The 163,890-nt window shown below is 38.9% G+C and carries 146 protein-coding genes, 2 tRNA genes, 1 rRNA gene and 1 pseudogene (1 of these 150 cut by a window edge); 84 read left to right on the top strand and 66 right to left on the bottom strand.

The features are described from left to right. Positions 1 to 12: 12 nt before the first annotated feature. A 5S ribosomal RNA gene (rrf, locus tag H7U19_RS13935) occupies positions 13 to 121 on the top strand. A 155-nt stretch (positions 122 to 276) separates the two neighbouring features. Here the strand turns inward: rrf and H7U19_RS13930 are convergent. From H7U19_RS13930 to H7U19_RS13915, 4 genes are all read right to left on the bottom strand, one after another. Continuing rightward, the gene (locus H7U19_RS13930) at positions 277 to 1,125 is read right to left on the bottom strand and encodes a T9SS type A sorting domain-containing protein (RefSeq protein WP_186563385.1); all 849 of its coding nucleotides are present in this window, start codon (positions 1,123 to 1,125) and stop codon (positions 277 to 279) included. 11 nt (positions 1,126 to 1,136) lie between these two features. After that, a complete protein-coding gene (locus H7U19_RS13925; RefSeq protein WP_246454810.1) occupies positions 1,137 to 2,624 on the bottom strand; it encodes an SUMF1/EgtB/PvdO family nonheme iron enzyme in 1,488 nt (495 codons plus the stop codon). Between the two features lie 442 nt (positions 2,625 to 3,066). Beyond that, positions 3,067 to 7,017 carry a two-component regulator propeller domain-containing protein gene (locus H7U19_RS13920; protein ID WP_425489558.1) on the bottom strand — a complete coding sequence of 1,317 codons (3,951 nt, stop codon included), beginning with the start codon at positions 7,015 to 7,017 and terminating at the stop codon, positions 3,067 to 3,069. A gap of 160 nt (positions 7,018 to 7,177) precedes the next feature. Next, positions 7,178 to 8,320, bottom strand: coding sequence for an acyl-CoA dehydrogenase (locus H7U19_RS13915; protein WP_186563381.1), 1,143 nt, complete (start codon positions 8,318 to 8,320; stop codon positions 7,178 to 7,180). Positions 8,321 to 8,414: 94 nt separating this feature from the next. On the opposite strand from H7U19_RS13915, the gene H7U19_RS13910 reads away from it, so the two are divergent. From H7U19_RS13910 to H7U19_RS13865, 10 genes are all read left to right on the top strand, one after another. Further along, on the top strand, positions 8,415 to 9,479 hold the full coding sequence (locus H7U19_RS13910) for an anhydro-N-acetylmuramic acid kinase (RefSeq protein ID WP_186563380.1): 1,065 nt from the start codon (positions 8,415 to 8,417) through the stop codon (positions 9,477 to 9,479). A 148-nt stretch (positions 9,480 to 9,627) separates the two neighbouring features. Next, positions 9,628 to 10,854 carry a Glu/Leu/Phe/Val dehydrogenase dimerization domain-containing protein gene (locus tag H7U19_RS13905; protein WP_186563378.1) on the top strand — a complete coding sequence of 409 codons (1,227 nt, stop codon included), beginning with the start codon at positions 9,628 to 9,630 and terminating at the stop codon, positions 10,852 to 10,854. Positions 10,855 to 10,864: 10 nt separating this feature from the next. Continuing rightward, positions 10,865 to 12,256: a sodium:proton antiporter NhaD gene (nhaD, locus tag H7U19_RS13900; RefSeq protein WP_186563376.1), complete on the top strand. Its 1,392-nt coding sequence runs from the start codon at positions 10,865 to 10,867 to the stop codon at positions 12,254 to 12,256. Positions 12,257 to 12,387: 131 nt separating this feature from the next. Beyond that, complete coding sequence (locus H7U19_RS13895) at positions 12,388 to 13,086, top strand: MotA/TolQ/ExbB proton channel family protein (protein WP_186563374.1); 699 nt, start codon at positions 12,388 to 12,390, stop codon at positions 13,084 to 13,086. 1 nt (position 13,087) lies between these two features. Continuing rightward, on the top strand, positions 13,088 to 13,483 hold the full coding sequence (locus tag H7U19_RS13890) for an ExbD/TolR family protein (RefSeq protein ID WP_186563372.1): 396 nt from the start codon (positions 13,088 to 13,090) through the stop codon (positions 13,481 to 13,483). A gap of 58 nt (positions 13,484 to 13,541) precedes the next feature. Beyond that, the gene (locus tag H7U19_RS13885; RefSeq protein ID WP_186563370.1) at positions 13,542 to 14,390 is read left to right on the top strand and encodes an energy transducer TonB; all 849 of its coding nucleotides are present in this window, start codon (positions 13,542 to 13,544) and stop codon (positions 14,388 to 14,390) included. A 3-nt stretch (positions 14,391 to 14,393) separates the two neighbouring features. Next, positions 14,394 to 15,611: a bifunctional folylpolyglutamate synthase/dihydrofolate synthase gene (locus tag H7U19_RS13880; protein WP_186563368.1), complete on the top strand. Its 1,218-nt coding sequence runs from the start codon at positions 14,394 to 14,396 to the stop codon at positions 15,609 to 15,611. A 63-nt stretch (positions 15,612 to 15,674) separates the two neighbouring features. Continuing rightward, positions 15,675 to 15,749: transfer RNA gene (locus H7U19_RS13875), tRNA-Val, on the top strand. Between the two features lie 130 nt (positions 15,750 to 15,879). Further along, positions 15,880 to 16,128 carry a GIY-YIG nuclease family protein gene (locus H7U19_RS13870; protein WP_186563366.1) on the top strand — a complete coding sequence of 83 codons (249 nt, stop codon included), beginning with the start codon at positions 15,880 to 15,882 and terminating at the stop codon, positions 16,126 to 16,128. 71 nt (positions 16,129 to 16,199) lie between these two features. Continuing rightward, a tRNA-Val gene (locus tag H7U19_RS13865) sits at positions 16,200 to 16,274 on the top strand. Positions 16,275 to 16,377: 103 nt separating this feature from the next. On the opposite strand, the gene H7U19_RS13860 is transcribed toward H7U19_RS13865, so the two are convergent. After that, positions 16,378 to 17,658 carry a UDP-N-acetylmuramoyl-tripeptide--D-alanyl-D-alanine ligase gene (locus H7U19_RS13860; RefSeq protein ID WP_186563364.1) on the bottom strand — a complete coding sequence of 427 codons (1,281 nt, stop codon included), beginning with the start codon at positions 17,656 to 17,658 and terminating at the stop codon, positions 16,378 to 16,380. A 65-nt stretch (positions 17,659 to 17,723) separates the two neighbouring features. Continuing rightward, positions 17,724 to 19,424: a gliding motility lipoprotein GldJ gene (gene gldJ, locus H7U19_RS13855; RefSeq protein ID WP_186563362.1), complete on the bottom strand. Its 1,701-nt coding sequence runs from the start codon at positions 19,422 to 19,424 to the stop codon at positions 17,724 to 17,726. Between the two features lie 266 nt (positions 19,425 to 19,690). On the opposite strand from gldJ, the gene porU reads away from it, so the two are divergent. The 9 genes from porU to H7U19_RS13810 all read left to right on the top strand — a co-directional run bounded on the left by porU (position 19,691) and on the right by H7U19_RS13810 (position 33,303). Further along, entirely contained in the window at positions 19,691 to 23,575 is a 3,885-nt protein-coding gene (gene porU, locus H7U19_RS13850; protein ID WP_186563360.1) for a type IX secretion system sortase PorU, read from the top strand. Between the two features lie 33 nt (positions 23,576 to 23,608). Next, a complete protein-coding gene (porV, locus tag H7U19_RS13845) occupies positions 23,609 to 24,877 on the top strand; it encodes a type IX secretion system outer membrane channel protein PorV (protein ID WP_186563358.1) in 1,269 nt (422 codons plus the stop codon). A gap of 84 nt (positions 24,878 to 24,961) precedes the next feature. Further along, complete coding sequence (gene cdd, locus H7U19_RS13840) at positions 24,962 to 25,444, top strand: cytidine deaminase (RefSeq protein ID WP_186563357.1); 483 nt, start codon at positions 24,962 to 24,964, stop codon at positions 25,442 to 25,444. A gap of 177 nt (positions 25,445 to 25,621) precedes the next feature. Continuing rightward, positions 25,622 to 26,620, top strand: coding sequence for a pyruvate dehydrogenase (acetyl-transferring) E1 component subunit alpha (gene pdhA, locus H7U19_RS13835; RefSeq protein WP_186563355.1), 999 nt, complete (start codon positions 25,622 to 25,624; stop codon positions 26,618 to 26,620). Positions 26,621 to 26,623: 3 nt separating this feature from the next. After that, entirely contained in the window at positions 26,624 to 28,255 is a 1,632-nt protein-coding gene (locus tag H7U19_RS13830; protein WP_186563353.1) for a pyruvate dehydrogenase complex dihydrolipoamide acetyltransferase, read from the top strand. Positions 28,256 to 28,444: 189 nt separating this feature from the next. Then, on the top strand, positions 28,445 to 30,439 hold the full coding sequence (locus H7U19_RS13825) for a tetratricopeptide repeat-containing sensor histidine kinase (RefSeq protein ID WP_186563351.1): 1,995 nt from the start codon (positions 28,445 to 28,447) through the stop codon (positions 30,437 to 30,439). Further along, positions 30,440 to 31,063 (top strand): response regulator, encoded by a 624-nt coding sequence (locus H7U19_RS13820; RefSeq protein ID WP_186563349.1) that lies wholly within the window; start codon positions 30,440 to 30,442, stop codon positions 31,061 to 31,063. A 96-nt stretch (positions 31,064 to 31,159) separates the two neighbouring features. After that, complete coding sequence (locus tag H7U19_RS13815; protein ID WP_186563347.1) at positions 31,160 to 32,794, top strand: ELWxxDGT repeat protein; 1,635 nt, start codon at positions 31,160 to 31,162, stop codon at positions 32,792 to 32,794. Positions 32,795 to 32,919: 125 nt separating this feature from the next. Continuing rightward, on the top strand, positions 32,920 to 33,303 hold the full coding sequence (locus H7U19_RS13810) for a cadherin repeat domain-containing protein (protein WP_186563345.1): 384 nt from the start codon (positions 32,920 to 32,922) through the stop codon (positions 33,301 to 33,303). 159 nt (positions 33,304 to 33,462) lie between these two features. On the opposite strand, the gene H7U19_RS13805 is transcribed toward H7U19_RS13810, so the two are convergent. Further along, positions 33,463 to 33,849, bottom strand: a complete 387-nt coding sequence (locus H7U19_RS13805) for a DUF4242 domain-containing protein (protein WP_186563343.1) — start codon at positions 33,847 to 33,849, stop codon at positions 33,463 to 33,465. 109 nt (positions 33,850 to 33,958) lie between these two features. Further along, entirely contained in the window at positions 33,959 to 35,047 is a 1,089-nt protein-coding gene (locus H7U19_RS13800) for a nickel-binding protein (RefSeq protein WP_186563341.1), read from the bottom strand. A 127-nt stretch (positions 35,048 to 35,174) separates the two neighbouring features. Between H7U19_RS13800 and H7U19_RS13795 the strand changes: the two genes are divergently transcribed. Genes H7U19_RS13795 through H7U19_RS13785 form a run of 3 tightly spaced genes read left to right on the top strand, consistent with a single transcriptional unit; the run spans position 35,175 to position 37,434 of the window. Then, a complete protein-coding gene (locus H7U19_RS13795) occupies positions 35,175 to 36,119 on the top strand; it encodes a M28 family metallopeptidase (protein WP_186563339.1) in 945 nt (314 codons plus the stop codon). Further along, on the top strand, positions 36,112 to 36,795 hold the full coding sequence (locus H7U19_RS13790; RefSeq protein ID WP_186563337.1) for an SDR family NAD(P)-dependent oxidoreductase: 684 nt from the start codon (positions 36,112 to 36,114) through the stop codon (positions 36,793 to 36,795). The genes H7U19_RS13795 and H7U19_RS13790 overlap by 8 nt, the downstream gene beginning before the upstream one ends. Positions 36,796 to 36,798: 3 nt before the next feature. Beyond that, positions 36,799 to 37,434, top strand: a complete 636-nt coding sequence (locus H7U19_RS13785) for an HAD family hydrolase (protein WP_186563335.1) — start codon at positions 36,799 to 36,801, stop codon at positions 37,432 to 37,434. A gap of 17 nt (positions 37,435 to 37,451) precedes the next feature. Here the strand turns inward: H7U19_RS13785 and H7U19_RS13780 are convergent, their stop codons facing one another. Then, positions 37,452 to 38,024, bottom strand: a complete 573-nt coding sequence (locus H7U19_RS13780) for a hypothetical protein (RefSeq protein WP_222597439.1) — start codon at positions 38,022 to 38,024, stop codon at positions 37,452 to 37,454. Positions 38,025 to 38,132: 108 nt separating this feature from the next. On the opposite strand from H7U19_RS13780, the gene H7U19_RS13775 reads away from it, so the two are divergent. The 9 genes and pseudogenes from H7U19_RS13775 to H7U19_RS13740 all read left to right on the top strand — a co-directional run bounded on the left by H7U19_RS13775 (position 38,133) and on the right by H7U19_RS13740 (position 45,599). Next, the gene (locus H7U19_RS13775; RefSeq protein WP_186563433.1) at positions 38,133 to 38,729 is read left to right on the top strand and encodes a SprT-like domain-containing protein; all 597 of its coding nucleotides are present in this window, start codon (positions 38,133 to 38,135) and stop codon (positions 38,727 to 38,729) included. A gap of 4 nt (positions 38,730 to 38,733) precedes the next feature. Beyond that, positions 38,734 to 39,813, top strand: coding sequence for a mannose-1-phosphate guanylyltransferase (locus H7U19_RS13770; RefSeq protein ID WP_186563333.1), 1,080 nt, complete (start codon positions 38,734 to 38,736; stop codon positions 39,811 to 39,813). Between the two features lie 74 nt (positions 39,814 to 39,887). Continuing rightward, the gene (locus H7U19_RS13765) at positions 39,888 to 41,360 is read left to right on the top strand and encodes a DUF389 domain-containing protein (protein ID WP_186563331.1); all 1,473 of its coding nucleotides are present in this window, start codon (positions 39,888 to 39,890) and stop codon (positions 41,358 to 41,360) included. A 115-nt stretch (positions 41,361 to 41,475) separates the two neighbouring features. Continuing rightward, a pseudogene (locus H7U19_RS17075) lies at positions 41,476 to 41,670 on the top strand (thioredoxin family protein); the annotation flags it as partial. 9 nt (positions 41,671 to 41,679) lie between these two features. Next, positions 41,680 to 41,853, top strand: coding sequence for a hypothetical protein (locus tag H7U19_RS16930; RefSeq protein ID WP_246454809.1), 174 nt, complete (start codon positions 41,680 to 41,682; stop codon positions 41,851 to 41,853). Continuing rightward, on the top strand, positions 41,850 to 42,782 hold the full coding sequence (locus H7U19_RS13755; protein ID WP_186563327.1) for an FAD:protein FMN transferase: 933 nt from the start codon (positions 41,850 to 41,852) through the stop codon (positions 42,780 to 42,782). Before H7U19_RS16930 ends, H7U19_RS13755 begins: the two co-directional genes overlap by 4 nt. Further along, entirely contained in the window at positions 42,763 to 42,972 is a 210-nt protein-coding gene (locus H7U19_RS13750) for a DUF4266 domain-containing protein (protein ID WP_186563325.1), read from the top strand. Before H7U19_RS13755 ends, H7U19_RS13750 begins: the two co-directional genes overlap by 20 nt. Positions 42,973 to 42,981: 9 nt before the next feature. Continuing rightward, positions 42,982 to 44,196 carry a DUF3570 domain-containing protein gene (locus tag H7U19_RS13745; RefSeq protein ID WP_186563323.1) on the top strand — a complete coding sequence of 405 codons (1,215 nt, stop codon included), beginning with the start codon at positions 42,982 to 42,984 and terminating at the stop codon, positions 44,194 to 44,196. Between the two features lie 134 nt (positions 44,197 to 44,330). Then, positions 44,331 to 45,599 carry an NTP/NDP exchange transporter gene (locus H7U19_RS13740; protein WP_186563321.1) on the top strand — a complete coding sequence of 423 codons (1,269 nt, stop codon included), beginning with the start codon at positions 44,331 to 44,333 and terminating at the stop codon, positions 45,597 to 45,599. Between the two features lie 112 nt (positions 45,600 to 45,711). Here H7U19_RS13740 and H7U19_RS13735 read toward each other — a convergent pair whose 3' ends face one another. Then, positions 45,712 to 46,479: an ABC transporter ATP-binding protein gene (locus H7U19_RS13735; protein WP_186563319.1), complete on the bottom strand. Its 768-nt coding sequence runs from the start codon at positions 46,477 to 46,479 to the stop codon at positions 45,712 to 45,714. Then, entirely contained in the window at positions 46,479 to 47,216 is a 738-nt protein-coding gene (locus H7U19_RS13730; protein WP_186563317.1) for an MlaE family ABC transporter permease, read from the bottom strand. The genes H7U19_RS13735 and H7U19_RS13730 overlap by 1 nt, the downstream gene beginning before the upstream one ends. A gap of 101 nt (positions 47,217 to 47,317) precedes the next feature. On the opposite strand from H7U19_RS13730, the gene pafA reads away from it, so the two are divergent. Both pafA and H7U19_RS13720 read left to right on the top strand, forming a co-directional pair. Then, entirely contained in the window at positions 47,318 to 48,946 is a 1,629-nt protein-coding gene (gene pafA, locus H7U19_RS13725; RefSeq protein WP_186563315.1) for an alkaline phosphatase PafA, read from the top strand. After that, the gene (locus H7U19_RS13720; protein ID WP_186563313.1) at positions 48,946 to 49,752 is read left to right on the top strand and encodes a DNA/RNA non-specific endonuclease; all 807 of its coding nucleotides are present in this window, start codon (positions 48,946 to 48,948) and stop codon (positions 49,750 to 49,752) included. Before pafA ends, H7U19_RS13720 begins: the two co-directional genes overlap by 1 nt. A gap of 15 nt (positions 49,753 to 49,767) precedes the next feature. Here H7U19_RS13720 and H7U19_RS13715 read toward each other — a convergent pair whose 3' ends face one another. After that, a complete protein-coding gene (locus H7U19_RS13715) occupies positions 49,768 to 50,616 on the bottom strand; it encodes a glycosyltransferase family 2 protein (protein WP_186563311.1) in 849 nt (282 codons plus the stop codon). A gap of 3 nt (positions 50,617 to 50,619) precedes the next feature. After that, a complete protein-coding gene (locus H7U19_RS13710) occupies positions 50,620 to 51,336 on the bottom strand; it encodes an FkbM family methyltransferase (RefSeq protein ID WP_222597438.1) in 717 nt (238 codons plus the stop codon). Positions 51,337 to 51,642: 306 nt separating this feature from the next. Here H7U19_RS13710 and H7U19_RS13705 point away from each other — a divergent pair, with 306 nt between their 5' ends. Further along, the gene (locus H7U19_RS13705) at positions 51,643 to 52,608 is read left to right on the top strand and encodes a LamG-like jellyroll fold domain-containing protein (RefSeq protein WP_186563307.1); all 966 of its coding nucleotides are present in this window, start codon (positions 51,643 to 51,645) and stop codon (positions 52,606 to 52,608) included. Between the two features lie 3 nt (positions 52,609 to 52,611). Here the strand turns inward: H7U19_RS13705 and H7U19_RS13700 are convergent, their stop codons facing one another. Together H7U19_RS13700 and gcvP are read right to left on the bottom strand one after the other, a co-directional pair. Further along, entirely contained in the window at positions 52,612 to 53,670 is a 1,059-nt protein-coding gene (locus H7U19_RS13700; protein WP_186563305.1) for a 3-oxoacyl-ACP synthase III family protein, read from the bottom strand. Positions 53,671 to 53,773: 103 nt separating this feature from the next. Continuing rightward, positions 53,774 to 56,623: an aminomethyl-transferring glycine dehydrogenase gene (gene gcvP, locus H7U19_RS13695; protein WP_186563303.1), complete on the bottom strand. Its 2,850-nt coding sequence runs from the start codon at positions 56,621 to 56,623 to the stop codon at positions 53,774 to 53,776. 213 nt (positions 56,624 to 56,836) lie between these two features. Between gcvP and H7U19_RS13690 the strand changes: the two genes are divergently transcribed. Next, a complete protein-coding gene (locus tag H7U19_RS13690; protein ID WP_186563301.1) occupies positions 56,837 to 57,655 on the top strand; it encodes a UbiA prenyltransferase family protein in 819 nt (272 codons plus the stop codon). Here H7U19_RS13690 and H7U19_RS13685 read toward each other — a convergent pair. The 5 genes from H7U19_RS13685 to H7U19_RS13665 all read right to left on the bottom strand — a co-directional run bounded on the left by H7U19_RS13685 (position 57,641) and on the right by H7U19_RS13665 (position 61,273). After that, positions 57,641 to 57,895, bottom strand: coding sequence for a hypothetical protein (locus H7U19_RS13685; RefSeq protein ID WP_186563299.1), 255 nt, complete (start codon positions 57,893 to 57,895; stop codon positions 57,641 to 57,643). The genes H7U19_RS13690 and H7U19_RS13685 overlap by 15 nt on opposite strands. 2 nt (positions 57,896 to 57,897) lie before the next feature. Beyond that, positions 57,898 to 58,449: a sigma-70 family RNA polymerase sigma factor gene (locus H7U19_RS13680; protein ID WP_186563297.1), complete on the bottom strand. Its 552-nt coding sequence runs from the start codon at positions 58,447 to 58,449 to the stop codon at positions 57,898 to 57,900. Positions 58,450 to 58,861: 412 nt separating this feature from the next. Continuing rightward, positions 58,862 to 59,251, bottom strand: a complete 390-nt coding sequence (locus H7U19_RS13675) for a hypothetical protein (protein ID WP_186563295.1) — start codon at positions 59,249 to 59,251, stop codon at positions 58,862 to 58,864. A gap of 410 nt (positions 59,252 to 59,661) precedes the next feature. Then, on the bottom strand, positions 59,662 to 60,165 hold the full coding sequence (locus tag H7U19_RS13670) for a GbsR/MarR family transcriptional regulator (protein WP_186563293.1): 504 nt from the start codon (positions 60,163 to 60,165) through the stop codon (positions 59,662 to 59,664). 109 nt (positions 60,166 to 60,274) lie between these two features. Further along, a complete protein-coding gene (locus tag H7U19_RS13665; RefSeq protein ID WP_186563292.1) occupies positions 60,275 to 61,273 on the bottom strand; it encodes a GlxA family transcriptional regulator in 999 nt (332 codons plus the stop codon). A 163-nt stretch (positions 61,274 to 61,436) separates the two neighbouring features. Between H7U19_RS13665 and H7U19_RS13660 the strand changes: the two genes are divergently transcribed. Continuing rightward, on the top strand, positions 61,437 to 61,808 hold the full coding sequence (locus H7U19_RS13660; RefSeq protein ID WP_186563290.1) for a nuclear transport factor 2 family protein: 372 nt from the start codon (positions 61,437 to 61,439) through the stop codon (positions 61,806 to 61,808). 70 nt (positions 61,809 to 61,878) lie between these two features. Here the strand turns inward: H7U19_RS13660 and H7U19_RS13655 are convergent, their stop codons facing one another. Further along, positions 61,879 to 62,556 (bottom strand): hypothetical protein, encoded by a 678-nt coding sequence (locus H7U19_RS13655; protein ID WP_246454808.1) that lies wholly within the window; start codon positions 62,554 to 62,556, stop codon positions 61,879 to 61,881. 282 nt (positions 62,557 to 62,838) lie between these two features. Between H7U19_RS13655 and H7U19_RS13650 the strand changes: the two genes are divergently transcribed. After that, the gene (locus H7U19_RS13650) at positions 62,839 to 63,771 is read left to right on the top strand and encodes an aldo/keto reductase (RefSeq protein WP_222597437.1); all 933 of its coding nucleotides are present in this window, start codon (positions 62,839 to 62,841) and stop codon (positions 63,769 to 63,771) included. Position 63,772: 1 nt separating this feature from the next. On the opposite strand, the gene H7U19_RS13645 is transcribed toward H7U19_RS13650, so the two are convergent. The 3 genes from H7U19_RS13645 to H7U19_RS13635 form a co-directional block, all read right to left on the bottom strand. Further along, entirely contained in the window at positions 63,773 to 65,818 is a 2,046-nt protein-coding gene (locus tag H7U19_RS13645; protein ID WP_186563288.1) for a M3 family metallopeptidase, read from the bottom strand. A 145-nt stretch (positions 65,819 to 65,963) separates the two neighbouring features. Further along, positions 65,964 to 66,446 carry a 5-(carboxyamino)imidazole ribonucleotide mutase gene (purE, locus tag H7U19_RS13640; protein WP_186563286.1) on the bottom strand — a complete coding sequence of 161 codons (483 nt, stop codon included), beginning with the start codon at positions 66,444 to 66,446 and terminating at the stop codon, positions 65,964 to 65,966. Positions 66,447 to 66,525: 79 nt separating this feature from the next. After that, on the bottom strand, positions 66,526 to 67,680 hold the full coding sequence (locus tag H7U19_RS13635; RefSeq protein ID WP_186563284.1) for a 5-(carboxyamino)imidazole ribonucleotide synthase: 1,155 nt from the start codon (positions 67,678 to 67,680) through the stop codon (positions 66,526 to 66,528). Positions 67,681 to 67,941: 261 nt separating this feature from the next. On the opposite strand from H7U19_RS13635, the gene H7U19_RS13630 reads away from it, so the two are divergent. From H7U19_RS13630 to H7U19_RS13605, 6 genes are all read left to right on the top strand, one after another. Further along, positions 67,942 to 68,862, top strand: coding sequence for a T9SS type A sorting domain-containing protein (locus H7U19_RS13630; RefSeq protein ID WP_186563282.1), 921 nt, complete (start codon positions 67,942 to 67,944; stop codon positions 68,860 to 68,862). 161 nt (positions 68,863 to 69,023) lie between these two features. Beyond that, positions 69,024 to 70,133 carry an adenylate kinase gene (locus tag H7U19_RS13625; RefSeq protein WP_186563280.1) on the top strand — a complete coding sequence of 370 codons (1,110 nt, stop codon included), beginning with the start codon at positions 69,024 to 69,026 and terminating at the stop codon, positions 70,131 to 70,133. A gap of 56 nt (positions 70,134 to 70,189) precedes the next feature. Then, positions 70,190 to 71,188 (top strand): GTPase ObgE, encoded by a 999-nt coding sequence (obgE, locus tag H7U19_RS13620; RefSeq protein ID WP_186563278.1) that lies wholly within the window; start codon positions 70,190 to 70,192, stop codon positions 71,186 to 71,188. A 56-nt stretch (positions 71,189 to 71,244) separates the two neighbouring features. Then, complete coding sequence (locus H7U19_RS13615; RefSeq protein ID WP_186563276.1) at positions 71,245 to 71,967, top strand: ion transporter; 723 nt, start codon at positions 71,245 to 71,247, stop codon at positions 71,965 to 71,967. A 51-nt stretch (positions 71,968 to 72,018) separates the two neighbouring features. Next, entirely contained in the window at positions 72,019 to 72,540 is a 522-nt protein-coding gene (locus tag H7U19_RS13610; RefSeq protein ID WP_186563274.1) for a DUF4136 domain-containing protein, read from the top strand. Positions 72,541 to 72,625: 85 nt separating this feature from the next. Continuing rightward, positions 72,626 to 73,351, top strand: a complete 726-nt coding sequence (locus H7U19_RS13605; protein ID WP_186563272.1) for an SDR family oxidoreductase — start codon at positions 72,626 to 72,628, stop codon at positions 73,349 to 73,351. A gap of 1 nt (position 73,352) precedes the next feature. Here H7U19_RS13605 and H7U19_RS13600 read toward each other — a convergent pair whose 3' ends face one another. The 3 genes from H7U19_RS13600 to H7U19_RS13590 form a co-directional block, all read right to left on the bottom strand. Beyond that, the gene (locus tag H7U19_RS13600; protein ID WP_186563270.1) at positions 73,353 to 74,789 is read right to left on the bottom strand and encodes a M64 family metallopeptidase; all 1,437 of its coding nucleotides are present in this window, start codon (positions 74,787 to 74,789) and stop codon (positions 73,353 to 73,355) included. Continuing rightward, on the bottom strand, positions 74,786 to 75,292 hold the full coding sequence (locus H7U19_RS13595; protein WP_186563268.1) for a hypothetical protein: 507 nt from the start codon (positions 75,290 to 75,292) through the stop codon (positions 74,786 to 74,788). The genes H7U19_RS13600 and H7U19_RS13595 overlap by 4 nt, the downstream gene beginning before the upstream one ends. Positions 75,293 to 75,396: 104 nt before the next feature. Beyond that, on the bottom strand, positions 75,397 to 81,510 hold the full coding sequence (locus H7U19_RS13590; protein ID WP_186563266.1) for an alpha-2-macroglobulin family protein: 6,114 nt from the start codon (positions 81,508 to 81,510) through the stop codon (positions 75,397 to 75,399). Between the two features lie 208 nt (positions 81,511 to 81,718). Here H7U19_RS13590 and H7U19_RS13585 point away from each other — a divergent pair, with 208 nt between their 5' ends. Further along, positions 81,719 to 82,669, top strand: a complete 951-nt coding sequence (locus H7U19_RS13585) for a tetratricopeptide repeat protein (RefSeq protein ID WP_186563264.1) — start codon at positions 81,719 to 81,721, stop codon at positions 82,667 to 82,669. Positions 82,670 to 82,908: 239 nt separating this feature from the next. Next, the gene (locus H7U19_RS13580) at positions 82,909 to 84,264 is read left to right on the top strand and encodes a UDP-N-acetylmuramate--L-alanine ligase (protein WP_186563262.1); all 1,356 of its coding nucleotides are present in this window, start codon (positions 82,909 to 82,911) and stop codon (positions 84,262 to 84,264) included. A gap of 246 nt (positions 84,265 to 84,510) precedes the next feature. Here the strand turns inward: H7U19_RS13580 and H7U19_RS13575 are convergent, their stop codons facing one another. Continuing rightward, entirely contained in the window at positions 84,511 to 86,328 is a 1,818-nt protein-coding gene (locus H7U19_RS13575; RefSeq protein WP_186563261.1) for a long-chain-acyl-CoA synthetase, read from the bottom strand. 221 nt (positions 86,329 to 86,549) lie between these two features. Here H7U19_RS13575 and pyrG point away from each other — a divergent pair, with 221 nt between their 5' ends. From pyrG to H7U19_RS13560, 3 genes are all read left to right on the top strand, one after another. Then, positions 86,550 to 88,166 (top strand): CTP synthase, encoded by a 1,617-nt coding sequence (gene pyrG, locus H7U19_RS13570; protein WP_186563259.1) that lies wholly within the window; start codon positions 86,550 to 86,552, stop codon positions 88,164 to 88,166. A gap of 86 nt (positions 88,167 to 88,252) precedes the next feature. Next, the gene (yidC, locus tag H7U19_RS13565) at positions 88,253 to 90,145 is read left to right on the top strand and encodes a membrane protein insertase YidC (RefSeq protein ID WP_186563257.1); all 1,893 of its coding nucleotides are present in this window, start codon (positions 88,253 to 88,255) and stop codon (positions 90,143 to 90,145) included. A 182-nt stretch (positions 90,146 to 90,327) separates the two neighbouring features. After that, positions 90,328 to 91,023: a toxin-antitoxin system YwqK family antitoxin gene (locus H7U19_RS13560; protein WP_186563255.1), complete on the top strand. Its 696-nt coding sequence runs from the start codon at positions 90,328 to 90,330 to the stop codon at positions 91,021 to 91,023. 93 nt (positions 91,024 to 91,116) lie between these two features. Here H7U19_RS13560 and H7U19_RS13555 read toward each other — a convergent pair whose 3' ends face one another. Continuing rightward, positions 91,117 to 92,508: a fasciclin domain-containing protein gene (locus H7U19_RS13555; RefSeq protein ID WP_186563253.1), complete on the bottom strand. Its 1,392-nt coding sequence runs from the start codon at positions 92,506 to 92,508 to the stop codon at positions 91,117 to 91,119. 187 nt (positions 92,509 to 92,695) lie between these two features. Between H7U19_RS13555 and mnmA the strand changes: the two genes are divergently transcribed. The 7 genes from mnmA (at position 92,696) to H7U19_RS13520 (ending at position 99,390) form a co-directional block, all read left to right on the top strand. Further along, positions 92,696 to 93,883: a tRNA 2-thiouridine(34) synthase MnmA gene (gene mnmA, locus H7U19_RS13550; RefSeq protein WP_186563251.1), complete on the top strand. Its 1,188-nt coding sequence runs from the start codon at positions 92,696 to 92,698 to the stop codon at positions 93,881 to 93,883. A gap of 24 nt (positions 93,884 to 93,907) precedes the next feature. After that, positions 93,908 to 95,509, top strand: coding sequence for a S8 family serine peptidase (locus tag H7U19_RS13545; RefSeq protein ID WP_186563249.1), 1,602 nt, complete (start codon positions 93,908 to 93,910; stop codon positions 95,507 to 95,509). Then, complete coding sequence (locus H7U19_RS13540; RefSeq protein WP_186563247.1) at positions 95,509 to 96,456, top strand: NAD(P)H-dependent flavin oxidoreductase; 948 nt, start codon at positions 95,509 to 95,511, stop codon at positions 96,454 to 96,456. The genes H7U19_RS13545 and H7U19_RS13540 overlap by 1 nt, the downstream gene beginning before the upstream one ends. Before the next feature lie 266 nt (positions 96,457 to 96,722). Next, a complete protein-coding gene (locus H7U19_RS13535) occupies positions 96,723 to 98,108 on the top strand; it encodes an MATE family efflux transporter (RefSeq protein ID WP_186563245.1) in 1,386 nt (461 codons plus the stop codon). 29 nt (positions 98,109 to 98,137) lie between these two features. Beyond that, positions 98,138 to 98,488 carry a four helix bundle protein gene (locus H7U19_RS13530; RefSeq protein WP_186563243.1) on the top strand — a complete coding sequence of 117 codons (351 nt, stop codon included), beginning with the start codon at positions 98,138 to 98,140 and terminating at the stop codon, positions 98,486 to 98,488. Positions 98,489 to 98,586: 98 nt separating this feature from the next. Further along, positions 98,587 to 98,814 carry a hypothetical protein gene (locus H7U19_RS13525; protein ID WP_186563241.1) on the top strand — a complete coding sequence of 76 codons (228 nt, stop codon included), beginning with the start codon at positions 98,587 to 98,589 and terminating at the stop codon, positions 98,812 to 98,814. A gap of 6 nt (positions 98,815 to 98,820) precedes the next feature. Beyond that, positions 98,821 to 99,390, top strand: coding sequence for a phosphatase PAP2 family protein (locus H7U19_RS13520; protein ID WP_186563239.1), 570 nt, complete (start codon positions 98,821 to 98,823; stop codon positions 99,388 to 99,390). Positions 99,391 to 99,602: 212 nt separating this feature from the next. Here the strand turns inward: H7U19_RS13520 and meaB are convergent, their stop codons facing one another. Together meaB and H7U19_RS13510 are read right to left on the bottom strand one after the other, a co-directional pair. Beyond that, positions 99,603 to 100,688 carry a methylmalonyl Co-A mutase-associated GTPase MeaB gene (meaB, locus tag H7U19_RS13515; protein WP_186563237.1) on the bottom strand — a complete coding sequence of 362 codons (1,086 nt, stop codon included), beginning with the start codon at positions 100,686 to 100,688 and terminating at the stop codon, positions 99,603 to 99,605. A gap of 46 nt (positions 100,689 to 100,734) precedes the next feature. Then, entirely contained in the window at positions 100,735 to 101,289 is a 555-nt protein-coding gene (locus H7U19_RS13510; RefSeq protein ID WP_186563235.1) for a DUF2911 domain-containing protein, read from the bottom strand. Positions 101,290 to 101,342: 53 nt separating this feature from the next. Between H7U19_RS13510 and H7U19_RS13505 the strand changes: the two genes are divergently transcribed. The 5 genes from H7U19_RS13505 to H7U19_RS13485 all read left to right on the top strand — a co-directional run bounded on the left by H7U19_RS13505 (position 101,343) and on the right by H7U19_RS13485 (position 105,050). Then, positions 101,343 to 101,582: a hypothetical protein gene (locus H7U19_RS13505; protein ID WP_186563233.1), complete on the top strand. Its 240-nt coding sequence runs from the start codon at positions 101,343 to 101,345 to the stop codon at positions 101,580 to 101,582. Positions 101,583 to 101,675: 93 nt separating this feature from the next. After that, positions 101,676 to 102,221: an RNA polymerase sigma factor gene (locus H7U19_RS13500; RefSeq protein ID WP_186563231.1), complete on the top strand. Its 546-nt coding sequence runs from the start codon at positions 101,676 to 101,678 to the stop codon at positions 102,219 to 102,221. Then, positions 102,205 to 102,789 (top strand): hypothetical protein, encoded by a 585-nt coding sequence (locus tag H7U19_RS13495; protein ID WP_186563229.1) that lies wholly within the window; start codon positions 102,205 to 102,207, stop codon positions 102,787 to 102,789. The genes H7U19_RS13500 and H7U19_RS13495 overlap by 17 nt, the downstream gene beginning before the upstream one ends. 11 nt (positions 102,790 to 102,800) lie before the next feature. Then, the gene (locus tag H7U19_RS13490; RefSeq protein WP_186563227.1) at positions 102,801 to 104,333 is read left to right on the top strand and encodes a hypothetical protein; all 1,533 of its coding nucleotides are present in this window, start codon (positions 102,801 to 102,803) and stop codon (positions 104,331 to 104,333) included. Positions 104,334 to 104,363: 30 nt separating this feature from the next. After that, complete coding sequence (locus H7U19_RS13485) at positions 104,364 to 105,050, top strand: peptidoglycan DD-metalloendopeptidase family protein (RefSeq protein ID WP_186563225.1); 687 nt, start codon at positions 104,364 to 104,366, stop codon at positions 105,048 to 105,050. Between the two features lie 42 nt (positions 105,051 to 105,092). On the opposite strand, the gene H7U19_RS13480 is transcribed toward H7U19_RS13485, so the two are convergent. From H7U19_RS13480 to H7U19_RS13470, 3 genes are all read right to left on the bottom strand, one after another. Then, complete coding sequence (locus tag H7U19_RS13480; protein ID WP_186563223.1) at positions 105,093 to 106,046, bottom strand: Fic family protein; 954 nt, start codon at positions 106,044 to 106,046, stop codon at positions 105,093 to 105,095. 170 nt (positions 106,047 to 106,216) lie between these two features. Then, positions 106,217 to 106,897, bottom strand: a complete 681-nt coding sequence (locus H7U19_RS13475; RefSeq protein ID WP_186563221.1) for a hypothetical protein — start codon at positions 106,895 to 106,897, stop codon at positions 106,217 to 106,219. A 92-nt stretch (positions 106,898 to 106,989) separates the two neighbouring features. Next, on the bottom strand, positions 106,990 to 107,760 hold the full coding sequence (locus H7U19_RS13470; RefSeq protein ID WP_186563219.1) for an NYN domain-containing protein: 771 nt from the start codon (positions 107,758 to 107,760) through the stop codon (positions 106,990 to 106,992). A gap of 277 nt (positions 107,761 to 108,037) precedes the next feature. Here H7U19_RS13470 and H7U19_RS13465 point away from each other — a divergent pair, with 277 nt between their 5' ends. From H7U19_RS13465 to H7U19_RS13425, 9 genes are all read left to right on the top strand, one after another. Beyond that, a complete protein-coding gene (locus H7U19_RS13465) occupies positions 108,038 to 108,766 on the top strand; it encodes an energy transducer TonB (protein ID WP_186563217.1) in 729 nt (242 codons plus the stop codon). A gap of 218 nt (positions 108,767 to 108,984) precedes the next feature. Next, positions 108,985 to 109,398, top strand: a complete 414-nt coding sequence (locus tag H7U19_RS13460; RefSeq protein ID WP_186563216.1) for a DUF2141 domain-containing protein — start codon at positions 108,985 to 108,987, stop codon at positions 109,396 to 109,398. A gap of 11 nt (positions 109,399 to 109,409) precedes the next feature. After that, on the top strand, positions 109,410 to 110,033 hold the full coding sequence (locus tag H7U19_RS13455; RefSeq protein WP_186563214.1) for a 2-hydroxyacyl-CoA dehydratase family protein: 624 nt from the start codon (positions 109,410 to 109,412) through the stop codon (positions 110,031 to 110,033). 21 nt (positions 110,034 to 110,054) lie between these two features. After that, the gene (locus H7U19_RS13450) at positions 110,055 to 111,401 is read left to right on the top strand and encodes a histidine kinase (protein WP_186563212.1); all 1,347 of its coding nucleotides are present in this window, start codon (positions 110,055 to 110,057) and stop codon (positions 111,399 to 111,401) included. Between the two features lie 10 nt (positions 111,402 to 111,411). After that, positions 111,412 to 111,717: a 2TM domain-containing protein gene (locus tag H7U19_RS13445; protein WP_186563210.1), complete on the top strand. Its 306-nt coding sequence runs from the start codon at positions 111,412 to 111,414 to the stop codon at positions 111,715 to 111,717. Between the two features lie 11 nt (positions 111,718 to 111,728). Next, entirely contained in the window at positions 111,729 to 112,067 is a 339-nt protein-coding gene (locus tag H7U19_RS13440) for a 2TM domain-containing protein (protein WP_186563209.1), read from the top strand. A gap of 3 nt (positions 112,068 to 112,070) precedes the next feature. Continuing rightward, positions 112,071 to 112,391: a 2TM domain-containing protein gene (locus tag H7U19_RS13435; RefSeq protein WP_186563207.1), complete on the top strand. Its 321-nt coding sequence runs from the start codon at positions 112,071 to 112,073 to the stop codon at positions 112,389 to 112,391. A gap of 176 nt (positions 112,392 to 112,567) precedes the next feature. Next, positions 112,568 to 113,323, top strand: coding sequence for a LytR/AlgR family response regulator transcription factor (locus H7U19_RS13430; RefSeq protein WP_186563205.1), 756 nt, complete (start codon positions 112,568 to 112,570; stop codon positions 113,321 to 113,323). 61 nt (positions 113,324 to 113,384) lie between these two features. Beyond that, positions 113,385 to 114,338 (top strand): Fic family protein, encoded by a 954-nt coding sequence (locus H7U19_RS13425; RefSeq protein ID WP_186563203.1) that lies wholly within the window; start codon positions 113,385 to 113,387, stop codon positions 114,336 to 114,338. Between the two features lie 14 nt (positions 114,339 to 114,352). Here H7U19_RS13425 and H7U19_RS13420 read toward each other — a convergent pair whose 3' ends face one another. From H7U19_RS13420 to H7U19_RS13410, 3 genes are all read right to left on the bottom strand, one after another. Further along, positions 114,353 to 114,736 (bottom strand): SRPBCC domain-containing protein, encoded by a 384-nt coding sequence (locus H7U19_RS13420; protein WP_186563201.1) that lies wholly within the window; start codon positions 114,734 to 114,736, stop codon positions 114,353 to 114,355. A gap of 40 nt (positions 114,737 to 114,776) precedes the next feature. Next, positions 114,777 to 115,112: an antibiotic biosynthesis monooxygenase gene (locus tag H7U19_RS13415; protein WP_186563199.1), complete on the bottom strand. Its 336-nt coding sequence runs from the start codon at positions 115,110 to 115,112 to the stop codon at positions 114,777 to 114,779. A 119-nt stretch (positions 115,113 to 115,231) separates the two neighbouring features. After that, a complete protein-coding gene (locus H7U19_RS13410) occupies positions 115,232 to 116,404 on the bottom strand; it encodes an LETM1-related biofilm-associated protein (RefSeq protein ID WP_186563198.1) in 1,173 nt (390 codons plus the stop codon). Positions 116,405 to 116,552: 148 nt separating this feature from the next. On the opposite strand from H7U19_RS13410, the gene H7U19_RS17005 reads away from it, so the two are divergent. The 3 genes from H7U19_RS17005 to H7U19_RS13395 all read left to right on the top strand — a co-directional run bounded on the left by H7U19_RS17005 (position 116,553) and on the right by H7U19_RS13395 (position 119,153). Further along, on the top strand, positions 116,553 to 117,203 hold the full coding sequence (locus tag H7U19_RS17005; protein ID WP_186563196.1) for a DUF4331 family protein: 651 nt from the start codon (positions 116,553 to 116,555) through the stop codon (positions 117,201 to 117,203). A gap of 31 nt (positions 117,204 to 117,234) precedes the next feature. Further along, positions 117,235 to 117,789 (top strand): DUF4331 family protein, encoded by a 555-nt coding sequence (locus H7U19_RS17000; RefSeq protein ID WP_186563194.1) that lies wholly within the window; start codon positions 117,235 to 117,237, stop codon positions 117,787 to 117,789. Positions 117,790 to 117,854: 65 nt separating this feature from the next. Then, a complete protein-coding gene (locus H7U19_RS13395; protein WP_186563191.1) occupies positions 117,855 to 119,153 on the top strand; it encodes a tetratricopeptide repeat protein in 1,299 nt (432 codons plus the stop codon). A gap of 126 nt (positions 119,154 to 119,279) precedes the next feature. Here H7U19_RS13395 and H7U19_RS13390 read toward each other — a convergent pair whose 3' ends face one another. The 4 genes from H7U19_RS13390 to H7U19_RS13375 all read right to left on the bottom strand — a co-directional run bounded on the left by H7U19_RS13390 (position 119,280) and on the right by H7U19_RS13375 (position 121,993). Continuing rightward, on the bottom strand, positions 119,280 to 119,957 hold the full coding sequence (locus H7U19_RS13390) for an SDR family NAD(P)-dependent oxidoreductase (protein WP_186563189.1): 678 nt from the start codon (positions 119,955 to 119,957) through the stop codon (positions 119,280 to 119,282). Positions 119,958 to 120,002: 45 nt separating this feature from the next. Continuing rightward, a complete protein-coding gene (locus H7U19_RS13385; protein WP_186563187.1) occupies positions 120,003 to 120,800 on the bottom strand; it encodes an anti-sigma factor in 798 nt (265 codons plus the stop codon). 1 nt (position 120,801) lies between these two features. Next, on the bottom strand, positions 120,802 to 121,332 hold the full coding sequence (locus H7U19_RS13380) for an RNA polymerase sigma factor (protein ID WP_186563185.1): 531 nt from the start codon (positions 121,330 to 121,332) through the stop codon (positions 120,802 to 120,804). A gap of 91 nt (positions 121,333 to 121,423) precedes the next feature. Then, positions 121,424 to 121,993, bottom strand: a complete 570-nt coding sequence (locus tag H7U19_RS13375; RefSeq protein WP_186563183.1) for a superoxide dismutase family protein — start codon at positions 121,991 to 121,993, stop codon at positions 121,424 to 121,426. Positions 121,994 to 122,119: 126 nt separating this feature from the next. Between H7U19_RS13375 and hemN the strand changes: the two genes are divergently transcribed. Next, entirely contained in the window at positions 122,120 to 123,484 is a 1,365-nt protein-coding gene (hemN, locus tag H7U19_RS13370; RefSeq protein ID WP_186563182.1) for an oxygen-independent coproporphyrinogen III oxidase, read from the top strand. Positions 123,485 to 123,502: 18 nt separating this feature from the next. Further along, positions 123,503 to 124,336 carry a universal stress protein gene (locus H7U19_RS13365; RefSeq protein ID WP_186563180.1) on the top strand — a complete coding sequence of 278 codons (834 nt, stop codon included), beginning with the start codon at positions 123,503 to 123,505 and terminating at the stop codon, positions 124,334 to 124,336. Between the two features lie 244 nt (positions 124,337 to 124,580). On the opposite strand, the gene H7U19_RS13360 is transcribed toward H7U19_RS13365, so the two are convergent. The 3 genes from H7U19_RS13360 to H7U19_RS13350 all read right to left on the bottom strand — a co-directional run bounded on the left by H7U19_RS13360 (position 124,581) and on the right by H7U19_RS13350 (position 126,996). Then, the gene (locus H7U19_RS13360) at positions 124,581 to 125,120 is read right to left on the bottom strand and encodes a hypothetical protein (RefSeq protein ID WP_186563177.1); all 540 of its coding nucleotides are present in this window, start codon (positions 125,118 to 125,120) and stop codon (positions 124,581 to 124,583) included. A gap of 301 nt (positions 125,121 to 125,421) precedes the next feature. Further along, a complete protein-coding gene (locus H7U19_RS13355; protein WP_343069108.1) occupies positions 125,422 to 126,063 on the bottom strand; it encodes an NADPH-dependent F420 reductase in 642 nt (213 codons plus the stop codon). 162 nt (positions 126,064 to 126,225) lie between these two features. Next, on the bottom strand, positions 126,226 to 126,996 hold the full coding sequence (locus tag H7U19_RS13350) for a type 1 glutamine amidotransferase domain-containing protein (protein ID WP_186563173.1): 771 nt from the start codon (positions 126,994 to 126,996) through the stop codon (positions 126,226 to 126,228). 100 nt (positions 126,997 to 127,096) lie between these two features. Here H7U19_RS13350 and H7U19_RS13345 point away from each other — a divergent pair, with 100 nt between their 5' ends. Further along, on the top strand, positions 127,097 to 127,444 hold the full coding sequence (locus H7U19_RS13345) for a winged helix-turn-helix transcriptional regulator (protein WP_186563171.1): 348 nt from the start codon (positions 127,097 to 127,099) through the stop codon (positions 127,442 to 127,444). 4 nt (positions 127,445 to 127,448) lie between these two features. On the opposite strand, the gene H7U19_RS13340 is transcribed toward H7U19_RS13345, so the two are convergent. From H7U19_RS13340 to H7U19_RS13285, 12 genes are all read right to left on the bottom strand, one after another. Then, positions 127,449 to 128,849: a TolC family protein gene (locus tag H7U19_RS13340; protein ID WP_186563169.1), complete on the bottom strand. Its 1,401-nt coding sequence runs from the start codon at positions 128,847 to 128,849 to the stop codon at positions 127,449 to 127,451. After that, the gene (locus H7U19_RS13335; protein WP_186563167.1) at positions 128,846 to 130,204 is read right to left on the bottom strand and encodes an HlyD family secretion protein; all 1,359 of its coding nucleotides are present in this window, start codon (positions 130,202 to 130,204) and stop codon (positions 128,846 to 128,848) included. Before H7U19_RS13335 ends, H7U19_RS13340 begins: the two co-directional genes overlap by 4 nt. Before the next feature lie 12 nt (positions 130,205 to 130,216). Beyond that, a complete protein-coding gene (locus H7U19_RS13330) occupies positions 130,217 to 131,875 on the bottom strand; it encodes a peptidase domain-containing ABC transporter (protein WP_186563165.1) in 1,659 nt (552 codons plus the stop codon). A 2-nt stretch (positions 131,876 to 131,877) separates the two neighbouring features. Further along, the gene (locus H7U19_RS13325; protein WP_186563164.1) at positions 131,878 to 132,549 is read right to left on the bottom strand and encodes a TetR/AcrR family transcriptional regulator; all 672 of its coding nucleotides are present in this window, start codon (positions 132,547 to 132,549) and stop codon (positions 131,878 to 131,880) included. Between the two features lie 190 nt (positions 132,550 to 132,739). Further along, complete coding sequence (locus tag H7U19_RS13320) at positions 132,740 to 133,441, bottom strand: sulfite exporter TauE/SafE family protein (protein ID WP_186563161.1); 702 nt, start codon at positions 133,439 to 133,441, stop codon at positions 132,740 to 132,742. 1 nt (position 133,442) lies between these two features. Next, positions 133,443 to 133,889 carry a FixH family protein gene (locus H7U19_RS13315; RefSeq protein WP_186563159.1) on the bottom strand — a complete coding sequence of 149 codons (447 nt, stop codon included), beginning with the start codon at positions 133,887 to 133,889 and terminating at the stop codon, positions 133,443 to 133,445. A 227-nt stretch (positions 133,890 to 134,116) separates the two neighbouring features. Further along, on the bottom strand, positions 134,117 to 135,541 hold the full coding sequence (gene ccoG, locus H7U19_RS13310) for a cytochrome c oxidase accessory protein CcoG (RefSeq protein ID WP_186563157.1): 1,425 nt from the start codon (positions 135,539 to 135,541) through the stop codon (positions 134,117 to 134,119). Positions 135,542 to 135,705: 164 nt separating this feature from the next. Beyond that, on the bottom strand, positions 135,706 to 136,626 hold the full coding sequence (locus tag H7U19_RS13305) for a cbb3-type cytochrome c oxidase N-terminal domain-containing protein (protein ID WP_186563155.1): 921 nt from the start codon (positions 136,624 to 136,626) through the stop codon (positions 135,706 to 135,708). Further along, positions 136,623 to 136,808 (bottom strand): CcoQ/FixQ family Cbb3-type cytochrome c oxidase assembly chaperone, encoded by a 186-nt coding sequence (locus H7U19_RS13300; protein WP_186563153.1) that lies wholly within the window; start codon positions 136,806 to 136,808, stop codon positions 136,623 to 136,625. Before H7U19_RS13300 ends, H7U19_RS13305 begins: the two co-directional genes overlap by 4 nt. An 18-nt stretch (positions 136,809 to 136,826) precedes the next feature. Then, positions 136,827 to 139,010, bottom strand: coding sequence for a cytochrome-c oxidase, cbb3-type subunit I (gene ccoN / locus H7U19_RS13295; RefSeq protein WP_186563151.1), 2,184 nt, complete (start codon positions 139,008 to 139,010; stop codon positions 136,827 to 136,829). Between the two features lie 10 nt (positions 139,011 to 139,020). Then, positions 139,021 to 139,206 (bottom strand): cbb3-type cytochrome oxidase assembly protein CcoS, encoded by a 186-nt coding sequence (gene ccoS, locus H7U19_RS13290; protein WP_186563149.1) that lies wholly within the window; start codon positions 139,204 to 139,206, stop codon positions 139,021 to 139,023. Positions 139,207 to 139,607: 401 nt separating this feature from the next. After that, complete coding sequence (locus H7U19_RS13285; protein ID WP_186563147.1) at positions 139,608 to 141,983, bottom strand: heavy metal translocating P-type ATPase; 2,376 nt, start codon at positions 141,981 to 141,983, stop codon at positions 139,608 to 139,610. A 107-nt stretch (positions 141,984 to 142,090) separates the two neighbouring features. Here H7U19_RS13285 and H7U19_RS13280 point away from each other — a divergent pair, with 107 nt between their 5' ends. The 7 genes from H7U19_RS13280 (at position 142,091) to H7U19_RS13250 (ending at position 150,650) form a co-directional block, all read left to right on the top strand. Then, positions 142,091 to 142,768 (top strand): Crp/Fnr family transcriptional regulator, encoded by a 678-nt coding sequence (locus tag H7U19_RS13280; protein WP_186563145.1) that lies wholly within the window; start codon positions 142,091 to 142,093, stop codon positions 142,766 to 142,768. Between the two features lie 88 nt (positions 142,769 to 142,856). Beyond that, on the top strand, positions 142,857 to 143,987 hold the full coding sequence (locus H7U19_RS13275) for a vWA domain-containing protein (protein ID WP_186563143.1): 1,131 nt from the start codon (positions 142,857 to 142,859) through the stop codon (positions 143,985 to 143,987). A gap of 98 nt (positions 143,988 to 144,085) precedes the next feature. Beyond that, positions 144,086 to 144,445, top strand: coding sequence for an endonuclease domain-containing protein (locus tag H7U19_RS13270; RefSeq protein WP_186563141.1), 360 nt, complete (start codon positions 144,086 to 144,088; stop codon positions 144,443 to 144,445). A 233-nt stretch (positions 144,446 to 144,678) separates the two neighbouring features. Further along, positions 144,679 to 146,139: a MoxR family ATPase gene (locus H7U19_RS13265; RefSeq protein WP_186563139.1), complete on the top strand. Its 1,461-nt coding sequence runs from the start codon at positions 144,679 to 144,681 to the stop codon at positions 146,137 to 146,139. A 238-nt stretch (positions 146,140 to 146,377) separates the two neighbouring features. Then, a complete protein-coding gene (locus tag H7U19_RS13260; RefSeq protein WP_186563137.1) occupies positions 146,378 to 148,459 on the top strand; it encodes an HAD-IIB family hydrolase in 2,082 nt (693 codons plus the stop codon). Between the two features lie 21 nt (positions 148,460 to 148,480). After that, on the top strand, positions 148,481 to 149,755 hold the full coding sequence (locus H7U19_RS13255; RefSeq protein WP_186563135.1) for a glycosyltransferase: 1,275 nt from the start codon (positions 148,481 to 148,483) through the stop codon (positions 149,753 to 149,755). A 10-nt stretch (positions 149,756 to 149,765) separates the two neighbouring features. Beyond that, complete coding sequence (locus H7U19_RS13250; RefSeq protein WP_186563133.1) at positions 149,766 to 150,650, top strand: carbohydrate kinase family protein; 885 nt, start codon at positions 149,766 to 149,768, stop codon at positions 150,648 to 150,650. Positions 150,651 to 150,655: 5 nt separating this feature from the next. On the opposite strand, the gene H7U19_RS13245 is transcribed toward H7U19_RS13250, so the two are convergent. From H7U19_RS13245 to H7U19_RS13200, 10 genes are all read right to left on the bottom strand, one after another. Next, positions 150,656 to 151,231, bottom strand: a complete 576-nt coding sequence (locus H7U19_RS13245; protein ID WP_186563131.1) for a YdeI/OmpD-associated family protein — start codon at positions 151,229 to 151,231, stop codon at positions 150,656 to 150,658. Positions 151,232 to 151,234: 3 nt separating this feature from the next. Further along, positions 151,235 to 152,881, bottom strand: a complete 1,647-nt coding sequence (locus H7U19_RS13240; RefSeq protein ID WP_186563129.1) for a M1 family metallopeptidase — start codon at positions 152,879 to 152,881, stop codon at positions 151,235 to 151,237. An 11-nt stretch (positions 152,882 to 152,892) separates the two neighbouring features. Beyond that, positions 152,893 to 153,072 carry a hypothetical protein gene (locus tag H7U19_RS13235; protein ID WP_186563128.1) on the bottom strand — a complete coding sequence of 60 codons (180 nt, stop codon included), beginning with the start codon at positions 153,070 to 153,072 and terminating at the stop codon, positions 152,893 to 152,895. 106 nt (positions 153,073 to 153,178) lie between these two features. After that, the gene (locus H7U19_RS13230; protein WP_186563125.1) at positions 153,179 to 154,990 is read right to left on the bottom strand and encodes an acyl-CoA dehydrogenase family protein; all 1,812 of its coding nucleotides are present in this window, start codon (positions 154,988 to 154,990) and stop codon (positions 153,179 to 153,181) included. Positions 154,991 to 154,999: 9 nt separating this feature from the next. Continuing rightward, positions 155,000 to 156,193 (bottom strand): acetyl-CoA C-acyltransferase, encoded by a 1,194-nt coding sequence (locus H7U19_RS13225; protein WP_186563123.1) that lies wholly within the window; start codon positions 156,191 to 156,193, stop codon positions 155,000 to 155,002. A 128-nt stretch (positions 156,194 to 156,321) separates the two neighbouring features. Beyond that, entirely contained in the window at positions 156,322 to 158,727 is a 2,406-nt protein-coding gene (locus H7U19_RS13220) for a 3-hydroxyacyl-CoA dehydrogenase/enoyl-CoA hydratase family protein (protein ID WP_186563121.1), read from the bottom strand. 14 nt (positions 158,728 to 158,741) lie between these two features. Next, positions 158,742 to 159,182, bottom strand: a complete 441-nt coding sequence (locus H7U19_RS13215) for a MarR family winged helix-turn-helix transcriptional regulator (protein WP_186563119.1) — start codon at positions 159,180 to 159,182, stop codon at positions 158,742 to 158,744. A 139-nt stretch (positions 159,183 to 159,321) separates the two neighbouring features. Continuing rightward, entirely contained in the window at positions 159,322 to 159,714 is a 393-nt protein-coding gene (locus H7U19_RS13210) for a DUF1761 family protein (protein WP_186563117.1), read from the bottom strand. 111 nt (positions 159,715 to 159,825) lie between these two features. Further along, complete coding sequence (locus H7U19_RS13205) at positions 159,826 to 160,647, bottom strand: CBM20 domain-containing protein (protein WP_186563115.1); 822 nt, start codon at positions 160,645 to 160,647, stop codon at positions 159,826 to 159,828. Positions 160,648 to 160,687: 40 nt separating this feature from the next. Beyond that, positions 160,688 to 162,457: an AMP-dependent synthetase/ligase gene (locus H7U19_RS13200; RefSeq protein ID WP_186563112.1), complete on the bottom strand. Its 1,770-nt coding sequence runs from the start codon at positions 162,455 to 162,457 to the stop codon at positions 160,688 to 160,690. Positions 162,458 to 162,840: 383 nt separating this feature from the next. Between H7U19_RS13200 and pflB the strand changes: the two genes are divergently transcribed. Further along, a protein-coding gene (gene pflB / locus H7U19_RS13195) for a formate C-acetyltransferase (RefSeq protein ID WP_186563109.1) crosses the window boundary here: on the top strand, positions 162,841 to 163,890 show its 5' end (the start). The gene runs 1,176 nt beyond the window's last position; 1,050 of the gene's 2,226 nt are visible here — the first part of the coding sequence; its start codon is at positions 162,841 to 162,843; its stop codon lies beyond the right edge, outside the window.

Here is a 163,890-nt window from a genome sequence, read left to right as displayed (position 1 = left end):
TAACTTAAATTTTAAGGTGGTTACAGCGACGGGGCTCACCTCTTACCATTCCGAACAGAGAAGTTAAGCCCGCCAGCGCCGATGGTACTGCAATCCGTGGGAGAGTAGGTCGCCGCCTTTTTTCAAGGGCCCTTCACAAATAGTGAAGGGCCCTTTTTTTGGTTTGGACCCGGTTGGATGGAATGCGAAATACTTAGTCCTTAGCTAAACGAAACTTCACTCGTGGTTCACAATATGGAGTTTTTGATGATATTGGACAAAAAAAGTACTGTACCTCTATTTTTTAACAATCAACTTTTTACTAATATTCCCATTTGTTGCGTAAATATTTAGCAAATAAATGCCATCTGGTAAGGCGTTGACGTTAATGGTATTGTTTTTAGATAGGTTTACTTTTAATTCCTTACCCGCTACATCAAACAACTGAATTTTGGTTATTTCTAAGTTATTGTCTGATTTCAGTGTAACAACATGGCTTGCGGGATTTGGATATAATAATAGCTCCATTTCTATTAGCTTTTCAACTAAATCCAATGTAAGGGCAGATGTAAAATTATTAATGGCAAACCCATCCCCGATACCACCATTAAAAAGCGTCAACATAATTCCTGTGAGATAATTATCAGGTTTGAAGGCATAAGCAAACCCGTCTCCGTCTCCTCCTTTAAAGAGCATGGTCATAAACCCTTCAAGCAATAATCCGAGACTTAATTCGTTATCAGCACCATCACCAATACTTCCACCGAAAACAACCGACGTATCTTCACCACTGAGGATACTTTGGAGGGCCTTACTATAAAATCCATCTCCAATGTTTCCAGCGTATAGGCTATTTATATTATCGCCTGAAATGGTCACTACAGCGGTTTTTTGGGAAAATCCATCACCTAAACTGCCAGCATAGATATTAACATTAGAGTTTGACAGCACAAGTTGGGCTTTGCGCGTGTCAAAACCATCGCCAGCGTTGCCCTGATAGAGAACAGAGAAGGATGCGATTTCTCCACTTAACCGGCTTCCATGAAGGATTGACCGGTTTGTCCCATCGTCCGATCCTCCCATAAACTGGGCGTGAGAAAAATGCGCGAAGAGCAATATGCCTATGATATAAATTCGCTTTATCATAATAATGTATATTATTCAGCGGTGCGGACACCTCTAAACCCAATTCTCCCATTGGTTCCTGAAAAGCTATTGGCAGCGTCATTTCGGTCAGAGACCCTAATAAAAGTAGTTGCATTTGGATATGAACCTCCCCGGTATCCCCAACCTTCGTTGCCAACTGGCCAGTTGCTCGCATTGGCAAGTCCTGAGGTAGCCAGTACACCATCGCCGTGCACACCGGTAAAACTCCTGCCTTCTGGATTTCCAACAGATATACAACGTTCGTAGACGTTGCCACTAAGTTCCATAATGCCATAATAGCTACCGCCGGTTTCCTCTCTAGTTTTGTTTATTGCGCTTGCCGCGAAAATACCACACCTTTTAGGCCCAGAAGTGGTTCCGTCGGTTGTTTGATAATTCGAGTTTCCAGTGCCGGTGTCAGGATTGGACACCAGTTCGTTGGGCTGTGACTCATTGATAACCGTGTAAGGTGTTACAGCTATATTGGCACTTCCCCATGCAAATTCACCAGCTTTCGGAGCTATGGGACCCCTGCATGCTTTTTCGAATTCAAGTTCGGTCATGGGTCTGAGCCCAGCCCAATCCAAATATGCGCTAACCATTGTATTTCTAACATAATTCATTGGTACATCAGGATTTGTTGTGGTAGCGTTGGCGGCTCCGTCCGGCCATGAAATAGCGTTTCTTATAAATTCATCATCCGAGTTCTTTCCGGTTGGCCCTGTGATATCGTTCTCGGTTTTTTGTGTGTCGGTTAGTGTATTGAAAAAGCTTACCCATTGACTCTGACTGGTTTCATATTTCATACAATAAAAATCATTAAAACCTTTTGGGAATGTTGCCGGTATGGGACCTGCCTGATCACCGGGCTCTCCTTGGGCCACACTGTAATATAGGTTGCCAATACCAGGAGCAACGTTAATCGCATTCTCCGAATTAATATTATATGACAAGGTGGGAATCCATCTGTAAAATTTTCCTATCTCATCACCAGACGTACCTCCAACACCGAATGATCCCTCCGGTACATAAACCATTTCGATAGCAAATACTTGGATGTCTAAAATATCATTCAAGTCAATGGCACCGTAATCCCACCTGAGGCGTAAATCTTGAAGGTTTATGGTGCCACTACCATCACTGTCGCGGTACACAAAAGCTCCTAAACCGTCTGAAGTAATGTCAACAACACTGCCGTTTGGTGCCACAAAATCGGTTTGGCTCAGCTGGGCATGTTGCCAATCCCCGCTGTTTACGCGAAATTTAATAAATACCCAAGCGGCATCATAGTTTGAAGGGCCTGCACTGATACGCCAGGAATTCTCCCAACTGAGGTCAAATTCTACTTGTACCCAGCTTGAGGGTTCATTTAAGTTTTCCAGTGAAATATTGCTGACCGTAATATTGTTTGCAAAAACACTGGTCGCAAAACACAACGTTGTTAAAACAGCCATTTTCAGTTTTGTAAGAATTGAAGTTGATGTTATTCCTCTTCTCATGATTTTTGTTTTTCAGGGTTAATAATATATGTATATCTTAATATCGCTACTAATACAATTCTAGGGAGAGCTTTGCCCTGACGGGCGTGTTCAAAAGGGAGAGAAATAAAAAAAAAGAGAGCCACTTTAGTTACCTTCGGTTAACTCTCCTTTTCCATCACTGATTAATAGCATTTTTAATATTTTCAGTTCATTCTCTATTAAAGAAGATCGACTTAACTACTTTTTCTTTTAGGGTAATTCTTAAATTATAGGTTCCCTTTTTTAAATGATCTATACTCAGATAAACTATATTTTTGTGGCCTCTTTCCTTTTCATGAACTTCATCTTTCGCCACAGGACTTTTGTTTAAAAGTTATTATACTGTAAAAGTAAAATGAGGTTTTAAAATGAGATAAAAGATATGTAACAAATGATGCCACATACGTAACAACCCTGGGTTTTACCTTTGGTTATAGGCGTTTGGTGTGGTGTTATACGCTTCCTTAAAACATTTTATAAAATAAGAAACGGAGTTAAAACCGACTTGGTAGGCCACCTCAGAAACTGTTAAATCGGATTCGTTTAAAAGGGCAACAGCGGATTTTAGACGTTGTGATCTTAAAAATTGTGAAGTTGATAACCCAGTAAGTGCTACAATTTTTCTGTGCAGTTGCATTCGGCTCATGGCCATCTGTTTACTTAAACTCTGAGCATTAAATTCTGGATTATCTAAATGCGCTTTCAAAACTTCCTCTAATTGTTTGATGAATATTTCATCCAGATTTGTAATAGCAATGTCTTTAGGTTTTAAAACTGAATGTTGCGTATATCTTTTTTGAAGCGATTTACTAAGTGTGATAAGATTTTCAATCCGTTTTAGTAAGATTTTTGAATTAAAAGGTTTGGTGATAAAATCATCCGCTCCCACCTCTAGGCCTTCCAATTCATTGGATTCGCCCGTTTTTGCGGTAAGCAGAATAAACGGTATATGACTTGTTAGTGTGTTTGTTTTTAGGGCGTTACAAAGTTCGATTCCATTCATTTCTGGCATCATTATATCGCTTATAATTAGGTCAGGAACGTTTTCGATGGCTTTTTCCAAACCTTTTTTTCCATTAGGAGCTTTTAGAATTTTATATTTTGGTTTTAGTATGGATTGTATATAAGACCTGAGTTGAGAATTATCTTCAACCACCAAAACAATTGGTTTGTGATTTAAAGTAAGTTCTCCTTGTGCATTAGTTTCATCTGAATCATCAATTGATAAGGCTTCATCTTTTATATTTGTAACCTCGCTAATGTCATGTTCTTCAAAAGCGGATTTTTCTATTGGAAGGGTTACGGTAAACTGAATATCATCTTTATTAATACTATTGGCTAAAATGCTTCCTTTTGCCAGGGACACCAGCTCTTTGACCAACGCCAAGCCAATCCCAACGCCATCCGCATTGGGGTTGATTTGATAAAACCTATTGAACAATTGATTGATGTCCTTGGGGTCAATTTTGCTTCCGTTGTTTAAAATAGTAATTACTAAATGACCATCCTGTCGCACTACTTTTAAAACGATATACCCTTTTTTTGGCGTGTACTTTATGGCGTTAGCCAAAAGGTTCACCATGATTTTTTCAATAACATCCTTATCATACCAAGCATTCTCTATTTCGTCGATATTAGATTTAAATTTTATTCTCTTTTGCTCAATTTGATATTTGAAACTACTAGTTAATTGGTTGATTAAAATGGCAAGGTTTCCTCTTTCCACTTTTAGTTTCGAGTAGCCCGTTTCCAATTTAGCCAAGTCAATCAGCTGATCTACTAAATTGAGCAGGCGTTCGGCATTATGTTTTATTAATGAAAGTTCCTCTTTGTTTTCTTTAGAGACCTCGGACCGCGCCAGCTGATTTTTGGCTGGACCTAGAATTAAAGTGAGCGGTGTTCTAAATTCATGCGAAATATTGGTGAACAGCCTGGTTTTAAATTCATCCAAGTTTTTTAGGCGTTGCGTTTCGGCATGCTCCAATTGCAATTGGGTTTTGATATGCCATCGCCATTTAATATATCTATAAATAACAATACCTAAAAGTAAGGCAAGGCAAGCATATATGATTCGTGCTGTTAGCGTATTGTACCAAGCGCGCTGGATAGTAAAGGAGTAGGTGGCCGGTGTTTCGTTCCAGATGCCATCATAATTACTAGAAATGACTTTAAACGTGTATGCCTCTGGTGAAAGATTCCCATAGTAAGCCGTATTGTTATTGCCAGCCTCAATCCAATCTTTGTCATGACCCACCAACATATATTTAAAGGTGTTCAGTTCAGGTTGGGAGAAATGCAAACTAGCAAAAGAAAAGGTCAACGAATTTTCCTTGTGGCTGAACCGTTGGTTTTCTTCCATCGCAATGGCCTCGTTATACAGAGACAGCCCTGAAATAATCGTTTTTGGCTTTACCTGATTCAATGTTAATTGTTCAGGCTTAAACCAGTTGATGCCGTCCAATCCCCCAAAATATAGCATCCCATAATCATCTTTAGTATAGGCCCCAGTATTAAATTCAAAGGCTTGCAAGCCGTCGTATTGGTCGTAATTTGAAACCGACACTTCCGAATCCGTTTCAGAAAACATAGTGATGCCCCGATTTGAACTCAGCCAAAGATTATTGTTTTTATCAGGAAGAATTCCGTAAATCACATTATTGGGCAAACCGTCAACGGTGGTATAATGGGTAACGGTTTCGCTTGCTGGGTTGTATTTTATTAAACCGCCACCGTTGGTGCCCACCCACAATACCATTTTGTGGTTATTCCATAACAGCGATTTTATTTTATCGGGAATCCCGTTAATGCGTTTAATTTTTTTCGTTTTTGTGTTAAGTTGGCAAAGTCCATTGTCCTCGGTACCAATCCAAAGTTCATCGCTTTTTCCTTTTGTGATGACTCTTATATTATCGCTGGAGATTGAATTGTTGTCCGTCGGGTCATATAGGTAATTTTCCTTGATACCTTCTTTTTTGTTAAACAGAATAAGTCCCTGGCCTCCAGTTGCCAACCACATATTACTTTCGTCTTCCTTTAGTATGCACCAAACGGCATTTGTACTAAGACCAGGGGTAGTGTTTTCATTAAAATGATCGATAGAACCATTACCGTTAATAATATCCAGTCCACTGTCCTGAAAACCGACCCATAATTCATCGCTTACGAAGTTCAGGCACATCACTCTATTTGAATTTAAGTTGGAGTTAGTCGTGGTTATCGTTTTGTAGGTGTTCGTTTTCAAATCAATACTGGTGAGGCCCTTCCCGGAAGTCCCCACCCAAATCACGCTATTTTTAGGGTTCACACAAATGGCACGGGCCACGTCCACGCTAATGTCCTGTGGTAACTGATTGTTGGTCAATACATTAAATTTCAATAGATGTTCATCATAATAACTTAGGCCTCCGCCATCAGTGCCGACCCAAATATTTCCCGTATTATCTTCAAAAAGACTAAGTGCATCATTATAATGCAGGGCATAAGGATTGTTTTGCTGAACGGTATAATTATCAATTTTATGTCTTTTGAAATCGATGATGTAAACGCCTCGCCCATAAGTGGCCAACCATAGGCGTTGGTGTTTATCGGCCAATATGGCTTCAATATTCAAATTGGTGGGCAAGGGCTGATTTTTAAAGCCCTTAAAACGATGCAACTTGGTATGATTTTCATCTAAATAAAAAAGCCCATAACTGTAGCTTCCAATCCAAATACGTCCGTCCGAAAGCTGTTCAGTACAACTGTAATTTACAGGATCATCAATGTTCGAAGCAATCTTCCTATAACCAAGGTCGTACTTCGAGATTTTTAAAACGCTGTTTGAAGTGGTGGCAAAAATGGTGTCTTTGTCCTCTAAAAAGGCATACGTCGTTTTTGACCTATCTTCCGAAGCAATAATTTGGGTGGTGTCTTTTGACTTTTCATTGATATGGTACAGGCCATTGCCAAAAGTACCGATGAAGTAATTATGGCTGTTATCTTGAAAAATAGTACTTACGTTTTTTATATTGGAAATACCTCGGAAACTGTCGGTCTCTACATTAAATTTTTCAAGATTCCCAGAGTTCGAAATAATCCATAGCTGATTGGTTTTATCGGAATACACCTTTCCCAATTTGCTATGCGTAATTTTCGTAACATCCTCAAATTGCTTGTTGTAAATCTTGAATCGTTTACCGTCATATTTATTGAGGCCATCTTGAGTGGCAAACCACATGTAGCCAATACTGTCTTGGGCGATGCTCACGATGCTATTCTGTGACAAACCTTGATCAACGGTTAAGTTATGAAAGGCAATAGGATCCAAAACGAGATTTGTTCCCGTTGCGTCTAACTCAGTATTTTGGCCCGTTAGTATTATCGGCAAAAGCACTAAAATGAATAGTATGTAATTGTAAACTCTAATAAAACATGTGTTTACATAAATATATGAAAGAAATATTAAGAGGTATTGAAAATGGGGAAATAGCTTAAAAAAACAATTTACCGGAATGAAGCAAACTGCATATTTTTTTTAATAGTTGATATTAAAATTAATCCCTCAAAATACTCCTAGAAATCACAATCTTTTGAATCTCGGACGTCCCCTCATAAATCTGGGTGATTTTGGCATCACGCATTAGTCGTTCCACATGGTATTCCTTTACAAAACCGTTGCCACCGTGAATTTGGACGGCTTCAACGGTATGTTCCATCGCTACTTTTGAGGCGTAAAGTTTTGCCATGGCACTGGATTTATCGTAATTATTACCTGCATCCTTGTCCGCCGCGGCTTTCATAACCAACAACCTAGCCGCTTCAATATCGGTGTACATATCAGCCAGTTTAAAGGCAATGGCCTGATGGTTACAAATCTCGGTGCCAAATGCTTTTCTTTCCTTTGAATATTTAAGCGCCAATTCATAAGCCCCTTGTGCTATGCCCAAGGCCTGTGAAGCGATACCGATACGACCACCGGATAAGGTTTTCATAGCAAATCGGAATCCAGAACCATTAACACCGATACGGTTTTCCTTGGGTACTTTTACATCATTAAATTGCAAAGTATGCGTGTCGCTACCGCGAATGCCTAGTTTATCCTCTTTGGGGCCAACATGAAACCCTTCTGTGCCTTTCTCAACTATAAAAGCGTTAATGCCGTGTGAACCTTTATCCCGATCTGTTTGAGCAATCACGAGGTAAACGTCCGCACGACCACCGCTGGTGATCCAGTTTTTGGTGCCGTTCATTAAATAGTAATCCCCCTTATCAATAGCCGTCGTTCTTTGTGAAGTAGCATCGCTGCCGGCTTCGGGTTCGCTGAGGCAAAAGGCACCGACGAATTCCCCAGTAGCCAGTTTGGTCAAATATTTTTGTTTTTGGGCCTCAGTACCGTAGGCTTCCAAACCATAGCACACCAAAGAATTGTTAACAGAAACAATCACCGAGGCCGAAGCATCAATCTTGGATAATTCTTCCATAATCAACACATAGGAAATGGTATCCATACCGCTTCCGCCATACTTGGGATCTACCATAACACCCATAAAACCCAATTCTCCCATTTTCTTCACTAAGTCTTTTGGAAAATGCTGTTTTTCATCACGTTCAATAACGCCTGGGAGTAATTCGGTTTGGGCAAAATCCCGTGCCGCGTCTCGAATCATTTTATGCTCTTCAGAAAGGTTAAAATCCATAATTCGTAATTAATAAGTGTTTTTGGTAAAAAAAGTTCACAAATATAGCTTTTTAATGGGAATTTTTCAATACAGATTACTAAATTTACCGCCAATGATAAAAGATAGTTATAATGTTATCGGGGTGATGTCAGGCACTTCTCTGGATGGCATCGATTTGGTTTATGCAATATTCAAATACCAGGATAACTGGAGTTTTGAAATCATCCATTCCGAAACAGTTTCTTATGGAGCTACTTGGACTGAAAAATTGCGAAGTTTGGTTCATTTAGATCCAGATGCACTCGAGACATTGGATGAGGCGTATACAAGATATCTGGCAAAGATTATTGATGTTTTCATATTAAAAAACAATATTCTGGCAATTGATGCAGTCTGCTCTCACGGTCATACGGCTTTGCATAAACCCGAGGAAGGTTTAACATGTCAAATTGGAAACAAACCTATCATTTCAAAACTGCTCAAGCAAACTGTAGTTTGTGATTTTAGGGTTCAGGATGTCAAACTCGGCGGACAAGGTGCGCCATTGGTGCCTATTGGTGATAAACTGTTGTTTTCAGAATATGAATTTTGTTTGAATTTGGGCGGTTTTGCCAATGTTTCTATGGATGTAGATTCCGAAAGGATAGCCTATGACGTGTGCCCCGTCAATATCGTTTTAAATCATTATGTAAAACAATTAGGACTGGATTATGATGATAAAGGTGCCATTGCTTCTTCAGGAAAAATTCACTTTGAATTATTGGACAAACTGAATCAGTTGGGCTTTTACCATCAGCGACACCCAAAATCACTTGGGCTGGAATGGGTACAATCCCATATTTTTCCTTTAATCGATGGGTGCCAACTTGAGATTAATGATGTTTTGAATACCTTTTGTGAGCATATTGCCATTCAAATTTCAAAAGAAATCTACAGAAAAAAGGGAGCCTTCGTTTTGGTAACAGGTGGTGGAGCATATCATTCATTCCTCGTAAATCGCATCAAATTCCATTCGGAAAACAAATTAGTAATTCCCGATGCTCGTCTAGTCGAATTTAAGGAAGCCCTAATTTTTGCGCTCATAGGTGTGCGGAGACTTCGAAATGAAATCAATTGTTTAAAAAGTGTTACCGGTGCTTCAAAAAATCATTCATCGGGTATGATTTATCAACCTTAAATTAATACCGATTTAATCTACAATGGGTATTTAGTTTTTTATATTTGTGTCTACAACATTTAAAAATTCTTTCTTATGACTCAGCTTTAGCTTCACATAGATAATTACTGCGAATAAAGTTATGTGTTAGTTTAAAATGAATTTTAAGATGAAAGAATTATTAAAAAAGTTTGAAGATAAAGCCCCCGAAATTGTTTTTAACTGGAAAGATGCCGAAACCGATGCCGAAGGTTGGGTGGTCATCAACTCGCTTAGAGGAGGTGCGGCCGGCGGAGGTACTAGAATGCGCAAAGGTTTGGATATGAACGAAGTACTGTCGCTTGCCAAAACCATGGAAATAAAGTTTACCGTCTCCGGTCCTCCCATAGGTGGGGCAAAATCAGGCATCAACTTTGACCCAAAAGACCCTAGGAAAAAAGGAGTGCTAGAACGTTGGTATCGGGCTGTTTCCCCATTGTTGAAAAGCTATTACGGTACTGGAGGGGATATGAATGTTGACGAAACCCATGAAGTCATTCCCATAACTGAGGAAAGTGGCGTTTGGCACCCGCAGGAAGGTGTGTTTAATGGCCATTTTAAACCTACGGATGCCGATAAGATTAATAGGATTGGGCAGTTACGCCAAGGTGTTATTAAGGTGATTGAAAATCCATACTACTCACCTGATGTTACCAGAAAATATACCGTTGCCGATATGATTACTGGCTTTGGTGTGGCTGAGGCAGTCAAACATTACTATGATATTTATGGCGGTTCTATAAAAGGTAAACGTGCTGTAGTTCAGGGTTTTGGAACCGTCGGTGCGGCTTCAGCGTTTTATCTGTCTCAAATGGGAGCAAAGGTAGTGGGTATTATTGACATAGTTGGAGGGTTAATAAATGAAGATGGTTTTAGTTTTCATGACATTAGTCATATGTTTCTTGCCAAGAAAGGTAATACTTTAGTGGCCGATAATTTGATTCCTTTTGAGGAGATAAATCAACGCATTTGGGGATTGCAGACGGAAATATTTGCGCCTTGTGCGGCATCGCGGCTGATTACTATACATCAAATCGATGAAATGATCGATAGCGGGTTGCAGGTGATATCCTGTGGTGCCAATGTGCCCTTTGCCGATAGGGAGATATTTTTTGGTCCTATCATGGAGCATACGGACTATAGGGTGAGTTTAATTCCCGATTTTATATCAAATTGTGGGATGGCACGGGTTTTTTCGTATTTTATGGAGCGAAAAGTACAGATGACGGATGAAGCAATTTTTAATGATACATCGAATAGAATTCGAGAAGCAATAAAGAAAGTTCACAATAAAAATAATTCAAAAACCGAGATAAGTGCAACCGCATTTGAGATTGCGCTGAACCAACTTGTTTAAACACTAATTTATGGAAGCAGTAATTATCCTAGTATTCGCCTTGGGCTATTTGGCCATTACCTTGGAACACAGTATAAAAATTGATAAATTAATTCCGGCACTGGTCATGATGGCCATTTGTTGGGCCTTAATTGCGTTGGGACTAGAAACTTTCCCTCAGTGGTTTGACTCCGGTAAACATGCCCTTTTAGAAGATTTCGGTGGCTTTGGGCATGAAGAAAAGATGCATCTAATGGAAGAAACCTTGTTGCATCATTTGGGTAAAACTGCTGAAATTTTGGTGTTCCTTTTGGGAGCGATGACCATTGTTGAAATCATCGATTACTTTGATGGTTTTGCAACGATTAAAGGGTTTATTAAGACGAAGAAGAAAACTAAAATCCTATGGATATTTTCTGTTTTGGCGTTTATACTGTCCGCAATCATTGATAATTTAACTGCCACTATCGTATTGATATCTATTCTTCAAAAAATTGTAAAAGACAGGGATATCCGAATTTGGTATGCCGGTTTAATAATCATTGCCGCTAATGCTGGAGGGGCCTGGTCACCTATTGGAGATGTTACTACAACGATGCTTTGGATTGGGAATAAAGTATCCACAGGGCATTTAATAGGGTATTTATTCTTGCCTTCATTATTATGCATGGTGGTTCCTTCGCTAATAGCCTCGTTCCTGCCCGTATTTAAAGGCAATCTGGATATTGTCGAAGAATCGGAAAAGACAAAGTCAAGATTTAGTGGTACCATGCTTTATTTAGGCTTGGGAGCCATTATTTTTGTGCCAATCTTTAAAGTAATTACCCATTTACCGCCTTATGTTGGTATGATGCTATCTTTGGGCGTCGTAGCTACTTTTGCGGAAATCTACAGTAGTTCAAAATTTGCGCTTTCTAGTCCTGACCGCGAGGAGAGTGATGCTCATGCTCACCATAGCCCTGTGCATACAGCATTGTCTAAAATAGAAACTCCAAGTATCCTGTTTTTCCTTGGAATTTTGATGGCAGTGGCGGCATTGGAGTCTTTGGGAATTCTGTTTGGTTTTGCTGATTCTTTAAGAGAAACCATGCCTCAGCTGGGTACGGAATTACATGAAGGTGGCGTTTCAGATTTAGTGGTATTGTTGCTAGGAGTTGGTTCTGCGGTGATTGACAATGTACCATTGGTTGCTGCCAGTTTGGGAATGTTTTCTGAGCCCATGGATCATGAATTGTGGCATTTTATTGCCTATTCCGCAGGAACGGGAGGAAGTATGTTGATTATCGGTTCGGCTGCAGGAGTGGTAGCTATGGGAATGGAAAAAATTGATTTCTTTTGGTATTTAAGAAAGATTTCGTGGCTAGCTCTTGCTGGATTTTTGGTCGGTGCCGTTGCGTTTATGTTCACCCGAACTTTATTTTAAAAGATAAACTATAGAATGGTATAAAATTTGAAAGATTAGCAAAAACGCTAATCTTTCTGTTTTTTAAAACCGTAAATATTATACTTTAGCAGCAAAACGCACGTTATACAGTTGCATTTAACCTAAATTTTATGTTGAACCTATTATTACTATTTACCCAAGAAGGGACTGAAGTAACAGAAGGGGAATCCGTTGAGAAAACCCTATCTATAATTGAATTGATAAGTAGCGGTGGTGTAGCAGGGCAGGTGATTATTGCTGTTTTGTTCTTATTGCTTATGGTGGCTACTTACATTTATTTTGAAAGACTTTTTGCCATTAAGGCAGCCTCTAAGGTTGATTCGAATTTTATGAACCAAATCAAGGACCATGTCAGCAATGGGAAAGTGGATTCTGCCCAAGTGCTATGTGCTCAGGCCAATTCACCTGTGTCGCGATTGATCGGAAAGGGTATCACTAGAATTGGTAAACCTTTAGCTGATATCAATACGGCAATTGAAAATGCCGGAAGATTGGAAATTTATAAATTGGAAAAGAACGTGAGCGTATTAGCTACCATCTCAGGTGCCGCTCCAATGATTGGATTCCTCGGTACCGTAATCGGTATGATTTTAGCCATTTTTGAACTGGCAAACGCCGGAGGTAGTATTCAAATTGACGTATTGGCCAGTGGGCTTTATACAGCGATGACCACCACTGTTGCCGGTTTGATTGTTGGTATTGTGGCTTATATGGCCTATAACCATTTGGTGGTACGAACCGATAAAGTGGTGTATCAAATGGAGGCGAATTCCTTAGAATTCTTGGATCATTTAAACGAGCCTACTTAATATGAATTTTAGAGGAAGAAATAAGGTAACGCCGGAATTCAATATGTCGTCCATGACGGATATTGTATTCCTTTTGCTCATCTTTTTTATGATAGCTTCCACTTTGGTGACCACTAATGCGATAGACATTTTATTGCCCAAAGCCAGTGGAAAGACCGAAAATAAAAAATCTGTGGCCGTTAGCATCAAAAAGGATTTGACCTATTATATCGACCAAAAGCGCGTGGGAGTTAGCGTTTTGGAAAACGAATTGATGGCAGCCCTTTCCAATCAGGACAAGCCAACCATAGTATTACGAGCCGAAAAGTCCGTACCTGTGGAAAATGTAGTAAAGGTGATGGATATAGCCAATAGAAATAAATTTAAGGTAATCTTGGCGGTAAAACCGAATAATTAAATCATGTCACTTCGAGTGATTCCGCCATAGGTGGAATTGTATCGAGAAGTTATGTCAAATGAAATATTTCGAAACCAAACATGAACGTAATTCAGCAAAAATAACGGCTTTGATCGCTGTTATTTTGTTGCTCCTGTTGTTTGTGGTTGGCCCGCCTTACATGGATCCTCCGATAGAATATGGCGTAGCGGTGAATTTTGGAAATTCTGATTTTGGAAAAGGAAATGTACAGCCGAAGAAACCTGTGAAATCTGAACCAAGAGTAATTGAAGAACCACCTCAACCAGAATCTTCAAAAGCGGAGCCTACTAAATCCGCAGAAGCGAAAGAAGAAGTGTTGACTCAGGATAATGCAGAAGACATAGCCATCAAAAAACAGAAAGAGGCAGAGGCCAAAGCAAAGGCTGTTGCGGAAGCAAAGGCTAAAGCAGAGGCTGAACGTATTGCCAAAGAAAAGCGGGAACAAGAGAAAAAACGAAAAAAATTGGATGCTTTAATAGGTGGAGTAAGCAAATCGGAAGGCACCGAAACTGGCAGTGAAGGCAACGATAACAAATCCGGGGATAAAGGCCAACTGGATGGAGATCCTTATGCGCCAAGCTATTTTGGAGGCAAAGGTGCGGGAAGCGGAGGAGTAGGTTACGGTTTAAATGGCCGTGGTAGGGCCACATTTCAAAGACTAAAACAGGATTGTAACGAATCTGGACTCGTTATTGTAAAAATAGTAGTAAACCGAAGTGGCAATGTGGTAGAAGCGACTCCTGGTGTACGAGGTACCACGAACAACGCTCAGTGTTTGCTTGAGCCAGCCAAAAAGATAGCACTTTCGCATAAATGGCCTGCCGATTCCAATGCGCCTTCCCGTCAAATAGGGTTTGTAAGCGTTAACTTCAAATTGACCCAATAGTTCATGACCTATCCCGATACGCTTGATTGGATGTTTGCGCAACTACCAATGTATCAACGTCAAGGTAAAACCGCCTTTAAAAAGGATTTAACCAACACCTTAAATTTCACGACTCACCTAAATCATCCTGAAAAGGATTTTAAGTCCGTGCACGTGGCTGGTACAAATGGGAAAGGCTCAACAAGCCATATGATAGCCTCAATACTTCAAGAGGCAGGATACAAAGTTGGATTGTATACCTCACCGCATTTAAAAGATTTTAGGGAACGTATTCGAATTAATGGCGAAACTGTAAGCAAGCAGTTCGTGATTGGATTTATCAAGCGCAATAGGGCTTTTTTGCAGGAGAACAAACTCTCATTCTTTGAAATGACGGTAGGCATGGCCTTCGATTATTTTTCAAAGCAAAAGGTAGATATTGCTGTGGTTGAGGTTGGAATGGGTGGCCGGTTGGATTCCACAAATATTTTAACGCCTGAGGTTTCGGTCATTACTAATATTGGCATGGATCACACTCAATTTTTAGGTGATACTTTGGAATTGATAGCAGGTGAAAAAGCCGGCATTATAAAAAATAATGTCCCCGTTGTAATTGGCGAAACTCAAATAGAAACAAAACCGGTTTTTGACCAAAAGGCCGAGGAACATTCATCCAAAATAGTATATGCCGATCAGCTAGTTCATAAAACGTATCCGTCAGATTTAGTGGGTACTTATCAATCCAAAAACATAAAAACAGCTCATCAGACCATTTTAGAACTGCGTTCAAAAGGATTCGTGATTTCAGAGGAGCATATTAAAAAGGGATTATTAAACGTAGTAAAAAACACAGGTTTACTAGGACGCTGGCAGGTGATTAGTGAAGCCCCAAAAGTGGTTTGCGATACGGGACACAATCGGGAAGGGTTGGGCTATGTGATGCATCAAGTTTTAAATCAAATCTTTGATCAATTGCACATCGTTTTTGGCGTGGTGAACGATAAGGATTTAGCGTCAATTGTCGATTTGTTGCCCCAGGAGGCAATCTATTATTTTTGTAAACCTGATATGCCGAGAGGAAAGGATGCCGAGGAATTAAGGAATGAGTTGAGCAAATATGGCATAAATGGAACCTCCTATAAATCTGTAAATGAGGCCTATCAATCAGCCTTAAAGGACGCTTCCAGAAAGGACTTTATATTTGTCGGGGGCAGTACATTTGTGGTGGCTGAAATTATTTGATTTTTTCCCAAAAAAGTTTTTGCAGAATTAAAAACTAGGTTATATTTGCACACCTAATTAATAGGGCGCGTAGCTCAGTTGGTTCAGAGCACTTGGTTTACACCCAAGGGGTCAGGGGTTCGAATCCCTTCGCGCCCACCTTCGCTCGCCGAAGTTTTCTTTTTTGAAAACGTAGGCGAGTTTTTTGTTTTAAAGCGTTCCATATTTTAATTTTGGTAGCGAGCTTCGGCGGGCAACGCCCACTATCTCCTAATTTTTAAAAGCTCTTATGGAAGATGAAATTTGGACGGTTTACATTTTACTATGTTCGGATGGGACAAATTATGTTGGATGCACAAGTAATTTAGCTTCAAGATTGAAGCGGCATTCAAAAGGACAGGTGATTTCAACTAAAAATAGACTGCCTGTAGACATTGTAACTTATATTGTTTTTAATGATAAGTATAAGGCTTACAATTTTGAAAAATATTTAAAGTCGGGTTCGGGAAGAGCGTTTATGAAAAAGAGGCTTATTTAATATTTTAATCTTATTTTTGAAAAACTAAAAGGGTCATTAACTCAGTTGCCTGCCCGTCATAAAATTTTAATGGAGTGTTAGCTCAGTTGGTTCAGAGCACCACCTTGACAGGGTGGGGGTCACTGGTTCGAATCCAGTACACTTCACTATGGCAGGCGGGTTTCAGAGTGTTACCTTGACAGGGTAGAAGTCACTGGTTCGAATCCAGTATGACCCACGATATTAACAACCTTTGGGATATTGCTTTGATTAAAGCAACTCTAAAACCCGTTCCAAAGCCATGCCTCTTGAACCCTTGATTAAAATTAGGGAATCCCCGAAAATGCTATCATTGAAAGCTTCTTTGAAATCCTCAAAAGATTTGAATTGGCTTGTCTTTTCAGAATTGATTTCAGATTGACTGAAGTTTTCGCCAACAAGAAAAATGTTGTCAATAGCCATCGAATTGGCTAATTCCGCAATGGTTTGGTGCTCATATTCAGCATCCTCGCCCAACTCAAACATATCCCCAAGGATTGCCATCTTGCGACCTTCTTGTTTTTCAAAATTCAAAAGGGCCGCCCGCATACTTGTAGGATTGGCGTTGTAGGCGTCCAATATGATTTTGTTCGTGCCTTTTTCAATGATCTGGGAACGGTTATTTGAGGGGATATAACACTCAATGGCCGATTTTATTTTGGCAGAATCAACTTTGAAGAAATCTCCGATGGCAATAGCAATGGCAATGTTCGTAAAGTTATAATCTCCAATCAGTTGACTGTTAATATTAGTGTCTTTGTATTTTGAAACCACAAAAGGTTGCGCTCCCAAAAAGTCGATGACGATTTCTGATTGGCTTTCGGAATTTCCAAAGGTGACGGTTTTCCCTCCTTTAGATTTTTCTATCTGAATGGGGTCGTTACTATTAAGGAAAATGGTTTTATCGTGTTCCACCAAATGCGAAAACATTTCACTTTTGCCTTTGATGACCCCTTCAATACCCCCAAAACCCTCTAAATGCGCTTTTCCGTAATTGGTAATTAATCCATAATCGGGGTAGGCAATATTGCACAAAAACTCAATTTCCTTTTGATGGTTTGCACCCATTTCTACAATGCCTATTTCGGTTTCCGATGTCATAGAAAGCAAAGTCAAGGGCACTCCTATGTGGTTATTAAGATTACCTAAAGTAGCAGTCGTTTTATAGTTTTGCGATAATACAGCATTAATGAGTTCTTTGGTGGTGGTTTTGCCATTGCTTCCTGTGAGGGCGATAATTGGTACTTTCAAATAATTTCTATGGTAAGTTGCAAGCTTTTGAAGTGTTTTAAGAACATCATCTACCAAAATGGTTTTATCAGAGGTTTCATAAGCTTTTTCATCTACTACTGCATATTTCGCACCTTTTTCTAGGGCTTGTTCTGCATAAGTATTCCCATTAAAATTTTCGCCTTTAAGGGCGAAAAACATATTTCCATTTTCCAATTTTCGCGTATCCGTGCATACTGAATTGCAATCTAGATACAATCGGTGAAGTTCTGCTATCTCCATAAAAATTAAATAAAAAAAAGTCCTGATCGGAATCAGGACTTAAATATAATCTTTAGAGTTGAGATTTAACTCTTCTTTTTGTTTTTCATTTTTGATTTTGAACCAACACGGGACATCGCACATCTGAAGCCGATGTAGTCCGTGGCCATATCCTGCGGGAAGTAGCGCCTTTGGGCTGGATCCAACCAGTACTCTCTATCTTTCCAAGAACCGCCTTTATAAACTCTTACCTCGTCATTAATCATGGAGGTTCTGTTATTGGCCTTATCATATTCTCTAACAATATTTCCTAGAGAATCTCTAGTAATTGTGTGTTTAGGCGAATTATACATTTTTCTGGTTTCAGTTTCTTGAACGCTACCTTCTTCATCCGATTCAATATCGTTAAAACTTTCATAGTAGCGAGAAGAACGTCTGTCACCATCCCTAAAGTTGATGTGGTTACTTCTATCGAAATTGGTTCTCAAATACGTTTCATTCTCATCAACAGGTACCTGAACAATTTCACCCGGTAGGTCTCTTGCAATTACTTTTCCGTTAGAAAGCGTATCGTAAACAATATCATCTACTGTAACTACTTTTACTGTACCATCTTCAGTAATGGCGTTTTTTGTATACACGTTACCACGATAATAGTTAAAGTCGTTAAACTCATCATCCACAATCGGTCTGTAAACATCTGCTACCCACTCGGCCACGTTTCCGGCCATATCATATAAACCGTAATCATTTGGAGGGTATGATTTTACTTGATTTGTAATATCAGCACCATCATCACTCCATCCAGCAATGCCACCATAGTCACCTTTACCTTGCTTAAAGTTCGCCAATTGGTCACCACGATATTTACGCTTTCCAGAACGGGTGTATTGTCCATCCCATGGATATTTTTTTCTACCTCTATATAGGTTGTAGCTTCTTAATTCGCTTAAACCAAGAGCGGCATATTCCCATTCCGTTTCAGTTGGGAGTCTGTATTTCGGAGAAATCAAACCAGATTCTCTAGTGGCAAAAAGTCCAGTTTCATTGCCATCGGCATCCACACGAACATTTCTTCTGCCTCGTCCATCTCCGCTTGTGATTTCTTCATTGCCCCCATACGTTAATGTAGGAGCGTTGATATAAGTATCAGTATTAAAAGTAGCGTCTGCCATAACTTCAGTAGTCTTAGCATCACGCTTGATGTAGCCCGCTCTTTCTAAGTTGTATTCGTTAACACGATCTGAGCGCCAGTTGGCGAACTCTACTGCCTGAATCCAGCTAACCCCAACCACGGGATATTCTGCATAACCCGGGTGACGTAAATAGTTCTCAGTCATAATTTCATTAAAACCTAAACGATTTCTCCATACCAAGGTATCTGGTAAAGCCCCGTTGTAGATGGCTCTAAAGTTTTCGTCAGATGGCGGATAAACGCGCTTAATCCAATCCAAATATTCGAGGTACATCATATTGGTCACCTCAGTTTCGTCCATGTAAAAGGATTGAACGTGTTGCTGCGTAGGGGTATTGTTCCAATCGTGCATGACATCATCTTGCACACGACCTTTGGTAAACGTACCGCCTTCTATGAAAACCAAGCCAGGAGAAGTTTCCTGCTCTTTAAAGTTGGTATTGTATTGAAAACCTCCTTCGCGACTGTTGATCTGCCATCCTGTTGCTCTGGAGCTATTTTTGGAGCTGGATGATTTTTTACAACTAAAGGTTGTAACAGATAGTGTTGTTAGCAACAGTACCTTGAATATCACTACGTTTCTCATATCCATACGTTTAAGTAAGCTAAATTTCTTTTTGGTGCTGCAATATAAGAATTAAACCTTACAGAACAAGCAATTTTTTGCATTTTGGCGAAAAAATTATGTATTTCATCCTAAATACCGTGCGTTTCATCGATGATTTTGACGCTTTTCCGACATTTCTTGCTTTGAATAAACGCTCAATTTCAGAAATTATTATTGTATTTTTGAACGCTTTAGAAAAAATGTTGTTTTTATTAAATACTAACGTCAAATTAAAGACGTTATTTTAGTGCATGAAAGGAAAAATTTTACTTTTATTTTTATTGACTATATCGGCTGTTTTTGGTCAAAAGAAAAACTTCTCGATAAACTGGAATGGCAAAAAAGTGTTGGATTTTGGCCAATATAAGCATGTATTACCGTCATTCGATGATAAGCACTACAATTTTGATTTTGCGCAAGGGCTGACCTTTGTCGATCAGTGGGAAGCTACAAATACCGTTGATGAATCCTCTGTTTCGGTATCCAACATTGCCTATCGCCCGATATCCCAGCAGGATTTATTCGAGTTGGATATCAAAACCATTCCCAGTCGGATAAAATTCAGTTTAAAAAATTCGAAAGCAAGGAACAAAAGCTACGTGTTTTTTGAAATAACACCTATTGTAAAAGATGCAAATGGTACCTTCAAAAAGGTTGTATCTTTTCAAATCAACTATAAAAATTCAAACCGTCAAAATAAGAGAGCGAATTTTAAGCGATTTACTAGTTCAAAAGTTGTTTCAAATTCCGTGTTGCGCACCGGGGAGTGGTATAAGTTTTATGTTGACACTACTGGGGTTGTTCAATTAAGCAAAGGGTTTTTACAGGCGCTTGGGGTAAACGTAAATAATGTGGATCCCAGAACTATTAAGATCTTTGGAAATGGAGGAGCGATGATCCCTTATTCCAATAGTGTGCCCTATCCGTTTGATGTCATGGAGAATGCCGTTAAGTTTGTTGGTGAAGCAGATGGTGTTTTTAACAATGAAGATTACATTTTGTTCTATGCCCAAGGCCCAAAAGGCTATAACGAGGAAAGCAACACCAATATCAATGCCTACATGGACAAAACCTATTATTATGTAAATGTAAGCTCGGGGCAAGGGAAGCGTATCCAATCTGGTGTGCAGCCTACAGGTGCTGTAGACCTTACCATTGATACCTTCCAGGATTACAAGTTTCACGAAAAGGATATACATAACTTAGGGACTGTTGGACGGAGATGGTTTGGCGAACGGTTTAATATTGATAGCGAGCAAACCTTTAGGTTTAATTTTCCCGATTTAGTCGTATCCGAGCCTATTGCACTAAAGGTGTATGCAGCAGCGGTTTCGACATCCAATACATCCATGACTATTGATTTGAATGACAATGAGTTAAGTACGATTCCATTTGGTTCTACTAGCAAAACTGTTGTGGGGTCCGGGTCGTTTTTATCCACGGAAAGAGATGTTTCCGATGGCCGCATTGATGTTACCCTTACCTATAATAACCAGGGAAATCCAAGCGCTGTAGGCTATTTGGACTATATTTCCATAGAAGCGACAAGGGAGTTGAGGTTTAATAATAAACAGTTTCAATTTAGAAATAAAGATGTTGCCGGGAGTTCGGGTGTAGGAGAATATGTTATCTCAGGTGCTGGAAGCCTAGAGGAGGTTTGGGATATTACGGATATTTATAATGTTTCAAGTTATGAAAATACCGAAGCTTCTTCTGATTTTAGTTTCAGGGTGGCTATGGGTGAAGAACGGCTATATGTTGCAGTTTCAGCATCGGACTATTTTCCACCGAAGGCAGATGGTAACAGAAGTGTAGCCAACCAGGACATTAAAGGCACAATTTTGCAAAATGCGCAAGGTCAGTTTCAGGATTTGGATTATCTCATTGTGGCACCAAATAATATGTTGCAGCAGGCCGAACGCCTTGCCCAAATCAATAGGAATCAATACGGATTGACTGCGAAAGCCGTCGGCCTAAATGAAATTTATGCGGAATTTAGTACTGGAAATCAAGATATCGGTGCCATCCGTAATCTGGTGAAATATATTTATGACAATGCAAGTACACCTGAAAAGCGGATAAAGTATTTATGCCTTTTTGGGGATGCCTCTTACGATTACAAGGATAGGATTCCCAACAACACCAATATAGTACCTTCTTGGCACTCGTATAATAGTTTCAGTTTGACGAGTGCGTTTGTTTCGGATGATTTTTACGGTTCGATGGATGATAACGAAGGCACCATGAGCATTAGCGATAAATTGGATGTTGCTGTGGGTCGCATTCTGGCAGATACTCCACAAAGGGCGCGTGAATTGGTGGACAAAATAGAGTCCTACTACATCAAGGAAGCTTTTGGAAGTTGGCGGAACAGTTATTTGGTGGTGTCAGACGATGTAGACCACGATTGGGAAGGTATTTTACAGGAAACAACCGATGATGTTGGAGAAAGGGTAACGCAGAACAAGCCTTTTATTAATGTAGTAAAAATCCATATGGACGCATTTCAGCAGGAGTCTTCTGCCGGGGGGAATAGTTATCCTGAAGTTACGGAGGAGTTTGCGAATGCAATCGATAATGGAGCTTTAGTTGTTAATTATTTTGGGCATGGAGGTGAAGAAGGCCTTGCCAATGAACGTGTGCTTCAAAAAACTAATATCCAGGAGCTTAGGAATTTCTGTAAACTGAATTGTTTTGTTACCGTAACTTGTGAATTTACCAAGTTTGACAATCCTTTTCGGGAAACGGCAGGGGAGTTTACCTATTGGAACAAGCAGGCCGGCGCCATTAGTTTGATTACTACTACGCGTCAGGTATTTGTGAATTTTGGCGTACAGTTCAATGAAGCTCTGGACCAATATTTATTTTCCTTTAGTGATAACGATGACATCCCAGACAATGAGTACCCCACTATGGCCGAAGCATTGAGGTTGACCAAAATAGATCCAGGAATTACATTTTCCAGCCAGAGAAGGTTGGTTTTCTTTATAGGAGACCCCGCCATGAAATTGGCATTTCCAAAGCCCAATGTTAGATTGACGGAAATTAACGATGTGCCCTTGGCGCAAGCTACAGATACCTTAAAGGCATTGAGCCGAGTTAAACTGGCCGGTGAGGTTACCGATGTAAATGGAAATTTATTAAGCGGTTATAACGGCACGGTTTCTACCACCATTTATGATAAGTTTGTGCAGCGGCAAACCTTGGCTAATGATAATACCCGACTTAATGGCCAGTTGGTGAGAATGGATTTTAGGACACTTGGAGAAATTATTTTCAAGGGGCAGGCTACTGTGAGTAATGGTCAATTTGAGCTTGATTTTGTGGTGCCAAAGGATATTAGTATTCCCGTTGGCTTAGGAAAAGTGAGCTTTTACGCAAAAAACGGACAAATATTGGAGGATCATGCAGGGGCTAACCTTTCGGATGTCAGAATTGGTGGTATTAACGAAAATGCTGAGGTTGACAATACCGGTCCCGTCATTAATATTTTTATGAATGATGAAAATTTTGTTTCCGGGGGCATTACCAATGAATCTCCAACTCTATTGGCAAAACTGGAAGATGCCAACGGGATCAATACAGCAAGTGGTGTTGGGCACGATATTGTTGCCATAATTGATGGCGATGAAACCAATCCTGTTATATTAAATGATTATTACGAAACCGAATTGGACAGCTATCAAAAAGGAACCGTAAGCTTTCCATTCAGGGATTTAGAGCCAGGATTGCATACGTTGACCCTTAAGGCATGGGATGTTTACAATAATTCCTCCACGGCCGAAATCCAGTTTGTGGTGTTTGACAAAGATCAGGACTTGGTGATTAACAATGTGTTGAACTACCCAAATCCCTTTGTGAATTATACTGAATTTTGGTTCAACCACAATAGTTCGGAGCCTTTGGACGTTTCTATACAAATATTTACAGTATCCGGTAAATTGGTAAGAACCTTAAACGGACAGACTTCCGGGGGCATTAAAGCGACTAGTTCCCTTTCAAAAGATATAGTTTGGGACGGTCGGGACGATTTTGGTGATAAAATAGGAAAAGGGGTTTACGTATATAAGCTCACAGTAAAATCAAACCTTTTGAATAAAAAAGTAGAGAAAATCGAGAAACTTGTGATACTCTAATAAAAATTTATATTTGCAAAATAAATCTGATATATGAAGAATCCAATTATAGTGCTGATCCTTTCGTTTTTAGCACTGAACTTAACCGCCCAGAATACTACCGTAATTGTTCCCAATGAGAATGATTCCCGAGTGATTACAACCGGTATGCCCTTTACATTAATTGCGCCCGATGCGCGGTCTGCAGGAATGGGGGATATGGGTGTGGCCACTAGCGTTGATGCCTATTCCCAGCAATGGAATTCCGCTAAATATGCATTTTCAGAAAATGACCAAGGGTTTTCTATAAGTTATACGCCATACCTAAGTAAATTAGTAAATGATATAGGTTTGGCCTACATTACCTATTACAACCGTTTGGATGAGCGTAGCGCTATTGGTGCGAGTTTCAAATACTTTGGTTTGGGGGAAATAGAATTTCGAAATAGCGAATTTGAAGAACCTAACATACAAAAGCCCAATGAACTGCAGGCTGACATCTCTTACGCCTTGAAGCTAAGCGATCAATTTGCGATGTCTGTAGCCATGCGTTATTTAAGATCGGATTTAAGGCTTAATGTACAAAACGTCGATGCAAGTGCGGCAAATACCTTTGGGGTAGATATTTCTGGATTTTATCAAACCGAGGAGCAGGCCTATAATGACTTCAATGGTCGTTGGCGTTTAGGTTTTGCAATTCAAAATCTTGGTCCCAAGTTTAAATATGATGATGGAGGAGCTGATAATTTCCAGCCTACTAATTTACGCTTAGGTGGTGGATTCGATTTTATTTTTGATGATTATAATAAGTTATCGATTACTGCTGAAGTTGCGAAACTTTTGGTGCCTACGCCACCAATTCTTGGAACAGAACTCGTGTTTACCGATAATAATAATAATGGAATGTACGATGAGCCGGCCGATCCAGGAGACCCACAACCCGGGGAGGACGTTTTGGTTTCGGAAACTGAAAATGTAATTTATGAAGGAAAATCTCAAGATGTAAATTTCCTATCAGGAATTTTTCAATCTTTTGGGGATGCCCCAGGTGGATTTAGTGAGGAATTACAGGAATTTACATGGGCGTTAGGTGCGGAGTATCTTTATCAGGATTCATTCGCTTTTAGAGCTGGATACTTCAATGAGGCCGAAGAAAAAGGAGCAAGACAATTTATGGCAGTGGGAGCAGGGTTTAAGCTGAATATTCTTAATATTGACTTTTCCTATCTGTTCTCGACGTCAAAGGTTCAAAGCCCTTTGGAGGGAACATTGCGTTTTTCCCTAACGTTTAATTTTGGGGACGGCACGTATTACGAATATTAGGCAAAATGAAATATAATTTAGAAAAGCTATTGTTCCGTTTACGATAGCTTTTTTTATTTTCCAGAGATTCTTAATTTTACTTTTATGAAGGTAGAAAAAATTGAAAGCCTCTTTTATATTTTTGAGAATACCGAAGCACTACCAAAGGATGTCGGCGGTCTTATGAATAAAGCCTTAGAGGCAAGACAAAATGCCTATGCCCCTTATTCAAACTTCAAAGTAGGGGCAGCCTTGCTTTTGGATAGTGGCGAAGTGATTACGGGAAGCAACCAAGAAAACGCTTCCTATCCATCGGGATTATGTGCCGAACGCACTGCCATCTATTATGCTGGTGCTAAATATCCTGGCTCTAAAATCCTGAAAATAGCGATTACCGCAGGGGCTTCCAATGGAAATACTTCAAAACCAATACCGCCTTGCGGAGCATGTAGGCAGGCTATTGCGGAATATGAAATCAAACAGAAAACCCCAATTGAAATTTACTTTATGGGCACCTCTGGAGAAGTAATAAAATCCGATTCCCTTAAAAACTTGCTACCTCTGCTTTTTGATAATTCGCTGTTGTGAAACTGAAGTCATTTTTTAAAATTTATAATAATCGAACCCAAACCAAAAGATTTCCAAAAAATGGGTGTCAAGGCTTGATATTTAACAATTTTTAGACATTACATACCCAACCGTTTTTCCAATAGGAATCAAAGTATTACTTTTGTATTTCGCTTAAATATAATATTAAACTAGCCAATGCAAAAAATCACGAAACAGGTGTACCTAAAATGGTACGAGGATATGTTGTTCTGGAGAAAGTTTGAGGACAAACTTGCTGCAGTCTACATTCAACAAAAAGTAAGAGGATTTCTTCACTTATATAATGGCCAAGAAGCGGTATTGGCAGGAGCCTTGCACGCCATGGATCTGACCAAGGATAAAATGATTACGGCATACCGAAACCACGTACAGCCAATCGGCATGGGCGTTGACCCAAAGCGGGTGATGGCAGAACTTTACGGAAAGGGAACCGGAACATCGCAAGGTTTAGGTGGGTCAATGCATATTTTTTCAAAAGAGTTCCGTTTTTATGGAGGGCACGGTATTGTTGGGGGACAAATTCCTTTAGGGGCTGGTATTGCTTTTGGAGATAAGTACCATGGCAGTGACGCTGTTACTCTTTGTTGCTTTGGAGATGGGGCTGCCAGACAAGGTTCGTTGCACGAAACTTTTAACTTGGCTATGTTGTGGAATCTGCCTGTAGTGTTTGTTTGTGAAAACAATGGTTACGCCATGGGGACTTCGGTTGAGCGAACTGCAAATCACGATGAGATTTGGAAGCTAGGTAGGGGCTACGAAATGCCTTCTGCACCGGTAGATGGTATGAATCCGGTAAAAGTGGCGGAAGCTTTTGATGAAGCCATACAACGTGCCAGAAAAGGTGGAGGGCCAACATTTTTGGAATTAAAGACGTATCGCTACAGAGGGCACTCCATGTCTGATGCGCAGCATTACAGAACGAAAGAGGAGGTTGAGGAATACAAGAAGATTGACCCAATCACACAAGTAAAGAACGTAATTCTCAAAAATAAATATGCCACGGAAGAGGATATCAAAGAAATTGACAAGCGCGTAAAGGCAAGAGTTTCTGAATGTGAAAAATTTGCAGAAGAATCGCCATGGCCAGAAAAGAGCGTGATGTACGATGTGGTTTATGAGCAAGAAGATTATCCATTTATTCAACACAAATTATAAGATATGGCAACAGTAGTAAATATGCCGAGATTGAGTGATACCATGGAGGAGGGAACTGTGGCATCATGGTTAAAGAAAGTAGGGGACAAGATTGAGGAAGGTGATATTTTGGCGGAAATTGAAACCGACAAAGCTACCATGGAATTTGAATCATTCCATGAAGGTACGTTGCTTCATATTGGGGTTCAAGAAGGCGAAACTACAAAGGTGGACGAGCTTTTGGCTATTATTGGTGAAGAAGGTGAGGATATATCAGGATTGTTGAATGGTGGTGGCGGAGATGCACCTGCTCCTGAAGCTAAAGAAGAAGTAAGCGAAACGCCAAGTGCTTCTGAAGATGCTACAGAAAGTGAAGCCCCAGCCTCGCAAGAATTACCGGAAGGGGTAATCATTGTTACCATGCCGCGTTTAAGTGATACCATGGAAGAGGGTACAGTGGCTACTTGGTTAAAAAAAGTGGGTGATACCGTTGAGGAGGGCGATATTCTGGCAGAAATCGAAACCGATAAAGCAACGATGGAGTTCGAATCCTTCCAATCGGGTACACTTTTGGAAATAGGCTTACAGGAAGGTGAGTCTGCAAAAGTAGATTCTTTATTAGCTATTATTGGTCCTGCCGGAACGGATGTTTCGGGAGTTGCCGTCGGTTTTGCAACCTCGTCAGCGCCAGCGAAAAAGGAAGATGCGCCGAAAGCTGAGGCTAAAGCAGAGTCTCCAAAGGCGGCGCCAACAAAAACAGAAACAAAAACTAAAGCACCTGCTCCCACACCAGTAACCGAAAACGGAAGAGTATATGTTTCTCCTTTGGCTAAAAAACTGGCAGAGGAAAAAGGTATCAATCTAACCAAAGTCCAAGGTTCTGGTGAAAATGGACGTATCATAAAAAGAGATATCGAAAATTATGAGCCAACAGCAGGAGCAGCCGCAGTTGGTAAATTTGTACCGTCAGGAACAGAAGATTTTGATGAGGTACCAAATTCTCAAATGCGTAAAGCTATTGCTAAGTCATTGACTAAATCTAAATTCTCTGCACCACATTATTATTTGGCGGTTGAGTTCGATATGGATAATGCCATTGCGTTTAGGACACAGTTCAACTCTATTCCAGATACTAAAATATCATTTAATGATATCGTGGTAAAGGCATGTGCCTTGGCATTAAAACAGCACCCACAGGTAAATTCGCAATGGTTTGATGATAAAATGAGATTGAACAACCATGTTCATATCGGTGTGGCAGTTGCAGTTACAGATGGACTGGTAGTACCCGTAGTACGTTTTGCAAACGAGCAAAGTTTACCGCAAATTGGTGCGGAGGTTAAAGAACTTGCAGGTAAAGCAAAAAATAAAAAATTGACCCCGGACGAAATGTCGGGAAGTACTTTTACGGTATCCAACTTGGGGATGTTCGGTATCGATTATTTTACATCGATTATCAATCAGCCTAACTCGGCAATTTTATCAGTTGGAGCGATTGTTCAAAAGCCAGTCGTTAAAAATGGAGAAATCGTTGTAGGAAATACAATGAAGTTAACTCTCGCCTGCGACCACAGAACGGTTGATGGCGCTACAGGAGCACAATTCTTGCAAACTTTAAAAGGGTATATTGAAAATCCTGTGACGATGTTGGTGTAAAACTATAATTTGTCATTCTGAACTGTTACACTGAGCGCAGTCGAAGTGTTGTTTCAGAATCTATAATATTAAAAACCTGTTTCATTAGATTGAAACAGGTTTTTTTTGTATTCTTTTTTTGGACTACCCAATCGGGTAGGTAATTGCTCTATTAGGTTTTTGTACTTTTAAGTTTTATTTCTTCTGAACATGTATTTGCCTAAATTTTACAAATATTGCTTGCTTGTTTTGCTTTTCACTGTGAAATTTACTTTCTCCCAAAACGTTGAAATTGAATTAAGAAATAGCATTGAAACAACAAAAGATTCGGCTTTAGTAAAAGCCTATTTAGATTTAGCAAAGTACTATTATCAGACAACTGGAAAGGGAGATTCTCTTGTTTTTTATGCGGAAAAAGCACTCGAGTTATCTAAGGTGTTGAAGGATACCCTTTTAGAAATAGAAGCTTTGAAGTACAAAGGTGTAGGTAATTTGGTGAACCAAGATTTTAATAGAGCTGAGGCCTATTTTAAGAAAGGCCTTGAAAAGGTATCTTATATAAATGATATTCCCAAAAAAGCTGATTTTCATAATAAAATTGGCACTTTGCATCAAAATCAAAACAATTTTTTTATAGCAATACAGCATTTCCTTGAAGCGGCAAAGTTTTCTAATCAAATAAAAGATTATAGAGCGGAAGCAAATGCTTATTACGGTATTTCTTTGGTTTATACCGCTCAACGTGAATACGAGAAACAATTGGATTATATTTCAAAAGCCGTCGATGTTCTTGAAAATAATGATATTAACGATAGTTTATTAGAAACTCTTATTTACAATTACGCTGCAGAGCAGTATATGGAAGCGTCAAAGAATAACAAATATCCCGCTCAAGCAAATTTGGCAAAAAAATATGCCGAAAAAGCATTTCTTATAGCTGATCAAAATGATTTTGATTACACAAAACCAGTTAGTCTTGGTGTTTTAAGTGAGTTTAATTTTCTAAATAAAAATTATAGTAAAGCTGCATACTATTCTAATAAGGTGTTAAAAAAAAGGGATTTGATAACCGAACCTTTAATCTTGAATAGTTATTGTGTTTTGGGAAGGGTGAATAAGGTGCGAAATAATAAAAAAAAAGCATTAGCTTACATTGACTCATTAAATCATTTAAAGATTAAATCAGATGCGTATTATGCAGTAGAAATTTCAAATTTGAAACATGAGATTTATAAGTATTTTAATAACCCAAATTTAGCGTTAAGCGCATTAGAAGAAAAAGAGCAATTTGTTAAGGAGTTAAATGACAAAGAACGCATAAAATCAATCAATGAATTAGAAACTAGGTATGAAACAGAGTTAAAAGACGCAGAGATAAAAAGTTTAAGTCAACAAAAAAGAATAGATGCTTTAGAAATTCAAAACAAACAAGCCCAAATAAAAAAACTTACTGTTTTACTTGTGATTGCATCCTTAGTTATAGTTTCCATTCTTTTAATCGGAAGTATGGTTCGGCTAAAAAGGACACAACGGAAAAATCAAGAGTTGAAACTGGCTATTGAAAAACAGCTTCAATTAGAGAAAGAACTATCAGAAGTAAGGGATGAAATTGCCCAGGATTTTCATGACGACCTTGGAAATAAACTAGCAAGAATTTCATTGTTGTCTAATTTAATAAGTGGTGAAGCTTCCATAAAAAACCCAAAGGTGAAATCTAAAATAAAGCAAATCAATGAAGACGCCAATGGATTATATAGAGGTACGCGCGACTTTATTTTTTCCTTAAAGTCCAATAGTGATTATTTAGAAGAGGTTATAACTTATTTATCCGATTTTGGTAGTGATATTTTTAAAAAGTCCGAAGTGAAGTTTATTGTAGAAAAGCATATTTCTGATAATGTGAAATTACCTCATTATTGGAATAAACAATTAATTTTTATTTTTAAAGAGGCACTCACCAATGCTTTAAAACATTCAAAAAGTAAGACAGTAAAGCTTTCTTTTGATTATAATAATAATGAACTGTCCATAAAATGTGAAGATGAAGGTGTGGGTGTTTTGGAAAGTGATTTTGAATCGTTAAACGGGCTTTCTCACATGAAAACAAGGGCCCAAAAAATTGGTTGCGAACTTTTTATTGATTCCAATATAGGTAAAGGTACTACGGTTAGGTTTATAGGTAATCTTGAGAAAAGTTCTATTTAGATGAAGCATAAAGTTGTAATAATTGAAGATAATATACCTTTAAGCGAAGGGTTTGCAGAGGTGATAAAGGCTACAGATAATTTTGAGATTACAAATTGTTACAGCAACTGTGAAGAAGCCATCGAGCGATTACAATTCGATAACGCTGATATCTTCTTGATGGATATTGAATTGCCTGGAATAAATGGGGTAGAGGGGACAAAGCTCATTAAAAAGAAATTGCCGAAAGCTAATATTATCATGGTTACCGTTTTTGAAAATTCAGATATGGTTTTTGAAGCCTTATGTGCTGGAGCATCGGGGTATTTAACAAAAAGCATAACTCCAGAGGAACTTAAAGACGCCCTTAACGAATGTGTTGCCGGTGGCGCTCCAATGAGTATTAAAATTGCTAAAATGGTGGTAAGTTCTTTTCAGGTAAAACCTAGTAAAATAGAATTATCTCCTAGAGAAAAGGAAGTGCTATCTCTGCTATCTCAAGGAAACACTTACGATAGTATTGCAGAACAGCTATTTATTAGCCGAAATACCATCAAATTTCACCTAAAGAATATCTATATTAAACTTCAGGTAAACTCTAATATTGAAGCGGTTCAAAAAGCAAATAGGGAAAACTTACTATAGTACCTTGAAATACCTCTTTTTTACTTCTACCCCATTGGGTAGTACAGCCCTTTAATCTCCAATTTACTTTTACATCATAAACTTTTAAACCTATTTATGATGAAAAGAACACTACTTTTTATGTCATTATTGGCATATACATTTATTCAAGCGCAAAGTTTAGTTAAGGATATAAACTTAGGTTTTCCGAGTAGCATGCCTTCGTATGCCAAAAATAGAATTGCTTTTGGTGGTAAGCTCATATTTGCAGCCGATAACGGTGCGGACGGAATGGAACTTTGGGAATCTGATGGCACGAGTGCAGGAACTACTCTTTTAAGCGATATAAGAACAGGGGCTTTAGATGGTAGTCCAAATGGATTTCATGAATTTAACTCTCAACTTTATTTTTCAGCTGCTGGTGTACAAAATAAGTTCAATATTTTTTCTACAAATGGTACAACCATTTCCTCTTATCCAGCAATAAGAAGTGGCACGGGTTCAGCATCACCAAGATTATTTACCACTTTCGGGAACCTGTTGGTTTTTAGCGCAAGACCTTCGGCATTTAATCAATCTACACCATTTTATGGTGAGGAAATTCTCGGATTTAATGGGAACGCTTGGACAGGAGGAGGAGATCAAATAATGATAAAGGACATAAACCCTTCAGGAAACAGTTCGTCACCAGATTCATACACGGTTTTTAATAACCTGCTATATTTCGCTGCAACAGATGACGGAACAAATGGAAGGGAATTGTGGGTTACCAATGGAACAAATGCGGGAACAAATATGTTGATTAACATTAATGCCGGTGGTGCTAGTTCTAATCCAACGGACTTAATTGTTCTTAACAGCAATTTATATTTTACTGCAGATGATGGTGTGAACGGTAGGGAACTTTGGGTTTCTGATGGAACATTGGCTGGAACGCAGCGTATGGCAAATGTAAATGCAGTGGCAGCAGATTTGGACAACCCAGAAAACTTAACTGTTTTTAATAATGCCCTTTATTTCACGGCAACCCATCCATCTTTGGGAACAGAAATCTTTAAATTGGGAGGGACAACGTTTACTAACATGAAAAATATAGCTTCAGGAAGTGGTAGCAGTAACCCTTCAAACCTTTATGCCGCTTCAGGGAGATTGTATTTTTCTGCTGATGATAATATAAATGGTATTGAGTTGTGGTCGACCACCGGATTTCCAGCCACCACAAATTTGGTGAAGAACATTAATACATCTCCCTCTTCACCAGACAGTAATCCGTCAGGTTTTGCCGAGTACAATGGAAAAGTATATTTTTCGGCAACCGACGGAACAAACGGTACAGAACTTTGGGTTACCGATGGAACAAATGCTGGAACTACAATGGTAAGCAATATAAACCCTTCAGGAAATAGCAACCCCACAGATTTGATAGTATCTAATAATATACTTTTCTTTTCTGCAGATAATGGTTCGGCTGGTGTTGAATTGTGGAAGTATCAAGATCCGACATTATCGGTAAATGATTTTGAGTTGGAACAACAGATTTCACTTTACCCAAACCCAACTTCTGATAGTTTTTCAATTCAATCAAATTCCAATATTAATACTGTCGAAATCCTAGATATCACAGGAAAGCAAATCAAAACATTTAAAAACAGTTCAAATAGGTTTAGTATTGAAGATTTAGTTTCAGGAGTTTATTTCGCAAGAATTCAAACCGAAAAAGGAAGTATAACAAAAAAACTCATTAAAGAATAAAAAACTACCCGTTATGGGTGGTCTAACATGGTGCCTTTACAATTAACTTTACTCAGTATTGAGATTATGATTGATAAACACATATCAAATAATATTTAATAAAATAACCCCCAAATCTTAAAATTATGAACACAATTAAATTTTTAGCATTAGCATGTGCCATTGTGTTTTTCTTCTCATGTGAAGAAGACGATGGCCCAACCAACAGGGCCCCAGTTGTGGAGGACAGAACAATGAATATGGATGAAAATCCTACCTCCGATTTACTAACTACAATTACTGCAACCGATGCTGATGACGATACCTTAACCTACTCAATAGTATCACAAACCCCTGCAAATAGTGTACTTATTAATTCAACAAACGGAGAAGTTTACATCGCAAATGCAAGTGCTTTTGATTACGAGCAAAACACCTCGATTGTAGTAAATATTGAAGTAACAGATGGTGTTAACATTACACAATCAACACTTACAATTAACATTTTGGATGTTAACGAAAACGGTTAATATGATTTCAAAGCTGAAAAAATACAGAATGGAACTATTTTTCGCTTGCTTTTATGGCGTATTGATAACCTTGATTTTTTTAGCACTAAGTTAGGTTAATAGTTAAGTCCCCAAAAGTTAAACCCTGTTTCAATTTGTGAAACAGGGTTTTTTCTGGGTCTATTTATTCGCGGTCTCAGGGTCGATTATTGAACTTACTGCTACAATATTATCAGCAGGAAATCCGCCTTTTTTTGCATGTGCTTTGATAAGACTTTCATTGCTGGCTTTGTAAACACAAAATACTTTGTCGTTAGTGACATAACTGTGCAACCATTTTATATCATTGCCAAGTTCGTCTAAAACATCACATGAGGTTTGAGAGATGCTTTGTAATTGCTCTGCGGTAAGTTGTCCGGCATCAGGAATATTTCTTTCAATAACAAAAAGTTGACCGTCATTTTTATTTAATTCTGCCTTTAATTGATTGGGAACAGAATTGGTCTTGTTGGAGCAATTGAAAAGCAGGAGGGAGCCAAATAGTGTAAATAACGTTAGAGTTTTCATAATAAAGAGTTTTAAATTAATAACTCAAAATTAGAATAGATGCTTAAATGGAAATTCTACTATTGGTTCAAAAAGCAGCAAATTTGACGCGCTTTTTTTGTGGTAACCATCAATTGCTGTATTGCTTTAAGAAAGTGGATGGTAAGAGCCCAAAATAATTTAAAAAGCATTTTGAAAAATAGGACGGCGTATTAAAACCTGTTTCAAAAGCTATTTGCGAAATGTTCCCTTTTCCATTATATAAAAGCTTCATGGCACGTTGAAGGCGTAATTGTTTAATGAAATTATTTGGGGAGTGCCCTGTAAGTTTTTTAATGTTCCTGTTAAGCTGTGACTTGCTGTACCCCATTTTGGTACTGAAATCACTTACGTTGAATGCCGAATTATTCCAGTGCTTTTCAACGAAATCCATAAGTTTAACTAAAAAAACTTCTTCCGTGTATTTTAAGGAACGTATAAGCGACTCGTCTATTTTGGCATGTTTGTGCTCCTTTTGATATTGTGTTTTTGCTTCAGCAGATATTGCTATATGACCTTGTACAACTTCACATAAATATGTAGAAAGTGCAATAGCATCTTCAAATAACTCTTTTTTCTCAATAACTGGTTCTCCGGTGCTTATACCGATATTTAGTTCTTTGTAGGAGCTATCAAAGTTTGGAGTGATGTATTTAATATTGTGTGTTATTTGTAGAGCACACATTACGGCGTCATCCACAGTTTTAAACGAAACGAGGTAACTATTGCTCTTGAGAAGCACTACTTTTCCATTGTATTTGCTGATGCATTTGCCAACACTGTTATGATAACGTTGATAAAAAAGGTCAAACTGATTATTGTCTAATCGATGAATAAAATTGCTGGATTCAATAACCATGATGGCCCTAAAGGCCGAATCTACAATTTCAGTGTTTGACTCTGGGTCATGAATCCGCCCCAAAAATGATTTAACCAATTTACTATCAACCTCAATAATTTCGTGGGGAATTAAACCGTGGGCATTATAATGTAACTCTGTTACAGCATCTTTGTTGGGGGCTTCAATCAAACAAAAAGCATTTTCACGATCTTCGTCCACCCAATATGTTAACGCTTTGCAACTATATTTATCTTGATGGATTAAATCTTGCGAATGCGCTTCAGCGGCGTCTTTTAAGGTAACTCCTGGTAGATCGTGCCTATCCATGTATATGGGCATAACATTTTGTATTTGTGGAACTTACTAAAATTAGGAAATATTTTTTAATAATTCGATAATACTGTTTAAAAGAGTTTATGGGCGTTTCATGTTCGAATTATGTATCTTTAAATTTTAAAATTGAAAGATGAAAAAGTTACTCATATTAATGCTGCCTTTGTTGTTTTGCTGTTGCAAAAGCGAGGTAAAAGCAAAGCCTATTACCATTACTTCTGAAGATGTGCAGAACATAGTCAGTTATTTGGCTTCCGATAGCTTAAAAGGAAGGGATACCGGTACAGAAGGTATAGATAAATCCGCAAGCTATATTGAAAATCAATTTAATCATTTGGGTGTTAAACCATATTTTGAAACCTATCGGGATAATTTTATGGTAGATAGTTTGGATGCTTTTAATGTGGTGGGGTATTTGGAAGGAACAGATGAAAAACTAAAAGATAAATTCATCATTCTTGGTGCTCATTACGACCATATTGGTTATAGCAAAAAGGTTGAGGGCGATTCCATAGCCAACGGCGCCAACGATAATGCAGCGGGAACAAGTGCCGTGATGGTGATGGCAAAATATTTTGCCAATAAAAAGAACAACAAACGGAGTATTATTTTCGCTTTATTTTCAGCAGAAGAAAAAGGACTATTGGGTTCAAAACATTTGGCAAAACGATTAAAAGAAGAAAACCTAAATCTTTATACCATGGTGAATTTTGAAATGGTAGGCGTGCCTTTTAAAGATAGGGATTATAAAGCTTTTTTGACCGGTTACGACATGTCGAATATGGCAAAACAAATTAATGATTACGCTGGATCAAATTTAATTGGGAAATCAGACGTGGCTGTTAAATATCAATTGTTCAAACGGTCTGATAATTATCCTTTTTATTTGGAGTTTAATGTGCCGTGTCAAACTATTTCTTCATGTGATATGTCTAATTTTGATTATTACCATCACGTGGATGATGAAGTCGATAAATTAGATTTCAATTTTATGGCAAACCTTATCAATAGAACGATTCCAGCCATTGAAAAAATGAGCAATACCCCAACACAGGAAATTAAACTTATCAATGAGTAAAAACATTATAATTACAGGAACAAGCAGGGGTATTGGCTTTGAGCTGGTACAATTGTTTGCCAAAGCAGGTCATGAGGTTTTGGCGCTTTCAAGGAATGAAAAGGCTGTTCAAAACTTAAATCTTGAAAATGTATCTTGTTTTTCTTTTGACTTGAATGATTCCGAAGCCTATCAGAATGTAAAAGACCTTATTAAAAAGAAATGGGATCAAGTGGATATCCTAATCAATAATGCTGGTGCGCTTCTGAATAAACCGTTTTCAGAAACAACAATTTCAGATTTTGAAAGGGTATATAGAACCAATGTTTACGGCGTTTCCGAACTGACGAGGACCGTTTTACCATTTATGAAAGATGGAAGTCATGTAGTAACTATAAGTTCTATGGGCGGGGTTCAAGGCAGTATGAAATTCCCCGGTTTGGCGGCTTACAGTTCCAGCAAAGCGGCTGTTATCACTTTAACAGAATTATTGGCCGAGGAATATAAAGATTTCGGTATTTCATTCAACGTTTTGGCTTTGGGTGCAGTGCAAACCGAAATGCTGGAGGAGGCTTTTCCTGGTTATCAAGCCCCAATCACAGCCCCAGAAATGGCGCAGTACATCTTCGATTTTTCGTTAAACGGAAATAAATACTACAACGGAAAACTGTTACAAGTTTCCAATTCTACACCTTAATTTATGGGCAAATACAAATGCATCATTTTTGATTGCGACGGGGTTTTAATCGATAGCGAATCCATCGCCATAGGTATTTTAGTGGATATGGCCAATGATTTGGGTGCCAATATGGAATTTGAAACTTCTTTGATTGATTTAAAGGGGAAATCGCTAAACTCCTGTATGGCGTTGATTTCTGAGCGTATTGAAAAACCGCTCCCCGTTAATTTTGAACCCGATTATCGTATCAATACCTTTGAAGCATTCCGGAAGGATATTAAACCCATTGAAGGGATTAAGGAAGTGGTTGAAAACCTAGAAATACCATTTTGTACCGCATCCAGCGGCCCCGCCAACAAAATACGCTTAAATCTGGAAATCACAGGTCTGTTGCCTTATTTCGATGGCAAGATATTTAGTTGCTACGACATCCAAAAATGGAAGCCAGAGCCCGATATTTTTTTATGGGCGGCAGAAACTATGGGTTTTCAGCCTGAGGAGTGCTTAGTGGTTGAGGACAGCGTTTCAGGGATAAAGGCAGCAAAAGCTGGAGGATTTGATGTGTTTGGCTATACCGAACATGACTATAAAAATGAACTTAAAGCCTTGGCTACACAAACTTTTGATAGTATGGATAGGTTTTTGGGGATGATTTAATTTATCAATCCATTCTTTTAATTTCTTAGAGGAAAGGATAGCGTTATGCCAACACCTCCATTGACCTGTTCTAAGGAAGGGTGTTCATAATAGGTTACAGCGAGTTCAACATTATGTTTGGGGCCTAAAGCTAACCCAAGCGAATAGGGGATATGAATGAAAACCCCGCTTTCGTCAATATTGGTTAAAGGTGTAAAGGTTTCAAAAGTTCCAATAGATGCACCAACCCCAATTTCAATAAAAGGAGCTACCCAAGGAATAGGTGCCACAACTCTTACTTTGCCACCAAACATGAAGGCTTTTGAAGATACTTTAAAATCGGCTAAATTGGGATTGTCCGAATCCGCAGGAGATGTAAATATAAACCCTGCATACGGGCGAACGCCAAACCATGTTTTTATGCCCATTACGTATTCAGCCTGGGCATAAAACCCTGATCCCGAAATATCAAAATCATCATAAGGAAAAGTGATACCTATCCCAATGGAGGCATTTATAAACCTGCCTTTTTGCGGTTGTGCATACGCAGAGGTTGCAACTATTAGACTAAGTGCGGATATGAAAAATATGGAGTAAAACTTGCGGTGCATAATTAAGAGTTTATAGGGTGCAATTTCTGTATTTTTTATGAATTATCCTGCTAAAAGAAAGCGTAATTCAGCTATTAAAAATGGCTAAAATTGGTTATTTTTGTACTAATGCAAACCGCTCTGGAAAGCAATATCCCCAATAAGGCCTTACCCGAAGTTGAAAAGCTTTTGGAACATGACAATCTTCTGGTCAAAATTAAGAATGAACGCAAAACTAAACACGGCGATTACAGGCCGTTACCAAATGGACAACACCAAATCACCATCAACTCAAACTTAAATCCGTACCGGTTTTTAATCACTTTAATCCATGAGATTGCCCATTTTGAGGCTTATCAAAAACATGGCAGATTTATTAAACCCCACGGTATGGAATGGAAACGTACCTTTCAGCGTTTAATGCTACCATTTTTGAATCCAGAAGTATTTCCAATGGAAGTATTGCCTCTTTTGGCTAAGCATTTTAAAAATCCAAGAGCCAGTAGCGATACCGATGTTAAGTTATCATTAGCATTGAAACAATTTGATGCGCCTAATGATAAAACCTATATTTTTGAAGTGCCTGAGGGTAGCACATTCAAATTATACAACGGCAAAGTATTTCAAATGGGCAAAAAACGCACAAAACGTTTTGAGTGCGTTGAGGTGAGAACGGGAAAAATATATTTATTTAACTCAAACGCAGAAGTAGAACTGATAAATTAGAATCATGAATAAAAATTATTACGCGATATTAATGGCCGGAGGTGTAGGGTCACGTTTTTGGCCTGTAAGCACCCGGGATTTCCCAAAACAATTTCACGATATGTTGGGGACTGGAGATACCTTGCTCCAAAAAACATTTTACAGGTTGGCAAGTTTTATCCCAAAGGAAAATATTCTGATATTGACCAATGAACGTTACAACGATCTGGTTTTGGAACAGCTACCCATATTAAACCCGGACCAAGTAGTGTTGGAACCAGCGATGCGCAATACGGCACCATGTATACTGTATGCTTCATTGAAAATCCAAAAGGAAAATCCGGATGCGGTAATGATAGTGGCACCGAGCGACCATTGGATTGAGGATGAGAAAGCCTTTGCCAAAAATGTAACACAGGCTTTTGAGTTCTGCTCGGAAAACGATGCGTTGATGACTTTAGGGATTCAACCAACTTTTCCAAACACAGGATATGGCTATATCGAATATGATAAATCGTCTTCAACAGAGATAAAACCTGTAAATCAATTTAGGGAAAAACCAGATTACAACACCGCCAAGGAATTTATTGCACAAGGTAATTTTCTCTGGAATGCTGGTATCTTCATGTGGAGCGTGAAGAGTGTGGTGAATGCATTTAAAAATAATCAGCCTAACTTATTTGAACTTTTTGAGGGTGGCATGGCCTCATATAATACCGATGCCGAAAAGAGCTTTATTTCTGAAAATTATCCAAAAGCGGAAAACGTTTCTGTGGATTATGCCATCATGGAAAAGTCCAAAAATGTATTTGTGATTGCCGCTGAATTTGATTGGAACGATCTCGGTACTTGGGGAAGCCTTTACGATAAATTGGATAAAAGTGAATCGGATAATGCATTAGTAAATGCCATGGTTTTGGCCGAAGAGGCCTCCGGAAATATGATTCGCACGGAAAAGAAAAAAATAGTGGTTGTAGACGGCATCAGCGACTACATTATTGTAGATAAGGAAGATGTGTTGCTTATTTATCCTAAAGCCAAGGAGCAGGATATTAAAAAAACACTGCAAAAAGTTAAGGACAAGTTTGGTGAGAAATATGGGTAATTCCTAACATTTTTTTAAGTCCGTTGTATTTTAAATTGTCTTATATTCGTGAGGTATGAGCCAATTTAAATACAATGGAAGAAAGTAAATTCAATTTTTCTGAGGAGCCAGAAGAAAAAAACAGCGAGCAAAAAGTAGAGGAATCCAAAGAGGAAGTTAGAAAAGGTGCCCAGGGATTATATGCCAGCACCAAAAAATTTCTGAATGAACTTTTAGATTTCAGGGAGGATACCGACAGGGATGCCACCATTCAGGCCATAAAAGGCGATATTTCCTTTAAAGGCGCCACGGCTTGGATTTTAATATGTTCAATTTTTGTGGCTTCCGTGGGACTCAACGCCAATTCTACTGCCGTTGTTATCGGTGCCATGTTAATTTCTCCTTTAATGGGACCTATTTTGGGAGTAGGGCTTTCAATTGCCATAAATGATATTGATACCTTACGCCGGTCGTTAACCAACTTGGCCATTATGATTGTGTTGAGTTTATTGACCGCATTTCTGTTCTTCAGATTTTTTCCGCTTAGCGAAGATACATCAGAACTTTTAGGCCGGGTAAAACCTGATATTCGGGATGTTTTAATTGCCTTTTTTGGAGGTTTGGCCCTTATTATTGCCCGAACTAAAAAGGGTACGATTGCCTCTGTGATTTTTGGTGTTGCCATTGCTACAGCCTTGATGCCTCCTTTGTGTACGGCGGGTTACGGACTTGCCAAGGCTAACTTTGCCTTTTTTTGGCAGGCCATGTATTTGTTCACTATAAATACCATTTTTATTGCCTTGGCCACCTTTTTGGTATTGAAGTTATTACGATTTCCCATGTTGCGATATGCCAATTCTAAAAAGCGGCGGATGATTTCTAGGGTGGCTACTATTTTGGCTATTGTGGTTATGATTCCGGCAGGTTTCACATTTATCGATGTGTATAAAGAAAGTAATTTTAAACGCGATGCGGCTAATTTTATTGATAAAGAATTGGATGCCCTACCACATGCTGAGTACATCAAAAATAATTCATCTTATAAATATGAAGCGGATGAGGACAGTAAGATTTTGTTGAATTCTTTCGGGTTGGATGAAATCCCTGAAACAACAATTGAGGTATTGCGCACCCGTTTGGCCAGTTACCCATCATTAGCGAGCAACACTCAGCTCATCGTTAACCAAAGTAAAAGTACTGGCCTAGACAATTTTAAATACATGAAGGAACTCCGGGCAAGGGATTCTTTGGATATTCTATCGCAAAGCGAGAAAATTGCCTTTTTGGAAAGCAAGGTGAAACAATTGGCCGTTTTAGAAAAAAACTATTTTGCATTTGATGAATTGACCAAGGAAATGAAGATAAATTATGATGCTATTGAAAGCATATCATATTCAAATGTTATCAGTTCCAATTTTTCAAAGATGGATACATTGTCGGTGTTTGAGGTAAAATGGGTAGACTCCTTGTCCAACAATGAATCGCGGGCAAAAGATAAATCAAAACTAGAAAATTGGCTGAAATTCAAATTAGATTTGGATACCCTTGTCGTTAAGCGGCTAAACTAGGATAAAATAGCCATTCCATATTTCATTTTGAGAAAAAGGTTTAATTTTAAGGCAACCAAAAACCCTATACCTTATTAAAAATCTAGTTTTAATTGTAGTTGTCATTTTAGTTTGGTTGACTACCAGTAGTTATTCAAACCCATCGCTTTCATCAAGAACATTCAATCTTTTTGTTTTTGAGGGCTCTGATTGGTGCGTTAATTGCCGAAGACTTGAAAAAAATATCCTGTCAGATACAACTTTTGTTTCATTTTTAGATGAAAAACAAATCACACTAACCAGAGTAGACTTTCCTCAAAGAACAAAACAGAATAGTCAAGTGAAAAAGAACAACGAACTATTGGCGGAACGCTATAATTTTGATGGTGTTTTCCCCACTTTGATTCTTTCGAGAAGCGATACCTTGTACTATCGAAAACTTTACTACAACAAAAAACAGGATAGTAAGGGGATGCAAGACCTTATTCTAACTCAACTTAAAGTCTTGAAATGAAAACTTTTGTCCACAAGGAAAAATTGATGGGTACGGCATTCAGTTTGGGCGTTGTGGCAGAAGATGAGCAAGAGGCAAAACATTGGCTCAAAAAGGGGGTTGATGAAATTAAGAGAATTGAGAATTTACTTTCTGAATACAAAACCACTTCGGTCACTTCAAATATTAATGCTTTTGCAGAAGAACGTAAGGTAGCCATTGATGAAGAAACCTTTTCACTTTTGGAGCGGAGCATAGCGATTTCAAAATTAACCAAGGGTGATTTTGATATTACTGTTGGTCCCTTAAAAAGACTGTTCAATTTTAAGAACACGGATTTTGAAATGCCATCTAAAAGTTTGATAAAAAAGACTTTGGATTCGATTGGATTTCAAAATATCATTTTGAATAAAGAAAAGCAAGAGGTAGCTTTTAAAGCAAAAGACATGAAAATCAGCTTTAATGCTATTGGAAAAGGTTATGCATCTGATAGGGTAAAAAAGCTATGGAAAGGGTACGGCGTTATCTCCGGATTTATAAATGCTAGCGGGGATTTAACTGCTTTTGGGCAAAAGCCTTATGGTTCCCATTGGAACATCGGTATTGCCAATCCAGATATGAAGAAAGAAGCTCTTTTGAATATTCCACTGGTCAATGCCTCGGTAGCAACATCAGGGGATTACGAACAGTATTTTTTATGGAGAGGGAAACGCTATTCTCATAATATCAACCCGCACACTGGGATGCCCTTGTCTGGCATTAAAAGTGTAACAGTCGTATCCCCAAGCGCTGAACTTTCGGATGCCTTGGCCACGGCGGTTTATGTTAAAGGGGTTGCCAAAGGATTAGAATTTATCAATCAATTACCTCAAACCTATTGTATCATAATAAATGACGACAACCAATTGTTTTTCTCTAAAAAAATGGCCTATGAAAATCCTGTGGCTTAGTCTTTTGTCAGCAATATTGCTGTCGTCCTGCAAAACGGTAAAACCTTATGAACGGCAATATGTAAGTGACCCCGAGATGCAAATGCAAAATGATGCGGGGAGAAATTTTAACCTTTATGTGCAATCGATTCGGGAGGGTGCGACTCCGGTCGGAAGTGCCAAAGGTAGCGGGGGCTGTGGCTGTAATTAAATCTGGGGGATGAACAAAAAACTTTTGATGGTCGGGAGTTTTGCTTTCATGCAATTGATGGCAAGGGCGCAGGCAAAAGAGAATGCACAGCAGGAGCGTTTGAACAAATCCGAGGTAGAGTTGGTATACAACCATTATCTTCAGGATGGGGATAATTCGGCAGTTACGGGTGGGGTTGGTACTGAGCGCTTAATTGTGTATGGTCCTTCATTCAGCATGAAAAAATCTTGGAAAACCAATGCCATTTCTTTTAATCTTGGGACGGACGTGATTTCCTCCGCTTCCACCGATAATATTGATATGATTATGTCTTCCGCATCGCGATTGGATGCTAGGACTTATGCCTTTACTTCTTTTGAAAAGAATCTGCCAGTTCACAACATGCTACTGTACGGCGGTATCGGTTTTTCTATAGAGAGCGATTATTTTTCCGTTGGAACCAAGATTGGATTGGTAAAAGAAGATAAAAAAACCTTGACTACTTATTCCGCCCAATTTCAAATGTTCAATGACGACTTGCGCTGGGGTAGATTGAATTCTAAAACGAATAATGGTCCCTCAAATTTGATATATCCCGAAGAATTGAGATTTCAAGAATGGTACGATGAAGTAAAAAGGAATTCTTTCAATTTAAGATTGGGGGTTTCAAGGCCAATTGATAAAAAGAATATTTTAGGGTTCTATCCTGAAATCACGTATCAGGAAGGCCTATTGGCAACGCCGTTTCATCGTATTTATTTTTCGGATGGCACTTTGGGGGTTGAGCAGTTGCCAGATGAGCGATGGAAAGGAGCCTTGGCAGTAAAATGGAACAGATTTCTTTTGGGGAATATCATTTTAAAAAATGTACTCAACGGGTATGCAGATAATTTTGGGATAGTTGCCGTATCATTTGAAAATGAAACTGTCATTAAACTAAAACCGGAATTTCAATTATTGCCCAACATTCGATTTTATACACAAAAGGGTTCTAAATATTTTGATGAGTTCATGCAACATGATGTCAATTCGGAATTCTATACCTCTGACTTTGACCTTTCAGAATTCCAAACCTACAACGCAGGACTAGGCATAAAATTGAACCCTCACAATAGTTTAAAGCGAAAGAGACTATTAAATGCTATGGTAATTCGGTACAACTTTATGTATCGTTCCAATGGATTAAAAGCACATATTTTTTCGTTTAGCTTGCAAACGGAGTCTTATCGAAATCCAAAAAAGTGAACGAGGAATTGAAGGTGTGATACCGATCGATTGGAATTAGTGATCAATACGAAAGCGCCATAAGTTTTTTGAATGAAAATTTACAAGGATTTTGACAATTTAATAAGCTTATTTTTAAAGTAAAATGGATTAAAATGCTAAAAAACATTCTTAATAAGACCTCTGAAATAAAAGCACACGAAATAAAAGCAACAGTATTATCTTTTCTGTTTGTTTTTCTTCTAATGTTGGCTTATTATATTTTGAGGCCCATTAGGGACGCCATGGCTAGCGACTGGTCTGATTCGGAGGTGAGTCAATTGTGGACACTAAATTTCTTTCTTAGCACGGGAGTTGTAGCACTATACGGAATTGCAGTTTCTAAAATAAACTTTAAGTTTTTGGTGCCAAGTGTTTATGTATTTTTTGCCATCACTTTTATTCTTTTTTATTCCTCGATGTCGGCTATAGACGATAGTAAATTCGTAGACAAGTGCTTTTATGTTTGGTTAAGTGTATTTGCCATGTTCCACCTTTCGGTATTCTGGAGCTTTATGTCTGATATTTTCAATAAGGATCAGGCAAGAAGGCTTTTTGCAACGATTGCGGCAGGTGCCAGTGCCGGAGCTTTGATTGGGCCTATGATTCCAACCTTGTTCGCTGGAATAGGAACGGACAATCTCATTTTGGTGGCCACATTGTTGCTTTTAATTCCGATCCCAATTATACTAACTTTAACCAGGCTGAAAGCTAGTGAATTAATGAATGAAGATGAAGCAACAGATAAAAGTAAGTACAAAATTGGCGGAAACCCGTTTGCTGGGTTTAAATATTTTGTAACTAATCCTTATCTCTTAGCCATTGGAATATTTATTTTGCTTTACACTATGATAAGTACGTTTGTGTACTTTGAGCAGAAAAATTTATTGGCCGAATATGATAGGTCTGCCAGAACCCAGATTTTGGGCAGTATAGATTGGATTGTTAATGTTTTGACCTTTGGGGTCGCATTCTTTGCAACGTCCAGAATTGTCAAAAAAATAGGAATGGGTTTTACGCTTGCACTTATGCCGATAATAGTATGTGCCGGAGTTTTGGTTTTGGCATTTGCCCCAATTATAGTGGTGCTTTTGGCGCTTCAAGTAGCACGTAGGGCAGGAAACTATGCAGTAACCAAACCAGCGCGTGAAATGCTATTTACCGAAGTGGACAAGGAAACGAGATTTAAGGCAAAACCAGTGATCGATGTTGTGGTCTATCGAGGTGGAGATATGGCAACGGCATGGATTTTTACAGGGTTAACTGAAGGATTGGGGCTTGGATTTACCGCAGTAGGTTTAATTGGAGCTGGTATTGCGGCATTATGGGCTGGAGTTGGCCTTTGGATGGGTAAATTATATAACCGACAAAAGAACTTGGATTAATCTTTGATTGATAATAATCACAAATATTTCTTTTTGAAAATTTGAATAATAAAGACAATAGAAGATTGTATTGTCACGAGTTGCGAAAATCTTTAGTGAGGGGTATTAAATGCTAAAGATTTTCATCTATATACATTTTGCGTACTTTTTTAAATAAGTTTGAGGAGTATACAAAATCCGTAACCGCTTGGTTGTCTGTTTTGAAAATAGTGTCTTTAGAGCCCTCCCACTCTTTAATGCCATGTTTCAGGAATACAATTTTTTCGCCAATTTCCATAACGGAGTTCATATCATGAGAATTGATTACCGTAATTATCTGATATTCATCCGTAATTTCTTGAATTAAATTATCGATCACAATAGCCGTCTTTGGGTCAAGGCCCGAGTTGGGTTCATCACAGAATAAATACTTCGGATTGTTAACTATTGCGCGTGCAATTGCAACACGTTTTTGCATGCCTCCAGAGGCTTCGCTGGGCATCTTTTGGTGGGCATCAGGAAGGTTGACCCGTTTCAGGACAACATCAGCCCGATCTTCCATTTCGCTTTTGTTCATTTTTGTAAACATCCGTAAAGGAAACATCACATTTTCAGCAATGGTCATTGAATCGAATAGGGCGCTACCCTGGAATACCATGCCAATGTCGGCCCGCAAATCCCGCTTTTCGCCTTCGGATAAGTTAGAAAAAACTTTCCCGTCATATGAAATTGAGCCAGATTCATAAGTGAAAAGCCCCAAAAGGCATTTTAAAAACACCGTTTTGCCAGAACCACTTTGTCCAATAATCAAATTGGTTTTGCCTTTTTCAAAAGTAGTACTGATGCCCTTTAAAATATGGGCATCGCCAAATGACTTATGTAAATCTGTAACCTCAATCATTAGCCTAATAGCATTCCGGTAATAATATAATTTATCAAAATAATAACCACACTGGTCCATACAAAGGACGTGGTGCTTGCTTTCCCGACTTCCAAAGCTCCACCTTTCATATAATAGCCATAAAATGAAGGGATTGTGGCCAATACAAAAGCAAAAATAAAGGTTTTTATAAATGCATAAGTTACATGAAAAGTATCAAAATCGGTTTGAATCCCAGTGATATAGTCGGTAAGTGTAGAGTAGCCCCCAAAAACGCAGGCGGCCATCCCGCCCAAAATGCCCAAAAACATACCTACAGCAATTGCAAATGGATAAAGCATCAGCGCAACAGTTTTAGGAAATACCAAATAATTTAATGAGTTGATTCCCATCACTTCTAGGGCGTCTATTTGTTCGGTAACTCGCATAGTGCCAATACTCGAGGTTATAAAGGAGCCTACTTTACCGGCCATAATAATGGAGGTGAAAGTAGGGGCAAATTCCAAAATCACCGATTGTCTAGTAGCAAAACCTACCAAATATTTAGGGATTAAGGGGTTGTCAATATTTAACGCCGTTTGAATAGTAATTACACCACCCACAAAAAAGGAAATAAATGCGATAATCCCCAGCGAACCAATGATAAGGTCTTCAATATCCTTCAAGATCAATTGTCGCATTACCGACCATTTTGTCGGTTTGCGGAACATCTCAGCAATCATCAAAAAATATGCGCCTATATTGTGCAGGTAAGTCATTCGTCCGATTATTGGTGCTAAAGTATAAAAAACTTAGAGACTGTTTAAAACAATGATGCCCTAAATATGTTATTTTTGAATTCAAAATATCTACTTAAAAAATGAAACGTTTATTTTCAGTTTTAGTACTTTTTTTATGGGGATTTCTCGTTGTGGCACAAGAAGAAAGGCCTAAGTTGGTGGTTGGAATTGTGGTTGACCAAATGCGCTATGATTACCTCACTCGGTTTTATGATAGATATGGAGAAGGTGGTTTTAAGCGGTTGATGAGAGAAGGGTATAATTGCAAGAACAATCATTTTAATTATATACCGACTTATACAGGGCCGGGACATGCTTCCGTATTCACAGGGACTACGCCTAAAAATCATGGTATTATTGCCAATGATTTTTATGATAAGGAACTAAAAAAAATGGTGTACTGCGCAAAAGATGATTCTGTTTTGGCGGTTGGTAGTACTTCGGAAAAAGAGCGCATGTCTCCCCACAGAATGAAAACGACGACTTTTACGGATGAAAACCGATTATTCACTCAAATGCGTGGTAAAACCATAGGCATTTCTATAAAAGACCGAGGGGCTGTATTTCCAGCGGGTCATACTGCGACTGCTGCGTATTGGTTCAGAGGAAAAAATGAAGGTAAGTTCATTTCGAGTACTTATTACATGAAAGAACTGCCAAAATGGGTGAAAAAATTTAATAGTTCTGAAGCGGTTGAATCTTATCTTAAGGAGTGGAATACTTTATATGACATTACGACTTACACCGAAAGTGGAGCTGATTCTAATGCGTTTGAAGGTGGATTTAGTGGAAAGGATGAACCAACATTCCCATATGATTTAAAAGCGTTAATGGATAAAAATATGGGATATGATATTTTAAAGGAGACCGCCTTTGGAAATAGCATACTTGCCGATTTTGCCATCGAAGCCCTAAAGGCAGAAAATTTAGGAAAAGATAACGATACAGATGTTTTAACGGTAAGCTTTTCGAGTACGGATTATGTGGGGCATCGATTTGGAGTGAATTCAAAAGAAATTCAAGATACTTATTTGAGATTGGATAAGGATTTGGAGCGTTTTCTGAAAGCCCTTGATGAGGAGGTTGGTATTGGGAATTATACCTTGTTTTTGACATCCGATCACGGTGCCGTTCATGTGCCAAATTATTTGAAATCCGAAAAAATACCGGCGGGATATGTGAGATATGCAGATTTAAGAAAGCAGTTGAAGACTTTTCTTCAAGGTAAGTTTCAAGCTGATGATTTAATTGAAAATATGAGCAACAATCAGATATTCCTAAATAGGAGTAAAATAAAAACTTTAGGCTTGGATTTAGTAGATATCCAGGAGGCCATAGTAAATGAAATTATTGGCTACGATGAAGTGTATAAAGTGTATTCTGCGACCACAATGAGCACTACATCTTTTTCCGATGGGGTAGAGGTAGAAGCATCTTTACAAAATGGATACAATCAAAAGCGCTCTGGCGATGTTTTGATTGTTCCGAACCCTAGTCATATTTATTTTAGAAAAACAGGGACTTCGCACGGTTCAGGATTTAATTATGACACCCATGTACCCCTCTTGTTTTTTGGAAAAGGTATAAAGCATGGAGAGACCCTTCAAAAAACCGTAATACCGGATATAGCACCAACAATATCAGCACTCTTGGGCATCGCATTTCCAAATGGAGCTACAGGTCAACCATTGGAATTTGTTTTTGAATAATGAAAAAGAGAACACTTTTCACTTTAGTAGCTTTGCTGATAATTCTGGGTATTTACGCTTTCGAATATGTTCTGGCTGAAGAAGAGAAAAAAGAAATTGTCAGCCAGGGTGAAAAAACTAAAACTGATACGAATACATTCTTCTTGCCCTCAAGTACTACCGGGCAAATTGTGCATCATGAAACCTATTCATTGTCTTATAGCGAAGCCCATGAACAGGCGGAATGGGTGGCTTATGAATTGAAGAAATCTCATCTTTCAAATACAAATCATAAACGTCCGTATTTCGAAATTGATAAGGCAGTAAAAACAGGAGCGGCCAGTTGGAGAAACTATAAAAATTCTGGATTTGATAAGGGGCATTTGTGTCCGGCAGGAGATAGGAGATTTAGCAAATCAGCCCATGATGAAACATTTTTAACCAGTAATATTAGTCCGCAGGAACATCAATTTAATTCTGGTGTTTGGAACAGGTTGGAACAAAAAGTACGCTATTGGTCCTCAAAATATGACGGCGTCTTTGTGGTAACGGGAGGCGTTTTGAATGGGGATTTAAAAACTATTGGGAACGAAGATGTTTCTGTTCCCGACTATTTTTATAAAGTGCTTTTGGATTTTAATAGCGGCAAACCAAAAATGATTGGCTTTTTAATCCCCCACAAGGATTCTAATATGCCATTGTATGAATTTGTAGAGTCCGTAGATAATATTGAAACACTCACTGGAATAGACTTTTTCCCGGAACTAGGAGATGAAATTGAGACTAAACTTGAGGCTTCTAGTAGTTATAAAGGGTGGGGATTTTAGTCGGAGAGGAAGGAGCTATTTTAATTTTCCGATCATGCCTTTCCAACGCAAATTTCTAATGAATTTGCCTTCGTCCTCAGACACCAAAAAACCCATATTTTCTTTTTTCGCCTTAAAATAGCCGGCCATGTAATCTTTGAATAACGACAATTTTCCTTTTTTATAAGCCAATTTTAAAGCTGAAATTAAGGTAATAATTAGGCCATAGCGCATTTTGTACATCGCTTCACCCTGCAAGTGCTTTGAAGCTTTATTGTAGTTGATTCCTGTCGGTTTCAGGTGTTTCACTTGCAAGGATGGGTCGGTTAAAATGGTCCAGCCATAGTATTTTGCCAATAATTCATCAACTGTATCCCAACCCATTGAGGGTTTTAATTTGCCAATTTGATGAAAGCAATCTTTTCTATAGGCCTTTAAAGCGCCACGAATATGGTCTTTTCTTGTTAGATTTTCCAATAACCATTCACCCTCCCTTTCAATATAGCAAAAACCCGAAGCCATTCCTAGTTGGGGGCTTGTGTTAAAATGCTCGGCCAATTTCTGGAGGTAGTTTTCAGGAAACACCAAATCAGCATCAAACTTGCAGATAATATCGTATTCAATATTCAGGTTTTCGTAACCCTTGTAAAAAGCATTAATAATTTTTGAGCCTGGCAAGTGTTCGTCTGAAGATTTGATGTTTACTAATGAAATGAACCTGTGTTTTTCGGCATAACCGTCAACTACCGATTGCGTCTCGTCAGTTGAATTGTCGTTTACTACAATAATCTCTTTGGGTTGTAACGTCTGATTAACCAATGAATAAAGTGTGAGACCAATAGAATCAGCTTCGTTGTGGGCAGGTATGACGATAGAGAAGTTCATGAATTAGTCGGTTATAAATTCAGATATTATATGCAATTTGGATTCTGGAACAAAAAAACAATTCCTTATTCCGTCATCCTCCGACCTTTGTATTGATGATACCCTTTTTAAGCCTTTTTCGGTATGGTTGAAAAATGAGTACTTAAGATCCTTAAAAAAGGAGTCTAATTCATTCTCTATGGTGTTAAACAATGTTTCGCAAATGACGATTGGCTCAAATTCTAATAGAGCCTCTTTTCCGGATTGCAAAATATCAATCTCCGTGCCTTCAGTGTCAATTTTTATAAGGTCTATTTTTTTTATTCCTTCTTTTGCGACAAATTTTTCCAGAGTTATGGCGTTTACGGTGTTTTTTACGAAGTTCCTAGAAGTAGTTTTTGTACCGGCATTCCCTTCTCCAGCCAGATTATGTTTTAGGTACTTGTATTTTACGTTTTCCACCTCGTAAAAATCAATTTTTCCTGATGTGTTACTTAGTGCGACATCAAGGGCCTTAATATTTTGTTCAAAATTATTTAATGCTATATTTTTTCTGAGGTAAAATTTTGGTCCAAGAGCTGGCTCGAAAGCATAGGCTTTAATATTAGGGTTTGCTTTTGCGGCAATCAATGAGTAGTATCCAATGTTTGCGCCTATGTCCAAAAATGTGTTTATTTTCTTGGATAGTTTTTCAAATATTTCAGAGTATTCAAAACTTTTATATCCTTCCCAAAAAAGCAATTGTGTAAGATAGCTTGTTTGGTTAGTAGCCAACTTTACTTTCCCAGAGTCTAAATTTACCTGAAGATTTCCTGTAGGCGGGAGGCGAAAATGTTTTGGCAGAATGAGCCTTAATACAAGAAGTAAGTTTCTTACGACATAGTTTATTTGCCTTTGGTAGATTATTTTATAAACGATTTGTTTGAGTTCCATATTTTAGATAAGAAATTTGATTCCCCAAATTGAAAAAAGAAATCTGAGCTAAGATTTTGATTTGAGCATATATCTGACAATATTAAAGTATTAAAACCTCATAGAAAAAAGAAGATGAATAAAATTATTTTGTTATTAATTTTTTTAGGTACGGGTGCACTAGCACAAAATATAAATAATGGGTTATTGCTTGAATATGAGTTTGATGGAAATGCGGATGATAGTAGTGGAAATGAATATCACGGAACGAATTATAGAACAAGTTTTGTAAATGATAGATTTGGGAATCCCTTTTCGGCCGCTTTTTTCAACGGAATAGACAGCTATATTGATTTGCCCAATCTATTGGAGCTAAAACCTGCTTTGCCAGTATCTTTCTCATTTTGGATAAGATATGACAGTAATGATTACAAGGATAGAGACGTATTTAACACCTCTTTCAAAGAAGACGAAAGCTCAGGCGTAGTCTTTAATTCTCAGGCTTCAACTGGTAAGTATGCTGTAAATTATGGGGATGGTTCAAGTATCTACACTTCGGCGACCCGGAAAACTTATGTTTCCAATTCTGTTATTGAAGTAGGTGAATGGCATCATGTTATTGGTATCGTAAGTTCGGGATTAAATATGAAGATATATGTAGATTGTGCTGAAATTAGTGGTACATATTCTGGTTCTGGAGGGGAGTTGAAATATTCTGATACTCCTGGAAGTATTGGAAGGCATGACAGAGATATAGGTATTCCAGCAAATTATTTTAAGGGAGCCTTGGATGATTTTAGATACTGGAATAGAGAGTTAACGCAGAAAGAAGTTGAAAGCCTTTGCACTTATTTAAGTGCTTCCAATTTTTCGCAAGTAGCACAAGACGTAAAAGTTTATTCAATTCCTGGTACGGGAGTCATAAAAATTAAGTCTAGTATTGATTTTGATAAAGTAGCAATATTTAATACTTTAGGAGAGCGTGTTTATTACGGTGCTCATGCTTCAGATATACATTTAAAAAGACAAGCAAAAGGGATATATTTCGTAAAGCTTTCTTTCAATGGACAAATAATTTCAAAGAAATTCGCTTTGCTTTAGTTGTTAAACTTGATATACAATAGCATTAATATGCATGCCTGCACCTACGCTGGCAAAAATAACGATATCACCTTTTTCGACCTTATGATTTTTCATCTTATTATTTTTTACCAAGTCATACAGGGTGGGAACAGTAGCTACTGAACTGTTGCCTAGTTTTTGGATGCTCATCGGCATTACGTTTTCAGGAATTTCGGTTCTGTAGAGTCGATAAAAACGATTTAGTATAGCTTCATCCATTTTTTCATTAGCTTGATGAATGAAAATCTTTTTTACATCTTTAATGTGCGCACCACTTTTGCCCAAACAGGTTTTCATTGCTTTTGGAACATTTGTCAATGCAAATTCATAGATTTTTCTGCCGTCCATTTTTATGTAGCGGGTATCCTTGTCTAGCCCTGGATTATTGGAATGTCCAAAGAAGAGGTAATAGGCTTCGTCATATGTGTAGCTAGCCGATTCATGGGCTAAAATACCACCATCCTCGTCGGTTTCTTCGATTATTGTAGCGCCCGCTCCATCCGAATAAATCATACTATCCCTATCGTGTTTGTCCACCACTCTAGATAAAGTTTCGGTACCAATGACCAAACAGCGTTTCGCCATTCCGGACTGGATGAACGCCTTGGCTTGAATTAAGCCCTCAACCCAACCTGGGCAACCAAAAAGAATATCGTAAGCCACACATTTTGGGTTTTTAATTCTTAAATTGTGCTTTACACGAGATGCCAAAGACGGGAGCATATCGCTCTGGATGGTATTGTGTTTTACATCTCCAAAGTTATGAGCCACAATGATATAGTCAATGGTTTCAGGGTCGATATCGGCATCGGTAATTGCTTTTTCGGCCGCAATGGAGCCTATGTCGGAGGAATTTAAATCGTTGTCGGCGTATCGACGTTCAGAAATACCTGTTATAGATTTAAACCTTTCAACAATCACCTCATTTGGTGAATTGATGGAGGAACCGTCCGCATTTAAAAATGTATGGTTGTGAAAGTTTTTATTTTTTTCAATATTGGACGGAATATAGCTGCCCGTCCCGGTAATCTTGATAGACATAAGTGTGAAAATTGCTATTAATTAGTCGATTTATAGCAATATACTTTCTTTTGATGTAAGCTCCATCAATTAGAATAATTATTTACGATGCCCAAAGCGCTTTTTATGTCTCTACGTAATCGGCAATCGGGGTACATGTACAAATAAGATTTCTGTCGCCATAGGCATCATCTACACGCCTTACACTTGGCCAAAATTTGTTTTCACGTATGTATGCCAATGGAAATGCTGCTTCCTCCCTAGAGTATGGAAAATACCACTCATCAGCAGTAATCATTTCTAAGGTGTGAGGTGCATTTTTCAAAACATTATTGTCATCATCTTTTGAGACACTATCAATTTCATTTTTAATGGAAATCATAGCATCACAAAAACGATCCAATTCGTTTTTGCCTTCACTTTCCGTAGGCTCAATCATTAATGTTCCTGCCACTGGAAAGGATACCGTAGGTGCGTGAAATCCATAGTCCATCAATCGTTTGGCGATATCTGTTACTTCTATGCCGTTTACTTTAAAAGGTCTGCAATCCACAATCATTTCATGGGCCGCTCTCCCTTTTTCACCTGAATACAGCGTGTTATAGTAGCCATCCAACCTATGTTTTATGTAGTTGGCGTTCAAAATCGCAACTTTTGTAGCTTCCGTTAATCCCTCTGCACCAAGCATTTTGATGTATCCGTATGAAATCAAACAGGCTAGGGCAGAGCCAAAAGGTGCGGCCGAAATGGCTGTAATTGCTTTTTCGCCACCAGTTTTAAGTACTGGATTACCTGGTAAAAATGGGACGAGTTGTTCAGCAACACAAATTGGCCCAACACCTGGGCCACCTCCACCATGAGGAATGGCAAAAGTTTTGTGCAAGTTGAGGTGACACACGTCAGCACCAATGTTTCCAGGATTTGTCAATCCTACTTGAGCATTCATGTTGGCACCATCCATGTACACTTGCCCGCCATAGTCGTGTACAATTTTTGTGATTTCCTTGATAGCGGATTCATATACGCCATGGGTTGACGGATAGGTAACCATTAAGGCTGCAAGATTGTCCTTATGCAGCTCGGCCTTTTGTCTTAAATCGACAACATCGATATTGCCTTCCACTGTGGATTTTGTAACAACAACTTTCATACCTGCCATTACCGCGCTTGCAGGATTAGTACCATGTGCTGAGGATGGAATCAAACAAATATTTCTATGATGGTCACCACGAGATTCATGATAGGCTTTGATGACCATTAGGCCCGCAAATTCACCTTGGGCGCCTGAATTGGGTTGCAAGGAAGTGGCGGCAAAACCTGTGATTTCTGTCAGTTGGTCTTCCAATTCTTTTAAAACGATTTGATAACCTTTGGCCTGTTTCAGTGGTGCAAAAGGATGGATGTTCCCCCATTTGAACCAACTTAAAGGTAACATTTCGGAAGCCGCATTCAATTTCATCGTACAAGAGCCCAAAGAAATCATGGAATGGTTTAATGCCAAATCTTTTCGTTCCAAAAATTTAATATATCGCATCAATTCGGTTTCCGAATGATAGCTGTTAAAGATAGGTTCGGTTAAAAACTCCGATGTTCTTTGTAGTCCTTTTGAAATGTGATTTTCCTCTTCGATAGAAGAAATCACAATCGTTTCGGTTTTGGCAACAGTTGCAAACACAGAAATCAAATAATTGATATCCCTTACAGAAGTAGCTTCATTGATGGAAATAGTAACGGTTTCCTTATCGGGATAGCATAAATTGACCTTTTTCTCAGTAGCTACTTTTTTAATGGCTTTCGCTTTTGTTTTTATTTGAAGCGTGTCAAAATAAGAGGTATTCACCTGGGAATAACCTAATTTTTCTAACGCCTTGGCCACAACAACAGCTTTATAATGAACTTGATCCGCAATAAATTGCAAGCCATTCGGTCCATGGTAAACCGCATACATTCCAGCCATTACGGCCAAAAGTACTTGGGCAGTGCAAATATTGGACGTGGCTCTATCCCGTTTAATATGTTGCTCCCTAGTTTGAAGCGCCATTCTAAGCGCTCTATTGCCGTTGGTGTCTTTGGTTACCCCTATAATACGGCCAGGGATTTCTCGCTTGTAAGCTTCCTTGGTGGCAAAATAAGCGGCATGTGGGCCACCGTAACCCATGGGGATCCCAAAACGTTGGGTGGTGCCAACCACTACATCTGCCCCAAATTTACCGGGCGCTTCCAATTTCACCAAACTTAAAATATCGGCAGCAACAGCTACTTTAATTCTAGAGTTATTGGCATTTTCGATGAAAGATTTGATATCCGAAACTTGACCATTTTTACCGGGATATTGTAAGATGGCTCCGAAGAATTCTGTTGAAAAATCAAATTCATTTTCATCCCCTACCACTAACTCAATACCTATAGGTGTTGCCCGTGTCTTCAGTAAAGAAAGGGTTTGAGGCAAAATATTATCCGAAACAAAGAATTTGTTAATTCCGGCTTTTTTCTGGTCGCGTTCCCTAACAGCAAATAGCAAACCCATGGCTTCGGCGGCTGCGGTACTTTCATCCAGGAGAGAAGCATTGGCTAACTCCATTCCCGTTAGGTTGGTTACCATAGTTTGGAAATTCAAAAGTGCTTCCAATCTTCCTTGTGCAATTTCGGCCTGATACGGGGTATAAGCCGTGTACCAGCCTGGATTTTCCAAAATATTGCGTTGGATTACTGCCGGCATAATGGTTGGGTGGTAGCCCAAACCGATGTAAGTTTTGTACGCTTTATTCTTTTTTGAAAGCTCATGGATATGCAGCAAATATTCATGCTCGGTCATGGGTTCTTCCAAATTCAAACCGTTTTTTAAACGTATTTCCTTGGGGATGGTTTCGTTAATCAATTCATCCAAAGTATCCAAACCAATGGCCTCGAGCATCAATTTTTGATCCTCTTCCCTTGGCCCAACATGACGCAGTGCAAAAGCGTTTGTATTCATAGCAAAATTTAATAAAAGTGTTATTCACTTCATTATGTAATTCGCAAAATTAAGTAATAAAGGCGGTGTTTTATTGCATAAAAACGAAAGTTTTTAACTTTTTGAAAGCTTTATTAACATCATTAAGCAATAATCTTAAATTTATCATAAAATGAAAGACGATCTTTCCCGGTTGCCTATTCGCTAACGGTAAAGTATAAGTATTTTTGCATCATGTCTTTCCTGAAACAACTTTTTAATTTCTATATCAATAGTAGTATTCATGTGGCTTTGGCCGTGTATGCATTGGCATGGATAACACTTCTGGAGTTGGAGCTGGATTATGATGAAAACCTACTGTATTTTATTTTTTATGCCTCTATCACAGGGTATAACTTTGTGAAGTATTTTGGGATAGCGAGGTTTCATCATAGGCAGTTGGCAGATTATTTGAAGTGGATTCAAGTGTTCTCATTCTTCTGCTTTGCGCTGATGTGTTATTATGGATTTTATCTTGAATTGAAAACACTTGCAGTTAGCCTTGTATTAAGTGTTTTGACATTTCTGTATGCCATTCCATTGTCTTCCAACAGAAAATTTGCTTTACGAAATATTAGCGGCTTAAAAGTTTATGTGATTGCTTTCACATGGGCAGGCGTAACGGTAATGTTGCCTTTGGTAGAATTGAATTTGGAAATGAATGCAGATATTGTTTTGATGATGCTAAAGCGTTTCCTTTTTATAGTTGTGCTGATGTTGCCTTTTGAAATTCGGGATTTAAAATATGATACTGCAACATTGGGAACATTACCTCAAAAACTAGGCCTAAAAGGAGCAAAGCGATTAGGTATTTTTCTTTTGATACTATTTTTTGTAATGGAGTTTTTTAAGGATGAAACACGTGTGTCCTACATTTTTGTGTTGCTCGTGATTGCTGTTATTACGGGAATCTTTGTAGCGTTTTCAAAGGTAAGCCAGGGGAAATATTACAGTGCGTTTTGGGTGGAAGGGATTCCAATGCTTTGGCTTATCCTGCTTTTAATGTTTGGCTAATTCCTCATTAAATTTGGCCTCCATGGCTTGCTTCGCTTTAGGATCCAAACAATCAGGTTTAGCAGACTTTACAGCCTCGGTAAGTTTAGTGTTGCGCTTGTAATAGGCGCGGGTTATCCTGCACCACGACAGGCGAATATTCAGTTTGATTTTTTCCCATCCGCTAGCCTCATCATATTGCGCTTTATCGCATATATGTTGTGCCTCTTCACAGCTTATAAATAAAAACCTTTTCTTCATTGTTAAAACCAATTTTTATCGAGACAATCCGCCAATGCAGTTCTCGCTCTATGGATGATTACCCACAGGTTAGACGCTGTAATATTTAGTTCATTACAAATTACTTCAGTTTCGTAATTTAAAATGGTTTTCATTTTAAAAACATCCGCTTGTTTTTTAGGCAATTTGCCCAAACAGTTATGAATTGCGTCTCCAAGTTCATTGTTCTGCAACGTGTCTTCGGCAGTTTTATCAAAGGGATCCGCCACACGCTCTTCTAGCCAGTCGCCCTCGCTCTCGGCATCCTTGTAATTAATCCGCACTTCGGCTTTGCCCTTGTTAGAATTAATTTTCCGGTAATAATCTATAATTTTTCTTTTTAGGATCGAAATGAGCCATGTGCGCTCGCTGGCCTCTCCCTTAAAGTTTTTCATGGATTTCAGCCCCGCCAAAAAAGTTTCCTGCACCAAATCTTGTGCCATTTCCCTATCGCTAACACGCGTAATAGTATAGTTAAAAAGGTAGTCGGAATATAGGTCAATCCACTTATTAGGATCTATTTTATGTTCGGGCATTCAGATAGCGCTTTTTTTTGAAAATCAAAAATACGCTAAATAATTGAATTTTTTCTTTGTTTATTGATTAGGTATGTTATGAATACAAAGTACGAAGCAATTAGCATTGGAAATACAAATGCGATTGTGATTTGAATAACATTATTTTCAAATAACCCAATGTAAAAAAGAGTTGCTATTAAAGAAATGTTGATAAAAGCCAAAAGCCAGTATTTTTTCAAATGAACCTTTACGATATCCGTGAATTTATTTCTTAAGAAAACTAAAATAATGGCCAATATTAATTGTGTTATACCCAGAAAAAATTGGGCGTACATGCCTATCAGGATGTAAATAACGCTGGCATAAAGGACCAGAGTAACCAAATATGCAAAACAGTTTATGTAATGTAGTATTTTCATATGACGAAATATTAGTGTTGAGCTTTTTGAATCCGTTTAGACTGTCTAGAAATCCGCCTTCCTCTGAAAAAGAAAAACAAATTGATGAACAACATTATTCCCAAGTAAATTGAAAAACCTCCTATTTTTTTACTTAATATCTCGATGAGGTATTGGTAACTCATTTCATTATTGCCGTAATACGTGATTTTTAGAATGAGCATTGCCCAGCCAATATTAATTAGATAGAAGCCTATTTCGAATAACTTATTTGTGGCCATTGCTATGTCTTCCTTTCCCTTAAAGATGTCAATCATAAATAGTTTGCCATTCTTAAAAAGCATTTTGGACACATAAATTGTTAATGCGATGACGATTGGTAGATAGATTAAATAACCGATAATGATTTTTGAATTTTCCATAATTTATAGATTTAAAACTTTTGATTTTATTAGATAATTAAGACAGAGCACATTGTTGTAGTGTAATACCGCAAGCCCCATAATTACTATTCCTAGATGATAACTTAGACTATTGAGCAGTTGTGATATTGAACCAATATTTTCCCAAAAGGCTATAGTCACTATCGCATATCCTAAATTCACCAAATAGTACCCCACTAATAGGATGTTGTTAATACTTTTGGCAAGTGAGATGTTGTTACTTAAGAGATGAATGAGAAATACTTCGCCATTTTTATAGAATAGCCATCCAACATAAATCGTTATGTAGCATATCATGGGAATGTAACATGTGTATGTAAGGATATTATAATTCATTCTTAACTATTTTTAAACTTTCAGAAAATATTGAAAGTAAAATTTAAAATTTTTTATTTTATTAATTTCATTAAAGATTTAGTAATCCAGGTTTGTTCTTGGTTTGCTATTTTGTTCAGTAAGGCATCTGCCGTATCCGCTAAATCGTGTAATGCTTTGGTTTGTTTAATCAATTCTTTGGTTTTTGTTGTGCCATCGTCTTTTATTGAACTTACTTCTTTTAATACTTTTATAACTGGCTTTATTTCCCTGCGGCTACGTTCTTTGGCGATGTGTCTTGCCAGTTCCTGTACATCTTTTTCAGTGGTAAAAAATTCTTTGCGCTCACCTGGAACCAACTCTTTGGTAACAATGCCCCAGTCCATTAACTGACGTAAATTCATGCTGGTATTGCCGCGGGAAATCTTGAGCTCCTGCATAATCTCTTCCATGGACAGTGGTTTGGTTGATATAAAAAGCAGGGATTGAATCTGAGCCATAGCCTTGTTGATGCCCCATAGTGTGCCCAAACTGCCCCATGTACTAATAAATTTTTCTTTCGCTTCTTGATATTCCAAAATCCTTAATTCTAGGTTTCTGATACAAAGATAGAAATAATTTCTAAACTTTCAATAATTATTGAAAGTTTATTTTGGGTGCTTTTGAATATTTACAATATTTAAAGAGTTAATAACTCACCAACTCCCTATTATACTTCTGTTTGTAGGCTACAGGTGTTAACCCTGTATGTCGTTTGAATAAATTACGAAATGCTTTGGTGTCGGAATATCCAATTGAAAACATTACCTCATTGATGGTTTTAGGGGAGGATTCCAATGCATTTTTAGCTACTTCAATTTTTACACGTTGTATGTATTCCAAAGGGGTATTGCCTGTAGCCTTTTTAAATCGGCGAATAAAATTCCTTCGGCTCACGGCCAATTGTTCGGACAGGGCATCCACCGAAATTTTCTTGTCAATATGTTCCTCAATGTAGGTCTGCGCTTCTTTTATTGTAGTGTCGGAATGTTCCTTTTGTCCCATAAAAATAGCAAACTGATTTTGGTTGTCCCTATCGATATCTATTTCAAATAGTTTCGAGATATAAATGGCCACTTCTTTTCCACAGTATTTTTGAACCAAATGCACAATGAGGTTCAAAAAAGAATAGGCACCCCCACTGGAGTAGATGCCTTCTTGGTCGGTTACAATCTTTTCGGGTTTTACGTCAATATGGGGGTAACGTTGTTTAAACAGTTCGATGCCCGCCCAATGCGTAGCGCATTGCTTACCATCGACTAAACCGGTTTCCGCCAAGAAAAAAGCACCCATACACAAACTGGCAATTTCTGCATTGTGCACCAACCGCTGCTGTTGGATCCATGGAATAAAATCATAGTTGGCTTCTACATCTTGAATTACACTCTGGGGCAACACGGCGGGAATGATGATGAGGTCTGTTTTCTCGATGTCCTCAGGCGTGGCAGTACTATGAATGGAAAATGCCCCATCATACAATATGGACTCTTTGTGTATCCCTACCAAATCGATTTTAAACATTGGCGATGTGCTCCGTCCCGATTGGGTATAAAAATCATTGACGGCACTAAAAATTTTATAAGGCCCAACCACACTGCTTAGAATTGCATTTGCCCTAGGAACCAAAATTGTTACATGTTTTGTCATTATAAATGATTGTAAAAGTGGCTTTTAAAAGTAGCACATTTATCTGTCGTAATCAACACCCTAAAGTGTCAAATTTGCCCACTGTAACCGATTTGATGATTTTATATTTTTGAAAGGAAGTCAAAGCAAAGAAAATAAATATTCATCAATACATTTGAACATTATGACAACAAAAGAAGTTGCTGAAAAGCTAGTAAATTATTGCAGGCAAGGGCAGTACGCCGAGGCTGTACAAGAGTTGTACTCACCAAATATCGTAAGTATTGAGCCCGATGGGGCGCCCGTAAAAGTATGTGAAGGCATAGAGGCTGTGATTGCAAAAGGACAACAATTTCAAGAAATGACAGAGGAAGTCCATGGCAATGAAGTATCAGATCCAGTAGTGGCGGACAAGTTTTTTTCTTGCAGTATGAAAATGGATGTTACCTTTAAGGGTGCCCCAAGAATGACCATGGAAGAAATTTGTTTGTATCAAGTTGAGGGTGGCAAAATTGTGCACGAGGAATTCTTTTTTACGCCGATGCAACAGGGGTAATAGTTCTTTTGCAACACTTAAATTTTTAGCTGACCTGCAAGGTTTCAAAAACCTTGTAGGTCTTGTAGCATTATTTAATTTGCAAATGAATATGGTCATCATGACGCACAGCTTGACAGCCATGAAATCTAATTCGAGCCTCATTTGACAATCCTAGCGACTGCTTCAAATGGGGCTCTATAAATATTTTTTGAGTTGACGAATTGGAAAGTAACTGTTGTAAAAGGTGTTTGGTTCCTTCTTGATAGAAATCCAATTCATGGATAGTTCCAAAAGAAAGGTATTTGGTAAAGTCGTACTGCCGATATCCATTGTTTCGACATCTTTTTACAGTATAATTATCTTCAGAATTTGCATAAACCCCATAACCTGAAACCGATGGCTTTTTGTCCGTAGACTCTTTCTTTTCATCTAAATACATCAAGGAAAGGTCTACTTTCTTACCATCGTTATGACTTAAATGCGGAAACAAAGGGAAGCCGTCAATAAATGGGAAGTTGGCATCCAGATAGGTGATGGGCATGCTAGTAGATTTATAAAAAACCGATGCGTCATTTTGCAATTGTTTCTTTAGGTTGGGTGCGACATAATTTCTGAACAATAAGGGGTAGCACCAGTTTCTAGGTTTTATTTCTTTACTGAAGGTTGGTAATTTTTCCCTGCCAAAGGATTTAGCGATAGGGGGTATAATAGCAATATTGAAAAGTAAATAAAGTATTGGAAACACAAATCGTTTTCGAATGCTCATGTGTTTTGAAACCCCAATACTAAGCAACCAAATCAACCCACCAATCTGAGTGAGGCAAGTAAGGAAAGTAAAAATAAAAAGGTGTTTTATTAACTTAAGAAGATTCACAATGGCTTAAACGTTTTGACTTTTAAACGTATAACACTTCCAATTAATATGTTCATATTCATATTTTTTGATTGCCTATCCAACCCTTAAAATTTTCATAAAGGTTGCAGGTATATTAATTTGTCCTGTCTTAATTTATTAAATTGAAGAAGTTTCGACCAAATATAATTTGCAATGAATTCAAAAATATACACCCGGAGGGAAATGGCTAAATTGACAGGCTTATCTGCATTAGGTCTTTTAATGTCGCAAAATGCCATGTCATTTAATTTATCCAATACAATGTTAAAGCGCTCGATTTTTTCATCCAATGAAAAACTGCCGGTAATCGGACTGGGTACCTGGCAAACCTTTGATGTTAAAAGCTCACCTACAGTTGATACCACACTGGTAAAGGTCCTAGAAATCTTAAGGGAACAAGGAGGTAGCGTCATTGATACGTCGCCGATGTATGGAAGATCAGAAGAGGTAGTTGGTGATTTGACGAAAAAAATGGGTATTGCCGATGATTACTTTTATGCTACAAAAGTCTGGACTTCTGGAAAGGAAAAAGGTATACAGCAAATGGAAAAGTCCTTTCAATTGATGAGACGAAAACAAATGGATTTGATGCAAATTCACAATTTGGTGGATTGGGAAACCCATGTAAAAACTTTAAGGGATTGGAAAGAAAAAGGGAAAATCCGGTATTGGGGCATCACGCATTATTTGGATTCGGCCCATGAGGCATTGGAAAAAGTGATTCAAGCTGAAAAGCCTGATTTCGTGCAGTTCAATTATTCGATTAGGAATAGACATGCTGAAAAATCACTTTTTCATACGATAGAAAAAAATGGCACGGCCGTATTAATCAACCGTCCTTTTGAAAGTGGTTCGCTTTTCGGAAAAACTAAAGGCAAGCCAATGCCCTTATGGTGCCTGGATTATGATATCAAAAGCTGGGGACAATTCTTTCTGAAGTTTATTTTATCGAATGAATTGGTGACCTGCGTGATTCCCGGAACCTCGAAACCGAAACATGCTTTGGATAATATGATGGCAGGTTTCGGTAGAATGCCAGATACAAAAACTCGAGAGAATATGTATAGTCTTATTAAAAATTTGTGATTTAGGACACTTCTTCCAATAGGCCGGCACGTCTCAATAGAGCCTCAGGTCTGGGTTCTTGCCCCCTAAAACGTTTATAAAGGGTCATTGGGTTTTCAGTACCCCCTTTGCTTAATACATGCTCCTTAAATTTGTCAGCGATGGATTTGTTAAAAACCCCATTTTCCTTGAAATACTCGAACGCATCGGCATCCAAAACTTCAGCCCATTTGTAGCTATAATATCCAGAGGAATACCCGCCTTGAAAAATGTGCGAGAACGCTGTACTCATGCAGGTTTCTTTAGTTTTGGGGTATAAAGTAGTGTTTTCAAAAACTTTGGATTCATGTGCTTTAACATCGGCAATACCGCCTGGATCTTGCCCATGCCAACTCATGTCTAACAAGCCAAAACTCAATTGGCGCAACGTCTGCATGCCTTCCAAAAACGTGGATGATTTTTTAATTTTTTCAATCAAATCCATGGGGATGGTTTCCCCGGTTTCGTAGTGTTTGGCAAAGAGTTCCAAAGCCTCTTTTTCATAACACCAGTTTTCCATTACCTGACTGGGCAGTTCCACAAAATCCCAAAACACGCTAGTTCCCGACAAACTTGGATAAGTAGTGTTGGCCAACATCCCGTGAAGGGCATGTCCAAACTCATGGAACAATGTGGTAACTTCATTAAAAGTTAGAAGCGATGGTTTGGTTTTTGTCGGCTTGGTAAAATTGCAAACTATGGAAATATGTGGTCTGCTGTTTTCACCATTCTTAATGTACTGAGGTTTGTAAACCGTCATCCACGCCCCGTTGCGTTTTCCGGGTCTTGGGAAAAAGTCCGCATAAAAAATGGCTACAAAATTGCCTTTGGTATCGGTCACTTTATAGGTCAATACATCTTCGTGATACTTATCAATGGAGTCAATTTCCTCAAACTTCAAATCGAAAAGTCTATTAGCAATCGTAAAAGCACCATCAATAACATTTTCTAATTTAAAATAGGGCTTCAATAGCTCATCGTCCAAACTGAACAGTTTTTGTTTCAGTTTTTCAGAATAATATGAGCCATCCCACTTTTGAAGTTGTTCAATCCCATCTAATTCTTTTGCAAACTCCTGGAGCTTTTTAAATTCCCTTTCTGCCGCAGGCTTTGCTTTTTCCAAGAGTTCATTGAGGAACTTTTGTACATTTTTCGGAGTCTCTGCCATGCGCTCTTCCAGCACAAAATGTGCATGGGTTTTATAACCCAAAAGCTTAGCGCGTTCGTGACGTAACTTTGCAATTTCAAGAACATTCTTTTGGTTGTCCAACTCATCATTTTTGAAAGATTTGCTCCCTGCCGCAAGCGTTATTTTTTTGCGTAGTTCCCTATTGTCGGCGTAAGTTACAAAAGGGATATAACTTGGGTAGTCCAAGGTGAATAACCAGCCCTCTTTGTCTTTTGATTCGGCCAATTGTTTAGCGGCTTCTTTAGCGCCATCGGGCAGTCCTGATAAATCTACCTCATTTGTAATCAACATTTCAAACTTGTTGGTTTCCGCCAGAACGTTTTCGCCAAATTTCAATTTTAACTGACTCAGTTTTTTGTCGATTTCGCGCAGTTGCTCTTTTTTCTCTTTTGGAAGGTTAGCTCCATTTCTGGAGAAACTTTTATACTTTTTGTCCAAAAGGGTTTCTTGTTCGATGGTCAGATTGAGACTAGATTTTAAATCGTAAACTGCCTTTACACGTTTGAACAAATCTTCATTTAAGGTAATGTCATTGCTGAATTCAGAAAGAAGAGGAGAGACTTCTTGCGCTGTTTTTTGAATGTTTTCATTTGTTTCGGCCGCGTTCAAATTGAAAAAGACGCTCGAAATACGTTCCAATTGCTTCCCTGAAAAATCCAAGGCTTCAATGGTATTCTCAAAAGAAGGCACCGTGTTATTTTGTGCTATTTGAGCAATTTCAATTTTAGCATCGGCGATAGCCTGTTTGAAGGCGGGCAAAAAATCTTCGTCCTTTACTTTTGAAAAGGGAGCAGTTTCGTAAGGTGTATTGAAGGGTTGGAGCAGAGCGTTTGAATTCATTGATAATAAAAAAATGTTAAAGTTTCAATTTGTTATGCTAGCATTGTACATTTTGTATATTTTTGCACAGATTTTTCAGAGGAGTTGAAAGACTCGTAAGAATTATTGTTAATAGCTAATGAAGCCCCGATTTGTCGGGGTTTCTTTATTTTAGGCCTTTGGCAGATTCGTTTACCTTTACCTTCAGCCCTTCCTTGTAAGCTATAATTTTGTCCAAAACACAGGGGTCGCTGGAACCTATGATTTGTGCTGCTAAAATCCCTGCATTTTTTGCACCATTAAGGGCTACTGTGGCTACGGGAACACCCCCGGGCATTTGTAAAATGGACAACACGGAATCCCATCCATCAATAGAATTACTACTTTTCACGGGCACTCCGATAACCGGCAGAGGCGACAAGGATGCAATCATTCCTGGCAAGTGTGCCGCACCCCCAGCACCAGCAATAATTACCGCAAAACCTCGGGTGTGAGCATTTTTGCCATAGTCAAAAAGCTTTTCTGGAGTGCGATGGGCGGACACGATGTCTACCTCAACTTCAATATCAAAACCTTTTAAGATGTCAATCGCATCTTGCATTACGGGAAGGTCACTTTTACTTCCCATGATTACGCCTACTTTATTCATAAATTCCAAATTTTGAAATTCCAAATCCCAAAAATTATTTAATTGAACCTATTGGAATTTGGTTTTTAGTTGTCGTGATTTATCCACTTATGACTTTAATCGATTTTTTAACTTCCTCAGCAACTCTTCGGGCCTCATTTAAATCTTCATTTACGATGGTTACATGACCCATTTTTCTAAACGGGCGGGTTTGTTTTTTGCCATAAATATGTGGCGTAACACCCTCCATGGTCATAATATTTTCAATATTTTCATAAACTACATTTCCGGTGAAGCCTTCGGCACCCACCAAATTTACCATCACACCTCCCACTTTGCTATCTGTTCTTCCTAAAGGTAAATCCAAAATGGCTCGTAAATGTTGTTCAAACTGGGAGGTGTAGCTAGCCTCAATAGTTTGATGACCAGAGTTATGGGGTCTTGGAGCTACTTCATTAACAAGAATTTCGTCCTCTTGGGTTTGAAACATTTCTACCGCCAACAAACCAACATGACTAAAAGCTTGGGAAACCTTTAAAGCGACTTCACGCGCTTTTGTGGCCACATTATCCGCAATTCTAGCTGGGCAAATTACGTATTCCACCTGATTAGCTTCGGGGTGAAATTCCATTTCAACAACAGGGAAGGTTTTTGTGACGCCAGAGGCATTTCTTGCAACAATCACGGCGAGTTCGTTTTTAAAAGGAATCAATTCTTCAGCAATACATTCTCCTTTTGGCAAGCCGTCCAAATCTTCTAAAGTCCTTACAATTTTTACCCCATTGCCGTCATATCCAAATTGAGCCGCCTTCCAAACAAAAGGCAATTCCAATCCACCATTTTGTAAGGCATCCTCAATTTCCGAAAGATATGCAAATCGCGTAAAATCAGAAGTAGGGATATCATTGTCCCTGTAAAACAACTTCTGTTTGGCTTTGTTTTGGATGGTGCGCAAAGTTTTCGATGCAGGATAAACCTTTACGCCTTCTTTTTCGAGAGCTTCCAGCGCATCTACGTTTACGTTTTCAATTTCTATAGTCAAAACATCCACGTTTTTGCCAAAGTTGAAAACAGCATCGTAATCCATTAAACTTCCCAAATGAAATTCATCACATGCTATTTTGCACGGGGCGTCTTCACTGGCTTCTAAAACACAGGAATAAATATCAAATTTCCGGGTATTATATAGCAACATTTTGCCTAATTGACCGCCTCCTAAAATACCCAGTTTGAAATTTGAAGAAAAATAATTCATCGTAAAATTTTAGTTGAAATCTGAATTTTAAACTACTGCAAAAATACATTTAAAAATGGAACGTACAGCACCAAAAATGTGAAGTTCCAGAAGATGAAGAGAATTCTTGAATCCATTGTGAACACTGGGTTTATCGATAATGTGACCAAAAACTTAGGTGTAATATTCGATAAGTGGAATAAAAACTCGGATATAATTTTCCGATTTAATGCTAGGTTTGTAATATACTATTAATTAAGCCATTAAATTAAAGATTACCCCATGAAGAAAACTACTTTTTTAAAATATTTCGGTGCATTTTGTTTGGTGCTATTGTTTACTGGAATTAGCTTTGGGAAGGAAGATATTGCTGATTACGGAAAGAACACGGTATTTGCTGATGAAAACAACTTGCCCTATAATTTGCCATTGACTCCGGATTTTACGGTAATGGCAAAAATAAAGATCAATATTGCCGGGTCTAACTTGTTTACCTGGTCCAATGAAGAAGGACAGGTCTTTTCGTCTATTACCATTACCGATGATTTCAGGTTGCATTTTAGTATCCCTGCCATAAATTACCAGATTACCTCTCACACATCATTGGAATCCGGGTGTCACCATCTTGCAGTGGTATGTGATGCTGGTCTGATCACCTTGTATGTAAACGGGGTAGCGGAAATTTCTACTCAGATCAACCTGGTAGAATTGGCTGGCCTGATGGGTACTGTCAACCCTGCAACCATTAAAGGAAATTTGAAGGATTTGGGTGGATTTGTCATCAGTGAATTTGCATTGTTTGAAGACCCGCTAGCACAGGTTTTAATCCACCAATTTATTTCATCCCCTCCAGTAATTACCTCGGATGCGGAAATTGGATTGTTGTTAGCCGTAAACTTTAATTTACCGGGGATGCCATTTGAAGGATTAAGTGGGACTTGGTTAGCAGAGATTTGTACAACCCTCACTTCTGATGACTTGGATCAAAATAAATTGAGCGTACACCCAAACCCAACATCAGACTATATTAAGTTATCAAAAACCTTTGCAAATAGAACTTTTAGTGTACATGATATTCTGGGCAAACAATTAATGAGAAGTGCAGTTGGTACAAATGGAGAAATCGATGTCCGCTCATTAAAAAGTGGAATGTATTTTCTCAGACTAGATAGTGAACGTTCCGTAAAATTCTTCAAAAGATAAATTCGAAATAAATAATTTTTAAAAGGCCATAACTTGGATGTTGTGGCCTTTTTTGTTTCATAGCAATTCATACGAATACTGTTGAGTAGAAATCGTAAATCGAAAATATCGCAAATCGCAAATCATTTAATTATCTTTGCATCTTTCAAACTAACCAAAAGGTGATTCAACTTCACGATAAATTTTTTAAACCATTTATTTCTGCCGAAGAAATTGAAACCGCGGTGGACAGATTGGTGGCTGAAATTGCAAACGATTTTGCAGACGAAGTTCCTGTTTTTGTGGGGGTTTTGAACGGTTCGTTCATGTTTACCAGTGATTTTGTGAAGAAATATCCCCATCCTTGCGAAGTCACTTTTATAAAATTGGCCTCTTACGAAGGTTTGAAATCCTCCGAAGACATTCAGCGCTTAATTGGATTAACACAGGATTTGACTGGAAGGACGGTAATAATCCTTGAAGATATAATTGATTCGGGGAAAACACTTGCAGAAGTGTATCGTATTTTTAAAAATGAAAAGGTGAAAACCTTGAAAATTGCTACACTTTTTTTCAAGCCCGAGGCATACAAAAAAGACTTTAAATTACATTATGTAGGCATAAAAATTCCTGATAAATTCATAGTTGGTTATGGCTTGGATTATGACCATTTGGGTAGGGATTTACCAGAAATATATCAAATAAAAGAAACGCAACACATGACTAATCTAGTATTATTTGGCCCTCCGGGAGCAGGTAAAGGCACGCAAGCCGATTTTTTAAAGGAAAAGTATAACCTCGTTCATATTTCTACGGGTGACGTTTTTCGATATAATATTAAAAATGAAACCGCTCTTGGCATGTTGGCCAAATCATATATTGATAAAGGTGCTTTGGTGCCGGATCAGGTTACTATCGATATGCTAAATGCCGAAGTTGAAAAAAATACGGATGCCAATGGGTTTATTTTTGACGGATTTCCAAGAACCAATGCGCAGGCTGATGCTCTAGATGAGTTGATGGATAGTAAGGACTCTCAAATCAATGCGATGATTGCTTTAGAGGTTGATGACGAAATTTTGGTTGAACGTCTTTTAAAACGAGGTGAAACCAGTGGCAGGGCTGATGATGCGGACGAATCTGTTATCCGAAATAGAATAAAGGTGTACTACGCCGAAACTGCAATTTTGAAGGATTACTATACTGCACAGGATAAATATTACGGCGTTAATGGCGTAGGTAGTATTGAAGAAATAACCAAAAGGTTAAGTAGCGTAATAGACGCATTATAGTGCTTTTTACGAGAGTTTAAACTTGAAACTTTGAACTTGAAACTTTAAACTCGAATATGACCGAAGGAAATTTTGTCGATTACGTAAGAATGTATGTGGCTTCCGGAAAGGGAGGGCAGGGTTCTGCACATTTACATCGAGAAAAATATATTGCTAAAGGAGGCCCCGACGGAGGAGATGGTGGTCGCGGAGGTCATGTTATTATTCGAGGGAATTCAAACCTTTGGACACTTCATCATTTAAAGTTCAAAAAGCATATACGCGCTGGTCATGGCGAGCATGGGAGTAGTAGCCGGAGCACTGGAGCCGATGGCGAAGATGCGTATATTGATGTCCCCTTGGGCACAGTGGTTCGGGATACTGAAACCAATAATGTTATCTTTGAAATTACCGAACACGGTGAGGAAAAAATTATTGTAGAGGGTGGTAAAGGCGGCCTAGGCAATTGGCATTTTAAATCCTCGACTAACCAAACGCCGCGCTATGCGCAACCCGGTCTGCCCATGGAAGAAAAATACATCACCATGGAGCTTAAAGTACTGGCTGATGTTGGATTAGTGGGGTTCCCTAACGCAGGAAAATCAACACTGCTTTCTGTTATTACTTCTGCTAAACCAAAAATTGCAGATTACGAGTTTACCACTCTAAAGCCTAATTTGGGAATAGTAGAGTATCGTGATTTTCAAACGTTTGTTATGGCCGATATTCCCGGTATTATTGAAGGTGCGGCCGAGGGCAAAGGTTTGGGACATTATTTTTTGCGCCATATCGAACGTAATTCGGTATTATTGTTTTTAATTCCTGCAGATGCCGATGATATCAAAAAACAATACGATATCCTTTTGGATGAATTGAGACGTTATAATCCTGAAATGTTGGACAAAGATCGATTGATAGCCGTTTCAAAAAGCGATATGCTGGATGCTGAATTAAAGCAAGAGCTTAAGGCTGAACTAGATAATGAAATTCCTATTCCTTATCTATTTATTTCATCAGTTGCCCAAAAAGGCATTACCGAACTGAAAGATAAGTTATGGAAAATGTTGAACGATTAATTGCCCTGAATTTTATTTCAAGCATTTTTTTCGTTTTTTTACAATAAAGTTTTCGGATGAAACAGTACCTGAAAAACATTGTAGAAATTAACGACAATAAAAAGAGCAGATATTTTGCTTTCTTTATTCAGGGGCTTATTTTAATATCCGTTATCACATTTTCTGTTGAAACCATTCCCAATTTAAAACCGCAAACAAAAACCATACTTCAAATTATTGAATGGTTTAGTGTTATTGTATTTTCTATTGAATATGTTCTGAGAATTTATGTGGCAGACAGTAAGCCAAAGTTCATTTTTAGCTTTTTTGGGATTATAGATTTTCTAGCCATATTGCCTTTTTATTTATCATTTGGTGTAGATCTACGTTCGTTACGAGCTTTGCGTTTTCTTAGGCTTTTTAGAATATTTAAACTGGTACGCTACAATCGGGCGATGAATCATTTTACTACAGCAATAAAATCTGCCAAGGAAGAGATTTTCCTCTTTTTGTTTATCACATTAATACTAATTTATTTTTCGGCTGTGGGTATTTATTATTTTGAAAATAAAGCGCAGCCCGAGCATTTTTCCTCAATTTTTGATAGTTTGTGGTGGGCGATAATTACATTAACTACGGTAGGTTATGGTGATGTCTATCCGATTACCGTTGGAGGCAAAGTATTTACTTTTATTATTTTGATGATTGGTTTGGGCATTGTGGCCATTCCAACTGGAATTATTTCTTCGGCTTTGACCAAATCGGTGGATAAAAATCAACATACTTCAGAAGAGAATTGAAAGCCCTTGGAATAATTTTTGATTACATTTATCTGAAAAAAATCAAAAGTTATGAAATACGTTCTATCCATCCTCATCACACTTTTCTTAATGTCATGTGCGCCAATTTATGTGAATTATGATTACGAAAAGACAGCTGATTTTTCAAAGTATAAAACCTACCAATACTTCGGAGATATGGATACGGGCTTAAGTGAATTGGACACCAAACGCTTGCTGGACGTTCTGGATGAAAAGTTGAAAGCCAATGGTTTCGGTATTTCTGAGAATCCAGATTTTCTAATTGACATCAAAAGTGTAGATTATCAAAATCCACAGCGGGAAACTGTTGGCGTTGGTGTCGGCGGTGGAGGCGGTAATGTTGGTGGTGGTATTTCTATTGGCATCCCTGTTGGACAGGGCAGTATGACCCGGGAAATTGTGTTTGATTTTGTGGACAGCTCAAACAAACAATTGTTTTGGCAAGCCAAAAGCGAATCCAATTTTAATTTTAAGGCAACCCCGGAAAAACGAGAGGAACGTTTTAGGGCGATTGTTGAAAAGGTATTTAAAAAGTATCCGCCTAAATCCTAATAACTCAAATTCAACAATACTCATTGTCTTTTAATTAGATTTATTTTCAATTTGTTTCGTAGCTTTACTTCTAAAGCAATAAACTATGAATTCCATTCAAAATAAGGTTGCATTGATCACCGGAGGTTCAAAAGGAATAGGTCACGGTATAGCCGAGGCACTTATGAAAAAAGGGGTAAATGTAGCGATAACCAGTCGTACTGAGGCATCTGCCAACGAAGCTTCAAACCAATTAAATAAAGATAGTGCTTCAGGCGCAAAGGCTATCGGAATTAAAGCCGATGTTCGGGATTTTGAAAGTCAGCAGGAGGCCGTTTCCAGCGTTTTGGAGCATTTCGGTAAACTGGATGTTTTGATTGCTAATGCCGGTTTGGGGCGTTTTGGAAGTATCGAGGATTTGTCTGTTCAGGACTGGAACGAAGTGATTGATACCAACCTAACGGGAGTTTTTTATTCTATTAAAGCAGGGGTGGAGGCCTTAAAACAATCCCAAGGTTATTTTATTACGATTTCAAGTTTGGCGGGTACCAACTTTTTTGCTGGGGGTTCAGCCTACAACGCCAGCAAATTTGGGGTTACCGGGTTTACGCAAGCTGTCATGCTGGATTTGCGACAAAAGGGTGTGAAAGTGAGCACAATAATGCCCGGATCAGTATCTACTTATTTCAATGGAAACGAACCTGCCGAAAAGGATGCCTGGAAAATTCAAATTGAGGACATCGGGAAATTGGTAGTGGATTTATTGGAGATGCATCCCCGAACATTACCAAGTAAAATTGAGGTGAGGCCAACTTCGCCACCTTCAAAATAGATTATTGTTTTACAAATTTTTTGCTGTCGATTAATGCGTTGTTCGCATAAAAATTAATCAGGTAAATCCCTTGGCTCAATTGATCGATATTTATCCTTTGATGGACGCCACTTGATAGCCTAAATTCCTTAATATTTTTACCATCGAAACTTAGAATATTAACTTTTAAGTCTGCAGGTGTATTGCTTTCTATCTTTACATTCAAAATGTCGGCAACCGGATTGGGGTAAAGCAAGATGCTATAATTATTCGTTTTGCTTTGAATGTCTTCTAGGCTCAAAGAAGAATAATTGATAGCCCAGGTTACCGTATAAACATGTGAGGAGGTAGAGTGGTTGTCCACTTTTAGTAAAGGCGAATCGTCATGGACAACAGCTGTTAATGTATTATTGCCTTCCACTAAATCTGATGAAGTCAAGGAAATATCATCAACATCATTCGCGAAGTTTGATCCGTTTAAAGTCCATTCGCTTTTTAAGGTATTAGGAATTGGTTTTATTAAATTAAGCTGAATGTCCAAAGGCAACGATGGATTGTTCACTGTAGTGTTGTTTGGAGTAAAAGATTCAATTGGCGAGACCAAATCATGAATTTTTTCAATCATTCCTTCTTTACAGACTGCACAAAAATCCCAATCTACCCTTCTCATTTTACAACTTTGGTGTGGCCTGTACCAGGGCTTGGGGTTGCCATCATCGTCCTCGTGTTGATATATCCCAACACCGTCTATGCCTATCCAATTTTTCCATTTAACCAAGTTCGGGTCAGTTTCTTGTGTCATGTTGATACCTTCAACCGCTAAGGTTTCATCTATAGGAAAATATTCGTCTATTAATGAGAACAGAGAATGCGCCATTTCGTGCATGGCTACATCGGGCGCATAAAATCCCGAGTAACTCATAGCAAAATTTCCCCCGCTACCGCCATACTCATCAGAATTCACAAGAAGTACAACGGCATCGTATTCCGGTAGGTTGTCAGCCAAAACCATCATTATTTTGGCCTCCGTATTGTTCGCATTGGCGTCATCAATTTCGTAATATAATAATCTATGGAACCCAAAGGAATCATAGGTGGCATTAAAATAGGTATCCACGGTTTGTATGGGAACTATTGGCGAAATGGTAGATTCCAAAGGCTCTGTGCTGGTGCCTGGGTGGTCTGCCCCACTTTCGGTGGAGGGCACTTTTATGGCAAAAACGTTAAAGTAATCCGCATATTCTGAAAAGGGAGATTCCATAAACATGTCGTTGCTGACTCTTGCGGCATCTGTTATGAACTGGTTGAGTTCACTAGTTTGGTAACCTTCACTTAAAATAACTAAATTAATGCGCTTATCTTTTGGTCCCGAAAATTTTAAGGTTTCCACATCAAAAACCTGTGCCGAAATCAAATTCAAACTGAACAGGAAAACTAAAAAAAGTAGATACCGCTTCATAGGGGCTTCACTTTAGAAAGTAAAAAATAGTTTTCGGAAGTATTATCTCCTATGGCAATATACCTTGTCTCAGGGTTTAATTGCAACCTTATGGAAAAGTACGCGCTATCCGACTCAATTTGGGCAACTTTAAAACTTCGAGATTCGTCAAGGTATTCCACACGTTTATGCAGTGGATCTTCAATAACAATTTTGGATATCACGGAGGATTTATTCTTAAGTTGATAACAAATTAAATCGTTTTGGGTTATATTGTTTTTAAACTTCCCGCCTTTAATTTTGCCTTCTACTTTTTTAGAACTAAGGAGTTTGACAGTTTTTATCCCGTTTGAATTTTGGGCAATACTATAATTCAAAAAAATGAGTTGAGGAGGTTGTTCTTTTGTGGTATTTGCATTTGCTGAAGATTTGATTTTGGGGCTACAGGACGACAATAAGAATGCAACCCAAAGCATTATCAATGGCTTGGCCGTATTAATGGTTTTGGGGCGTCCGTAATACATGTCTCTTTAAATAAGCAACTTAAAAATGAAACACAAAGTTAATAAAATAAAAAAAGAGCTGTTGGAGTAGATTTAGTTTCGGTTCCTCAAAGGACAAAAAGCCATTACTCCACTTCAATTCTAACCCCCTCACTATGGCTACTGAATTCTGGGGCATACATACTTTGAATGGTTGTAATGCCGTTGCTCATGTTGCCTGAATTGTTCACCCGTAAATCATATTCAAACACATAAACGCCTTTGGGCAAATAGTCAAAAAAGAAATTAGTGGAAGCGTCCTTTGTGCTTTCGTAGTAACCCAAACCATCTTGCCATTTGTATTGGGAAAGTACATTGATAGGTTCTAAACCAGTGGCACGCATGTCTTTCATATGAAGAAATTCCATAGCTCTGTCACTTTTTAGTACAATACGAACACGTATCAAATCCCCAACTTTCAATGTTGTGTTTTCTGTTATTTCTGAAATTTCCTCACCAGTATCGGTATTCGTTTTTAGGAATAATTTTTTCTTCAAACTTAAAGGTGTTTCAGCAGAAGAAATCTTGTCTAAATCTTCAAAATACTGCCAATACAAACCGCCCCAGGCTATACCATTTCCTTTTTTGGAGATTTTGACTTCGCCCATCTCTGGAGTGATTTCTGAGGCTTCCCAAGATGTTTTATAATACCCCGTACCAGCTTCAACTTTTACATTTTCTAATTTTGAAGGTGAAACTTGCTGACCGCCTAAAACTACATCCACCATATCTGTAACACTTAGCCAATCACTGCCTTGAAGTAATAAGGCATAGACAGCTTCTGTGGTCGCCTTTGTGGTTTTCCATCGATTGGTTTGTTTGTTTTTGAGTAACCAGATTTTTAGGTTATCGATGATTTCGATGTCATTTTCAATTTCCGAAAAGGCTTCAATCATCAAGGCTTGGGTTTCAATTGGGGCTTGGTACCAGTGCCAGGAGTTGGTGTTGTTTTTCCAATACATCCCCAATTCCTCAGAGGTGATACTAGTTTCCTTTAATGATTTTAAAATTTTGGAAGCCGTTTTTGTGTCCTCATTTCGATTTGATACTAGCGCCATCATCCCCTTGGAGTATAATGGTCGTTTAAGCCAATACTTTTGTATTTGCTTTTGGTAATAGGCCATGGTATCTTCAACGTCTTTGGATATTTTAATATCAGTGAAAAAGCTTCGCATATAGAGGTAATGCAATTGCGTATGGCTCAAGTGGTCTATGTTTAAATCGATTTTTGCATTGTATTTTCGGATGTCTTTGTATTCTTGGATGAATTCTTGGTCTAAGTATTTTAAAGCGTTTTTTATCATCTTTTGATGAGATTTCTCGTCGCTTGTACCTCGCTCTGTCGAAATGACATTGAGTTTTTCTAGGTGTCCAAATCCCGCAATAATATGTTGCGTGATGTAGCGGTTCTCACGTCCACCTTTAAACCAAGCCCAAGCTCCTGAAGGCATTTGATTGGCTTTCAATTTGTTCAAAGCCGATTGCAGTTCATTATTCATTTTATTCAAATCGAATAAAAGGGCGATACGTTTTTTCTGCTCCGTTTCACTTTGTGCATCCCGAAGCCAAGGAGTTTCTTGGATCAAAATGGATTTCAATTCCTGATTTTTTTCCAAATTTGAAATGAGAGCATCCGAGTTTCTCCATTGGTCAAAAACCTCCTGAATCCTTGGATTGGAATTCGCTATATGGCTCGCCAAGGCATTGGCATAATATCTAGAAAAAGTTTGCTCGTTACAGTCGTGTGGATATTCCATTAAATAGGGCAGGGCCTGTACGGCATACCATGCTGGGTTGGAAGTCATTTCCAAAGTCAGCTTATGGTGCTTTAAGGAGGAGGAAGTATTGGTTTTCAATTTATCCAAAGTGAAGGTTCGCGTTTCATTGCTTTTTACCCACATTGGTAAAGTTTCAGTAACCAACATCCTATTGGAGAGCACGGGCAACGCATTTTGTTCGCCATCACTAAAGTCGTCTGCTTTGGCTAGGATTTTATATTGGACTGCCTGTACATTATCGGGAATACTGAGTTTCCAAGAAACCTGAGTATTCCCAGATGCTTCAACTGAAAAGGAAGCCCCCTCTAACTCCCCCGAAGGGGGAGGACTGAGCAACTGGTGTGTTATATTCTCACCTGAAATAGCGTCAATCAAAATCAGTTTTGCTTGCCCTGACAATTGTTTATCCGAAAGGTTTGCAATTTTTGTGCTAATCGTAATTTGATCGCCTTCACGCAAAAACCGTGGGGCGTTGGGCATAACCATCAACTCCTTTTGGGTGACTGCGGTTAAGCTTTTTGTAGCACTTTCCAAGGTTTTGGTGTGTGCCAATAGTTGTAATTTCCATTGGGTCAAAGCTTCAGGAGTGGTGAAGCTGAAACTCACGTTGCCCTCTTTATCGGTTTGCAGTTGCGGAAAGAAAAAGGCTGTTTCCTGAAGGTTTTTACGGATTTTGATGTTGTCGAAGTTTGGTGTTTCTGTTTTGATTGTGGCTCCAGTATTGACGGCCTCTTTTTGTTTAACGCCATAACCAACAACCACACTTTCCTCTAAATCGGTTTCATCGGCTACCGTCATAGGTGTAATCACTTCTTCTTCAACTATATTTGATTCAACTTGAACTCCTGGAACACTTGCGACTCTGGCATATTGTCTCGATGCCTTAAATCGAGCTATACCACCATTCCCAAAATAAAACCCAAACCAATTCCATTGATCATAGCCTTGATGCTTATAATTCAGGCGAAACCTATCTTGGTACACCCTAAAATTCCCTGTGCCAAAACTACGGTTCGCATTGTTACTACTAAAGGCATAATAGTTAGGTTGATCAATAGGCCTAAACTGCCATTGATGTGGTTTAAATTGATCCAATGACGCGTCATACATACTGGCCAACAACTCTGCACTTACCTTATCGCCTTGTGGTCCCTTAATTTTAAATGACCAAGTTTCATCGGTGCCCGGTTGTAATTTATTACGAAACGTCAGTGTTTCAATTTCTAAATCCGTTTTTGGATAGGGCACATTTATAGTTTGTGTACCCGATTGGTAACTATTAAAAACAGCAAAACTGTAATGTACCACAAAGCCCCCCAAATCATTTTCCGTTACTGGAATCGTAATTATTTTTTTATTGTTGTTGAGTTGGATCACCTCAGTGCGGATAATGTTTTTATCCTTTTCCACGGATAGAGTAACATTCAAATTTTGGGCAGAGGACCCAATGGTTATTTGAGCCGTTTCACCAATGGCATAGGAAGCTTTGTCCGTAGTAATGGTAAACAATTCGTTATCGGCAGGGGCTTTATCGTCGTTGCTAAATACTATGGTTCGTGTTTCATCTTTTAACAATTGCCCAAACTTGTCCTTGCTTTCTAAAGTGATGAGGTATTTGCCCGATTGCCACTTTTTAATCTTGCCTAATTTCAATGTTTTGGAATCCCCGGTGTCAAAGGATTTTTCCCAAACCAAATCGCCTTTTTCCCAATTATTGGAGTTGTGCTCATCGGTATAAGCATCGTGCGGAAATAAGGTCTTAAATTCTTCTTTTGAAAAGGTCTGGTAATCAGGAGCAGGCCAAGGACGTTTTCTCAAAACGTTTTCAGGGGCTTTCAGTTTGTAGATTTTCACCACACCTTTTGCTGGCACAAATTCCCCGTTGAGGTTTTTGGTATCAATGCTCAGTTCGTGGTCTTTTTTGGTTTTGTCTAAACGTTCGGCCAAACTCAAATTGGCGGTCATCGCATGATAGCCTACATTTACTATGATAGTTGCGCTTCGGGTTTCACCATTCAAATCGGTAACATCGGCCGTGATTTCATAATTAAAAATGGGCAAACTGCTTCTGTCCGCACTTTGGTCTGGGATAGCCTTAAATATGATTTCAAATTCTCCTTTGTCATCTGTAATGGTTTCGCCATGGGTAATTTCTTGTGGCTCGGTTTGAAACCAAGGGCGGTACCAAAAATACCAGCGCGGATATTGCACTTTTCTATGCACGCGATATACCACTTTGGCATCGGTAATATTGCTACCGGCATAGGCTAATGCATTGCCTTTTATCGTTATGGAATCATTTACTTTAAAGGTGTCTGTAATAGGATTAAATTTAGTTTCAAACTTTGGGCGTTTGTATTCTTCAACAGAGAAATAATAGTTGTTTTTTAAACGCAGTCCTGGAGAATGGATTTGAATGTTATATTGTCCATTAAGGCCATTGTTGGGTAAGATAAACTCGCCTGAAACAGAGCCAAAATCATTAGTAGTCAATTCTTGCTGACTAACAATTTCTCTATTTACATTAAAAAGGGTAACTAGTAGATTTTCTTTTTCAAGTACTTCTGATTTCCCATGTTCAGTTTTTATCGCAATACCTTTAAAATAAGTAGTTTGCCCAGGCCTGTATATACTTCTATCCGTAAACAAAAAGGATTCGTAAGACACGGTTTCCTTTTTGTCCTCATAATAACGGTTTAAATAATAATCACCAAAATAGGCAACCTCATTGGCAAAGGTCACTTTCAGTTTCACATTTCTATACCAATCGTTGTGCTTTCCAATTTTGATTTGACCCAATTCATTTGTGCTGTAATTATTGGAATGTTCCGTTCTCGAGCCACTTTTATAATAGGTCATTTTTATATCTGCGTTCGCGATTGGCGCACCAGTATTCCTGTCAATAATTTGAAAAACTTGATGCGTGCGGGTATCATGTTCTGCCAAGGCCATATTGGTAACTTGCACATGGGCAAAGGCGAAGTTGTTGGGGCCATCTTTATCGGTTGTCGCTACCAAAAGATATCTGCCATTGTCCAGTTTTGGTAGTAGCACCTCAGTAGTATGCTGTTGATAATCGCCCTCATTTTTCAGTTGGCTTTCCCACGATGTTGTGGCCTCCAACTTTTGAATAAAATCCCATTGCTCCTCTTGGCGATAGGTATTGTTAAATTTTTTAAATGCTCTTTCCGATAATTTGTAGGCTTTAAATTGAAGGGTGTTTAAGTTTTTATAGCGTACCAAAACCCGAGCGTCTTTTTGGATGGGTAAAGCCAATTCCGAAGTGACCTGGATGGTATGTTGTTCGATTTGGGACTTTAAAATTTTGCATTTGTCGGCACCCTTGCTTTTAGGGAATTTGGCCATAACGCTATTGCAAATCTCGATGGCATTTTTGGCTTTCTCCCGATAACTGTCGGGACGATATTCTTCCTTCTTTTGAGGTATGTAATTTTTGCTTTGCTCGTAGTAAACAGAGGCAATTTCAAAATTATAAAGTGCCGAAACTTCATGGCTTTGCAAGCGAATACTTTCAGATTTTAAGGTTTCTAATAAGAGCGCTTCTGTATCATTAAAAATGGCATGTTGACTTACAAATTTTATACGTTCAATATTGACAGTCGCTAAAGCTTCTGGTGATTCATCATTCAAATGAAACCCAATTAAATTTTGATAAATCTTAAGGGCATTCAGTTGTAATGAAGAGGTGTCTTTTGAACTGATTTCCAAAGTAGAAAATGTTTTAGCCTCCTCTAAAAACTTGGGGTCATCAATTTCAAATTTATATGCGGGTTTCGTAATATGGGTTTCATCCGTTTTATAAAATTGAAGGGCACTATGTGATAAGAAATCAAATAATGTGGGGCGATAAATTTTTGAATCCTTTTGCTCGTGCAACAATGAGTTGTATGTCTTCAAATCTTCCTGCTGGAGCATCAAACCATTATCCAAAGACTTTTGAAAATGCAGATGAATTTCTTCAAAAAGTGTTTGCAGGTCCCATGTCCTGAAATCTTCAATATCTACTTTTTCAGAAGTTTTGGTGCGGTTATAAAATTTCCATCGGTTTTGCTGGAAATATTGCCAGTACAGATTAGCCAAAATGCTTTCCAGAATATTTTTAACAGGGAATGAACTGGATTCAATTTCACTTTTAAAATCATGGATAATGTTTAATTGGGCATTTTCCTCTAAAACCAAAGCGTATTTACTTTTGAAGAGCATGGTTTTGATCACCTGAGGATGGTTCTCATTTATTTTGGCAAGTTGGGCAATATCCTCAACAACGTTCAAGGCTGACTTGGGAAGGCCATCGGTTTCAAATTTTTCGACCTGAGTCCATAAATCCTTATAGTTGGGGCTTTGGGCTTGCGAAACGATAGAAAACAATAGCATCATAAGTAAAAAAAGGGGATGTTTCATCTCTGTAAATTTGTATCAAACTACGTTCAAAAGCCGTTCCAAAAAACAATAATTGGGTGAAAGCTTCCGTTGGATGAGTGAAGTTAATCATTTTGGCTTTAAAGTGGTTCATCTCAAGATGACTTAAATGCTAAATCTTAAGATTATCCTAATCGATTAAAAATCTAGCTTCAAAGCCTTATTTTTGCAGTAGCTATCCCCTAAATGTATGATGCGATTTGTTCTGTTTTTATTATTTCCGCTGTTGTGTGTATCACAACAAAGTTTGGATGAGGTGGAATCGCTTTTCGAAAAAAAACAGTTCAAAACCGCAGAAACCCTTATCAAAAATAAATTGGACAAACACCCCGAAAATTTAAGAGCTATTGAGCTTTTGGGTGACCTTTACGGCCATCAAGAACAATGGGAAAATGCTGCGGACGAGTTTGAAAAACTGGTGGAGGCCAAACCCAATGTGGCCAATTACCACTATAAGTACGGCGGAGCCTTGGGTATGAAGGCCTTGGAAAACAAGTTGATGGCTATTGGTTTTATTGGGGATATCAAATCGTCTTTTGCAAAGGCAGCCGAATTAGATAAAACCCACATCAATGCGCGTTGGGCACTTGTGGAACTTTACATGCAATTGCCTGCGATTTTTGGAGGTAGTAAGAGTATGTCTTTGAAATATGCCGAGGAGTTGGGAAACCTGTCGAAGGTAGATGGCTATCTCGCCAAAGGTTATGTTTACGAGTATGATGACGAACCTGAACTTGCCGAAAAGTATTATAAAATGGCTATTGGTGAGGGCGGATCGTTAACTTGTTTTGATAAACTGACGCGGTTTTACGAAAACAAAAACCAACCCGAAAACGCCATTAAAACCATACAGGAAGCTCATAAAAAACATCAGCGGAATGCTTTGCATTATCAAATCGGAAAAGTGGCCGCCGAGTACAATGTGGAATTGGAAAAAGGGGAGCATTGCCTAAAAGTATATCTGAAAAATTATTCAGCTGAGGACGGTGTGCCAAAGGCTTGGGCGCATTATCGATTGGCTCAGATACATACCTACAAAAACAATAAAACTAAAGCCTTGGAGCACATAGATTTGGCTTTAGCCGAATTGCCTAAAATAAAGCCGTTCAAAGTGCAGCGCGAAAAGATTTTGATGTTGTAGCAATCTCGCGCAAAGGCGCAAAGTCGCCAAGAGTTTGGTAGCGTATATTTTTATCTCCATGAAATGTGTCTAACTAAATTTGCAGAGTTTGTATTTCAATTTTAGTCCCTGATTACTTTGCGTCTTAGCGCCTTTGCGCGAAAATTTTAAGACAGTGATTTTGGTCTTCCGTCATCGGTCTTCCGTCATTTTTGAACCTTAAACTTTGAACTTTAAACTTAGAGTTTGATATTTGCTACATGAACGTACATTTTATAGCCATTGGCGGTGCAGCCATGCACAATCTGGCCTTAGCCCTTCACAATAAAGGATACCGTGTAACTGGTAGCGACGATACTATTTTTGAACCCTCAAAATCCCGGTTGGAAGCCAAAGGATTGCTCCCCGAAACATTCGGTTGGTATCCCGAAAAAATCACTGAGGATTTGGATGCCGTTGTATTGGGCATGCATGCTAAGGCGGATAATCCCGAGTTGCTCAAAGCTCAGGAATTGGGTCTAAAAATTTATAGTTATCCCGAATTTTTGTACGAGCAATCCAAACATAAAACCCGAGTGGTAATTGGCGGAAGCCATGGCAAAACTACGATTACCTCTATGATTTTGCATGTGATGCATTATCACGATAGGGATGTGGATTATATGGTTGGCGCACAATTGGAAGGTTTTGACGTGATGGTAAAATTGACTGAGGATAACGATTTTATCGTTTTGGAAGGTGACGAATATTTAAGTTCACCGATTGACCGCAGGCCGAAATTCCATTTGTACAAACCGAATATTGCACTGATAAGTGGCATCGCTTGGGATCACATTAATGTATTTCCCACTTATGACAACTACGTGGAACAGTTTAGCATTTTTGTGGATTCCATTGTAAACGGGGGCAGTATCAATTACAATGAAGAAGACTCAGAAGTCAAGCGGGTAGTGGAAGCCAGTACCAATACTATTAGGAAAATTCCATACCAAACGCCATCTTATAAAGTAGAAAACGGACAAACCCTGTTGGAAACCCCTGAGGGAGACTTACCCATCGAAATTTTTGGAAAGCATAACCTCAATAATTTGTCCGGCGCCAAATGGATTTGTCAGCACATGGGTGTGGACGAGGATGATTTTTATGAAGCCATTTCCACATTTAAAGGTGCCAGCAAGCGCCTTGAAAAAATAGCCGAAGGCAAAAATAGTGTGGCTTTTAAGGATTTCGCCCATTCGCCTAGCAAAGTTGAAGCTACAACAAAGGCCGTAAAAGAGCAGTACCACAACCGAACTTTGGTGGCCTGTTTGGAACTGCACACTTATAGTAGTCTCAATGCAGAATTTTTAAAAGAATACAAAGGGGCTTTAGATGCCGCCGATGTTGCGGTGGTATTTTATTCGCCGCACGCCGTAGAAATCAAAAAACTGGAGGAAGTTACCCATCAACAAATCGCAGATGCTTTTCAACGAGATGACTTAATCATTTACACCAATCCAGACGATTTTAAAGAATTTCTCTTTTTCCAAGATTTTAATAACAAAGCCTTGCTGTTGATGAGTTCTGGGAATTATGGTGGTTTGGATTTTGACGAAGTTAAAGGCTTAATCAATTAACTGTATTGTCATCCTGAACTTGATTCAGGATCTTGTAAATTATTCAACAATGGATTCCGCATCAAGTGCGGAATGACAAGCGGTTTGAATTTTGGGGAGGTGAAAGATATAATTGAATAGCTGTAATCCTGAACTTGATTCAGGATATCAATAACACATTCGTGTCAGATGCCGCATGACACTTCGTCTACGCTCAATGTCTGCGGGGAATGACAAAAAAATTGGGTTCTGAGGAGGTTGATGGAATCAAAAAATATAAGCCCCTTTGTTAATCTCACTTAAAAGCTCATCATCCAAACGCACATAAGTATTGCTTTTTGGGAGCATCGCATAAACTGTGTCACTACAATTAAAACCTTCTTTCTTTAAATCCGATTTTTTGATTTTATGGGTATGGGTAAAATCCATTTCGTCTTTCATCCTTATAAATATTGGAACGGCATATCTCGGCAACTTTTTCAATAGGTAATCGGCTATTGCCTCTACATTAAATGGTTCATTCTGATCTTTTAAAATAGTTGCCATCCCCGCCCTTCCGTCATTATTTGGAATTTGCACCCCATAAACGGCACTCATCTCGACACATCCCAAGTTGCAAAGCACGCCTTCAACTTCTGCTGTAGCCACATTTTCACCTTTCCACCGGAAGGTGTCCCCAATTCTATCCACAAACCTGGCATGCCTGTATCCAATGTCCTGAAGCAGGTCGCCGCTGTTAAACCATTGGTCGCCCTGTTTAAATACGTTCCTGAGAATTTTGCCTTCATTTTTCGTTTTATTAACATAGCCGTCAAACACAAATGCTTCGCTTATTTCGGAAATCAATAGTCCGGTTTCGCCTTTCTGTACTGGAATGAGGAATCCATTTTGGTCTTTAATCGTGGCGTCATTTTCCACATCATATTTTACAATTTTGAATTTTTGAGGCGACCACCCAACTGTGCAATCTAAATTCAAAGTATTGGTAAACCCAACATTGCCATCAGCTGCGCCATACAATTCGTAAACGCCATCTATGTTAAATCGCTTTTTAAACTGATGCCAAATATCCGGCCTCAGCCCATTTCCGATTATTTTTTTAATAAGGTGCGCCCTGTCCAAATCCGATTCCGGGGCATTCAGGAGATAGCGACACAATTCTCCAATGTAGATAAAGGCACTAACGTTATACTTGCTGACATCCTTCCAAAAATGAGTGACTGAAAATTTTCTTCGCATCACCATGGCGCAAGGTCCCGAAAGTGTTATAGACCAACCCACGATAAGTGCGTTGGTGTGGTAAAAAGGTAGTGGCACGTACATCACATCGTTTGGGTTGAGGTTCATATTCACCTTGCCAAACCAATAGTAAGCCGACAGCCATTTTTTATGTGTTTGTCGCGAGGCTTTGGGCAATCCTGTGGTGCCAGAGGTAAAAACATAGGCATACACCTGACCTGCTTTTATGTTTTGTGTGGTTGATGGATTGTTTGAATTAGCATTAACCAAAGTCTCTTTTAGATTCACGTAACCTGTTGGGCAATCATTCAATCCGGCATCGCTAATCCAGTAATACTTGTGGTTTGAAGCATTGGAAAGCGATGATTTCACTTCTTCAAAATTCGAAATCAACTCCTCCCCAACAAAGAAGTGGGTGGATGTCGCAAGCTCGATAGAATGGATAAGTACCTCTCCTTTTTGATTTGGGTTGATGAGCGAAATGATGGCTCCGATTTTTGCGCAGGCCGTAATTAAGAACAAAAGTTCAGGCCTGTTTTCTAAAATGACAATAACCGTTTCGTTGTTTTTAACGCCTAATTCTAGGAGGTAATTGGCATATCTATTGGAGATTTCATTGAACTGCTTATAGGTATAGGTTTGGTTGTCAAATTGCAGTGCGATGGTACTTCCATGGTTTTCGGCGTTGTATTCAATAATCTTCCCAATCGATTGAAGGCTTTCAGGAGTGATGCTTTTGGCTTTTTTGATATTTTTTATAAATCGCGGCAACTGAGGAACAAGTTTTACGATTTTCCCAAAAACCTGAAGGAAGCTTAAGGTATTGTTTTCGTCTTTTTTAGGCATATTTGTATTGGTTGGTTGATAATGGAAAGGAGTTTAAGTTTTGTTTTATTCAAGCAAATAGGTTGTAGAATTCAAGGTAGTTGAAATATTTAATAAGAGCAATTTTCTTCTCGATAATTACTGCAATAACAACTGTTAATAACCTCCCTCCAAATGTTTAAAAAGGTTTTCTTTATTAACTGTTTTAATTTTGTAAATTTGCCTGCGTTTATAAGCGCATCATGGCATCCAACACAAAGTATATTTTCGTAACCGGAGGGGTTACATCTTCATTAGGTAAAGGCATTATCGCCGCGTCGTTAGCTAAACTATTACAGGCACAAGGGTACAGGGTTACCATCCAAAAATTGGACCCGTATATCAATGTGGATCCAGGAACGCTAAACCCCTACGAACATGGGGAATGCTACGTGACCGAGGATGGGGCCGAAACCGATTTGGATTTGGGCCATTACGAGCGCTTTTTAAACGTACCCACCAGCCAGGCCAATAACGTTACCACAGGCCGTATTTACCAAAGCGTGATTGAAAAGGAACGAGAGGGGAAGTTTTTAGGGAAAACCGTTCAGGTCGTACCGCACATTACGGATGAAATAAAGCGTAGGGTGCAGTTGTTGGGTAAGTCCGGCGACTATGATATCGTGATTACCGAAATCGGAGGGACCGTCGGTGATATCGAATCCCTACCGTACATCGAAGCCGTGCGTCAGCTGCGTTGGGATTTGGGTGAGCACAATGGTATTGTGATTCATTTAACCTTGGTGCCATATCTGTCTGCTGCCGGCGAATTAAAAACGAAACCCACGCAGCATAGTGTAAAAACATTAATGGAAAGTGGGATTCAAGCGGATGTTCTGGTATGTAGAACCGAACATCATCTACCGAAGGAACTTAAAAGAAAATTAGCTTTGTTCTGTAACGTAACGGTGGAATCTGTGATCCAATCCATAGACGCTTCTACCATTTATGATGTGCCTAATTTGATGTTGAAGGAAGGCTTGGATAAGGTGGTATTGGGAAAGCTGAATTTAGAAAGTACCAAACCCGATATTTCCAGTTGGAACAAATTTGTGCACCGTTTTAAAAATCCGAAAAGCGAAGTACATATTGGACTTATTGGAAAATATGTGGAATTACAGGATTCCTATAAATCCATTTTAGAGTCGTTTATCCATGCGGGTGCGGCCAACAACGTAAAGGTGATTGTGGAATCTGTGCATTCCGAATATTTGAACGATGACAATGTGAATGTGATGCTGTCCCATTTGGATGGTGTAGTGGTGGCACCAGGTTTTGGTGAGCGCGGGATTGAAGGGAAAATTACTGCTGTTCAATATGTTAGAGAGCATAATGTTCCATTTTTAGGTATTTGCTTGGGCATGCAAATGGCCGTTATTGAATTTGCCCGAAACGTCCTCAATTTGAAAAGCGCCAATTCCACGGAAATGGATCCAGATACCTTGCACCCCGTTATTGATTTAATGGAGGAGCAAAAAAATATCAAAAACAAAGGAGGTACGATGCGTTTGGGTGCTTGGGATTGTGCATTGATGCCAGGTAGCAAAGTCGAAAAAATATATAAAACAGAACATATTAAGGAACGACACAGGCACCGTTACGAATTCAATAGCGATTACCGCTATCAAATTGAAAAGGGAGGCATGCAGGCTACAGGCTTAAACCCAAAAACCGATTTGGTGGAGATTGTTGAACTATCCGATCACCCTTGGTTTATTGGTGTGCAGTATCATCCAGAGTATAAGAGCACCGTAGCCAATCCGCATCCATTGTTCGTAGATTTTGTAAAGGCGGCCGTAAAACATAAAAATGCAAAGTAGTGCCATTGTGGCATACTACAGTAGATTGGACAGTTTTTTGACAAGTGAAATTGTTCTCTCCTTTTAAAGGAGTTGAAACTTAAATTATGGAAGAAAAGAAATTAGATATTAATTCCATTATCGGTTTTGTACTGATTTTTGGGATTTTGGCGTATATGCTGTGGCAGAACCAACCTACACCTGAGGAGTTGGAAGCCCAAGAAAAGGCAAAACAGGAACAGGTTGAAGCCGAAAAAAAGGCCAAAGAAGTAGAAACAACATTTGAAACCACTGCTGAAGATTTTAAAGTTGGTGCTGTGGATTCGCTTCAACAAATTGAACTCACAAACAAATTAGGCGCTTTTGCGCATTCTGCGATTCATGCCACGGACGAAAGTACCAAAGTGGAAAGTGACATTTTAGAATTGACCTTCAACAACAAAGGAGGCTACCTTTCCGAAGTGAAATTAAAGGAATTTGTCGATTTTAAATCGGACCCAATTTATCTGATTAAGGATAACAATGCCCTTTTCAACATTAATTTTGGAACCACCGACAACCGTATTTTAAATACCAAGGATTTATATTTTGAGCCATCCATAACCAAAAATGAAGGGAATACTGTAGTATCTATGAAACTAAAGGTTTCGGATGCAAAGTTTTTGGAGTATCGCTACGATATCAAGGATGGGGATTATATGATCGACTTCTCTATCCGTTCGCAAGGGTTGAGCAATGTGCTAAACAGTTCGCATGCCATCAATTTGGATTGGAAACTAAAAGGCTATCGCCATGCAAAAAGTATTTCCTATGAAAATAGATATACTGATATCCATTACGACTACGACGATGGCAAGGACGATTACACCGGCCCACGGGATGCGGATGAAACCGTTGAAGACGTGACTTGGATTGGCTATAAGCAACACTTCTTTTCCTCGGTACTATTAACCGACACACCATTTAAAACGGTCAATCTTAAGTCCAAGGATTTGGTGGAAGACGAGGCAATTGATACGCTGTACACCAAAAGTTTTGCATCAACCATTCCACTAGAGTTAAAGGGTGGCGAGTTGAACGAAACCATGGATTGGTATTACGGCCCAAGTGATTTTAAAATCCTAAACGCTTATGACAGGAATCTGGATGAGTTGGTGCCACTTGGCTGGGGTATTTTCGGTTGGATCAACCGATATGTCTTCATGCCGTTATTTAGCTTTTTGGGTGGATTTATGCCTTACGGTATTGCGATTATCGTAATGACCATTTTGGTAAAAATCTTATTGTCTTTCGTACAGTACAAGCAGTTCTTATCTCAGGCAAAATTGAAAATCCTGAAACCAGAATTGGATGCCATCCGTGAAAAGCACAAGGACAATAAAATGAAGGCACAGCAGGAAACCATGGCGTTGCAGACCAAGGCTGGGGCCAGTCCGTTAGCAGGGTGTTTGCCGGCGCTGATACAGTTGCCTGTGTTTTATGCATTGTTCCAGTTTTTCCCTTCGGCCTTTGATCTAAGGCAAAAAAGCTTTCTTTGGGCTGACGATTTATCGTCCTATGATACCGTAGCCAACTTGCCGTTCAATATTCCATTTTATGGAGACCATGTCAGTTTGTTTCCAATATTGGCATCCGTCGCTATTTTCTTTTATATGCAATTGACCACTGGTCAAAATGTTCAGGCGCAACCGCAACAAGAAGGTATGCCAGACATGGGAAAAATGATGAAGTACATGATGTATTTCTCGCCAATCATGATGCTGTTCTTCTTTAACAACTATGCCTCTGGATTGAGTTTGTATTACTTCATTTCGAATTTGATCAGTATCGGAATCATTTTGGTGATTAAGAATTATATTTTGGACGAGGATAAAATCCATGCCCAAATCCAGGAGAAGAAAAAGAAGCCGAAAAAGGAAAGCAAGTTTCAGGCTAAAATGAAACAGATGATGGAGCAGGCCGAACAACAGAAGCAGGCGCAACAGAAGCGCAAGAAGTAGCGACCGATTAAGTCGTAACAGTACTTTCTTTATTATTAAAAGACAATTCCTCCCCTTAAATAAGGGGAGGTGCCAACAGGCGGAGGGGTTTTCTCAGCCCTTAAAACCACTAGGGTATTTTCAAAAGAGGTATTCACAAGAATTTCCAAAACTCAACGTTTTCAAACTATAAATTTCCTTTTATGAAAAAGTTTGTTATATCCTTATTTTTATTATGTTTTGCATTCTCATCTGCCCAAAATAGCAATCAATTTGATAGTAACGGCAAACGTCACGGCATTTGGAAAAAGCATTTTGAAGGCACTAAAGTGCTACGCTATACAGGCAAGTTCCATCATGGAAAGGAAATCGGCACTTTCAAATTCTATAAAAACATCAAAGGGAAACCGGTGCTATCCGCTACACGGGATTTCAAAGATAATAGTGCTATTGCAGACGTAAAATTTTATACTTCAAAAGGAAAGATAATCAGTGAAGGCCAAATGAACGGTAAAATCTATATTGGCACTTGGAAATACTTCCAAAAGGATTCTGATAAATTATTGATATTGGAACATTACAATGACAAGGGCCAATTGGATGGCGAACGATTTGTGTACTACGAAAATGGAGAAATAGCTGAAAAGCAGCATTACAAAGATGGTGTCCTCCATGGAGAGGCTATTAATTATTCACTGAAGGGTATTGTTTTAAAAACCTTTATTTATGAAAATGGTGAGCTACACGGTCCATCAAAATATTATAATCCCAAAGGAGAGCTGATAGTGCAGGGGCAGTACAGAAAAGGTAAAAAACATGGGATTTGGAACTACTTTGAAAGCGGGGAGTTAAGCTATACTAAGAATTTTACCGTAGAAGGGAAGTATAAGCCAAAATAAAAAGCCCCTTAAATTGCTTTAAGGGACCCTTCTTCATAGACAATTCTTATTAAAACTTGCCTATACTAAACAAACCAAACTAAACTAAATATCTTAATCTAAATTAGGTAAAGCTACCTTATTTAATACGTGGATTACACCATTTCCTGCTTGCACGTCCACGGCTACTATTCCAATATCGGAGTTTTCCGCACCGTCCGTTACATCAGCAATATTTCCATTTGTACCAGGTAAATTGATTGTTAAAGACTGACCTTGTAGTGTTGGAGCTACCGTTTGTGATGGGTCTAAATCTCCAGATTGCACATTTGCACCACCGACTACATGATGTAGTAGCACTTGTGTCAATACGCTCTCTTCAGGTACTGTGATTGCTGCGAAAGCATCATTAACAGGTGCAAATACTGTAAAAGGAGGATTAAGCATATCACCGTTTCCACCTTCCGTTCTAGCCAATACTTGCTCAAAAGGAGTTCCAGGAGTTAACGTTGTTAAAGCAGTAACCAAAGTTGAGAAATTAGGATCGGCTAAAGCAAAGGTTACCACAGTTGGAATCGTGATTACTTCACTTATGCCATGGATAATCCCATTTGTGGCTACAATGTCTGGTGCAGTTACGGTTGACATTCCATTGAATACTACAGCATCGTCAACTACTCTATAATATAAACTGATATTTGCATCATTAGGGCCAGTAGCTAATGTATTGGTGTAATCTGCTCCTGCACCAATGATATCGGAAGCTTGCACAATATCACCTATTACATGGTTTAGTAAGGTATTTACTAAAGCATCTCCAGATGGAATGGCAGGCAAATTGCTGAAAGCATTGTTATCTGGCGCCAAAACAGTCATGGTTCCAGGGCTACTTAGCACAGTTACTAAATCTGGGGTAAGGGCTCCTGTTAAGGTGCTGAAATTAGAATTTGCGGTAGCTAATGTGGCAATTGTTGGTAATCCAATTACGGCATCTACAACGTGAATGATACCATTTGTGGCATCAATATTTGCATTATTTAAATCTACATTGGAAACCCCATTTAATGTTACACCACTTGACAAATCTACGAACATACTAAGGTTTAAACCTGTTCCTTCTTGAGTAGCTAACGTTTTTATGTAAGAGGTACTTAAACTTGAAGATGGGAATTCACCATCTATAACATGATTTAATAGCACCTGCGTCAATACATCTACTGGAACATCATTAATCGAGCTAAAATTATTAGCTGTTAAAAATGCGTCAAAAGCTGTATTTGAGGGAGCAAAAACAGTGAATTGCCCTGGACCATCTAAAGTTCCAACAAGATTCGCGCGTTGCAAAGCTTGGACAAGAGTGGTTAAGCCTGGGCTTGCCTGAGCAATTTCGGCTATTGTTTCTGGAGTAAAAGTAACCGTGTTATCATCATCTAGATCACACGATACTAAAAATGTTACAGCTAGGAGACTTAGCGCTAATTTTTTAAGGATTTTTAATGCATTCATTTTCATAAGAATTTTAAATTGTTTAGCAAAAATATAAATAAGTTAAACAAAAATCCAAATAATGTTTCATAAAATTTTCAAAAAGTTAAACAAAATATCAATTTTGTGCATTTCATCGATGTTTTTCATTTTAACAGAAGTGATGAAATTCCGTATCTTTGTGGGCTAAAATTTTTGATAATCCATAATGAAACGTGTTGTAGTTGGTCTTTCTGGTGGTGTAGATTCTAGCGTTGCTGCATATTTGTTGAAGGAGCAAGGTTATGAGGTGATTGGCCTGTTTATGAAGAACTGGCATGACGATTCTGTGACTATTTCCAACGAATGCCCTTGGTTAGATGACAGTAATGATGCCATGTTGGTGGCTGAAAAATTAGGAATTCCTTTTCAGACTATTGATTTGAGTGAACAATATAAAGAACGTATTGTGGATTACATGTTCAAGGAATATGAAAAGGGGCGAACACCCAATCCGGATGTGCTGTGCAATAGGGAAATCAAGTTTGATGTTTTTATGAATATTGCCTTGGAGTTGGGAGCCGATTATGTGGCCACAGGTCATTATTGCAGAAAAGGGACTATTCAAAACGATGGAGAAACCATATATCGGTTATTGTCAGGCGCGGATCATAATAAGGACCAATCCTATTTTTTATGTCAATTGTCGCAAGAACAATTATCCAAAGCATTGTTTCCAATAGGAGAATTAACAAAACCTGAAGTTAGGGAACTAGCTACAAGATTGGATTTGGTTACGGCTGAAAAGAAGGATTCGCAAGGCTTATGCTTTATAGGAAAGGTAAAACTACCCGATTTTTTGCAACAGCAGCTAAAGCCGAAGGATGGAGTTATAGTCGAGGTTTCGGAAGATAAAGGACTTTATTCAAATAAAGCTAGTGAGTTCGCTTCAAAAGAAGAAGAGCTGGAATATCTATCGAGAAAGATTGAGTATTCTATTAGAGATGGCGAAATCGTCGGTAAACATCAAGGTGCCCACTACTTCACCAAAGGGCAACGTAAAGGATTGGCCGTTGGTGGCACACCAGAGCCGTTATTCGTAATTGATACTGATGTTGAGGAGAATGTGATTTACACGGGCCAAGGCAAAAACCACCCTGGATTGTTGAAAAAAGCACTTTTTATCAATAATGATGAACTTCACTGGATACGAGAGGATATGGCTTTAAAAGCAGGTGAAACGATGCAGGTTCAGGCTAGGATTCGATACAGACAACCCTTGCAAAAAGCTACTTTACATAAGGTTGAAAACGGTTTGTATATTGAATTTGAACAATTTCAATCCGCAATAACAGAAGGGCAGTTTGCCGCGTGGTATATTGATGAGGAACTTATAGGTTCTGGAGTAATTTCGTAACTTAGTGATTCCAAATCGCTGTTTATGAAGAATTTTACTTTTCTCATCCTCTTTTATTTCACTTCATTTATATTGAATTCTCAAGAAGAAGCATGGGTGTATTTAATGGATAAGGAAAATGTAGCCATGTCCATTGCCAATCCCATTACCATTTTAACTCAGAAGGCCATTGATAGAAAAAATCGCCATGGCGTCAGTATTGATGCCCGCGATGTACCGGTAAACGAAAGCTATATAACACAATTAAAAAATGCCACGGGAATTACCGTGATGGCGAAGTCCAAATGGTTTAATGCCGTACACGTCAGGGGAAGTCAAACTGATATCGAAGCTCTTGAAAACCTAAGTTTTGTGGATTCGGTGGAGTTTGCGGACAGAAGCTTGAACACCAATAAATTTTCAAATGAAAAAAATAAATCTAAGTTGGAAACCCAATTGACCACTTTCAATTACGGCAATGCGACCAACCAAATTGAAATGTTTAATGGGGACGATTTGCATCTGGATAACTATACCGGTACGGGCATGACTATTGCGCTTTTGGATGCCGGGTATCCCAATGTGAATACGATGACTTCCTTCCAAAGGTTACGGGATGCAGGAAATTTTTTGGGGAGCTATGATTTTGTAGGCAGGGATACCGATATTTATTCTGGTACAACAAGTAACCATGGTACATTGGTATTCAGCGATATGGCTGGTTATATTGAAAATCAATTTGTGGGTACGGCTCCTGACGCCTCCTATTATTTATTTATCACGGAGGATGCTACCAGCGAAACCCCAGTTGAAGAAAGCTATTGGGTGGAAGCAGCGGAGCGTGCAGATAGTTTGGGTGTGGACATCATTAATACATCGTTGGGCTACTCAGATTTTGATGGAACCAAATATGACTATTCTCAAGCAGATATGAACGGAGCTACAACATTTATTACCAGAGGAGCAAACATTGCTTTTGAAAAAGGGTTGTTGTGTGTGAATTCTGCTGGTAATTCCGGGGCTTGGGGTATTACTGCGCCGGCCGATTCACCAAACGTACTAACCATAGGTGCCGTAAATGCTTCAGGCACCTATGCCAGTTTTAGCTCGGTGGGGACTGCGTATCAACCTACCCAAAAACCGGATATTGTGGCGCAAGGCCAGGCCAGTTATGTGATTTCAGAAAATGATATCATTTTTACTGCAAATGGGACCTCGTTTAGCTCACCAATTTTAGCAGGAGGCGTGGCCTGTTTGTGGCAAGCTTTGCCCAATAAAACCAATGCCGAAATCATGCAATTGGTTCGGGAATCGGCGTCCCAATTCAGTTCGCCAGATAATTTTCTGGGTCATGGCATTCCTAATTTAAAATCGGCATTGGATACTGCTTTATCCGTTGATGAAAATGCTCTTACAGAATCCAGTATCAACATCTTTCCCAATCCTGTGGCCGACAAGCTTTTCATTAAATTTTCAGCGGATGAAGGAAGCCTTCGACTATTTGATATTTCGGGTAGATATCTCAGAACACATGCTTTGATTTCAAATAGGAATACACTTGATATGTCCTATCTAGCTAAAGGGATATATTTGGCGGAAGTACAGCTTGAAACCGTTTCTAAAACCTTCAAAATCATAAAACAATAATGCCGAATCGTATAACCGAACTTTTCAATATAAAATACCCCATTATCCAAGCGGGTATGGTTTGGAACAGTGGTTGGCGTTTGGCGTCCGCGGCAAGCAATTCTGGTATTCTTGGTTTGATCGGTGCCGGATCCATGTATCCCGAAGTGTTGCGGGAGCATATTCAAAAGTGCAAAAAAGCTACGGACAAACCTTTCGGAGTGAATGTGCCAATGCTTTATCCTGACATCGAAAAAATCATGGATATCATTGTGTCGGAAGGAGTTAAAATCGTTTTTACTTCTGCCGGAAATCCAAAAACTTGGACAGGTTGGTTGCAGGAACGAGGTATTACTGTAGTGCATGTGGTAAGCAGTGTAAAGTTTGCACTGAAAGCCCAAGAAGCTGGAGTGGATGCCATTGTTGCCGAAGGTTTCGAGGCCGGTGGGCATAACGGTCGGGACGAAACGACTACGCTAACGTTAATCCCGATGGTCAAAGAGCAGATTAAGATTCCTTTAATTGCGGCGGGAGGCATTGCAACCGGGCGCGCCATGTTGGCCTGTATGATTTTAGGAGCAGATGGTGTTCAGATTGGAAGTCGATTTGCCGCTAGTGAAGAAAGTTCGGCGCATGAAGCCTTTAAAAAAGCCATAGTTGATGCCAAGGAAGGGCATACCCAATTGACTTTAAAGGAACTCGCACCTGTGCGATTGATTAAAAATAAGTTTTATCAGGATGTCCAGGAACTGTACAAAAAAAGCCCAAGTGTTGAAGTGTTGAGGGGGCTCCTTGGAAGAGGGCGTGCCAAAAAAGGCATGTTTGAAGGGGATTTGGAGGAAGGCGAATTGGAGATTGGACAAATATCAGGGATGATACATGATATAAAACCTGTTGAAACTATTGTTCGAGATATTTTGAGCGAATTTGAGGAGGCAAGGACTAATCCGGAGCATTTCAAATTTTAAAATAAAAAAGGGAAAACCAAAATTTTCCCTTTTCAAATATCGAAACTCGAGCTCTTATTTTTTAAATCCCTTTTAAAATGAAAGCCAGTAGTTCCTTTATGCTATTAGTTTCTTTGAGACGTTTATTACCAAAGCAAAGGTAAGAAAACACATGTTTTCTCCAGAACTTTTTAACTAAAATTATTAACATATGTTAATAAGTGTAAATTTCTAAAATGCGTACTACCTAATTCGGTAAAGCCACCCGTAAACTTTATTTTTGCCGAATGCAATTGCGACAGTATACCAAAGAATTCAAATATAACTGGCAACTGGCATCCCCTGTGATGCTTGGTATGCTCGGGCATACCTTTGTTAGTTTTGTCGATAATATCATGGTTGGGCAGTTGGGCACCGCTGAATTGGCGGCCGTTTCTTTGGGCAATAGTTTCATGTTCATTGCGATGTCCTTAGGTATAGGGTTTTCAACGGCGATTACTCCTTTAATTGCCGAGGCTGATGCTGAAAAGCATTTCGAAAATGGAAAATCATATTTTAAGCACGGTCTTTTTTTATGTACGGTGTTGGGGGTATTACTGTTTCTTATGGTATTTTTTTCAAAACCATTGATGTATTTAATGCAACAGCCTGATGAGGTGGTAGCGCTCGCTATTCCTTATTTAGATTTGGTGGCGTTCTCTTTAATTCCGCTCATTATGTTTCAAGGGTTTAAGCAATTTAGCGATGGGCTCTCCATGACGAAACATCCGATGTACGCCACATTGTTGGCCAATATCATTAACATCATTTTGAACTATATTTTGATTTTTGGGAAGTTAGGGATGCCCCAAATGGGTATTGTCGGTGCTGCCTATGGCACGTTGATATCGCGTTTTGTGATGGTGGCCTATCTCTGGTTTTTGTTACAGCAAAAAGAGAAATCGAAATATTATGTTTCCAACATAAAGTTTTTGATTTTAGATAAATTCATGGTGAAAAAAATCGTCAACCTCGGCATGCCAAGTGCGATGCAGATGTTTTTTGAGGTGGCTATTTTTACCGCTGCCATCTGGTTAAGTGGCCTTTTGGGAAAGAACCCTCAAGCGGCCAATCAAATTGCACTTAACCTATCATCGATGACTTTTATGGTAGCCATGGGATTGGGTGTGGCCGCCATGATTCGTGTTGGCAATCAAAAAGGTTTGAAGAACTATTTCGAATTACGCCGCATAGCATTTTCTATCCTTTTTTTCGGAATTATTTTGGCCACGGGGTTTGCTATTTTGTTTTTTGCCTTTCATGGCCAATTGCCTAAATTGTATTTGGATTATAACGATGTGGAAAATGCCATGGACAATAAAGAGGTTATGGAAATCGCATCTAAATTATTATTGGTAGCTGCAGTTTTTCAGATTAGCGATAGTATTCAAGTGATGGTGTTGGGAGCATTGAGAGGGTTGCAGGATGTTAAAATCCCGATGATACTCGTGTTCATTGCCTATTGGGTAGTCGGGTTTCCTATTTGCTGGTTTTTAGGGAAATCTGAAGCTTTAGGAAGCATGGGGATTTGGATTGGCCTCTTGGCCGGATTGACCGTTGCTGCGATTTTATTGTATCTTCGATTTAATTATTTGACTAAAATTTTAATTAATCAAAAGTTAAAAGTGCGCTAAAATGCCTAAAGTATTTAAAGTTGTGAAACATGACGAATAAAGAATTTGCTATCAAGTTGGAAAAGCGCACGGTTAAGTTCGCAATAGATATTATTAACTTATCCTCAAGTTTGCCTCAAAGTCCCGAAGCAATTGTACTTAGAAATCAACTTACAAAATCTGGAACAAGCGTTGGAGCAAATTATAGGGAGGCTAATCGGTCTCGAAGTCCGAAGGACTTTAAAAATAAGATTAAGATTAGCTTGGGCGAAGTAAGTGAAACAGATTATTGGTTGGAAATAATTGAAGAATTGAGCTGGTCAAATATAAATTTGAAAGACCTCCGAAAAGAGGCCAAAGAACTTCTGGCAATTTTCACTTCAATAGCAAATAAACTTTGAAATTCATTTTATAATAGAATCTAAAACTCAAAACTTTAAGTATTTTAGACACTCTAAACTCTAAATACTTAAGGCACTTAAAACTTATAACTTTGAAAATGAGCTTGCCAAAATTTATACTAGGCGATAATTCTGATTATCCGAATGCCATATTCGTGATTCATACCGAATTTCCAAGATTTATCATCAATTTAGAAAATGATGCCGTGGAATGGTTTGAAGAGTTTGATGCTGAAGATCAGAAAGAATTGGAATCCGAAACCGAAAATGCCATCAAACTCGCAACCGAGTTTTACGATGCCGAAATCGCCAAATACGAAGATTAATCCATAATGATTGACCAGCTAATAGACTACGATAAAGAACTATTCCTATACCTTAATAATCTTGGTTCCGAAACTTGGGATACGCTTTGGTTGGTGATTACTAATAAATTGACGTTTATTCCGCTGTATGCCATTCTTTTGTTTTTGCTGTACAAAAAGTTTGGGGCAAAGCCCTTGTTGGTCTTTGTAATTGTGGTGGCTTTGATGATTACGTTTACCGATCAAATTACTAACGTGTTTAAACGTGGATTTGAACGACCGCGTCCATGTGGAGCCGAAGACGTTAAGGATTTAGCACGAATGGTGGCAGGCTATTGTGGTAAATATGGCTTCTTTTCTGGGCATTCCTCAAATTCGATGGCGGCCGCGGTTTTTGCTGGTTTGGCCTTGCGACCCCATTATAAAAACCTCATTTTCATTTTACTGTTTTGGAGTGCCGTTGTCGCTTATAGTCGGATTTATGTTGGGGTGCACTATCCCTTGGATATCGTTTGTGGGATGACCTTTGGGGCAATATCAGGTTTTTTGTTTTATAAGTTTTCGAGGATTCTTTTGAGGCACTTCGAATTGATTTAGAAAGGTTATTTGGTTTGATACCTCCCTAAATCCGGTCCCGATAGCTATCGGGACCTCCTTGGTAGGAGGGCGCAACTGTTGAGCATGAGTGTCCCCTCAAAGAAGAGGGGAGTCAGGGGTGTGTGAAAGAAAGGTTTTGCCTCTTTATTCAATTTCGTTGATAAACCCAAAAGAATAGAGGAAATAAATTTATAAACTTTATACTATGCGCCTCAGCGACTTTGCGCGAACAACTCCAAAACAAGCTCTGCTGCGACAAAAGGCGTAGTCTCATTGTTTTCAACTAATTTTAGTTGTTCTGTTAAGGCTTTTTTGATGTTGGGTTGATTGAAAAAATCGAATTTTAAGCGCTCCTCTATGGTTTGGATGAGCCAAAATTTGTTTTGCTCATGGCGTTTGGTGTTGAAATAGTCGTTATTTTGAGTGAGCTCGAAATACTCTGAAATCAATTTCCAAATATCGTCGATGCCCTCATTGTGCAAAGCGCTACATACCTTGACTTTTGGCGTCCAGCCTGAGGCCTTTTTAGGATAGAGATGTAGTGCCCTATTGAATTCTACTTTTGCCAATTTAGCCCGTTTTTGGTTGTCCCCATCAGCTTTATTGATGGCAATGGCATCCGCCATTTCGATGATGCCACGTTTGATGCCTTGCAATTCGTCTCCGGCACCTGCTAATTTCAACAATAAAAAGAAATCTACCATGCTATGCACGGCAGTTTCACTTTGGCCCACACCCACGGTTTCGATAATTATAACATCAAAACCAGCGGCCTCACAGAGAATAATGGTTTCCCTGGTTTTTCTGGCCACCCCACCCAATGAATTTCCCGAGGCCGAAGGACGGATGTATGCATTTCTGTCCTTTACTAAGGTTTCCATTCTGGTTTTATCTCCTAAAATACTGCCTTTGGTTAATGAACTACTGGGGTCGATGGCCAAAACAGCTACCCGTTTTCCCAATTGGGTGAGATGGGAACCAAAGGTTTCGATAAACGTGCTTTTGCCTACTCCCGGAACGCCTGTTATCCCAATGCGAACGGATGTATTGGCATGCGGTAAACATGCCTTAATGATTGTGTGTGCTTGCTTTGCATGTTTGGGGTTTGTGCTTTCAACAAGGGTAATGGCGCGACTTAAATCGCTGATGTTTCGGTTTAAAATACCTTTAACGAGTTTTTCGGGAACTGGATTTTTGAGTCGCTTTGATTTGATGTCGGGAATGGAGGCCGTGTTGATGATTTCTGGTTCAGAAACACCTTGTTGTTCTTGTAATGCTGTTTTCTTTTTGTTGGCCACAGTAAAAGGGATGTATTACCAAGATACTATTTTAATCAATATGCTTTTACCTTAAAGGCACTTTTATCCGAACATCATCCCAAGCGAGCGTCATAAAAAGTTTGTCCGTAGAATTGTCAAACGCAATGGTGAACTGTTCCACCGTGGTGTTTAATGTTTCGACGGGCGCTTTGTAATTGATGACGTCGAATTCAGGTTCGCGGAGAGGCTCCAAGGTTTGATGGTCAACGCCCCAAGGGTATTGTTTTCTGTTGAAAATCACTTCCCAAAGTGTGTCGTTGGGGATGGTCCAAAGGGTGTATTTGCCTTTTGGAAGCGAGTCTTTACCAATTTTGAGAGCTTTATTGGTTTCGAAGGTGGTGGCTTCGTTGGCTCCGGTTCGCCATACTTCGTCAAAAGGCACCAAGGCTCCAAATACTTCTCGCCCCCGTTTTGACGGCCGATTGTAGAATACTTTTAAGTTTAAATCATCTACTTTGAAAGCCACGGTTTTCTTCGGGCTTTTGCGTTTTTGAAGGCCGTCGTTCATGTAGGAATACACAAAAACGAAGCCTGTGGCCAGTATTAAAATAAAAATAACACGCTTTAAAAAAGTGTTCATGTGAGAGCAATTTTTGGAGCACTAAATATACTCGATAGACAATGATTTATAAAATGGAAACGCTAATTTATTTAGCTTTGTTGTACACTCGGAGTCTTGACACTAATTTCACTAATTTTCACGAATCTTTATGGGAAGGTTTTCGCAAATGTGTAATTGTAGATTGGTTCTGGGAAATGGCTTTGGCGGACATCCCCGCGTTAGGGATTGCAGAGGAAAGCCCACAGCCCGACGTAGGAGGAGCGAGGACTTGGAACGGAAAGCCCGACCCCTTGTGGGTAACGCCCAAATAATTATTTTTCATAAAAAAGTTTTGATTTTGCAACACTCTAGATTTTCTGTCGTCTTTAGAAATGAACAACTAACTGAGTCCAAAAGCACACCGCATGTTTCAAGTTGACATTATTGAACAATGTAAACAGAACAATCGTAAGGCACAACTGCAGTTGTACAACCAGTACTGCAATGGGATGTACATTGTGGCGAAGCGGTTTTTGAAGGATGCGCACGAGGCCGAGGATGTGGTGCAGGAGGCGTTTATCAAGGCGTTTTCTAAGCTGCATCAGTACAAAGCTGAGGTGACTTTTGGGGCTTGGTTGAAACGTATTGTCATCAATAAAAGTATCGACGTTCTGAAATCAAAAAAACAACAGTTAGTAGAATTGGAAGAGGTGCACCTTAAAGTTGTGGATACGGATGACAAATGGTTAGTGGACGATGCAATTACGGTAAACGATGTGAAGCGGGCGATTGATCAACTGCCCGAAAAATATCAATATGTGTTGATGCTGTATTTAATTGAGGGGTACGACCATCAGGAGATTTCGGAGATTTTGAACATCTCGCAGGTGGCGTCCCGCACGCAATTATCCAGAGGCAAAGTGAAATTACAGGAACTTTTAACAACAGAAAAAAATGGCACGGGATATTAGGGATTTATTTAAGGATCCCGATAGTTATCGGGAGGAATTGAAGCATGAGGACATGCCCAAAAACCACGAGGCGCGTTTTTTGGAAAAGCTGGACGAGGCGTTTCCGGAAGATAAGCGGGCTACTAAAACCCATTGGTGGTATATGGCTTCGAGTGTTGTGGTGCTCATTGGCTTGGGTATTGGGGCTTTAAATTATTTTCAGGCCGAAAAGCCAGCTAAGGTTGAATTGGCTGAAGTGAAGACCAAAACCTTGGGGGATGTATCCCCAGGACTGAAAAAGGTGGAGGATTACTATTTGGCGAGTATCAATTTGGAGCTGTCCAAGATGAAACCTACTCCTGAGACCAGAGCTGTTTTTGATGGGTATTTGGAGCAGTTGGAAACCCTAAATCAGGAATATGAGCGTCTATCTATGGAGTTGACCGAAAATGGGCCTACGGAGTTAACTGTAAACGCCCTTATTGATAATTTGAAATTTCGTTTGCACTTGTTGTATCGCTTAAAAGAACAATTGAACACTTTGGATGTTTCGGATGATTTAGTTGAAGAGACATCCCAAAGGACTTAAAACATCAAAAAATGAACAGAATAATCATAAGATTACAAATACTGGTGCTGGGACTTTGCTTTGCAACGACGCTTAGCGCACAGGATAAAATGACCAAAGTGTCGCAGTCCATTAATGTGGACAAGGATGTGACCATCGATTTGAATACAAGCTACTGTAATATCGTTATCGACACTTGGAACAAAAACGAGGTGGCCATTGAAGCCTATATTGAAGCTGAAGACCTTTCCAAGGAAGTGATGGAGCAGGCCCTAAAGGATTGGGCGTTGGATGTGGATGGGTCACAGAATTTGGTGACTATCAACTCCAATAAAGGTGGAAGGCACAATGTTTGGGTATACAACCACGACGGTCATGACGTTGATGTAAGGGTGATAATGGATGAGCTAAAGCACGATCTAGCTGATATGCCTGAGATTCCTGAAATACCAGAGTTGCCTGAAATGCCCGAAATGGCACCGTTGCCACCTTTACCGGAATTACCGCCATTACCTGAGGGTATCCACAAGCTTCAATTTGACTACAAGGCCTACCAAAAGGATGGCGATAAATATTTAGAGGAATGGTCTAAGGAAATTGAGTCGCAGTATGGCGAGGACTATGCTAAGAAAATGGAAGCTTGGGGCGAGAAATTCGGAAAGGAATGGGGCGAAAAGTTTGGTAAGCAAATGGAAGAATGGGGCAAGAAATTCGGCAATGAATGGGAAGCCAAGTTTGAAGTGGAGATGGAAGAGTGGGGCGAGGCCTATGCCGAAAAAATGGAAAAACGTGCCGAGCGCATGGAAGAGATTCAGGAAAAACGTGCTTTGGTCATGGAGGAAAGAGCGAAGGCCATGGAAAATAGGGCCAAGGCCATGGAAAACCGGCATAAAGAGAGTGAGAAGCATGCCGAGAAACGCAGAAAACTCTCTGAGGAACGTCGTATTTTGGTTGAAGAACTGGTGAACAAAGGAAGTCATTCAAATGTGAAGAAAACCATCATTATCAGAATGCCTAAAAAGGCAAAATTGAAGGTGAACGTAAGGCATGGCGAACTGGAATTTGCCTCTGTGGTAGACGATGTTCAGGCGGATTTGAACTATACCACGTTTAAAGCACTAGGCATTAATGGAAGCAAAACTTCCATTAGTGCCTCTTATGCCCCGGTCTATGTTACGGATTGGAATTTAGGCGAGCTTAATTTGAACCACGTGCGAGATGCACAATTGAAGACGGTAAGGCATGTGGTGCTTAATGCCAATTCCTCTAATGTAAAAATTAATAATGTGTTGAACAGTGCCATTGTGGATAGCAATATTGGTGATATAAAAATCCTAAAAGTCAATGATACCTTTTCCAATTTAAACTTTATTTTGCAGAATAATAAAGCCTATGTGGTATTGCCGAAAGTGAATTACAATTTGAATTACAAAGGAAAAAACGCTGTGGTGATTCACCCTGATAATACCAACGGGAAAAACGCATCTTCATTTTCCATTAGCCACCCTGATAGTAACAAAACCATTGTTGTAAATGCAAAATACAGCAGGGTGATTCTTGAGTAGATTTCTTAGTTTTGGGGAAACCATCAATAAATGGCTCCAAACGAATTTAAAACCTTTCTTAAAAGCATCAGCCCCGAACCACTTCACGTTTTAGATGCTTCCATTCCCAAGTCGAAATATGTGCATTTGGACCTTTCTGAAAGTAACCTCGAACTCCAAAACGTCAATACTGCTTCTTCCGAAGATTTTTCAAAATATATCAATTCCTGTTTAAGACGACATAACGCCCATGTGGCCTATGGCGGTTATAATGAAGTACGAACCATTTATAATCGAAGCCATCATTTTAATACGACCGAATCCGAAAGGCGAAATATCCATTTGGGTTTAGATTTATGGTGCGATGCCGGTACTCCGATTTATGCGCCGTTGGATGGGGAAGTACATAGTTTTAAGAACAACGACAATTTTGGGGATTATGGCCCGACTATCATTTTGGAGCACAACATTTCTGGCGTTCAATTTTATACACTTTATGGGCATTTGAGTTTGGAATCCATTACTGATTTAAGAGTAGGGCGGACATTTAAAAAAGGGGAGGTGTTGGCTACTTTAGGTGATGCCAATGTTAATGGGGATTACCCGCCTCATTTGCATTTTCAGATTATACGTGATTTACAAGGGTATTTTGGGGATTACCCGGGGGTGTGCAGTAAAACTGATTTGGGGTTTTATTTGGGGAATTGCCCTGATCCTGGGTTGGTGTTGGGGGTTTGAGTTTATAGTTTTTGTAGGTCTGTGATGGTTATTCATGCTTAGTTATTTTAACCGATAGATAGTTTTATTCTTTTCGCCAATTTTTTCTAATAGATTTAATTCAACTCCTTTTTTTAGGTCGCGACTTGCGGTAGCCGAGGAAATATCCTTAAAGATGCCCATATAGTCCTTTCGGCTGAATTCGGATTTGTTGAGCGATATAAAATATTCCAGCCTATCCGTATCGTTTAACGTTCTGTTATTAAAATTCAAAAGCTCATTTATTGAATTGTCAATAACACTGAGCATATATTCAATAAACTTGGTAGATTTTCCTGCCTTGTCGCTTTCCGCCAATGCTTTGTAATACTTGTCTTGGTCTTTGCTAATCAAGGTTTCGAATGGCAGAAACTCAAATATGGGGTGCTTTTCCATAAGAATCAACGTTTGCCATAATCGTCCCATTCTTCCATTGCCGTCTAAAAAAGGATGGATAAATTCCATTTCATAATGAAACACGCAACTTTTAATTAATGCAATGCCCTCCGATGTTTTTAGATATTCGAAAAGCTTACGCATCAAAAATGGCACATTGTCGTGGGGTGGTGCCAGATGCTCTACTTTTGAGCCTTTTACAATACCAACATTTTGATTTCTGTAGGTTCCGGGATTTTCGATAAGATGTTTCATTAAATCCTTATGTGCTTTTAAAAAAGACTTTTCGCTTTTAGGATTGTATCGTTTTAAGTTCTCATAAATCCCAATAGCATTTAAAACTTCAATCACATCTTTTTTAGGGCCAATCACTCTTTTGTTTTCAAGTAGTGCGGTTATTTGTGCTTCGGTAAGTGTATTGCCCTCTATTTTTAAGGAAGAATGAATTGTTTTGATTCTGTTTTGCTTTCTGAGTTGAGGCGAAGGCTTGTTTAAAAAGTTGGCGTTGACTTCCCCAATTTTTTCAGAAATGGAAGTGATGAGTTTTAAAATTGTTGGGGTGATGTCGTATGGTGGGTACATATTTGATACTATCATTTGATAGTATCAAATATACTATCATTTTGGTGAAAATTTGAAAAGTTTATAACCTATTTTATAAAGGTAATTATTTGGATCCGGATTGTTGATGGGGGTTTGATATTAGTAAAGGCCTATATCCTTCTTAAGTTATTTTTTAACAAAGTTCTTTGTTACCTATCGTTTTTAATATCAAATTCTATAATTGGAAACATAGGTTGCCAAATTTTATTCAGTTGTTCTTTTCTTTCGGAAAATCGTATGTCGGTTATTTTTGCTTTTTCCATTTTAACCTTGAACCTTTCTGAAACATATTTGCCTGAAGAGTATAATGGTATTTTAAAAAAATCAATTTCATAGTCAAAATTTTTGCCAAAAACTACTTTTTTAGTCTCAAACGAATAACTTGTTTTTGAATCAGTTTTGTTTTCCGAAATCAGGTCTAATTTGTGTTGATGAGATTGGATTTTAAAATTCTCTCCGCCGTTTTCTGTAGCAAATATTTCGCTTTCCGAAAAGTCAATCCAATTATAACATTCAGTTGCGTATTTGTCAGGAAAAGTCAGTTGGAAATAATCATAAGATTTGTTCTTTTTTAAAAATCCGAATAGTTTTTCTTTCCGTAGTACTTTTGCTTTTCTCAGTTCAAATTGTATTGTTTTACTTTCCTTGAGGATTTTCAATGCCTTTTCATTTACTATATATTCATTTATGGAATGTAAAAAATCATTGAGTTTGTTAAAGTCATCATCGTCATACATTTTGCAGATTGCAATATATTCTCCTCTGATTTTTTTATAATCAACGTTCTCTATTGCACCAGAATCATCAATGTGAAATGTAAAGTACTTCATTTTGTTCTAATGGCAGGTAACTTATTTATATGCAGAATTTTATTCCGTTTATGCCACTTCTTTTGGCTGGCTATGCAGAGCTTTAGCTTAAGTTACTTCTTCCGCCTTTGATACCGTCGCTTTTCAATATTCTTGATATAAATATGCTTATATCTGGGGTTGTTGGGGGCATTGCGTTCCTCAATTTCGAACTTTCCAGTAGATTTTATTAAGGGTGTCAGCTTTTGGAAACCGTAGTTTCTGGAATCAAAATTGGGGCGTTTTTTCTGTATCAAACTGCCCACATCCCCTAGGAATGCCCAGCCGTCTTCATCTGAAAGGTCAGCAATGGACGAGCGTATCAAATTGATTTCTTTATGGGTAATTTTGTCAACTGAGGGTTTCGATTCCTTTTTGTCATCGCCATTCTCAGTATCCTCTTTTTCCTCAGTTCTACTGCCTAAAATTTCAATGTAAATAAACTTGTCGCATGCGACAATAAAGGGATTTGGAGTTTTTCTTTCACCAATACCAATTACCTGCATGCGAGCCTCGCGAAGTCTTAGGGCAAGCCTTGTGAAATCGCTATCGCTAGAAACGATACAAAACCCATCAACCTTGCCTGAATACAAGATGTCCATTGCATCTATTATCATTGCGGAGTCGGTTGCATTCTTCCCAATGGTGTAACTGTATTGTTGTACTGGCGTTATGGCATTTTCTAGTAGTACGTTTTTCCATTTGTTTAAATGGGGTTTGGTCCAATCGCCATAAATACGTTTTACGGAAGGGTTACCGTATTTTGCAATTTCCTCCATCATCTCCTTTACATGGCCGGCGGGAATATTGTCGCCATCAATTAAAACGGCAAGATTAATGTTCATAGTTAAGCTTTAAAATGAGCAGGTAAGTTAAGGCTAAGTTTTTCGTATCACAAACATATAATTGTTTTCTTTCAAATTCTGAATATGCTAAAATATTGAACAAAAAACAAGATTGTATTTTCATATTGTCATTTATGAGGTGTTATAATTGAAAATATGATAATTATCATAGTAATTCTCAGTAGGTTGAGGTAACTTTAATGTAATAATTTGAACGTTCAAGATGGTAGATTTTTATTGCCATTCTGTTGAGGTGTTAACCATTAAAATTAAAAGCATGATACCTAAAAAGAACCCAGAATTAGAGGTAGGCCGGAATAGCAGCCTCTATTTCGCCATAGGACTCAATGTTATGCTGTTTTTATCATGGCAGGCATTGGAGCATAAAACCTATGAGCAGGAAGAGATTATTGCAGACATTGTCCAAATGGATACAGAAATTGAAGAGGAAATTCCTCTGGTTACAATGGACACACCACCACCTCCGCCACCTCCACCAGCGGTAACACAGGAGTCGGTAACCATTGTGGAGGACACCGAGGAAGTGGAGGAAACCGTTTTTGAAAGCACTGAGACCAGTCAGGAGGACGTAATTCGGGATGTAGTTAGGGTTGAGGATGTGCATGTGGAAGCTGTTGAGGAGTACGTTGAAGTACCTTTTGCCATTATTGAGGATGCTCCGATTTTTCCGGGATGCGAGAATGTTGCGAAACCGGAACGTAAAAAATGCTTTCAGGAAATGATAAATGCCCATGTTGCAAAAAACTTTAACTACCCAGAAGTAGCCCTAGAAATGGGTATTAGCGGACGGGTTTATGTCATTTTTGTGATTGCGTCCGATGGTAGCATTACCAAAGTAAGAACCCGCGGACCAGATAAAATGCTTGAGAATGAGGCTAAGCGCATCATCAATAGATTGCCAAAAATGATTCCGGGTAAACAGCGTGGCAAACCTGTGAGCGTACCTTTTAGCCTGCCCATCAATTTTGTGATGGCCGAACAATAAAATACATAACTGACTTTTTTGGGTTTAAGCGGTTATTGTGCTTGAAAGGCTGAAGATGTCTTAATTTAAGATGTTTTCGGCCTTTTCTTTTTCTTCGTTTGAGATAAAAATCTACTTAATTACAATTCAGTATGGGTATTTAACAATTCGGTAAGGATAGTTTTAATAACTTCGATTTTGCACTGATATTTGTTTCATCATTAAAAACTAGTAATATTATGAACCGCATTTTTAAGACTATTTATTGCTTAGTTGTCTTCACTTCCTGTGTTATGGCCCAAAACGACATTACCGTTGTTGTTTCAAATTTAGAAAGCAACGATGGAAAAGTATTTGTTGGGCTATACAATACCGAGGAAAGTTTCTTAGGAAAAGGCTTTAAGCATGTCAATTCAAAAATTGAAGATAATAGTTGTACGGTCGTGTTTAAAAATGTTCCTAATGGTATTTACGCCATTTCTTTATTTCACGATGAAAACGGAAATAACAAAATGGATACTGGTATGTTTGGCATTCCGAAAGAGGCTTACGGATGTTCCAATAATGCCACAGGATTTATGGGGCCTCCAAAATGGGAGGATGCCAAGTTCGAAGTAAAGAATAAATCAGTAAAGCAAAATATTAATCTTTAAAATCAATCAGAATGAAACAGTTAATCATCATTGCAACACTTCTAATCTCAACAGTAACCATTGCGCAAACCAATTATGAAAAGGGAATGAATAAAGCCTTTGAATTATGGGGCAATGGTAAACCTAGCGAAGCTGTAAACCTCTTTGAACGTATAGCCTCGGCAGAACCCGATAATTGGTTGCCACCCTATTGGGCTGCCCAAATCAATATTGTCACCAGTTTTGGAGAAAAGGACAAAGACAAACTCGCCGCGCAATTGAAAAAAGCACAGGATTTGTTGAATGATGCAACGGCAATTTCCAAAAACAACCCCGAAATTATGGTAATGCAGGCCATGTTGCACACAGCTTGGATTGCATCGGATGGGGCTACTTATGGCATGACACTGTCACCAAAAGTGGTAGAATTATATGCTAAGGCAGAGGCCATAGCTCCGGAAAATCCGAGGGTAGTAGCCTCGAATGCGGAATGGAATATTGGTAGTGCCCAGTATTTTGGGCAGGATACTACGCCGTTTTGCAAGGATTTGGAAAGAGCCAAAGAACTTTTTGCTAATTTTAAACCAGAGTCGCCATTTCACCCTAATTGGGGTAAGGACCGTGTTGAAATGCTTTTGAAATCTTGCGAAAAATAAGATTTAAGTACCTAATACATTATGAAAGCTTCGATTAAAAAAATCATTATCACCTTTATCATTGGATGCGTTGTTTATCTCATAGCACAGTTTCTATACGATGGATTTGATTATAAGGATGCCAATGAGTTTTTTATCGAGTTTTCGTTCTATCAGTTATACGCCTTCGTCCTGGGATACTCCAACATGTATTTCTTTGATTATATGGAGCGTTTCAATTGGAACAAAAATAACCCGCTTAAGCGAATTATAGCAGGGGTAATTGGATCGACGGTTCTTACACTTGCTGGATTGTTTTTGCTTAGGGCAGGAACGTATGTGTTTTATCTCGGTTACACCTTTGAGGAATTTTTGTCCAGCGAAAAGTTTGGTTACTATAAATTCGGAGTGTGGATTACCCTGGCCATCGTTGGTGTGTTTCACGTTATTTATTTCTACAATAGGTTCCAACAAAATCGCATTAAGGAACAAAAAGTCATTGCCGGTACCGCAAGCGCCAAGTTCGATGCCCTCAAAAACCAGTTGGATCCTCATTTTCTCTTTAATAGTTTGAATGTGCTGACCAGTTTAATTGAGGAAAACCCAAATCAGGCACAAAAGTTTACCACTTCGCTTTCCAAAGTGTATCGCTATGTTTTGGAACAAAAGAATAAGGAATTGGTTACGGTTGATGAGGAATTGCAATTTGCCAGAACCTATATGTCCCTTCTTAAAATGCGATTTGAGGATAGTATTGTATTTACCTTACCGGAAAGGGCCCAAAATCCAGACAGTAAGGTGGTGCCATTATCTTTGCAGCTGCTTTTGGAAAATGCAGTAAAACACAATATGGTGACTTCCAGTAAGCCACTACATATTCAAATTTATGAGGATGATGGGTTTTTAGTGGTTGAAAACAATTTGCAACCCAAACAAATCGTAAAAAAGAGTAGTGGCGTAGGCTTAAGCAACATTATGCAACGCTACAGTTTATTAACACAAAGAAAAATTAATATCGACAAAGGAGCTAACAGGTTTGCCGTGGCCATCCCTATGCTCACCAAACAAATATCAGTTATGAGACCACAATCATCAAATCAATTGGACGACGGTTATCTGCGTGCCAAAAAACATGTAGAGGAGCTTAAAGGATTTTATTTCAGTTTAATATCCTATGTTTTGGTTATTCCTTTCCTCATCTTTATCAATTACAAAACGTACTGGAATTTTCAATGGTTTTGGTTCCCGGTATTTGGTTGGGGTCTAGGTTTGGCTATTCAGGCTTTTAAGGTTTTTGTAAGTGATAAGGCCATGGGGGGCAATTGGGAACGTCGCAAGATAGAACAGTTTATGCGTGAGGAGGAACAGGAAAACGGCAGATGGAATTAAATGTATTACTATGAAAAAATTATCAATCGAAAAACAGAATGACAGATTTACACGAGCAAGGCTTCGTGTTAAGGAACTAAAAGGGCTCTACTGCAATATTTTTGCATATTGCCTCGTAATTCCCTTCCTGGCTTTTATCAACTATAAAACCTTTTGGGAAATTAAATGGTTCTTGTTTTCGGCTATAGGATGGGGTATTGGAATTGCATTTCATGCTTACCGTGTATATGCTCGAAACCCAATCTTTGGCCATAAATGGGAACAACGAAAAATAGAACAATTTATGCGTGAAGAACGAGAGAATAGATGGAATTAAATTTAACAACAATGGAAAATTACGATATAAAGCCATATAGCGAAAAGAATTATAGTAATGAAGAGGCCTACCTAAGGGCAGAAAAGCGCTTAAAGGAATTGAAGGGATTTTACTGGCACGCCTTCTGGTACGTGGCGGTTAACATCTTCATTGTTGGAATGATTATATATAACGGAGGCAGTTTTTTCCACTTCGGTACATGGGCCACCCCTGTTTTTTGGGGCATCGGCCTTGGATTTCACGCCATTGGTGTATTTGGTAGGCGCTTCGCATTCGGTAAAAAATGGGAAGAACGGAAAATCCGTGAGTTTATGGAAAAGGAAGAGCAGGATAGACGTCAATTTGAGTAAAAGATGAAAACGGATTCAGATAAAAATCAAAGCTATTTAAAGGCCAAGGAAAAGGTGCGCCAGGTTAAAATATTCTACTATCATTTGGTGGGCTATTTTATCGTAGTGGCATTGTTGATTTGGAATTTAATGATAGTTGCTGGGCCATACGCCAATTTTTTTAACTGGTTTAATTCAATCATAATGGTAGCATGGACCGCGTTTATCATTTTGCACGGGAGGTGGGCACTGAAGGGAAAAACCTTTTTTAGTAAAAAATGGGAAAACGATAGAGCGAAGGAATTCTTGAAAAAAGAGCAAAACGAAACCAGGATGTGGGAGTAATTTTATTTGGGCGTTACCCACTCCCGATAGCTATCGGGAGGGTCGGGCTTTCACTACTCAATCCCTCCTGCGTCGAGGATTTCAAACATGCCGTTCAATCCCTAACGCAATGCAGAAGTTAAATAAAATATCGATAAATAAATTCGAAATATTAGAAACAGTCAACAGTTTTAAAAATGAACATAATAATAATTGAGGACGAAAAACCATCAGCAAGGCGTTTACAGCGGATGCTCCAAAGTTTGGATTTAAATGCCGAAGTGCTGTTGCATTCCGTCGAGGAGTCGATCACGTGGTTTCAAAACAACCACCATCCTGATTTAATCTTTTTGGATATCCAGCTAAGTGATGGTCTGTCGTTTGAAATTTTCGAAACTATCGAAATTAAATCTGCGGTTATTTTCACCACGGCCTACGACGAATATGCCCTTCAGGCTTTTAAATTGAACAGCATTGATTATTTATTAAAACCTATCGATGAAGATGAATTAGCAACAGCCGTAAAAAAATACCAAGAACGGTTGCCTAAAAGGCAGGCCGTTACTTTGGATTTCAACGATATCAAAAAACTGTTGGTCAATCCGATTGATCGGGAATACAAAAAGCGCTTTTCCGTTAAGGTGGGTCAGCATTTGAAATTGATTAATATTGATGAAATCGAATGCTTTTACAGCGAAAATAAAGGCACGTATCTTTACACCGTGGATGGCAGAAATTATTTGATGGACACCACTTTAGAATATCTTCAAGATGAATTGGAACCGCAAACGTTTTTCCGCATCAACCGTAAATTCTTCGTAAACATCAATGCCATTAAGGATATGGTAAGCTATACCAATTCGCGACTGCAAATAAAACTAAACTCTTATAACGAACAGGAGGTCATCGTTGCCCGTGAACGGGTAAAGGATTTTAGGGCTTGGTTGGAGTAAAAACCCTTAATATCGGATAGGTTTATTTTTAAGTTTAAACGATATTTTGTACCTTTGGGGTGTGTGGGAGGTTGATACAACATATCGGGAAGAGCTGGGTACTACTTTTGAGCGTTTATTTGATAAAACAAACACTTTAGTGGAGGCAAGGCCTTTGCCCAATATTGCTCTGCAAAAAATTAAGGAAGCTTTATCTATTGAGTGGACTTATAATTCTAACAGTATTGAGGGTAACACTTTAAGTCTTCGGGAAACGCAAATGGTGCTTCAAGAGGGCGTAACGATAAAGGGCAAATCCCTAAGGGAGCATTTTGAGGCTAAAAACCATGAAACGGCTATTGATTATTTATACACTTTAGTGGATAAAAACGCGATATTTTCTGCTAAGGATATTTTGTCTTTGCATGGCTTGGTGCTTCGTTCTATTGAGGATGATTTTGCCGGTAGGCTAAGAAACGCTGGTGTACGTATTTCAGGAGCTAATTTTGTGCCTCCTAATGCCAGAAAGGTTTCTGGGTTGGTGGATGAATTGGTGCATTTTGTTGTTGATAATCCTTTGGGTTTAAATGTTATTGAGTTGGCTACGGTATTTCATCATATATTTGTTTGGATTCATCCGTTTTTTGATGGGAATGGGCGTACTGTGCGTTTGGCCATGAACCTCATTTTGATGAAAGCGGGTTTTCCGCCGGCTATCATCTTAAAGAATGACCGAAAAAAATATTACGATGCCTTAAACCAGGCCAATAATGGGAATTATTCCAAATTGATGCTGTTAATGTGCCAATCACTTGAGCGCACTTTGAACATTTATATCAGTGCTTTGCCCGATAGCACCGATGAATATCAAATCATTTCAGATATTGTTAAAGAGCCCGATGTGCACTACGGTCAGGAATATATTAGTTTACTGGCCCGACAGGGTAAAATCGATGCCCATAAAGAAGGCAGGAATTGGTACACCACAAAAGAGGCCATCAATAATTATGTTGAAGGCCGGAAAAGGCAACGGTAGTTAACCTACTTTTTTTATCCAAAAAACGCTTTCATGGGTTCAAAATAGTGGTCTTCCCAACCTTTTTTATAATGTTCCCCACTTTCTGGAAGGTTTGTGTGGATCAATGTTAATTCCGTTTGTCCGTCATTTAATTCTTTGAGCAGAATTTCTATTTGGGAGTCTTTTTCATTGTCATTAAATTGTGTGGTCCTCCAGGATTGCACAATACGATGAAAAGGCTCCAACTCTATATTTTTCCCCCAGATGTAGCCATCCCATGCAGTAAAACTTCCCCCAACACTATCCGAGCACTCGGCCAATCCACCTGTCATTTTTGAATGGTTTTCACTATTTAACCAACTGAGATATAGTTCTTTTGCTGTGGTGTTAAACGTTGATTTTAGGGTGAACTGCATGTTGTTTTGTTTTTTAACTCGGTTCTTTGTTGGCAGAGTTTTACTTTAATATTAATTCTTCTTTCAGGGTAAAATGTTGAGCCGTCCCATCATATTTTGATAATACACTTTTCGCATTCTCTGGAATATAGGCGGTTTCATATTTTTCACCCGCAAACATTTTTACGGATTCTAAAGAATCAAATTGAAGGACAAGAAAAAACTCCATCTCATCATTCTTTTCCATTGTAGAAATACTGACTTTCTCTAAACCTTTAACACCCTTTCTTTTCACTTCAGGAAACACCTCGTTAATAAGCATGTTTTCATAAATTGGTGCGTTCTCTAAGGAAGTCCAACCTTTCCAGGTTCTGATGATTTTTTTCTTATTACTCATATGGGTTCAATTATTTTCAATTTGGAGCTAAACCCCAGTTGTGTTTATGTCATTGATGTGGATTTCTTTTCAACCCTTTGCTAAGATAAATGAATATGAGTACAAAATCAATATGAATACTAATCCTCAACCCGATTTTCATCAAAAGCCGAGGGCAGAAGTTTCGGAATAAATTTCACGACCAAAGGCAACAACAAAGCACCTCCAGGGAGCATAAAAATGGCCAAACTTGGGATGGATTTAAAAATGTCCAACAGTTGCTCCTGAACCTTTTTTTGTTCGTCTTCGGTTAAATCCCGCAGTGTGGATTGCGTCAAAAGTACCATCAACTCTTTGCTGTCCTTTAGTTCTTGATAGAGGCGTTTGCTGTTTCTGGTAATCAATTTTTTTACCATTTTACTAGAGTTGTTGTAAAAGCTCTGTACCACATTTTTGGAGCTCAACAGGGCAATGTTGTCCTTGTGAATGGTGTAAAATTGGTTGACGGATTTTATGGCCTGATGAATTCTGGAAATACTGAGTTTTAAGTCCATTCCCAGCTTTTCAAGGAAATGTTGCTCGTCAATATCGATGGTTTGGTCGCTCCAAGTGGCCATGCATGCCAAATCCAAAATATAGTAGCGTTCGTGCATCGACTTTAAATAGGACACCGACTTTTTGTAATCCAAACTTTGGTTCTCGCTAAATCGTAAAGAGGATTGGAACAATTTAATCAAACTTAAATCGTAGTCGCTTTTTTCTTCCTTGGAATTCAAAACATCTAAAGAAATTGTAATGATGGCACCCTCTAGTTTCTTAATATAATCCAAGGAAAACGAGCCCTGCTCCAGGTACCGTTGATATGCCAAAACATCAATATAAAGCAGGGCGTTAATTATGAAATAGTTGAAGTTTTTCGTCAGTACATTGTCGTCTATTTGAATGCGCTTGTGAATGATTTTTTCAAGTTGTTCCGGCGACTTTTTTCCTCCGAGTAATTCATTAAAAAAGGAGGTTTTGGTTTCGTTGATTTCAGAATAAAAATTGATGACGCTTTCAACAAAAGGCGTATCACTTTTGGAAATACTATGCTTGTAATAAAAAGCCAAGCACAGGTTAATTTTACAGATTTCCTCCTCGGTAAGATCCTTTTTTTGAACCACTTGGGCAACGACCTGTTGGTTGCTTCCATAAATGAACCCACAGGTTCTTAAAGCGTCATAAAACGTTTCAGAATCGAATCCCAAAAAAAGGTCGTTCAATACTATTTCGCTCTCCAGTTTTTTTATCCAACCTGCCGATGATGGGTTCATACTTCCAAATTAATACTTCAAAATTAAACTTTTTGAAGTGAATCCTGAATATTTTTTCATTAACAAAATTTTAACAAAACCGCTCATTTTGTTTTTCCGTAGGTATTGGCGAGAGTCTCAAAATAAATATTTAAAAATCACAAAAATTATGAAAAATTTAAAAACAATTTTAGGAGCGGGGGTTTTGGCTGTGGCTAGTTTCTTTGCTATTGCGGCCGATCATATAGATGCTCCGGCGGTACAAGGTGGATCCAGCGATATCACCGATTTTTATGCCTTTCAGGGTGAAAACACGGATAATTTGGTGTTTGTTGCCAATGTTCAGGGTTTGATAAGTCCGGTAAATACTGCTGACGCAACCTTCGATGAAGGCGTGCTAGTAGAGTTTAATATCGATACTTCAGGTGATAATGTGGAGGATTTGGTCATCCAAGCCATACCGAGGGACGGCAAAATGTACTTTTTTGGTCCTGTAGCACCCTCACAAACCGGTTTAAATAGTACCATACAAACGACGGCCACGGTGGGTGGCGTTGTCGATATTACAGCCTATGGTTCAAATGCAATTATTGCAAGCAATGGCGATATGAGCTTTTTTGCAGGCCCAAGAGACGATCCTTTCTTTATGGATTTTGCCCAGTATTCTGAAATTATTGCGGGCAACGCCACAGGGTTTAACAATCCAGGGTCGGACACCTTTGCCGGAACCAACGTCATGTCCATTGTGGTTGAGGTGCCCAAATCTATGATTGGAGGTTCGGGAACCATAAATACATGGGTTGAAACCAAAACAAAATAATAACGGATTACTTCATTTTAAGATATACATTATGAAAACTTTAAAAATATTAACACTAACGATAACACTATCATTTTTAGCATTCAACTGCTCTAATAATGATGATGCGATAATGCCTCCAACCGGACCTGATTTTTCAGGAACCTACAGTCAGGCAGATCAAATGGGAAGACCAGCGGTAAACACGGTTTTTGTGTCTTCCTCTAGCAAGGATATGTTTAACACTACTATTCCTTCGCAGCAAAGCGCGGCATTTCAAAGTATGTTCGAAACGAATTTAACGGCGTTGAGCCCGGCCTATGCAAACCCTGGGGATCAAAATGCCTTAGGATTGGATGCTCCTTCATTTACAGGACTTTTGGCTACCGATGTACTAAATGTGTCCTTGGACGGCACCACCACTTTTTTTGACGGCACCAATGTGTTGACAGGTCGTGCACTAGCCGATGACGTCATTACCGTAGAATTGTTGTTGATTTTTGGTGGTGAGGATTTTATGGAAAATCCATCGCTTTCCAACGACAATGTAGATGCTAACGACAAGGCATTTTTAACCTCATTTCCTTACTTGGCCACTCCTTGGTAAAACCTATTTTTCTGGGTATACTATCAAAGGTGTGCCCAGATTTAACTTAACAAAAAACCGCAACAATGAAAACATTACATATCGCACTATTTAGTTTGGCGTTTTGCCTTTTAGGGTGCAAGGATACTAAAGAAACCGATAGGATAGTGACCCGAGTTGAAGATTACAATTCCTATTTAACTGCAAAAGACAATAAGAGACTGGATGTTGCACAACAAGATTATGAATTTTGGGAAAAAAAGCTAGAAAAAGAGCCAAATCAATTTCCGTATTTGGCAAAGGCTGCAGCATCCCAATCTCTTATATTTTCACTAACGGGACACATCGAAAATTTAATCGAAGCCGAAAAAAAATTGGTGGAAGCCAATGAAGCAACCAATTATAATTCGCCGGGATATTTAAGGGCATTGGCCAGAAATTACATTTCGCAACATAAATTTAAAGAGGCTTTGGAAGTGCTTGAAAAGGCCGACAAAAACGGCGAAAAACTAAAAGCTACTCAAAAAATGTTATTCGATGTGCATTTGGAATTGGGCAATACCGAAAAGGCAAAACAGTACTTAAGCCTTATCGAAAACTATAAGGATTTTGATTTTTTAATTCGATTATCAAAATGGAGCGATCACGAAGGCAATTTGGATGATGCTGTTTTATATCTAAGAAAGGCCACTGAAATTGCTGAAGCATCGAAAAATAAGGCGTTGATGCAATGGGCTTATACCAATCTTGCGGATTACTACGGTCATGCTGGAGATATAAAAGCCTCTTACAGCCATTATTTAAAAGCATTGGAGTTGGATCCACATGATGCATACGCCAAAAAGGGGATAGCTTGGATAGTATATTCACATGAAAAAAATGCGGACGAAGCTTTACGGATTTTGGATGCGGTTACTCAAACCCACAAGGCTCCTGATTATTATCTTTTAAAAGCTGAAATAGCTGAATTTAAAGGTGATGCCAATCGGAAAAATACTGAATTAAAACGCTATTTTGATGCGGTTGCCAAAACGGAATATGGCGATATGTATAACAAATATAATGTGCTTTTGTACGCCGAGGATAAAGCCAAAAGCACCGAGGCGCTTAAAATTGCCCATAAGGAAATTGAAAACAGGCCAACCGCTCAATCTTATGATTTATTGGCGTGGACCTATTTCAACTACGGAGATAAAAAGGAAGCGTTAAAAATTATGGAGCAACAGGTAGTGAACAAAACCTTTGAGCCTGAAGCTCTGTATCATTTAGCTGAGATTTATAAGGCCAACGGTAAACAAAAAGAGGCTGAAAAGTTAAAAAAGGAGTTACTGGAAAGCAGTTTTGAATTGGGCCCACTGGCCACACAAAGCATAAAAAATATTTGATTATTTACAGCAGTTAATTTGAGGGAATTAATCTTTGTTTGAAAACCTAGATTAGGTTTGGTTTTTAGGTTTTTTGTTTGGACGAAAGTCGCCGATCGCTTAAAAGCGATTGGTGGCTTTCTTTTTTTACCACAACAATTCAGATTCGTTTTCTGAATTCCAAAAAGTACCACTCGTAAAATTGGACTTGATAAATTTAAAAATATTTTCTGCGGATTGTTCGGGTGTCAATCTGCCATTTTTTAGGTTGGTTTCTACTATAGAAGTTTTAACCCAGCCAGGATGAATAACTGCAACTCTAATTTTATCTTTGAGCCTATTTGTCAATATTTTGGTGTACATGTTCAAAGCACTTTTCGACATTCGATAAGCTATTGAATCTGTCAATTTGCAGACATTTATTGAGCCCATTTTTGATGAAATATTTAAAACGATTCCATTATTGCTTATTAAATCAATTAGTTTCTCTGTGAAGAAAACTGTGCCAGTCACGTTCACGTCAAAAGTCGATTTAAAAGACTCTATTTCTGGACTATAAGTGTATAAGTCGGGTCCAATTCCAGCGTTATTTATTAGAATATCTATTCGGTCAAACTTTTTTGAAATCTTATGGTAAGCATTCTCAATACTCCTAGGTTTTGACAAATCCAATTTTAAAGAGTAGAAATTGTCGTTTTCTATATCGCTAATTTTCCCAGTTCTACTTGTTCCAACAACAAAGAAGTTTTCGTTTAGCATTTTTTTTGCCAAAGCAAGTCCAATTCCTTTGCTTGCTCCGGTAATCAAAACTATTTTTTTATTCATGTAGTTTGTGCCTCAAGTGCTTGACAATAAATAATAATACAACGATTACCCCACCATCCCAAGTGTATACAATTGGTCCATAGTTGGGGTTTCGCTACCGCCGGCAGGCTCTAAGGTAATGCCGAAAGCCTCACTAGCGTTTTTGTTTTCAATCTCGAATATTTTGTTGGCATCTGTGATGAAATCATCTATGGTGCCTAGACTGGTGGGCGTCAGCGGGTTTAAGGTTAGAGACCATACTTGATATACCATGCCGGCTGGGGGTTCGGGTAAACCTTCGGCATCCAAAAATATACGGTTTGACGCTTTATCCCAATACACTTTAGCAAAGGTATTGGCAAAATTGCCCTGGCCGGCCAATGGGATTCTGGAAATATTGTCGTCCCTTAAAACCGATATCAACGCATTGGCTTCCACTAAACTGTTTTTAGAGTTTTCAATTTGGGTTTCCAAAAAGGATTGCTGGGTTTTCGCTACTTGAATATCGGATTGCAATTGGTTGTTTTGGTAAATTGTCCAAAGCAAACCGCTCGCCAATAAAATGGAGGCGGCCCAACCCGTGTAGGTTACCCAATTGTACTTATGTTTTGTCAGGGTTATAATTTTAGTGCCTTCATCTGCCAGTCCCAATTCTTTTTTAACTTGTTTTAGGATATGGGCATTCGTTCTTTGGGAAGTCGCGGATGTTAATTTTACAACTGCCGCCTCAATTTCCAGAACTTCCTGCAAAATTTCAGGGTGTTGTTGCATCAGGTTGTACACTTCCTCGTTTTCTTTTTCAGAAAGTGACCCTGCAACATAAAGTTCCAAAATGCCCGACGCTATGTACTCGTTTATATCCATATCAGTTTAAAACCATATCCCTTAATTGCTGAATACAATTTCTATTTCTTGTTTTTACAGTGCCAATTGGCATATCCAATGTTTCGGAGACTTCGCTATGCGTGAACCCTCTAAAGTAGAGGAGTTCAATGATTTTTTTACATTTTTCTGCTAGCGCACCCACGTATTTTTTTATACCGATGGCATCTGTTTTGCTATCCAAATTCTCATTGGCTTCAATTATATCTACGAAATAATCAACATCGAGGTTTTGTTTGGAGGTTTTGTACGCTTTGGAGCGCACTTTATCGATGGCCGCGTTTCTGGAGATGTTCAACAGCCAGGTGAAAAACCGTCCTTTTTTAGAAGAATAGCTATCGGCATTGTTCCAGGCTTTTACGAATACATCTTGCATTACTTCTTCGGCAATAGTATGGTCTCTCACAATATTGTAAATGACCCCATGCATGCTTTCGCTGTACATTTCGTAAAGGATTTCGAAGGCCTTTACGTCTTTTTTTTGAAACTTATCAACTAATGCTTCAATGTCCATTCATAACAATTAGGTGTTCCGAAAGTAACAAATATTAACAACAAAAGCCACCAAAAACTGGTAGCTTTTGAATTTCGGTTTTTTAAAAATTTTATTGAATAATCCCGGCACAGCTTACTCTTGCCCCAGCCGAACCCGAAGGTTGTGAGGTGAAATCGTCAGCGCCCGCATGTACAATGACACCTTTTCCGATAATATCCTTATTTGCATCGCCACAGCCAATACACCATTGATCGGTGGTGAAGGAAATCGTACCGTTTCCATTTTCATCGGCCATAAAATTCCCTATATCTCCTTTATGATAACCTTCCGCAGCGCCCCATTTACCGTGTGGCGTATTTGTCGGGTTCCAGTGCCCTCCGGCGGATTTTCCATCAGGGGAGGAGCAATCCGATTTTGCGTGAATATGAATGGCATGTTCCCCCGGCTCCAAACCGCTGATAATTGCCGTCATGGTTACGCTTCCGTCTTCTTCCTTAAAAACTACATTCCCCGTAGCATTGGTTTCGCTTTTTGCGTTTAGCTCTATTTTTACCTTTTTAGTTTGTACTACTTCTAACTTTTCTTCAACGGTTTCCTCAACTTTTATGTCTTCCTTTTTCTTCTTGCATGCTGATAGCGTAACAGCCAATACAAGGCATAAAATGCTTAATTTTTTCATGGTTTTGGTATTTTTTTATTCATTGGAAAGTTAAGGCATTATTACACAAATTGCAAGAATCCAGCATGACATATATCATGTTTTTTTGAAACGGTTTGGTTTAATTTTGAAGTAGAATTGTTAGGTATGTTAAATTCTTTAGTCAATAAATACAATATTGCGGGGCCTCGCTATACGAGCTATCCAACGGTACCGTATTGGAATAATGAGACATTTTCAACGGAAAAATGGAAATCGACTTTAGTCCAATCTTTTAATGAAAGTAATGCCAAAGAAGGCATCAGTATTTATATCCATTTACCGTTTTGCGAAAGCCTGTGTACGTTTTGCGGATGCAACAAACGCATCACTAAACAACACAGTGTGGAGTCGCCGTACATCAAGGCACTATTAAAAGAGTGGCGCTTGTATTTGGATTTATTCGATGAAAAGCCAGTAATAAAGGAGTTGCATTTGGGGGGAGGAACACCCACTTTTTTCAGTCCAGAGCATTTGAAATATTTGATTCTGAAAATTTTGAAGACTTCCGAATTAGCCGTTGGTCACGAGTTCAGTTTTGAGGGCCATCCCAATAATACTACCGAAGCACATTTGCAGGCATTATATGATGTAGGGTTTAGGCGCGTAAGTTATGGGGTTCAAGATTATAATGAGACCGTTCAGAAAGCCATTCACAGAATCCAACCTTTTGAAAATGTAAAACGAGCTACTGAAATGGCTCGTAAAATTGGTTACACCTCCGTGGGTCATGATATTATATTCGGTTTGCCGTTTCAAACTTTGGAGCATGTAACCGAAACGATTTTGAAGACGAAGGAATTATTACCAGACCGATTGGCATTTTATAGCTACGCCCATGTACCTTGGATAAAAGGGAATGGCCAACGTGGTTTTAAAGATTCGGATTTGCCCTCGGCTGAATTGAAGCGTCAACAATACGAAACGGGCAAGCAATTATTGGCCGAAGTGGGCTATGAGGAAATAGGCATGGATCATTTTGCGTTAACAACGGATACCCTGCATCAATCCATGGAAAACGGGAATTTGCATCGAAACTTCATGGGTTATACTGCTTCCAAAACGCAGGCTATGATTGGTTTGGGCGTATCTTCTATAAGCGACAGTTGGTACGGTTTTGCCCAAAATGTTAAGGACATTGAAAGCTATTACAGTCTTTTAAAAGACGATAGTATTCCTGTATTTCGAGGTCATATTTTGAATAATGAGGATTTAATTATACGAAGACATATTTTGAACTTAATGTGCCAGTTTGAAACGAATTGGACCAAAAGCCACCTTTATTTTGATGAACTCCCGGACGTTTTGATCCGTTTAAAGGAAATGGAAAAGGATGGATTACTTGTAATAGATTCCAATAGCATTCAGGTTACCGAAAAGGGACGGCCATTTGTACGTAACGTTTGTATGGCATTCGACATGCTATTGCAACGGAAAAAACCAGATACACAGTTGTTTTCAATGACTGTATAACTCTTAAAAACTGAACTAATGAAAAAAATAATTGTACCCATCGACTTCTCGGAGCATTCCGAATATGCCCTGAAAACAGCTTCAAAATTGGCCAAAAAATATAATGCCGAGGTATTGGCTTTGCACATGTTGGAAATGTCAGATATCATGTTGTCAGCATCTGACGGTCTGCAAAATGAAAAAGCGGTGTTCTTTTTAAAATTGGCACAGCAAAAGTTTGACAAATTTTTAGAAAAGGATTATCTGAAGGAAATAAAATTAACCCCGATAGTTAAGCATTTTAAAGTGTTTAGCGAGGTGAATGATGTGGCCATAAAGAATGATGCAGACCTGATTGTGATGGGATCGCACGGTTCCAGCGGTATTGCAGAATTCTTTGTAGGCTCCAATACCGAACGCGTAGTGCGCAATGCCAATGTGCCAGTTTTGGTAGTAAAGGATGATCGTGCTGGAATCAATTTTGATGTGGTGGCCTTTGCATGTGATTTTTCAGAAGAAGCCATTGAGCCTTACTTAAAAGCGTCAAAGATGTTTAAGGATATGGGGTCGAAATTGTATTTGATTCATGTGAATTTGCCCAATGACCGCTTTCAAAGTTCTTTGGAAATTGAGAAAAAAGTGGTCAACTTTTTTGCCAAGGCCGAACGCAACTTGGATAAAATGGAGGATGTACACTACATCAATGATTATTCTGTGGAAGAAGGCGTTTTAAACTGCGCCAGCAAAATAGGGGCAGATTTGATCGTGGTACCCACCCATGGCAGAAAAGGTTTGGCGCACTTTTTTGAGGGTAGTATTGGCGAGGATGTGGCCAATCATTCTACATTGCCGGTGATGACGTTTAAGATTTAGATAGGCACCAATCAAATGTTGTTGTTGGGGAGATTCGTTTAACGGTTCGTGTAAGGATAGTTGCGTGATTAAGTCACTAACTTACCAAAAATGGAACGAACCAAGGGAAAATCCGCAGGATTTTCCGAGTAGCCGAAGACAAACCATTAATTATACAAGGTGTTACCCAACGTTGTTTTTTTTAGCTTAGTTAGATTGTATTATAATATTTCAAAATCTATTCACAAGAAAAATGCTATAATTTTCACCAATCGTCCTCGGCATTTATTGCGTTGATAAGATTCAGAAAGTAGCTGTTAAAATATTCCTCAATCCCAGATTTAGCTTTTGGGAATCGTAATTTGTCCTTTTCCCAAATTCCATATTGATCAGTAAATAGTTGGCGTTTCGGAAGTGAAAGGTGTAATCTACGAGTGCCACCACCATTTAAGGGGTGAGTCATATCTAAAAGAGGGATGTTTATTCTAATCTTATTTTCTTTAAAGTCTATCTTTAAGTTGTAGTTAACATTTACAGCAGGGTCTTTAAATAATTTATTAGCTACTGCATTCACAACAATTTGATTATCTGAAGTTGTGATTACTAATTTTGGATTTTTATATATTCCGTTTAAATAAGACAAAACTTTATTATTTAACTCCTGAACCGTACCTTTTTCCTGTATAACAATATATGGAGCGTTTGCATCTTCGGTAAAAACTAATCCTTTAGGCGTAACTTCAATAATTTGAGCAGAGATAGTTGAGACAAAAAAAAGTAATAATAAATAAATATGTTTAAACATTTTTTAAATTTTATTTATGGTTATTTCTAAGAAATATATTTAATATTAATATGGTAGTTATAAAAATATTTCATTATTCTTTTACTGTATTATCTAATTGTTTATCATCTCGAGCTTAATGATAATGCTGTATTCAATGCTGGGTAAAGTTGACACGGATATGCGCCGTTTCAATGGCCTATATCCGACGTTAAACGAAGGTAGCTGAAATCTTTCACAAAGTCAAGTTACTTTTCAAATAGTGCAAGTCAAATGCCAACCAAACTTGTACTATTCTACGATAAGGATTGAGGTGTAATACTCACCGCTCCAAATACCCCCAAACAAAATTGGGGCGGTGGCCATCACGGCGTACCATTTTTACCCAAAGCAGGGTCATGTGTTCCAAATGCAGTGCTTGGTCGAGGTTTCCAGTGTCTTTCATTTGAAAGCCCAAGTCGTTTACCAATGGTTTTAATTTTGATTTGGATGTGCTATCGTTTCCCGCAACCAGCATCACAGGTTTTACGTTGTAATTGGGGTACTCTGAATTTTTAAAGTTTTCAAAACCATAAATGGTAAAGGCTTTAATCACTTTTGCCGATGGAGCCAATTCCTGCACTTTTTCGGCTCCCGAGATTGTGCTTTTTAAACCATGCGAAATTCCAGGGCCAACGGGATTGGTGCAATCCACCAATATTTTTCCTTTAAAATCCAAGAGTTTTAAAATGGATTCATTCGCTGAAAATGGGGTGGCCAAAAATACTATGTCGGCTTTGTCAATGGCATTTTGAATCGAATCTACTTTGAAGTTCGGATTTTTTGAAAGCGCGCCTTTCACGGTTTCACTTTTGATATCATTGTGTGCAACAATAATCTCGTATCCATTTTTTTCCAAATTATTGGCCAGTGAAAAACCAACATTGCCTATACCTATAAATGCTAGAGTCATTTTTATTATCAAATTAGAGGTTAAAGCTTTGCTCCCTTTGGGTATTGGGATTTATTGCTGTTAATTTTGTTTCTATAAACTTTTTCGAAGAGCCTTGTCATTCCGCACTTGATGCGGAATCCATTGGTGTATTCTGGATTCCTGCCTTCGCAGGAATGACAAATGATAATTTTCTCATTTGTTGTTTAGTTGTTCGATTGTCAATTTTGCCACGGCGCTTCCAGAATTTTGCTGTTGCCCTGTGATTAAATTGCCATCTTCAATGGCATAGGATGCAAAAGGTTCGGCTACTTTAAAGGTAGTGTTTTTCAGTTTTTTGGCTTCGTCCTCAATGCGATAGGGCTGGATTTTCATCCCCACGGCCTGGTCCGCAAAATCCTCTTCCAAATTTGCAAAACCCGTCCAGGTTTTACCCTTAACCAACAATTCACCGTCTGAGGTTTTTGCTGAGAGCAAAATTGTTGTAGCATGACATACCGAGGCGGAAGGTTTACCGGACTCATAGAAATTAACGAAAAGTTGCTCCAAATCTGCATTGTTTTTAAAGGTATACATCGGGGCTTGACCACCCACTAAAAAAATAGCATCATAGTGTTCTGCGCTGACATCCGTGATTTTTTTGGTGGTTTTCAAAAAATCATTGAACCAATCTTTTTGCAAATAGCCCGATGTAATCACATCGTGAGCCGAATACCCACTGTCGTCATTTGGATTGGAATAGCCATCCATTGCTATCGTTCCGCCATCCGTGGAAGCCAATTCCACCTCGTATCCTGCTTCTTGAAAGACCAAAAGGGGATGGGTCAATTCCGAAGCCCAAAACCCGATAGGCCACCCGGTTTGTTTTGAAACTGTTGGACTGCTCGCCACCATTAAAATCTTGCCCTTAAAAGGTGCACCGTGAAAATGGACGTAATGTTTTTTCTCTTTTATTTTTGATTCCATTGCTCTCTTTTTAATTGTTCAAATCATACTACAAAGCTATTTCAGAAATGAATATGCTTAACATTTTCTATATTTGTGAGTAACTAACAAAAATGTAAGTATGCCAGAATTTTTGAAGAATAATAAGCGGTATTATACCCCTGTGGAATATGTGTTTTCAAAGATAGGAGGTACCTATAAAATGCCCATTTTATGGCGTTTAAAGGATAAAGTTTGGCGGTACTCGGAGCTTAAGAAAAGTATCGGGCATATTTCAGACCGGATGTTGAGTAAAAATCTAAATGAACTGGTTCAGGATGGTTTTGCGCAAAAAAAGATACTCCCCGAAGTCCCTGTTCGTGTGGAATACAGCATCACCGAAAGGGGAAAACGTAGCATCAATATCATTAGCACATTGCGGGATTATGGCTTTGAACTAATGGAGGAGGACGGTATTTCTGAAGGTTAGGCGATTAGTTTTCAACTTCCGAAAGCGCCAATACATTAAACAAATTTGCCTTGGTTTTAAAGAAGTCGTTTTCAATTTCGATGGCTTTTAGTTTAGCGTCGATCAATTTGGATTCGCGCGAGTTCACCAAAAACAACGAGCTTTCACCTAAAAAGAATTTGCGCTCCTCGGCAGTAAGCATCGTAGTGTAATCTTCAACGATAGTGCCGGTGACATCGTTTTGAAGTACGTATGAATCCAATTCCTGATTGATGGCATCAATTTTATTTTGAAGGCTTACTTTGGTGTTTTGTATTTCAAATCGGGTATCCTGCAATTTTAATTTTGCCAATTTTAAATCCCCGCGTTCCTTTCTTAAAAACAAAGGAAAGCTAACGTTTACTCCACTTTTGTACTGCGAAGTACTGAAGGTTCTTGATACATTAGGCGTTTGGGTCAGAAAGTTGTACTGTAAATCGATTTGCGGTAACAGGTTGTTTGACATCAATCGTTTTTCTATGTTCAAGCTTTGGTATTTATAATCGAGCGAAAGCATTTTTGGATGTTCCTCAATATTAAAATTTTCAATATCCAAGCCCGATGTATTTAGGGTTTCGTCGATATTGAAAAACGTATCGATGTCTGGTATCACACCTTCTTGAATTTCAATGGGGGTGTTGTCGTTTAGCCATAAATAATTGGAAAGCTCCAAAGTAGCCTTGACAAACTTGATTCTGGATTTCTCTAAATTGAGCCTTCTGTCATTCAGTGCAATTCGGGCCTCTACTGTGTCAATGGCCGACATGTCACCGACTTCATAACTTTTTTTAATACCGTTAAAACGCATTTCGGCATTGACCAAAAACTCTTCATAAACCTGCTTTTCGTTATAGCGTCGCAACCAATTGAAATAGGAAACTGTGGCCTCGTACAGAATATCGTTCACCAATAATTGTCTATCGGCCTGGGCCTGTTTTATGTAAAGTCTGGACTGGCGCAACATGGCCATACGTTTATTCGTTAGTAGACCCCTAGCAACAGGAACTGAAATTCCCGCACTGTATAGGCCATCTTCAGGAACGAAGGCCTCTGGGCTTAAAAAATCACCGGTGTTTTCCTCAAAATTTCCTTTGAGTTCAATACCAAACCAGGTAGGGATTTTAAAAGTGGCGTTTAGCCTGTCGTAATATTCGGTGCCTTTGAACTTTTTTCTGTCGTAGTCCACCTCAAGTTTTGGGTCAAATGCACCACGAGCTTTCATCAATTTGGCTTCACTTTCATTGATGACCAAGTTGGCTTGTTTCACGATAGGGTGATACGATTTTACATAGCCCAAGTACTCAGCTAAGGTGATGACGGAAGTTGAGTCTTGAGCAGGTAGTAAACCGCTACAGAGCAATATTATGCTTATTATGAGAATTCTCATTTTTTATCAGATTTGGAGGCTGTTTTACCGCCTTCAGGTTGATAGTAATTTGGGGGGAAGCTGTTGATTTGTCTCCAAAGTTCAAACCAAATGGGTACATCTTCCAAAAGGGCAATGGTGTATGCGCCCGAACCCACTCGGATGGCCTCCGGCCAAGCATGGTCGCTCTCGTCCGGAGCTAGCAGTATTCTATATTTACCATTATCGCTAATAAAGCGTTCGATGGCCACCACTTTTGCCCCGTATGTTCCATAAGATACATTGGGCCATCCGCTAAATACAATGGCTGGCCACCCATCAAACTGTACCCTGACATGTTCGCCAATATGAAGCAACGGTAAATCTATAGGCCTCACGAAAGTTTCAACGGCCAAATCATATTTTGAGGGCATGATTCCCACTAATTCCTCACCTTCTTTAAATGTGACACCAACACCTCCTCGAAGTGCTTTGTTTATAAATCCACTTTGGGGAGCGGTAACATACAGCAAGCTATTACGCTTTTTGTAGTTGGCATAGGAGTTTTCTAATTTGGTCACCTGTGCCTGCGTATCCAACTGACTAGATTGAGCAGTAAACATATCGCTCTGTGCCTTAGATATTTTATCGGCGTAGGAAGCTCGTGTCCGCGACAATTCAATTTCGGCATTGATCACCTCGTTCTGACTGGCCAAATATTTGTTTTCATGTGAAATAAGTTTGGCCTGCGTTTCCTGAAGTTTTAGGCGCTTTTCTTCTACATCCTTCATCGCCTTTAAACCCTCTTCTTGCAAAGTGGTGATCCGGTTGAATCGGGTTTCAGCAATTTTTAAATTAGTCTTTGCTGCCTCTAAATCGATGCTGTCACTTTTCACTTTTAGCCGGGCTTGCATTAGCTTGTTTCGGGTCTGCTCAAGTTTTAGCCTCTGCTCGTTTTCCAAAGCTGAAACCTGTCTTTTTAAAGCTTCCACTTTTCCACCATAGGCAGTGACCGAGGATGATTTGGCCTGAATTTGCTCATTGGTACGTTCCACGAGTCTGTCGTCAAAATAATCACTTTTGACTTCGGAAATCCTTAAGATAGTATCACCGGCCTTAACGGAATCCCCTTCTTGAACATACCATTCTTCTATACGGCCTGGTATTTGAGACTGTATGGTCTGTGGTCGCTGGTTGGGCTTTAAGGTGGTAACAATGCCTTGGCCAGTAATATTCTGGGTCCATGGCAAAAACAAGACAATTAGCAATATGATTGCGGCCCCTAACAGAAATCTGTTGAAGTATTTATAGTACCTTTTGTTCATAATGTCCTTGCCAGACTTGTATTTACTCAGGTCTATTTTTTTATTTAATTGATTATGGGATATATTCAACATAACTAGAGGCTTTTAAGATTTTATTCTTCCTTTTTCCAAAATGATCATTTCACTGCACTTGTTCATCCAAACATCACTGCTGCTCACCGCAACCAGAGCCCATGGACGATCTTTGTGCGTTAAATAATTAACGATGTTCTCCGTTTCGTTCGGGTTGAACCTGTCTAATGCATCTTCAAGGATTAATATTTTAGGCGATTTTAGAATGGCACGGGCCAAAACAATTTTTTTCGATAGAGTGTAGGACATTTGTCTTCCGTCAGGGTACAGAATAGTGTTTAGACCGTCGGCTTGTTCTTTTAGGAAATCTTTTAGCCCGACAATTCCGATGACTTCATGGATTTTGTCATCATCAATGCCCTCATTGGCAAAAGTTAAATTATCTCTAATGGTCCCTTCAAATGGCGTTTCGTCCGAAAGTGACAATCCAAGCTGTGATCTGTAAAAGTTGAGATGTAAACTGTTAATAGACATGTCATTGACGTATAGGTTTCCAGATGTAGGGGCTATAACTCCGGCAATAAGCCTTAATAACGTCGACTTCCCCGAGCCACTTTCTCCGCGTACCAAAATTCTGCTATCTGGTTCAATTTTTAATGAAATATCTTTGAGAATATGCTTATCCCTGTTGGACACCTCATAGGCCACATGCTCTAATTCAACATGAATGCCTTTGCTAAACTGTGGTGTTTCTCCGCTTTGGCTTTCCATGCCCTTGTCCACAATCTGGCCTATTTTTTCCAATGAAGTCAAAGTGTCGTAGAAGGACTCCAAGCCTAAAATGAGTTTTTCAACCGAAGCGATGACCAAGATGATGATGATTTCCGCTGCAACAAACTGCCCGATATTCATCTCCTGATTCAGCACCAAGGCACCCCCAATCAACAAAAGACTGGCGGTAACAATCACTTTGAAACTTATCATTTGGATAAACTGAAGCATCAAAACCTTAAAGTGGCTTTCGCGTGCTTTTAAATAATCGCTGACCAAAATATCATTTTTGTCCACTCCCAAACTTGTGCTTCCAGATAGTTTAAAGCTGATAACGGAACGGGCAATCTCCTGGATCCAATGCGCTACCCGGTATTTGTTTTTGGATTCCTTTAAGCTGGTTTCCAGCCCTTTAATGGCCGTAAATTTGAAAACCACAAAAACCAAAAGCAGAAGCAGTAGCCCGAAAATGATGAAAAACGGATGGTAAAACGATAACAGGATTAATGCAAACAGAATCTGCAACACTGCCGTTGGTACATCGATCAAAATTTTTGAAAGACTTTTTTGAATAGTCAAGGTATCAAAAAAGCGATTGGCTAGCTCCGGTGGGTAATAATTACGAAGCTCTGCCATTTTTATTTTTGGGAAACGGTATGCTAGCTCAAAAGAAGATCTTGTAAATATTCTTTGCTGAATGGTTTCAATGATTCTCAACTGCATCAACTGCAAGCCTCCAGAAAATGCCACGCCAATGGTAACAATAACCACCAAAACGATCCATGAGGTGGATACCTGTGCTCCTTGGATTAGGTTAATAATAGCCTGAATTCCAAGTGGGAGGGACAAGGCTACCAAACCCGCAAAAATAGCATAATAAAAGATTTGAAGTATATCGCGTTTTTCCAACTGAAGCAGGCCTATCAGGCGTTGCCACGGCGTCAATTTTTTTGGTTCCATAGTTAGGATTTCAAAGTGTTAAGCACTAGGTTTTTCATAAAATCGGTTGGGGTAAGGCCATCACCACAATCCGTTATGGATGTAAAATGGGCTTTAAGGAAATGTTGATGAAGGCTGCCTTCCATAATAGTGCTGGCCAAACTGGAAGGGAATTTATAGTCTGGCCTGAATTCTTTTACCATATCTCTTAATCGGTAAACGATACGCTTGTATATTACAAAGTAACCGTCTTTATTTTCTTGGTCAACCTCTTTGGTCAAAAAAGATTTTGAATTTTCATTTACTATGATTCGGTTTAAAACCACTTCGTTGATGTGCGAGAAGTTGGAGTCTTCTTTTGTAGACCTTGTTACTACTTCCACTGCTTTTTGTAATTTGTCCAAAGGAGTTAAATTATGGGTTTCGATAACCAATTGGTACTCCATCCAAGCCCAATACCAGGAGGACAAATACAATAACAATTTGTGTTTACTTTCAAAATAGCGATACACCGAACTCTCGTTGGAGCCTATTTTGGTGCCGAGCTTTTTAAAGGTAAAACTGTCAAAACCAATTTCATCAATAAGAAGAATGCTGTGCTCCACGATGCGCTTTCCCAAGTTGGATGACTCGGGGTCTTTCACATAGATTTTTTCTGGAACAGCAATCTTTAAATTTGAAAGTAATGAATCCATAATTGATAAATTTGATTGCAAATATAATAGCAATACTATCAATATTGGAAATAAAGCTATTGATTTTGTCAATAATACTTATAAGAATTTCTTATGTATCCGAAAAATTGTGAATTAAATATTTGAAAATGAACAAGATGAAAGGATGGAAAAACTAAATACTACTGGAAAATAGACGTAGACTTTTCGATCAATGACAGTTCATGTTCGAAGAAGCCATCTCATAAATCGGAGAAGGCGAAAGGTAAGGAATTCCAAGTCCCAAACCGCGAAGAATAAAAAGTGCTCCTATAATGACCACAAAAACTGGAATTGCCTTTTGGATGCGCTGTCTAGTTTTTCCTTTAAGGAAATTGCTCAAGTAAATAGCAGTGGTCATCAATGGAACGGTACCCAAGCCAAAAACGGCCATATATAAGCTTCCATTGGCCACCGAGCCAACCGCCATTGCCCCAAAAATAGCCATATACACTAAACCACAAGGCAAAAACCCATTCAAAAAACCAATAGTCAAAAAGGTGTCCATGGTTTTTTTCTTCAAGGCAGTACCCAAAGCCGATTTTACTCTGGAAATGATTCTGTAAATAGGCTTCGAAAAATTATAACGGTTAAAAGTACTCTGCGGAATCACCACCACCAAAATCATCAAAATACCAATGGCAATAGATAATTGTTGCTGAAATCCAAAAATGTAAAGGCTTTTACCAATGAATCCAAAAATCAATCCTATAATACTGTAAGCCAATAATCTGCCAAAGTGGTAAATCGTAATTTGAGACGCTTTTTTTACCGAATTAGAGCGGTCTACGGGCAACATAAAAGCAATGGGCCCGCACATCCCCACACAGTGAAAACTGCCCAATACACCCAATATGAAAGCCGACCAAAGCATGCTAATACGTTATCGATTCTTTAAATAAATAAGATTTTCCCCTATATTGCCAATCAATTTTAATGTTCCAACGGCCATCTACCAAACGATTGTCAGGTATGAGCAAATAAGGATTAGACAGTGAAATAGAAGTTTCAAAGTCTAGTTGTTTGTTAGATGGCCTATATAGGAACACTTTTCCTGTGATTTTTTTAAAGTCAATATCGCTCGGAAAATTAATCCTCAACCCCTCGAGCGATTTGTTGTAACTAATATTTGTGGTTAGCGTTTTAGCATTCTTCAGCTTATCGATGTCCTCCTGATATTTCAGTTCCTCCCCGTAATAATCCTCGCTCACCAAGTCATGGTCGTACCTATCGTCAACATTCATCGACACAATAAAGTACATTATAAACCCAATAAACCCTATAAAAGCTAAAACAATCCCGGTACCCCAATTAATTTTCATAATATCTACTTCCTGCGAAAGCAGGAATCTATTTTTAGTTAATATTTCATTTCGGGCGTTCCCTGCCTTCCATACCTACAAGGTTTTTCAGAAACCTTGCAGGAGTCACTACGGTCGGGCTTTCACTACTCAATCCCTCCTGCGTCGGGGATTTCAAACATGCCGCTCAATCCCTAACGCGGGCATATCCGCCAGCTTACTGCTTACTGCCGCTGAAATACTGCCAGCTACCGATAACTCCTCGGCCCCAAAAAATTAGCAGTAGTCGTTTCGATCATTTGGTCGCCCTTAAAAACGCCAATCTTAATTTTATTTCTATCTCCGGTCAATGCCGAATTATCAATTTCAATGAACAAAGTCCCTTCCGCAATCCCCTGTTTTGGCACAACAAAGTCATCACTCGTGGACACCAATTTCAATTCACCCTTATGCGACAACAACTTCAAACTCACATCGGCAATATCCTCTGTGGTTTTGTTCACCAATTTATAGGTAAATACATTGCTGATAATGTTACCTTCCTTATGCTCATACAATTGTCCCGGTAATCGCAAAACATTAGCTTCCACATCATTACGCAAAAACAACATGCCAATCAGTACACCAAACATAATGGTCAACACACCCATGTAACCTTTCATTCTGGCGGTTAACTTGAACTTGGCTTTCTTCTCAATATTTTCCTCACTCGCATAACGAATCAACCCTTTGGGCAGATTGATGCTTTCCATAATATGGTCACATTCGTCGATGCAGGCCGTACAGTTGATGCATTCTAATTGCGTACCGTTTCTGATGTCAATTCCTGTTGGGCAAACATGTACGCACTGCAAACAGTCGATACAATCCCCGTGGCCCAGAGCCTGACGGTCTTCATTTTTTCTAAATTTTTTACGTCCGCTTTCGCCTTCACCACGTTTGTGGTCATAAGCCACAACAATGGATTTGGTATCCAACAGCACCCCTTGCAATCGCCCATACGGACAAGCAATCACACAAACCTGTTCCCGAAACCAAGCAAACACAAAATAGAACACTCCTGTAAAAATCACTAAAGGGGCTAATGTTCCCAAATGTGCTGCAGGGCTATCTGTGATGTACCCCAACAGCTTATCACTACCAATTAAATAGGCCAGAAATACATTTGCAATCAAAAAGGAAATCACCAAAAAGATAAACCATTTGAGTGTTCGTTTTTTAATTTTTTCAGCATCCCATTTTTGTCTGTCCAGCTTGCGCTGTTTATTTCTATCGCCTTCAATCCAATACTCGATACGGCGAAATACCATTTCCATAAAAATGGTTTGCGGGCAAATCCATCCGCAGAAAATTCGTCCGAAGGCCACAGTAAATAGGGTGATAAATACCACCCCGATAATCATCGAAAACACAAACAGGTGAAAATCCTGTGGCCAAAACGGAAATCCGAAAATATTGAATCGGCGTTCCATTACATTGAACATCAGAAACTGATTGCCGCCTATTTTTATGAATGGTGACAGAAGCAAAAAGGCCAACAAAAAATAGCTGACATACTTTCTGTACTCATAAAATTTCCCGCTAGGCTTTTTGGGGTACACCCAAGCGCGTTTCCCCTGTTCGTTAACGGTAGCGATGCTATCTCTAAATATTTCGTTTTCTGGGGTGTTCACTGCTCTTGTTTATCCTTTTCCTGCAAGGTTTTAAGAACCTTGTAGGTATGTGTTTGAGGCTTCTTTTTAAAGACCTACAAGGTCTCGAAAACCTTGCAGGTCAAATGTTTAGTTTAGCTTAGTTTGATATGATGTACTTGAAATCTTTAGTTTTTCTAATGAAATTATTGAACTGCATCAGATACCGCTTCAACAGCTTCGGCGGGAGCACTTTCATCTACCCAAATATCGCCCTCCGGAGCTTTAGGTTCTGCAGGTGTTGTCCCTTGGAAAGTCAGCACATAACTTGCTACTTGTGCCATTTCGGACGGTTTTAAACTCTGCTTCCAAGCAATCATCCCTTTACCGTCACGACCACCTTCGGAAATCGTTCTAAAGACATTTTTAATTCCGCCACCAAGAATCCAATGTTGATCCGTCAAATTCGGACCGATACCTCCACCACCGTCAGCTTTATGACAGGCGACACAGTTGGTTTCAAAAATGGCTTGCCCAGCCTTAAGGTCGGAAGCTTCGGTCAACATAGTAACCGTATTGATATCTACCAAATCCTTGGCTGTCTTTTTATACTCTTCAATGGCAACTCTCGCTTCGGCTAATTCGGTTTCCAATTCATCGAGTTGCGTATCGCCATCAAAAATGTGATAGCGCACTAAATAAATTCCGGCAAAGATGATAGTGGCATAAAAGCCATACACCCACCATGGCGGTAAATTGTTGTCCAGCTCTTTGATGCCGTCATAATTGTGGTCTAAAATAATCTCACCTTCTTCCTCAAGTGGTTTTTGCCCCAATAGTTTTATGTAGGTGTCTTTTAACCATTTAAACTCAAACGACTTTTCCTTTTCTGCCAAGAACTTAGCTTTAGCTTCTTCGTCCAATTTGTGAAGCATGACGTTTTCCAATGCACCAACAATGGCTTCAATGGCAATTAAAATCAACAATACCAGCAAGAGAAACAATAGTACTGCCGGATATTCGATAAAGGCGGGTTTTTCACCCGAATCTATAAAGAATTCAACTGCTCCGAAAATAATCAGGAAAACTACAGGAACGCGAATCCAGGATGGAACTAAATTTCTCATAATATGTCGTTGTTTTGGTTGTCTAAAGGAATGTTGCTTACTTTTTTGATATAGTCTTTTTTAGCGGAAACGACCCACCAAAATAAGGCCACAAAAAAGATGAAAAAGATGAGTAGCGAAATGATAGGATAGATTTCTATCCCCGTGATGCTCTCCATATGGTTTTTTACAAATTTTAACATGATGCTTTATTTTGAGGGTTAATTCTGCGCGGTTTCAACTTTAATGTCCGTACCCAATCGCTGTAAATAAGCGATAAGTGCCACAATCTCGCGGTTCTTCATTTCTACGAAAGCCTCTCCGTTTTCTGTGGCATAATTTTTATCCGCTTCATAAGTTTTCGCAAAATCAGGATCGCTATACAGGTTTTGCTCGATTTGAGTCCCCTGAGCTGTCATACTTTGTTGCGCGTTGGCAATCTCTTCATCCGAATACGGTACGCCCAGCGACACCATAGTTTTCATTTTGGCTTCGGTTTGCGATTTGTCTAACTCATTCTTTATCAGCCATTGGTAACGCGGCATGATAGAACCGGATGAGGTACTTTGCGGATCGTACATGTGGTTGAAATGCCAGTTATCGGAGTACTTGCCACCTATACGGTGTAAATCCGGCCCGGTACGTTTACTTCCCCAAAGGAAAGGATGGTCGTACACAAATTCTCCAGCTTTTGAGTATTCGCCATAACGTTCCACCTCACTTCTGAACGGACGTATCATTTGGGAGTGACAGCCCACACAGCCTTCGCGGATGTAAATATCCCTACCTTCCAATTCCAAAGGTGTATATGGTTTCACACTGGCAATGGTCGGGATATTCGATTTCACCATAATCGTCGGTACAATCTGAATAATGCCTCCAATCAAAATAGCCACAGTAGCCAATAACGTCAATTGAATTGGGCGTCTTTCCAACCACGTGTGCCAGCCTTCGCTAGACGTACGCCTTTTGGTCACACGTTCTAATGCAGGGGCTTCGGCCAATTCGTCTTCAACTTTGCTGCCACTTCTTACAGTAGCAATTACGTTGTACACAAGTATCAGCATCCCTACGATATACAATGTACCACCGATAGCACGCATCCAATACATGGGGATAATTTCGGTAACAGTTTCCAAGAAGTTACCGTAAACCAATGTCCCATCAGGGTTGAACTGCTTCCACATACTAGCCTGTGTAAATCCGGCAACATACATCGGCAACGCATAAATAATAATACCTAAAGTACCCAACCAGAAATGCAGATTGGCTAGTGGCAACGAATGCAGTTTAGTTTTAAACAGGCGAGGTATCAAATAGTAAATCATACCAAAAGCCATAAAACCGTTCCAAGCTAAAGCACCAACGTGTACGTGGGCAATAATCCAATCGGTAAAGTGAGCAATAGCGTTTACATTTTTAAGCGAAAGGGTTGGCCCTTCAAAAGTAGCCATACCATAACCGGTAATCGCCACAACCATAAATTTCAATACAGGGTCGGTTCGTACTTTGTCCCAAGCCCCACGAAGGGTCAATAGTCCGTTAATCATACCACCCCAAGAAGGCATTAGCAACATCACAGAGAATGTCACCCCAAGATTTTGTGCCCAATCGGGTAAAGCCGTATATAATAAGTGGTGTGGTCCTGCCCAGATATAGATAAAAATCAACGACCAGAAGTGGATGATAGACAGTCTATAGGAATACACCGGTCTATTCGCCGCCTTCGGTATAAAGTAGTACATCAGTCCCAAGAAAGGCGTGGTGAGGAAAAACGCCACCGCATTATGCCCATACCACCATTGCACTAGTGCATCCTGGACACCGGCATACACCGAGTAACTTTTTAGGCCGCTCACAGGTAATTCTAAACTATTGAAAATATGGAGTACTGCAACGGTAACCACGGTAGCGATATAAAACCAAATGGCCACATACAAATGGCGTTGGCGACGCTTTAAAATCGTCCAAATCATATTCACCCCAAAAACAACCCAAACCAGTGCAATGGCAATATCAATTGGCCACTCCAGCTCGGCATATTCTTTGGAAGTGGTAATACCCAAGGGCAGGGTAATTGCCGCAGCGACTATAATCAATTGCCATCCCCAAAAGTTGATGTTGCTCAGCAGGTCGCTCGCCATACGCGTTTTCAACAGGCGCTGTAGCGAGTAATACACCCCTGCAAACATGGCGTTCCCTACAAAGGCAAAAATCACCGCATTGGTGTGCAAAGGCCGCAAACGACCAAAACTCAACCACGAGATGCCATCGGTCAAATTCGGGAATAAAAACATAAAGGCAAGCAGTAAACCTACCACCATTCCTACAACCCCAAAAATAATGGTGGCATAAAGGAACTTAGTAACGATTTTATTATCGTAATGAAATTGTTGCATTTCCATATCTAAATATTTAATCTTTCTTGGTTAGTATCGTTTTATCGGTTTTATCTTTGATTAATTCGTCCTCGAATAACATGCGGACAGACGGGGTGTAGCTATCATCAAACTGACCCTTTTTTACAGCAACAACAAATGCCACAAAAAATGCAACAGCCACAATAATGCTTACTGCAAGCAAAACATATATAACACTCATACCTAATTGAAGTTACGGTTCAAAAATACTTTTATACATATATTTAAAAGATGACAATTGTCATGTTTCATTTTATTTTTTGGGCGTTACCCGCAAGGGGTCGGGCTTTCCGTTCCAAGTCCTCGTCACGCCTTAGGGCGTGACTGTGGGCTTTCCTCTACAATCCCTAACGCGGGCAAATCTGCCAGTTTTTGTTCCATTGCAAACCAACATCTCATTTGCCAAAGTTTTTAAACCTCTGAGTTTTTCTTAAGGAAAAACTCACTTCCCTTTAAAAAAGGGAGGAGCTGTATCCAAACTAATTTCTATCCTCATCCAGCTCTCCTCTTATTTTAAGAGGAGAATGAATTCTGATTTTTTTTTAAAATCAGAAGAAAGAGGAGTTCAACAGGACTCCAATGCTACCTCAGTTTCCGTCCCAATATGTTCGTGCAAACCGTTGTAAACACTACAATACTAATCGAGCTCAAAGGCATCAAAATGGCAGCAACCACAGGAGCCAATTGTCCTGTAACTGCAAAATAAAGCCCAATTACATTGTAAATAAACGATAGCACAAAACTCCATTTTATAATAGTGATGGCCGATTTTGAGGCTTTGATAAATCTATACAGCATATTGAATTTGCCGGCATCCAAAATCGCATCACAAGCAGGTGAAAACACATTCACATCCTCCGAAATAGCGATGCCAACATCGCTTTGCGCCAATGCCCCAGCATCGTTAAGCCCATCACCAATCATCAATACTTTTACCCCAGAATTTTGATGGTGCTTGATGTATTCCAATTTATCCTCCGGCTTTTGGTTAAAAAACAATTTGGTTTTGGCCGGCAACAGCTTGGTTAAATTCTCTCGTTCCCCAGCATTATCCCCCGAAAGAATCACTAAATCATAGTCTTTTTTGAGCCTGTTGAATAATTTCGACAGCCCTTTTCTGTATTTATTATAAAAGGTAAACTTGCCTTTATAGCGGTTGTTGGTGCTGACGTGAACTGCGGTGTTCAATGTCACCGCATCCGTTTGATGGCCCACAAAAGGTGCTGAACCAATTTTTATAAAATCATCTTTGTGTTTTGCCGAAATGCCCTTCCCGATATGTTCTTCGTAATCATCCAAAGTCAAGATGTCATTGTCTTCTAAAAGGCTATACAGCGAACGGCTCAAAGGGTGATTTGAATTCCTCAACGAGCTTTTCAAAAGGATTTCTTCTGCATCCGAAAGCGTTTCGCCTTCGTATGAAATCGAAGATTCCTTATTGGCCGTAATCGTTCCAGTTTTATCAAATATAATGGTGTCAATCGAGGCCAATTGCTCAATCACCGAAGCGTTTTTGGCATAGAATTTCAATTTGCCAAAAATCCGTAACAGGTTGCCAAAGGTGAAAGGGGAGGCCAAGGCAATGGCGCAAGGACAAGCAATAATCAATACTGCTGTAAATACATTTAAGGCTTTGGATGAGTCCGCAAAAAGCCAATAACTTGTTGCAATTAGGGCGATACTGAGTACGGCCAGTGTAAAATGTTTGCTGATTCTATTGGTGAGATTCGTAAAGCTGTCCTCCTTGTTTTTATTGAACACATCGTTACTCCACAATTGGGTCAGATAACTTTGCTCCACGGTTTTTAAAACATCCACTTCAATACTGCCTTCCGTCTGTTTGCCACCTGCAAATAATTTATCGCCCGATTGTTTCGAAACCGCATCCGATTCGCCAGTCACAAAACTGTAATCAATACGGGCATTCCCCTTAATCAAAATACAATCCACGGGAATCAATTCTTCATTTCTAATCAACAATCTATCCCCTTTTTTAATATCGTAAACCTGTATGGATTCCTCTGAACCATCATTCAAAATCTTCGTAATTCCGATAGGAAAATAAGATTTGTAATCCCTTTCAAATGATAGAAAATTATAGGTTTTCTGCTGGAAGAATTTTCCAAGCAACAAAAAGAACACCAAACCAGATAAACTATCAAAAAAGCCCGTGCCGATGTCAAAAACGATTTCAGCAGTACTTCTTAAAAATAATACGGTTATGCCCAAGGCTATGGGCACATCAATATTTAAAAGTTTGGAAGTTAAACCCTTGTAGGCAGATACAAAATAGTCCTGAGAGCAATAAAACACTACCGGAAGCGAAAAGGTAAACATCAGCCACCTGAAGGTGTGTTTAAATTGTTCCAACCAATATTCGCCCACTTCAAAATACTCGGGAAAGGACAAAAACATAATGTTGCCAAATGCAAATCCCGCAATACCCAATTTGTAAATCAAAGAGCGGTCCACATTCTTTTTGCCGACGCTATAATCATCCAAACTTATAAACGGCTCATAGCCTATGCTACTTAACAATCGCACTAAATCCTTAAGCGAAAAATTATCTGTATGATAATTAACCCTAACCGTTTTCTTTCCAAAATTCACGATGGATGAACTCACCGCGGGATTCAACTTATTCAAATTTTCTAAAATCCAAATACAGGAACTGCAATGTATATGTGGAATATAAAGGGTAACGATTTGTGTTTTATCATCATTAAACTCCAACAGACTTTCAACAATCTTTTTATTGTCCAAAAAGTTGTATTTGCCCTCAATTTCTTTTGGGGTTGCACCCGGAGCGTTCTCTAAATCGTAATAGCAAGTTAAATCGTTTGCAGAAAATATCTCGTACACGGTTTTGCAACCGTTACAACAAAACGATTTGTCATCAAAGATGATTTCAGAAGATGTGGCATCCAAACCACAGTGGAAACATTTAGAATGCTCCATATTATTTGCTCATTTATACCTGAAGCAAAATTCAAAAATCAAAGGGTTTTAAAATATGATATCTGTCATGTTTTGTTTATTTTTACACATCAAACAAACATAGTGGTATGGGCAAATGCGAGCAATGCATTATTAAGCAATTTAATGCGCTTAAATCGTTGACTAAAGATGAGTTAGTTAGAATTTCAGCGTGTAAAACTTCAAAAATTATAAAAAAAGGCGAGGTCATTTTTGAGGAAGGTGATACGATAAATGGGGTGTATTGCGTCAAGGATGGTATCTGTAAATTGTCTAAATTAAGTGAAAACGGCAAGGACCAAATTGTAAAAATGGTGGTAAAAGGTCAGTTGATCGGGCAACGTTCTTTGGTGAGTAATCAAAGTGCCAATCTTCAGGCTACGGCGCTCAATGATATGGAAGTTTGCTTTATACCCCGAAGTGAGATTATATCCGATCTGCAGAAAAACCCAAAGTTTTCGTTCGATATGCTAAAGGATATGGCGAACGATTTAAGGGAGGCAGATGATATTATTGTGAATATGGCTCAAAAATCTGTTCGACAGCGCTTGGCTGAAACTTTAATTTACATTCATGAGAGTTTTGGTGTAAACCCGGATGGTACTTTGAGTATTTTGTTATCACGCGAGGATTATGCTAATATCGTGGGTACGGCTACAGAGTCCGCCATTAGGGTGCTTTCCCAGTTCAAAAAAGAGGGCATGATTTCAACTATTGGCAAATTCATCAAGATAGAGGACATCAATGCGCTTAGAAGGGTGGAATAGTACCTATTCAATTTTATTGTTAAAGAATAGATAAATCTAATTAAGAGGTCATTCGTCTTCTATAAAAATGTAGTATTTTTATGGAGCTATGAATAAATCTCGTGCTTCAAAAACCGGCTTCGTTTTTAGGACTTACGAAACCCCCTACCAATCCCCATTTGAAAAGCTTTTCGATATTTTCAAGGAACTGATAACGTATACCTCAGGTGATTTTGATGAGGCTATCGATTGGCTACGGGAATTAGACAAAGAGTACAAACTCACCACACCGGATTATACAATTGAGGATTTTATTGAGGACCTGAAAAAGAAAGGTTACTTAAGAGAGGAAATTGATCCTGACGGCAACGGAAGTGGCTTGGCCATTACGGCAAAAACGGAACGCGCTATTCGCCAGCAAGCATTAGATCATATTTTTGGCAAGATAAAACGAAGCGGACAAGGTAATCACAAAAGCAAAAGCCCCGGAATTGGAGATGAACACACGGGTGATTTTAGGGCCTATCAATTTGGTGATGCTTTGGATAAAGTATCAATGACAGAGAGCTTAAAAAATGCCCAGATCAATCATGGAATTTCAGATTTTACCCTGTCGGAAGATGATTTGGTGATTGAGGAAACTCTACATAAGTCCCAAATGAGTACGGTGCTGATGATTGATATCAGCCATAGTATGATTTTGTATGGTGAAGACCGCATCACCCCCGCCAAAAAAGTGGCAATGGCTTTGGCGGAGTTGATCACCACCCGATACCCGAAAGACACATTGGATATCATCGTTTTTGGTAATGACGCTTGGCGGATCGAAATTAAAGATTTGCCCTATTTAAAAGTAGGGCCGTACCATACTAATACCGTTGCAGGTTTACAATTGGCGATGGATATACTCCGAAGAAAAAGAAACACCAACAAACAAATTTTTATGATAACCGATGGCAAGCCGAGTTGTTTACGATTGCCGGATGGACAGTATTATAAAAATAGCATGGGACTAGATTCTCATATTATCAACAAGTGTTATATGATGGCACAACAGGCCAGACGGTTGCATATCCCCATCACCACATTTATGATTGCAAAGGATAGCTATTTGATGCAATTTGTACGGGAGTTTACCTATGCCAACCAAGGCAAGGCATTTTATACCGGATTGAAAGGTCTGGGTGAAATGATTTTTGAGGATTATGAAACGAATCGGAAAAAGAGGATAAGAGGATGATATTTTAAGAGCAAGACTGGCTCCTCTCTTTTCAAAAAGGGAGGTGGATTCCGATTCCTAAAGAATCGGAATTCGGAGGGTTAAAAATTTAGAATAAGATGAAGCAAAACACACACACATTAAAGCATTTAAAAGAGAAACGTGCAGAACTAAGAAAATCATTAACTCCAGCTGAAGCATATTTATGGAAACATTTGAAAGCAAGGCAGTTTGAAGGTAGACGATTCAATAGGCAACACAGTATCAAAAATTATATAGTTGACTTTTATTGTGCTAAGGAAAAACTAATTATTGAGTTGGATAGTGAAGTCCATAATAATGCTTTAGCTCAAGAAAATGATGAGAAAAGAACAAAAGGTTTAGAGGAATTGGGTTATACTGTAGTCAGATTTGAAAACAAAATGGTATTTGAGAATTTGGCTTCAGTTTTTATGGAAATTCAAAGTAATTTTAAATAAAACTCCTCTTTCTTCTGATTTTACTTTTGGAAAATCAGAATTCATTCTCCTCTTAAATTTAAGAGGAGAGCCAATGGATAAAGAATAAATTGATAGGGCATTAAAATCAGCAAAAATATAATTGTATCAAGTTTCTCCCTTTTTGAAAGGGAGGTGGATTCCAATTCCTAAGAATTGGAATTCGGAGGGTTTAAAACCCAAAAGAATAAAAAACAAAAAGATTGAAAAAGTCTATGAAAAAAATAAAAACACTAGGTGCACTAAATCTAACAGGATACCAATCCAAATCGATAAAGGATGAATTAAGAGACAACCTCATTGAAAAAATAAAAAATAAGGAGACCACTTTTGAAGGTGTTCACGGTTACGAAAACACGGTGATTCCTGAATTGGAACGTGCCATTTTATCCCGACATAATATTAACCTTCTGGGCTTGCGAGGGCAAGCCAAAACACGTTTAGCACGTTTGATGTTAAATTTACTGGACGAGTACATTCCCGTAGTTGAAGGCTCAGAAATTAACGATGACCCGTTCCATCCAATTTCGAGATATGCCACTGAATTGATTAAGGAAAAAGGTGATGATACTCCCATTTCGTGGTTGCACAGAAGTGAACGGTTTGCAGAAAAATTAGCAACACCTGATGTTACCGTTGCGGATATTATTGGTGATGTGGATCCCATCAAGGCGGCCAACTTGAAATTGAGCTATGCAGATGACCGTGTCATTCATTACGGCATGATTCCACGGGCCAATCGCTGTATTTTTGTGATTAACGAATTGCCTGATTTGCAGGCCAGAATTCAGGTGGCGCTCTTTAATATTTTACAAGAAGGTGATATTCAAATTCGAGGGTTTAAGGTTCGATTACCTTTGGATATTCAATTTTTGTTTACAGCAAACCCGGAAGATTATACCAATCGAGGTAGTATCGTGACACCTTTAAAGGATAGAATTGGGTCTCAAATTTTAACCCATTATCCTGAAGATATCGAAACTGCCCGAATTATCACCGCGCAAGAAGCCAAAGTGGTTGAAAGTCAAAAGGAACATATATTAGTGCCAAGTTTGGCTAAAGACCTTTTAGAGCAAATCGTTTTTGAGGCTAGGGAAAGTGAATATATTGATGCCAAAAGTGGGGTCAGCGCCCGTTTGAGCATTACAGCATTCGAGAATTTATTGAGCACTGCCGAGCGTAGGGCATTGTTGGCCGGAGATAATAATACCATGGTCCGTTTAAGTGATTTTATGGGCGTTATTCCCTCTATCACTGGAAAAGTTGAACTGGTGTATGAAGGCGAGCAGGAAGGTGCGGCCGTGGTTGCTTATAATTTAATTGGCGAGGCGGTAAAGAGCTTGTTCGAAGCCTATTTTCCTAAAATTGAAAAACTAAAGAAACAGGATGAAGAAACGCCTTATGACGATATCGTATCATGGTTTTTTAACCAAAAAGAAGGTTTCGAATTGCTGGACGATTTAAGGGATAAGGAATATCGGTCCATGTTGGATGGGGTTGCCCCGTTGGATGATTTGTTGGGTGCTTACCAGCCAAACTTGGGAAAAGAAGAAAGTTACTTTGTAAAAGAATTTGTGTTATGGGCTCTAGCAGAATACAAACAATTGAGCAAAAACCGCTTTAAACAAGGCATCCAATTCAAGGATCCTTACGGTAGTTTTATAAGCGGTATTTAAGGCTTTTTTAAAGCTAGTTTTGTAAAATAAAACTTTCAAAAAAAGCAAATTCCTTGTTGTCAAATACTCAAAAAATCAGGAGTCATTTTTCTGATTTAGTATTCTTGTGCTCTCAATTTATCACATTGTGAATAGTCGTCACAATAAGTCGTTTTTCCTTGTTTTTTTGTTAAAAATCTGCTATTTTAATCAAAATTTGAGTAAAAAACGCTCAAAAACTGTAAATTTTAGATACTTCATGAAAATAGCCGAAGACCTTAATCAAACCGATATTAGCCTTCTTTCATTCGATATAGATAATACCTTAATAGACTTTCACACCTTTAAAAGCAATTTCCGTAAGATTTGGGAGAAATACAAGCCTGAAGATGTCCTGTTAACCTATAATACTGGACGATTGATTGACGACGTCCTTAATTTAATTGCCAAGGGCATTCTGCCAAAACCCGATTATATCATTTCAGGGGTTGGCACCCATATTTACAATTATAAGGAAAAAAAGGTAGTTAAGGAGTTTAATGATGTTTTGGATGATGGTTGGGATTTGAAATCGGTTGAAAATGTTATTCAAAATATTGACCATCCTATTAGTGAACAACCCACGAAATTCCAGCATGCCTATAAGCGGAGTTATTTTTTTCATGATGCCACTCCAGAATTAATTGCAAGTGTTGAACAGGATTTTGCCGACGCTAATATGCATGTTAATGTGGTTTATTCCGGGGATAAATTTCTCGATATTCTTCCGAAGTTTGCCAATAAGGCCAATGCTTTGCAATGGTTACTTAAGCAGTTAAAGATAAAGTCAAATGCCGTTTTGGTAGCTGGAGATAGTGGTAACGATTCCGCCATGTTTGATGTAAAGGATGTTAAAGGTATAGTAGTGGCCAATGCCCATGAGGAGTTATACCAATATACCAAACATCGTCAAGTATATCATACCGAAAATGAGAAGGGAGATGGTATCATTGAAGGTTTAATTTATTATGGAGTATTGCCAGAGGATGCCAAAGTGGATACGAATGTAGATCATACTGAAGACTTTTTCATTCAACAGGAATTGAGCCATATAGCTACTGAGGATGAAGATGAGAAAATCGCCTTAATAAAGGAAGGCTATAAAAAGGCCATTGAAGCCTTGAAAAAAAATATTACACCATTAGGGTTCTCTGCTTGTTCAATAGAAGATAATGTGGCACATGGAACAGATGAAAACTATTATAGTGTTTGGGCTAGAGACGGTGCTATTACTGTTATTGGAGCTTTGCCATTAATCAAAAAAGATAAAGAAATCCATAAATGTGCGCGACAAACACTGGTTACGTTGTTTGAGCATATTTCTAGAAACGGGCAAATACCCTCAAATGTTAGGATAAAGGACAATGTGCCCGATTATTCTGGAGTAGGCGGTATCTGTTCCATTGATAGCGGTATTTGGACGGTGATTGCGTTTTACGAATATGTTTCGGTCACCAAGGACATTAAATTCCTTAGGGAATACATTTCTGATATTAAGGAAACAATGCGATGGTTGGGTGCGCACGATAGTAATAATGATGCACTTTTAGAAATCCCAGAAGCAGGAGATTGGACCGACTTATTTGGAAGGAGTTATAACATTCTTTATGATGAAATTTTATGGTATCGCTCCAATGTATGTTTTGGTCGTATGCTGGAAATGTTGGGCGATCATGAACAGGCGGGGGAGTATATCCGTTGGTCTCAGGTCATTAAAAAAGAAATTCTTCAGAATTTTTGGCCATCCACCCAGCAACAATTATTTCAGTCTGTTTCCTTTGCAGAAAAGCAATTTACACTCGGGGACACCTCATATTTAATTGCGCAAACCACGCCATTTGATTTTAGCTGGCGTTGCGATACCTTGGGTAACATTCTTGCATTTCTGCACGGAACCATTGACTCTGAAAAAGCCCATCAAACGTTCAAGTTTATGTTGGGGGTAGGTGTAAATGACCCTTTTCCTGTTGCCAATGTGTATCCAGTTGTTAGTCCAGGCGATCCGGATTGGCGCCCGTATTATACCGTAAATCTTTTGAATTTGCCTAACCACTATCATAATGGTGGAATATGGCCATTCGTTGGTGGGTTCTGGGTAAAGTTTGTCAATAAGTTAGGTCTAAAAGATATTGCCAAGGCCGAATTGTACAAACTGGCTTTAATCAATAAAGAAGGCATTAACGAAGAATGGGAGTTTAACGAATGGGCGCACGGTACAACTGGAAAACCCATGGGAAAGGCATACCAAGCTTGGTCGGCGGCGCAGTACATTTCTGCTTGCCATGACCTGAAAATTATATAAAAACAACTAAAACGAAATATTATGAAATCGATTTTAATGATCTCTTTGCACGGATACGTAGGCGCGAATCCAGAACTGGGAAAACCCGATACGGGAGGACAGGTGGTTTACGTACTCGAACTTGCTGATCGTTTTAGCAGGCTAGGTAAAAAAGTAGATTTGCTCACTAGGCGGTTTGAAGACCAGCCTGAGTACGACCATGTCGATGAGAATTACAGTGTGTGGCGTATCCCTTTCGGGGGTAAGGAATTTATTCGAAAAGAGGATATGCATGACCATTTAAAAAAGTTTGTAACCAATACTTTAGCGGCGATAAAAAAGGAGAACAAAAAGTACGATGTAATTTATTCACATTATTGGGATGCCGGTTGGGCTGGACAAAAAATTGCCGAAGAATTGGGGGTTTCCCATGTGCACACCCCGCATTCCTTAGGATGGTGGAAACAGCATACCATGGGTAGCGATATGGACGAAAAGGAAATGGAAAAAAACTATCGTTTTAAGGAGCGTATCCGAAAGGAGTATTTTGTATTTCAAATGTGTAACCACGTGATTGCTACCACATTGCCACAAGTTGATTTGTTGACGCAACAATACGATGTACTGCCGAGAAACTGTACCATGATTCCACCTGGAATTGATGAAAACCGATTTTATCCCGTGCCAACCAAAGAGAACGATAAAATACGGGCAAAATATGATATCCACCCAACCGATATATTGGCTTTGGGAAGAATGGCACATAACAAAGGATATGACCTGCTAATTAAAGCTTTGCCCACTGTTTTTGAATTAGTACCTGAAGCTCGTTTGGTTGCGGCCGTTGGTGGAGATTCTGAACAGGACAAGCAAGGCATTAAAAAGTTGAAGGAATTGGCCAACGAATTGGGCGTAAATAAAAAAATAAAGTGGAAGAATTATATAGCCGATGAAGATTTGGCCAACGTATATCGTTCTGCAAATATATTCGCTATGCCGTCAAGATACGAGCCATTCGGAATGGTGGCCATTGAGGCCATGGCTTGTGGCACGCCAAGTGTAATTACGGTTCACGGTGGATTATATGATTTGATCGATTTTGGTAATCAAGCTTTATTTGCCGATCCGCATAGACCTTTGGAATTTGGAGCTATGATGGCCATGCCTTTGCTTTACCCTACCTTAAGAAATGAGATTTCTGTTGAGGGTGCACGTTTCGCCCGAAGAAATTTTGGTTGGACTGGTATTGCAAAACGAATGCTTCAGGTCTTTAGAAATTCCATTAACCAACAAACTATGGAATCCAATATTTACTAAACTTGCGTTCATGCCCAAAATAGTCTGTTTCGGTGAAGTGCTTTGGGATATATTTCCAAATGGCGAAAAAAAAATTGGTGGTGCACCCTTAAATGTGGCACTTCGTTTGGCTTCCTTTGGAAATGATGTTGCCATGGTAAGTGCCATCGGGAAAGATGAAAACGGACAGATGTTGTTGAACTTTTTGGTTGAAAACGGATTGAATACTTCATTTGTACAAAAAAAAGATAAATTTAGTACCGGGGAAGTCACCGTAGCATTAAATAAAAAAGGTTCTGCTTCTTATCAAATTGAGCACCCTAGGGCGTGGGATAAAATTGAACTGTCGGATGGATTAAAAGAAACGGTAGCATCATCTGATGCCCTCGTTTTTGGAAGTTTGGTTACTAGGGATGAGGTTTCAAAACAAACCCTTTTGAGTCTCATAGATTTAGCAAAGTACAGTGTTTTCGATTTGAATTTACGGCCACCTCATTATTCAAAAAATATGTTGATTGATTTGATGAATAAGGCCAATTTTATCAAGTTTAATGATGAGGAGCTTTACGAAGTTGCAGGCTATTTGAATTCGGAATACAATGGACTGGAGCAGAATTTAAAGTTCATTTCAAAGCAAACCAATACCCAACATATTTGCGTTACAAAAGGTGAGCACGGTGCCGTTTTACTTTATGATGGGCAACTGTACTACAACAGCGGTTATCAAATCAAAGTGAAGGACACTGTAGGTGCCGGTGATTCTTTTTTAGGGACACTTATTAGTCAATTACTAAATGAAATTGACCCTCAAAAAGCAGTGGATATTGCTTGTGGGGTTGGTGCTTTAGTGGCTAAAAATGAAGGTGCAAACCCCAAATTATCCAAATCTGATATTGAGTCCTTTATTTATCCTTGAATGATTTAGTAGGTGTCTCTGGATTTTATATTTTCATGGCAAAGGCTAATGATTTCGGAAATACGTTTTTGTCGCGTTGCTTCGCGTTTGGCAATATGCAACCAAGACAAGTAACTTTTTCTGTACCCCTTGGAAAAGTTTTGGTAGTTTTCAAAGGCGCGCTCATTTTTATCAAAGGCCTTTTGAAGATCTTTGGGGATAATACCGTTTTCAACATCATCCATGGCACTCCACGTTCCGGTGGTTTTGGCCAATTCAATCATCTGATAACCGGATTCCTGAATCAATCCTGACTGTTCCAGCTCCTCAATATATTTTTTATTAAGTGCACTCCACGTACTTTTGGGATTTCTAGGACAGAAATATTGGCGTCGTCGTCCGTTGCCCAAGCTTTTTACCGTGGAATCAATCCAGCCAAAACATAGCGCAACTTTTACAGCTTCTTCCCAGCGCATGGTGGGTGTATTCATTTCAAGTTTGTAGAAAATGAGGTAAACTCCATTGATTTTGGAATGGTTTTGCAATAGCCAATCGTACCAATCCGCGTCGCGCTCAAAATAAAGCTCAGGTAAGTCTTTCAAATCTTAAATCTGTTTGGAAAGGACATAAAAACCAGGGTCGATTTCAAAAGACTTTATTTTGGAATCAGTCTTTAAAATATGCCAATCCGCCTTCGGAAATAGCCATTGACTTTCGCCGTTGATTTCAATTTGAATGGGCATATCGAACCCTTCAACAATGTTGATCCATCGGTATTTTAAGCTTTTTTTGTCTATCGAATATTCAAGTGTCGGAATTTGAATAGTTCTCAGATATTGATTAAAAAATTCAGTCAGGTCAATACCTGTTTCTTTGCTTAAAAAAGACTCAATTTGTTGAGTGGTTACCGTTTGATGGTAAAACTCCACATTCATTTTGCGCAGAATTTTTCGCCATTTTTCATCATCTTCAATTAATTGACGGAGGGTGTGCAACATGTTAGCCCCTTTGAAATACATATCTCCAGAACCTTCTTTGTTAACATTGTAATGTCCTATGATGGGGCGGTCATTGACTATGGCCCTTCGTGTACCAATAACATATGCCGATGATGCCTCTTTACCAAAATGATAGTCCAAATACAAGTTTTCAGAATATGCCGTAAAACTCTCATGAATCCACATATCGGCAATGTCCTTATTGGTAATGTTATTGGCAAACCATTCGTGTCCGGATTCATGAACGATAATATAATCAAACTTTGATCCCCAGCCCGTACCGGACCAATCTTTTCCCAAGTACCCATTTTGATATCCATTGCCATAGGTTACCGAACTTTGGTGCTCCATCCCTAGATAAGGTGTTTCTACCAATTTGTAGCTATCTGCGTAAAATGGGTATTGACCAAACCAATGTTCAAAAGCCTCAATTGTTTTTGGTGCCTGTTTGAATTGTTTCTTGGCTTTATCGAGGTTATAACTTAGTACATAATAGTCCATATCTAAATTGCCAGCCATGCCATCATATTTCTCCGAAAAATTCACATAATCTCCAATATTGATATTCACGCCATAATTATTTATGGGATTTTTGACTGCCCAATGGTAGGTTTTGGTGTCCCCTATTTGTTCTACCAGTGTTAATCTTCCGTTGGACACATTAACAAGTTTATCCGGAACATTTACACTTATTTTCATACTATCCACTTCATCGTACATATGATCCTTGCATGGCCACCAAACACTGGCGCCCAAACCTTGACAGGACGATGCAATGAAGTGATTCCCATTTTTGTCTTTTGTCCATGAAATACCTCCATCCCATGGCGGGTTGACGGCTTCTCTGGGCTGGCCTTTATAAAACACTTCAATTTCGTTTATGGTACCAATATCTTGGGGTTGAAGTAATGAAATGAAGTGTGCATTCCCGTCATGTTTTATGTCCAAAGTGTCCCCGTTTTGAACAGCGCTTACAAGTTGCATAGGCTCCTGCAAATCAATTTGCATGACAGAATGCGGCTTCAATACTTTATATTGAATTGTGTTTTTTCCGGAAATGAATTTTTTATCTGGATCAACCTTAATATCCAGATGATAATAGGTCAAATCCCACCATTCACGTTCAGGGGTGACACTTCCTCTCAGGGTGTCCTGTCTGGTGAAATTCTTTTTTTCATATAGAAGGGCTTGAGCAGTCAAACCTGTAGTGAAACAAATGGCAATTAGAAAAATGACAAGTTTAAATCTGCGCATTGGCTTTTGAATTAAGCAGAACATACTCCGAATTTACAGTTTTTTAAAATAAGAGGCAACCCTAAGGGTTTAATATAATTGACTTTATAAGTTTCGGTGGAACCATATTTATTTTTGATGTCCATAAAAGCATACATTTCATTATCGTTTACTTTTTCAAAAACCATGCCTCCAAGTTCAGCATTTTTCATTTTCTTAATACGCAATAAAGATTGAAGTAATTAAAAAACGCCCCAAAACCGAATTTGAGACGCATTTTACATTTGAATTAGTCACGGGGAGATTATTATTCTAATCTCAAAAACAATATTTGTTTTCTTTGATTACTTTCTCAGCGATAGTATGCCTCAATTCTATGATGTTTGGCATATTGACATATTTGATATATCGTCTCAATCCCATCAACATCATTTTTTGCTCGTCTCCTTCCGAGAAAGAAATGATGGAATGTTTTCCAGCAGTTTCGATAACGTCGATGGCGTGGAACAAATTCAACTTCGCCATAGCGATTTGTTCTTTCACATTCTCCTCACCTTCTTTTTTCGCCATTTTTTCAGCGCGAAGAATTGCGGATTCTGCCAAATAAATCTGAATCATAATATCTGAAGCAGCTAACATTAATTGTTGCTGTTGCTCAATTTTTTCACCGTATTTCTGAAGAGCGGCACCCGCCACCATCAGGAACAACTTCTTAAGATTTTTGACAATGTTTTTTTCTTCTGAAAACAATTCAGTGTAATTGGGAACTTCAAACGAAGGAATGCCCATTAATTCTTCTTTAACAGCCATTGCAGGTGTTAAAACATCCACATGTCCTTTCATAGCTTTTTTGATCAACATGCCTACACATAGCATCCTATTGATTTCGTTGGTGCCTTCGTAAATCCTTGAAATACGGGCATCACGCCATGCGGATTCGATAGGTGTCTCTTCTGAAAAGCCCATGCCTCCAAAAATCTGAATGCCCTCATCCGTACAATTTTGAATGAATTCTGAAACTGCTACTTTTAAAATAGAACATTCGATAGCGTATTCCTCAACACCTTTCAGTTCTGCTTCCTGATGCGAATCTTTGCCATTATTTTTTCTCAACTCGATACGGTTTTCAATGTCTTTTGAAGCGCGATAACACGCGGCTTCTCCCACCCAACAATTGGTAGCCATTTCAGCAACCTTCTGACGGATCGCACCAAAACTTGAAATCGGCACTTTAAATTGGACACGTTCATTGGCATATTTTACGGACTCCGTAATGGTACGTCGTTGTGCGTCCAAACAAGCTGCGGCCAACTTAATTCTGCCCACATTAAGTGCATTCATAGCAATTTTGAAGCCATTGCCTCTTTCGGAAAGCATGTTTTCAACTGGGACAATGGTTTCATTAAAAAATACTTGTCTTGTAGAAGAGGCTCGGATACCCAATTTGTGTTCTTCCTCGCCCATAGTGATACCATTAGGATTTTCAGGGTCGTACTCTACTATGAATCCAGTGATATTTTTATCATCTTCAATTCTCGCAAAAACAATCATCAAGCGGCAGAACCCTGCATTGGAAATCCACATTTTCTGCCCAGTAATTTTATAGGTTTTACCATCTTCAGAAAGTACGGCTTTTGTGCGACCAGAATTGGCATCACTTCCTGCGGTAGGCTCAGTTAAACAATAGGAACCAAACCATTCACCTGTTGCTAATTTAGGAACGTATTTTTGTTTTTGTTCTTCATTTCCATAAAGTGTTATGGGCATAGTGCCAATACCGGTGTGTGCACCAAAGGCCGTACTGAAAGAGCCTGTCGCACCCGAAATAAAATCACAGACTAAGACTGTATCTACAAATCCCATGCCCATGCCACCGTATTCTTCTGGCACTGAAACGCTTAAAAATCCAAGTTCACCAGCTTGTCTCATACAGGACTCCGTCAAAGCATAATCTTTTTGTTCGAATTGAGCTTTTTTAGCCCATATTTCGCGATCCACAAACTCAGTGACCGCTTCTTTCATCATAAGCTGATCCTCGTTAAAATCTTCAGGTGTAAAAATGTCTTCGCAATTGGCTTCCTTTACCAAAAATTGACTACCTCTAATAATATCTTTTTCTTGAGCTTCCATTGCTTATTTTTAGTTTAAAAATTCAAAAATTCCACAGGCGCCTTGTCCAGTACCTACGCACATGGTCACAGCTCCATATTTACCTTTCATATCTCGTTTCCGCATTTCGTCAAATAGTTGCACCGAAAGCTTAGCCCCTGTACATCCCAAGGGGTGGCCAAGTGCTATAGCACCTCCATTAACATTCACTATATCTGGATTCAAATTCAGTTCTCGAATTACAGCCAAGGATTGGGATGCAAAGGCTTCGTTGAGTTCTATTAACTCTAAATCCTTTTGTTTCAGGCCGGCAAGCCCCAATGCCTTTGGAATGGCTTTAACCGGTCCGATACCCATAATTCGTGGTTCAACACCGGCAGCCGCGTAGTTTACTAAACGGGCAATGGGTTCAAGCTTCAATTCCTTGACCATATCCTCATTCATTAACATCACAAAAGCCGCACCGTCACTCATCTGGGAAGAGTTACCTGCCGTAACGCTACCACCTTGAGCAAATACCGGACGCAACTTTGCAAGGGCTTCCAAGTTTGTGCCTTTTCTTGGCCCTTCGTCTTTAGTTACAGTGTATGATTTAGTTACTTTTTTACCATTTTCATCCACATAGGTCTGTTCAACATCAATCGGAACAATTTGGTCCTGAAATCTGTTTTCAGCCTGAGCCTTTAGCGCTTTCATATGGGAATTATAAGCGAATTCATCTTGGTCCTCGCGAGATACTTTGAATTCGTTTGCAACGGCCTCGGCTGTATTGCCCATGCCCCAATAATATTCTTCATTCCCCTTTTTTACGACATCGTCATAGTTCAATTCGGTTTTAAAACCCGTCATTGGTACTGCACTCATGCTTTCGGCTCCTCCAGCAATAATGCAATCTGCCATTCCAGCTTGAATTTTAGCGGCTGCAATAGCAATGGTCTCAACCCCAGACGAACAAAAGCGATTGACCGTTACCCCAGGGACATCTACAATGTCCAAGCCCATCAGGGAAATGAGCCTCGCCATATTTAGACCCTGAGAGCCTTCTGGCATGGCATTGCCCACAATCACATCGTCTATACGTTTTTTGTCCAATTCTGGTAATTCTTTCATCATATGCTGAATGGTTTCAGCGGCCAACTCATCTGTTCGTTTGAATCGGAAAACACCTCGTGGTGCCTTGCCCACGGCAGTTCTGTATGCTTTTACTATATATGCTTGTTTCATAAGATGCCCCCTCTAACTCCCCCAGAAGGGGGAGAAACTAACTCGGGGTATTTTTAATTTTTATCTTTCAAAATATTCTTTTACAATAAGAAATCAGTTCTTCCCCTTCGGGGAGGCTAGGAGGGGCCTTAATTGCGTAGCGGTTTCCCCTTTGTCAACATGTGCTGAATACGTTCCAGAGTTTTGCGTTCTGTACACAGACTTAAAAATGCCTCGCGTTCCAAATCCAACAGATATTGCTCGGAAACGAGTGTTGGTTCTGATAAATCACCTCCCGCCATTACATAGGCCAATTTATTGGCAATTTTTTGGTCGTGCTCGCTGATATAATTACTATTTTCCATGGCATCCGTCCCTACCAAGAACATGGCCAAAGCCTGCTTGCCCAAAACTTTCACATCCTTGCGCTTTACGGGCTGCGTATAACCGGCATCAGCCATTAATCTAGCATGTGCTTTTGCCGTGGCTATCTGTCTGTCTTTATTAACTACAACAACATCTTTTCCCTTTTGCAGAATGCCTAAATCATAAGCTTCGTATGCAGAAGTGGAAACCTTTGCCATACCGATAGTCAGAAAATATTCTTGAAGCACATTCAATTCCACATCGCCTTTTTTGAAAGTGTCCGATGCTCGCAAAGCCATTTCTTTGGAGCCAGCTCCCCCTGGAATAACACCAACGCCAAACTCAACCAAACCAATATAGGTTTCGGCGGCCGCCACAACTTTATCAGCGTGCATGGACAATTCACAGGCTCCTCCTAAGGACATGCCATGAGGCGCTGATACTGTCGGAATGGCCGAATAGCGCATCCTCATCATGGTGTCCTGAAAATATTTGATGGCCATATTCAATTCGTCATATTCCTGCTCAACGGCCATCATAAAAATCATCCCGATGTTTGCCCCTACTGAAAAGTTAGCACCTTGGTTGCCAATTACCAGACCGTCAAAATCCTTTTCGGCGAGGTCGATGGCTTTGTTCAGACCGGCCAAAACATCACCGCCAATGGTATTCATTTTAGATTGAAATTCACAATTCAAAATACCATCACCTAAATCTTCGATTACAACGCCAGAATTTTTGAAAACTTCATTCGATTTCCTGATGTTATCCAAAATGATAAAGGAATCCTGTCCTGGAACTTTCACCTGAGATTTTGAAGAAATATCATAATAATAAGTTGCTCCATTTTGAACGGTATAAAAAGACTTACTATCAGAACTTAACATATCATTGATCCAAGAAGCAGGTTCCAATCCTTCAGCCTTCATCAATTCCAAACCTTTTTCAACACCGATAGCATCCCATATTTGGAAAGGGCCATGTTCCCAGCCAAAACCAGCTTTCATGGCATCATCAATCTTGTACAATTCATCTGAAATTTCGGGAATACGATGGGTTACATACGCGAATAATTGGCCGAAAGATTTTCTATAAAACTCCCCAGCCTTATCTTCTCCTGAAACCAGTACTTTAAATCGGTCAATAACCTTATCAATAGATTTGGTCAATTCCAGTGTTGCGAATTTTGCTTTTTTGGCTGAGCGGTATTCCAAAGTGTTTAGGTCCAACGATAAAATTTCCTTTTTACCATCTGTGACCTGTTTTTTATAAAACCCTTGACCTGTTTTGCTACCGTACCATTTATTCTCTACCATCGTATGGATAAAATCTGGTAGTTTAAACAGTTCCAAACGCTCATCATCTTTGCAATTATCGGCAATACCATTGGCTACGTGCACCAAAGTATCCAAACCGACAACATCAACCGTTCTAAAGGTTGCAGATTTTGGCCTTCCGATTACTGGGCCTGTTAGTTTATCCACTTCTTCAACAGTTAAATCCATCTCCTTTACGGCGTGGAATAAACTCATGATACTGAAAATACCAACGCGATTTCCTATAAAGGCCGGGGTATCTTTCGCCACCACTGAAGTTTTGCCCAAATACTGTTCACCGTAATTGTTTAAGAATTCCAAAACAGAAGCATCGGTCTTTGGCCCTGGGATAATTTCAAACAGCTTTAAATATCTAGGCGGATTAAAAAAGTGGGTACCACAAAAATGCTTTTGGAAATCCTCACTTCTTCCTTTGCTCATAAATTTGATAGGAATACCAGAAGTGTTACTCGTAATCAACGTACCCGGAGTTCTATGCTTTTCAAGATTTTCGAACACTTTTTGTTTGATATCCAAACGCTCCACTACCACTTCAATAATCCAATCTACATCCTTTACTTTCGCAATATCGTCTTCCAAATTTCCGGTAGTAATCCTATTGGCAAATTTTTGATGATAAATAGGGGAGGGCTTGGATTTTAAGGCAGTTTTTAAGGCATCGTTTACCAAGCGATTTCTAACGATTTTATCCTCTAATGTGAGTCCTTTCGCGTTTTCAGCTTCCGACAATTCTCTTGGGACGATATCAAGTAACAATACTTCCACGCCAATATTGGCAAAATGACAAGCAATACCGCTTCCCATAATACCAGAACCAATTACGGCAACTTTTTTAATTATGCGTTTACCCATTCGTGTTTAAACTTCTATTTATTGTTATAAATTTTTTTATTGCAGACCATTTCATTAATCGTTTCGGCAACTTCATAAAAATGGTTGATTTTTTCCTCAGGAATGTGCTCTCTTATGGTTTCGTTAAATGTGAGAACCTTTTCTTTTGAAAGGTCTCGTTTTTCCTTGCCGAAATCGGTTAAATGAATGAGGACGCCCCTGCCGTCGTTAGGGTTTGGATGCCGCTCAATTAAACCCCTTTTTTCCATGGTTTTTAAAATACGCGACAAACTTGTGGCCTCCATACCCATTTTAGGACCAAGAGCTGTAGAAGGCGTTCCTTTTTCAGGGTCGATGCTTAATAATGTGAATCCTGTGGCCATAGTACTCTCAAACTTTGATGCTTCTTCGTTGTACATCTTGTTCACGGTTAACCACGTTGTTCGCAATACATAATCTATAGTTTTGTCCTTCATTCTTGAGAGTTAGAATTCCCAAATATAATAAAAATATATTATGCATGCATAATAAATAAAATAAATGTGTTCTCTGTTGTAAACATTAAAAAAACCACCCAAGATCGGGTGGTTTTAAGAATAATATGATATTTAAGTATTAGCCCAATTTTCCATTTATTGCTCCAATAACAGCACCAATAATGGTAGTCATTACAATAGAAATGCCCACATCAAGTGCTGCGAGTTGCAATTCCATGCCTGGTACCATAGCCATGTTGAAGAAATTGTAAAACAAACCGATAAATAGCCCAATAATTGCACCCGCTTTAGCACCAGTTGCGGCCGTAGTAATTTGCGCCCATTTGGTATAAATATAGGCAACAAAAAGCCCAAAAGTGATACAGCCCAAAAAGATGTACAGCATGGTTGAACTGCTTTCTTCTGGTTGTGGAAACACGTTGGCAAAAAGGATACCATAAAATAGCCATCCTAAAAGGAAATCGACGATACCACCGACAATACCTGAAACTAGAAAATTTTTTGTTTTCATTGTATTAGTTTTTAATTGGTTATGCTTAAAAGTACTAAAAAATTGGAATAGAAGGCATTACAGGGGGTGTGTATTGTAGGTAGCTTTAAACAAATTTAGCCAAAGTTTTAATTACTGAGGATTTGTAATAGTTACAATCCATTTCGATTCACCGTCATCCTCAATTGATAATTCCCAATTCTTGTCGTTCTTATTGCAGTAATATTCAATCCAAGTACTGTAATATGTTTCAAGGTCTTCCTTGGACACGCCCTGAATAACACCTTTCTCATCAATGCCTAGGCCTGCGCCATATAAATCGAACCATTCTCTCCAATACCTACCCATTATAAATTTGACTCTATTGGGTTTGTCAACAAGTATTTCAAAAAATGAACCTTTATGTCCTTCTTGTCCGGACTTTATCCTGTCCATTATGTCACTGGGTTTTGAGGGCCAATCGCTCGGACGCCAGCTGTAATATTCGATCATTTCCCAAACAATCTCTTTTGGTGTCTTGCCTTGTTTTTTGCCTGAATGAAAAATGAATACAAATTTTCCAAAATACGACCTACTCATTTTATTGAACAAATACGCATCACTGTGTATTTTCCATGTATTGGCTGGTAAAATTTGCTTCTTACCAGTTAAAAATAGTTTGCGATTGTTTACGTCCTGTCGCTCCCAAATGTTATCCTTAAGAAACTTATACTCTAAGGTTTTTCCTGTTAGTGAATCAGGAAACTCAATGGTTATTTTATAGACACCATTACCATCGATGTCCTGCATAAGTAGATTTTCGTTCCAAGAAAGAGGTGCGAAGCCACCGCGTATACCAACTTCTTTTGCGGATTCTTCATGAGTTACATCCACTTGAAACGTAATGGTATTTTGAGCACTAATATTATCTAAGAATAGAAAAGTGATAATCATTGAAAGTATTGCTCTTATCATTTCATATTGATTTCAATTGTAAATAATATGTTTTTAAAAACTATGGCCTATAAATCCGCTCAATCAAATCGGCATACATTTTTTTAATCACATCCCGTTTCATTTTCATGGTAGGGGTAAGGTGGCCGGCGTCGATGGACCATTCTTCGGGGGTGATTTCAAATTTTTTGATCTGCTCCCACTTGCCAAATTTTTGGTTGCATTTGTCAACTTCCTTTTGAATGCGCTTTTGTACAATTTCGGAACTGCATATGTCTTCTAAAGTATTTCCTACCGAATGATTTTTCCGTTCGATCCAATCCTGCAAAAATTCAAAGTTAGGTTGTATGAGTGCGGCAGGCATTTTTTCGCCTTCTCCAATTACCATGATCTGTTCGATAAATCGCGATTGTTTCAATTGATTTTCCAAAAGGGTAGGGATAATATATTTCCCGCCTGAGGTTTTAAACATTTCTTTTTTACGCCCAGTAATTTTGAGGAAACCATCAGCGTCAATTTCACCTTTATCACCGGTATGAAAGTAATCGCCCGTCATCACCGAGGCTGTTTTCTCAGGGTCTTTGTAATAACCCATCATTACATTGGGGCCTTTGCAGAGTATCTCGCCATCTTCAGCTATTTTAACTTCAACACCATCAATCACCCTGCCCACGTAGCCGATTTTCCACCCTCCGTTGCGTCTATCGCTCGCTGAAATACCTGGTGAGGTTTCGGTCAATCCGTAGCACTCCATAATAGGCATTTGGGCCGCGCCAAAAATCCGTCCCAATCGCGACTGCAATGCCGCACTTCCGGAGGCCATAAAAACAATTTCACCGCCCAAGGCTGCCTGCCATTTACTGAAAATCAATTTGCGCGCAACTGACAATTTTAATTCATATAGAAAACCATTCTGCTTATAGGGTTTAAATACTGCTCCAAGCTCGACTGCCCAAAAGAACAGTTTCTTTTTGAAGCCAGTCAAATCCGCACCTTTATCCATGATTTTGTCGTACACTTTTTCGACTAATCTTGGCACTACGGTCATCGTATGTGGCCTAACTTCCCTAGCGTTGTCTCCAATTTTATCTATCGCCTCGGCATAATAAGTTTTAATACTACGATATTGGTACAAATAGGTAAATACGCGTTCAAAAATGTGGCATATCGGCAAAAAGCTTAGGGCTCTGTTTTCAGCTTCCAAAGGGAATCTGTTGGATGCAGAAAGTACGTTGGACACAATATTATTATGGGAGAGCATCACGCCCTTTGGCTTTCCAGTAGTGCCGGAGGTATAAATTATGGTGGCCAATTCTTCGGGTTTTACATCGGCCATTCTGGCCTCGACTTCAGGTTGGTTGGCATCGTCTTTGCCGAGTTCAATTAACTCAGAATAATGTTTGCACCCCTTTATTTCATCAAAGGAATACACTTCCTTTAGCCCAGTTTTGGTTTTGATTTTATTGACTTTTTCCAATACCTCTTCATCCGAAACAAAACAATAAATAGATTCGCTATGATTTAAAATGTACTCGTAATCATCGGAGCTAATAGTTGGGTAAATCGGTATATTTTGTGCCCCAACCTGAAGCACGCCAATGTCAACAATGTTCCATTCCGTTCGGTTTGTGGTGGAAATAACAGCAATTCTATCGTTCTTTTTAACGCCCAATTTTAGCAACGCCCTACTGATGGCATTAGCTTTATCCAAATAGTCATGAATAGATGTTTTTATCCATTGGCCATTTTGTTTGGTGTTCAAAGCCGCATCCAAAGGATGGTTGTTCTGCTGATAATATGGAAAATCAAAAAGTCTTGTTATCTCTTTCATAGCGAATAATTTTGAGAGCCATTATGCAAAATATGAAATTAAATAGGATTTTCAAATAGCCCTTTATTTTGAAAATTTTGCAAAAAGATAAGATTTCGGCCCCGATAATTTTATGAATAATGAAATATTTTATGAAAATAGTTGTGATATTCATTAAAAATTACTGTCAAAACAGATCGAATATTTATCAAAATAATTGAAATATTGAAAAAGTGGTTATTTTGACTTAAAATTTCAAACGTTTGCGTTCAAAAAATTATTGGTTAAATCATTGATTTCTTGCGTTTAATGACAATTGTCATCTTTTTTCAGAAGGGCTGTATTTACCTTTGATACGTCTTAGCAGACAAACATTTTTTACAAAATATTAAATATATAAAGAGATGGAAGTTAAACAATTTAAACCAGGAGTTTGGACCAAAAAGGTGAACGTTCGCGATTTCGTATTGAACAATATTACACCTTACCACGGTACACACGAATTTTTAGTTGGCCCAAGTGCCAGAACTGAAAAATTATGGGAGCTTTGCAAACAAGCAACCAAGGAAGAACGCCAAAATAATGGGGTACGTTCTGTTGATACCGAAATAGTTTCAACGGTTAGTGCTTTTGATGCTGGATATATCGATAAGGAAAATGAGGTGATTGTTGGTTTACAAACCGATGTATTGCTGAAAAGAGCCATGAAGCCTTTTGGAGGTTTTAAAGTGGTACAAAAAGCATTGTCAGAGCATGGTGTAAAACCAAATGACGCTTTAACCGAATTGTTTTCTAAGTATGTAAAAACACATAACGACGGCGTGTTTGATGCCTATACGGCCGAGATTAGAAAATTCCGTTCGTTAGGATTTTTAACAGGCTTGCCTGACAACTACGCACGTGGTAGAATTATCGGTGATTACCGTCGCGTTGCCCTTTATGGTATTGATTTCTTAATTGAAGAAAAGAAAAAGGATTTGGCAAAAATCACAGGGCCTATGACAGAATCTGTGATTCGTTTGCGTGAAGAAGTGTCAGAACAAATCAGGGCGCTTAAAGAAATGATTGCGCTCGGTGCAAAATACGATTTGGATTTAAGTCGTCCAGCCGAAAACGCAAGAGAAGCTGTGCAATGGACATACATGGGCTATTTAGCTGCTGTAAAAGAGCAAGATGGTGCTGCCATGTCTTTAGGAAACACATCAACATTCTTGGATATTTATATCGAGAATGATATCAAAGAAGGGTTGATTACCGAAGAAGAAGCTCAAGAGTATATTGACCAGTTTGTGATGAAACTTCGTATGGTGCGCCACTTAAGAATGGGTGCCTATGACGAAATATTCGCTGGAGACCCAACTTGGGTAACCGAAGCTATTGGTGGTATGTTTGAAGACGGAAGAACTAAAGTAACAAAAACGTCTTTCCGTTTCCTAAACACACTGTATAACTTA

The organism is Hyunsoonleella aquatilis (genome assembly GCF_014270105.1).
In the GTDB taxonomy this organism is placed as follows: domain Bacteria; phylum Bacteroidota; class Bacteroidia; order Flavobacteriales; family Flavobacteriaceae; genus Jejuia; species Jejuia aquatilis.
The sequence above is the reverse complement of the archived record's forward strand: the minus strand, read 5'-3'. Positions and strand labels throughout refer to the sequence as shown.

Bases quoted from the DNA above. Each gene is read 5' to 3' on its own strand.
- H7U19_RS13715 (WP_186563311.1), bottom strand. From the start codon at position 50,616: ATGAACTTCTCTATCGTCATACCTGCCCACAACGAAGCTGATTCTATT.
- H7U19_RS13795 (WP_186563339.1), top strand. From the start codon at position 35,175: ATGAAAAAGTTACTCATATTAATGCTGCCTTTGTTGTTTTGCTGTTGC.
- H7U19_RS13230 (WP_186563125.1), bottom strand. From the start codon at position 154,990: ATGGAAGCTCAAGAAAAAGATATTATTAGAGGTAGTCAATTTTTGGTA.
- H7U19_RS13765 (WP_186563331.1), top strand. From the start codon at position 39,888: ATGGAAGAAAGTAAATTCAATTTTTCTGAGGAGCCAGAAGAAAAAAAC.
- H7U19_RS13610 (WP_186563274.1), top strand. From the start codon at position 72,019: ATGAAATACGTTCTATCCATCCTCATCACACTTTTCTTAATGTCATGT.
- H7U19_RS13445 (WP_186563210.1), top strand. From the start codon at position 111,412: ATGAAAAAATTATCAATCGAAAAACAGAATGACAGATTTACACGAGCA.
- H7U19_RS13675 (WP_186563295.1), bottom strand. From the start codon at position 59,251: ATGGAAAATTCAAAAATCATTATCGGTTATTTAATCTATCTACCAATC.
- H7U19_RS13800 (WP_186563341.1), bottom strand. From the start codon at position 35,047: ATGCCCATATACATGGATAGGCACGATCTACCAGGAGTTACCTTAAAA.
- H7U19_RS13525 (WP_186563241.1), top strand. From the start codon at position 98,587: ATGAGCTTGCCAAAATTTATACTAGGCGATAATTCTGATTATCCGAAT.
- pyrG (WP_186563259.1), top strand. From the start codon at position 86,550: ATGGCATCCAACACAAAGTATATTTTCGTAACCGGAGGGGTTACATCT.
- H7U19_RS13495 (WP_186563229.1), top strand. From the start codon at position 102,205: ATGGCACGGGATATTAGGGATTTATTTAAGGATCCCGATAGTTATCGG.
- H7U19_RS13700 (WP_186563305.1), bottom strand. From the start codon at position 53,670: ATGTCTATCAAGATTACCGGGACGGGCAGCTATATTCCGTCCAATATT.
- H7U19_RS13770 (WP_186563333.1), top strand. From the start codon at position 38,734: ATGAATAAAAATTATTACGCGATATTAATGGCCGGAGGTGTAGGGTCA.
- H7U19_RS13825 (WP_186563351.1), top strand. From the start codon at position 28,445: ATGTATTTGCCTAAATTTTACAAATATTGCTTGCTTGTTTTGCTTTTC.
- H7U19_RS13330 (WP_186563165.1), bottom strand. From the start codon at position 131,875: ATGGAACCAAAAAAATTGACGCCGTGGCAACGCCTGATAGGCCTGCTT.
- H7U19_RS13350 (WP_186563173.1), bottom strand. From the start codon at position 126,996: ATGGAATCAAAAATAAAAGAGAAAAAACATTACGTCCATTTTCACGGT.
- H7U19_RS13785 (WP_186563335.1), top strand. From the start codon at position 36,799: ATGGGCAAATACAAATGCATCATTTTTGATTGCGACGGGGTTTTAATC.
- H7U19_RS13385 (WP_186563187.1), bottom strand. From the start codon at position 120,800: ATGGATATAAACGAGTACATAGCGTCGGGCATTTTGGAACTTTATGTT.
- H7U19_RS13210 (WP_186563117.1), bottom strand. From the start codon at position 159,714: ATGAAAACAAAAAATTTTCTAGTTTCAGGTATTGTCGGTGGTATCGTC.
- H7U19_RS13595 (WP_186563268.1), bottom strand. From the start codon at position 75,292: ATGTATTACGGACGCCCCAAAACCATTAATACGGCCAAGCCATTGATA.
- H7U19_RS13895 (WP_186563374.1), top strand. From the start codon at position 12,388: ATGTTGAACCTATTATTACTATTTACCCAAGAAGGGACTGAAGTAACA.
- H7U19_RS13830 (WP_186563353.1), top strand. From the start codon at position 26,624: ATGGCAACAGTAGTAAATATGCCGAGATTGAGTGATACCATGGAGGAG.
- H7U19_RS13505 (WP_186563233.1), top strand. From the start codon at position 101,343: ATGGAAACGCTAATTTATTTAGCTTTGTTGTACACTCGGAGTCTTGAC.
- H7U19_RS13300 (WP_186563153.1), bottom strand. From the start codon at position 136,808: ATGTTAAAATTTGTAAAAAACCATATGGAGAGCATCACGGGGATAGAA.
- mnmA (WP_186563251.1), top strand. From the start codon at position 92,696: ATGAAACGTGTTGTAGTTGGTCTTTCTGGTGGTGTAGATTCTAGCGTT.
- H7U19_RS13465 (WP_186563217.1), top strand. From the start codon at position 108,038: ATGATACCTAAAAAGAACCCAGAATTAGAGGTAGGCCGGAATAGCAGC.
- H7U19_RS13630 (WP_186563282.1), top strand. From the start codon at position 67,942: ATGAAGAAAACTACTTTTTTAAAATATTTCGGTGCATTTTGTTTGGTG.
- H7U19_RS13645 (WP_186563288.1), bottom strand. From the start codon at position 65,818: ATGAATTCAAACGCTCTGCTCCAACCCTTCAATACACCTTACGAAACT.
- H7U19_RS13325 (WP_186563164.1), bottom strand. From the start codon at position 132,549: ATGGATTCATTACTTTCAAATTTAAAGATTGCTGTTCCAGAAAAAATC.
- H7U19_RS13375 (WP_186563183.1), bottom strand. From the start codon at position 121,993: ATGAAAAAATTAAGCATTTTATGCCTTGTATTGGCTGTTACGCTATCA.
- H7U19_RS13605 (WP_186563272.1), top strand. From the start codon at position 72,626: ATGAATTCCATTCAAAATAAGGTTGCATTGATCACCGGAGGTTCAAAA.
- H7U19_RS13690 (WP_186563301.1), top strand. From the start codon at position 56,837: ATGTCTTTCCTGAAACAACTTTTTAATTTCTATATCAATAGTAGTATT.
- H7U19_RS13755 (WP_186563327.1), top strand. From the start codon at position 41,850: ATGAAAACTTTTGTCCACAAGGAAAAATTGATGGGTACGGCATTCAGT.
- ccoS (WP_186563149.1), bottom strand. From the start codon at position 139,206: ATGAGTGTTATATATGTTTTGCTTGCAGTAAGCATTATTGTGGCTGTT.
- gcvP (WP_186563303.1), bottom strand. From the start codon at position 56,623: ATGAATACAAACGCTTTTGCACTGCGTCATGTTGGGCCAAGGGAAGAG.
- purE (WP_186563286.1), bottom strand. From the start codon at position 66,446: ATGAATAAAGTAGGCGTAATCATGGGAAGTAAAAGTGACCTTCCCGTA.
- H7U19_RS13430 (WP_186563205.1), top strand. From the start codon at position 112,568: ATGAACATAATAATAATTGAGGACGAAAAACCATCAGCAAGGCGTTTA.
- H7U19_RS13420 (WP_186563201.1), bottom strand. From the start codon at position 114,736: ATGCAGTTCACCCTAAAATCAACGTTTAACACCACAGCAAAAGAACTA.
- H7U19_RS13650 (WP_222597437.1), top strand. From the start codon at position 62,839: ATGAATTCAAAAATATACACCCGGAGGGAAATGGCTAAATTGACAGGC.
- H7U19_RS13905 (WP_186563378.1), top strand. From the start codon at position 9,628: ATGAAAGAATTATTAAAAAAGTTTGAAGATAAAGCCCCCGAAATTGTT.
- hemN (WP_186563182.1), top strand. From the start codon at position 122,120: ATGTTAAATTCTTTAGTCAATAAATACAATATTGCGGGGCCTCGCTAT.
- H7U19_RS13520 (WP_186563239.1), top strand. From the start codon at position 98,821: ATGATTGACCAGCTAATAGACTACGATAAAGAACTATTCCTATACCTT.
- H7U19_RS13220 (WP_186563121.1), bottom strand. From the start codon at position 158,727: ATGGGTAAACGCATAATTAAAAAAGTTGCCGTAATTGGTTCTGGTATT.
- H7U19_RS13860 (WP_186563364.1), bottom strand. From the start codon at position 17,658: ATGGAGATAGCAGAACTTCACCGATTGTATCTAGATTGCAATTCAGTA.
- H7U19_RS13235 (WP_186563128.1), bottom strand. From the start codon at position 153,072: ATGAAAAATGCTGAACTTGGAGGCATGGTTTTTGAAAAAGTAAACGAT.
- gldJ (WP_186563362.1), bottom strand. From the start codon at position 19,424: ATGGATATGAGAAACGTAGTGATATTCAAGGTACTGTTGCTAACAACA.
- H7U19_RS13440 (WP_186563209.1), top strand. From the start codon at position 111,729: ATGGAAAATTACGATATAAAGCCATATAGCGAAAAGAATTATAGTAAT.
- H7U19_RS13540 (WP_186563247.1), top strand. From the start codon at position 95,509: ATGCCGAATCGTATAACCGAACTTTTCAATATAAAATACCCCATTATC.
- H7U19_RS13395 (WP_186563191.1), top strand. From the start codon at position 117,855: ATGAAAACATTACATATCGCACTATTTAGTTTGGCGTTTTGCCTTTTA.
- cdd (WP_186563357.1), top strand. From the start codon at position 24,962: ATGAAGGTAGAAAAAATTGAAAGCCTCTTTTATATTTTTGAGAATACC.
- H7U19_RS13560 (WP_186563255.1), top strand. From the start codon at position 90,328: ATGAAAAAGTTTGTTATATCCTTATTTTTATTATGTTTTGCATTCTCA.
- H7U19_RS13745 (WP_186563323.1), top strand. From the start codon at position 42,982: ATGAACAAAAAACTTTTGATGGTCGGGAGTTTTGCTTTCATGCAATTG.
- H7U19_RS13240 (WP_186563129.1), bottom strand. From the start codon at position 152,881: ATGCGCAGATTTAAACTTGTCATTTTTCTAATTGCCATTTGTTTCACT.
- H7U19_RS13910 (WP_186563380.1), top strand. From the start codon at position 8,415: ATGATAAAAGATAGTTATAATGTTATCGGGGTGATGTCAGGCACTTCT.
- H7U19_RS13555 (WP_186563253.1), bottom strand. From the start codon at position 92,508: ATGAATGCATTAAAAATCCTTAAAAAATTAGCGCTAAGTCTCCTAGCT.
- H7U19_RS13380 (WP_186563185.1), bottom strand. From the start codon at position 121,332: ATGGACATTGAAGCATTAGTTGATAAGTTTCAAAAAAAAGACGTAAAG.
- H7U19_RS13280 (WP_186563145.1), top strand. From the start codon at position 142,091: ATGGGCAAATGCGAGCAATGCATTATTAAGCAATTTAATGCGCTTAAA.
- H7U19_RS13360 (WP_186563177.1), bottom strand. From the start codon at position 125,120: ATGTTTAAACATATTTATTTATTATTACTTTTTTTTGTCTCAACTATC.
- H7U19_RS13600 (WP_186563270.1), bottom strand. From the start codon at position 74,789: ATGAAGCGGTATCTACTTTTTTTAGTTTTCCTGTTCAGTTTGAATTTG.
- H7U19_RS13275 (WP_186563143.1), top strand. From the start codon at position 142,857: ATGAATAAATCTCGTGCTTCAAAAACCGGCTTCGTTTTTAGGACTTAC.
- H7U19_RS13535 (WP_186563245.1), top strand. From the start codon at position 96,723: ATGCAATTGCGACAGTATACCAAAGAATTCAAATATAACTGGCAACTG.
- H7U19_RS13340 (WP_186563169.1), bottom strand. From the start codon at position 128,849: ATGAGAATTCTCATAATAAGCATAATATTGCTCTGTAGCGGTTTACTA.
- H7U19_RS13580 (WP_186563262.1), top strand. From the start codon at position 82,909: ATGAACGTACATTTTATAGCCATTGGCGGTGCAGCCATGCACAATCTG.
- H7U19_RS13680 (WP_186563297.1), bottom strand. From the start codon at position 58,449: ATGCCCGAACATAAAATAGATCCTAATAAGTGGATTGACCTATATTCC.
- H7U19_RS13870 (WP_186563366.1), top strand. From the start codon at position 15,880: ATGGAAGATGAAATTTGGACGGTTTACATTTTACTATGTTCGGATGGG.
- H7U19_RS13530 (WP_186563243.1), top strand. From the start codon at position 98,138: ATGACGAATAAAGAATTTGCTATCAAGTTGGAAAAGCGCACGGTTAAG.
- H7U19_RS13925 (WP_246454810.1), bottom strand. From the start codon at position 2,624: ATGAGAAGAGGAATAACATCAACTTCAATTCTTACAAAACTGAAAATG.
- H7U19_RS13260 (WP_186563137.1), top strand. From the start codon at position 146,378: ATGAAAATAGCCGAAGACCTTAATCAAACCGATATTAGCCTTCTTTCA.
- H7U19_RS13730 (WP_186563317.1), bottom strand. From the start codon at position 47,216: ATGACTTACCTGCACAATATAGGCGCATATTTTTTGATGATTGCTGAG.
- H7U19_RS13930 (WP_186563385.1), bottom strand. From the start codon at position 1,125: ATGATAAAGCGAATTTATATCATAGGCATATTGCTCTTCGCGCATTTT.
- porV (WP_186563358.1), top strand. From the start codon at position 23,609: ATGAAGAATCCAATTATAGTGCTGATCCTTTCGTTTTTAGCACTGAAC.
- H7U19_RS13305 (WP_186563155.1), bottom strand. From the start codon at position 136,626: ATGAGAAATTTAGTTCCATCCTGGATTCGCGTTCCTGTAGTTTTCCTG.
- H7U19_RS13885 (WP_186563370.1), top strand. From the start codon at position 13,542: ATGAAATATTTCGAAACCAAACATGAACGTAATTCAGCAAAAATAACG.
- H7U19_RS13285 (WP_186563147.1), bottom strand. From the start codon at position 141,983: ATGGAGCATTCTAAATGTTTCCACTGTGGTTTGGATGCCACATCTTCT.
- H7U19_RS13200 (WP_186563112.1), bottom strand. From the start codon at position 162,457: ATGAAAGAGATAACAAGACTTTTTGATTTTCCATATTATCAGCAGAAC.
- H7U19_RS17000 (WP_186563194.1), top strand. From the start codon at position 117,235: ATGAAAACTTTAAAAATATTAACACTAACGATAACACTATCATTTTTA.
- H7U19_RS13250 (WP_186563133.1), top strand. From the start codon at position 149,766: ATGCCCAAAATAGTCTGTTTCGGTGAAGTGCTTTGGGATATATTTCCA.
- H7U19_RS13685 (WP_186563299.1), bottom strand. From the start codon at position 57,895: ATGAAGAAAAGGTTTTTATTTATAAGCTGTGAAGAGGCACAACATATA.
- H7U19_RS13545 (WP_186563249.1), top strand. From the start codon at position 93,908: ATGAAGAATTTTACTTTTCTCATCCTCTTTTATTTCACTTCATTTATA.
- H7U19_RS13665 (WP_186563292.1), bottom strand. From the start codon at position 61,273: ATGACAAAACATGTAACAATTTTGGTTCCTAGGGCAAATGCAATTCTA.
- H7U19_RS13820 (WP_186563349.1), top strand. From the start codon at position 30,440: ATGAAGCATAAAGTTGTAATAATTGAAGATAATATACCTTTAAGCGAA.
- porU (WP_186563360.1), top strand. From the start codon at position 19,691: ATGAAAGGAAAAATTTTACTTTTATTTTTATTGACTATATCGGCTGTT.
- H7U19_RS13480 (WP_186563223.1), bottom strand. From the start codon at position 106,046: ATGTACCCACCATACGACATCACCCCAACAATTTTAAAACTCATCACT.
- H7U19_RS13585 (WP_186563264.1), top strand. From the start codon at position 81,719: ATGATGCGATTTGTTCTGTTTTTATTATTTCCGCTGTTGTGTGTATCA.
- H7U19_RS13455 (WP_186563214.1), top strand. From the start codon at position 109,410: ATGAAACAGTTAATCATCATTGCAACACTTCTAATCTCAACAGTAACC.
- H7U19_RS13500 (WP_186563231.1), top strand. From the start codon at position 101,676: ATGTTTCAAGTTGACATTATTGAACAATGTAAACAGAACAATCGTAAG.
- H7U19_RS13490 (WP_186563227.1), top strand. From the start codon at position 102,801: ATGAACAGAATAATCATAAGATTACAAATACTGGTGCTGGGACTTTGC.
- H7U19_RS13460 (WP_186563216.1), top strand. From the start codon at position 108,985: ATGAACCGCATTTTTAAGACTATTTATTGCTTAGTTGTCTTCACTTCC.
- H7U19_RS13705 (WP_186563307.1), top strand. From the start codon at position 51,643: ATGAATAAAATTATTTTGTTATTAATTTTTTTAGGTACGGGTGCACTA.
- H7U19_RS13815 (WP_186563347.1), top strand. From the start codon at position 31,160: ATGATGAAAAGAACACTACTTTTTATGTCATTATTGGCATATACATTT.
- ccoN (WP_186563151.1), bottom strand. From the start codon at position 139,010: ATGGAAATGCAACAATTTCATTACGATAATAAAATCGTTACTAAGTTC.
- H7U19_RS13215 (WP_186563119.1), bottom strand. From the start codon at position 159,182: ATGAAGGACAAAACTATAGATTATGTATTGCGAACAACGTGGTTAACC.
- H7U19_RS13590 (WP_186563266.1), bottom strand. From the start codon at position 81,510: ATGAAACATCCCCTTTTTTTACTTATGATGCTATTGTTTTCTATCGTT.
- H7U19_RS13485 (WP_186563225.1), top strand. From the start codon at position 104,364: ATGGCTCCAAACGAATTTAAAACCTTTCTTAAAAGCATCAGCCCCGAA.
- obgE (WP_186563278.1), top strand. From the start codon at position 70,190: ATGACCGAAGGAAATTTTGTCGATTACGTAAGAATGTATGTGGCTTCC.
- H7U19_RS13750 (WP_186563325.1), top strand. From the start codon at position 42,763: ATGAAAATCCTGTGGCTTAGTCTTTTGTCAGCAATATTGCTGTCGTCC.
- H7U19_RS17005 (WP_186563196.1), top strand. From the start codon at position 116,553: ATGAAAAATTTAAAAACAATTTTAGGAGCGGGGGTTTTGGCTGTGGCT.
- H7U19_RS13615 (WP_186563276.1), top strand. From the start codon at position 71,245: ATGAAACAGTACCTGAAAAACATTGTAGAAATTAACGACAATAAAAAG.
- H7U19_RS13510 (WP_186563235.1), bottom strand. From the start codon at position 101,289: ATGAACACTTTTTTAAAGCGTGTTATTTTTATTTTAATACTGGCCACA.
- H7U19_RS13915 (WP_186563381.1), bottom strand. From the start codon at position 8,320: ATGGATTTTAACCTTTCTGAAGAGCATAAAATGATTCGAGACGCGGCA.
- H7U19_RS13735 (WP_186563319.1), bottom strand. From the start codon at position 46,479: ATGATTGAGGTTACAGATTTACATAAGTCATTTGGCGATGCCCATATT.
- pdhA (WP_186563355.1), top strand. From the start codon at position 25,622: ATGCAAAAAATCACGAAACAGGTGTACCTAAAATGGTACGAGGATATG.
- H7U19_RS13320 (WP_186563161.1), bottom strand. From the start codon at position 133,441: ATGCTTTGGTCGGCTTTCATATTGGGTGTATTGGGCAGTTTTCACTGT.
- H7U19_RS13660 (WP_186563290.1), top strand. From the start codon at position 61,437: ATGACAACAAAAGAAGTTGCTGAAAAGCTAGTAAATTATTGCAGGCAA.
- H7U19_RS13270 (WP_186563141.1), top strand. From the start codon at position 144,086: ATGAAGCAAAACACACACACATTAAAGCATTTAAAAGAGAAACGTGCA.
- H7U19_RS13410 (WP_186563198.1), bottom strand. From the start codon at position 116,404: ATGAACCCATCATCGGCAGGTTGGATAAAAAAACTGGAGAGCGAAATA.
- H7U19_RS13575 (WP_186563261.1), bottom strand. From the start codon at position 86,328: ATGCCTAAAAAAGACGAAAACAATACCTTAAGCTTCCTTCAGGTTTTT.
- H7U19_RS13780 (WP_222597439.1), bottom strand. From the start codon at position 38,024: ATGCACCGCAAGTTTTACTCCATATTTTTCATATCCGCACTTAGTCTA.
- H7U19_RS13805 (WP_186563343.1), bottom strand. From the start codon at position 33,849: ATGAAAACTCTAACGTTATTTACACTATTTGGCTCCCTCCTGCTTTTC.
- H7U19_RS13315 (WP_186563159.1), bottom strand. From the start codon at position 133,889: ATGAAAATTAATTGGGGTACCGGGATTGTTTTAGCTTTTATAGGGTTT.
- H7U19_RS13880 (WP_186563368.1), top strand. From the start codon at position 14,394: ATGACCTATCCCGATACGCTTGATTGGATGTTTGCGCAACTACCAATG.
- H7U19_RS13655 (WP_246454808.1), bottom strand. From the start codon at position 62,556: ATGAGCATTCGAAAACGATTTGTGTTTCCAATACTTTATTTACTTTTC.
- H7U19_RS13225 (WP_186563123.1), bottom strand. From the start codon at position 156,193: ATGAAACAAGCATATATAGTAAAAGCATACAGAACTGCCGTGGGCAAG.
- H7U19_RS13345 (WP_186563171.1), top strand. From the start codon at position 127,097: ATGCCAGAATTTTTGAAGAATAATAAGCGGTATTATACCCCTGTGGAA.
- H7U19_RS13205 (WP_186563115.1), bottom strand. From the start codon at position 160,647: ATGATAAGAGCAATACTTTCAATGATTATCACTTTTCTATTCTTAGAT.
- H7U19_RS13365 (WP_186563180.1), top strand. From the start codon at position 123,503: ATGAAAAAAATAATTGTACCCATCGACTTCTCGGAGCATTCCGAATAT.
- H7U19_RS13255 (WP_186563135.1), top strand. From the start codon at position 148,481: ATGAAATCGATTTTAATGATCTCTTTGCACGGATACGTAGGCGCGAAT.
- nhaD (WP_186563376.1), top strand. From the start codon at position 10,865: ATGGAAGCAGTAATTATCCTAGTATTCGCCTTGGGCTATTTGGCCATT.
- H7U19_RS13470 (WP_186563219.1), bottom strand. From the start codon at position 107,760: ATGAACATTAATCTTGCCGTTTTAATTGATGGCGACAATATTCCCGCC.
- H7U19_RS13890 (WP_186563372.1), top strand. From the start codon at position 13,088: ATGAATTTTAGAGGAAGAAATAAGGTAACGCCGGAATTCAATATGTCG.
- H7U19_RS13265 (WP_186563139.1), top strand. From the start codon at position 144,679: ATGAAAAAAATAAAAACACTAGGTGCACTAAATCTAACAGGATACCAA.
- H7U19_RS13810 (WP_186563345.1), top strand. From the start codon at position 32,920: ATGAACACAATTAAATTTTTAGCATTAGCATGTGCCATTGTGTTTTTC.
- H7U19_RS13450 (WP_186563212.1), top strand. From the start codon at position 110,055: ATGAAAGCTTCGATTAAAAAAATCATTATCACCTTTATCATTGGATGC.
- H7U19_RS13335 (WP_186563167.1), bottom strand. From the start codon at position 130,204: ATGTTGAATATATCCCATAATCAATTAAATAAAAAAATAGACCTGAGT.
- pafA (WP_186563315.1), top strand. From the start codon at position 47,318: ATGAAACGTTTATTTTCAGTTTTAGTACTTTTTTTATGGGGATTTCTC.
- H7U19_RS13740 (WP_186563321.1), top strand. From the start codon at position 44,331: ATGCTAAAAAACATTCTTAATAAGACCTCTGAAATAAAAGCACACGAA.
- H7U19_RS13475 (WP_186563221.1), bottom strand. From the start codon at position 106,897: ATGAAGTACTTTACATTTCACATTGATGATTCTGGTGCAATAGAGAAC.
- H7U19_RS13775 (WP_186563433.1), top strand. From the start codon at position 38,133: ATGCAAACCGCTCTGGAAAGCAATATCCCCAATAAGGCCTTACCCGAA.
- H7U19_RS13435 (WP_186563207.1), top strand. From the start codon at position 112,071: ATGAAAACGGATTCAGATAAAAATCAAAGCTATTTAAAGGCCAAGGAA.
- H7U19_RS13720 (WP_186563313.1), top strand. From the start codon at position 48,946: ATGAAAAAGAGAACACTTTTCACTTTAGTAGCTTTGCTGATAATTCTG.
- H7U19_RS13790 (WP_186563337.1), top strand. From the start codon at position 36,112: ATGAGTAAAAACATTATAATTACAGGAACAAGCAGGGGTATTGGCTTT.
- H7U19_RS13415 (WP_186563199.1), bottom strand. From the start codon at position 115,112: ATGAGTAATAAGAAAAAAATCATCAGAACCTGGAAAGGTTGGACTTCC.
- H7U19_RS13390 (WP_186563189.1), bottom strand. From the start codon at position 119,957: ATGAATAAAAAAATAGTTTTGATTACCGGAGCAAGCAAAGGAATTGGA.
- yidC (WP_186563257.1), top strand. From the start codon at position 88,253: ATGGAAGAAAAGAAATTAGATATTAATTCCATTATCGGTTTTGTACTG.
- H7U19_RS13635 (WP_186563284.1), bottom strand. From the start codon at position 67,680: ATGAATTATTTTTCTTCAAATTTCAAACTGGGTATTTTAGGAGGCGGT.